Consider the following 230,686-nt stretch of genomic DNA (forward strand, 5'->3'; position numbering starts at 1 on the left):
CACAAAGCGCTTGTGCACGGTCTTGTACTTGCCATAGCGGTCGGGAAGGTCGCTCCAGCGCGCTCCGGAACGCAGCACCCACAGCACGCCGTTTACAAAGATACGGTTATCGGCTGCTGTGCGGCCCACATGCTCCTTGCGTCCAGGCAGAATATCCTTGATCCGCTCCCACTGCGCCTCGCTTAACTCGTACCGGCTCGCCATACTTACACTGCAGCAGCTCGACCAACGGACGCAAAGTGTATATGTCGATACAGCCTAGTCCCTAGTCCCCAGTCCCTATAATCAATAATCACAATCAGGAGTTCTCCCCATGAGCCAGTCCACAGCCACCCCTGCCTCTCGTCTTTATGTCAGCGAGCTAGCCCCCGGCACCGTCCAGTCAGAAATCCGCGCCATGAGCGTGGCCTGTGACGCCATCGGAGGCATCAATCTCGCGCAGGGCATCTGTGACACGCCTGTCTCATCCCCGGTAGAAGAAGCGGCCATCGCCGCCATCCGCAACGGCGAAAACATCTACACCCGCCTCGACGGTATTACCCGCCTCCGCAACGCCATCGCCGCCAAGCAGCAGCGCGACTACGGCCTCGACTATCAGCCCGAAGGCGAAATCCTCGTCTCCGCCGGAGCCACCGGAGGCCTCCACGCCGCCGCCATGGCCCTCTTCAACCCCGGAGACGAAGTCATCCTCTTCGAGCCCTTCTACGGCTACCACGTAGCCACGCTCAAGTCGATGCGCATCAAGCCCGTCTTCGTCCCGCTTGCAGAAGGCGACTTCGCCCTCGACACCGACGCGCTCAAAGCGGCCATCACGCCCAAAACCCGCGCCATCCTGCTCAACACCCCCGCCAACCCCAGCGGCAAGGTCTTCACTCTCGCGGAAACCGAAGCCGTCGCTGAAGTAGTCCTCGAACACGACCTCTTTCTCATCACCGACGAAATCTACGAGTACTTCCTCTACGACGGCGCGCGCCACATCGCCCCGGCCACGCTCCCCGGCATGAAGGATCGCACCATCATCCTCTCCGGCTTCTCCAAAACTTTCTCGGTCACCGGCTGGCGTCTCGGCTACGTCTGCGCCCCGGAAAAATGGCTCGCCCCCATGGCTTACTTCCACGACCTGACCTACGTTTGCGCTCCATCGCCGCTGCAACACGGCGTAGCCGAAGGCTTGGAAAAACTCCCGCCCAGCTTCTACACAGGCCTGGCCACCGACCACCAGTCCAAACGCGAGCGTATTCTCGCCGCCCTCTGCGCCGCTGGCCTCAAGCCCACCATCCCGGCAGGCGCGTACTACATCCTCGCCGACGCCACAAACCTGGAAGGCGAAACCGCCCCCCAAAAAGCTCGCGCCCTTCTGGCCGCCACCGGAGTAGCCTCCGTAGCCGGCAGCGCCTTCTTCCAAAAAGGCCGCGGCGAAACCCTGCTGCGTTTCTGCTTCGCCAAACAAGACGCCGACCTCAACGAAGCCTGCCGCCGCCTGACCAACCTGGCCTAAGCAAAACCCTTCCGTGTCCTATCCTTGCGATTTTTTCTATCGCAGGAGTGGGAGCCCCATCCGCTCGTTCCCCCACAAATCCCGGGTTCACCCCTCCAGTTCCCGAGCTACCCGCAGCACATCAACCTCCCGATAGGGAGCCCCAATCACCTGCACCCCCAGCGGCAACCTCCCGGCCTCCACAGAAGGAACCACAACCACCGGCAGCCCGAGAAACGAAACAGGCTGTGTATACATCCCCAGGTTAGGCCGCGCCGGAATCTGCTTCCCGTCAAACGCAATCATCTGTTGCCCCGCCGCAATCGCCGGGCAGGGCGTAGCCGGAGCCAGCAGCACATCAAACCGCCGCAAAACCTCCCGCACCCGCGCCTGAAACACCCGCCGAAACCGCTGCGCATGCACATACCACGAAGCCGGAATCAGCGCCCCGGCCATCAGCCGGTCCACCACTGCCGGGTCAAAGTCATCAGGCCGCGTCCGCAGCCGGTCAAGGTGCAGATTCCCACCCTCCACCGCCGTAATCAGAAACGCCGCCGCCCGCGCCAGCTCCACATCCGGCAGCTCCACAACCTCGGTTGCGCCCACCTTCCGCGCCACCGCATCCACAGCAGCAAAAGCTTCCGACTGCCCGCCTCGCCGAAAGTATCCGCCCAGCACGCCAATCCTCAGCCCACCGGCCCCGCGCCCCAGCTCCGGCAGCGTAGCCTCAACCGGCCGTTTGGAACACACCGGGTCCTTCGCATCCGGCCCATGCAGCAAGTCAAACGCCAGCGAAAGATCCCGCACCGACCGCGCAAACGGCCCCACATGGTCAAAGCTGGCCGCAAACAAAAACGCCCCCGCCCGCGAGATGCGCCCATACGTAGCCTTCAGCCCATACACCCCACAAAACGCCGCCGGCACCCGTATCGAGCCATTCGTATCCGACCCCAGCGCCAGCGGCACAAAACCCGCCGCCACCGCCGCCGCCGAACCACCGGAAGACCCGCCCGCCACCCGTGTCATATCCCGCGGATTCCGCGTCGTCCCGTAGTGCGCATTCTCCGTCACAAACCCGTAGGCAAACTCATCCATGTTGGTCGCGCCGACAAGGCAAGCCCCCGCCGCCCGCAGCCGCGCCACCACCGCGGCATCCCGCAGCGCCGCGGGATTATCCGCCAGGATCTTCGACCCCGCCAGCGTCGTCACACCCTGGATATCAAACAGGTTCTTCGCAGCAAACGGCACCCCCGCCAGCGGCCCCGCATCCTCCCCCGCTGCCACCTGGGCATCCACGGCATCCGCCGCCGCCATCGCTTCCGCCAGCATCACCTGCGTAAAGCAGTTCAGCTCGTCATCGCGCTTCGCCACCGCCGTCAGCGAAGCCTCCATCACCTCGCGCGCCCGCACCTTCCCGCCGCGAATGACCTCTGCAATTCCTGTAGCATCCAGCCCCAGAATCTCGTCCGCAGTCATGGCTCAAACACCTGTGCCGACTCAACTTCATCGGGAATCGCAACCGCCAGCAGAGGCGCGGCCATCTGTGCAATCCGCTCCAGGTTCACGCGCACGCCGGCCGCATTCGCCGCCGGAACCGGCAGCCCAGCCAACTCCGCCGCAGCCTCCATAAAACCCTCAGGAAATCCCGTTTCCGCCAACGCAATTCCTCCAATAGCATTCAATCTACACGCCACACACCAAATAAGAAGCAGTCCGCGCCATTTGACATACGGCGCATATCTCTTTAGCGTAGCTGGAAGAGACTCAACTTGACGCTTCCTCTCCAATCCGTGCCATGTTGTTGTTGTTGTCGGTGCACCTCCTGCGCCGCGGCTCGGTGTTGTTGACTCTCGCCTCGCCATTTCCCCTTCCAATCAGATTCCAGTAGTTAGCGGCCCTCGCCGTTAGCTCCTTTTGGCTTCCCAATCAAGCGCTGCATATTTCTACCCGCTTTTTAACGCGTAGAAACCGCACGCGGAGGATGAACTTGATACATCAGTCAAACAGACGTCAGTTCCTGCAGAGATTCAGCGCCCTGGCCATCGGCGCAACCGCCACTTCGACCATTCCATTCCCCGCCTGGGCCAAAAGCTCCGCATCCGCCATACAGTTAGGCGCACAAACCAACGCCTGGGCCATCGATCCCAAAAACTTTGACTCGTTCTTAGCCGTACTCAACCAGATCAAGCAGATCGGTTACACAGGCTTTGAGACAGGCTTCTTCAATCTCGCTCCGCAGTTCGACGCCCCCGCGGAAGCGCGCCGCAAGATAGCCGATATCGGGCTCGCATTCACCGGCATCCACATCGCCATCGCCTTCGACAAAACCGACCCCGCAACCAAGCTGCCGCCAGCCTCGCTCTATGAAAAGGTCGCACAAGGCGGCGCAGCCCTCGGCGCACAAAAGCTCATCTTCAGCGGAGCGCCCGCCGCAACCGAAGACGAGCTCAAGCGCAAGATTGAAGCGCTCAACACCGCAGGCAAATTCGCGCATAACCTCGGCCTCAACTTCGCCTATCACAATCACTGGTGGGAAGCGCAGTCGAAGCTCGGCGAGCTCGAAGCGCTCTATTCGCAAACCAACCCCGCGGAGGTCTCGTTCCTGCTCGACGCAGGATGGGCCTATCACGGCGGCGTCGATGTGCCGGAGTTCCTGCGCAGTCACGCCAAGCGCATCACCGCGCTCCATCTCCGCGACTTCAGCAATGACAAGCAGGTGCCGCTCGGTGAAGGAACCTTCCCGCTCAAGCAAGTGGCGGCAACCCTGCGCGAGCTGCATTGGAAGGGATGGGTACTCAATGAAGAAGAGCGTTCGACCGGCGAAAAGCTGGGTAACGCCGTCATCGAGCCCGCTTATCAAGCGCTGCATGGAGCCTTCTCCGCATGAACCGCCGCGAATTCCTTGCCGCATCCGCAACAACAGCCGTAGCGCTGAGCGCCAGGTCGTATGCACGCGTGCTCGGGGCCAATGACCGCGTAGGCCTCGGCGTCATCGGCCTGGGCCGCCGCGGCACCATCGTCAGCGGAGCCCTGCTTGCCGATGGCCGCGCGCAGCTCACCGCCGTAAGCGATGTCTACGATGCGCAGACCGAGCAGTTCCTCACTCGCTTCGCAAAAGGCGACCCCAGGCCCGCCTCGTTCGTTGCCTACAAGGACCTGCTAGCCCGCAAAGATGTAGACGCTGTCCTCATCGCAACGCCCGACCACCTGCATGTCACCGTTGCAAAGGACGCACTCGCCGCAGGCAAACATGTCTATCTCGAAAAGCCCACGCTTCATCACTGGGAAGAGCACACCGTCCTGACTGAAGCCGCACGTCGCAGCAAGACCGTTCTGCAGTGCGGCATGCAGCAGCGCAGCGGCGCACACTACTTCCGCGCCAAGGATGAAGTCATCGGCGCAGGAAAACTCGGCAAGGTAGTCTTCGCACGCGCCGTATGGCACAACTTCCCCTGGCAGCAGCGCCGCATTGAGCCCGCTCCCAAACCAGCAGGTCTCGATTGGCAGGAGTTCCTCGGCCCCGCTCCAAAAGTGCCCTATGAAACAGCGCGCTACACCTCATGGCGCTATTTCCCTGACTACGGCAACGGCCTGCTCGCCGACATTCTCACGCACTGGGTCGATGTAGCGCAGTGGGTGCTGAACGACGCGCATCCGCAATCCGCCTCCGCCTTCGGAGGCATCTACCAGTTGCACGACGGACGCCAGAACCCAGACACCGTCAGCGCAATCGTGCGATACAACGATTGGAACCTGAGCTTCGAGTCAAGCGTTCTCTCCATTCGCAATGACCGTCCAAGCGTCTTCTTTGAAGGTACAGAAGGCACGCTCGACCTCTTCCGCGAAGGCTACGTCTTCACGCCGAACAAGGGCACAGCAGAGAATGTCGCCGCAACCGAGCCGCTCGAAAAGTCGCACGCAGGCAACTTCTTTGACGCAATCCTGCGCGGCTCTCGCGTCAACGCGCCCATCGATGCAGGCATCGACGCATCGCGCCCCGTACAAATGGCGCTGCGCTCCTATTGGACACAGAAGACAGTTTCAAATTCAGATTTTTCCTGAAGCAGGTGAAAGATGCAGATTAACTGGTTTATCCCGACAACCGGCGACGGCCGCTATCTTGGCTCCAGCCATCAATCGCGCGTAACGGATTACGCGTACCTGCGCCAGATTGCCCAGGCCGTAGACAATCTCGGCTACTATGCCGTTCTCCTGCCCACCGGCAACTCATGCGAAGACTCATGGGTAATGGCCTCCGCGTTGATGCCAAGCACGCAGCGCCTCAAGTTCCTCGTCGCCGTGCGTCCTGGCATCATGTCGCCCACCGTAGCAGCACGTATGACGGCAACCTTCGACCGCCTCTCCGGCGGACGCCTGCTCATCAACGTCGTCACCGGCGGCGATCCGCATGAAGCTGCAGCCGACGGCGTCTTTCTCTCGCACGATGAGCGCTATGAAGTGACCGACGAGTTCCTTAACATCTGGCGCCGCATCCTTGCCGGAGAAACTTACTCCACCACTGGCAAGCACATCCATGTAGAGAACGCCCGCGTCTACTATCCGCCCACGCAGCAGCCGCATCCTCCTCTCTATCTCGGCGGCTCCTCCGACGCAGCACTGCAAATCACAGCCGACCATATCGACTACTACCTCACATGGGGCGAGCCGCCCGCGCAGGTAGCGGAGAAGGTTGCCCGCGTGCGCAAGCTCGCCGCAGAAAAAGGCCGCACCGTTCGCTTCGGGATCCGTCTCCACATCATCGTGCGCGAGACAAACGACGAAGCATGGCGCGACGCAAAAGACCTCATCAAGTACATCGACGCGGAAACCATCGAGCGCGCACAAAAAGGCCTTGCAAAGTTTGATTCGGAAGGCCAGCGCCGCATGGCTTCACTGGTACAAGGCAAAGACGGCGGTGCAAACCTCGAGATATCCCCGAACCTCTGGGCCGGTATCGGCTTGGTGCGCAGCGGCGCAGGCACTGCCTTGGTAGGCGATGCGGAAACCGTAGCGCAGCGCATGCTGGAATACGCGGACCTTGGCATTGAGAGCTTCATCCTCTCGGGCTATCCGCATCTTGAAGAAGCCTATCGCGTAGCGGAGCTGCTTTTCCCGCTGCTTCCCATCGACCACACTGACGGCAATGCCGCGCAGGGAAATGTCCGCAGGGCAGACAACTTCGTAGGCAATGAGTTCCGCCCCATCAAGTGAGTTAAACGAAACGTATGGCAATCCTCGCAGCAGAGAAGAGCGAAGTGAACACGACCATAACCGCAGATAGCGGGCATGGCCGTGCGCGCTGGATCGTGCTCTCTCTGCTGCTTGCCATCACCATCATCAACTTCATCGATAGGCAAACCGTCTCCGTACTCGCGCCGGTCCTGCGCCAGATGCTGCATCTCAGCAACGAGCAATACGGACGCATCGTAGCCGCCTTTCAGTTCGGCATGATGACCGGCGAATTCCCAATGGGCTGGCTGATGGACCGCTGGGGCGTGCGCTTCGGCCTGGCAGGCGCGGTGCTCTGGTGGTCTATCGCCACAGGTACGCAGTCCATCACGCGCTCCGGCGTGCAGCTTGGCATCACGCGCTTCTGGATGGGCACAGGCGAGTGCGGTAACTACTCCGGCGGCATGAAGTCCATCTTCCGGCTCTTCCATCCGCAGGAGCGCACGCTAGCCATCGGCATCTTCAACACCGGCAGCATGATTGGCGCAACGCTAGCACCGCCGCTGATCGTATGGCTTGCCCAGCGCCACGGATTCCGCACCGCATTCCTCATCCCAGCTTCTCTCGGCGCATTGTGGATTCCGCTCTGGCTCTGGCTCTACCGCGATCCGCACCAGCAACAGCACGCATCCGCGCAATCCGTTTCGCTCGGCGCGCTGCTCAGCCAGTCCTCCGCATGGGCTGTCATGCTCTGCCGCTTTTTCATCGGCCCGGTCATGCAGTTCTACTGGTATTGGATTCCCAGCTACCTGTACAGCGTGCGTCACCTGTCACTCACGCAGGTAGGCTTCCTCGGCTGGATTCCATTCCTGCTCGGCGATGCAGGAGGCGTAGCCGGAGGATGGGCCGCAGGCATACTCACCAAACGCGGACTCAGCGCCTACACCGTGCGCCGCATCACCATGTGGGGAAGCGCCGCGTTTTGCGTAGCAAGCTTCGCCGTTCCCTATCTGCACAACACAGCAGCAGCCTTTCTCGCCATTGGTATCGCAGTAATGGCCGACAACTTTCTCTCCGCCAACATGTTCGGCGCAGTAACAGACCTTTTCCCTGACCAATCCGTAGGCCGTGCCACAGGACTCACCGGCGTAGCAGGCGGCTTGAGCGGCTTGCTCTTCCCCTTGCTCACGGGATACCTGGTCGATCGTTTCTCTTACGCACCCGTCTTCGCAATGATTGCGTTAATGCCGTTAATCGGTGTCGCAATGTTGTTTTTAATCGGCAGGCAATACCGCATCCAGGCGCGGAGCGCAAATTGACATGCAAATACACGAATGGTATGTTTCACCCATGACTTCAACAACGCATCTGCCGCCCTTTGTTCAGCGTGCGGCCTCCGTGTCTGTTGAAGTTTTTTCTTCCCCTCACGCTCTTTGTGCGTGTTGTTGTTGTCGCTAGTTTTCTTCGAGTGACACCGGCACGAATTCCCCTGGCTGCCGTCGAGAGCGGAACTGAAAATCCAATCCAATCTTCCCTGATTAGCTTGCTGCGCTTGATTGCGCGCATGGATTTTGTTCCATCCCTCTCCAACGTTTGCGTGAGGTCATCTGCATTCTTCCTCTGCCGGTCTGTTCACTCGCAATACAAAAAATCCAACCCCCAAGTTCTGCACACAGAGTGAAAAACAGCTTTCAAGCTGAGGAGATTTATGATTCAGGCCAGGCGCAGCTTCTTTCTTCCCATCTTTCTTTTCCTGCTTTTTGCATCGCCAGGCGCAACGCTCTTCGCGCAGGCGATTGGCAGCATCCGTGGCACAGTTTCTGATAAAAGTGGCGCGCGCGTTGCGGATGTAACCGTAACAGCCACCAATGTAGAAACGCAGATCTCTCGCACATCGGTCACAAACACCGAAGGCATCTATGTCTTCCCCAATCTGCCCATCGGCAACTACACATTGGAATCGCATCGAGACGGCTTTGAAACCCAGAAGCACGCAGACATACACCTGCTGACCGGCCAGACACTCGACATCGCCATTCAGGTTGAAGTCGGCAACGTCACGCAGTCCGTCGAAGTATCCAGCGACACACCGCTCATTCAAACAGCATCCTCCAGCGTGCAGGCATCCGTAGACCAGCACCAGATGCAGGAGCTTCCTCTGAATGGCCGCAACGCTTTGCAGCTCACCGTGCTTACACCGGGAACCACGCTAACAGGCGTCGGTACAGAAAGCGGACAGCAGGACAACACCGGCCTAACCGTCAACGGACTGCGCCCCACACAAAACAACTTCCAGCTCGACGGAGCCATCTACACCAATCGCTTCTTTGATTCCGTGCCGATTCTTCCCAATCCAGACGCGCTGCAGGAGTTCACAATCCAGTCGTCCAACTACAGCGCGCAGTACGGCGGCGCAGGCGCTCTCGTCCAGCTATCCACGCGTTCAGGAACCAACAAGTTCCACGCCTCAGCCTACGAGTTCCTGCGCAACACCGTGCTCAACGCACGCAACTACTTCCAGCAAACCGCGCCGCCATTCAAGCTCAACCAATTCGGCGGAACCGCCGGTGGCCCCATCTTCAAAGACCGCACCTTCTTCTTCTTCGCCGCAGAAGACCTGCAGCAGCGCTCTTCACCAAATCCAATTTCAATCACCGTTCCCACCGCGGCAGAGCTGAAAGGTGATTTTTCCGCATTGCTCTCGCAGGGCATTGTCCTCTACAGCCCCTACACAGGCCAGCCCTACGCAAACAACCAGATCACCGATCCAATCAGCCCACTCTCCAGCAAGCTCGCACAAAAATACCTCGTGCCGCTGAATGCCAACCCCACCACCGGCGTCTTTAACGCAGTCTCCAACTCCAACATCGACAGCACGCAGTATCTCGCCAAGATCGATCACACAATCTCGCAAAGCAATCATCTGAGTGGCCGCTACTTCTACAACCAGGACAACTTCCAGCGTCCCTTCAATGCGCCGCTTGGCTTCTTCGCGCTCAATCTCTTCCGCAACCAGTCGCTGATCCTCACCGACACGCACGTCTTCAGCCCAACACTCACCGCCAGCTTCTCTGTCAGCGGCGGACGCTTCGCACGCACGCAGATTCCCGAAGCGCCCGGCCTGCAATCGCTGCAGGACCTCGGCCAGCAGGTTCCACTCGGCGCTCCCGGCGAATCCATCTTCCCCGGCATTCGCGCCAACATCTCTGGCTTCGTCAACATCTTCTCCGGCGGCGCGCTAACGCAGGACGTCACTTTGTTTGACTACAAAGCCTCGCTGGTAAAAGTCCTGCAAAAGCACACGCTGGATTTCGGAGCAGAGTTTGAACGCGACCGCATCGACATGGACGACTACTCCTACACACCAGGCGACAACACCTTCAGCGGCATACGCACCGCCGCGCCCACTGGCGCAACACTGCCTGCAGGAGCCAAGAAGAGCGGCTCCGCTCTCGCCGACTTCTATCTCGGCCTCGATTCGCAATTCCTCCAGGACAATGGCCGCAAGGCATACCTGCGCGAGCTGCGTCCCTCCGTTTACCTGCAGGATGATTGGCGCGTCACGCGCAACTTCACCGTCAACCTCGGCCTGCGTTGGGACCCATGGCTTCCTCCCACAGACCTGAACGACACGCTCGTTGGTTTCACCTCTGGCTTCCAGTCAAAGATCGCTCCCAACGCTCCCACAGGACTTGTCTTTCAGGGCGATTCAGGCTTGCAGTCCTCCGTCTTCAAGCACAACTGGAAGGACTTCGCGCCTCGCGTAGGATTTGCCTACAACGTCGATGGCGCAGGCAAAACCGTGGTGCGCGCCAGCTACGGCATCTTCTACGGCTTCCCGGAAGGCCTGCTCTACCAGCGCACAGACGCATTGCAGCCGGTTGACCTTTATCTGACATACCCAGCCCCATCTGCCCAGTGGGACAACGTCTACGCAGGGTATCCCGGCGGCAGCCCATTTCCGCGCGGCCATGTTTCGCCAAGCGATTTCGCCGATTACCAATTCCAACTGCCCGTCTCCGGCGGCGTGCTCGACCCCGGCTCCAAGGTCAACTATACCCAGACATGGAACGCCACAGTGGAGCAACAACTCCCCGGCCACGCGGCATTCTCGCTGGCATACGTAGGCAACCACAGCGAGCACATCATGGGCTCGCGTCAATTCAACCCCGCTGTCTACGGCCCCGGAGCCACAGTCGGCAATGAGAATTCGCGCCGCCTCTATCCTGGCCTCGGCTCCGTGGAACTGGCGCAATCTTATGAATACGCAATCTTCCACTCCCTGCAGGCAAACTTCGTTGTGCGCTCGCAGCACGGCCTCACAGTGCTCACCAACTTCGTGTGGGCAAAAATTATCGACAACTCTTCCACCGCAACAGAAGGCAACACCGGCCCGCCGAATCCATTCAACCTGCAGAGCGGACGCGGCCCAGCCGACTACGATCAGTCTCTGCGCTACAACCTTTCGGTCAACTACGTAACGCCGCATGTAGCCGTGCGCGGCATCCGCAGCGCGCTGGTCAACAACTGGCAGATTAACGGCATCGTCAGCCTGCAATCCGGCCTTCCGTTCACCGTCGTCAGCGGTACAGACCGTTCGCTTACCGGCATCGGCAATGACTATGCTGATATCGTCGGCGATCCTCGCCGCCCCGCAGGCGCAAACTTCATCAAGCAGTACTTCAACACCGCAGCCTACACTCCGGCCGCAATCGGAACCTTCGGCAACATCAGCCGCAACAGCTTGCGCGGTCCCGGTTATGCGGATGTCGATTCCTCCATCTTCAAGGACATCCTCAAGACCGAGCACCTGCGCGCGCAGTTCCGCGCCGAAGCATTCAACACGCTCAACCGCGTAAACTTCTCCAACCCTGTCGCCAATGTTTCCTCCGGAACATACGGACAAATCACCGGCGCAAGCTCGCCGCGCGTTTACCAGTTCGGCTTAAAGCTGCTCTACTAACGTGTGCTGATTACGGCTGCGGCATACATACTCATGTATGCCGCAGTTCATTGGATGAGAGGACCCCCTTGGCACACGACAAAATCAGCCTTTCCCCTGCTGCAAAATCCATCTCGCGCCGAAAATTCCTGCAGAACACTGCACTCGCTTCTCTGGCTCACATCCCCGTTCTGCATAGCATGGCAGAAAGCCACGCAGCCACATACGGTCCCGCACGCCGCGTCTTATCTCTGGATGAAAACTGGCTCTTCGGCGGAAAGCAAAACTCAGCAGCAGATAACGCCGACACAAGCTTTACGCACATCACGCTCCCTCACACGGTCACACAACTCTCCTGGCAAAAGTGGGACCCGCAAACATGGGAAGACGTGTGGACCTATCGCCGCCGCTTTGACCTTCCATCCGCGTTCCAGGGCCTCCGCCTCTTCCTGCACTTTGACCGCGTTATGTCTGGCGCAACCGTCGCCATCAACGGGCACACATTCCCCGAACATCTCGGCGGCTTCCTCCCTTTCGATTACGAAATCACAAGCCTCGTGCACGAGCGCGACAACCTCCTGACCGTAGCCGTAGACGCGCGCTGGCTCAACGCGCCTCCCAGCGGCTCACCCAAAGGCCCGGCCTCGGTGGACTACATGCTCCCCGGCGGCATCACAGGCTCCGTAAGCCTGTACGCCGTCCCCGCAGTCTTTATCGAGAACGTCTTCGCCAAGCCCGTTCGTGTTCTGGAAGCAGATCGTCACATCGAAATACGTTGCACGGTCGCAAGCAGCCAAACACACCCTTCCTCCATCCGCTTGGAAGCAAAGCTGCAGACCGGCGCGCATACCATCGCACAAACCGCGCATCAGGCATCTCTCGAAAATCCACAGCAGGAGTTCCGCTTCAACCTCGAACATCTCGGCAACGTAACACTCTGGGATACCGACAATCCCCTCCTCTACAACCTGTCCGTCACACTTTGGGTCGATGGCCACGCACTGCACAGCTCCACAACACGCATCGGTTTGCGCGAAGCATCTTTCACGCAGCAAGGCTTCTTCCTCAATGGCCGCCGCCTGCGCCTCTTCGGCCTCAACCGCCATGAGCTCTATCCCTACTTCGGCTTCGCCGCTCCACGCCGCGCCTTGCGCAGAGACGCCGAGATTCTACGCAAAGAATTCAACTGCAACATCGTGCGCTGTTCTCACTACCCGCAGTCGGAAGCATTCCTCGACGCATGCGACGAACTCGGCCTTCTCGTGTGGGAAGAGATTCCCGGCTGGCAATATCTCGGCGATGAAAACTGGCAGCAACTGGCCGTGCGCGACGTGGAGGCAATGGTGCGCCGCGACCGCAGCCATCCTTCCATCGTCATATGGGGTACGCGCATCAATGAATCCGCCAACGAGCAGCCGCTCTACCGTCGCACGCGTGAAGCAGCAGACGCCCTCGATGGCTCCCGCCCAACCTCCGGCTCCATGACCTCAGCTTCGCGCAAAAACTGGCAGCAGGAATGGCATCAGGATGTCTTCGCATTCGACGACTATCACGCAGATGCAACTGGCAACGTCGGAATCGACGAGCCCCTTCCGGGCGTCCCCTACATGCTCGCCGAAGCAGTCGGCCAGTTCAACTACGGCGAGAAAAAAGGCTTCAACCAGAAATACCGCCGCGCCGGCGACGTAGCCATGCAATCGCGGCAAGCCCTGCTGCACGCGCAGGCACACAACAAAGCCGCAAGCTTCCCGCGCTGTTCCGGCGTCATCGCGTGGTGCGCCTTCGACTACGCAAGCCTCATCAATTCCTATGACGGAGTCAAGTGCCCCGGCGTCGCCGACTCATTCCGCATTCCCAAACCGGGAGCCGCATTCTACCGTTCGCAGCTCTCCCCGCACATCAAGCCAGTCATAGAGCCCTCGTTCTACTGGGACTTCGGCCCCGCAACACCACAAGGCCCCGGCCAGCAGGCAGCCATCTTCTCCAACTGCGACAAGCTTGAGCTATGGATCGACAACAAGCTGCACGCCACGCTGCATCCTGACCGCGATACATTCCCCAATCTTGAATACCCACCCTTCTTCGCGGACCTCGAAACAAACAGCGCCAACGCACCTGAGCTTCACATTCACGGCTTTGTGGACAACAAGCTGGTACTGTCGCGTCTCTTCTCCTCAGACAGCACTGCCGACAAGCTATGGCTCGAAACGGAGACCACCACTCTGCGCGCAGATGGCGAAGACGCAGCGCGCCTGGCATTCGGAGTCGTCGATAAGTTCGGCAACCCACGTCTCCACGCCGGCGGCACAATAAGCTTCGCAATCCAAGGCCCAGGCACAATCGCTGGCGACAATCCATTCCATCTGGAAGACAGCGGCGGAGTAGGCGCAGTGTGGCTGCGCACCATCCCCGGCCGCGCCGGGCATATCCAGGTCGAAGTAACACATTCCGCCTTAGGTAAGCGCACAGCAGAAGTTCGCAGCGCCTAAGCCAGCCCGTACACCGCTCATACAAGCGCCCTTCATTAGGTTCCAGGCCGCCTCCCGGAATAAAATGAAATCCAGCACAGTTCAGGGCCTGTAGCTCAACGGTTAGAGCAGGGGACTCATAATCCCTTGGTTGGGGGTTCAAATCCCTCCGGGCCCACCAATGCTGCGCTCTCAGCACCACGCCATTACTGCAAATATTCCCGCTCAAGCACGTGCAAAATGTAAGCCCCCCCGCGCCATAGCCAACCATCGGCTTCGCACCTGTCGCATCACCAATCGCACCGGGAAACAGCTCACAGGGCTTCGTTTCCAGCACGCCGCGCAATCTCCACAAAGCTCCTCAACCCAAAGATCGCTGCAGTTGTAGAAAATGCAAAATGCTTCTTGTTCTTCTGCCGTTCTTCCCAAATAGAAGTATCCGCTGCAACAATCTCGCCATCTTTGTAAGGCTCAGCGTTCGTCAGCAACGGCTTCACCACAAAACCACTCGCCCTTTCATACAACTTGCCGCGATAAGTGAAAGCCGTCAGCAGCGCTGCATCATCATACTTCCGCACATATTCACCAAGCGCCCACAGCGCCTCGCCCCAATCATCAAACTCAATATTGTCAGCGCCCTCCTGCGTAAAGAAAGGCTCTTCTGATCCATCACCGAAACAACGCACAAACGAAATCTGATAATCCGCGCCAGCCGTCTACGCACGCATCTTCCCCGTCGGTTGCGCATTAAAGTAGGCAAGCAGCGCGCGCCTCCTCACGATGCCCCATCCGCGCCAGCGCAACCGTAGCCCACGCCATATCGCGCGCCCACGGCGTAAACCAAACACCATCCGGCAAACTCGCAACAATCAGCCCATTGCCGGTAACAAGATTGGTAGCATGCGCATGCAAAGCAGCGAGCAGGCAAGCGCAAAGCGCAATACCCGCCCGCCGCAATTTTCTACTTCTTCGCGTGCCACACATAAGTTGCAAACGAGCCGGCACTCAAAGATACCGCAACACTCTTGCCATGCCAGCTTATATGAAAATCCTTCGCCACATCGGCATTATTCAACACCAGCACCGCAATCGAGCCATCAGCATTCTGAAACGCAACAGATTCCAGTTCCGCTGCGTTCGATGCACTCGTGCCAATCCGCACCGCGCCCGGATGAACAAACTTACTCGCATGTCCCACGGCGTAGTAGTCCACCGTATAACTAACCTTGTGTGCAGCCAGGTCATCACCAGCGCTGCGATCCACAGTCACAAAACCGCGGCAAGTCGCGCAGCCTCCTGCATTCGGCCCATTCTTCTCATCGAGCGCAATGCCCCAAAGAACAACCGCCTTCGACCAGTAATTCGTAGAGCCAAGAATCAGCTTCGCCGTCACAGCCAGCAGGTTCCCCTTCTGCCACGTGCCGCCGGAGCACTCCGTCATCCACTGCCCCTTGTCAGGAAACTTGTCATGCACCGGCCCCTGCGCAGCAACATCGCCGCCATAGCAGTGAAACGCCGTCCCAGCCACATACTTCGCAGCCTCCGCATTGCCAAGCACCTCTTCCGGATACTCAGGATGATCCCAGTTATGGTCATAAGCAAGAATCTTCGTCTGCGGCGAAACCTTCTCCAACTCCGGCCCAACAAACTTCGCAATCAGCTCTTTCTGCTGGTCCGCAAGCATCAGCGTGCCCGGATAATCCTTCGTCTCGTACAGCGGCTCATTCTGCAGCGAAAGAAACTTCACCGGAATCCCTGCCTGCTCATAAGCCGTAACAGACTTCGCAAGATAATCCGCCAGCTCAGGCCCAGCATCCGGCCTCACCTGCCCGCCAATCATCGTGTCCTTCGTCTTCATCCATCCCGGCGGGCTCCACGGCGTCACCATCACGCTCATAGCTGGATTCAGTTTCAACGCCTCGCGCATCGCGGGCAAAATGTATTCGCGGTCATGCTCAATCGAAAAGTGCGTCAGCCCTTCATCGCGCGCGCCCTTCGGCATCTCGTCATAGCTATAGTGATTGCGCGAAAGATCAGAAGCTCCCAGCGGAATCCGCACAAAGCTCATGCCAATTCCATCTTTGGGATCAAACAGCTTGCGCATCACCTCATCGCGCTGCGCGGGCGTCAACTGCTTCTCCAGCAGCCATGCGGAAGAGTCCGTCATCGCCGCGCCAAAGCCATCGATGGTCTGAAAGCGCTGCGTCTCATCCACGGTAATCGCCGCGCCCTCCGCGGCATGTTTCGCAAAAGAACTCGCATGCTGCAGCGTAAGCGCCTGCTTCAAATCAGGAGTGGTTTCGTAGGAAGCAACTTTTTGCGCGCGGAGTGCGGTAACGCTCAACGCAAGAAGACCAGACAAAAGCAAGCAGCGAGAAGATATACGCATAGGAACATTCCAGACTTGAACTTCAAGAAGAAAGGCGCGGAGCAGGTCATGCTCCGCGCCACAGGTTATCAGTTAGAAGGAGATGCGTGCGCCAAGCTGAATGACGCGCGGACCGCCTGAGCCACTGGGAGAATAGACGTTGGTCGGTTGCCCAAAGCCCTTATCCACGGTAATGGATTCCGGCGTGTAAGTGCCGCTGTCGCTGTTATAGCTCGGCAACGTCAGGTTCGCGCCAAAGTCCTTCGACGAGAAGTTGGAATGGTTGAAGACGTTGTAAGTCTCGCAGCGCAGTTGAATCGAGCGCTCCGGCTTACCCGGCCATGGAATGTTCTTGAACAGCGACATATCCCACGTCTGCATGCCACCCGAACGAAGGCGGTCCGGCGTGCCACGATCAGGATGTCCAATCGCAGGCAGAATCGGATTGCCATGCGAGTCCACGCTCAGGTTAACCGGCGGAACCTTGCTGTACTGGCGTCCACCGTCAAACAGGTTGCCCTGCACCCAAAGCTGCGTCCAGTTCGGCGTACCTGTCATAAAGTTCGACACGCCGGAGAGCTGGTAGTTGTCCGTGAGGTAAGAGACCCAGCGCGCCGCGCCAAAGCGCTTTGCCACATTGGGCAGATCCCACACATAGTTCACAGCCGCCACATTACGGCGATCCCATGCCGCAACCTGGTAGTTGTAAAGCCGCGGGTTGAACGGATCAACGTTGCCGCTCGTGTCGTCCGACTGCGTAGTCATCGACTTCGACCACGTGTAAACCGCACCAAAGGTTAAGCCATGGCTAAAGCGACGCTGCAGAGAAGCCTGCAAGCTGTTGTAGTTCGCCGTACCGTCAAACTTGCTGTACGGAAGCTGGTCATAGCCAGAATAAGGAGCCAGGTAGTTGGAAGCATAAGCATACTGGCCGCTGAAGCTGTAGCCTGCGGCAGCATACTCAGGCGGAAGGTTCGGCTCCACATCCGGCACAACGCCACCGGCAAAATTCGCCGGATTCTGCGCAGCCTTTGTGAAGGTTGTTCCATACGGGAACGTGTTGATGTCGCGATTGGTAATAAGGTGGCGCGACATCGTACCGACATAAGCAATGTCATATGAAACGCCCCAGCCCACTTCGCGCTGCACGCCAAGCGAATAGCTGTAAACCGTAGGAATCTTACCGCTGCGCTCCACTCCGGTAATCGAAGATAGCGCGCCCGGTGCACCCTGCGGCGCATTCGCAATCTGGCTCAGGTTCAGGTACGTCGGCGAGCTGATTGACGGTGTAGTTTCCAGCAGAGGATTGTTGAAGACGGGGTTGAAGACCAGGTTGCCCTGCTCGCGGTCATGCGACATGCCGAAGCCGCCGCGTACCACGCCCTTGTGGTCGCCCTGTGGGTCCCACGCAAAGCCAACGCGCGGTTCCAGCATTACGCCACGGTCATCCCATCCGCCCTTCGGCAGCGTGCGGTTGGCAACATACGCCATGCCTTCCGTCAGGTTGCCGGTATCGGGAATCGGATTGCCGCTGCTCGGGTCCACACGGGTAGCATTCGACTGGTTGTAGAGCGCCGGATCAAACAGCGCAATCTGGTTGTGGTCGTCATACTGCGGCGGAATCCAAACAAATCGCACGCCGTAGTCCAGCGTAAAGCGTGGCGAAACCTGCCACGTATCCTGCAGATAGAATTCAAGCTGGTTGTAGCGGAAGTATCCCGTCGGGCGCGAGCTCGACTGATCGAACGACTGGAAGTCACCAAGCAGCGCGCTGGCAAACGGCGAGCCCTGGCTCGTATCACCGCAGTTGGCGGCAGAGGCGGAAGTAGCGCAGTTGTTAAACGTAAACTGCCCGTTCGCATTGCCCCACGCAATCTGGTCCTTGCGGTTGCGCTGGTAGAAGACGCCAAACTTCATCGTGTGGCTCGACTTCACCCACGTCAGGTTGTCGTTCACGTTAATGGTGGTGTTGGCCTGGTACCACGGCGTCGCGCCAAAGTAAGACCACGCATAGCTCTGTCCGTTGCCGCCATAGCTAAAGTCCGGAATCGACGTATCCGAAGTAACCGGGAAGAGCAGCGGCAGGTTGATGTTGTTCGCGCCAACAGAAAGGTTCCCGTTGTTGCCGGTCGTGTTCGAGCGATAAGCACTAGGTCCAACGCTCACTTCGTTCAGCAGGTTCGGGCGGATCGTGCTTGTCAGGTCAACCGCCAGGTTCCAGCCGTTCTGCGTATTCAAGCAGCCGCCAACAATCTGCACTTCGCCGTCGCAGGGCAGGCCAACCTGTCCAATCGGAGCAATCGTGGACTGGTAGTTGCCAATCCAGCGGGCAAAAATACGCTCGCCGGGAGTAATCTGATAATCCGCACGCGCAATATACTCATGCCGCGGATTCTCATACGAAAGCGAATCAATGCGGTTGTAAGTATCCTGCGTGACGCCGTAGCTGGATACGTTCGGCTCCACGTAGAGCTTGTACACCGACTGAATGCCTGCCACCTGGTCGCCCGTCGGAATCTTGTTGCCGGCATAAGCCGTGCCCGTGCCGGGTTGATAAATCGTCAACGGCTTGCCGGTGTTATCGATGCTCTGCGAAAAGTCGCCCGAGCGCTCCAAATCCGTGGGAATGTAATACGAGTTCGTTCCACCCGGAACAAGCTGCTGATACTGCTCTGTCGAGAAGAACCAGTAAATCTTATCCTTCTTAATCGGTCCGCCCAACGCAATGCCTTCCGTGTTGTAGCGGTAAAGCTGCTTGGCAATATCGTTGTGGTTGTTGTACCAGCCGGCAGCGTTCATGCCGTCGTTGCGGTGGAAGAAGTGCGCGTTTCCGTGCAATTGGTTCGTACCGCCTGCCGAAACCACCGAAATCTGGCCGCCTGAAGCCTTGCCATATTCCGCCTGGTAGTTCGAGGTCAGCACCTTCACTTCCGCAATCGCGTCCGGGTTAATCGTCACGTGCGTACCGCCGTTGTCGCCGGTATCCACGTTTGAGGTGCCGTCCAGCGTAAACTCATGCGAGTTCGCGCGCGTGCCGTTGATGTTGTAGGTGTTCAACCCGCCGGTGCCCGAGGAGCCAAACTGGCCCACGCCCGCCACACCCGGAATCAGTCGCATGTAATCGAGCACGTTGCGCCCGTTCACGGCCACTTCCGAAAGCTGCTTGCCGGTAATCAGGTCCGAGCGCTCGCCGGAGTCCGTCTGCACCTGCAACTGCCCGGTGTCAGCCGTAACCGTCACCGAGGTCGCCGCCGCGCTCACATCCAGCTTAAAGATGCCCGCGTTCAGGCTGTCAGCTGCACTCAGAATCACGCCAGCCTTGGTCAGCGTTCCAAAGTTCGTCGCCGCCACCTGTACCGAATAGGTGCCCGGCGGCAGGTTCGGCAGGGAGAACGTTCCATTGCCGCTGCTCGTAGTGGTGCGGGTAACTCCCTTGCTGGGCTCCGTCGCGGTAATCGTGGCGCCGGGAATCACTGCCCCGGTCTGGTCCGTCACCGATCCGAAGATTGTTCCTGAAGTCACCTGCGCCCGGCTGGCCGGAGCCAGTCCGAGAACTGCCGCCAGCGTCAGGACCACACCCACAGCCAGCCTGGCCCACCGGCTGAGCGGATGGTCAATAGCGCCAGAAGCTCGTGAGAGATTTCTGTACAACATACTTCCTCCTGTTGCGTGTTGCGTCATCAAAAGTGAGGTTTTCCCTCGTGTTAGGGGTTCATTTTTCTGCCTCAGTTTGTTTACCCCTGGGGCACACCAGTGCGCGAGCGCTTACGCAGTCCCGGCACTTTGCACAACCGATTGAAGCTAGGCCCGCCACATAACAATGGTCATGACGACTGGCTGAAGAATTGCTGATGATTTTCTGATGGAGTATAAAGCATTGAAATAAATAAACTTATTCCGGTATAAAGACGGTGATAAACTGGTAACAATGCCGGACATACTGCCCCAGAAGGGGCATTTTTTCATTGCCGAATGGACCGTCGAGCCTGAATTAAATGCAATTTCAAGAGACGGCGTGACCACTCACCTTGAGCCCAAGGTGATGAAGGTCCTCCTGCAACTGGCAATGGCTCCCGGCCAGCTCCTCAGCAAAGAACAGCTCATCGAAGCCGTCTGGCCCGACACCTTCGTCGGCGACGACGTGCTCACCCGTTGCATTTCCGTCCTGCGCCGCGAGATGCGTGACGACCCCCACGCCCCCCGCTACATCCAGACCATCCCCAAAGCCGGCTACCGCATGGTCGCCGAAGTCCGCTTCGCCGACCCGCCGGAGAGCACGCCACCCCCACCCGAGCCGCCAATCGTCTCCCCGGCTCCAGCCCTGCTCAACGGAACGGAAAACCACACCGCCGCCCCTGCGCTCACCACCGCTCCGGAACCAGTACAACCGCCGCGCCCCAGTCTCCTGCGCCGCAACTGGCCTCTCTTCGCCGCCGTCTTTGCACTCCTGCTCCTCGCCGCCGCCGGTTTTGTGGCTTGGCGAATTCACCTCCGCAACTCCCACTCCGCCTTCAACGTCATCTCCCTCACCTCCTACACCGGCCAGCAGGATCAGGGCGCTTTCTCCCCCGACGGCACCCGTGTAGCCTTTATATGGAGCAACCCCGACGACGCCACCGGCAGCCGCAATCTCTTTATTAAGCAGATAGGCAGCGAAACCCTCCTCCGCCTCACCAATGCCGAAGAGTCCGACTTCTCGCCCGCCTGGTCCCCCGATGGCACCAAAATCGCCTACCTTTCCTTCAGCGATAAAGGTCTCGGCATCTACGTCATCTCCAGCCTCGGCGGCACCGCCCAAAAGCTCTACACCCCGCACAATATGGTCCATTGGGAGCAGCGCGCCCTCGCCTGGTCGCCCGACGGCAAAAGCCTCCTCTTCCCCGACGGCATGCCCTCCGCCATCAACCTGCTCTCGCTCGACACCCTTCAGGCCCGCGCCGTAACCACCCCGCCCCATGTCTGGGACGGCGACGTCAGCCCCGTCTTCTCCCCCAATGGCCGGGAAATCGCCTTTGTCCGTGCCATTGAAGGAGCCGTCCGCGACGTCTATGTCATCCCGGCCAACGGCGGCGCCCCCCGCCAGCTCACCAACGACCGCCGCCTCGTGGATACCCTCACCTGGACCCGCGACTCCAGCGCCATCCTCTTTTCCTCAGACCGCGGTGGAAAATTCGCCCTCTGGAAAGTCCCCGCCCGCGGCGGTGAACCGCAACGCCTGCCCGTCGGCACAGAAGACGCCACCCAGCCCGCCGTCTCGCTCAACAACAACCTTTTGCTTTACACCGCAGGCTCCGCCAACTGGAGCATCCTCGGCATTCATCTCCATCCCAGCAGTGAATCCCAAGCCCGCAACGAGTCCCGCCCCCACGAACCCGGCAAAGCCGAGCCCGTAGTCTCCTCCACCGAGCAGGATTCCGCCCCCTCCTTCGCCCCCGACGGCTCCCGTTTCGCCTTCCAAAGCTGGCGCTCCGGCTCACAGGAGTTATGGATAGCCTCCCGCGACGGCCTGACCCTCCGCCAGCTCACCAACTACGGCCACGGCCTCACCGGAAGCCCGTCCTTCTCCCCTGACGGCCAGCAGGTAGCCTTCGATTCCCGCCCCGAAGGCCACTCGCACATCTTCGTCGTCTCCGCCAACGGAGGCACACCTCGCCAGCTCACCACCGGCAACTCCAACGATATCCTCCCGCGCTGGTCCGCCGACGGCCAATCCCTCTACTTCGCCTCCAACCGCACCGGCGACTGGCAAACCTGGAAAGTAGCCCTCGCCAGCGGCCAACTCCAGCAGGTCACCGCCAACGACGGCTACCTCGCCATGGAATCCCCCGACGGCAAGTGGATTTACTACACCAAAACCAGCGAGCCCGGCATCTGGCGCATGCCCACATCCGGCCCTCGCACGGAAACCCATATCCTCCCCCAGCCCCCCGACGGCTACTGGGGCTACTGGGCCGTAACCACCCGCGGCATCTACTTCCTCGACGGCACCCAACCTGCTGCCTGGCGCATCCAGCTCTGGGACCCCGCCACCCAGCGCATCTCCACCGTAGCCACGCTCAGCCGCCGCCCCCCGCCCTTCTCTGGCATCACCGTAGACAAATCCGGCAACGAGCTCTTAATCACCGACGAAGACAACGCCAGCAGCCACATCACCCTCGTCCAAAACTTCTTCTAGTCCCGCTCTCCCAACCAAAGCCTTCCCCGCTCCAAACTCATGCTTTCCTCGCACGCACCGATAAGCATTTCGTAAAGAAATACCGTTTTTCCTCGTATCTGCGTGTGGCGTTCGCTCGTAAGCCAACGTCTTCCACCAGAAATCAAGACCGGGGAGCGCGTGAGGGGCCATGTTAAAGCGTCTGGGAATGCAACAGTTAATCTCGCTAGGGTTCGGACTTTTGTTGGTGGTCACTGGGCTAATCGGAGCCCTCGCCGTAAGCACCAGCCTCAGCGTGCAGCAGAAAAACACGCAGGCAGCGCTCGAATCTCGCCGCACCCTGCTCGCCGAGCGCCTCATCATGCTGCAGCAGCGCCAGCAAGCCACCTCGCGCGCCTTCCTGCTCCAGCCCTCCCCTGACGCCCGCAAGCGCTTCGACGAATCCACCCGCGACTTTGAAGCCACCTACAACCAGCTTGTCCAAATCACCCCGGACGAGCAGGGCAGAAAGCTCCTCGAAGACTCCCGCTTCGCCTGCAACGCCGGCGACACGGTCATCACCAAAATGTTCGACCTCGAAGAAGCCGGCCACCACGACCAGGTGCTCAACGAGCTAACCAGCTCCGTCTCCATCAGCCGCCAAATCCGCGACTCCCTCGACAGCTTCCGCAAATACGCCCAGGGCCGCGCTGACGCGTTAAGCCTCGACCAGCAGCAATCCGCCCGCCGCGCCATCTGGCTCTCCTCCTCCGCGCTCACCCTCGGAATCCTGCTAGCCATCGCATGCTCCATCGCCATCATCCGCGTCGTCGGCGAGCGTGCCCTGCAGGCGCGTCAGGCCATCGACGCCGTCGCCGACCGCGACCTCTCCCGGGAGCCAATTGAAGTCCACGCCCACGACTCCCTCGGTGAAGCGCTCCTCTCCGTTAACCGCATGAAAGACGGCCTAGCCCACGTCGTCAGCGGCATGCGCCAAATCGCCGCCCAGATCGCCTCCGCTTCCGTCGAGCTAGCCAGCACCGCGCAAAACAGCGCCAACAACGCCCACGCCGAGCTGGCACAAGCCGAGCTATTCGCCGCCGCCGTCAATGAAATGGCCTCCGTCGTCGGCCAAATCGCAGAAAACGCCTCCTCCGTCTCCCAAGCCGCCAACGGCGCCGCCGACTTCGCCCGTCAAGGCGAAGAAGCCGTTTCCGCCAGCGTCTCTAAAATGGAGCAGATTGCCGCCGAGTCCTCCACTGTCGCCGAAAGCATTGAAGCCCTTGCCGCCAGCTCCGAGCGCATCGGTCAGGCCGCCAATCTCATCCGCGAAATCGCAGGCCAAACCAACCTCCTCGCCCTCAACGCCTCCATTGAGGCCGCCCGCGCCGGTGAGCACGGTAAAGGCTTCGCCGTCGTCGCCGCGGAAGTCCGCCGCCTCGCCGAGCGCACCGCCGCTGCCACCGAAGAAATCGACGGCATGATCTCCACCGTCACCCGCCAAACCGCCCTCACCCTCGAAAAAACCCGCACCGAGCAGGATTGCGTCAACGAAGGCGTCGCGCTCGCCTCCGCCACCCGCCAGTCCCTCGAACAGATTCGCGGCTCCATCAACAACGTCGAATCCATGACCGCGCAAATCGCCGCCGCCACCACCGAGCAGTCTTCCGCCACCCAGGAATTGCAGCAAACCCTCAACCGCATCATGGAGATGGTCGCCGCCTCCGACGTTGCAGCAGAAGACACCTCCGCCGCCTGCAAAGAGCTCAGCAAACTCTCTGAGCTCATGCACATGGACCTCTCCGAGTTCATCCTTGCCCCCACTTCGGAAGTCACCCTCAGACCACCCAGTTCCACTTTGAGCAAGCGCGCAGCCGCATAATCACTAGCGAACAGATATCGAAACATGTGCAAAAATCGCTTGAAATAGGCGTCTTTATTGGCGAAAATAACAATAGGAGTTTCCCCGAAGCGGGCCAGCCGCAATGGCTGGCCCGCAATGGTTCGCATGGAACCGCTGAGTACAGTCGAAGAAGAGCAAATCGATCAAAAGCAGTTCATGATTGGACTGCATCCCGGCCCTCCCCCTGACCATAAGTGGGAGGAGCATGGGGACTACTCCATCTACACGGCCGAGCAGCACCGCTCCATCTGGGAGCGCCACACCCACAACTGCACGCAAATCACCGTAGCCACTGGCCCCGCCCAGGTACGCGGCGAGTGGGAAGGCCCGTCAGGCCGCATCGAAAAGCGCGAAATGTACGGCGACACTTGTTGGATCGTGCCGCCCGGCGTGCAACACGTCATCCATTTCGACCACCGCGCCCCGCTCATTCACCTTTATCTCAAGGACGCCTTTTTCAACGCCATGGTGGAGCACAGCCCTGACAACGCGCAGCGGCTTCTCATCCCCTCACTTCTCGTCCGCGATTCCTTTCTTGTCGAAGTAGCCAAGTCCTTATACACCGAGATGCAAGCCGGCACATCCAGTGCGCTCTTCTGCCAATCCGTGGCAACCATGGTAGGCACGCACCTCATGCGCCGCTATAGCCAGAACAACATAAGCATGCAGATATATCGCGGTGGGTTAGGCCCCGCACGGGAAAAGAAGATCCGCTCCTACATCCTCGACAATCTCCACACCTCGCTCTCCCTGGATTCCATGGCCGGCGTAGTGGACATGAGCCCCAACTACTTCCTCTCGCTCTTCCGCCAGGCCACCGGAATGACGCCGCACAAATACGTCATCCACCTCCGCATGGAGCGCGCCCGCAAGTTGCTGGAGCAGCCCGACCTGACACTGATGCAGATCGCCCACCACTGCGGCTTCCAGGACCAGAGCCAGTTCACCACCACCTTCCGCCGCTTCGCCGGAGTAACCCCCGGCCAATACCGCCGCCAGCTCTAACAACAGCCCGTCCCCTATTTCGCTCTCCACAAAGATTGAGCGTTGTCATCCTGAGCGCAGCGGATTGGGTCCCCGCGAACGGTTTCATCGTTCGTGGGGGTAGACGGAGCGAAGGATCTGCGGTTGACTTTTGCTGCCCACACCCCCATCCCGACCCCGACCACCGGGAGGGCCACAAAAGCTTCGTGGCGCGCAAAGCGCGCAGCCGCTGCATGCAATGCAAATAAATCTCAAATCTGTGGATAACTCTTGCGCTCAATTAACCCCCAATATGCCATACTCAAAATCACCAACAAGAAAGCCCGGTTCTAAAGAACCGGGCTTTCTGCCTTTCCAGACCACAAAAAAGTTTTTTCGCGCCATTTTTTCTGCAAAGTAACCATTTTTCAGAAACCTGTTAACCAATCAAGAAACACCAAATCCTGCATCTAATCGATTGATTTAAGACATATTACACAAAAGCCAGCAACACCGGGCGTATCAGGCACAAAAGGCAGGCGAGGATTTATCCCCGGCAATAACCTCAACCTAAGCACCGGGGCTTTAGCCACTGAGGCATGCTTTTGAAACTTCCCGCATCTGGCAAGCAGGAGGGGCGGGCACCGCAACCGTGAACCCCTCCCCGAACCAAAAAAAAGGAAAGAATTTTTATTTTTTTGGAAAAGTAACCACTTTTCCAAAATCTATTAACTAATCAATAAACACCTAAATCTCAACATAAACAACTCATATCAATAGAGTTATAAGAAAAACCTCGCGAGCAGAGGAAAAACGGCTCCTACCCGGCATGCTCTTTCTCTTTCCCAACCACCTCGCCAAACGCAGTCAACAGGGAAAGCCCCACAGCCATTCCACGCCGAGCCTCTTTGCTGGTAGCCATCTTCGTAATCGCCAGCAGCGAAGGCGCGGAGTCATTCTCGGGATGCAGCGCCGCATGAATCTTATCCGCGTCGATAGCCTTGAAGGCATTCGCCAGCATCAGCATAATCTTCATCGACGAGAGCACCTCAGGCAGCGTCATCAACCCCACAAGGTGATTGATAACGGTGTCTTTGGCAGAGAGCAGCCCGGTCAAAATCCGCAGCACGTCCTTGTCGTGGAGTTGTTCCAGCAGGTCAAACGCCGCAAGCACAGCTTCTGCGTGCTCTGCCGGAGCCTCTTCCACGCGACGAATCAAATCCTGCCGATGGCTGGCCGGTGTGTAGTGTCGAAATTCAACGGGTGCTGCCATAGTCTGTTTCCTCGCTGCTTCTGTTGCTTACTTCTTGGTCTGAATCTGCACAAGCTGTTCCGCGCCTGGGAAGTGGTAGTCGGCCCTCTTCCACTTGCGCTCCACCTGCACGCCGTTCTGCGGCGTCGGCTTGCCGGAGTAGCGGAAGTTCAGCGGCTTGAGCGGGTTATCGCCACACTCGCCCAGCGCCTTAATCTTCACCGCCGTCTCCTTGTAAGCCGGCGTGTTGGTCACGGCGTCTGTATGCGAGCCGGTAAGCACGTTAATCGGCCCTTCCTGTGAGAAGTGCGGCAGGAAGAGTTGGTTGCCATGCACGCGTGAAGTCACAAGCACCTTAACGGTAAGCGAGCCATGACGGCTGGTAACGCGTACCCAGCGCCCTGTCTCAATCTTGCGCTCTTCCGCAAGCTCTGGCGACATCTCAATGTAGCGTTCCGGCGTCTCTTCCTTGATGCCCGGCACGCGCCACGTCATGTTGCCCTCGTGGAAGTGTTCAAGCTGGCGGCCATTGTTGAGCACAAGGTCAAACTCGGCATCCGGCTCTTCGGAAGGCTCGCGATGCTTCACCGGGAAGAAGCGCGCCTTCTTATCCGGGAAGTGGAAGCCGCCCTCAGGCCCGTCTTCGAGATAAAGCGTAGGCTGGTCCGTGCCATCCGGAGCCACCGGCCACTGCAGCGTGTTGTAGCCTTCCAGCCGCTCATACGTCACGCCCGCATACATCGGCGTAAGCGAAGCGCACTCGGCCATAATCTCCGACGGATGCGTGTAATTCCAGTTCGCGCCCATGCGGTTGGCCAATTCCTGCGTAATCTTCCAGTCGGCGCGGCTCTCGCCAATCTCGTCCAGCGCCTTGTAAAGCCGCTGAATACGCCGCTCCGTCGAAGTAAACGTGCCGTCCTTTTCAAGAGCAGGCGCACCCGGCAGAATCACATCCGCATAGCGGCAAGTCTCGCTGAAAAAGATGTCCTGCACCACAAAGAAGTCCAGCTTTTCAAAGCCGCCGCCAACATGGTTCGCATTCGAGTCCGCCGAAATCATGTCCTCGCCGGCAAGATACATAGCGCGCAGCTTGCCTTCGTAAACGGCGTCAATCATCTGGTGGTTATCCCAGCCCTTCTTCGGCGGCAGCGCCTTGCCCCACGCCTTCTCAAACTTGGCGCGAATCTCGGGATCTTCCACGTTCTGGTAGCCGGGGAAGTTGTTCGGCATTGCGCCCATGTCGCTCGCGCCCTGCACGTTGTTGTGTCCGCGCAGAGGATAAGCGCCGCAGTTGGGCTTCATGTAGTTGCCGGTAACCAGCAGCAGGTTCGAGATAGCCGTCGAATTGTCCGACGCCATCGTGTGCTGCGTAATGCCCATCGCCCAGCAGATAGCCATCGTCTCTGCATGCGCAATCTCTTCGGCAACAGCCTTCAGCGTCTCCAGCGGAATATTGCAGAACTCAGCCGCAAACTCCATCGTGTACTGCTCGATGCTCTGCTTGTACTCCTCGATGTTGTTGACCCACTTCTCAATGAAATCCAGCTTGGCGTAGCCGTTGTCGAACATGTACTTGCTCATTGCGCACAGCCATACCAGATCCGTTCCAGGCCGCGGACGGAAGTGAATGTTAGCGCGCCGCGCCATCTCGTGCTCACGCGGATCGGCAACAATCAGCTTATGTCCATGCAGCTTCTGCCCACGCTTGATGCGGGTAGCAAGCACCGGATGACTTTCCGCCGAGTTAGCTCCAACGATGATGACAAGCTTCGCGCCGCCAATATCAGTAATGGAACCCGAGTCGCCGCCATAGCCCACCGTGCGGAACAGACCAATCGTTGCAGGTGACTGGCAGTACCGCGAGCAGTTGTCCACGTTGTTGGTGCCAAGCACCTGCCGCGCAAACTTCTGCATCAGGTAGCCGTCTTCATTGGTTGTCTTGGAAGAGACAATCACCGACAGCGCATCCGGCCCATACTGGTTGCGAATCTGGGTGAACTTCTCCACGCAGAGCGAAAGCGCCTCTTCCCACGTCGCCTCACGGAAGCCCGCGCCTTCACGAATCAGCGGCGAAGTCAGGCGGTCTTTGCTGTTCACAAACTCCCAGCCAAACTTGCCCTTCACGCAGGTAGAGATAGCATTCGCATCCCCATGCTGTGGCACAATTTTCAGAATCTTGCGGCCTTTCGTCCACACGTCATAGCTGCAACCCACGCCGCAGTAGGTGCACACCGTCTTGGTGTGCTTGACGCCCTCCTCGCGCATCTTCGCTTCGGTGTTCGAGATCTGCATGATGGAGCCAAAGCCGACCTCCGGCTCAATCGCCTTCACCATGTCAATCATCTGGTCCAGCGCCTGCTTGGGCAGTGAGGTCATCGTGCCTGCTTCGCCCAGCATCGACTTCTCCATCAGCGCATTGCACGGGCAAACCGTAACGCAGTGCCCGCAGCTCACGCAGCTAGATCCGCCAATCTGCATCCCGCCATCCCACAGCACGCGTGGCTGGTCCAGCTCCCACCCAATCGTCAGCGTTTCATTCACCTGCACGTTCTGGCAGGCCTGCACGCACTGGCCGCAAAGAATGCACTGGTTGGGGTCGTAGCGATAGAAGGGGTTCGACATGTCCACTTCGTAGCCTTTCGGCGTGAAGGGATGATTCTGGTGGTCAACCTTGAGCGCGATGGCCGTATTGTGTACGCGGCAGTTCTCGTTATTGTTGTCGCAGACCGTGCAATAAAGCATGTGGTTGCCGAGAATTACGTCAAATGCCTCGGCACGCGCATGCTCGGCACGCGGAGAGTTGGTGCGGATGTCGGCACCCTTTGTAATCTTGGTCCCGCAGGACCGAACCAGCTTCCCATCCACTTCGACAATGCACGTATCGCAGGTCTGGATAGGGCCCATCAGGTCCGAGTGGTAGCAGATGTGCGGAATCTCCTGCGATCGCAACACAGCCTTGAGAACAAGTTCGCCCTCCTGGGCAAATACCTTGTTGCCGTCAACCGTTACGGTTACTGTTTCCGGCGCGCCCGGCTCTGTTGGCGCTACGACTGCTTTCTCTTCTGCCACGATACTCATGGATGTAGACCTCCGCGTTGAAGCACAACGCTGCAACGGTGTGGGAAAGACACCGTGCGAAGTTAAGTGTCTCGCCACTTAGATACCCTTGCATTGAAAAAAATTCTACATTTTTGCAAAAAATTCAGCTTGATTCATTTCATGCCCGTTCTTTGGGGGTTACGCCCTATCCCAACGATGCTGCAGGGGTGTACTTATTCAAATTGCACGATCATTTTTTAAATCTTCCGGTTCTTCCCCGGCCGGCAGTTCTGGCGATTTCATGCGCCGCTTTCTGCTGGACGATGTAACCGAGCATCATGACTGTCGTTTTTTGGAATAGGATTCGCGCTCTGCTCCACGCTGCCTCGGATAAGGCGGTGTGGTCGCTCTCTCCCCGTTTCAAGCCCGGTCACAATGCAAAGTGCAACAAACGCCAAGCCTTGCGCCGCAAGCACGCCCATGGCAACGTTGATTTCCAGGCATTGGCTGGAGGTATCGCATGAAACTTCGCATCAAAGGTAATTCGCTGCGTCTTCGAGTAGTGCGCTCCGAGTTGCTGCTCCTGCAGCAAGGCACCGCAGTGGTTGAAACCATTCACTTTGGCCCGAATCCGGACGAAAGCCTGACCTATGCTCTCGTTTCCGGCGCACAAGCCGATTCAGTAAACGTGCTCTACCGCGACCGCATCGTCACTATCTCCATCTCCGACGACCAGCTTCGCGGCTGGAGCCATGAAGACCAGGTTGGCATCTACGCAACAATTGGCCTCGGCACCGCTGGTGCGCTCGAAGTGGCCATTGAAAAAGACTTTGCCTGCCTGGATCGCAACGACGAAGAGAACACTGACACATTCGCCAATCCGTATGCCGGGCAAAGTTGCTAACTCAAGCAGGTCCGGATACGGAAGTGTCGGAGGTTCTCTGACAAAAGGAGTGAACTTTTAAGAGGCCTATGAAGAAGTATCAACCTTTTTGCAGTGCGCTGGCATTTGCCGTGTGCACTGTCGCCATACTGCCCGCCGCGCATACCAGCGCACAGGCGCAATCCCAGAGCTTACCGAATTTTTCGGTTGGCGCAGATTACATCGAATATCCACAAACCCGAGGCAAAGTGCAGGAGTTTCACATCGTCGCAATGCCTTCATGGCTGACATTGGACTTCCAACTCCGTGACCGCGTAGAGAGCCAGGCCGGTTATCAGTACAAATCTGATAACAACCGCGCCTATGATCTGACGCGTGTATGGGGCGGTGTAACGGTGCGTCCGACACACTGGCTGACCGGCTACATGCAGTTTATGGATACGCATGCCCTTGGTCTTCCCACCTCGCACCAGGCCGCCAACATGCGCGATGATTTTGATCTCCGTCAGGGTTATCTCGAATTCCACGAAGGCCCAGTGAAGGTATATGCAGGCCGCCGCGAGCTCCGCTTCGGCAACGAGCGAGTCGTCGGTATCAGCGACTTCACCAACAACAGCCGCACGTGGGATGGTTTCTACGGAACCTTTGATCTCCCCGGCAAGAAGAACTCCATCGATGTCTTCTCAACTTCCGTTGTCGGCGTCAATCCCGAGTCGCTGGACAAGCACGGCGCAGGCCTGACCTTCCATGGCATCTACGGTACGGTTCACTCGTTTCTGCCGAAGGACACTACGCTGCAGCCTTTCGTTCTTGTAAAGGCCGAGCCTCGCGTCAAGAGCAATCAGGGAATCTACGGCACAGAGACCGAGACAACCTTCGGCATCGAAGGCTCCGGCAAACTGCCGCTGCACTTCAACTATGACGTGCTGGCAGACCTGCAGCGCGGCAGCTACTCGAACGATTCAATTCACGCGGGCGCAAACATCGAAAAGGTCTACTACACCTTTGAGAAGCTTCCATGGAAGCCGCGCCTCGGCGGCGAGTACGACTACGCCACCGGCAACCCGCACACTAATCCGAATCACATCTCAACCTACGACCAGCAGTATCCCTCAAACCACAACGCCCTCGGCTTTGTCGATCTCTTCGGTTTCCAAAACATCAAGATGCAGCGCGTGAATCTTGATCTCGGACCGACAAAGAACCTCACGTTGCTGGTGCAGGGCGAAGCTCTGGGAGTAGCGTCGCGCTTTGACAATATCTACTCCAGTTCCGGCAGCTCCTCGGTAGCTGTCCCCACGGGTGGATTCAAAACCAACAGCATCGGTGACGGCATCGATCTCTCAGGCAAATACCTGTTCCACGATTACCTGGTCTTCAACGCCGCCTACTCGCACTTCTTCCCCGGCAGCCTCATGTCCGCCGCAGGCAAGGGCGTTCCGCTGAACTACACAATGTTCTCCGTAACGTACCGTTTCCGCGTGGACAGGTAACGACAAGCAAGTTTCACCGCTATTTCCAGCGGGCCGCAGTCAACGCTCTGGCCCGCACTTACTCAATCGCCTTCTGCAAGTCACCTTGAAAGGAAAGCAACAATGCCTGAAGAAAACCACAAACTTGTAAACCGCCGTAAATTCCTGGAAGGCACCAGCGCCGCATTGCTGGCAGCCGCGGGTGTTTCAGTTGCCGGAGCGCAGGAGAAGTTCCGCTCCAAGGACCACAGCTTGCCGAACGAGATTGATCCCGGCCCGCGCAACTCCGTGCTCGAAGATCAGAACCCCTCTTCGGCCTTTGGTCCGATGACCGATGCCGGCGGACAGACGCCCTTCAAGTACCCCTTCGCCTTTGGCCGCAAGCGCATTGAGCCGGGTGGCTGGACACGCGAAGTCTCCGTGCGTGATCTTCCGCAAGCTACCATGGCAGGCGTGCAGATGAAGCTCATCAAGGGCGGCGTGCGTGAATTGCATTGGCACGTAGGCGCCGAGTGGGCGTTCATGATCTCCGGCAAGGCCCGCATCACCGCCGTGGACCAGGGCGGTCGTGGCTTTGTTGAGGATGTAGGACCCGGCGATCTGTGGCTCTTCCCCGGCGGCGTGCCGCACTCCATCCAGGGCGTGGGGGACGAAGGCTGCTTCTTCCTGCTCGTATTCGACGACGGCAACTTCAACGAGTTCGAGACCTTCCTGCTGACCGACTGGATGCACCACACAGAGAAGTCCGTGCTGGCAAAGAACTTTGAAGTCTCGGAAGACGTCTTCAAGAACGTTCCTCCGCACGAACTCTTCATCTTCCCGCGTGAGCTTCCCCGCCCGCTGGCCGAAGAAAAGAAGCAGGTCGAGGCCGTCAACGGTCCGCTGCCTCACTCCTTTGCTTTCTTCACCAACTCCATCAAGCCGGCCAAGGTTACCAAGGGCGGCGAGGTAAAGATCATCGACCGGAAGAACTTCCCCGCGACCACGATTGCCGCGGCAATCGTGACGGTCAAGCCCGGCGGACTCCGCGAGCTTCACTGGCACCCCAACGCGGACGAGTGGCAGTACTATGTGAAGGGCACCGGCCGCATGACCATCTTCTCCGGCGGCGGTCACGCCCGTACCATGGACTTCCAGGAAGGTGACGTAGGCATTGTTGGCCGTTCGCAGCCGCATTATGTCGAAAACACCGGGACGGAAGATCTTGTCTTCCTCGAAGTCTTCCCCTCGCCTAACTACGAGGACATCTCGCTCGCCGAGTGGCTTGCCCACACGCCGACGCGCCTCGTCGATCAGCACATTGGTACAGGAGAGGACTTCCTCAAGAACATCCCTCTGACCGAAACTGTCATCTCACCTCGTTAGCTGTCTGACACAGGAGCCCGCGCACACCGGGCTCCTGTGTCCGTTTTTCTTCCCTCTGTTTCAACCTCATGATTTGGAGTATTGGCAATGAATGCACGCCGTTGGGGAATTGCGCTCGCAGGTGTAATCCTGCAGATTGTCCTTGGGTCGGCCTATGCGTGGAGCGTTTTTCGCGTTCCCCTGTCCAAACAGTTTCACTGGTCCATCGCACAAGTCACGATGACCTTTACCGTCTGCATCTTTGCCCTCGGCGTCGCAGCATTCTTTGGCGGTCTGTGGATGAAGAAGGTTGGCCCGCGCACAGTCGCCGTCACCGGCGCGCTTCTCTATGGCGTAGGCACGCTTCTTGCCGGTTTCTCGCATAGCCTCGGATGGCTCTACGGCAGCTACGGCATCATCGGCGGCATCGGTCTCGGCTTTGCGTACATCGTGCCTATCGCCGTGCTCGTTAAGTGGTTCCCTGACAAGCGCGGCCTCATGACCGGTATTGGCGTAGGTGGTTTCGGCGCGGGTGCTCTCGTTGTTGCTCCTACAGCAACGGCGCTCATCAAGTCCAGCGGCGTGCTCACCACCTTCCTCTACCTCGGCATTGCCTACACCATTGTCGGCGTCATCTCCGCATGGTTCATGCAGATGCCCCCTGCCAACTGGCTGCCGGAAGGCTGGACCCCGAAGCAAAATGCTGCCACCAGCAACGGCAAGGACTACACGCTCGGCCAGGCGCTCGGCACGTGGCAGTTTTATGTTCTCTGGCTCATTCTCTTCCTCAACACCTCGGCAGGCATCTCACTCATCGCGCAGGAATCTCCTGTGTTCCAGGAACTCGCCAAGGTCACCGCAGCCGTCGCCGCAGGCATGGTAGGGATCGTCGCCATTGGCAACGCTCTTGGCCGAATCTTCTGGGCTTCGGTTTCTGACGCAATCACGCGCCGCGGAACCTTTATCGTGATGTTCCTCCTGCAGGTTGGGCTCTTCTGGTTCCTGCCGTCCATTGGTTCCAGCTCGGTACTCACCGCTGTCGCGTTCATTATTCTCATGTGCTACGGTGGTGGCTTCGGCACCATGCCGGCCTTCGCGGCAGACTTCTACGGTTCCACCAACTACGGCTCGATTTACGGCCTGATGCTGACCGCATGGGGCTGCGCCAGCGCCTTTGGCCCGCTGCTCGTCGCCAATATGCGCCAGTCCAGCGGCAGCTACACCAGCGGCTTCCACGTACTTGCGGGGATTGTGCTTGTTTCCACGATTCTGCCCATCCTCGTGCGCAAGCCCGCAAAGCTTGCTTAATCTTCACAGAACCACGCACTGCAGTACTGCAATCTTTCCCTGGCGCCGAGGCACTTCACCTGCCCGGCGCCAGTTTCTTTTGTCCACGCAGCAACCCCGTTAAAATAGAGGCATGACGCAGCTCGACAGGATTATCGCCACAACGCGCACCACTGTAGCCGCAGCCAAAGAGCGCGTCTCTATCGCAGAACTCGAAAAGCTCGCAGCTCTGCATACGCCGCGCGGCTGGGCTTCTGCCTTGCGTCAAGCTGCGGCAACGCGCCCCGCCGTTATCGCTGAAATCAAGAAAGCCTCTCCATCTAAGGGCCTCATCCGCGCCGATTTTGATGTAGCGCAAATTGCACAGCAGTACCTTGCAGGAGGCGCAGCCGCGCTTTCCGTCCTCACCGACGAGCCCTACTTCCAGGGAAGCTTGCGCAATCTTGAAATTGCATCGGCAACCGTGCCGCTTCCGTGCCTGCGCAAAGACTTTACTATCGACGAGTACCAGATTGTTGAGGCGCGTGCGCATCATGGAGACGCAATTCTGCTGATTGTTGCTGCACTCAACGATGCCGAGTTGAAGCAGTTTGCGCAAACCGCACATAGTCTCTCGCTGGATGTGCTGGTAGAAGTACACACAGCAGAAGAACTTGACCGCGCTCTTAATGCACTCGGCGAAAACGGTGCCGACGCTATCGGAGTAAACAACCGCGACCTCAAAACCTTTGAAGTACGTCTGGAAAACTCGTTGGCTATTATCGAAAGCATCCCCGCGAATATCGTGCGTGTAGCGGAAAGCGGTATTAGCACGCCAGAAGACATTGGCCGCCTGCGCGTGGCGGGCTTTGACGCCTTTCTGATCGGCGAGAGCCTGATGCGTCAGCCCAATCCCAGCGTGGCGCTTGCAGGCTTGCTATCCGGCGCGGCGGTAGCGCGCTGAAGGCAGAGATTATGAGCATCTGGGTAAAAATTTGCGCCAATACCTCGCTAGAAGACGCGCAGCTCGCCGCCGACGCGGGAGCCAATGCCGTAGGTTTCGTCTTTGCGCCGAGCCCGCGCCAGGTAACGGTGGAACAAGTTGCGCAAATTACGCCGCATCTTCCAGCAGCGCTCGAAAAGATAGGCGTCTTCGTCGATTCGTCTGTGAGCGAAATTGCGGATGCTGTGCGTAGTGCAGGTTTGACCGGCGTGCAACTTCATGCAGGTGTGGATGAGGATGCCGCCGCGCAGCTTCGCGCCGAGTTTGGTCCCTCGCTGAAGATTCTCCGGGTAGTCCACTTTGGCCCCGATGCCGCCCGGCAAGCAGCCGTTTTCGCAGCTCGCCCGAATGTAGACGGAATTCTCGTGGACTCCCGCACGGCGACTGCCGTTGGAGGCACAGGAATTGCCTTCGACTGGACCGAAGCGCGCCAAACCATCTTCGGTGAAAACTGCTCGGCCAAGCTGATTGCTGCCGGCGGCCTCAATCCCGCCAATGTGGCTGAGGCAGTCATTACTTTGCAACCGTGGGGTGTCGATGTTGCCAGTGGCGTGGAAGCCGCACCGGGCCGTAAAGATCCCCTCAAAGTAAAAGCCTTCGTAGAAAACGCACGTGCTTCCGCCAAGAGCCTCGAATAACACCCTTCGCAACTGCGAGCGGTACACTAAATATTCATCTCTTTTGCGTTGGCATTCAGGAGGTCTCACGCATGGCATCGGTAATTCTCCCCACAACGCCGTCCGAGTCGCGCCCCGGCCGCTTCGGCATTTACGGCGGGCGTTATGTGCCGGAGACGCTGATGGCCGCCCTCGTTGAGTTGGAGCACGAGTACGAGGCCGCCAAAGCTGATGCTAAATTTCAGACCGAGTTGGATGAGCTGCTCCGCGACTTCGCCGGACGGCCCACGCCGCTCTATTTCGCCAAGCGCCTGACGGAAGAGCTAGGCGGCGCAAAGATTTACCTCAAGCGTGAAGACCTGCTCCACACCGGTGCACACAAAATTAACAACGCGCTTGGCCAGGGACTTCTCGCCAAACGCATCGGCAAAAAGCGCATCATTGCGGAAACCGGCGCGGGACAGCATGGCGTGGCAACGGCAGCAGCCTGCGCGCGGCTCGGACTCGAATGCGTCATCTATATGGGCGAAGTGGATATGGCCCGGCAGCACCTGAATGTGCTGCGCATGCGTCTCATGGGCGCGGAGGTTCGCAGTGTCACCTCCGGCTCCAAGACACTGAAAGATGCCGTTAGCGAAGCGATGCGCGATTGGGTCACCAACGTTCGCACCACGCACTACATTCTCGGCTCAGCTCTCGGTGCGCATCCCTTCCCGACCATCGTCCGCGACTTTCATCGCTGTATCAGCCGTGAGATGCGAGAGCAGATTCTTGAAAAAGAAGGCCGGCTGCCTAATGTAGTCGTCGCTTGTGTTGGCGGTGGTTCTAACGCTATCGGCGCTTTCTATGAGTTCCTTCCCGATCGTGATGTTCGTCTCATCGGCGTGGAAGCAGGCGGCCGCGGCAAAAAGCTCGGTGAGCATGCGGCACGCTTTGAAGGCGGCCTTCCCGGTGTGCTACAGGGAACTTTTTCCTACGTTCTGCAGGATGAAAACGGCCAGATTTCGCTCACGCACTCCGTTTCGGCAGGCCTCGACTACGCAGCCATTGGCCCTGAGCATGCCATGCTTCACGACACCGGACGCGCCGAGTACACCTCGCGTACGGATGAGGAAGCTCTCGCGGCAGTCGTCAAGCTCTCGCGTGTCGAAGGCATCTTGCCCGCGCTTGAATCCGCACATGCCGTAGCGGAAGCAATCGAGCTGGCGCCCACGCTGAATCCGCATGACATACTGGTAGTGAACCTTTCCGGACGCGGTGATAAGGATATGGGCATCATTGCCCAGGAATTGCATCTGGAGGGCGAGTAAGCAGAAGCCGATGCCGATTCAGTTCCTATCCAAGCCGGGCCTCGTCATTTATCTCACTGCTGGCGACCCCTCGCTCGAAGTCACGCGTGAGATTGCGATTGAAGCTATCGATGCGGGCGCAGATGTAATCGAGCTTGGCGTGCCGTTCAGCGACCCTCTAGCCGACGGCCCAGTCATTCAACGTGCCAGCGAACGAGCTGTTGCCAACGGCACCGCGTTGAAAGATGTTCTCGGAGTTGCGAAAGAGATTCGCACCGCCCGCCCACAGGCGGGTCTTGTCATTTTCTCGTATCTGAATCCCATCCTGCGTTATGGCATTGCGCGCTTTGCGGATGACGCTAAAGCTGCCGGAGCCGACGGCGTTCTCATCACGGACATCATTGTCGAAGAAGCGGATGAACTGCTGAAGGAATTGGACCGCGTATCGCTCGCCCCGATCTTCCTCGCCGCTCCGACAAGCCCAGACGAGCGCCTTGAAGCTATCGCCACGCACAGCAAGGGATTTATCTACGCCATCTCCCGCACCGGCATCACCGGCAAGCAGCAGAGCCTGACATCCGATGCGCAATCCCTGGTGGGCCGCATTCGTCGATGGAGCAAGCTGCCGGTGGCCGTTGGTTTTGGCATCTCCAATGCGCAGCATGTGGCGCAGGTTGGCGAGTTTGCAGATGCGGCGGTGATTGGCAGCGCGATCGTAGAGCTGGTGGAGCGGTCCGCATCCGCAGAAGCCCCCGGCGCCGTGGCCCGATTTATCAAGGGTCTGCGCCAGCCGGAAGCTGCGCTGACCCGTTAAAACGCCTAGCTCAACGCTGAAGTTTGGTTTTAACTCCGTTCCGCGCCACCGCGTGAAGTTCTTTCTGTGCGGCTGGCGCTCTTGAGGGATGAGTCAATGACGCTCGAAGAATTGCGGAAACGCATCGATGAACTGGATCAACAGCTTGTGTCTCTTCTGAACGAGCGCGCAAAAGCCGCCATTATGGTTGGTCATTTGAAAGCCGCTACCTCGCTGCCGGTCTATGAGCCCAAGCGCGAGAAGATTGTGCTCGACAATGTGCGCGCAAAGAACCAGGGGCCGCTTCCTGACATCGAACTGACGCATATCTACGAGCGCATCATCGATGTGATGCGCGCCCTGCAGCGGAACGAGTTGGCCTCGGAAAGAAATGCCCAGGCGGCGCAGTCCGCCGGGCCCGGCACTGGCGCACAGGCGCCCGAGACAGGGAAGAAGTAAATGATCGTAGCAATGCAGGAGCATGCAACTGAAGAGCAGATTGACGACGTAATCGAAGCAATGACCGAGGCCGGTGTGGGTGTTCACCGAACTACCGGCTCATCGCAAACCATCCTTGCCGGCGTGGGCCCTACGGCCAGCGTCGATCTTGCGCAGTTTGAAAACATGCCGGGTGTTGGGCACGTTCACCGCATCAGTTCGCCGTATAAGCTGGCAGGCCGCGGCTTCCGTCCCGAAGGCACCATTGTTGAATTTCGCAATGGCGTGAAGATTGGCGGAGATGAGGTCGTCATCATGGGCGGTCCTTGTTCCATTGAAAACAGGGAGCAGATTTTTGAAACTGCCCGGCGAGTAAAAGAGGGTGGCGGCAAGTTTCTGCGCGGAGGCGCATTCAAGCCACGCTCTTCGCCGTACGCCTTCCAAGGACTTGGCATTCCCGGTCTTGAACTGATGAAGGAGGCTGCGGATGCGTATGGACTGCTGGTTGTCAGTGAAGTGATGGAGATTTCGCAGATTGAACCGATGCTGCCGCTCGTCGATCTCTTCCAGGTTGGTGCGCGTAATATGCAGAACTTCAATTTGCTGCGCGAACTGGGGAAGGTTCGCAAGCCCGTGCTGCTGAAACGCGGCCATGCGGCCACGATTGAGGAGCTTTTGCTTGCCAGCGAGTACATTCTCACCGGCGGAAATTACGATGTGATTCTCTGTGAGCGCGGTATTCGTACTTTTGAAACGGCCACGCGCAACACGATGGACATTGCAGCGATTCCAGTGGTGAAGAAGCTTTCACACCTGCCTATCGTCGGCGATCCCTCGCACGGAACTGGCCGCCGCGACATGGTTGCCCCGCTTGCAAAAGCTGCCGTAGCCGCTGGAGCAGACGCCATTATTGTCGAGGTGCATCCGAATGCAGACAAGGCCGCGTCCGATGCAGCGCAGACACTCTTCCCCGAGCAGTTCGACAAGCTGGTGGATGACCTGCGCGTTATTGCCAAAGCCGTGGGCAGAACGCTCTAACTACTCCGAAGAAACGAGCCGCCAACGATGATCGAGCGCATAGCAATTCTGGGCACGGGCCTGCTGGGAGCATCCACAGGCTTGGCTCTGCGTGCCTCGGGCTTTACAGGCTCCATCGTTGGCTGGAATCGTACCGAAGAAGGCGCGCAAATCGCCTTTGATGCAGGAGCTATCGATTCCATCGCCGACCATCCATTTACGGCTGCTCGGGAAGCGCAAGTCACGCTCATTGCTGCGCCTATTTTTGCCACGCTTGATTTGATGGAAAAGCTTGCTGCTGTACTTACGCCGGACCAGCTTGTTACGGATGTTGGCAGTACAAAGGCGCAAATCACTACTATCGCGGCGGGACTTTATAACAAGCCCGGCAAGCCTGCGTTTCTCCCCGGTCACCCAATGGCTGGCAAAGAGCGCGGCGGAGCCGAATATGCTGACGCGAAGCTCTACCAGAACGCGGTCTGGATTTTTACTGACAATGCTGCAGCCGAACGTACTGAGCAAGCGGCTGCGCTTGTGGCGGACTGGCGCGAGCTGGTTGTCGCCATAGGTGCGCGCACGCTGGAACTCGACCCGGTTCGGCATGATGAGCTTGTCGCGTGGGTAAGCCATCTGCCGCAGTTTACGGCGACGGCGCTGAGTGCATTGCTTGAAGAAGAAGTTGGCGATGCGCCGGAGCTGAAAGACGTAGGTGGCCGCGCACTGCGCGAGATGACGCGGCTTGGCGCAAGCCCGTTTTCCATGTGGCGCGACATTGCGCATACCAACACGGAAGCTGTCGAACAAGCGCTGCTCAAGCTGGAGCAGCGTCTTGCTCACATCCGGGAAAATCTCCGCACGCCGGAACTACGCACAGAGTTCGAGCAAGCCAACAAATTCCGCAAGGAATAACGGGATTAGGCTGCGCCTGTCAGCTCTGCTTCCGTGGTGGGATTCAGCACCGGAAAGCCTTCCGCTTTTGCGGCCTCAAGCAGCCGTTCGGAAGCAGTCACAAACAGAATCTCCGTGCCATGAAACATATCTCGCGCCACCAGTGCAGCGGCCAGTTGCAGGGCATCCGGCCAGCGTAGTTCGGTGCGGTCCAGGAGCTGCCGCGCTGATTCCAAAACTGCGGGATTCAGCGGCTCTTGCACGGTGCGAGCTGCTTCCGTGCGCAGGCTTTCGAGTGCCGTAGCTGCATCTTCCTGCGTAATTGTTCCGGCGCGTTCGCTGCGGCGAATGGCCGCATAAACTTCCAGAGGTGTCGAGGCCGCAATGAGCTTGCGGTTGTCCTCCACCGACTCCATCAGGCGAATCAGGGCATCGGTGCCGGCTTCGCGCACAAAAAGCTTTGCAAAGGCCGTGGCTTCAAGAAAGTAGCAACTGCTCACAGGTTCCCCCGCTCTTCTTCGAGAACGGCTGTTAGTGCTTCCCCGTTTACCGCGACCGGATGGAAGCGCTGCGCCTCTTCCGGAATGCCTGCCTCTGCGCGGTTCAAGCGAATTGTTGTCGTCGGATAAGCCGGCGTCTTGGGATTGGCAATTTTGCTTGTCAGCACCACGCCACGTTGAATCGCCTCGGCCAATATGGTCTGCCGTGACTCGGGATTCTGGTTCCAGCGGAAGCTCTTGCGTGGTAAAAACGAATCGCGGAACCACTTCAACGCGATAAATGCATGTCCGCCACGCTCGGCTTCCGCCAAAGCTCCGCAAAGTTCTTTCACGCGGGTGTCCATATCGGCGGGAGCAATAATTTCTTCCGGTTCCTCGTCCTCATAATCACGCTCAACAGAGCGGCTGGAACGAACGGCGCGCGGCGCAGGAGCATCTTCGCCATCTACGCGCTCAAAATATATACGTAACTCATCTTCTTCCGGGGACCATGAATCGGCATTGGCATTGCGCCGCTTGCTTCGGCCACTCTCACTACAAAGCTCAACAATCGCCTGGTATCCCGGGGGTGCAAGAAACTGCAGTGCGCGTACAAGCCCTGGGTCCTGCGAGTATGACAATTCCGCCAGCGCTTCTTCAATAATTTCTTCTGCGTCCGGAATGCTCAGACTGCTTACATCTACGCTGTGTATAGCTTTGGTTGACTTCATCACTAATTCTCCGCATGCATCACCCATTAAACTGCTGACGGTGATACCTCCGGCTGGCTCGACTGCCCCTGGTTGGAATGCAGTTTGCCCCCCTTGTCGCAGGTACTAACGCGGTGCATGCTTTTTTTTCTACGCCTGTGCGGCGTGCCCCCTAACTTCAAGCAGACAGCAATACGGACCCCAGAATTCCCCTTACGGCAGCTGTCATGGACGCATGAAGTTGATAAAAACTTACTTAAGCAGATCTCGAAAGGATTAACTAAATTCCTTTTCTAACTACGCGGGTTAGTGTAACGGAATTTTGACTCACTAATCATATCAAAATTCAAGCACAAGCATTTTTTTCATAAGATGCAGGGATTGCACAGAAGGACTCCTTGAATCGCGCTCTTTGCTTCCACTCGTTGGCCTCAATCGTCCATCTTCGTACAATGGATGGTATGCGCAGATGCTTGCTGCTGCTTTTAGAAATTATTTTCGCCGCTAATCTTTTACATGCCGACAATGCCTTTGATTTGGCCGGCCCCAAAATAGATGTTCATGTGAAACGCGGCGAGGCGACGCTGCCGATCTCCCAGGCGCCTAACCTGCAGCCGGGAGACCGCCTCTGGATTCATCCGGATTTTCCGGAGGACCAGTCGAACCACTATGTCCTGGTGGTTGCGTTCTTGCGTGGGGCCACCAACCAGCCGCCGAATGAGTGGTTTACCCGCGTGGAAACGTGGAATAAGCAGGTGCGGAGCGAAGGCGTTTTTGTGAACGTGCCGGCGGACGCACAGCAGGCGCTTCTTTTCCTTGTTCCAGAGACCGGGGGAGATTTTTCCACCCTCCGCAAAGCCGTGAAGGACCGACCGGGCGCATTTGTTCGCGCGGCGCAGGACCTGCAGGCCGCGAGCTGGGACCGGATGCGCCTGGAAGCCTATCTTGCCGACGTGAAGGAAAACAACCAGATCGACCAGGCGCAGCTCAAGGAGCGGTCGCAGCTTTCGGCGCGTTCGCTGGGCATCAAGATTGACCAGCAGTGCTTTGACAAGCCGACTGACCAGCAGGCTCCGTGTCTGTCGCAGCACACGGACGACATTGTTCTCGACGACTCCGGCGCGCAGGGACTGGTAACGACGCTGGCCAACAGCTCGGCCGGTGACCTGATGAACCAGTTGAGCTATTCGCAGGCTGGCGGTGCGGGCATGTACAGCGCCTATATTGGCGCGATTGTGGACATGGCCCGCATTCTTTCTACGCTGCATACGGCGCATTTCCAGTACATTCCCGCGCTGGCGCTGCCGAACAAGGATGAGCTGAACCTGCGGCTGAATACGCCGCCGTCGTTCCGTGATCCGAAATCCGTGGTAGTGGTGGCGCTGCCTCCTATTCGCAACTCAAAGGCTCCGCTGCTGCGCCCGGTTACGCCAGAGGAGACGGTCTGCTCACAGAAGCCGGACCTGGTGCTGCCGGTTGAAGGCGCGCCGCTGGTCTTTGCCACGCAACTAGCGCATGACCTCAAGCTGCATATCGATGTGGGCGGGCAGAATGTCGAGATTCCGGTCAATGCGGACTCTGACAAGGGCGGACTGGTCTTCTCCGGACCGGCTCCGACGCTGCCGCCTGGGCCTCTGACAGCGACTCTGAAGGGCAAGTGGGGCTTTGACGACTGGGAAGGGCCGCACTTCCACCTGATTGCCTCTGCCGGTAAGTGGCAGTTGGTTCCGGGCGACCAATCGGCGCTGGTGGTGGGCCGCGAAGACACGCTGCACATTGAGGGCGAGGGGGCGCAGTGCGTCTCCGGCATTCGCTTGTTTGTGCCGAACGAAGACGCGAAGACGCTTACCTTCAAGGCTACGAAGGACGAGTTGGTTGAGGTAAAGCTGCCGCTGGCCGGCGCAAAGCCGGGTGAGATTTCGCTTGAGATCAAGCAGTATGGTGCGGATAAGCCAGAGGTGCTGAAGTTCAATGCCTACGCGGAGGCGGCGGCGATTGACCGCCTGACGGTGAGCGTGGGCGACCATACGGCTACGCTCAAGGGCAACCGGCTGGATGAAGTGGCCGGGGCGACGATGCCGGGTGTTGACTGGGCTCCTGCCGGACTGTCGCGCGTGGGCGAGTTTGACCAGCTCCTGATGAAGACGGACAATGCTACGGATAGCCTGACGGCGACGGGCTCCTATACGGCGCAGGTGAAGCTGCGCGACGGACGCTCGTTGAAGGTTCCGGTAACGGTGCAGCCGCGCCGCCCGCAGGTGAGCCTGCTGAACAAGGGCTCGCAGGAGGACGGGGCCGCGATGGTGCATTTTGCGAATACGGACGACCTGCCGCTTTCGGAGAAGCTGGTCTTCTTCCTCAAGTCCGAGGTGCCGCAGACCTTTCCGCGTAACCAGAGCGTGGAGGTGGCCGCGGAAGACGGCAGCTTCCACACGACACTGTCGATTGCGGACGGCTCGCTGATCCTGGAAGATGCGCGGACGGCGCTGGGAACGGTGGACCTGCTGGCGAAGTTTGGGCCGTCGGCCTTTGGTCCGCTGCACGTGCGCGTGGTTTCAGGAGAAGGAGTGCCGGGAGACTGGATGCCGCTGGGAACGCTGGTGCGCGTGCCGAGCTTCAGAGACCTGAAGTGCCCGCGCTCGCCGGCCAAGGTGTGCACGCTTTCAGGCGGCAACCTGTTCCTGGTTTCGTCCATTAGCGCTACGCAGGATATGGCGAACCCGGTCGAGATTCCCGGTGACTTTACGGCGGCGCAGGTGACGGTGCCGCATCCGGTGAATGGGGCGCTCTATATCAAGCTTCGCGATGATCCGGGGACCGTGCAGACGCTGGTGGTTCCGGTGACTGCGGTGACGGCGACGCAGGGTGTGCAAGCTGCGGGGGCGCTGGCTCCGGCTAGTGCCTCTGTGCCGGCGGGGGCGGCGGACTCTACTCCGCAGTAGGTTTGCCTGATTTGTGGGATGATTCCTGATAAGTTGTTTATTTTATTTGGTTTATTGGTAGATTTAGATATTTACTTTGTGGTTAATAGATTTTGGAAAAGTGGTTACTTTTCCAAAAAAATAAAAATTCTTTCCTTTTTTTGGTTCGGGGAGGGGTTCACGGTTGCGGTGCCCCCTCCTGCTTGCCAGATGCGCAGAGATTGCAAAGCATGCCTCAAGGGCTACAGCCCTGGTTCTTTCTTTTGGCCTTGATTGCCGGGGATAAATCCCCGGCCTGCCTTTTGTGCCTGATACGCCCGGTGTTGCTGATTTTCTCGTAATGCGTTTTAAATCAATTGATTATATGCGGAATTGGATATTTATTGATTGGTTAATGGGTTTCTGAAAAGTGGTTACTTTGCAGAAAAAATAGCGCGAAAAAACTTTTTTGTGGCCTGGAAAGACAGAAAGCCCGGTTCGTTAGAACCGGGCTTTCTTGTTGGTGATTTTGAGTATGGCATATTTGGGGTTAATTGAGCGCAAGAGTTATCCACAGATTTGGGATTTATTTGCATTGCATGCAGCCACTGCGCGCTTTGCGCGCCACGAGGCTTTTGTAGCCCTCCCGGTGGTCAGGGTCGAGATGGGGGTGTGGCGGTCAAAAAGGCAAACGCAGATCCTTCGCTCCGCCTACCCCACGCAGGATTAAACCGTGCGAGGAGCCCCAATGCGCTGCGCTCAGGATGACAACGTTTTTTGTGGGCGAACGATGACGCCACCTTGTTTTTGGGAGAGCTGAGATGGGGAGAATGAAAGATGGGAGAGCCTGGATGAAAATACGTCGATTCGCTGCGTAAAAACCCTTGTTCGCTGCAAACATCTGGCTTCCGGGAATCGTCTCTTTTATGAAGAAGAGAGCAAGGAAGACGGAGGGGACATGTGCCTGGCATCGCTTGCCGGTCTATCCGGCTCAGCCATTATTGACTGCGCTCTAACTTCCATCCAGTCTTTTCTCGCAGGGCTTGGGGTTGCGTCGCAGAGCCATGTGCTGGCGTTGTGGATTTTCTTTGCGGGGTGCGGGGTTGTTGAGCTTTGCATCAGCATTGTGATCTGCACTCCGATTGAGCGGCTATGGCCGCTGACGAGCTGGCCTGAGCGCAATCCGATTGCCGCGGATGTGACGTATGCATTTTTTGTGCGCATTGTTTTGTTTCCGCTGGTGGCGTTCTTCGAGTTCAGTTGGCTGCGCGGGCAACTTGATGGTTTGCTTGCTGCGCACTCTTTGATTCAGCCCTCCCTCACTAAGGTTGTTCCTTTGCTGGCTTCGTGGCCGGCAGTGGTCTTCTTTGCGAACTTTGCGATCCTGGATTGCGCGGACTACTGGAAGCACCGGCTTTCCCATCGCTATGGATGGTGGTACGGGGTTCACTCGGTGCATCATGCGGAAGACCAGATGACGTTCTGGTCGGATGAGCGCTCGCATGTGCTTGAGGACACGATTACCTATCTGTGGCTGATTGCTGTTGGGCTGGCGATTGGCGTGCCTGCGTTCCAATTTCCGTTTCTGATTTTGTGCATGCGGCTGGTAGGGAGCATGGCGCACTCGAATACGCGCATCCACTATGGGTGGCTGGGCGATCACATTTTTATTTCGCCGCGGTTTCATCGCACGCATCATGCGCTGAAGGCAGCGGGGCGGCGGAGCTGCAACTTTGGCACGGCGCTGTCGTGGTGGGACCAGATTTTTGGGACTGCGAAGTTTCAGGACAACACCATTGAAACGGGAGACGCAGGCGCGGAGCCTGCGATGGTTACCGGGTCGTGGGGAGAACAACAGGCAGCAGGCTTTCGGCGCATGGTTCGACTGGCACGGCGCGGCAAGAAGGCTCATGCGGCCAGGACTGCATCATGATTGGTTTAAGTGCGTTGTCTAAGTGGACCAGCCGCGTGGTTGAGTCGGGGGTTCTGGGAGAGGTTCCGCAGGAAGAGTGGAAGCTCAGGGCGTATGAGCAGTACAAGGCAAAACTGAGTGCTTCGGATTATCCGTGCTTCTTTGGGCAGACGGGCGAGATGCGCGGCGAGATGATGTACACGTTTGTTTCGCGGGGCGCAATGGCGGAGATGGCGGTGAGCATGCGGGAGTTTGTTCGCCTGCTGGCTACGCCGGAGTATGCGCGATGCAGCATGGTGGCGTTCTTTGAGCCGGATGAGGAGCTTGTGGACCATGCGGGATTTCTGGAGCGCTTTTGGGGGATATTGCAGTTTTTGCATGAGCACGATAGCCGCCCGGCGGTGGGGCGCATGCCGGATCATCCGCTGTGGGAGTTCTCGTTTGAAGGATGCGAGATGTTTGCCGTGGGGGCGTCTCCTACGTATACGCAGCGGCGGAGCAGGAATCTTGGGCCGGGGATTGTGATTATCTTTCAGCCGCGTGTGTTGTTTATCGACCCGGAGACGTTGGAGCCGATTGCGGCGGAGGTTCGGCGGAGGATTCACAAGCGGATGCTTGCTTATGACGATATGCCGGTGCATCCGGATATTGGGTTTTATGGGCAGCCGGCGAATCGCGAATGGAAGCAGTATGCGCTGCCTGATGATAATTCGCCGGAGAGTGGGCGCTGCCCTTTTCATACGCGCAGCGAATGATGCGCGTGTGCGCTACTCGGTGCGGAGTGCCTGCATGGGGTCGAGCTGCGAGGCTCGCCATGCGGGGATGAGGCAGGCGAGGATGGCGACGGACAGCAGTGTGATGGCTACGATTGCGAAGACGGTTACGTCGAGTGGCTGCGTGCCGTAGAGCAAGGAGCGTACGAAGCGCGCTGTTGCCACGCTTGTTGCGAGTCCTATGGCTAATCCGGCGAGGGCGGGCTTGAGGCCGTCGGTCAGCATGAGGCGCAGCACTTGCCGGCGCTGTGCTCCGAGAGCCATGCGGATGCCTAGCTCGGTTGTTCGCTGCGTCATGAGGTAGGAGAGCACGCCGTAGAGTCCGACCGAGGCGAGCACGAGCGAGAGGATGGCGAAGGCGAGTACGAGCGAGGCCATTAGCTGGAGGTCGCCGAGGGATTCGCCGACTACCTGCCGCATGGTTAGCACGTCAGAGACGGGCAGCTCGGAGTCGAGTGCGGCTATCTGTTTTTGTACCGGGACGGAGAAGAGCAATGGGTCGCCGGCGGTGCGTAGGACGAGCGTGCCGTGGAGGACGCTGCCTTCAAGCTGCTGAAAGTACATAGTGGGTTGCGGAGGCACGCCGGGCTGGTGCAGCGTGTCGGCTACTACGCCGACGATTTCGTATTCCGCGTCGCTCCATAGCGGGACTTTCAGGTGCTTGCCAACGGGATCTTCTCCGGGAAAGCGTTTCTGTGCAAAGGTGTGATTGATGATGACCTTGTTGCCGCGATGTTCGACGTCAGTGTCCTGGCGGGTGAAGAAGCGTCCGCTGAGGAGTGGGATTTCAAGTGCGCGGAAGTAGTTTGGATCGGCTCTGCGAACCAGCGCTCCGCGTAGTTCTTCGCCGGGTGTGCGTGGATGTTCGGGAATGGTGTAGATGTCCCATTCCACTTCGCCGGTACCGGGTACGGTTTCGCCGAGGCCTGTGGCTTGTACGCCGGGCAGGGCGGAGAGGCGGTCGAGCAGGTTTTCGTGGAAGGCAGTGACCTTGTCCGGCGTGTCGTATTTCTGTTTGGACAGACTGTAGGACATGGTCAGGACGTTGTCTGTTGCGCAGCGCAGGTCTGTGGAGCGGAGTTGCAGGAAGTTCTTCAAGAGCAGGCCGGAGGCTACGAGCAGAATTACGGTTGCCGCGATTTCAATGGTGAGTAATCCCTTGCGGAGCGCGGCGCGTGAGAGGCTTCCGCCGACTGTGCGCGCGGAGGCTTGCAGGGCTGCGAGTACAGGCTTGCCGGTGGAGGAGATGGCGGGCAGCAAGCCGGCTAGCAGTGCGGTTAGGAATACGAGGGCACAGGCAAAGCTGAGGACTACGGCATCGATGGGGAAGTCGTCTGCTTTGGGCAGGTCTTTCCATGTGGCGATCATCCACTGCGTTGCGGCGATGGAGAGCGCTACACCGATTGCGCCTCCGGCGAGGCAGATGAGTACGCTTTCCATCAACTGGCCGCGGATGAGTGTCCATCGCTGTGCGCCGAGAGCGCCGCGAATGGCGACTTCTTTTTGGCGCGCTGCGCCGCGGGCTACCAGCAGGTTGGCCACGTTCAGGCAGCCGATGAGCAGGATGCACGCGACGGCGCAGACGAGCAGCAATAGCGGCTGCTTGACGTCCTGCGCAAGGTCTTCATTGAGTGTGCGCGGGATGGCGGCTTCGCTTACAGCCTGGTCGAGGTGCTCGGTGTGCAGGCGCGATTGCACGGCGCTTACCTGTGCGACAGCATCGGCGAGGCTTACGTTGGGGCGCAGGCGCGCGATGACATGCGACTGGTGATAGGCGTGGTTGTGCAGGTATTCGGGCGGCGTTACGGATTGATAGGGCACCCATAGCTGCACGCGTTCTTCGGGATAGCGGAAGGAGCGCGGCAGGATGCCGATGACGGTGTAGGGTTTGGAGTCGAGGCGAATCTGCTGGCCGAGAATGGCGGGGTTGGCTCCGAAGCGGCGCACGAAGATGTTCCATGTGAGCACGACGAGGTTTGCGCCCCAGCGGTCTTCTGTTTCGGTGAAGACGCGGCCCAGCGCGGGTTGCACGCCGAGCAGCGGGAAGAAGTTGGACGTGGCTGCGCTGGCGGCTACTTTTTCCGGCATGTCGGCGTGTTCGCCACTGAGGTTGAACTGCCATGAGGTCCACGCGGCCATGTCGGAGAATCCGTGTGTTTCGGTGCGCCAGTCGAGGTAGTCGCCGGGTGAGACTGGGGCATATTCAATGGGAGACTGGGTAAGCCGGAAGCGTTCGTAGACCATTACGAGGTTAGCGGGATCGCGGAAGGGGAGCGGCTTGAGCAGTACGGAGCGGACGATGGTGAAGAGCGAGGTGGATGCGCCGATGCAGAGCGCCATGACGCCGATTGCGATGAGTGAGAAGCCGGGCGTGCGCAGGAGGGTGCGCGTGGCATAGCGGAGGTCGCGAACGAGCGTATCCACGAAGGCGATGGAGTTCTGCTGCCAGAGCTGTTCGCGGATGGCTTCGGGGTTGCCGAGCTTGATGTGCGCCTGGCGTTGCGCTTCTTCCTGTGGCATGCCGCGGGCCATGTTTTCGGCGGTTTCTTCGGCCAGATGGGTTTGTAATTCTTCGATTAACTCGGAGTCGGAGCGGCGGCGAAGGAGGAATTTATGCCAGTTCATTGTGCGCCTCCGGTGCCTGAAGGCTCTTCGCCCATTACGAGGCCGATGGCGCGGGTCATCTGGCGCCAGCGGCTGGTTTCGCGGACCAATTGCTTTCTGCCGGTTGCGGTGAGCTTGTAGAACTTTGCTTTGCGGTTGTTTTCGCTGACGCCCCAGTAGGAGGAGACCCACTTGCGGTCTTCGAGGCGGTGCAGGGCGGGATAGAGGGAGCCCTGCTCGACTTCGAGAACGTCTTCGGAGGTGTGCTCGATGACTTTGGCGATGGTGTGGCCGTGGGCGTCGCCGCCGATGAGCGTACGCAGAATCATCATGTCCAATGTGCCTTTGAGCATTTCGCTGTCGGGTTGGGTCTTTTGGGGCATTGGGTTCTCCACTAGAAGTTCTATGGGAGAGAATCATACACCACTCGAACATCTATGGGAAGGGGGGGCGGGGTACAGGGTACGGGGTGTAGGGTACAGGGTTTTAGATATAGGGCGAAAGACTATATAAAGCAAAAACTGTAAAGGGCGGAAGACTGTAAAGGGAACCGCAGATCCTTCACTCCGCCTACCCCACGAACGATACAACCGTTCGCGGGGCCCCCGAAGCGCTTCGTTCAGGATGACACTGCTTGATTTTGTGAGGGAGTTAGCGGTATGGGGTTGGGTAGTTGACTGGCTAGACAGTTATTTGTAGGATTAAGTTATGCCCAGGCCTAGGAGTGACGAGAAGCGGAGCGCGATTCTGGAAGCTGCGACACGTGTGATTGTGGCGCAGGGGCTGGGTGCGCCTACGGCGGGCATTGCGAAAGAGGCCGGTGTGGCCAATGGGTCGCTCTTTACCTACTTTGAGACCAAGGCGGAGCTTTTTAACCAGCTTTACCTTGAACTGAAGGGGGAGATGGCGGCTGCGGCTACGAAGGGGCTCCCGGAAGATGCGGAGCTGCGGGAACAACTCTTTCATATCTGGCAGAACTGGATGAACTGGGCTGCGCGCTTTCCGGAAAAGCAGCGGGTGCTGGCTCAGCTTGGCGTGTCTGACGAGCTTACGCAGGCTACGCGTGAGGAAGGCCACAAGATTATGGCCGTGATTGGCGGGTTGACGGAGCGGATTCGCACACGGGGGCTTATGCGCAATGTTTCACGGGCTTTTGTGGGGGCGCTGATGAACTCGGTTGCCGAGGCGACGATGGATGACATGGTGAAGAATCCGGGCAATGCGAAGAAGCATTGCAAGGCAGGATTTGAGGCGCTGTGGAGGATGCTGGCGTGATTTTTTATGCTTGGTTGATGACTGTCTGGACAGACATTTATCAAGAGCAGCAACATGCCTGAACACAATCAACGGCGATGACCGAGTGCATTGCCATAACCAGAAGTGAGAGGAGCAGGAAGATGACGGAAGCGAATGGGACAAGCAGGGCGGCGAAGATTGCCATTGTTACGGGAGGCAGCCGCGGGATTGGGCGCAATACGGTGGAGAGCCTTGCGCGGCGCGGCGTGAATACGATCTTTACCTATCACACGCATGGACCGGATGCGGAGGCTGTTGTTGCGGCGGTGAAAGCGGCTGGCGCGCGGGCGGTGGCGTTGCAACTGGATGCGGGGAATGTGGCTTCCTTTGATGCGTTTGCTGAAAGCGTAAAAGGCGCTCTGGCAGAGCTTGGCGCGGAGCGGTTTGATTTTCTGGTGAACAATGCGGGGAACAGCCATCGCAATATGCCGTTTGAGACGGCGACGGAGGAAGAGTTCGACAGCATTTGCAATGTGCACTTCAAAGGGGTTTTCTTTTTGACGCAGAAGCTGTTGCCGCTTATCAACGATGGCGGACGGATTATCAATATCTCGACGGCGAGGACGCGGCTGAGCTCGCGGGGAGGCGCTGTTTATGCGTCGATGAAGGGCGGGGTTGAGGTGTTTTCGCGGCATCTTGCACTGGAGCTTGGGCCGCGCCGGATTACGGTGAACGTGGTTGCTCCGGGCGCGGTAGCTACCGATTTCAGCGGCGGGATTGTGCGGGATAATCCGGCGGTGAACAAGATGGTTGCCGACCATACGGCGCTGGGCCGGGTGGGGCAGCCGGAAGACCTTGGTCCGGTGATTGCGGGGCTGCTCTCGGATGAGAACGGCTGGGTGAATGGGCAGCGGATCGAGGTTGCGGGCGGAGTGGTGTTGTAGTTATTGAATCCCATGCACGCCGGGGAGGGCTTGGGCTTGGCGTGCATGGGGTTTGTTACGCGATGCGGAGTGCTTCCATGGGCTCGACTCCGGCGGCGCGGCGGGCGGGGACTATGGAGGCTACGAGCGCAGCGGCTGCCAGCAGGAGGGTTGCGCCAGCGAGCATGACGGGGTCCCACGGGCTCACGTCGAAGAGCTGGTCCTTCATCAGCTTTCCGGCGAGGATGGCGAGGGGGATTCCAATGGCAAGGCCGATGCCGACCTGCCAGAGGGCTCCGCGCATGACCATGCGAATGACGTTCCAGCGGTCGGCGCCGAGGGCCATGCGGAGTCCGATTTCGTTGGTGCGCTGTTCTACGGCATAGGAGAGGACGCCATAGAGGCCGATGGCGGCGAGGGTGAGTCCGAGCGCGCCGAAGAGCGTGGTGAGCGTGGCAATCATATTTTCCTGATGGAAGTTGTTACTGATGACCTCGCTGTAGGGGGTGACGTCGTTGACGACGATGGTGGGGTCTACGGACGCGATGGCTTTGCGGACCTGTTGCTCCATATCCGCGTGGGTGCCGGGGGCCCAGATAACGATGTTGCTGAGGAAGTGGGAGTAGCTTTCGCCGAGGCGGAAGGTGGGGTCGTCATAGCTGGTGACGGTTTGTGTTTCCGAGGGCCAGAACATGGGGCGCACGGGGTCTTTGAAGTCATAGGACATGTAGCGGATGTCTTTGACGACGCCGACGATTTCATAGGTGGATGCGTAGCGGAGGCGGTCGATGCCGAAGTGCTGTCCGATGGGGTTCTGGTGGTTGGGGAAGAACTTTTTGACGAAGGCTTCGTTTACGACGGCGACGTTGATGGTGCTGGCGGTGTCGTCCTCATTGATGGAGCGGCCAAGGATGATTTTGGATCCGATGGTCTCAAAGAAGCCGGGCATGACGCGCGCCCAGCCTGCGCCAGTGTCTTCCTTGGGATTGGGCTCGGGGCGGCCCTGGATGCGGATGCCTTCGTTCCAGCTATCGCCGCTCATGGGGGCGTAGAGGACGGGGGCGACCATGCGGACGCCGGGAATTGCACGGATGTTGTCGTCGATGCGGCGGAAGATTTGCTCCATCTGCTCCGGCTTGAGGGTGCCGAGCGTGGGGTTCATGTTGACGAGATAGCGGCCCTCGGTCTCAAAGCCGAAGTTCTGATGCTCTAGGTTGGTGAGGCTCTTGGCGAGGAGGGCCGCGGCGGAGAGCAGGATGAGGGACATGGCGACTTGCGTGATGACGAGGGATTTCTGCGTCCACGAGCTGCCGCCGCCAACGGAGCGGTTGGCTCCGCGAAGGGCTTCGACGGGGTCGGCATGGGAGGTCATCCATGCGGGAACGGTGCCGAAGAGAATGCCGGTGAGAATGGAGACGCCGAGGGTGAAGAGAAGCACGGGCCATGAGGGCGTAGCGCTGACGGGGACGAAGTTGCGGCCGTTGCTGCCGATTTCAAATGCGAGGTAGAGGATAAGGCGCGTTCCGGCGTAGGCGACGGCGATGCCGAAGAGTCCGCCGATGACGGCGAGCAAGACGCTTTCGACGAGGGCCTTGCGGACGAGGCGGTAGCGCGAGGCCCCGAGTGCGACGCGAACGGAGACCTGCTGGCGCTCGCGGAGTCCGCGGGCGAGCATGAGATTGGCGAGGTTGCCGCAGGCGACGAGGAGGACACATCCGGCGGCGATGAGCAGGAGCCTGAGAGCGTCTTTGTAGCCGTCGCGCATGTCGGCTACGCCGGCGTCACCGGGTACGAGGCGGACGAACTGGCTCTGCCAGAGCTGCTTTTCGCCGGGCTCCATGTCGGCAACGTGGCTGGCGAGCCAGTTGTGGAAGATGACGCGGAGCTTGGTTTCAAGGGCCTGGGGGTTGGTTCCGGGACGGATGCGGCCAAGGAGGTCGAGGTAGTTGGAGTTGGCGCGGCGCAGGTGGGAGATGTCGTAGCCGAAGGCGTCCTCGGCGGTGAGGGGGAGCCAGAAGTCGGGCATACCCCAGCCGGAAAGCTTGGCTCCGTAGAAGCCGGGCGGGGTGACGCCGATGATGGTGAAGGGATGTCCGTTGATCTGGAAGGTTGAGCCGATGACGGAGGGGTCGGAGGCGTACTTGGTTTGCCAGGCGCGGAAGCTTATGACGGCGACGAGCGGTGCGCCGGATTTGTCATCGCTGTCCGAGGTGAGGCGGCCCGCCCAGGGCTGGATGCCGAGGGTGCGGAAGAAGTTTCCGGAGACATATTGGCCGTTGTAAGTGTCCACGGGGGCGTTGGAGCCTGCGCGGCGGACGCCGAGGGCCACATTGCCGGCCTGGAGGGCGGCGAGGTCAGCAAATTCGGGGGCGTGGTCGCGGAAGTTGTGGTAGGCCTCCCAGGAGAAGAGCGCGAAGTCGCCGTCTTCGCCCTGGTTATATCCGCCCCAGTTGCAGCAGCGGTTCTTATCGCCGATGCGGTAGAGCTCCTCGGGCTTGGTGACGGGGAGCGACTTGAGCAGGACCTGGTGGACCAGCGTGAAGATGGCTGTGGTGGCTCCAATGCCAAGGGCGAGGGTGATGACTACGGTAGCTGTGAATCCGGGGGCTTTCCGCAATTGCCGTATCGCGTCGCGCAGGTCTGCCAGCATGGCACTCTCCTTAACAAGTGGCTTTTTCTGGTCCCGAGGAATAGTTTCCGATGTACATAGGAACGAAAGCACGGCGGTTGCCGTTCCCGGGAAATGTATGGTCGCGGGAAATAAGGGGGTTAGGCGGAGAGGTAAGCGGCGGTTTTGTCCGAAATCAGGATTGGATGTGCGGAAATGGACAGGGATGAGCGTGATTGCTTGCGCTCATCCCTGTTGTGTGGGTGTTTGACTGGTGGTAAAAACGTTCCTCAGGGGCTGAAGCCCGTACCCTTCCATGCGATTCGACAGCGATGGCCTAGTCGGCGACGGCGGTGTCGGGTTCGTCGAGGCTGGGCTCGCTGTCGAAGGGGTTTTCTCCTTCTACGATGAGGCCGAGGGCCTGGCGCTCGAAGAGGCGGCGATAGGTGCCGCCTTCGCGTTGCACCAGTTCTTCGTGCGTTCCCTCTTCGACTACCTTGCCGCGGTCGAAGACGAGGATGCGATCGAGCATGCGCACTGTCGAGAGACGGTGCGCGATGACGATGGAGGTTCGGCCAGTCATCAGGCGCTCCATTGCTTCCTGAATCAGGGCTTCCGATTCGGAGTCGAGGCTGGAGGTGGCTTCGTCGAGCACGAGTACGGGCGTGTTGGCTAAGAATGCACGCGCCAATGCTACGCGCTGTCGCTCGCCGCCGGAGAGCTTGACGCCGCGTTCGCCTACCAGCGTGTGATAGCCCTTGGGCTGGCGCTGGATGAACTCGTGCGCGTTGGCAAGGCGAGCGGCGCGCTCGATTTCGGCTAGCGATGCGTTGGGTTTTCCGTAGGCGATGTTTTCGGCCAGCGTGCGGTGGAAGAGGATGGGCTCCTGCGGCACGAGCGCTAATTGTGCGCGCAGGGAGGCCTGCGTGACGTGCGCGGTGTCCTGCCCGTCGATGAGGATTTTTCCGCCGCTTACGTCGTAGAGGCGGTGCAGCAGCTTTACGAAAGTTGTCTTGCCGGAGCCGGAGTGGCCGACTAAACCGACGCGCTCGCCGGGGCGGATGCGCAGGGTGAAGTCGCGGAAGAGCGGTTCGGTTTGCGCGCCGTAGCGGAAGCTGATGTGGTCGTAGAGAATTTCTCCGCGATGAACGTGGATGGGCTTGGCGTCGGCACGGTCGGCGACGCCGAGAGGCTGCGACTGGAAATCGACCATCTCTTCCATTTCATTGGCGCAGCGCTGCAGGTTGCGGACATGCTGGCCGATGTCGCGCAGGTAGGCGTGCACGATGAAGTAGCTGGTGAGGACGAAGGCCATGTCTCCGGCGCTGGCGCGGCCATGCCACCAGAGCCACACGGCATAGGCGAGCACGAGCGTACGCAGGCCTTGCAGAAGAAGCATCTGGAAGCTGCCGTTGCGCGTGGCGTGTATCCATGTGCGGAAGGTGCGGCTGTTCCACTTGTCGAGTACCTTGGCGAGACGGAAGTCTTCGCGCTTTTCCGCGCCGAAGGATTTGACGACGGCGTTGCAGGTGATGGCGTCAGCCATGGCGGCACCGATGCGCGTGTCCTGTGCGTTGGAGAGGCGTGCGGCTGGCGCGACATAGTAGAGCGAGAGCGCGATGGAGATGGCGATGTAGACGACGGAGCTGGCCACGACGACGAGGCCCATGCCCGGCCAGCGCAGGCCGAGGATGAGAGCCGAGCCGATGAGCACGAGCAGCGCGGGCAGCATTTCGATGAGCAGGATATCGTTGATTAAATCGACGGCCCAGATGCCGCGAGTGATGCGGCGGACGATGGCTCCGGCGAAGTTGTTGGCGTGCCAGTCGGTGGAGAATCGCTGCACGCGCCAGAAGGCGTCGCTGGCGAAACGGGTCATGAGCCGCAGCGTGAGGCGGGTGATGGCGGCCAGGCCGATGTAGCGCAGCACGGCGAGCGTGATGCCGAGGAGCGCCATCATGGAGATGGCGACGATGGCGTCATGCAGGGCTGTGGAGTGGGCTGCTGTGTCGTGCGCGGCGGCATGCGTGATGCCGAGGAGCGCCATCATGGAGATGGCGACGATGGCGTCATGCAGGGCTGTGGAGTGGGCTGCTGTGTCGTGCGCGGCGGCATGCGTGGCTACGGCATCGACGAGCTTGCCGGAGTAGATGGGCATGAACAGGTCCGCGGCTGTGGCGGCGACCATGCAGAGCGCTACCCAGAAGATGAGCCACTTTTCGCGCAGCCAGTGGCGGAAGAGGAAGGCCAGCACGTCACGGATAACGTTTTTGCTTGAATGTTTACTCATAAAAAGACTCGCTAAAGGAGCACAGGCCAAGAGGCACAAAGGCCATGGCTGGTTCCGATGAATCAATAAGGTGGAGAGAGATGAGGCGTGCCGGAAGCCGCCCTCAGACTGCGCTGAAGACCTTCAAACCAATCTGGAAGAGGGTTCTAGCTGCGCGAGACGTCGGGAAGGAACGCGGCCGAGGTCTTGGGATCGCTGGGCATATTGGGTGTCTTCATGGTTCCTTCCTTTCGTCGAAATGTGTAGAGCACTAGCTTAGCAGAGTTTTGGATTTTTGCGCCTGGAAAATGGGCGGAATGGATTATGGCCGGGATACTGGTTTGCCCGGGCCGGCTCCGATGGAGGCGTTGAGCGCTTTCGTAACCTGCCCGGCAATATCATCCTGAACCATCAAGATGTCGCGGAATGGACGGTCATAGGTTTCGGTCCAGATGACGAATCCATTGTCGGCGCGAACCAGGCGCGCGGCCACTCTTACTGTCGAGCCGGATTTACGTACGCTGCCGTCGAGTATGTAGGCCACTCCCAGATTTTTTGCGATATCCCCGATAGATACCTGCTTGCCTTTGAAATAAAAGGCCGAGGTGGGTGGCGGCACGTGCAGGTCAGGAATCTTGCTGAGCTTGTCGATTAACTCTTCTGTCATACCGTCGGCAAACTCTTCTTCCTTCATACCCTCGGTGAGGTCGAGGAATGGAAGCACGGCAATGGATTTTTGCAGCGGAGTCGCAGCCGCGGGCGATGCCTGGTGCTTGTTGACTCCGTGCGCGAGAAAAAACCAGGTTGCAAGGCCAACGAGGAGAATGATGGCGACAAGGGCGATTTTCAGGGAAATGTTTGGATGAGTGAGCCAGCGGTTTTTCACGGCTGGAGGCTGCTCCGTTTGCTTGTCTGCGCAGGAACCAACGGCTGCTACAAGGCGGTATCCCAGCCTTGGGACGGTGGCAATATATGTGGGCTGCTTTGGATCGTCGCCGAGCAGGCGGCGGAGCGAAGCGATGGCCTGGTAGACCGAGTCCGGCGAAACGGCAACCTCGGGCCATACTTCGTGGAGCAGGCCGTCGATGCTGACTACTTCGCCGGGATGCGCGGCGAGGCATAGCAAAAGGCGCATGCTGCGCTCGTCCAAGCGGGAAGCTTCTTGTGCACGCCAGATCTGGCCTGACGCTGGATCGACACACCATTTGCCAATGCGGAGCTTTGCCGGATGTTCCATGCGGGAGCTTTCAGAGAGATTCAGAACGTTTCAGGCCTGATTCAGAACTTATTAGAGCTTACTGGCTATCGTAAACCTCGGCACATTGCAGCCGGCTGGATTGGCTGCGCCAATACAAAGCGAAGCGAGGATGGCAAATGGCGGAAGATACCCTGACGGGGCAGGCACGGAATAGGAATGTTTTTCAGGCGATTCTGGCGGGAGGGCTAATTGCGGGCGCGTTGGATATTACACAGGCTTGCGTGCTTTTTGGGTGGGATATTCCGCTCTCGATTGCCGGGGGATTGATAGGGCCGCAGGCTGTGCATGGAGGCGCGGCGACGTATGCGCTTGGGGTGTTGCTGCACTTCTTTATCGCGCTCAGCTTTTCGGCTTTTTACTATGTGGCCAGTCGAAGGCTTCTTTTCCTGGTGGAGCATCCGCTGGTGTGTGGGCTGGTTTATGGAGCCGCGGTGGAAGAGGTGATGAACCTGGTGGTTTTGCCGCTCTCCGCATTGCACGCGAGAGGGCCATACGAGTTGCATGACCTGATTGTTGGGTTGCTGGTTCACATGGTCGTTATCGGGCTGCCGATTTCTTTCAGCATCCGGCGGTTTGCCGGATTCAGGAGTGTGGCGGCTTAGGCATCGGAATGGGCGAAGTGTTTGGGAGAGCGTCCGACGGCTCGGGTGAAGGCGGTACTGAATGCGCTGGAGGACTGGAAGCCGATTGCCAGGGCGATTTCGCCGATGCTCTGCCTGCCGAGGCGCAGGGCATCTTTGGCTAATGCCATTCGCCAATGCTGCAGGTATTCGATTGGGCCTGTTCCGACGATTTTGCGGAAGTGGGCGGCGAAGGTGGAGCGCGAGACTCCGCAGAGACGCGCGAGGGTGGAGACGGTCCAGTTATGCGCCACGTTTGCGTGCATGGCAGAGAGAGCGCGTGACGTGATGGGGTCGGAGAGACCGGCGAGCAGGCCGGTTTGCTCGGGGTTTATCTGGAGCGCCTGGTTGCGAAGAATTTCTACCAGAATCAGTTCCATGAGGCGGATGATGACGAATTCGCCGCCGGGGCCAGGCTGCAGGGACTCTGCTTCGTTCATTTTCAGCAGGGCGCGCACACGCCATGAGGAGGCATCCCCGGCGGCGACGTGGACCAGCGAGGGAAGCAAGCCGGTCAGCAGGTTTTCATTGGCTGTGTCGAAGAGAAAACGGCCTCCGCGCAGGATGGCTGGGGATTCTGTGCCGTCGCCAAGCTGCAGCGCGAAGTTGTTTGTGGAGGAGACTACGGCTTCGCTGTCTTCGGGCACGATGGATGGGTCGGAGGTGAGCGTGAAGGGGGTTGAGGTGCGGACCAGTACGAAGTCGTCGGCGTGGAGGTGTACCGGAGCGAGGTTTGGACGGGTTAACTGGCACTCGCCTTGTTGCACCCAGCAGAACAGCAGGTCATTGCGCTGGTGAAAGGAGACTCCCCATCGGCCTGCGGCGTTTATCCCGGCCCATAGGGTGGCCTGGGGGCGGAGCAGATGGATGAGGTCGAGAAATGGGTCCATGTGGATTGGACGATAGATAAATGAATACGGATTACCTGTTATCGACTGTACGGAATCTTCGGCCTATCTTGAGAAAACGTGGAGGCGCGGAATGGGCGCTTTTGGACGGAATTTCAAGAGAAGCACGGCAGAAAAGGATGGTCTTTTTATGAACATAGATGCGCTGCAACAGACGTGGAAGTCGTATCAGGACGCCTGGGCGGATATTTCCGTGGCGGAGCGGGAACGGCTGCTTCGCGCAAGCGTGGCGGAGGAGGTTGTGTACACCAATCCGACGAGCGAGGGGCAGGGTTTTGGCAATCTTGTGGAGCATGTTGGGGAGTTTCAGAAGCAATTTCCGGGGGCATATTTCAAGAGCAACAAGCTGATTGCGCAGCATGGGCAGCTCTTGTCGGAGTGGACGATGTTCAACAAGGATGGGTCGGAGTTTCTTACGGCTCATAGCTATGCCCGGTTCAATGAGCAGGGGTTGTTGACGCATCTGGCGGGCTTTTGGAAGTTGTAAGGGATGCTTTGCAGGCAGGGGCGGGGCCGGCAGTTGGGATGCTGGCCCCGTTTTAGTTTTTAGTGGTGATCTTCGAGCAGGTGGGCTACGCGTTCGGTGGTGGCGTGGGCCCACGGGGTGGTGGAGGCGATGCCTAGCACCAGAACGGCTGCTCCGCTGGCGGTCATGGCCCACCAGATGGCGTGGGTGGCGGTGGGGAAATCGGTGCCGTGGGCGTGGCTGATGGCTACTACCGTGCCGGAGACGGCTACTCCGAGGGCTGCGCCGACCTGGCGGCTGGTGGAGGCGATGGCTGCGGCTACTCCGGCTTGCGAGAGCGGCATGCCTGCGACGGCGCTGTTGGTGATGGCGGGGTTGACCATTCCCAGTGCTATGCCGAAGAGGGCGTAGGCGGCGAGGAGCCAGGGGATGGAGGTCTGGTGGTCGAGGCCGGTGAGCATGAGGGTGCTCAGGAGGAACGCGATGCCTGCGGTGAGCAGGGAGGGGCGCGGGCCGTGGCTGGCTACGAGGCGGCCTGACCACGGGGCGCAGACAATCATGGCGATGGCCAGCGGCAAGGTGAAGAGGCCGGTGTGGAGGGCGGAAAATCCGCGTGCCTGCTGGAGATAGAGCGTGTTGAGGAAGAGAAATCCGGCGAAGCAGGAGAAGGCGCTGAGAGCAAGGAGCGTGGCGCTTGAAAAGGGAATGCTTTGGAAGAAACGCAGGTCGAGAAGCGGGTCCTGATGGCGTGCGAGGCGGCGTGGTTCGTAGAAGAGGAAGGCGAGGAAGGCCGCGGCGGCTGTTGCGAAGAGGCCGAGGATAAGGGGCGAGGTCCAGCCGGAGTGTGGGCCTTCGATGACGGCCCATGTGAAGGTGGCGAGGGTGAGGAGGACGAGTGCTTGTCCGATGGGGTCGAAGGCGCGTGCGCGGGCGGCTTTGGATTCCGGGATGAAGCGGGCGGCGAGCAGCGCGGCGGTGATGCCAATGGGGACGTTGATCCAGAAGATGGAGGGCCAGCCGATGGCTTGCGTGAGCGCTCCGCCGATGAGCGGGCCGACGCCGAGCGAGAGGCCTGCAACTGCTCCCCAGATGCCTACGGCGCGTGCGCGGGCTTTGCGATCGGGGAAGGCGTTGGCGATGATGGAGAGCGCGACGGGGTTGAGCATGGATGCGCCGAGGCCTTGCAGGGCGCGGAAGGCGATGAGCTGCTCGATGGTGGCGGCGCGGCTGCAGAGCAGCGAGCCGAGGGTGAAGACGGCGAGGCCAATCTGGAAGACGCGGCGGCGTCCGAAGCGGTCGGACATGGAGCCGGCGAGCATGAGGAAGCTGGCGACGACGAGGGTGTAGGCGTCGAGAATCCACTGGAGGCCGGCGAGGCCGGCGTGCAGGTCGTGCTGAATGGCGGGGAGCGCGACGTTGACGATGGTGACGTCCATGCCGACGATGAGCAGGCTCATGCAGCAGATGGCGAGGATGAAGTTGGGGTGCGTGGAATGCTTCGCGGGTGCGCTCGCGGGAGTTGCGGGGGAAGATTGGTTTTCTGTTTTTTGCAAAGTGTCTCCACCCGTAGAGATGCGGGTGGAGACGGAAGGATGGAAAAGCTGCGGAGGCTTATTCTTCGCGCAGCAGGATCATGGGATTCACGGCTAGCGCATGGCGCGCGGGAATCCACGCGGCCACCAGTCCAACAATCAGCATCGACAAACTCACGCCAATCAGCACGAGCGGGTCTTTTGGCGTGGCCTGGTAGACGATGGACGACAGCACGCCCGTAGCCAGGACGCCCAGGATGATTCCGGCAAGGGTGCCAACTGCCAGCAGGCGGAAGGCTCGTCCGAGGGCTGCGCCCAGCACTTCGCGGCGGTTGGCTCCGAGGGCGATGCGGATGCCCAATTCGCGCAGGCGCTTGGTGACGGCGTAGGAGGCCATTCCGAAGATGCCCGTGACGGCGAGCATGGCTCCGAGCAGGCCGAGCACGCCGAGAGCTACCGTGGCTACGCGTGCGGGGAAGAGCGCGGTATCCATTTCGGTGTTCCAGCTTGAGAGCGTCAGCGGCAGCGAGGGGTCGAGCTTGCGCAATGCCTCATGCAGCGGGCCGGCGATTTCCTGCGGGTCGTGCTGGGTGCGGACTACGAGCCAACTGTTTGTGGATGGCTGCTGCAGGAAGGAGTAGAACATGGCGGGTTCCTGATTTTCGGTCAGGCTTTCGTACTTGCCGTCTTCGACTACTCCGATGACGAGAACGCGGGTGCCACCCCAGACTTTGTAGTGGTTGCCGACGGCTTTTTCTACGGAGCCGAAGACTTTGCGGGCGAATTCGCGATTAATGACGGCGACAAGCGGGGCGTCTTTCTTGTCGTCGAGCGTGAAGTTGCGGCCAGAGATGAGGGACGTTCCGGCGGCGTGTAAGTAGCCGGGAGAGACGTTGAACTGCTGGGCATCGCCGATGGCGTTGGAGCCGCGGAAATCAGTTGTGCTGTCGGCGAAAACGGTTGATGCGTTGCCGCCGATGCTGAGCGGGAGGCGGTCAATGTAACCCGCTTCTGACACACCGGGAATGGCGGTGGCGGCATCGATCATGCGCTGCTGCATCTGCGCTCTCTGGTCGCCGTCGTAGCCGCTCATGTGCAGATCAGTGTGTGCCAGCATGACGCCTTGCGGGTTAAATCCGTAGCTGCTGCTGAGGGAGCGCGCGAGTCCGCGCACGGCCACGAGTGATGCAGTAATGAGCACGGCGCAGATGGCGATTTGCAGGCCGAGCAGGGCGTCGCGGAAGGTGAAGCGGCGGGCGCGGCCTGTGTTGATGGAGCCGGAGCGGATGATTTGCCACGGGTCGGCCCTGAGCACCTGCCGCACGGGAACGAGTCCGAAGAGGAAGCCGCTTACGAGGGCGAGGAGGAGGGCCAGCGCGTAGGTTTTTACGTCAGGATTGACGGGCACGTTGATGGGGATACCGGGGATGGGGCGCCAGGTGCTGAGGATGCGCAGAATCACGACGGCTCCGGCCATGCCGAGCGCTCCGCCTGCCAGCGAAATGAGAACTGCTTCGGTGAAGAGCTGGCGCAGGATAAGTTTGCGCCGCGAGCCAAGGGCCATGCGCACGGCGATTTCCTTGGCGCGGTCGGCGGCGCGTGCAGCAAAGAGGCTGCCGAGGTTGGCGCATGCGGCGAGAAGGATGAGGCTTGAGAGCAGCATCATTCCAGCCATGAAGGCGCGGGCGGGTTTGCCGAGGGCATCGCCGACGAGACCGGGGTGCGCCAGGGTGAATTTCAGATTGTCATCTTCCTTGGGATAGGCCTTGGCGAGCGAAGCGGCGATGGTGTTCAGGTCCGAAGTGGCGGCTTCGGGGGTGACTCCCGGCTTGAGGTGGCCGATGATCCATGTGAAGTGGTCGCCGCGTTCGTTGAGCGGGTCCCAGCCGGTGATTTGCGGCTGGTTCATGATGTCGGCCCAGAAGTCCGGCGCGAAGAAAAGCTCGGTGCCGCGGAAGTCGGGTTTGGCTACGCCGATGATGGTGTAGGGATGCTTGTTGACCTGTACGGTGCGGCCTACGGCTGCGGGGTCGCTGTTGAAGCGGCTGTGCCAGTAGGCGTAGCTGAGCACGATGTAGGGCACGCTGTTTTTGCCGTGCTCGTCGGAGGCGTGGAGGAAGCGGCCAAGGTAGGGCTGCTCGCCGAGCGCGTCGAAATAATTGCCGGTGACGAGGTAGGGCCACACGACGGAGGGGCTGCCGCTGCCGGTGTCGAGGCCGACTCCTCCGGTAATGTTGTCCGCGACGAGGGAATCGAAGCTGCGGTTGCGGTCGCGGAGGTCGAGGTAATCGACAAAGGATTGCGAGGGGGAGGGCTGCCCGTTGTAATCGCGCTGCAGCATGAAGAGGCTTTCGGCGTGGGGCACGTTCAGCGGATGCAGGACGAGTGCGTTGAGCACGCTGAAGACGATGGCGTTGGCGCCGATGGCGAAGGCCAGCGTGAGCACGGCGGTGATGGCGAATCCGGGTGATTTGCGCAACTGGCGCAGTGCAAGCCGTAAATCGGAGTTCATGCGATTCCCTCTACATGGCTGGATTCCAGGTTCTTTTATCCCTGCTTGCTTTGTTATCCAGATATACGCCTGTTGGAGTGCCGTGGTTCCAGAAAACTTGATTGTGCAGGAAAAATCGGCCGCATTTTCGGCCAGACAGGAATTTTTTGCGAAATTCGATTATATACCTTTACATGTATATTCCGTTTACGGTATATACATGACATGGAATCTGCATTTGAAATTCTTGCCGAACCCAATCGCCGCGCAATCCTGAGCCTCCTGGCTTCGTCCCAGCAGTCGGTTGGAGAGATTGAGCGGCAGCTTCGCATGCCGCAACCCACCGTATCCAAGCACCTGCGCGTGCTGCGCGAGGCCGGCTTTGTGGAATCCACGGTGGATGCGCAGCGCCGTCTCTACCGTCTCAAGCCGGAGCCGCTTCAGGAAGTGGATGTCTGGCTCGCGCCATTCCGCCGGTTCTGGTCCGCGCATGTGGATGCCCTGGAGCGCCACCTTGACCACATGGAGGAGCCTGCCGTGGCGAAGAAGAAGAAAAAAGGAAAGAAAGGGAGGGGAAAATGAGCAATCGCGAGCAGTATGTGCCGGGCCCGGCCAGCGGGGCGGAAGTGCAGAAGGATGGAGACGAGTGGACACTGGTTCTTGCCAGGGAACTGCGCCATTCGCCGGAAAAAGTCTGGCAGGCGTTGACCGATCCGGAGCATTTGCACGAATGGGCTCCCTTTGAAGCCGATGGAAGCCTCGGCACGGCTGGAGCGGCGGTGCAGCTTACCACGGTGGGAGCGCCCAACGCGCCGGTTTCCCAGACAACCGTAACGCGGGCGGATGCGCCCAGGGTACTTGAGTACAACTGGGGCGCGCAGCAGATTCGGTGGGAACTGGAGCCGCTTGGCAAGGGCACGCGGCTGACGCTGTTCCACAACATCCACCGCGGATTTATCTCCATGGGCGCTGCCGGATGGCACATCTGCCTGGATGTGCTGGATTTTCTGCTTGCCGGAGCTCCCATTGGCCGCATTGTTGGCGGGGACGCGATGCAGTTCGATTGGCCGCGGCTGAATGTGGAGTACGCAAAACAGTTCGGCGTGGAGCCGCCTAACTGGCCGCCGAACGCACCGAAGAGTTGAGGAGAAACAAGATGGAATCGACTTTGCAGAATCGTGCTCTTACTGCCGGGAGCGTCCCTAAAGCCACGACTATCCTCTATTGGGTTGTCACACTGCTCTTCTGCCTGGAGATGAGCTTTACCGCATGGTACGAGCTTGAGCGCCTGCCGGAAGCGGCGCAGGCTTTTACGCGTCTCGGCTTTTCTGCGGACTACTTCCGGGTGGAGCTTTCATGGGCCAAGGTCGCAGGGGTGGCGGCGCTGCTCATCCCCGTGGTTCCTGCGCGGCTCAAGGAGTGGGCCTACGCCGGTTTCGCAATCGACCTTGCCTCGGCGCTTATCGCCCACCTCTCGCTGGGGGAAGGCCGGGCAGCATGGGGTCCGTCGGCCATTACCAGCGTGCTTTGGGTGCTCTCCTACTTCTTCTGGCGTCGCCTTCCGGTTGCAGACTGCGCTGAACGCAGCTAAATTTAGGTGCGAAAGCTGGAGGGCTTATGAAAAAGCCTGCGGCGGCAGAATTGGCCTTCGTGGATGCTGCTTCTACTAAGACTGACGCGAAGATTCAGCAGGTCGGCGACTGGCGTGGAGAAGTGCAGGCCAAGATGCGCGCGATTATCCACAAGGCGGACGCGGAGATTGTGGAAGAGTGGAAATGGGCGAAGGCGACCTCGCCGGGCGTTCCGGTGTTTTCGCGTGGCGGCATTGTTTGTACGGGTGAGACGTATAAGAGCGCGGTGAAGCTGACGTTTGCCAAGGGGGCTTCGCTGCCGGACCCTGCGGGCTGTTCCATGCGGGGCTTGAGGGGAATGTGCGCCGAGCTATCGATATTCATGAAGGTGAAACGGTGAATGAGGCGGCGTTGAAGGAGCTGGTTCGCGCGGCGGTGGCGCTGAATCTTGCAGGGAAGAAAAAGAGATAGCGGAGGGAATGATGGAGCCGAAGGAAACGAAGCTGCCCGGTGAGGCGATTGCGCTTTACAACGAGTTTATTCATGGAGACATTAGCCGTCGGGCGTTTATGAGCGGCGTGCAGAAGCTGGCGATTGGCGGGCTTACGGCGGCGGCGATTGTGGAAGGGCTGATGCCGAAGTATGCGGAGGGGCAGCAGGTTTCTCGCACCGATGAGCGGATTAAGGCTTCGTACGAGACGGTGGATTCGCCGCAGGGGAATGGGAAGATTCGCGGATATTTTGTGCGGCCCACCAGCGCGGACACGCGAGAGGCTAAGCCGGCGAAGCTGCCGGGGATTGTGGTGATTCACGAGAATCGCGGGCTGAATCCGCATATTGAGGACATTGCGCGGCGGCTGGCGCTGGCCAACTTTATGGCCTTTGCGCCGGATGGGCTGACTTCGCTGGGCGGCTTTCCGGGCGATGACTACAAGGGCGGGCAGTTGTTCAACAAAATCGACAAGGGAAAGATGTTTGAGGATATGGCCGCGGCGGCGCTGTGGCTGAAGGCGCGGCAGGACGGCACGGGGAAGATCGGCGTGACGGGGTTCTGCTATGGCGGCTCCACCTCCAATGCGCTGGCGGTGCGGCTGGGTGCGGATTTGTCGGCGGCGGTGCCGTTTTATGGCGGGCCTCCGCCGGAGGGGGATATTCCGAAGATTAAGGCGGCGGTGCTGGTGCATCACGGCGAGCTGGATACGCGACTGGCGGCGACGTGGCCCGCGTATGACAAGGCGCTGACGGCGGCGGGGGTTCCGCATGAGGGGTATATCTACCCCGGAGCCGTGCATGGGTTTAACTGCGATGCGACTCCGGAGCGGTATAACAAGCCTGCGGCGGATTTGGCCTGGGGGCGCACGATTGACTGGTTTAACAAGTACGTGCGCGGGTAGGACGGAGCCGCGGCTTATTGCGTTCAGATTTGGAAGGGGATGCCGGTGAGGCGCTCGGCTTCGCGCCAGAGGCGTTCGGCGTCGGCTGCGTTCTGGGCGCGGGGCGGAATCTGCACGCGGGTGGGGTATCCCTTTAACTCAGCAGGGCCGTTGGGGCCGTAATACCCGCCGGACTCGGCTTCGGGAGCGGCGGCGTAGAGCGTGGGCAGCGCTCCCATGGGTGCGTCCTGCGAAAGAAACGGCTTGAGGATGGCAGACAGGATGTGGAAGACGGAAAAGCCCGTGCCGGGGCCGCTGGTCTGGAGATTGGTGATGGCGTAGCCGGGGTGCGCCGAGGTGACGAGGACCGGAGAGCCGATGCGGGTAAGGCGGCGGTGCAGTTCCAGCGCGAAGAGGGAGTCGGCCAGCTTGGATTGGCCGTAGGCCTGCCCCATGGGACTGTAGCGCTGCTCGCTCTGGAGATTGTCGAAGTCGATTTTGGCCATCTTGGTGATGGAGCTGGAGACGACGACGATGCGGCTGCCTGCCTGCGGACGGACATGGGGGTAGAGCAGCGCGAAGAGCGCGAAGGGTCCGAGGAAGTTGGTGGCAAACTGGCGCTCGAAGCCGTCCACGGTGAGCTCGCGCTGGGGGATGGCCATGACGCCGGCGTTGCTGATGAGCAGGTCGATGGACGGGCCGGGGTATACGCTGGAAAACCACGACGCGAACTGGCGGACGCTGGCCTGCGAGGCCAGGTCGAGCACGGCGGGAACGAGGTGGGCGCTGGGAATTTCGCGACGGATGCGGGCGATGGCGTCGTTGGCCTTGTCCATGGAGCGGGCGGGGAGGATGACTTCCGCGCCTTTGCGGGCCAGCTCGCGGGCGGTCTCGAAGCCGATGCCGGAGTTGGCTCCGGTGATGAGTACGCGGCGGTTGGCTTGGCTGGGGACGCGGTCGGCGGTCCATTTTTGCGTTGTCTGCGACATAGGGCGAGTATTCTTGGCTCAGTATCTGTTGGCAATAAGGCACCTTTCTGGCGTGTACTTACCTGGAGGTAACAATGAATCGAGTGGACTGGGAGGCCGCCAACGCAATCTGCGAGAGGCTTTCGCCGGATCAGGATGTGCTGGTGCGGGAGATTGTGACGCAAATCTCTGAAAAATGGACGCTTTGGGTCATGTCCGTGCTGGCTGAGGCCGGGGAGCCGATGCGGTTTTCGCGGGTGATGGAGCACGTGGAGGGCATCAGCCAGAAGTCGCTGACCAAGACGCTGCGGCAGTTGGAAAAGGGTGGGCTGGTGACGCGGATGGTCTTTCCGGAGGTTCCGCCGAGGGTGGAATACAGTATTACCGAGCTTGGCGAAGAGCTTTTGGTTCAGCTACATCCGGTGTGGCTGTGGACGGTGGCCAACGTGGAGCGGTTTGAGGCGGCACGGGCGGGATATGCCGGTAGCGGGCGGAAGAATCCGTGGACGGAGCCGCGGGTGGCTGTCTGAAGCTGTCTGAAAAAGATTGCCGGGTGGAGCGGATTTTTTTGCCAGCCGTGGGGCGGTTATGGTAACTAAATCATTAGTTAGATCGTCTATTTCTTCAGGACGGGGGCGCAAGCGGCTCCGCCCGGACTGGTAACTGGTTTTACGGAATGCCTCCTAAGCCCTCCAATACGCTGACGCCCGCAGAGCTGCGGTTGATGAAGATTCTCTGGACGCGCGGCGAGTCTGCGGTGGCGGACATTGCCGCTGCGGCCTCGGAAGACGGGCCGCTGGCTTATACCTCGGTGCTGACGACGGTGCGCATCCTGGAGCAGAAGGGCTATGTGACGCACCGGCAGCAGGGGCGGGCGTTTCTTTATAGCCCGTGCGTGGCCGAGCAGGAGGCTAGCCGGAGCGAGATTCGGCATGTGCTGGAGCGGTTCTTTGGCAACTCGCGGGAGCGGCTGGTGTTGTCTCTTTTAGGAGATGACGAGATGAGCCCCGAGGAGCTGCGGCGGCTAAAAGAGTGGATTGCGCAGGCGTCTGACGACGAGAACGTTGGCGGAGGGCGGGCGCGATGAACGAGCTTGCAGGCATGATGGATGTGCTGACCGGGAGTGCGGCTTCTGCGCTGGTCTCTGCTGTGTGGCAGGGTGCGTTGCTGGCGCTGATGGTTTGGGCCTGCCTGCGGTTTGTGCCGGGCCTCGGTGTTCCGGAACTGCCCGCGGCGGCGCGGTCGGTGGTCTGGCTCTGCGTTTTTGTGCTGCTGGTGGGGTTGCAGATTGCTCCGATGGCGCTGCATGGCGGGGCTTCGCCAATGTTTGCGGAAAAAGCTCAGCCGGTCTTTCATCTCGATCCCCGGTGGAGCGTGGTGCTGGCGGCGCTTTGGCTGGCGGCTTCGGCGGTTCGCGCAGCGCAGTTGGTGCAGGGAGTTCTACATCTGCGGCGGCTGACGGCTGGCTTGACGGAGGTTCCGCAGGATGCGGAGCTGGCGGCGGTTCTGGAAGAGGCTTCGGCGGGGCGCAGGGTGCGGCTTTGCACCAGCGATGCGATTGCGCGGCCCAGCGTGATTGGGTTCTTTCAGCCGCGGGTGCTGATTCCGGCCAGGCTGCTGGGTGAGCTTTCTGCGAACGAGATGCGGCAGGTGCTGACGCATGAGCTGGAGCATCTGCGGCGCGCCGACGACTGGACGAACCTGTTGCAGAAGGTGGCGCTGGTGGTTTTCCCACTGAATCCTGTGCTGGCCTGGGTGGAGCGGCGGCTGTGCGCGGAACGCGAGCTGGCTTGCGATGACCGCGTACTGGCTGCTGGTGGCGGGCGCAAGGCTTATGCGCTTTGCCTGACGCACCTGGCGGAGTTTGCGCTGCTGGAGCGGGGTTTCTCGCTGGTGCTGGGTGCGTGGGAGCGCCGTCCGGAGCTGGTTCGGCGCGTGCATCGGATTTTGAGCGCGCCTGCGCAGGCTATGAATCGCAGAGCGGCGCTGGGTGTGAGCGGCGGCGTGCTGGCGGCGGCGGTTTGCGGAGCTGTGGCGCTGGCGCATGGTCCGCAACTGGTGAGCTTTGGGCCCATGCCGACTATGGCTCAGAGTACGGAGCCGGTTTCTGGCATAGTTTCAGAACGGCGCGCTTTGCATGAGGGAACGGCTGTGCCTCGGCTTGTGGGTGCTTCAGTGGTGATGGAGCGGCATTCTGTGGTTAAGCCGGTTGCAGTGGTTTCCCACTCTCGCGCCGGAAGGAAGGCGCAAGAATGCGGCACGGTGACTGCGGTGGCCAGGGCAGCACGTAAAGTTGCCGCGCCTGAGGTGAAGCTGGCCGGGTTGCGGATTCCTCCTCCGCCGGGCAACGATGCGTTGCTGGTGATGACGGAGTGGAACGACCTGGGCGGTGCGCAGAAGATGATGCTGACGGAGTTTCACGAGCAGCAGCAGAAGAAGCCAGCCGCGGTTCCGGCGGTGTACCTGGTGGTTACGCCGAACGGCTGGCTGATTGTGCAGATTTAGTTGGATGAATTTCTGGGGCGCGGCTCGATTGCGCTCCTAAACCTGAAACGGAAGCTGAAATAAACCAAGAGAAACCTCAACTGGGAGTGGAACCATGCGCGTGACAACTAATGAATTAGTTTCAAAAGGAAAGATGTTTGCGGCACCTGCCGCTGTGGCGGGAGCCTTTGCTTTGGGAGCTGTGCTGTTTACCGGGCACGGCTCGGTTTTTGCTGCCTCCGGAGCCGGGGTTTTGAATACGGCTTCGCCGCTGGATGAGCAGTCGGTTTCAGCACTCACGGCGCTGGATAAAGCGATGGAAGAGCTGACCAGCCGCGTGGAGCCCGCCGTGGTGAACGTGTCCGTGACGGCGAAGCAGGAAGGCGGCGGAGACGATGCGCAACTGCAGCAGATTCCTCCGCAACTGAGGCAGTTTTTTGGCGGCATGGGGCAGCAGGGTCCGCAGATTGAGCACGGCATTGGCTCGGGCGTGATTCTTACGCCGGATGGCTACATTGTGACCAACGCGCACGTGGTGAATGGCGCGGTGCAGGTGAAGGTGACGCTGCATGACCGGCGTATTCTTGCGGCGAAGGTTGTTGGCGTGGATAAGCTGACTGACCTGGCCGTGATTAAGGTGGAGGCAACGAATCTGCCGACGATTGCGTGGGGCGACTCCTCGAAGCTGCGGACCGGGCAGACGGTACTGGCCTTTGGCAGCCCGTTTGGGTTGAGCGGCACGATTACGCGCGGCATTGTGAGCGCGGTGGACAGGCCGAATCCCTTTGCGGCGGAGGATGCGCGCAAGCCGGGCGGGTATATCCAGACGGATGCGGCGATTAACCCCGGCAACTCTGGCGGTGCGCTGGTGAATGCGCGCGGGGAGCTGGTGGGCATCAACACGGCGATTCTTTCCGAGAGCGGCAGCTTTGCCGGTGCGGGCTTTGCGATTCCTTCGCAGATGGTGCGCTCCACGGCGGAGCAGTTGATGAAGCACGGCAAGATTGAGCATGGCTACCTTGGCATCAGCCTGAATGACGTGACGCCGGAGAATGCTTCGTTCTTCAACGTGCCGGATGCGAAAGGCGCGCTCATTGCGCAGGTGGTACCGGATTCGCCGGCGAGCAAGAGCGGGCTGCACCAGGGCGACGTAGTGCGGCAGGCGAACGGGCAGACGGTGGATACGGGCAGCGCGCTGCAGTTGGCCGTGAGCCAGATGCAGCCGGGAACTCCGCTGAAGCTGGATGTGCTGCGCGAGGGCAAGCCGGTAACGGTGAACATGACCGTAGGCCAGTACAAGGCGAGGACGGACGAGGCAAGCAACAGCGGCGATGCGACGCAGCAGAAGGGCCGCATTGGGCTGGCGGTTGCCGACCTTGATGACGACACGCGGCAGCAGTTGCGCGTGCCGCAGAGCGTGAAGGGTGTGGTGGTGCAGGAGGTGCGTCCCGGTAGTCCCGCGGAGGATGCGGGGATTCAGCAGGGAGATGTGATTCTGGAAGTAAACCGCAAGCCTGCTACGTCCGCGAGTGAGGTTGTTGGGCAGATTCACGCAAGCCCGGCAGGTAAAGATATGCTGCTGCTCATCTGGTCGCGTGGTGGCGCGAGCTATCGCACGGTGCATCCGGATGCTTCGGGAAGTGGGGAGCAGTCGGGGCAGTAAGAGAACGAGGCCGTGGATGCTATGTCCACGGCCTCATTGATTTCAATGCTTATTGTTCTTCGAGAATCGCATGGAGCAGCGGGTGGCGCTTCTTCGCAAAAGGGTTGATGATTGTTACACCTTTCGCCACAAATCCGTCCTGCATATCTTCGGAGAGCAGGATGCGGCAGTCGGCTTCTGCGGCAGCACACAAAATTACAGCATCCCAAAGGCTGAACTGATCGAGCGTTAAGTCCACTGCGCTTAAAAGTGCAGTGGGCGAAGTTTCGGTTACTGCAAAGGCGTTGCGCCAACTCAGGGCTGCGGTACGTGCGGCTGACTGAGTTCGTCCGGCCTTGCGAGTGAGAACCTGAAACAGTTCTCCAAGCACCTGCACGGAAAGCACGATATTGTTTTGCGGAATCGCTTCAATAAGGCTGAGAGTTTCTCGTCTACGCAGTGAACCGTTGGCGCCTTCCGCGTAGACCAGAATGTTGGTATCGAGCGCAATTCTCACGCTTCGTCCTCGTAGAGTTCCTCTCGTGTCCAGCGGCCAATCTGCGTGGTGGGCTGTTTGCGGAGGCGCGTAAAGAGCGCGGCGCGTGCGCCCATTTCTGTTTTTCCTGGAGCCTCAATGGGGGACAGTCTTGCTACAGGCTGGCCATGGCTGGTAACCACATAGCTGCGTCCTTTGCGGACATTCTGCAAAAGTTGCGAGAACTTGCGGTTTGCATCGGCTGCGGAGACAGCTTTTTCCATATTCGTCTCCATGTAGTGATATTCACTACTATAGCGCAGATTCGTTGCTTCTCTGCGAAAATAGAGAAGAATGCTTTCTTTGCAAAATGCGGGTAAACGGTTTGGGGCGCGCGTGCTGTTTATGGACGCGAACTGGTTGATTCGTCCGAAGGAAAAGACGGCGCTGGTGGGCGCGAATGGCACGGGAAAGTCCACGCTGATGAAGGTGCTGGCGGGCGTGGAGCAGCTTGATTACGGCGAGATGCAGCGGACGCGCGGCATGAGCATTGGCTATCTGCCGCAGGAGGGTCTGCAACTCACGGGGCGCACGATTTTCGATGAGTGCCTGACGGTCTTTGACGAGATTCACGCGATGGAGCGCGAGATTGAGCAGCTTGGTGTGCGCATGTCAGAGATTGACCATGCGAGTGCCGAGTATGAGCAGACGGCGGAGCGGTTTTCGCTGCTGCAGGAGCGCTTCCAGGCACTGGACGGCTATGCGCTCGGTGCGCAGGTTGGCTCGGTGCTGATGGGGCTGGGCTTCAGCAAGGAAGACTGGTCGCGGCGCACGGAAGAGTTTTCCGGCGGCTGGCAGATGCGCATTGCGCTGGCGAAGCTGTTGCTGGCCAAGCCGAATCTGCTGCTGCTTGACGAGCCTACGAACCATCTTGATCTTGAAACGCGCAACTGGCTTGAGGAATATCTGAAGGCCTATCCGTTTGGGTACATCCTTATCTCGCACGACCGATATTTTCTTGATGTGACGATTGATCGCACAGTCGAGATATGGAATAAGAAGCTCGGTATTTACAACGGCAACTATACGAAGTATCTGTCGCAAAAGGACGAGCGGAAGGCGCAGCTTGAGGCTGCTTATAAAAATCAGCGCGACCAGATTGAGCATCTTGAGGCGTTCATTAATCGCTTCCGTGCGCAGGCTACGAAGGCGAAGCAGGTGCAGAGCCGCATCAAGGAGTTGGAGAAGATTGAGCGCATCGAGATTCCTGAAGAAGAGCCGGTGATTCACTTCACCTTTCCGCAGCCGCCGCCTTCGGGGCGCACGGTTGTGGAGGCGGAAGGCTTATCGAAGAGCTATGGCGAGAAGCACGTGCTCAAGGATGTTCGGTTCACGATTGAGCGCGGCGACCGCGTGGCGCTGGTGGGCGTGAATGGCGCGGGTAAATCGACGCTCATCAAGCTGCTGACGGGCGTGGAGCAGCCGACGAGCGGCGTGGTGAAGATGGGCCACAACGTTGTCAGCGAGTACTTTGCGCAGGACCAGTACAAGGTGCTGGACCCAGAGGCACGGATGCTGGATGACATTAGCCGTGCGGCGTTGAAGGTGCCTGAGAGTGAGTTGCGTTCGCTGCTGGGATGTTTTTTGTTTCGCGGCGACGATGTTTTCAAGAAGCTTGGCGTGCTTTCAGGCGGCGAGCGGAACCGCTTTGCGCTGGCGCGGATACTTGTTTCGCCGTCGAACTTTCTCTTGCTCGACGAGCCAACGAACCATCTCGATATGCGTGCGAAAGATGTGCTGCTGGAAGCGATTGCCAACTTCAGCGGTACAGTAGTTTTTGTTTCGCATGACCGGTACTTTCTCGACAAGCTTGCGACGCGCGTGCTGGAAGTAGTGGATGGGTCTGTTACCAGTTACGAAGGCAACTACGAAGATTACACACGGAGTAAAGAAGCACAGGCCACCGGCATTGCCGATACTGCAGCTTCGGCCTTGTATCAGGGCACGACTTCAGTCGTGCCGAAAACTCCGCAAGACAGCAACGGGGCTTTAGCCCCCGTAGACAGTAAGCCAGAACCAGAGCTTGCAAAGGAAAAGCCGAAGCGGCTGAATCCCATCAAGCAGAAGCAGATGGAAGAGCGCTGTGCGTTTCTTGAAGAAGAGATTCCGCGCATTGAGTCTTCGATTGCTACGACGGAAGAGCAGCTTGGCGTCTTTGTCTCTGCGCAGGAGACGCAGCGGCTCACTACACTTGCGGAAGACCTGCGCGGGCAGCTTGCATCGCTTACTTCCGAGTGGGAAGAGCTGATGCTGCAGCTGGAAGAGCAGTCGGCTTAGTAGTTGTGCCTGTCGGTGGCGAAGTAGGCGAGCGCGATGACTGGCAGCACGAGGCCGATGAGGGATGCAAGGTGCCAGCCTCCGTGGGCGTAAGCCCATGCGCCTAACGCGGAGCAGATGGCTCCGCCTGCGAAGAACGTTGCCATGAAGAGCCCGTTGAGGCGGCTGCGGTATTCCGCACCGAGCGAATAGATGGCGCGCTGGCCGATGACGAGGCTCGACGCCACTCCGAAGTCGAGCAGGATGGCTCCCAGTGTGAGCAAGGCAATGGACGCGAAGCTGCCGCTGTGCAGGATGCGTGTGAGCAGGAAGCCAGCAAAGACGGAGGACATCGCAAGGCCTGTTGCAATGCGGCTGTGGCCGCGGTCGGCGAGTGTTCCGGCAAGCGGTGCTGCGAATGCTCCTGCTACGCCTGCGAGTGCGAAGAGTGCGATGCCGCGCTGCGAGAGATGGAACTGCGAGCCTGCCAGTAACAGCGGCGAAGTGGTCCAGAAGAGCGAGAAGGCTCCAAAGAGCAAGGCTTGGTAAAAGGCGCGGCGGCGCAGGATGGGCTGCGTGCGATAAAGCCACTGCATGGAGTGCAGCAGCGCGCCGTAGTGCTTGCCCGCTGCGGGTTGCCACGGCGGCATTAACGTTGCAATGGCGAGCCCGATAAGCGCCATGAGCGCCGCGCCGATGTAGAAGATGGCGTGCCACCCCCACAGGTCTGTGACAAAACTGGCGACGGGGCGCGAGAGCATGATGCCGATGAGCAATCCGCTCATTACTTGGCCGACGACGCGGCCACGCATGTGTTCCGGCGCAAGATGCGAGGCGTAGGGCACGAGGATTTGCACGGCTGTAGAGCTGAGGCCGATGAAGAGCGACGCGGTGAGGAATGCCGCGGTATGCATAGCGATCCCCGCAACGAGCAGCGCGATGCAACTGATAGCCAGTGCGGAAAGAACGAGCCGCCGCGTTTCAATCAAGTCGCCGAGCGGCACAACAAAGAGCAGCCCGAGGCCGTAGCCGATTTGCGTAAGTGTGACGATGAGGCCGGCGGTGCTGATATCCATGCCGAGGGCCTGCGCAATGGGCCCGGCGATGGGCTGCGAGTAATAAATGTTGGCTACAATGATGCCGCAGGCCACGGCAAGCAGCATGAGCACGCCACGCGGTACGGTATGCGTGGAGTGGGCTTCGGCTGCGGGTTGGGTGGATGCGGTACTCATGAATGCGTTTTGCGCGAAAGCGCTGTCTTTATAATTGGATGAATCGTCGGTTAGTTAGATTCCCGAAGCTCATTTGTTATCCCACATTTCAAAAGCGAGATGCGCGGCATGCGCATTCCATACGTGGCGGATGCCTGGCTGCAGTTCGCCGCATGCGCAGTGCTCGTGCATAATCAAGATACGATGGCACTTTTGTGGAATCCTGAGAGCTGGTCGAAGCGGCTGGCTGAGTTGGAGGCGCGGTCTGGTGATCTGAAGGCCGCTCCGTTGCGCCGTGACGTTCGCTCGTTGGGGATTCTGCTGGGCGAAGTGCTGCGCGAGCAGGCCGGGGACGAGCTGTTTGAGGCCGTTGAGGCGCTGCGCAAGGGAACGATTCGCCGGCGTGCGGCGGAGGCGCGGCACAATCGCAAAGAGGCTACGCGGCAGGATGCCGAAGCGCTGAAGCTGGTGCACAAGCTGGACGTGGAGCAGGCGGTACTGCTGACGCGTGCCTTTGCGTTCTACTTTGAGCTCATCAATCTTGCGGAAACGAATCATCGCAAGCGCCGCAGGCTGGCCTTGCAGCTTACCGGTGAGACGGCTTTGCAGCGCGGCTCGCTGGCGGGCACCCTTGCCGCAATGAAGCGCGTGGGCATCCGTGCTGAGGAAGCGCTGGAGTGGCTGAACCGCGTGCTGATTGTGCCGGTGTTTACGGCGCATCCCACGGAGGCGGCGCGGCGCAGCGTGATGGTGAAGCGGCGGCGCATTGGCGAGTTTCTTGCTGCGCTGGATCGCATGCCGATGGCGCCACAGGACCTTGCGCGGCTGGAAGAATCGATTCGTGCGGAGATTACGAGCCTGTGGCAGACGGATGAAGTGCGCTCGCACAGACCCACGGTGTATGACGAAATTAAGATGGGGCTCGATTATTACGATGTCTCCATCTTTGCCACGCTGCCTGCGCTTTACCAGGAGATTTCCGAGGCGCTGCGTGCGGTTTATGGGTTGAGCATTGAGGCGCATGAGCTGCCGCAGGTGTTGCGTTTCGGCTCGTGGATTGGCGGTGACCGCGATGGCAATCCGTTTGTCACGCCGGAGGTGACGAGCGATTCCATTCGCATGGCGCGGGCACATCTGCTGGCGTATTACCGGCAGCAATTGGAGCGCGTGATTAACCTGTTGACGTCGAGCGCGCAGCAGGTTCCGGTGAGCAAGGAGCTTCGCAAGCGGCTGGATGAGTACATTGACCAGTTGCATGTTCCGGCGGAGCAGGTTTTTGGCGCGCAGTTTGAGTTTGAGATGTACCGCCGCTTTGCGCTGTGTGTAAAGGCGCGTGTGCGCAGGACGCTGGAGGCAACGGGCGGCGGCGCGGCTCCGCCGTGGAGAGATGTGGTGGCGCAGGGCCACGAGCTGTTGGCCCAGGCGCTGCCTGCGTATGGCTCGGCGCGTGAGCTGCTGGACGATCTTGAAACGCTGCGGAGTTCGCTTGCGGAGAATCGCGGGCTGCGCATTGCGCGCTCGCAGATTGACCCGCTGATCCTGGCTGTGCGTACGTTTGGGCTGCATCTGCATACGCTCGATATTCGGCAGCATGCAAAGATTCATGCGCAGGCGCTGAAGGAAGCGAGTGCCGATGCCATTGCGCCGGAGTTGCCGGGCGGCCTTTCGGAAGAGACGGCGAATGTGCTGGAAACGCTGCGCGTGGTGGCGGAGGCCAAGCAGAACGGCTCGCCGGAAGCGATTCGGCAGTATGTGATTAGCGGCGCCTCCAGTGTGGAAGACGTGCTGACAGTGGTGCGGCTGGCGCGACTGGGCGGCGTGCATGTAGCGGGTTCCAAGCATGACCCCGGCTTGATGCCGGTGCCGTTGTTTGAGTCGATTGAAGATTTGCGCAATGCTCCGGCCACATGCCGCGAGCTGTGGTCACGGGCGGATTATCGCAAGCTGCTTGCGTCCTGGGATAACTGGCAGGAAGTGATGCTGGGCTACTCCGACGGCAACAAGGATGGTGGCATGCTGACGAGCACGTGGGAGATTTTCCGCGCGCATCGCGATCTGCATGAAGTGGCGCGGGAATGCGGCGTGAAGCTGCGGCTCTTTCACGGGCGCGGCGGCACGGTAGGACGCGGCGGCGGGCCAACGCATCGCGCCATCTTTGCGCAGCCTAAGGATGCCTTTGAAGGGCAGCTTCGCATTACGGAGCAGGGCGAGGTTTTGAACTTCAAGTATGCGGACGAGGTGCTGGCGGAACGCAATCTTGAATTGATGATTGCGGCTTCGCTGGATGCGCTGGCGCGTCCGAATGCACGCGACCCGAAGGGGCACTTCAGCGGCATTATGAAGCCCACGTGGGAAGCAGCGCTCGATGAGTTGTCAGAGATTTCGTTCAAGTTTTATCGCGAGAACATTCTCGATAATCCCAGCGTGATTACTTACTTTGAGGAATCGACGCCGGTGGGTGAACTGGAGCAGGCGAAGATTGGCTCGCGGCCCTCGCGGCGCAAGGCTACGCGGAACATCTCGGACCTGCGCGCCATTCCGTGGGTCTTTGGATGGACGCAATCGCGCTTGCTGGTGCCGGCGTGGTTCGGCGTGGGCTATGCGATGGAGCAGTTCCTCAAGAAGCGCGGCGCGGTAACGCTGCTGCGCGAGATGGCGCGGGAGTTTCCTCTGTTCATCGACCTCATTCGCAACGTGGAGATGGCGCTGGGCAAGGCCGACCTCGCTACGGCGAAGCTGTATTCCACGCTGGTGGAAGATAAGAAGCTGCGCGAACAGGTGTACGGCATGCTGGAGGATGAGTTCCATCGCAGCGTGAAGGCGGTTCTTGCCATCACCGGGCAGAAGGAACTGCTGGAAGGCAACCAGGTGCTGGCTACTTCGATTCGCCTGCGCAATCCTTACGTGGACCCGATGCACTTGATTCAAGTGGATATGCTGCGGCGCAAGCGCAATGGGGAGAATACGCCGGAAGTGAACCGCGCAATTGCCGCGACGATTAGCGGCATTGCTGCGGGCCTTCGCAACACGGGTTGATTCTTTCCGCGCTATTTGGCCGGACTGTTTCATCAGGGACGCCTATGTCGTACCGCAAGCTGCAGTGGCTTTTTCCGGTTGCTGTTGCCGTGCACAATGCCGAGGAAGCGCTTACCATGCCGCGATGGGTGCATGAGCATTGCGGCATGCTGCCGTTTTGCCCGCAGGCAGGGCCGCTTCGGCTTGCGTTGCTGGTGTCTGCACTTGCCGCGTTTGCTGTGACCACTCTGAGCGCAAGAAACGGCAAGCAGAGCTTTGCGGCTTACCTGCTCTTTGGCGGCATGTTTACGATGCTGCTGAATGTCTTCGTGCCACATCTGCCGGCGACGCTGCATTATCGGCAATACACGCCGGGCGTGATTACTGCTGTGGCAATCAATCTTCCTCTGATGAGCTATTTGATGGTGCGGGGTGTTCGCGATGGGTGGGTGAGCGGACGCAAGGCCTTCGCTTATGCCGTACTGGTTCCGCTAGCCATCGGAGGGGCGATTTTTGCGTTCTTCCGGCTTGCTTCCTGATTAGCCTCCATGAGGCAAATGCGTCCATGCGCTTGCCACATGGAACCCTCGCGGTCTACCCTGTCTGCATGCGTCGATGTCGCTAACGCCGATCTGGTGCGAGTGCCGACGCTGACGTGTGCCCTGATTGCGCGCGTATTTTCCCGCCTGACCTGCTCCACCATTCCCTGAACACAAATTGGATTTTTTCGAGAATAGCCGGGAGATTTCCCGCCGAAATGAGGAGAACACAATGGCGCGCATTGCAGCGAATATTACTGAACTCATCGGAGGCACGCCGCTGGTCAAGCTGAACCGCTTGTCCGCGGGCCTGCCCGGAACCGTGGTGGCCAAGCTTGAGAGCCGCAATCCGCTGGCCAGTGTGAAAGACCGCATTGGCTTTGCCATGATTGACGCGGCGGAGAAGGCCGGCAAGATTACGCCGGGCGAGACTGTGCTGATTGAGCCCACCAGCGGCAACACGGGCATTGCGCTTGCGTTTGTGGCGGCGGTGAAGGGCTACAAGCTCATCCTCACCATGCCGGAGACGATGTCCGTTGAGCGGCGCGTGCTGCTGAAGGCTTTTGGCGCGGAGATTGTGCTGACGCCCGGACCGAACGGCATGAAGGGCGCTATCGCCAAGGCCAACGAGATTAAGGAAAAGACCCCCGGCGGCTTTATCCTGCAACAGTTCGACAACCCGGCCAACCCGGCGATTCACGTAGCGACGACGGGGCCCGAAATCTGGACCGACACGGACGGCAAGGTGGATATTCTCATCTCCGGCGTGGGCACGGGCGGCACCATTACCGGCATTGCCAGCTACATCAAGCCGCTGAAGCCGGAGTTCAAGGCCATTGCTGTGGAGCCGGTGGACAGCCCCGTGCTGAGCGGCGGCAAGCCGGGCCCGCACAAGATTCAGGGCATCGGAGCAGGCTTTGTGCCGTCGATTCTCGACACCAAGCTGATTGACGAAATCGTCCAGGTGACCAACGACGAGGCCATCGACATTGCCCGCCGCGCCCCGAAGGAAGAAGGTATCTTCATTGGCATCTCGTCCGGCGCGGCTCTGGCTGCGGCGCTCAAGGTGGCGGCTCGTCCGGAGAGCGAAGGCAAGCTGATTGTGGCGATTCTGCCCGACTTCGGCGAGCGCTACTTGTCGAGCGTGCTGTTTGACGCGCTGCGGCAAGAGGCTCTGGCGCTGCCTACGGAAACGGTTACGGTGTAAGAACAGGGGATAGGGTGTCGGGTATAGGGTATAGAAAAAGCTCTTCGCTATCAGCCGGATGTGCAAACATCGGGCTGTTGAGTGCAAAAGACGCTGGCTCTTCCACTCCCTGTACCCGATACCCGATACCCTGTACCCTGACTTATGTTCCAACGTATTCGCGAAGATATCCGCTCGGTCTTCGAGCGCGACCCGGCTGCTCGTTCGTGGCTTGAGGTTGTTACCTGCTACCCCGGCCTGTGGGCGGTGTGGCTGCATCTGCCCGCGCATGGGCTTTGGCATGCGGGGCTGCGGTTGCCTGCGCGCATTTTGTCGCAGATTGCGCGGTTCTATACCGGTATTGAGATTCATCCCGCCGCTACGATTGGACGGCGTTTGTTCATCGACCACGGTATGGGCGTGGTGATTGGCGAGACAGCCGTGGTGGGCGATGACGTGACGCTCTACCAGGGCGTAACGCTGGGCGGAACAGGCAAGGGACACGGCAAGCGGCATCCTACTATCTCGAACGGCGTGTTCATCGGCAACAACGCCAATGTGCTGGGCAATATCACCATCGGCGAAAACTCGCGGATTGGCGCAGGCTCGGTGGTGCTGGCGGATGTGCCGCCGAACTCCACTGCCGTGGGCGTGCCGGCGCATATTGTGTATAGCAACGGCGAGCGCGTGCTGATTCTTGACCCGCATGACATTAAAGACCCGCTCTCCGATGCGTTGATTGCGCTTTCTGACCGCGTGGATGAGCTGGAGGCAAGGCTGGGAGCGACGGCAGCACAAAAGCCGTTTGCCGCCGAAGAGGCTGACCGCTCGGCATACCGCAAGGAGCTTTCGCAGCTTGCGGAGTATGTGTCGATGGGTGAAGGCATCTAAATCTTAAATATAATTTCTATGGTATATTCCATCTATGTCATATGAGGTGGAAGTCTCGGACGAGTTTAAAGACTGGTACGAGCCGCTTTCACTGGAAGAACAGCTTAGTGTCAGGCAATCGGTAACAATGCTTGCAGATGCCGGGCCAGCTTTAAGCTTTCCGTATAGCAGCGGTATTGAGGGATCAAAATACGGACATATGCGCGAGCTGCGAGTTCAACATCAGGGACGGCCATATCGGATTCTCTATGCCTTTGATCCCAGGCGAGCCGCATTTTTATTGATTGGCGGCGACAAAACAGGGGACGATCGCTGGTACGAACGAATGATCCCAAAGGCAGACTCTATTTATGAGCGGCATCTGCAGGCATTAGAGCGAGAACATCGGGTTGAGGACAAGCGAAAGCATTCCCGGTAAACCGATCACGCGAAGAAGGATGGAGGGGCACATGGCGATCAAGTGGGACGATCTCAAGCACAAGGGTTCTCCGGAACAGCGTGCGAAGGCGGAGCAGGAAGCACGTGCTGAACTTGAGCGCATCGGCTTTTACAAACTGCGCCAGGCACGCCAGCAGACACAGGTAGCTGTGGCGAAAAAGCTTAAGATTGCGCAGGGTGCGGTTTCGCGGATGGAGAGGCAGTCGGATTTTCTGCTGAGCACGCTTCGTGAGTATGTGGGCGCGCTGGGAGGGCAGTTGGAGTTGCGGGCTATTTTTCCGGATGGTGATTTCGTGATTGAGACGCTGACCCAGGAAAAGCCGGTGAAGAAGAGCCCGGCCCGTGCCAAAACTGCGGGCCCTAAGGCTACTGCCGCTCGTTAGCAGCTAATATTTCTGGCCCCATCCGAACGAATTTTCAAAATGCACAATCTCCGGCTTGTGGCCGGGGAGCAGGTAGACGCTCATCACGTCAAAGCGGACTGCTGGAAGCGTTTCACGCGAAGACTGCCGCAGATAAGCCCGCGCCAGCCTTCGCAGCGTCATGCGTTTGTGTTCGTCTACGGCGGACTCGGCAGGTGTAAGGTCGCGGGCGGTGCGGGACTTCACCTCAAAGAAGCAAAGCGTCTCGCCCTGCCATGCGATGAGGTCCACATCGCCGCGCACGTGTCCGGCAGACCAGCGGCGCGCTACGACGGTGTATCCCTTGCGAAGCAGATGGAAGAAGGCGGCGTCTTCTCCGCGCATGCCTGCGGCTAAATGGGCAGGCGTTGCGTCGCGGCGGCGCGTCACAGCATCCAGCACAGCAACCGTGCGCTCAAGCAGCGCAACACGCATGGATGTGGGGAGCATTGTTTCTCATTGTGAGGGCGATTCGCGGCGGTTGCAAGCGTAAAAAAGAAAGCGGAACCGCCCGGAGGCAATCCCGCTTCGTTGGTAGTGCGAAGGCCCGATATGCCCGCACAAAATTGATGTTGTTTTACTCCGTCTCGTCAACGACGGCGGCGTCAGGCGCGTTGGCCTTGACCGACTCGATGCCGTGATCGCGGCTCTCTTCGGTCTTGTAGCCCTGGCTGGTGCCGATAATCTCGTGGTTGCCGGCCTTGAGGTTGAAGCGGAAGTGGCCGGCCTTGTCGGTCAGCTTGGTGTAATGCGCGTCAATCGTGGCATTTTTCTTCACGGACGCGATGCCGTTCTCTGCCGAGGGCTTGGCCTTGTACATTTCGCTGGAGAGGATAATCTCGCCATTGCCGGCCTTGAGATGGAAGTAATACTCGCCATCCTTGGCTTTCTTAATCTCAAACTTGCCTGCCATTCTTTACCTCGCCTGAAAAATCAAAAGATAGGGGGGAGCATCTGTTCTGTTTAGTTGCGCACAAATAGCCATAAGTTGTACGGCTGCCGACAAATCGCCGGTAACCGTACAAGTCCGTGTGCGGTACGGAAAAGAGGGGAGGCTAAACGAGCTTGCCGAGAACGGACGTCAGAAGCGAACCGGCATCAGGGGCCGGCGTTGCTCCGGGCTGGCCGTCTGCGGTTACATGTCCGGCTGCAATGGTGTGGTTCAGCAGCACGGGAAGCACGGTTCCGAGGCCGGACTTGATGGTGTCAGCAGACATGCCGGTGCGCGCGGCTACATTGTCGATGAGGCCAGTGCCGGCAAGCGCGGACTCAATCGTGTTGGGGTCAATTGCACTTGTGTTGCCGCTGGCGATATCCGAAATCAGGCTGCCGGCGCCGTTCTGCTGGAAGGACTGGATGAGGTTGCCAATGCCACCCGTGCCGCCGAGCTCCTGCAGCAAGCCGCCCGCAACGGCAGAGTGATCGACCGCGCCACCGCTGTTGCCGCCTGCAAGTCCGCTCACCAGATTTGTTACCGCGTCAAAAATGCTCATAATCTTACTCCCCTTTCAAAAAACCCATATTTTGGGCTGGAACACAATATAACGTCAGATGTAAAGCTGGTCGATGAAGGTTGTACAAATTTTTGCCGCACAAGCATTTCCCGGAACTTCGGGACAGCACGGAGAATTTTTTTTGCATCTGAATACTCAGTGCGGTACGATTTGGGACTCGGGCCGGGTATTCCTTAATTTCAAGAGCCTGATTCTCCCCATCAGGAAGGATGGAAGTACATGAAAGCGAAATTTCTGGTTGCAGCGGCAGCCGCGTTAATTCTGGCTCCGTTGGCGATTCACGCGCAGGCCCCCGCCGGCGCAACGGGCAAGTGTAAAGACGGTACATACACGACGACTCCCACGAAAAAGGGCGCCTGCCGTGGCCATAAAGGTGTAGATACATGGCTCGCGGCTGCCCCTGCTCCCGCCGCCGCTGCCCCTGCTGCTGCTCCGGCAGCCAAGCCCGCAGCTCCTGCTGCAACTCCCGCCCCGGCCCCGACGCCTGCTGCTACCCCGGTTGCCAAGCCCACCACCACCAAGGCAGCCAAGGCCCCCAAGACCGTTGCCCCTGGCGGCGGCCCCGGAGTGGTTTGGGTGAATACCGGCACCAAGGTTTACCACTGCTATGGCAGCGACCCTGCTTACGGCACCACCAAGGCCGGCAAGTATGAGAGCGAAGCCCAGGCCAAGGCCGACGGCGCTCGCGCCGCCCGCGGCAAGACCTGCTCGGCGAACTAAGCATTCCTTCGCAGCGCAAGACAAAAGGGCCGGAGCAATCGCTCCGGCCCTTTGATGTTGGGTTTCTCATTGCAGATTGAACGTACATAGGCGTTCCCGCCTCTCCTTTGTGAAGAGAGGCGGGACAACAAGCTATGCGCTGGCGGTCGCCAGTTCGCCGACGTGCTCTTTCTCCAGCTCTGTCAGCACCTCTTCCAGAATGTCGAGCGCCACGGTGGCCTCTTCTTCCGTGAGGACGAGCGGCGGGCATAGGCGAATCGTCGTTTCGCCGCAGCCCAGCACCATCAGGCCGCGCTCAAAGGCCAACTCTTCCACCTTGTTGCGAATCTCGGTGGCGGGAGCCTTGGTGGCCTTGTCCTTCACCAGCTCGATGCCAATCATCAGGCCGCGTCCGCGCACGTCGCCGACCAGAGGATGCGTCTTCTTCCAGCCTTCAAGGCGTTCCAGCATCTGCGCGCCAACCTTGGCTGCATTGGCAATGCCTTCGCGCTCCAGGATGTCGATGGTTGCCAGCGAGGCCGCAATCGAAATCGGGTTGCCGCCAAAGGTGGAAGCATGCGAGCCGGGAAGCCAGTCCATAATCTCGGCCTTGGAGATGCAGATGCCGAGCGGCATGCCGCTGGCAATACCCTTGGCGCTGGTGATGATGTCGGGCTCCACGCCGGTGTGCTCAATGGCCCACCACTTGCCGGTGCGGCCCGCGCCGGACTGCACTTCATCGGCTACGAGAAGGATGCCGTGCTTGTCGCAGATGCGGCGCAGCTCGCGCATGAAGTTTGTTGGTGCGACAACGTAGCCGCCTTCGCCCTGGATGGGCTCTACGAAAATAGCTGCTACTTCCTCGGGAGGCAGAGTGGTCTTGAAAAGCTTCTCTTCGATGTAGCGTGCGCAGTTGAGCGCCCACTCTTCCTGCTCGGCTTCGGTTCCGTTGCAGTTGCGATACACGTAGGGATACTGGATGTGCGTGACGCCGGGAATCAGCGGAGCGAAGCGGCGCTTCTGCTGCGGCTTGGAGCCAGTGAGCGACAACGCGCCCATGGTGCGTCCGTGGAATGCGCCGTAAAACGCAATCACGTGCTGCCGCTTGGTGTGGTAGCGGGCCAGCTTCAGTGCGCACTCAACAGCCTCCGCGCCGCTGTTGCCGTAGAAAACCTTATGCGGCCCCTTCATGGGGGCAATCTCGGAGAGCTTCGCGGCCAGGTCCGTCAAATGTTCGTCGTAAAAGTCCGTGCCGGAGATGTGAATCAGCTCCGTGGCCTGCTTTTGAATGGCGGCAACCACTTCAGGATGACAATGCCCGGTGGAAGTGACGGCAATGCCAGCAGCAAAGTCGAGAAACTCATTGCCGTCCACGTCTGTGATGCGAATGCCGCGGCCGCTCTTGGCCACCAGCGGATAGCTGCGCGTGTAGCTGGGCGAGATAAGCCGCGTGTCGGCTTCCACGGCGGCCTTGGCCCTGGGGCCCGGCAGAGCGGTAACAAGCTTCGGTCCAAACTGTGCGTGCAATTCCTGCTTCGACAAACTGAGCTTCGACATAATCTTCCATTCCTCTCGCGTTGGCGGGCGCAGGCGTGCGTGCAGAGGTGCCGCATCCGCGCTGGCCCATGGGGTCAACGGGGCCGGATTCGCAAAAAAGAAGAAGGCGTGGAAATACGCGAACCCGGAATATAGGCGAGGATCTTCGGCGGACCTTACAGCAAAATTTAATCGCCGCCGAAGAGGCTAGGTCGCGTGCGGGTAGGCAGCACACGGAGATAACGGCGAGGTCGCGCGTTGTCACTGGTCCGGCGTGCGGACTCAAAGCGAAACGCGGATTGTGCGCGTGTGTGCATGATTGCCTGTTGGCAGAAGAATAGCACAGAAGGGACAGGGGATAGGGGTGGGATGCAGTTCTGCGAACTTCGGGTGCCCCCCGGTCCGTAGCATTTGGGGACCGGGGGATACCAATACCGTTAGTTTTCCCGCTTTACGTTCTCACCAATCGTCGTTCACCCACAAAATTAGCGGGTGTCATCCTGAACGAAGCGCATTGGGCCCCACGAAGTGGGGTAGGCGGAGTAAAGGATCTGCGGTTGTCTTTTATAGTTTTGCTTTTTACAGGCTTTTCGTCTTTTGCAGCTTTAGCCGTGTATCTAAAACCCGGTACCCCAAACCCTACACCCTGTCTTTAAAACGGAAACAGTTGCTCCGACTCCTGCCTGACACGCAGAATCTTCGCCTTGGGACGCGGCATGGCAACACCCACCGCAGGCTCGTCGTTCGAGAGCATCGCAGCGATTTCGCGCAATTCTGCGCGGGCGCGGCCAATGGTCGCTTTTACTGCTTCATTGGTAGACGTGGCCGCTTGCGGCGCTGGCGTTACAGCCTGCACCTTGGGCGTGGAAGCAATTGCGGGCGCGGGAGCAACCGCGGCAGCGCGAACGGCCTGCTTCGGCGCAGTCTCCAGCACCTGCTTTGCCCCGGCAATCGTATAGCCCTCGGCATGAACGAGCCGCTTGATTTCAAGCGCCAGCTCTACCTCGCGGCGGCGATAAAGCCGCTGCCCGGTGCCGCTTTTATTGGGCTTCAGTTGCGGAAACTGTGTCTCCCAGAAGCGCAGAACATAGGTTTCTACACCGCAAATACGCGCCACATCCCCGATTTTGAAGTAAAGCCGGTCGGGAATAACGGGAGTTTCAGGAGCAGCGTGTTTTTTTAATGCTTGAGCCATCTATATGTGAGCGCAGGCGCATCCGGAACGCCATGCTTCCTTCGCAGTATAGGACAGGGTTTGCATCAGGATGGCAGCACATTTCCCGAAAGGGAACCAAACTGTCCACTCCCCACCGCGCATTGTTATCACGATCTTTCGCTCAACGGCAGCCTGGGTCCGTTCATCTTGGTCATAAGCCGCATAGTCCATTCCCTGCAGGAACTTTTCAATGGATTGAATGCTGGCCGGAATGTCCTCAAGATACTGCTGCGTGTCCTCAAAAGGCATCGACTGCCTCACGAATGACACGAGCGCGGACGCGCTCGCGCAGGGCCTCGGCGAGCGCCAGATCAACCTCGACGCCGAGAATGTCGGCAAGGCGGCGCTCCAAATGCACCATATTCAGGAGCGTCAGCCGCCGTGAACGGTCAAAATCCTCCACCAGGTCAACATCCGAATTCTCATTGGCCTCGCCCCGCGCCACCGAGCCAAACAGGCGCAGATGGACAATGCCAGCGTCCTGCAACCCCTGCTGGTGCTGCCGCAAAGTCTGCATGACCGATTCCCTGTCCATACGGGCATTTTGACTTAGTTGCGGCATGAAGTCCGCTGCCTGAAAGTCACTGTTTCTTCAGAATTGCCGCACTCTTCTCGCTCGCAACAATCGCCGCCTCAAACTTACGAAACTCCGCAGCCTTCGCCGGCGGAATCTCCACATCGCGCACAATGTACTCGCTTTCGTAGTGCAGCGTGCTTCCTTTTGCGGTGACGCTCGATTTGTAACTCGCAAAGCCTGTATCCACGCTGACCGGCTCCGGCGCATCATCCACGGTGTAACCCGCGGGCAGCGCTACATCAAAGCTGTCGCGCCATGTGCCCGGATGCCCGATCTCAATTGGATACTCCCGCTGCTTGCCCGACATCACATCCGCCACCACATGGGCATGCGAGCCAACAATGCGCGGCCTCAGCAGCAGCAGCGTTCCCGCCGAGTGCGCATAGTTCGCCGCCGAAACTTTCACTGTCAAATCAAGCGGCTTTTCCAAATCATTTACCGAGGCAAACTGGTAGTCCTTGAAGGCAAGCCCCGGCAAATCCGCGCCTAGCCGCCGCTCCATCTGCTCATGCAGCTCCTTCGCGTCGGTGTACTTGATGTCCATGCGTTCGCGCTGCGCGTCATCGCCAATGCGCTCTTCGCGAATCTCGCCGGAAAGCGAGCCATCCGCTGCCAGCGTGAACTCGCCCTTGCGCGTCATGCCGCCGGACTCCGGCGGAAGCACGGGCATGCGCAGCACCTGGCTGTTTTCGCCATCGGCAATGTTGCCATACGCCCCTTGCAACTCCGCGCGAATCAGCCCCACCGGCGTCCATTCGTCGGTGGGATCGAAGATCAATAGCGTCTTCCCCTGCGGCGTTTTTGTTGTCGCCGCCAGCCGAGGGTCTTTCTCATCCGCAGGCAGCTCAATCGCCGTAATCATGTGGTTGCCAATCAGCGATGGAGCCTTGGGGTCGATAATCCCGCGCCGGCTGTCCACATGCAGGTAGTAGGCGTGCACGCCAACAGCCTGCAGCATGGAGATCAGCAGCGTGGTCTTGTCCTTGCAGTCGCCATACTTGTTGCGATAAATATCGCCCGCCCAATGCGCCTGCCACCCACCTACGCCGGTCTCCACCACAAAGTAGCGAATGTTCTTCTGGATGTAGTCCGTAATGCGCTGCAACTTGGTGTAAAGGTCTGGCGCTCCCGCGGTCAGCTCCTGCGCCTTTGCCGTAATCTCCGGCGTAGGGTCGGGCCTGTGCTCTTCGAGGCCAGCCTGCCACAACCCAAGCGCGCGCCACTGCGCATCCGCGCCTTTTACGGCAGTCGCGCCCCAGCTTACGCTCATGCGTGCCGCTAGCGCACGCCACGGCGGAACCGAGCGCACATCTTCCAGGTCCAGCGCCGGCATGTCGTGAATCTCCCAGCGCAGATGATTCGCGGCAACCTCGGTTGGCTTCATCTCCTCATGTCCGCGCCATGAATCGGAGTAATGCCCACCCGCCGGCAGCGCCAGCTCCAGAGCCTCGAAAACCACCGGAATTGCGTACTGAATCGACCAGTCCTCTTCCGACATGTAGGGACGCAACTGCTGCTCGGTTTCGCAGGCCACCACCGCGCCGGGGTCCGCGCCCGGCGGGTTTACAACCCGCATCCGCTCGGTGAACTGCAGCACTGCTCCATCTGCCAGCCCACGGTCGGTAAAGTCCTCGTCCTTGGCCTGAAATTGCTTTCCATCCGCCGCCAGCGTCCATGCGTGAAATGCGTTCAGCTTCGAGTCCACGTCATAGGAAGCCGAGCAGTGCGCGTAATCGCGACCCTGCGGCTTCAGAATGCGCACAGCATAGCGCTCGCGCTCCACGGCGTGGTTCTGCTCATCCACCGTAATCACGTACTCGTCATACAAAAGCACAGCGGCAGAGTTCTTCGCAGAGTCCGGAGTAGCTGTCCTGGCAGCAGCCAAAGCCCAATCCGGCGCGGGCATATTTTTCTCTTTCGCCCATGAGGGCGTGCAAGCCAGCAATACCGCGCAGCCAATCGCCACGTGTGGAATCATGGCCTGATACTTTCGTCCCTCGTCCTTTGTCACTCGTCCCTCGCCTCAGTTGCCCTTAGCCGCTGTAGTCAGCACCACCTGCTGCTGGTCGCTCGCGGCTACTTTCTGGTAAAAGCCGCGCAGGTCCTGGTACTGATCGGCGGACAGGTACGTAAATCCCCGCGCAAGCTGCCGCGTCACGGAAATCTGCCCCGGAGCCTGCGTAATCTTTGTCCCAAGCACGGCTTTCTGTGCCATCGCAATATGGTTGTCCTGCGGCGCGCCTTCCACCTGCAGTCCAGCGGGCAGGTGATACGTAACCTGGTCCGTCACAAGGCTTGCGTAATGCATATCCACGGGTTCCTGCCGCGTAGGTTCGGAGACAAATGGCTGCTGAGCGCGCGACTCAAAGAAGAAGCCCGGCAGTATGGCGCGCTTACCCACAGAGGAGCCCAGCGTGCCGCTTATTTTCACAACCGCCATCAGGTTCTCGTTCTCGTCGTCGAGCGCAAGGAAGTGATCGACATGCGCTTCCACGCCCTCGGGCATAACCTGCCGCAGTGTGCGGTCATAGCGTTTTTTCAGTTCATCCGTGTCGTTTTCAAGCGCCACCTGCCGCCAATAAAGCGCCTCTTGCCCGCTCATCACAAAGCGCAGGCTGCCGGTAACTGAGCCGTTTGCCTCCAGCGTCACATCCCCCACGCGCGTCAGTGCGTTCATGGAGTAAGGCTGCAGCGGAGTGGTAAACGCGTTGCGCCCATCAGCAACCTGGCGAACGCCGCCGGCTCCCTGGTGGGTCCACTTCACCAACTGGAAGGGGCACATTTTTTCGCCGGGGTCCAGCACGTAGTCCTTGCCACCTGTTGTTAAGAGGACCACATCGTTGTCCAGTTGGTTGAAGTTGAGGTAGTTCGGCTGAAACAGGCTGCGGCCGCGGTTCACTATCTTTGCGTCATAGGCCGTGAGCCCCGCGGCGCGCAGCATGGCGAGATAGAGCAGCGCAATATCCTGCGAGGAGCCGCTTTTCTGCGCCCATGTATCCTCGGCTCGCTTCGCGGGCTTCAAGCCCATCGCCTTCAGCTCGGCCTTGCTTTTGGCCCGCGTAAAGTCCGTATTATCCAGCGCCTGCACGGCGAGATAAAGCTTCTTCGCCTTATCCATGTCGCTGTCCGTCGGCGCCACAATTTCGGATGCGGCGGACCTGATAGCGCCGGTCGGCTCGGCAAAATGGTCCACCTCTTTTGACCAGCGCTTGGCTTCAGTCATCCAGAAGTCCGCGCCACTTACGGCGGGAGAGTAATAGAAGAGCAGTTGATAAAGAAAGGCACTCATCGGCGGCATGTGGTCTTCGTCGGGAGTGGCGGGAATGTCATCGAGGTCGAGTGAGAAGCGCCCGGCTGCGTCGTTCTTTACCTCGGCGCCCTTGGGAAGCTGCGGCCAGTAGAGAAGCGTGTTGACTTCATGACCTTTGGCATCGACAAGATGCTGCGAAGTCTGCGCATTGGGGCCCTTCTGGAATGCCTTGAACGGCATGAACGAGTAGTGCGCCTTATGGATGAAATATGGCCGCTGAATCTCCCAGTAAGGTGACGAGTAGACGTTGTCGTCATAGCGGACCTCGTATTCATACTCAAGAATGCTGCCCACTTCCACGCTCGGCAGGTTAAAGACGCGCCGTCCCACCTGCACATCGCCCGTCTTGGTCTGCAGCAGGTCTGCCGGGGCGCCGTTCAGTGGAATCACCGTGCCATCGGCGTGAATTGTGCGCGCCTTGATGTCGCTGACTTTCTGCTCTCCGCGCAGGTACGGCACATTGACCGTGGCCAGCCCTTTGCCTTTTTCGGTGAGCACTTTAATCCGCGCCCGCACGCTGTGATAGTGCATCGGGTCGTCGGTCTTTTCTTCGTAGTAGAGATAAACAGCCGCTGCGCCCGGAGCCTTCGGGTCGCTGGTCATCGACAGCTCTTCTTTCGTTGGCTCCTGAAACTGCGCGCGCGCAGCCACAGGAAGAACAAGGCAGAAAAACAAGGCAGAAAGACCACAAGAGAGAACCGGGCGAAACCGCATACCAGCCGTTCCTTATGTTACCGAGCTGTAAAAAAGGGAACCCATGTAGAACAGGAAATCTGGAGGGATTCTAGCGTGAAGCGGATAAGAGGGGAAGAGAAAATTGCAAGGAAACAGGGCATAGGGGATAGGTCTGTGATGCAGTTCCATAAAGCCTGGGTGTCCCGTTTGTGTACAGTCTCGCCGTGCCCGGGCTTTTTATAGCCTTTGCTGTATATCGAACCCTACACCACAGCCTGCCCCCTGTCTTATTCCCCAATCATGGTGCTAACCAGCGCCAGCGGCAGGCCCACCACGTTGAAGTAGCACCCTTCAATCCGGGGAATCCACTTCGCCGCAAGCCCCTGAATCCCGTAGGCCCCAGCCTTATCCATGGGATGCCCCGAAGCAACATACCCGGCAATCTCTTCCGCGGAAACCACGCGAAACTTCACTCCCGTAACCTCCGCGGCTACTTCGGTTCGCTCGGCGGAAACCACAGCCACGCCGGTAATCACCGTATGCGTCCGCCCGGAGAGCGCAGCCAGCATCCGCTCTGCATCTGCCGCGTCCACCGGCTTACCCAGAATCTCGTTATCAAGCACGACCGTGGTATCCGCCCCTAAAACGACGGCCTCCGCGTCGCCAAGCTCCTTGAAAACCTTCTCCGCCTTCTCCCGCGCCAGCCGCGTCACATAGGCAGTCGGACTCTCGCCGGGCTGCACGTCCTCGTTGATATGTGCCGGACGCACCGTAAACGAAAAGCCAGCCTGCGTAAGCAGCTCGCGGCGGCGTGGGGAAGAAGAAGCGAGAACAAGATGGGACATAATTACAGGTTACAGGGGACAGGTTGCAGATAGTCTCGCCAGCATTTACGCCCCCGCCGCCAACTCCCCCTGCACCCGAATCAGGTTCTCCGGCAGCACGCGGATAACCCCGCGCCGCTGGCTGTCCAGCGTAGCAATCACAAAGAAGGAAATCGCCAGAAACAGCGGCACCACCAGCCGCAGCAGCGTGCCATGCCGCCTGTGCCCCATGTAGCCAAGCAGCACGCAGCAGAAGAAGGCCAGCACCGAGAGCAGCGTCCACACCGCATCCGGTATGCGGTCATTCGCCGCTGCGGCAGAGTACCCCGGCCTGCTCAGCACCTTATCCATCCCCGCAACCACCTGCCCGATAATCGGCGTCTGGTTGGCCCTCGCGTTGCGCTCCACAATCGGCCACATCTCGCTTTCCAGCTTGGTGCGTTCCGCGCGAATGCTGTCCAGACCGGTGTTGTCATAGGTTTCGTAGAAGGCAATGCGCAGCTTCACATACTGTTTCAGCAGCCCGCGAAGCTGCGCCGTATCCGCCGCGTCCGGCAGCAGTCCGGCAAGCATGTACTCGCTCGATATCGCACTGGCCTCCTCCTGCTCGCAGCTTTTGCGCAGGTCATAGCGCGTCACCGAGGCCGAAAAGCTGAAGCCCAACAGCAGCGCAAGAATGGAAATGGTAGCCCCGGTAATTTGCGACAGGTGGCTCTGGTCTTCGTCGCGCATAGGTTTCAGCCTGCCCAGCCACGAGCCCAGAAGCACAGCCAGCGCCAGCACCACCAGCGCCAGCGCAAAAAGAGGCAGAGGATAATCGGCGAGTGTAACCATTCGTTCTCCGTCTAACTCTAAAGATAGGCGTGCAATGCACGATTGAGCTTACCGCAACCGCATGCAGGAACCCGTGTTGATAAGGATGTGGCAGGAAAATCCGTAGAGTGGGTTTTGCTCCCCACCCCCGGCTTGTGCCACAATGAGCGCCGTATCCGTCTCCCCGGCGCATATAGGCTGGAATTTTCAAAACTTGCGGAGACGGCAGGAGAGAAGAGCGATGAAAGCTTCAATGCGTTTTCTGCTGGCAGCCGCTTTTGCGGCGATTCTTGCCATTCCCGCCGCGTGGGCACAAGCCGACGTACAGGCCGCCGCGCAAAAGGCACTCGGCGCGTCGCGTTTTAAGAACGTGCAGGTGAGCGTACAAAACGGTGTTGCCACCCTGACCGGCTCCGTGGACGTTTACGACGTCAAGCTGAATGCCGAGCAGAAGGTTCACCACGTGAAAGGCGTGGACGCCATCCGCAACCACATCCAGGTAGCCGGCGCCTCCGTCCCTGACGCACAGTTGCAGGACAAGCTGGTGCGCGCCATCCAGAGCGACCGCGTGGGATACGGCACAACGGCCTTCAACTCCATCTCGGTAGCGGTGCAGAACGGCGTAGTAACGCTGGGCGGCTACGCCTGGGGCCCCACGGACGCGGCTTCTGCCGTCTCCGTCGCCTCCAACACCAAGGGTGTAAAGGATGTAATCGACCAGATCACGGTCAACCCCACTTCGCCGAATGACGACCGCATCCGCATGGCAGCCTTCCGCGCCATCTATGGCTACCCCATGCTGAACAAGTACGCCATCGACCCGGCCAAGCCCATCCGCATCCAGGTCTCAGGCGGCCACATAACGCTCTACGGCCAGGTAGACTCGCAGGCCGACAAAAACGCCGCGGGCATCCGCGCCAACAGCGTCCCCGGCGCCTTCAGCGTAGACAACAAGCTGCAGGTAGCAGGCGGCACGCCGGAGAAGTAAAAAGAAGCAGGGACAAGGGAATATTCCCTTGTCCCTGCTTCATTCATACCGCAACGCCTCAATCGGATCGAGGCTAGCCGCCTTCCACGCCGGATAAATCCCAAACACCAGCCCAATAAACGCCGACACGCTAAACGCCACGCCCACCCATGTAGCCGAAAGCGCCGCATGCAAAAACGGCACGGCAAAGTGCAGAATCAGCGTAAACAGCGCCCCCATCACAATCCCAAACAGCCCGCCCACGGCGCACAGCGTCACCGCCTCCAGCGTGAACTGCAGCAGAATCGTCTTCTTCGTCGCGCCAATTGCTTTGCGCACGCCAATCTCGCGCGTTCGCTCCGTCACGCTCACCAGCATAATGTTCATCACGCCCACGCCGCCCACCATCAGGCCCACGCTGCTCACCGCAATCATGAACAAAAACAACCCCGCCGTCAGGGAGTTCCACAGCCTCCCCAGCGAGTCCGGCCCGAAGATCGCAAAATTATCATCCTGCTGCACCCGCAGCCCGCGCCGCACCCGCAGCAGTTCCCGCACCTCTTCCGTCACCAGGGCCTTATTCTTCGGGTCGTCATACTTCACCACAACCCAGAAGTCCTTCACCTCCGGGTGAATCTTGTGAAAGGTCTCAAGCGGAAACATCGCCACGTTGTCCCGCGGATTGCGCCCACTTCCAAAGGGCTGTGCACGTTTGTCCAGCACGCCGATAACAGTAAAAACATCCCCTGCAATGTCCACGTCCTGGCCGATAGGCGACTTGCCGGGAAAAAGGTCCGCAGCCGTGTCGTAGCCCAGCAAAACCACATTGGACGCGCGTTGTTCCTCCGCATCGGTCCATATGCGCCCATCAATCAGGTTCAGGTCGTTGACCTCCTTCACCTGCGAAGTTACGCCATTCAACACGGTGTTTGAAATCTTATGCGTCCCGGCCTTCACCGCTACCGGAGGCATCTGCCCCGACTGTTGCGCAAACTGCGAAGTCAGCTCCGGGTCTACGGCAGCCACGTGCGGCAGCGCCCGTAATGCAATCGCGTCCTCATAGGTGAGCTTCTTCCGGTTCAGCTCCTCCGTCGTTACCTGGTGCCCAAAGGGCTCGTACTGAAAGACCCACAGCGCATTCGTTCCCAGCGCCTGGATAAAGTCAGCCATGTTGGAATTCAAGCCGTTAATTGCCGACGAAATCAGAATTACCGTTGAAATTCCAATCATGATGCCCAGAATCGTCAGTCCTGAGCGCAGCTTGTTCGCGCGCAGCGTATCCAGCGCCAGCTTGATTGATTCCTGTACATCGACAATCCTCATAGCTCCGCCCTCAGTGCGGTAATCGGATCAAGCTGAGCTGCCTTATATGCCGGATAAATCCCAAAGAACAGTCCCACTGCTGTTGAAACAAACAGACCGGCAACCACCGACCACATCTCAACCGGCGAAGGGAATGCAATCGAAATTGCAATAATCTTCGCTACGACAATGCCGCCGATAATCCCAATCGCCCCACCCAGCAGGGAAAGCGTCCCCGACTCAATCAAAAACTGGCGCAGAATGTCATTCCGTTTCGCACCCAGGGCTTTCCGCACGCCAATCTCGCGCGTCCGCTCCGTCACGGCAACAAGCATGATGTTCATAATCACAATGCCGCCCACCACCAGGGAGATCGCGGCAATTGCAGCCACCACCGCGCCAAAGTTGTTCAACACATTCCCCAGCAGGTTCTGGAACGTGTCGCTCGACGCAAGCTCGAAGGTATCCTTGTCCGCAGGCCCCAGGTGCCGCCGCGCACGCATAATCGCGCGTAGCTGGTCCATCACGTTGTCCATTACCGCGCCGCCGCCGCCCGTGTCCGCGTCAATCGAAATCGAAGCGTGCGCCCCATACTGGTGCAGAAACGTCGTAATCGGCACAGACACCCAGTTGTCCATGCTCTGCCCGAACATCTTCCCCTGCGCCTCGCCCACGCCAATCACCGTGTAAGGCGTGCCGTCCACGCGAACCTCCTTGCCAATCGGATCGCCCGTGCCCAGCATGTTGTCCACAATATCGGCGCCCACAATCGCCACGTGCGCTCCGTGGTCATCCTCGGCCTGCGTAAACGCGCGTCCCACGGCAATATTCTGGTTCGAGATCACCGGCATCGTCCACGTCCATCCATTGATGGTTGTGTCCGTCGTGTTCTGCTTTCCATACACAACCTTGCCCACAGTGCTCCGCTCCGCGCCTACATCCGCGCATAGCGTGCACCCTGCCTGCACTGCCTGGTAATCCTCGTATGTAACGTCCCGCCGCTTCTGGTACTCCTGGTACTCTTCCAGCGTGAAGATGACACTCGGCATCTTGCTGATCGTCACTTTCGATGCGCCATAGTTATTCAGCTTGTTGGTCACAAACTGCTTTGCGCCGTTGGTCAGCGTCACCACGGTAATGACCGAAGCCACGCCGATAATCACGCCCAGCAGCGTCAGCAGCGAGCGCAGCTTATTCGCCCACAGCGATTGCAGAGCCAGTCGAAATGCCTCAATCCATTGCATGGTTGTCGCTCAAAGCCGCCCGCGTCCCGCAGGCAGCAATCTCCCCACCATCATCCGCAACCAGAGTTACGCACAGCAACAGCTCAGCGTTCCCCATTCCCCGGCTGTACACACAAGGATAGAGGAAAAACTACCTTCCTGAACTGCCGAATCCTTTATCCAGCCGCGCCGAATCCTCCAGCGTCTCCACCTCAACCACATCCCCTGTCAAAATCGGCACCGGAATCATCTGCGCAATCTTATCCCCGGCCTTCACCTCAAAGGGTTCCAGCCCAATATTCGTCATCAGGATAAGAATCTCCCCGCGATACCCCGCGTCAATCACGCCCGCCGTCGTAGCAATCCCCTTCGACGCCATCGACGACCGGTCCCTGACCAGCAGCCCTAGCGGCGCACCCGTCTCCGGATGCCGCGCCTCCACCGCAATCCCCGTCCGCACCTTCACGCCCACATGCGGAGCCAGCACCGCGCCCTCAAGCGCAAACACGTCATATCCCAAATCCTCGCCCGGATGCGCAACCACCGGCGCCCGCGCCCCTGTTTCCAGCAATTTCACTCGCAACATGTCCTAGATAATACTGGTTGCAACGCCCTTCCAGTCCCCCAGCCCCCATAGTCCCTAAGTCCCTGTTTTTTCTCCATCCATCGATGGAACCCACCCTCACTCCATAGGTCCAAGACGCGTCCCGCCCCCGGCGATACTCTTTACCCGTCTCCTGTATGGCCTTCCTAATCAGGGCCTGTACCTCTTAAGGGCGGCGCCATTCCAACATGGCAGCCGCCCATTTCTATTCCGGCCCTTTCCATTGCCGAAAACCTGCTTTTCCCGATACCCTCATCTGTTACCCTCATCCCCAAATGGCCCCACAGTTCATTCACATTACCCGGCGACCGCCACTCGCGGTCATTACCGTGAATCGACCGGAGGTGCTGAACGCCCTGAGCGTGGCGGTTCTGGCGGAGCTCGACGCCGCACTGACCGGGGTGCGCACGGACAACGAGGTGCGTGCTGTTCTCCTCACGGCCTCCGGCGAGCGCGCCTTTGGAGCCGGTGTCGATGTTTCCGAGCTCAACGCCTTTACCCCGCGCGAGGGCGCAGCCTTCTATCTCCGCGCACAGGAGACCTTCCGTCGCGTGGAAATGCTCGGCAAGCCGGTCATCGCCTGCATCCGCGGCTATGCCCTCGGTGGCACATGGGATCTGGCGCTTGCAGCCACCATTCGCCTGGCCTCTGACGATGTCCGCATCGGCCATCCCGAGGTGAAATTCGGCCTGATGGCCGGTTACGGAGGAACCCAGCGCCTGCCCAACATCATTGGCCGCAGCGCTGCGCTCAGGCTGCTGCTTTCCGGCGAGCCTATCACCGCACAAGAGGCCCTGCGCCTCGGCCTGGTGGATGAAGTTATTCCAGCCGCCAACCTGCTGGTCCGTGCTGAGCAGCTTGCCCTTACCATTGCCGCTAACGCCCCGCTCGCCATCCAGGCAACCATCCAGGCCGTGGACGAGCTCCTTGACTGGCGCAGCGATCAGGCTCTCCTACGCGAATCCGAGCGCTTCGGTCGACTCTGCGGCACAGAAGACAAAGCCGAAGGCACCAAAGCCTTTTTGGAAAAACGCAAGCCTGACTGGAAGGGAAGGTAAGACAGGGAACAGGCATCGGATGCAGTTCCACCAACATCGGGTGCCCCCTGCCCCTGGCATTTGGGGACCGGGGATATCGATACCGATAGCTCCCTTGTCTAAGCTCTCCCACAAATGAAAGCCGTATCCTTCGTCCTCACACAAAAGAAAGCAGTGTCATCCTGAACGAAGCGCATTGGGGTAGGCGGAGTGAAGGATCTGCGGTTGCCCTTTACAGCTTCCGCCCTTTATCTAACCCCCTGTACCCCGTACCCCACACCCTGTACCCTGCCGTGCAAAGCACGGCAACCGCGGCACTCACCGGCACCACCGCCAGATGCCAAACCATCACATGCGCCGCCTCAAAATTAGGGCACTGCATCTCCAGCTCTGCCAACCCCGCTAGCCCGGCCAGCGTCCCCGCTGCCGCGCCAGCAGAAACAGCATTCACCGCAAACCCTCTTCGCAGCAGAACCCAGCTCAGCAGCCCCACCGGAAGCGCATGCTCCAGCCCCGTAATCAAGCAGGCAATCCCGGCAGAAAAGAAATTCTCCACCTCGTAATCGCGGAACGACACCGCAAAAATCCCCAGCATCGCCACGATGACCGCACCCAGCAGCACGCTGGAAGAAACCCTCCGCAGCCGCCCCGGAATCATCGCATGCACAAGCTCATTCGCCGCCAGCACCACAAACCCGCAAAGCGCCGCAAAGATAATCCCGCGCTCCCACGCATTCATCCTCGCAATCCCCAGGAACCCCGCCCGCGCCGCGCCACCAATCGCAATCGCCGCCGTAATCAACACCAGCCCAGCCGCCAAAACCCATCCCGGAGGCAGCGGGCGAACAGGCCGCACCGACGACTGCACAGCCGCCGTGATGCGCGCCAGCACCTCCGGTCCCGGTCCTGGATCAGACCCGGAGCCAGCGCCGCCCGCACCCCTCAGCATGCCGTCAATCTCGTCGTCTCTCACGACTGTCCTCCCACACGCGCCCCCAGCGTAGCCCTCAGCTTTTTATAAGCCCGGTGCGCCTTCTGCTTCACTGAGCCCACCGTAGAAGAAGTAGCCCGCGCCACCTCTTCCAGCGACATCCCGGCCACCTTCAGCATCTGCACCACATCGCGCTCGCCGTCCGATAGCGGAGCCAGCATCGCCGCCAGCTCCTCGCCACGCCCGGTTTCTTCCGGAATCGCCGCGGCGTTCTTCGTCTCCGCTTCCAGCCGCTGCGCCCCCGCAGTTGTCCGCACACCCCTGCGATAGTGGTCCACCCGAATATGCCGCGCAATCGCATAAAGCCACGGCAGCACAGGCTCCCCCATGCGATACGTATGTCTCACCTTGTGGATGCGCAGCCAGGTCTCCTGCAGCAGGTCGTCTGCCTCGGCGCGGCTGCCCATCTGAGCCGCAAAAAATCGGTAGAGCTGCGGACTGGCATGCCCAATCAGCTCCGCGGCTGCAGCGGAATCACCCTGCTGGTAACGGGCCATCAGCATCGCGAGATTGAGTTCGTCGTCCGGGTGCATCAGTGGGATTGCCTTCCTGCAATCAGTTTCCGCACCGGCGCCATCGCTCAATCTATCCCTTGTCCCCGGCGCTTTCCGTGCCGGAAGCCCACTCTCACACCGACAGATTCGCTTCAGCCCGGCAAAAAGTTACGCAGCCTTCAGGAAATTTTCCAGCTTTTATTTCTCAACTTTTTTGTCGCTTCCCATCGTAACTTTCCACCCCTCCCCGGCGAAATCCCATGTACAAACTGCTTCGTTTTGCCAGCCGCATCTCCGGTTCGCAAAAGAGATAAACCCAACTCCAAAACCACAGGAGATTCCGATGTTTTCCAGCAAGCTTGAAAAGTTCTCGCTGGCCCCACGCGGCATTGCGCTCGCGGCCATGCTCGCCACCAGCTCGCTCGTCTTCGCGCACGAGCCGGGCTTTCCCTTTCCCGACCACTCCAACTCAGGCCGCACCACCTACGTCCTGACCAGCACCAACGACGCCACCCGCAATGAAGTCCTCGCCTTCAAGCTCGAATCCGGCAAAACCCCATCCCTCCCGCTCGCCTACACCCTGCCCACCGGCGGCAAAGGCGGAGCAGGCGGCAACGCCGGCATCCTCCAGTTCCAGGATGACCTCGGCGCAGTCGCCAACTTCGGTTCCAACTCCGTCAGCCAGATCGTCCGCCGCGGCAACGCCATCACCCTCGGCCAAACCATCCGCCTCGTCTCCGGCTGCAAATCGCCTGACTCCGTAGCCCTCTCCAGTGGCCACCTCTTTGTCGCCGGAGCCACCTGTGCCGAAAGCTACAACTGGCCCTACGGCACCCCCGAAGGCAGCGCCGTCAGCCTCCCCGACAACACTGCCGCACAAATCGTCGTCGGCCAAACCTGGGCCGCCGTCACCATGACCTCTGGCTCGCTCCTCCACCTGCCGCTTACCCGTCAGGGCGGAGTCCTCGACGGCAGCAGTACCTCCGTTGCCCTGCCCGAAGACGCCAACAACACGCCCCTCGGCGCAGCCTTCTGGGGAGACGTCCTCGGCTTCGACCCCGCGCACAGCCCCAAGAGCTTCGCCATCGTCAACTCCAGGGATGAAGTCTTCCCCGTCACCGGCCCCGCGCCGTCCTTCCCGACGAACGCTCCCTGCTGGCTCGTCAAAGGCCCGCGCAGCCTCTGGTACGCCGGCAACTCCCCCGGCCAGGCCATTTCCATCTTCTTCAGCGACGACAAAGGCGGAGCCTTCTATAAATCTGTCCCCCTGCCCGGCGTCCCCACGGACATCACCATCTCCCCCGACCAGAAATGGCTGGCAGTTATCTTCACCGCCGCAGATGGTGCGCACGTAGGCGTCTTTTCCATTGATGAATACGGCGACCTGACGCAGGTAGCCATCACCCGCGCCACAGGCGCAGCGGCCTTCAGCGGCGTAGCCATCAGCCAATAACCAAAAATCCAATCAGCAATCCCACAAACATCGGGTGCCCCGGTCCCTCGCATTTGGGGACTGGGGATACCATCAAAATTGAATGGGATATCTATAAGCTTTTTATGGTTTAGTCGTTTATCTATACCCCTATACCCCTATACCCCTACACCCTGTACCCTCTATTCTGCACTGAACTGTTAAGTCCGCCTCCTTTCACCAAACTGCAACCTCCCATCGTTCATACTGAAACTCCCATGCCATCTTTCCGCCTTTTCCCCGTGCTCCTCACGAGCCTCGTCGCAGCCTCGTCTCTCGCTCCAGCACAAACCACGGCCAAAACGGATGTAACCGCCACCCTCGTCAATGGCCGCACAATCCACCCCGCCGGAAGCTGGCTCCAGCTCGCGCCCTACCCCTTTGCGCTCGCCGTGCGCCCCGATGGCAACCAGGTCGCCATCCCCTCCATCGGCTTTCCCTTCGCGCTCAACGTAGTGGACGCCCCTGAAACCCCCACCCCCAGCGCGACGAAGACACCCAATGGCAACAACCGCCGCCCCGACATTGAAACCCACGCCGGCGTAGCCTACTCGCCCGACGGCAAGCTGCTCTATCTCGCCACCGGTGACTCTGGCAAAGTCTCCATCTACAAAACCGCCGACTGGTCGCACGCCGGCGAGCTCTCCCTCGACGGCGAGACCGCAGGCAAGCAGTACAAACACAGCTTCGCCGCCACACTGGTAGCCTCCGCTGACGGCAAAACCCTCTTCGTCCTCGACCAGGGCAACTGGCGCATCGTGGTTCTCAACGTAGCTCCCGTTCCCGGCCAGCGCCTCGGCCGCATCGCTTCCATTCCCTCAGGCCGCTACCCCTACTCGCTCACCCTCTCGCCCGACGGCAAACGCCTCTACGTCACCAACACCGGCCTCTTCGAGTACACCGCCGTCCAAAATCCCAACGGCGAGCCCCGCGACGAGGACCACGACCCCGGCCTCCGCTTCCCACCTTTCGGCTACCCCTCCAAAGCCGCCCGTGAAGGTGGAACCGTAGAAGGCAAGCGCGTTCAGGGTCTCGGAGATGAAAACTCCGTCGAAGGCAGCTCCCTCTGGACCTACGACATATCGAATCCCGCCGCTCCCGCCATCACCGCCAAACTTCGCCTCGGCGCAAAAATCAGCGAGCAGGCTGGCAACACCGTTGGCGGAGCGGCTCCCACCGGCGTAGCCGCGTCCAATGGGGCCGTCTACGTTGCCCTCGCCCACGACGACGCCGTAGCCAAGCTCACCCCCGACGGCAAAACCCTCCTTGCCCAAACCGAGCTGACGCCCTTCACCGGCCCTCAATATAAAGACAGCAAAGGCCGCCCCCTCCGTGGCGTCATGCCCAGCGGAATCGGCGTCAACCAGGGCCGTGTCTACGTCGCAGAATCAGGAATCAACGCCGTAGCCGTCCTCAACGAGCAAAACCTCTCCGTCATCGAGCACATCCCCGTAGGCTGGAACCCCTCCGCCGTAGCCTTCTCGCCTAACGGCAAATTCCTCTACGTCACCAACGCCAAGGGCAAGGGCGCAGGCCCCAACGGCGGCAAAAACTACGACAAATCGCTCCCCACCTACGTCGGCTCTCTCGACTACGGCAGCCTGAGCATCCTCAACCTCGGCAATCTCCCCTCAGCGGAAGCCCTGACCCAAACCGTAGTCAGCACCAACCAGGCCGCCATCGCTGAGCGCCCGCAACTCCCGCGCCTCAAGCACTGCTTCCTCATCATTCGCGAAAACCGCACCTACGACGAAGTCCTCGGAGACATTCCCGGAGCCAACGGCGACCCCACCATCGCCCGCTACGGCCTCGACGGCTGGACCGAGGAAAACAAATCCGTCCTCCACCTCAAAGTCACGCCCAACCTCCACGCCCTCGCCGCGCGCTACGCCATCAGCGATAACTTCTACGTCGATTCCGACGTCTCTGCTGACGGCCACCGCTGGGTCGTCGGAGCCAACCCCACGCCCTTCTTCAACACCGCATGGTCCTCCGGCTACGGTGGCCGCCGCAAAGGCGACCCCGACGAGCCCGGACGCCGCGCCATCTTCGGCGGAGCCGACGCCCCCATGCCGGAAGACGAGCCCCAGTTCGGCACCCTCTGGGAGCACATCGCCAACGCCTACAAATCCGGCCACGGCATCCTGAATTACGGAGAAAGCCTCGAAGTAGAAGGCAACGACGAGCGCCCCGGAACCGAGCCCACCGGGCAGCGCCTCTACCTCAACGCGCCCGTCCCCGTCCCCGTCTTCGAGTCCTCTGACCGCAACTTCCCCACCTTCAACCTCGGCATCCCCGACCAGCTCCGCTTCGAGGAATTCCAGCGCGACCTAAGCGCCCGCATCGCCAAAAACGAAGTCCCGGCCCTCATCGTCATCCGCCTGCCCAACGACCACATGGCAGGCCCGCGACCCGCCGACGGCTATCCATATAGAGCCTCTTACGTAGCCGACAACGACCTCGCCCTCGGCAAAATCGTCGAATACCTCTCCACCACCCCCATCTGGCGCGACTCCGCTCTCTTCGTCACAGAAGACGATGCCCAGGGCGGCGTCGATCACGTCGATGCTCACCGCTCCATCCTCGGCATTGCCAGCCCCTGGCTCAAGCCCGGCTCCGTTTCCCACTCCCACACCGACTTCGGCTCCATCACCCGCACCATCGACGAGCTACTCGGTCTCGCGCCCATGAACCTTGAAGACGCCCTCGCCGGCGATCTCCTCGGCATCTTCGACACCGCGCCGCACATGGAGCCCTTCCACGCCGTCCCCGTAGATCCTCGCGTCTTCATCCCGGAAAACGCCAAAGTCGCCAAGCCCAAAACCCGCAAGCAAGCCGCCGAGCTCCTCGACATGGACGACGCCGAAGAAATCAGCCGTCATATGAACAAGACCCGCAAAACCCTAACTCGCCCCACCGACAACGATTAACCATGCTCAGACTCCGCATATAAACAAACATTGCGGAGTGATATAAGGCCAACCTTATGCGATTGCTTTTTTGAACAGGAAATCCGCGTCCGCTGAACCGTTAAGTCCTTGTAACTCCCCGTTAGTTCACTATCTTGTAACCACAACTGGCTACTCTGAACCTGCTACACCTCACTGAATTCCTTCCTTATCCGGGGTTTCCCAGGCATGAGGAAAAGTGTTTCTCATTTCAGGTCTTATCGGGCTCTCCGAAACCTTCATTGGCAACATTTTTAGGAGGCAGTAATAATGTCAGCACCAAAAGCCGCTTCGCGCAGTCTCTGGATACGCCTTTCCGCGTGCCTGAGCCTGCTGCTTGCTCTCGCTATCTCGCCCGCGTGGTCCCAGGTCACCCAGGGCTCCATCTTCGGCACGGTCAAGGACGTCAAGGGAGCAGTCATCCCCGGCGCAACCGTTACCCTCACCAACACCGACCTGAACACCACCCGTACCGCCACCAGCAACGCCAGCGGTGACTACACCTTCAACGACGCCGTCGCCGGCCACTACGCGCTGACGGTCGAAGCCGCCGGTTTTGAGAAGTACAACATCACCGGTGCAACCCTCACTGTCCGCCAGGCCCTCCGCCTCGATGCCGCTCTGGCCATCGGCGCCGTGCAGCAGTCGGTCGAAGTCAGCGGCAACACCCTCCCGGCCATCGAAACCGACAGCCCCACCATCGGAGGCGGATTCAGCTCGCAGATGGCTCTCCAGTTGCCCATCAACTCCCGCGCCAGCTTCGGCGGCACCAGCCCGGCCAATATCGTCAACACCCTGCCCGGCATGGTCAACGGCTTCCTCAACGGCCCGCAGAGCGGCTTTACGGATACCACGGTAGACGGCATCACGCTCCAGTTCACCGACGGCACCAACGGCTTCCCCTCCAGTGAAGCCATCAACGAAATCCGCGCCGACAGCGTGCTCGCCAACGCCGAATACGGCGACCCGGGCCAGATCGTCGCCACCACCAAGGGCGGCACCAGCGTCTTCCACGGCTCGCTCTTCTGGTACTACCAGTCCTCGGACTTCAACGCGACCGTCTGGCAAAATCCCGCGGCTGCCAAGCCGAGCGAAATCGGCAACACCTTCGGCGGCAGCGTCGGCGGCCCGGTGGCCATCCCGCATTTCTACAATGGCCGCAAGAAAAGCTTCTTCTTCTTCGACTGGGAAGGCTGGCGTCACCCTGCAAAGTCCACCACCAATGCCACGTTGCCCACTGCGGCAATGAAGAGCGGTGATTTCACGGATTACCTCTCCGCAAACCTGCAAAATCCTGACGGAAGTCCGAGCAACTGGTCCATCATTGACCCCAAGACCGGCGCAAACTACGGCAAGAAGATTCCCACCAGCGCCATCAATCCCATCGCGGCAGCCACCCTCAAGCAGTTCTACCCCGATCCGAATGTACCGGGAACTCAGTCCATCTTCACCTACGGCCAGCCGTCCAACTACACCACCAGCGTGGACAACAGCGGCCACTCCAACCAGTACGATGTGCGCGGCGACCAGTACTTCGGCGCAAACCAGAAGTTCCTCATCTGGGGCCGTTACACCTGGAAGAACAACGGCAGCTCCTCTATGCCGAGTGGCGGCTGGCTCCTCCCCACTGAAACGGGTTTCAACATCAACCACAACCTCAAGGTGGATACCAACTGGTCCATTACGCCTAACATCATCAATGAAGGTGCCTACGCCTGGTCCAAAAACAGCAGCGGCAGTAGCAACTCTTTTGACGGCACCGCCTGGACCCAGCAGCAGGGCTGGCAGGGTCTGGTGAACCTCTGGCAGAACGCCATCCCCACCATGGACTTCGCCACCATTTCCGGCATCGGCACCCGCCTCAACAACCCCGGCGGCGGCCACACCAACATCTATACGGATACCCTCATCTGGAACAAGGGCCGCCACACCATGAAGTTCGGCTTCCAGTTCGAGGACTTTGAAGCCATCTCGGGCCTCGGCTTCTTCGGTACTGACCAGTACGGCAACTACACCTTCAACAACGGTCAGGACCACGGCCTCGTCAACCCCGTTGACTTTGCTGACTTCCTCCTCGGCGTGCCGACATACACCAACTACGACAACGTTCTCTATGACAACGACGGCATCACCAACCACTTCTACGCCTTCGCGCAGGATGAATGGCGCGTAAGCCCCCGCGTCACGCTCACCTATGGCGTCCGTTATGAGCTGCAACCGGGTTACCACGACAAGGGAGGCGACATCGGCAACTTCCGCGATGACATCCCGGTCACCGCCGGCATCGTTTATATGGATGGCTGGTCTAAGATTCTCAACCAGTCTTACCTCGCCAGCGCCAACGCCTGTAATCCGGACGGCGTGCACACCACCAACAGCGCCGTAGTCAACGGAGCAGCTTGCATGCAGGTGCTCAGCAACTCGCAGGCCGGCCTGCCCATCGGTCTCCGCCAGCATCCCAATCTGCGTTTCGAGCCCCGCTTCGGCGTTGCCTTCCGTCCCTTCAACAACGACAAGTGGGCCGTCCGCGCCGGTTTCGGTGTCTACAACGAAACCATGGGCAGCGGTTCCTTCTACTCCCTCACCGGCACCATTCAGGCCGGTACCGTGCAGTACAACAATGCCTACAACGGGCCCGGAACCCTCAAGTTCCAATGGCCCACCATCTACTCCGGTGCGGGCGCAGGCGGCTGCTTCACCTGCTACGGTCAGGACTACTTCGGTACCGCCAACAGCATCAAGTGGAAAGACCCCTACCTCGAGCAGTGGTCGCTCGGCGTCGAGCATGACTTCGGCCGCGGCTTCGGTGCTCGCGTCTCCTATATCGGCTCCGAGTCCCATCAGCTTGTATGGGCGCCGGATGACAACGCCGTGCCTTACTCCACCACCCGCTCGGCCTACAATGCCGACTTCAGCGAGCGTCTCTACCCCAACTGGGGCGTCATCAACACCCGTAAGGTCGGTGCGGATGCCAGCTACCACTCGCTGCAGGTTGCGGCAAGCCACCACCTCCAGAACGGCCTGGAATATAACTCCGAGTTCACCTACGGTCGTTCGCTGGCCGATAACCAGGGTGCCTGCGCCGGTCAGTGCGACGGCGGTCAGAACGGCGGCTCCCGCTCTACCACCATCTTTAACCCTCGCGTGGACTTCGGTAACTCGGGCGGCAACCCCCGCTTCTACTGGAACACCACCTTCCTTTATGACCTGCCCTTCGGTCGCGGCAAGCACTTCGGCGGCGGAATGGGCCGCGTCGAAGACCTCATCGTCGGCGGATGGCGCCTTACCGGCATCTTCACCATGCGCAGCGGTCAGTTCCAGACGCCTTATCTGCCCGGCAACACGGCAGATCCCTCGGGCACCGGCTCGGGCCTCTCCAGCTCGCTCGAAGGTTGGAATCCCACCGGACGCTCGCAGTATCCTGACGTTGTTGTTGGCACCAGCGCTGTTCCCCACGGCCGCACTCGCGACAAGTGGCTCGACGTTACCCACTTTGCCTGCCCTGGCGATCCCTCATGGGTTCCCGGAACCGGCTGCTACACCGGCGCTGGCTTTGGAAAGGATGGTGCCCCGCGCTACACCGGCCCCGGCGCAGAGCATCCGCTCCCCATCGGCCGCTTCGGCACCAGCTCGGTCGGCTCTGTTCCGGGCCCTGGCTTTGTCAACCTCAACGCCGGACTCAGCAAATTCTTCCGCATTCACGAGAGCGTAGGTTTCCGCTTTGAAGGAACCTTCACCAACGTCCTCAACCACGTAAACCTGAACAACCCGAACATGAACGTGGCCTCAGCAACCTTCGGCCAGATTACGAGTTCGGTCAACGCGACAGCCTCCAGCAGCCCTGCCCGTACCGGCCAGGTCTCCGCCCGCTTCGAGTTCTAAAAGTGCGGCGCTAAACCCAACAAAGCGGCGTGGACCCCAAAGTCCACGCCGCTTTTCCTTTCCAGTCCAGCAACAAGTTTCGGGTGCTCCCGGTCCCTCGCATTTGGGGACCGGGGATGCCCACTGCTCCCATCCCAATCTCGAATCCCAACCATCGGAAGGGCCACAAAAGCCTCGTGGCGCGCCAAGCGCGCATCCGCTGCATGCAATGCAAAATAAATCCCCAATCTGTGGATAACTCTTGCGCTCAATTAACCCCATCTATGCCATACTCAAAATCACCAGCAAGAACGGCCCGATTCCAAAGGAATCGGGCCGTCGCATTTTCACCGCAATTATGGCGCAGACGCCGAAAAGGTGGGCCGGGGATTTATCCCCGGGAACCAAGCCAACAAGGCAAAGGGGGCTTTAGCCCCTGAGGTATGCTTTGGACTTTTCCATATAGGGCACAGAAGGGTACCCCCTCTTAACACTGAACTGTGAACCCACAGCCACCCCAGAAAAAAGGAAAGAAATTTTATTTTTTTAAAAAAGTAACCACTTTCCCCAAACCTATTAACTAATATATAAACACCGTAGACCGCGCATAAGAATAAACATATCAACAATATGCAGGCATAAATCCTCTAACTCTCCAAATACTCCCAATAGGAGTCCACCAGCTCCGCCCCATGCTCATTGAGAATCCGCCGGGCGGCTCGCTCAATCTCCTCAATCAGCCCATGCAGATAATCCCGCGACCGGGAAATCGCGGCAATCCCAATCGTCGCCGACTGCCAGGTCGTATCCTCATCCATCTCCGCCACGGAAGCATTGAACCCCTGCCGAAGCTGGTCTTTGAGCGAGCGCACCACCTGCCGCCGGTCCTTCAGCGACCGCGCGTGTTCAATCCGAACTTCAAGTGTCAACTGGGCAACCGGCATAGAAAAGAGAGTCGCGAGCAGGGCAGCGCCTCAGGCAATGTCCACTGTCACCTGTTCTCTGTAACCTGTCAACTGGTTCGCTCCAACTGCCCCGCCGTAGGCTTAGGCGTAAACAGGCTGACCAAAATCATCAACACCACCGCCACAATCAGCGCCGGAAAAATCGCATCCCGCTCCGCAATTACCGCCGGAAACATCGCCTTCACCGCAGGCAAATCCCACGTCAGCGTCACAAAAGTCCCGCCCGCAATCGCCGCCACCGCGCCCCACGCCGTCACCCGCCGCGAGTAGAACGCCGCCAGCACCACCGGCGTCAGCGCCGCCGAGTAAATCGTGTACGCCCAAAGCATCTTCTGCAAAATGCTCTCCGCATACACGGCCTGGTAAAGCGCCCAGCACCCCAGCAACACCACCGCCAGCCGCGAAATAATCAGCACCTTCTTGTCGCTGGCCCCCGGCGAAATGTACCGCACAAACACATCATTAATAAGGTTCGTAGCCGGAGAGAACAGGTAATTGGAAGCCGTAGAAATCACCTTCGCAAACACCGCCCCCAGCAGCACCGCGCCCAGCACCGCAGGCAGCCCATGCCGTGCCGTATAAGGAATAATCTCCCGCGGATGCGCCGCCACCTCGCCCGTCGGATACAGCGCTCGCCCAAACACGGCAATCGCCACAATCAGCGTTTCCAGCACCAGCGTTCCCACAATCCACCCGGACACGGAAAGCCGCGCATCCTTCTCCGACTTCGCCGAAAAGAACTTCTGGTACATGACTTGATTTCCCAGCATCAGCAGCATTGTCGGCACCAGGTACTCAAGCCCCTTGATAACGCCAAACACCACCGGCTGCTCCGCGCCATCCGGCCCCACGCGAAAATTCCCCAGCCAGGTAAAGTAAGCCGGCGGCAGGGAACTGTGCAGCCCATCCCATCCACCCGCCTGGTGCAGCAGCCACGGAGCCGCAATCACGCAAATCCCCGTCACCAGCGACCCAATCGCCACATCCATATAGGCAACCGACGACATCCCCGCCAGCGCCGTCGAGACAATCACAAACGCCGCAATCAGAAACGTCCCCATCTGCGCAGAAACCGTATCCGGGAAAATCAGATGCAGCACATCCCCGCCGCCCTTGAACTGGTAGCTGGTAATCCCCACATACGCAAACAGAATCGCAATCGTCCCCAGCACCCGCGCCACCTGGTTGTAGCGAGCCTCCAGCAAATCCGGCAGCGTAAACTGCGCAAACTTCCGCGCCCGCGGCGCAATAAAGTAGATAAGCAACAGCCCCAGCCACCCGCCCGCCGGCTGCCAAAGCGCGGCAAAGCCATTCCGGTAAGCATTCTCCGCCCCGGCAAAGAGCGACCCCGCTCCAATCCACGAAGTCAGCAGCGTCAGCACCAGTACAACAGCAGGCAGGCTCCGCCCGGCCACCAGGTAATCGGCTTTGGTCTTCACCCGCGTGGCCTGGTAAACCGCCACCGCCAGCAGCACAATCACAATTACCGCCAGCACACCTACATACAGCGCAGACATCAGTTCGTGAGCTCCCAGGGAAAAGGTCCGCCAAAACTCCAGAAAATTCAGCGTTTAAGCAGCAGTGTATCGAACCAGTGTCCCATCCGGTACGCCGCGGCGTACATTGACCCATCTTTCAACCTTTAGTAAACTAAATCTGCGGGGTGGAGCAGCCCGGTAGCTCGTTGGGCTCATAACCCAAAGGTCGTAGGTTCAAATCCTACCCCCGCAACCAATCAGCCGATTGGCCAACCCCAGATAACCCCAAATAACAGCGGTCGCCAAAATCGCCGTGGGTTTTCTGGTGAGGTTGCAAGGTTTTCCCTTCAAGGCTATTCGCTCCTCAATGCCATCTTCACTACCTTGCTGTGGGCCTCCCGCTTGGCCGTCATCAAGGCATTTCCGTACACGTTCATCGTGGTAGAGACCTGTGCGTGCCGCATCAACTTCTGCTGCACACCGATAGGCGCTCCGGTGCTGTCCAGCCGGGAACGAAACGTGTGGCGGAAGGTGTGCTACCCTACCCCGTCGTACCTCCCGGCAGCCTCCCCGCACTTCGGACATGCCACGAGGCAGCATCCGGCAGGACGGATGTAGTCCTGCTGGACGGGAGCCGTGTGGTAGTGACGCCCGGTGACATGGCTGGTGAAGACCAGCTCCAACCCAATAGAGTGGGTTCCATCGGTCTTTCCATCTCGCAGGGCCTTCCGCGCCTCCACTTCGCACTCACGCTTCCAGTCCAGAAGGATCGCCGCGAAGTCGGGATCGAGCGGGAGCTCGTCCTCCGAGTATTCGGTTTTTACGGTCTTGACCCGACCGTGAACGACTGCCCGGACGACCTTCATGCTCAGGTTCTCGAAGTCGATGTCCTGCCATTCGAGCGCCAGAACCTCTTCGGCCCGAAGGCCGGTGCATTGCGCCACCACCACCATCGTCCGGTAGGGTTGCGGAATCAATGCGAGAATCTGGTAATACTGCTCGACCGTCAGCACAATCGGCTTCTTCTCCCCACCCTCTCCGTCGTCAGTTCGATCAGTTCATTGACCGGCACAACGGGGCCATTGCCCAACATTTTCTGCTCAGGGCCAAACGCAGAGGACACGTTGCCGTTCTCGACTTTGGCCTGCAGCGTCACGTCTATCACCTGTTTTATAAACCGTTCTACAGGCTGCTCGATAATCCCGACTCGCAGGACCGCCGCCGGAAAAGCGATGCCGAAATCAAGCTCCGGCTCATGGCGCTCGATTATGTCCTGTTGCATCTAGGTGAGGAATTTCTCGAAACCCGCGAAGCAAAGGCTCGATTCTTTACCGGGACTCTTCATGTTTCGCCTGCCTCTCTACCACAGGCTGGCCGATACTCCCAGGTTCCTTTTGCCGACCACATCCTGATAAGCCACGAGGCAATAAGCAAAGCTCCCCGCTTCGTCTACGTGGAAGAAGGCACTCGGTCGCTCATTCGTTTTGAAAAATTCCTTGCCAGCTACAAGCGGCTGTTCCAGGAACTGGAGCAGTTCGAACTCATCTATCTGTCAGACTCCGATCTGAATTTCGTGGGGGCCGGGCGTCAGTTCGAGAAGCTCTTCCCTCAGAGCCGGCTTGCCAACGCTCATGCCCTTTATCCAAAAGGGCATGAGCATCTGCTGGAGTGGCTGCGGGTGCGGGCACGCTATGACAGCGGACTTGGTGGGCTGGCGATGCAGGATTTTCTTCTGCTCCGGGAAGGAAACGCGCTGTACACTTCGCGGGAACATGAGAAGCTGTATCAGCAGTGGCGCGTGAAACGCTTCAGCGCCAGTGAAATCCCTGTGCTATTAGGAACGCAAAGCTCCGCCGTTTCCTTTCGCACGGAGCTACAGGCGCAGAGCTGTCCCATTTTCCAACACCGTCATCTGTCCCGAAAGCCTCCAGTCTTCCACTCTATCGAGCGGTCCCCTCATCGCTCTGCCTCCTGATAGGTCAACATCCTTACTGTCAACCTCTTGCGTGTAATCCGGGGTCAAGGCGAGGGTCAGACCAGCTAAATATACAAGCAGGGTCAGGGCGGGAACGACCACACACTCCGTGTTGCCGCTTCGCTCGGTCGTTCCCGCCCTGACAAAAACAGGCGACGGGCTCTTTGCTGGTCCTCGTGGGAATGCCCATGATGTTGAACTTCCTTCAAAACGAATTGCTGATGGCGCCCGGTCCAGCAGGCGTTGGTTATCGGGAGTTGAAAGAATCTTTTCCGCTTACCTGAGCCGGTCAAGTTCTAGGTGTGCTTGTTTCAGCAGCGGCTCATCCGGATCTGCGTACTTCCAAAGCTCAAGGAACTCCTGATAGGCAGCGCGACTCTCTGGTAACTTGTCTTGAAGTGCAAGGGCACGAGCTAGCCCCAGATGTGCGAGTGGATAGTAATGAGACAGCGGATCAACACTGCGGTGGTCGATGACTTTGCGGAATTCCTTTTCCGCAAAGACCGGCTGTTTTGCAGCAAGGCAGGCCATGCCGCGCATGTAGGGGATCTCAAGGGTGCTGAGCTCGTACGGCGCAGCCGACTGTAACGCAGCCACGGCTTCTTCCGGCTTGTGCCGCGCCAGAAGCACGGCGGCCCGGACCTGTGGGGCTCCTAAACCTGCCCAGAGAGTATCCTCAGGATACTTCGCAAGTTCCTGGCTGAGTAGTTTCTCCGCGCGGCCCGCGTCTCCCGTTTCAGCCATCGTCACCAGAGGGTCCATGACATCTTCGGGAAGCCCCTCAAAATTGAGCAGAGCGCGGGCCTCCCGGAGGTGGCCAGTATCGGCGAGAGTACGCGAAGACTTGAGCCGGTACATCACGTACAGATAGGTCTCGCTCTGCTGCTTAGGAACCGAAGAGATCGCCGCCATAACCTCCTGTCCCTCCCGGATGTGCCCCCCGGCAAATGCTAGAAATGCCTCCCGCAACCGGACCCGAATTGCGTTGTGAGCTTTTCCCCAGCCGATCTGCGTCTTCACGCCATCCGCATCGTTGCGGGCAGCATCGACCTCCATCAGCAGGGCGTGCAGGTCAGCTCCATCGAGGCCTCTGGTCACAGCCTGGTCACAAACGGACTTTGCGGCATCCAGTTGGCCCACCTGAAGTAGGGCACGGCCAAGAATGACATACCCCACAGCTACACCGGGGTCCATCTCCAGAGCCCGCTTTGCGAACGGAATGCCTGATTCGGCCTGGCCAAGGTCGTTATAGATAGTAGCCATGTTTCCCCACGGAGTGGGGTTTTGCGGGTAAACCTCCGTCCAGTTGCGATAGTTCCGCAGGGCTTCTTCCATGTTTCCGGTGACGTTTTCGTGATAGAGCGCGACGATGAGAAGCCGGTTCCGCTCGTCAGCCAGATCCCGCAGCTCGTAGGCCCTGGTGAGATTGGCTACCTTCTCCGCGTGATTGCCGCTGTTGCCATAAGCCACGGCGATATCCACATAGGCAATGGCGAACTTCGGGTCCAGCTCAATCGCGCGCTGAAGAAGAGGGATGGCGTCGGCATATCTTCCCTGCAGCATAAGACGCCTGGCACTGGAATAATTCCGCAATGCCTCCAGGGATCCGGTATTTTCATGAACGAGCGAAGTATTGAATCTTTGAATCGAGGATCGGGACTCGCCCAGTTTTTTTCTTATGCTGGCGGATGCGGTGTCGATGGCGTGGGAGATTTCGTCGGCGGTGGCGGCTTCGGCTTTGCTGGTTGCGAGGGAGTTTCCGGAGATGCAATCGGTGGCATCAAGGGTGAAGAGATACTTCTGACCCAGCTTGGCAATGACGCCCCTGAGCATGACCTGGGCGTTGTTGCGCAGGCAGACCTCCCGCGCTAAAGCGGGAGTCAGTGGAGTGCTTCTCGCTTGCCGCATCTGGGTTAGTGTTTCCTGAACATGGACCGTTGAAAGGAAGTTGAGGTAGGGAGACTGCTTGAGGTCTGCGGCAACGGCAGTGTTGAGTACATCGCCCAGACCAGGGTCTCCGGTTGTGTTTTCCATTTCGCCAAGAACGATGATGGGGTCGGAGGGAAGGCGGTGGTAGTGCCGCCACAGAAGAAACCCTGCGCCGCTCAATGCAACCAGAACTCCGGCGGACAGAGCGATCCTTAGGCCAACCCGCCTGTTAGGGACTTTGACGAGATTCTCTTCTTCGGTGACGACGCTCGTTCGAACCGTGTGTTCCTCGTAGAGAACACTGTTGGAGACTTCTTGCGGATGTTCCAGCGCACCAGCCTCCGGACTAATGGACCGGACAGGGCAAATGAACTGATATCCACGTCCGGGCAGGGTAAGGATATATCCGGCCTCGCCCGGCTTCTCACCCAGTGCCTTGCGCAGGACGGAGATGCTTTGGGCAAGGTTGTTCTCGTCGACAAAGGCATCCGGCCATACGTTTCGGAGTAATTCATCCTTACTTAACACTTTGCCGGGGTTGTGCACGAAATAGAGCAGTACGTCGAAGGCGCGCCGACTGAGGACAAGCGTCTCCTCTCCCCGCCGGACGGATCGGGATCCGGGGTCGACCTCAAAGTCGCCAAACTGGAATATCTCCAAAGTCTCCATGCGCTTGAATGTGCTAGGGTCGCCGAAACGGTTCGCGGCATTTCTCGCTTGGCCGCGGCAAACCTTACGGACAACGCGAGACCGTGAACGCTTTGATAGTTCGACTTTAGCAGTGGTCAGAAAGGGCGGGCAATATTCTTCCGCAGGACCCATCGCCTTCAGCCTGCCCGTCCGTGCACTGACCGCGCAGCTTGCCGGAAGATAAGTGAGAATTCAGCGCGGCTGCCTCACGCGATGATCGATGAACGTGCTCTGGAAGAAGCGGAGCTCGATTCCACCCGTCTCCGCTGATGATCTTGTTCGGCTCGTCCCTCGCGATCAACCTTAAAGATCGTCCATATTTCCAATGACTTGACAGGCTTCAGGCGGCCTGTCAGAACGCGTCAGAACTGGTCATTGGCATTTTCTCTCAAGCCAAAGCCACCATGATCACAAAGTTCTTTTTCGCGACGGGCTGTCGCTTTTGTTCTATCGACATTCCGGAGTGCTCCATGACGTGATGGTTGACTGGATCCTGTTTCAGCAAATCAACGAGGTCCAGTAGACCTGATCCCGGATCGAAACAAAGGAGAACGCCAGGTGAGGCCAGATCGAGATATGAAAACAAGACTCTGCTCTTCATTCGCTGTGTTGCTGTTTCTTTTGGCTGCTGCGACAACCTCTTCTGCCCAGTTCGGGCAATTTGGGCACGGCACTCCTCCAGGAGCGATCTCAGGACGTGCCCAAGACCCCGGACCGCAACCCAATCCCGCAACCACGGTCCCGAATCCGGTTCCAGGCCTGAGTACAAACGGGCTTGCGCTCTTCAATGAGAGCCTGCTGCGCGTGTCGGAACTGGAAGGAACCTGCGATACCTGCGCGCAACAGCCGCAGAATGTTCTGCCAATCGACCCCGATCCACAAAACCCATTTTCGCCTTCAGGGCTGGTCAAATCCGCAGGCATGGGGCCTGTCTTCAATGCTGATCAGTGCTTTGTCCCTAGGTAACTTGCACCTTTGATCTGAATGTGCTGACGCGCATTCGGGAGGTGGCGGTAGCCGTCATTGGCATTTTTACGTTGCTGCCTGCAGGCTCACAAGAAAGGCAGAGGTGGATCGATGATCCAGCTTTATCGGTGGCTCCAGGAGCACGCAAGTCTATTTCGCCACACCACTTGGGAAGATGGCGGCAATCGCACGATACGCCGAGAGGTCAAGGTGGAAAGGGAGGAACGGACAGTGCTGATTGGTTCCACATCTTCACAAGGTTTGGATGTTTGTCCTCTCTGCGGTCAGAAGCTGCCGGAAGGAACTCTCTGGAGGCCGCCGGGCGCCATGCCGTAGTGGCGATGTCCGGATGGATTCCGCAACCCGGTGAAAGAAGGCCGCATTGTGCCTTGATTTTTCATGATTCGAGTTTGGATGGAGGTTTCATGCTGCTGAAAGAATTCGTTAAGTGGTTGAACGGCCTAGGTTTCGAGCCAGGGGAAGGGCGTGATTCTTGCCGAAATAGCCGTTCGGTAAACATGGCCGTGAAGCCATTTACTGGCCGCTCGTGGTCCCTTTCCATTGCGGTTTTCACAGTGTTGACAGTGCTGCTGACCGCAGGCAGTGCTCACGCGCAGACCGTAATCAGCAATACAGGAAGCGTCCAGGGGATAGCCTTCGACAGCAAAGGCAATCTCTACTACTCCGACAACAAGCAAGGCGCCGTTTATAAGATGACGCCATCTCAGGGTGGCTATGCCGACCCGGTTTCCATTGTCACCGGACTGGGCGGTTACCCGAATCCAACCGGTCTGGCGATAGACACTGGCGGAAACCTGTACATCGCGAGTGGCCAGAACGTATTCAAGGAAACCCTCTCCGGCGGAACCTACACGCAGAGCACAATCGCCAACGGATTGACCGGCGCTCTTAGCGTGGCTATCGACAGTAGCGGCAATTTCTACGTAACAGACCAAACCAACGGCGGCCGCGTACTCAAGGGAACTCTCTCCGGCGAAAGCTACACGCTGGCTCCCATCGCCACCGGTCTCAGCTTTACTTTTGACTTCGGCGCGCTCTTCTCCAGCACCGGCCTCGCTGTGGACAGCGACGGAAATGTTTTTGTCGCTGACACCGGCAACGCCCGCATTCTCAAACTCGCGCCATCAGGCGGAAGCTACACGCAAACCGTCGCGGTCACCGGCAGCCTCTCGAACCCCGCAGGGATAGCCATAGACAGCCACGGCAACCTTTACATCGCGGACGGCTTCGGAGGCACGACAGGCCAGCGCGTCTACAAGGAAATCCCCGCTTCCGGCAGCTATACCGAAAAGGTCTTCGACAGGTTTTCGGGCAATGAGTATGTCGCTGGACTGGCTCTGAACCCTGGCGGCAATACGCTGGCCGTTCTCGTCTCCGGCACCGTTTCCAGCTTCGGCGGCTTCCGCTTGTTTATCTACCCCACATCAGCTCAGGATAAGGCCACGCTCGACCTCGGCTCCGTCGCGCTCGGCTCCAGCGGATCGAAAACCGCCACTCTCACCTTCGCCGCGGCCGGCAAGCTCGACCACGCCAGCATCACAACGCAGGGCTCCGCAGGCCTGGACTTCGCGGATGCAGGCGGCGGCTCCTGCTCCGCCGGCCACTCGTATGCCGCCGGCGACACCTGCACAGCCAACATCTCCTTCACGCCCAAATACGCCGGCATCCGCAACGGTGCAGTCACTCTGCTCGACAGCTCCGGCACGCAGCTCGCTTCCATCTATATTCGCGGCAAGGGAACCGGCCCGCAGCTAACTTTCGACGCCTTCCAGTACACTCCGATTGGCACCGCGCTTCCCTCTGCCAGCTCCTATACCGCCTCCGATCTCTATACCGGCATCGCGGTCGATGGCGCAGGCAACGTCTATGTCTCCGACTACCCCAACAAACGCGTGCTCAAGGAGATTCCCGGCGCATCCGGCTACACGGAAACCGTACTCGCAGACAACCTGAAAGGCCCGCGCGGCCTGGCCGTTGACGGTGCGGGCAACGTCTATGTTGCCGACAACGATGACTCCATGAACCAGCTCAACGTCGGCACACTCATCAAGTTCATTCCCGGCGCGTCGGGCAAGTACACGCCAACAACCATCTCCACCGAGTTGTCCTACCCCAAAAACGTAGCCGTCGATAGCAGCGGCAAAGTCTATGTCAGTTCGTCGGACTACTACGGCGAGGAAGCCAAGGAAGCAGGAATACGGAAGCTGACCATGCTGCCAGACGGCAGCTACACCGAAAGCCTGGCCGTACCCTCCTCCTCGGGAATCCAGCTAGCGGTGAATCCCACGAACGGAGACCTCTACATTTCCGGCTATATCGCCACGCTGACCTCGAACGGCGACTATACCCTGAGCCAGAAAGCCGGGTATTTGACCGAGGGCGCATCGACATTCGATAGCGCCGGAAACCTATACGTAACCAGGGACGAAAACGGCGTAGACTTCGTGATCAGGATACAGTTCGCTGCAGATGGCAGCGAAGCTTCCTACACCAACGTAGCCGACGCGGGATACATCGGCGGCGAATACGATTACAGGCAGATAGCCGTGGATGGCGGAGGCAACGTATACGTTACCTTTGGCGCGAACTCCGTCCAGGGGAACAACATCTTCCCGGCAGTCCTAAGCGCCATTGCAACGCCGCCAACAATCACCTTTGGAACCGTCCCGGTTGGGGTAGACACAGAAAACTATCACTATCTCACGGTGGCCAACATCGGCACCGATCCCTTCACCTTCTCCGTGCCAGCCAGCGGTGATAACCCCGCCCTCTCGCCCGCCGACTACTCCTACGAAACAACCACCTCCGACCAATGCCCAGAACTGACGTCCACCTCTGAACCAGCAACGCTGTCCCCAGACGATGCCTGCCACTTCCTCGATCTCACCTTCATTCCCTCGCACTCCGGAGAGATCGACGGGACGCTGACCTTCACCGGTGACGATCGCAACGTAGCCAACTCCATTGACATCGTTCACCTCACAGGCGCAGGCTCTGGCGGAACGACCAATACCCTCACGGTCACCGTCCCCTCCGTCTCCATCACAGCTGGCGCGTCCTCAACTGTTCTTACTGCTACTATCGGCTACAACGGCCCCGCACCCACTGGCGCGGTCACCTTCACTCTCAACGGCGGCGCATCGCAAACGGCCACCTGTGCGACCGCAACGAACGCTGAAACTTGCAGCGCAACCTTCTCCACCAGCTCGCTGGGCGCAGGCTCTTATCCCATCGCCGCCTCCATCGCGGCGGACTCCAACTACAGCGCTGCCAGCGGTGCTGGCCAGCTCACCGTAACGGCGGCTATCACTCAGCCACAAGCCATTCTCAGCCCAGCCAGCGGAAACTTCGGCAGCGTCAACATCGGCAGCACGAGCAACCGCATCGCCTTCACGCTGGCTAGCGGAGGCACCGCCGACCTGGCTATCACATCCATCGCCATCTCTGGCGCGAATGCATCGGAATTCCAAATTTCCTCGAACACCTGCGGCAAGACGCTGGCTCCGAGTCACAGTTGCGAGATCGACGCCACGTTTGCGCCCACTGCTGCCGGCAATGCTTCGGCCACGCTCTCGGTTGTGGACAATGCCGGTACGCAAACGGCCTCTCTAGCTGGCGCAGGCGTTACGCCTTCCGCTCCGCAGGCTGCGCTCTCTCCCGCAAGCGCCTCTTTCGGAAGCGTGAATGCCGGGAGCACCAGCGGTCCACAGACCTTCACCTTGAAGAATGCGGGCAACGCCGCATTACCGATCACCTCAATCGGCATCACCGGCGCAAACGCATCACAGTTCATCGTCGGTAACAATACATGCGGCTCGACGTTGAATGCAGGAGGCTCGTGCACTATCAGCGTCTCCTTCAAGCCCACTGCCGCCAGCGATTTTTCGGCCACACTCTCGGTAGTGGACAGCATCGGCACGCAAAGCGCGAATCTGAGCGGTTCCGGCGCGGCAAGCACGCCCGCCGACTTCGGCATTGCAGCCAGCCCGGCGCAGCAGTCTGTGCAACGTGGCTCATCGGTCAGCTATACCATCCAGCTTGTCTCTGCCGATGCTGGCAATCCATTCACCAATGCGGTAACGTTCTCGGCAAGCGGACTGCCTGCCGGCGCATCCGCCAGGTTCTCTCCCGGCAGCCTCGTGCCCGGAGCAACTAAGGCGGCCACCAGCACAATAACCGTCACCGTGCCGGCCCTGAGCGCGGAATTGAAAGGTGCGCCGCCGCAACGGCCCTTCGGCATGGCGACCGCGGCAGTTTCCCTGGCGGGCATTCTCCTGCTATGGCCGCTCCGCCGCGCACGCCGCTTCAGCCTCCTCCTTCTGCTCATTGCGAGTCTTGCCTGTGCCGCCGGGATCACAGCCTGCGGCAGCAAAACAACAGGATTCGCGCCGCCAGGCTCGACATCCACGATTACCGTGACAGGCACAAGCGGAAGCACAGCGCACTCAACCACCGTCACCCTGAAGGTCAACTAAGGAGACTGCCATGATTCCGAGCTTCCGGCTGAAAGCCCTGTTCGCTCTGTCCGCTGCTCTTGTGCTGTTCGGTGCGCTATCTCTTTCCGCGCAGCAGGAGCGATCTGTTTCCGTAGGCGTGAACTACACCTACGTACGCACCAATCTGCTTCCGGACTGCAACTGCTTCGGCTTGAACGGCGGCGGCGCGGAGGTTCAGTTCAACTTGAGCCGGCGCTTCGCTTTGCTGGGCGATATCACCGCAACGCATAGCGGAGACATCACCATCAACCACTACGACCTGACGCAGGTGACCTACGCAGGTGGACTGCGGTACTTCCTGCCCATTGCTTCAAGACACCTGCGCCCATTCGGCGATGTCCTGCTCGGCGGCGCACATGCCTCCGGCAGCCTCTCTCCCGATGCGACCGGCCATGGCGGAGCAAACGCCTTTGCGTTTCAGGCCGGCGGAGGACTCGGCATCCCTGTCGGGAACCGATGGACTCTCGTGCCTGTCCGTGCTTCGTACCTGCTCACAACGTTTTCCAACGGATATGACGATCACCAGAACGACCTGCGTCTTTCCGCGGGAATTCGCGTTCGACTGGGTAAACACTGAGTGCCTTATTCAGGAGGCAGCATGATGATCGATCTGAGGTTTTTGCGCGCATCTTTGCTGGCTGCTGCGGTATCGGCGATGGTGCAGATCCCGCCGGGCCGCCGAAGCCGGGAGCATGGCCATGAATATCTGCACGGGCGGCTGACCACGGTGCAGGGCAATGTCGTTTATGTCCGGATCGTTTTGGTGCAACGGTATGGAGTCTGGACGATCCACTCGCTGCACAAGCCGGCCCTCGGACTGGTCAGGCACGGCTACCCCTGGCATCAGCTCATATATCGCCTGGCGCACCGTAAGCCAGGACGGCCGATTTGTCGCTTTCATCAGCGAGGGGTATCTGAGCGGAGAATCCAATGGCACCGATATCTTCGTGCGCGACACCTGCATCGGGGCGCCTGCGGGCTGCACCCCCTCCACCAGTTGGGCGAGCAACGATCCGGATGGCATCAATCCCGCCACGGACAAGGAATACGTCTGGCCATCCATCAGCGCGGATGGCCACTATGTGGCGTTCACCAGCCCGTCAGTCGCCAATGGTGGACAGGTGTTCCTGACAAAGACCGGGTACTAGACCTGCCGCCAATACGGAGAGAGGAAAATATGCATTCGATACCACGCCAACACCTGTTGCTTGCCGCCATACTTGGCCTGGCTTCCAGCCTCCACGCTCAGATCGCAAAGCCCCCTGTTGCACCTGTCCGCACCGTGACCGATGAATATTTCGGCCAGAAAATCGACGACCCCTACCGCTATCTCGAAGACCAGAAAGATCCGCAGGTCGCAGTGTGGATGAAGGCGCAGGCAGATTACACCCGGGCCGTGCTTGATAGCATTCCCGGCCGTCAGAAGCTTGCCGCCGAGATCGAAAAGTACCTCAACGCCGAGGACTTTACCATCACCGATGTACAGATCGCAGGCAAATCTCTTTTCTACCGCAAGCGCCGGAAAGACGAGAACCTGGGAGCCCTCTACATACGCCCGCTGTCAGGGGGCGAAGAGCGGCTGCTGCTCGATCCCAACAAGCTGGGCACTGCCGATCAGCATGTCTCGCTCGATCAGTACACGCCTTCCTGGGACGGCAAATATGTCTTCGCAGGTCTCTCGGCGGGCGGCGCGGAGTATGCCGCGGAGACCGGTTATCTTATCGAGACGGCGACCGCGACGCGTCTGCCGGAAAAATTTGAACGCTCTTTCGGAGCCACAGGCGTCTTCTCGCAGGACAGCAAAACCCTCTACTACGTGCAGGAGCAGCAGCTTGCTCCAGATGTTCCCCCCACAGAGAAGTACATGAAGTTGCGCCAGTTTGCGCATACCATCGGCTCCGACGTGAGCAAGGACGTGCCCGTATTCGGCTATGATACTGTTCCCGAGATCCATATTCCGCCGGACGAAGCGGGCTATGTCGGGACCACGCCAGGGTCTCCCTATGTCCTTGGCTTGGTGCGGCGCTTCGTTGGCGCGCAACTGGAGGTCTATATCTCCAGGGCCGATGCCCTGGAGCGGAAATCCGGCTGGAAAAAGGTCGCTTCCTATAGCGATAACATCACTGACGCAGCTGTCCATAGCAACGACATTTATCTGGTGACGCTCAAGGACGCGCCCAACGGCAAGGTACTGCAACTCAACGCCTCCGATCCCGATCTCGCCAAAGCTGAGGTGGTTGTGCCGGAGTCAAAGGCCGTAATTACAGGAGATTATGTTGGACAGGATGCGCTCAGACCCGCCGCGGACGCGCTCTATATTCAGGAAGCGGAGGCAGGCATCGGCAAGGTCGTTCGCCTGCCCTACGGCGCCAGCGCCAAAGCAGAAGAGATACCTGCCGCGATCCAGGGCGGCAGCGTCGATTCGGTCGTTGCCGATCCAGGCCAGGCGGGAGCGCTCCTCGATGTGGCCGCCTGGACCAGTCCCGGCGATTATTTCCAATACGACCCGGAGAAGAAGAAAGCCTCGGCGATCGGACTCGTTCCTCCCAACCCGGTCGATCCCACGAATATTGTCGCCGAGGAACGGCAGGCAAAGGCGGCGGACGGCACGCTGGTTCCTCTCTCCATCATTTACAAAAAGGACACAAAACTCGACGGCAGCAGCCCCACGGCGCTTATCGGGTATGGAGCATATGGCGATGTGTGGAAACCGAGCTTCAACAGGAGAAGCATGGCCTGGATCGAGCGTGGAGGCATTGTCGCCGTAGCTCATGTCCGCGGCGGCGGCGAATATGGCGAAAGCTGGCACCTTGCCGGGCAGAAGCTGAACAAGCCCAACACATGGAAGGACTTCATCGCCTGCGCTGAATTTCTCATCCACAACAAATACACCTCGACGGCAAAGCTGGGCATCTGGAGCCAGAGTGCCGGGGGCATCCTCATCGGACGCGCAATCACCGAGAAGCCTGATCTGTTTGCGGCGGCTGTCGATGGTGTGCCGTGGTCAGATAGTCTTCGTTATGAAAACGAACCGAATGGCCCGCCCAACATTCCCGAGTTCGGTTCTGTGAAGACAGAAGAAGGTTTCAAAGGCCTGTTTGAGATGAGCAGCTACGCACATGTGAAGGATGGAACAAAATATCCAGCTGTTCTGGTCACCTCAGGTGCAAACGATCCTCGTGTCGCGCCGTGGCAGGGCGCTAAGATGTACGCTCGGCTGGCCGCAGCAAGTACGAGCGGTAAGCCAGTGCTGTTGCGCGTCAACTACGATGCCGGACACGGCCTCACCGACACGGTTCGCCAGCAGGTCTCCGACTGGGCCGACATCTTCAGTTTCTTTCTGTGGAACTTCGGTGATCCGGATTTTCAGTCGAAAGCATTGGCGTCAGCAACTACCTCCAATGATAAAAAATGAAGATCTGGAATCTGCCGTACTCAGGAAGAAAAACGGACAGTGGCGGATTGCCTTCTTTCACAGCACAGCGGTACCGGTACCCTCACCAGCCATTGTGCCAGGAGAACCAAAATAATGAAGGGATCGTTCGTCTCCATGGCGCGGTCACTCGTGTTTTCCTCCACACTACGGCATTCCCATTGCGCACGGAGGGCTTTGCGTATGGCATTGCGTCGAGTTGGAACCCCAATGCCGGTCCCAATCGTTCTGCCACCTGGGTCGCTCGAACAGCAGCCAACTTAGCGCCATTCGGCCAGGGCGCCTATGTGAATGTTATGGACCGGGAGGACGAGGCCAGTGTCCGTAAAGCTTATGCGGAAAACTATCAGAGGTTAGCAAAGGTCAAAGCTCGCTATGACCCCTCCAACGTTTTTGCCATTAACCAGAACATCAAGCCCGCGACATGAGGATCTGTCCTTGCGATCGATTCCCAGAACAAAGACTTGGAGAGAGACCATGGAAAACGTATTGCTGAACAAGCAAGGAGCCATCAGGCGTATTTCGCGCCCGAGCGCATCCACCAGGAAACGCGCTGACGACATCTTCTTCACCACCATGTCGGTCATCATGCTGGCGATTGTCTTCATGGGTTTCGCTTCCAGTTATTTCCTGAGGGGAGCAGCGTTCTCGCACTTGCCCAGCCTGCTCGTCCACCTGCATGGGGCCGTCTTCTCGTCCTGGATCATACTGTTCGTTGTCCAGTCCAGTTTAGTCTCGGCGGGAAATGTCCGGCTCCATCGCAAGCTCGGAATAGCGGGCGCTGTTATTGCCGGCCTGATGGTGGTTCTTGGCATTCTTACGTCATTTGGGACACTTAGACGTCTAGTGCAACTCCCGTCACAGTTAGGTACTCCCGCGAACTTTCTGATCGGCAATATTCTCGAGATGCTCTTCTTTGGTGCTTATGTCGCAATCGCCGTCTGGAAGCGGAACAACCGCATCGTGCACAAACGCTTGATGTTCATCGCGAACGTCGACCTGTTGGCTCCTGCTCTCTTTCGAATGGCAATTCCTGTGGTGGACCATCCCCGGATGACATTTCCTGTGATGGCCCACTCTCCATTCCTCATAGGTGCTATTCCGATTGCCATGATTGTCGCGCTCTTCATTTTCGATCTCGCTACACATAAGAGACCACTTGCTGTAACCGTGATCGGCGGCTTGCTCTTCTGGGCGCTTGATCCGGTCTCCGATCTCATCATCAACACTCAACTCTCGCAGCACATCGCGTACTGGGCCCAGCACCACCCTTGATCTCATATTGCGCGTCGAGCCATTGCGCACTGGCCGCGAGAGAAATGTTAGGAGAACAACAATGAAAATCAATCTACCAACCTGCACTTTGCTTATGTTCACTGCACTGGCTGGGTCAACATGCGTGATGAGCGCACAGGCCGGGTTAGTGTCTTGCAAACCGCTCAGCGAAAGAACCGGCGAAGCTGGTTGTTGGATCATTCTTTCTCGTCCCCTTGGAGAGCTTCCCAAAGAGCCTGTCTTCTGGTCGCTCGATCTTTATCCCAACCGCGCTGCAGCCGAGGCCGCCCAGGGACCGCGTGCTACAGTCGTCGAAGCCCTCGGCAAAGTCTGGCTCTTCACCGTCGATCAAAAATCCGATCCGCCTCCCGGCGGTAAGCGCATCGCCCAGATAGGACCTCTCCCCGTCAAGAGCGGAGAACAGTACACAGCGCAGTTCATGGAAGCTATCCTTTCTCCAGGCGCTGTTGCACGGACACATCGGCACCCTGGACCTGAAGCCTTTTATACCGAGTCTGGCGAATCCTGCCTCGAAACTCCGGAAGGCAAAACCATCGGCAAAAAGGGCGTCGATGTCATCGTTCCCGAAGGTCAGCCCATGAGCCTCACCGCCTCTGGGACAGAAACTCGCCGCTCCATCGTCCTCGTTCTTCACTCCTCTGGCCGCCCGCCAACAATTGTGGCTGATGATTGGAAACCGAAGGGCCTCTGCACGAACTAACGGCCATGCTGTTCCAACTTCTCCATCAAGGATTTGGAGGATTTATGTTGCGACGAATAGCTTCCACTTATCTCTGGATCGCACCCCTGATGATAGTTCTGCTGTGGTACGCATACCATCGGCTCGGACTCCGTGCAGGTATAGTATGCGCTGCGGCTCACCTGTTCCTGGTCGCATTGGGGATGTGGGCGAGTGGCATGTTCCATTGGGAGGAACTCACAACTTCCTACGGATTGTCGAGGTTCCTTCTCACCGGCGCTGGAGGTTTTGTCTGGGCCGTGGGGGGCTGCCGGTCCTCCGTCGCGCCACGATCTCACACAGGCTTTCTACAACAATGTTGGGCTTCTCACAGGCCTCTTCATCGTCTTCTTAGGCTTTGCAGCGCTCAAGGAGGTATTGCACACCGAGAAACGAGGCGCGCTCGCGGCGGTCGGACTCGCATCCTTCTCCTACGTCATCTGGATCATCGAGTGCCTTCTGATGTGGGTGCAGTTCATAACGCCCGCGACGTTGCTCCCAAAGGCCCAACAGCCAGAGTGGTATCTTGCTCTGTTATTTGTGTACCACTGGATCGATAGCCTGAGGCTCGGCTCTGTCTACCTTGCCAGCGCGGCGTTTGTGTTGGCGGGACTCCTGATAGGGCGAATCAACCGGTGGGGAGGATGGTTGCTGCTCATCTTCAGATAGGAGAACCAAAATAATGAAGGGAACGTTTGCCGTATTCGCTGTCGTATTCGCTGCCGTTGTGCTGCCTCTGTCTGCCTACCGGAGCGTACACGGCTCCGATGCGCCCGCGCTGTCTGCCGACGCAGCACACATGAAGGCCGTAATCGATGCCCACGGGGGAGCGAACAAAGCGCAACTGCTGGAAGGCTTGCGCGTGTTTTCGCAGGAAACCTTCGGCGGCAATGGCCGCACCTGCGAAACGTGCCATTCCCTGACCACGGGCACCTTCAGCCTGCAAGACGCGCGCAAGCGTTATGCGAAGAATCCGCATGATCCGTTGTTCCGCCCAATCGACAGCGATAACGGGGACGGCAAGTCTTATAACCGGCTGCTCAGCTATGCCACCGTATCCGTAACAATTCCGCTGCCGCCGAATGTGAAGCTTGCCGACGATCCGAAAGCGACCGCGGTGACGCTCTACCGCCGGAATCTGGTCACGAACGATGCACCGGCACTTGACTCCGTGCTCATGTGGGATGGACGCGCCGCGGACCTGCAATTCCAGGCGCAGGACGCCATCAAGACGCACATGCAGCCGGGACGCGCGGCCACACAGGCTGATCTCGACGCGGTCGCCGCCTTCCAGAAGGCAATGCTCTTTACGTCCGATCAGACACGCGCCTGGGCCAAAGGCGGCCCGGCGCCGGGACTGCCGCCCGGTCGCACCGCTGCGGAAAAGCGTGGGCGCTTGTTTTTCGTTGACCAGCCGGTAGACCTCAAAACCGGACACGGCGTCTGCGCGATGTGCCACAGCGGCCCGCGTCTCGACACCGCTAACCAGGAGATCGAGCGCTTCTTTCCGCCCGTCAAGCTGGATCCGAAGCTGCCCCCGGTCGGGCTTACGAAAGGCATCCGCTTCGGCTCCACCAATGTTTCTGAGGAAAACAAACCGGGCTACAAGGTGCATAAGTGGCTTGTCCAGGGATCGGGGGGCAAATGGATTCCCCTCGAAAGCCCGGACATCGGTATCGCGCTGACCTATACGAAGATTGCTTCGCTGCCGCCGGAGTTCGCAAAGTATCCCTCCATTTTCCCCACGGAGGTCTTCAAAATACCGTCGCTGCGCGGCGTCGCCCGCAAAGCGCCCTACTTTCACGACGGCTCGGCGAGAACGCTCGAAGAAGCTCTGGAGCACTACGACCGTTTCCTGCGCGGCGGTTTCGGCTTCGTCAAGCCGCAGGCGAAGATCCAGCTTTCCGAGCAGGATCGCGCAGACATCATCACGTACCTGAAGCTGCTGTAATCGAGATGAGGGGAAGACCTAAATCCTTTCGGGAATCACGCATATCAGGGAACGCATGGATACCCTCCTGAATGCCAATTTGACTCCCTTACTGTTAGCCTCGCGTTTTGGGCTCCATCAAGGCATTCCCGTACATATTCATCGTGGTTGAGATCTGGGCGTGCCCCATCAGCTTCTACTGGCGCCGAATCTCCCCGCCGAGCTAGAACTTCAGCGCCAGCCCCGGCAGCGTGAGGCCAAGCGCAACAATGCCTGGCGGAATTATGATGAAACTTCCTGCGATGTGGAGAAAAAGAAGGACACACTTCTGGACGGCATCAGCCAACGACTGAACCAGAAGACGGAACGGACCATGAGCATAGCGGCAGAGAACAATAAAAAGACAGTAGTGACGGAAGAACCTGAAAAGCTGGATCTTCGCTCCCTAGATATTCCTGAAGAAAAGCGTGCGAAATTGTGGGCGCTGTTTCCCGAGGTGCGCACGGAGGGAGGAAAGATTGACTTCGAGCGGCTGAAGCTTGCTCTGGGCGAAACGGTCGATACCGGCAAGGAACGCTACGGCATGAATTGGCCGGGCAAGGCCGATTGCTTCCGTACCATCCAGGCTCCGAGCATGGGCACATTGCGCCCTGTGCCCCAGGAGAGCGTCAATTTTGACACGACCGGGAACCTCATCATCGAGGGCGACAACCTGGAAGTACTGAAGCTCCTGCAAAAGTCTTATCTCGGTCAAATCAAGATGATTTATATCGACCCGCCGTATAACACGGGCAACGATTTCATCTATCCGGACAATTATTCGGAGTCTCTCGAAACCTATCTGGAATATACGGGTCAGGTTGATGCAGAAGGAAAGAAGTTCGGCACAAACACGGAGACGGATGGGCGCTTCCATTCAAAATGGCTGAACATGATGTACCCGCGTTTGTATCTGGCTCAGAATCTTCTTACTGACGACGGAATTATCTGTGTGAGTATTGACGATACCGAGTACATCAATCTTCGTTTAGCGCTGAATGAGGTATTTGGAGAAGACGGCTTAATCTCAACCATTGTTGTTCAATCAAACAAGCGCGGACAAACATATAAAGAGATTGCCAAGATGCACGAATACATCGTCATCTATTCTCGCGACCCGGAAGTTTCGCTTTTTGAGCTTGAGAAAGATGACGACGCCCTGCCGTTCAAGGATTCTCAAGGTCTTTTCGACCTTTGGGAGCTGAGAAATCGCAATCCAAAGTTTGGCCGCCATAATAGGCCAAATCTCTTTTTCCCAATTTATGTAGCTCCCGCAAGTAAAGATGAATCCGGCTATTCCAAAATTTCCCTGGCTCGAAGCGACGAGTATTCGGTCGAGGTATTTCCACGAAATAGCGACGGGGAGGATGCGTGCTGGCGCTGGGGAAAGGACAAGCTGAAAGGCGTTGACTTGACTAGCTCCTGCCCCGTTGCCGTGGCGAGACAAAAGCGCGATGGGGAATGGAATATATATGAAAAATCACGCAAGAGCACCACGAAAGCGAAGTCAATTTGGACGGAAACCGAGGTAATCAGCGAGCAAGGCACAATGGAGCTCGGGGAACTTGGTCTTGCCGGTTATTTCGACCATCCAAAGCCAGTGGACCTATTGAAGAAGTGCATCAGCATTGCCGCAGGGCCGAATGACATTGTCCTGGATTTCTTCGCGGGGAGTGGAACCACGGCCCAGGCTGTTCTTGAATTGAACGCTGAAACCGGCGCTGAGAGACGGTTCATCCTTACGCAATTACCTGAACCTACTGACCATGAAGAATTCACCACAATCGCTAGCATTACCAGGGAGCGTGTGCGCCGTGCCATCGAGAAAATTACAAACAAAGACGCGGACAAACTTCGTTTTGTGAGCGAGAGGAAAAGTAAAGACTTTGGCTTCCGCGCCTTGAAGCTCGCGCAATCAAACTTTATGGCATGGAAGGCAGGGGATGTAAAAGACTCCTCTTCGCTTGCAGCACAACTCGATCTTCATATTGACCATATCCGTCCTGCACGCACGGACGACGACATCCTCTATGAACTTTTGCTCAAGAGTGGTTTCCAGTTGACGACGCCGGTGGAGAAAAAGATCATGGCAGGCAAGACCGTCTATTCCGTCGCATCTGGCGCTTTGATAATTTGCCTTGACCGTGCGCTGACGCTGGAGCTTATCCGCGCAATCGCAGAGAGGAAGCCGGAGCGCGTCATCTGCCTTGACGAGGGCTTTGCCGGAAACGACCAGCTCAAGACCAACGCAGTGCAAATCTTCCGCACGAAGGGCATTGCCAGCTTCAAGACGGTATAAGCGATGACGATGAAGCTGCAATTTGATGCCAACCAGCAGTACCAACTTGATGCCGTGGCGGCGCTTACCGGCCTCTTCGATGGCCAGCCCCAGGGCGCGCCCGAGTATTCCGTCATCGAGATGGGAGGGATGGATGGCATCTTCGCAGGACAGCAGCAGAGCGAGCTTGGCCTTGGCAACCGGCTTCTGCTTGCGCCGGAAAAACTCCACTCCAATACCCGCGCGGTGCAGGCCCGCAATGACATTGAAGTGGCCAATCCGGCAGCGCCGCTAGAGTCGTGGGAGCTATTCGATACCGCCGCGAATGCGATCCGCGAGTGCCCGCATTTCTCCGTGGAGATGGAGACCGGCACCGGCAAGACCTACGTTTACCTGCGAACCATCTTCGAGCTTTCGCGCAAATACGGCTTTCAGAAGTTCATCATCGTTGTGCCAAGCGTCGCCATCCGCGAGGGCGTTCTCAAAAACATTGAGATTACCGCTGACCATTTTCGCGCGCTCTATAACAATATTCCCTTTGAGCACTTCGTCTATGACGCAAAGAAGGTGAACCGTCTCCGCCAGTTCGCGGTAAGCAATACGCTGCAAATCCTTATCATCAACATTGACGCTTTTCGCAAGAACTTTACCGGCACAGAAGCTAAGCAGAAGAGCAACGTCATCTATAAGGAGAGCGATAAACTCTCAGGCCGCCAACCTATCGAGTTTGTACAGGCGGCGCGGCCCATCGTCATCATTGACGAGCCGCAGAGCGTGGACTCGACCGAACGAGCGCAGGAGGCTATCAAGGCGCTGAACCCTCTCTGCACGCTGCGCTACTCCGCCACCCACAAAAATCCGTACAACCTTGTCTATCGCCTGGACCCTGTGCGCGCCTTCGAGCTTCGCTTGGTGAAGCAAATCATTGTGGCCAGCGCCGCCGCCGAGGGCGGGGCGAACGATGCCTTTGTCCGCGTGGAGCGTATCGACTATAAGAAGGGCATCAAGGCCAAGCTGAGGATTCACAAGCAGACAGCGGAAGGCCCGAAGGAAAAATCCGTGACCGTGAAGAACGGCGCGGACCTGTTTCAGCTTTCTGACGAGCGCGCCGCCTATGAAAACGGCTTTGTGATTGCCGAGATTAACGCCGAGCCGGGCAATGAGTTTGTGCGGTTCAATAATGGCCGTGTCTTGCGCCTGGGCGAGGAGTCCGGCGGGATGCGTGAGGATGTGTGGCGTGTACAAATCAAGACCACGGTCAAGAAGCATCTGGAAAAGGAACTTCAACTTCGCAGTCGCGGCGTGAAGGTGTTGAGCCTTTTCTTCATTGACCGTGTCTCCAACTATCGCGATTACGACGACGCCGGAAAAGCGGTGAAAGGCAAGTTTGCGGAAGTCTTTGAAGCCACGCTGGCAGAGCTTGCCCAGAACCCGCGCTATGCCGTGCTCGAATGGCTGAAACTGCCGGCCGGAGCGTTGCATAACGGCTACTTCGCACAAGACAAGAAAGGCGCGTTGAAAGATACACGCGGAGACACGCAGGCCGATGACGAAGTCTACAACCTCATCATGAAGGACAAGGAGCGCCTGCTTTCGATGGAGGAACCGCTGCGCTTCCTCTTCAGCCATTCGGCCTTGCGCGAGGGATGGGACAATCCCAACGTCTTTCAGATTTGCACTCTGAATGAAACGCGCAGCTCGATGAAGAAGCGGCAGGAAATCGGGCGCGGCCTGCGTCTGCCGGTGGACCAGAACGGCCAGCGCGTCTTTGACGAGTCCGTAAACAAGCTGCTTGTCATGGCGAACGAGAGCTACGAGGACTTTGCGCGCGCCCTTCAGGCGGAATACGAGGAGGAGTGCGGCGTTACCTTCGGCAAAGTGCCCATTACCGCTTTCGCGAAACTCTTGCGCGTGGTGGATGGCGAGGAAAAGCCGATTGGCCGGGATGTAGCTCAGATTATCTACCAGGCCCTTGTAGCGCAGAAGATGATGGACGCAGACGGGCGCATTCAGTCCGCCTTCGACCCAAAGAAACCGGACTTTAAATTGGAATTGCCGGAAGGGCAAGCGGACCTTGCTTCCGCCGTGGTTGATTTACTGACCTCGTATCAAATGGAACGCCACATCTGCAAAGACAAAGACGAAGGTCCAAACTGGCTCAAAAAAGAAGTGCAAATCAGCCCCGAATTTCAGGAGCTTTGGGAGCGCATCAAGCCCAGGACGACGTATTGTGTGGAGTTCGAGACGGATACACTGGTTGCCCGCGCTGTAGAGGGCATTAAGCGTATGGAGAAAATCCAGGCTCCGAAAATTCGCGTGAGCACGGGTCAGCTTGATGTGAAACGCGGAGGAATTGACGCAACGGCTGTGAGCGTGTCCGAGGATCGAGTTACGCCGGCTTCCTATCCTATCCCCGATGTACTGGCGTATTTGCAGAATGAAACGGAATTGACCCGTTCCACGCTGGTTCGCATCTTGAAAGAGTCGGGGAGGCTAGCCGAGTTCTTCATTGATCCGCAGAAATTCATGGACGCCGTTGCTGACATCGTCAAATACGAACTCCACCGCCTGCTTGTAGACGGCATCAAGTACGAGCGCATCGACGGCGGGCCAGGGGCGGAGTGGGAGATGATGCAGTTCAAGAACGAAGAACTTATCAACTACCTCACAGCCTTGCAGGTGCAGCACTCCGTTTATGAATATGTCGTCTACGATTCCGAAATTGAGCGGGAATTCGCCCGCAAGCTCGATCAGCGAGCCGACATCAAGCTCTTCTTGAAGTTGCCAGGATGGTTCGAAATTGATACGCCTGTGGGAAAGTACAATCCCGACTGGGCCATCCTAAAGCAGGACGACCATGCCATGTACCTTATCTGCGAAACAAAAGGCACAAAAGATTTTCTCAAGCTGCCAACACAGGAGGCAGATAAGGTGCGCTGCGGGAAACGTCACTTCGAAGCCATCGGCGTACCGTTTGCCGTTGCAGTCACTGCGGAGGATGTCTAGGCCTTTGCCTGCAAGTCCCGTGGTTCATGGCCCGGCACATGAATCCCACTCTAGAGAACTATTATGGCAATCCCCGTTTTGCCTCTACAGCCAACCTCACAATCAACGAAGTAAAGCCTCTAAGCGAGCATTTCATCTCTTTGTTGAATCGAACGAGAGCGGCAGCAATCAAGCAGGGTGTTTCGCCATCACCTTAATGAAGTAGAACGTCATGCGTGTCTGCCCGGTATTGCGGACGCCATGCAGCATATCGGATTCAGCAAAGACCATGTCGCCAGTCTTTACCTGTGTGGCGACGCCATTCACAGAAAACTCTCCCGTTCCTTCGCCAACAATCATGATCTCTTCTTCGACATGCCGGTGTGGTGGATGCGGCTGCGCTCCCGGTTCCAGCGTCACAAGACCGGAAGCCAGCGCGGCAAGTTGCTCTGTCGGCCCATTGAAATGGACATAAGCCTTCGCGCCAGGCGCTGCGCCCTCCGACTGAAGGTTTTCCACCTTCACTACACTGCTTGAAAGCATAGGCCCGCCGGTCTTCGTATCCACATGCGTAATTTGCTGTGCTGTTTGTGCCACTGCTCCAGGTGCCAGAGCTGCTCCCGCCAACGCGGTTACAGAAGCCAAAAGTTCCCGCCGGTTCATCCTTCACCCTCCGCGGCAAGTGTACAAGACAAGCAAGCCCTTGAATCCACATGTCAGGGAAGGGAATGCAGCTCCGGCTCGCATCATCGGTTCTTCCTTAACGATGGCCCAATCGTGACGCCACTACCCGAGTAGTTCGTACCCGAGTGATAGTTAGCGTTCAACAGCCACCACACGCGGCGTAACCGGCACAGCCTGCCCCACGGCCAGCGGAGCCAAAACAGAAGCAGAAAGCATCACCAAAGACAAATATCTCTTCCATAACGGATTCATAAAGGGAACTCTCGACCCTTTCCGCCGCCTTCGTTGGCAGCTTCACTTTCCTGAGCAGCAGCCGTCTGCGTGCTCATCCTCACCGGCAGGCTCTGTCCGCAGAACGGGCAAACCATCGGGCTCTGCGAAAATCCAGTGCCAACCATCAGCGTGCGTTCCTCTTTCTCCACGGTTATCTCCCGCCGCATCGTGCGGGTGCCGCCTTGTTCCCACGTCGTCTGGCGAAAGATGCTCGCGTGTTCATGGAGCCATCGAAAAATCTGGATCATCGATCCACACCTCTCTGTCTTCGCCAGCCGTCATGCTGTGCAGGCGCAAAAGTTCCCAACCACGGCTTTCAGCCGGTCCCGGATACGCATCAGCATGAGGAAGAAACAGCCCACTCACTTCGGCACAAGCGGGCTCGCCCTGAGCTTTGCGAAGTCAAAGCTCGCGCTTCGTGCCGGCTCAGCCTTTCGATACACGCCGACATTCGTCACGTTCTTGCCTGCTTCATCCCGCGAGATGGTTGTAACGGTCATCACCTTGCCATTGGCCGAAACCACTCGGCGGCTCGTCGCCACCACTTGAAATCCGCTGGTGTAAGTAGCCAGCACAACATTAGGCGCAACGCGCTTCAGCGAAACAGGCAACAGCAAGCCGTTGTTTCCCAGCACAGAGACAGGCCTTCCATCGTAAGCAGCCGTGTACTCTGCTTTGGATAGCCGCCCACTCGCCCATTCGGAATCGGAGCGGTAGTGAATCTTCTCTCCCTGTGCGCTCATCTCAATCGTCATCTGCTTCGGGCAACTATCATCGGCATACTTTGACCTCCGCACATCCAGAACCCACTTCCCCAGGAAAGGGTCCGAAGCGAAAAGAGCCGCGGGTGAAAGCAGAAGCGTAATCGCCGCAAAGCATCGCATCTTTCTAGTCATCGTTCTCTCCTAAAGCGACCGCAGAAAATCGAGGATCGCCTGCTTGTCGTTTTCACCCAGCGCGTTAAAGCGCATCACCACGCCGTTCGCTTCGGAAGGACCATAGCGAAACGAGTCTCTGTCCTTGTTGGGGTTGTCGCCGCCATCCGAACCCGGCGCAGAGAAGTGGTCCTGGATGGCAACCGCCAGGTCCTTCGTCCTGCCGTCGTGCAAAAGGTAGAGCCGTTGCCCCACGCCCCACAGCGGCGTCGTGCGAAACTCATCCGGCCCCGCATTGCCCTGCACAACGTTGTCCGCAAGCGTCGCGCCCATGTGGTGAACCAACAGGTCCGAGTAGAGATTCACCGTCTGCCCGCGCAGCGCCACCGTCATCGGCCCAATCTCTTCCGCAGCCGTCGCAGGATTCGCAACTCCCGGCGTACGGAACGAAGCCGTGTGGCAAAGCGCGCAACCCACTTCGCCGAACAACTGCCTGCCCCGGCTCGCACTCGCAGATAAGGGCCCCGGCTGCGGCGCATCCACAAAGCGCATGAACTCCGTGAACATCAACCACGCCGGCATAATCTTCAGCGGATTGTTGTACCGCTCATCATCCACGCGAGGAATATCGAAAGCCTCGTAAGACAAATTGCAGTCCGGGTCCTCGCTGCGCATAATGGGGAACAAGTCATTGCTGATCCCCATCTCCACGTTGTAAGCCTCACCGGCAAACATCGTGATGGACGCATTCTGCGCCTTCCACCCAAAGCGGCTGATCGTTCCGTTGTTGGCAACAAGGTTCGGATGGCCATGAATCCCCAGCCGCTGCTTCACCTCGCGGTCCGCATTCATATTTGCCACAATCGCCGAGTCCTGAATCGCCTCAATCAACCCCAACCCAAACAACTGCAGCGGAATCCGGTAAGCAAGATTGCGCCGCTCCAACTCGTGTTCAAAATCCGGCTGTTCCAGCTTGCATGCCGGAGCATCCGAGCGCCCCTGCAGCGTAAACAAGCTATGCACGCCACCATCGCGGCTGCCGTCGCGATTGAATTTGAACCGCACCTCCCGTATCGCCCCCTCTGGCTCCTCAAATCTCGGAACCGTGTTCGTACCGCCAAGCCGGTGCGCAATCGCCTCCGCTGGATTCTTCTTCGGTGAGCTACCACCCAGCGCAGGCTGGCTGTGGCAGGTAATGCACTGGTCCGCATTGAACACCGGCCCCATGCCTGCCGAGTTCACCAGCCGCGAAGGCGAAAAAGGATTCGTCGGGTCAGGGTCTGCCGGAGGAACATTCTGCGGCTGCTGCACGCACGTGTCGCACGTGCCCTCCAGCTCCGACACCCGCAGCAGGCTCTCGTTAAAGAGCGCAATCTCATTCGCGCTCAGGCCGGGAACAGGATTCGGAATCGCACTCGCCGGATTCGGTCTCGGCCCAGGGTCCTTGGCCCGCTGCCCCCATGGCTGTCCGGGCGGATTCCCCCATCCAAACTGCGCGGAAGCACGCTCCGCAGTCGTCATCAGGCCAACCAACACAACCAAGCCAAGGCAAGCGGCTCTAGGAAAATAAGCAACTAGCTTCACCGGGATAAGTTCTCCTTCGTTCGTCTCTGCCAACACGCTAGGAGCAGACCGGAGAGCGCGAATAGTACAAAAGCGACATCGCACTGCATGCTTTTGAACATTGCCCGCCTCTCATCCCGCTGGTACAGTCAAACCAGCAGGCGCTTCTCCTCCGTTGTTTGTCAGCATCATGGCCACAGCCTGCGGGAAACACCAGTGACCAGTTCTGACGAGTTCTGAACACTTTGCTGGGTTCTTTCAAGTCAATGGAGACATTGGAGATATTCCAATTTGGCGAGTTTCAGGTCGATCCCGGTTCGCGCACGCTGAAACGAGGAGAGGAGACACTTGCGCTCAGCCGCCGCGCCTTTGACGTGCTCATCTACCTCGTCCGCAACCCCGGCAAAGTGTTAAGCAAAGAAGAATTGCTCAAGAATGTCTGGCCGGACGCCTTCGTGGATGAAAACAGCCTCGCCCAGTGCATCTCCGTCCTGCGCAAAGCCCTCGGAGAAAAGCCCGGCGGCAACAGCTACATCGTCACCCTGCCCGGCCGCGGCTACCAGTTCGCCTGCTCCGTACAACTAGCTCCCGCCAACCCGCCGCCAGCCTTAGAAAACACTCTCCCCAGCGGCGCCCTCTATAAGGAGCAGACAGTCCGCACCAGCGTTGTCACGCAGGAAGAATTAGTCCAGCCCAAAAGAAGCGGCCTCGCCCCCCGCGCAGCCCTCGCCGCCGTCCTTCTGGCTGCCATCGGCCTCGGCAGCTTCTTCGCATGGAGGCACTGGCACCGCATCCCGCCCTCGCCCGTAGTCGTCTTAGCCGATCTCGAAAACGCCACCGGCGAGGCCGGCCTTGGACAGGTTCTCGACAGCGCCGTCACCGCCGACCTCAAGCAGTCGCCTTACCTCAACTTCCTCTCCCGCGTACATCTGCAGGAGACCCTCACCCAGATGCAGCAAAAGCCCGACGCCCCACTCACGCCCACCCTCGCGCGAGAAGTCTGCCTGCGCAATAACGCGCAGGTCATGCTCAAGGGAGTCATCGCCAGGCTCGGCCAGAAGTATCTCTTCACCCTCGACGCCACCGATTGCGTCTCCGGAAACTCCCTCGCAACCAGCAAAGCCGAAGCCGCCACCGCCGACGAAATCTCCCACGCCATCGACACCGCATCCGCCAGCATAAGAAAAAAACTAGGGGAGTCCCGCTCCTCGATTCAGCGCTTCAGCACCCCGCTCGTCCACGAAAACACCGGCTCGCTTGAGGCTCTGCGAAGCTACTCCAGCGCCCGCGCCCTCGCGCTCCAGGGAAAACACGCCGATGCCATCCCTCTCTTTCAACGCGCCATCGAGCTGGATCCAAAATTCGCTGTAGCTTACGCGGACCTCGCCTCAACCTACGGCAACAGCGGCAACCGCGTACAGGCAGTCGCCAATCTCACCAGGGCCTATGAGCTGCGCGACTACGCCGACGAGCGCAATCGGCTGTACATCACCGCCGTCTATCACGAAAACGTCACCGGAAACATGGAAGAAGCCCTGCGCAACTACCGCAACTGGATGGAAATCTATCCGGGCAACCAGTCGTCGCCGGGCAATATGGCAAACATCTACACGCAGCTAGGTCAGGATGAGGCCGCCATCCCTCTCGCCAGAAAAGCGCTCGAACTCAGCCCCGACGACGCAATCCCATACGTAGTTTTAGGCCGCGCCCTGCTGCATGCCGGGCAGCTCGACGCCGCCAAATCTATCTGCGACCAATCCGTCGTCAAACATCTCGACGGTGCCGACATGCACTCCCTGATGATGGAAGTAGCCGCAGCCCGCAACGACACCGAAGGTGTAAAGGCACAGCTCGATTGGGCAAGGAGCCACAGCGCAGCCACCCGCGCCAAGCTCAATGAAGCGCTTCTAGCCTTCGAGCAAGGCCGCATCCATCAGGGCCAGGAGACATTTGCCGCAATCGCCGATGCTTATAAACAGCAGGGAGCAACCCAGCAGTACGTGATTTACCTGCTAGCCTCCTCCCGAATCCTCGCCGAGACAGGCCACATCCCGGAAGCCCGCGCCCTGCTCAGCTCCTACGAAATCCCCGACGGCTCAATGGACCCGCTGGTAGCCTTGGCGGAAACAGGAGACACCGCCCGCGCCGAGCATTTGCTGAGCCAGAAACTTGCACAACATCCCCAGGACACCCTCTGGAACAGCTTCAAAGCCCCGCAGATTCGTGCCGCCGTGTTCTTAGCGCAGCACAAGCCGCAGGAAGCCGTAACAGCCCTGCAGCTCTCCACACCCTACGAGCTCCGCACCCTTGAAATCCCCTATATCCGCGGCACAGCCTATCTCGAAGCCAATCAGCCAGCCGCCGCCGAAAGGGAATTCCGCAAAGTCATCGACCATCGCGGCGTCGATTCGCTCTCGCATCTTTATCCGCTCGCCCACTTAGGCGCAGCCCGCTCTCTCGCTCGTCAGAACAAGCCCGCGGAAAGCCGTGTCTTCTACGAAAATTTTTTCGTGCTATGGAAAGACGCCGACGCCAACGAGCCACTACTGAAACAGGCACACGAAGAAGCCAGCAACATCATCCCCAGCACAAAATAGCCAGAAGTCTACATCCCCGGATGATTCACCTCATCCGCACGCGGCACAAGGTACTGATACACATGCACCGGAATGTTTGATTCCCAGTGATGCGTAGCCTTCGCATAAACAACCGCTCCCAGAAAAATCACAGCCAGCGCCGCCGCAACTCCAACCGGAGCAACCACCCGCTTCCGCCAGCGTTCCGCGCTTGATTCTCCACGCCTCGGCGGCAGCGCAAACTGTAAAGCATTCTCCGCCGGGCAAGCCGCAACGCAAGCCATGCAAGCGCTGCACTCCACCGAACGAATCTGCACCAGCTGGTCCACCGGAAGATGCGCCGGGCAATCCCGCGCACACTTTCCGCAATCGATGCACGCCTCTTTATCGCGTCGAATCTTTACCGGACTCAGCAGCGAAACCAGCCCCAGCAGCGCGCCATAAGGGCACAGATAGCGGCACCAGAAGTTCTCCACCAGTGCGGAAAGCAAAACCAGCACGCCCACGACCAGCGCCCCTGCCAAGCCAATCTCGCGAAAGAAATTCAGCATCCGCACATCGGCAACCACGCCATAAGGCGAGCCCATAAAATCTTCCAGCGCCTCTGCGGACATCATGCCAATCATCACCGCAAAAAATCCAAACAGAAGATATTTCAACCCTCGTAGCGGAATATCCACCCACTTCGGCAACTGCAGCGAGCGTCCAAAAACCCGCCGCCCAACGCGCCAAAGATTTTCCGAAAGCGTCCCCACCGGGCAAAGCCACGAGCAGAAAGCCTTCTTGAACAACAGGCTCATCGCAACAAACGCCAGAAACAAAAACATCGCCGCAGGATGAACCGCCGGAACGCTCCCGGTCACAAACAGATACTTCGCATTCATCAACCCGGCAATCGGCAGCCATCCCTCCACGCCCGCCGGCCTTTCGATAAAGAACCCCTTCGCCCCGCGCTCGAAATATCGCACCCAAAGATAGAACTGCAACCCCATCCACAGATTCAGCGCAACAAAAAGCCACTGCACAAGATGCCGAACGCGCTGCGAGCGGTCCGCACCCACTCGCCGCACAAGCTTCTTCTTCCCGGAGCCAACAGGATTCGTAGCCAGACTCGCCATCGTGCGCCTCTCTTCTGCTCGCAGCCTAGCCCGCACAAGAACAACCCGCAGCGACCTGCGTCACAGCATTTTCACCGGAAATTCGCAGCAAGTTCCCCCACCAACCCCACCCCGTCCCACCATGCAATCAACTTCCTGTCCCATTTCCACACATCTGTTGTTACCATTGCCTCCAATGGAACCTCTGCAGTCGATTGAGGATTGGGCCCGGCTTCAGGAGCTCTTTGACGGAGCCCTGCGGTTTGAAAACCCCGCCCAGCGCGAAGCCTGGCTCACAGAAGCCTGCCGCGACCAGCCCGACCTCCGGGCCAAAGTAGAATCCCTGCTCCTCGCCGTCACCACGCACACCCACATCGGCGCCGCCATCGGAGCCGCCGCCGCCAGCGTCGTTGCCGACCAGGAAGAGGCCGTGCTCCCCACCATCGGCAGCCGCCTCGGCCCCTATCAAATCACCGGCGTCGTAGGCCGCGGCGGCATGGGCGTCGTCTACAGCGCCATCCGCGCTGACGACGAGTACCGCAAGCAAGTCGCCATCAAGGCCATGCGCGGTCTGCTCACTCCCGAGCTGCGCCAGCGCTTCCTAACTGAGCGCCAAATCCTCGCCAACCTCGACCACCCTAACATCGCGCGCCTCCTCGACGGCGGCACCACGCCCGAAGGCATGCCCTACGTCGTCATGGAGTACGTCGATGGCCAGCGCGTCGATACCTGGTGCCAGTCCCACAACCTCAACCTCCGCGACCGCGTCCGCCTCGCCGTTGAAATCGCGCACGCCGTGGACTACGCCCACCGCCACCTCATCGTCCACCGCGACCTCAAGCCCGACAACATCCACGTCACCGAAGACGGCACCCCCAAGCTCCTCGACTTCGGCATCGCCAAGGCGCTCAACCCCGAGTGGGCCGCCACGCCCTCCGTCGTCCCCGGCCAGATGACCACCGATGTCACCCGCCTGCTCACCCCCGACTACGCCAGCCCCGAGCAGGTCCGCGGCGAACCCGTCACCACCGCCACCGACGTCTACCAGCTAGGCGTCCTCTTCTACCGCCTCCTCACCAACCGCCGCCCCTTTGAGGCCAGCACCACGCGCATCAGCGAATTGGAACGCCTAATCTGCGACGTTCCCCCACCCAAGCCCAACCTCAACCCCGATCTCGACCAGGTTCTCCTCCACGCGCTGGAAAAAGACCCCTCGCGCCGCTATCCCTCGGCCGGAGCGCTAGCCGACGACCTCGAGCGCTACCTCAACGGCTTTCCCGTCAAAGCCCACGCTGCCTCGTTCTGGTACCGCGCCCGCAAATTCGTCGAGCGCAACCGCATCGCCGTCACCGCCGCATCTCTCGTCGCGCTTCTCATCGTCGGTTTCTCCATCGGCATGTCCATCCTCTCCGTGCGCCTCGCCGAGCAGCGCAACGCCGCCGAACGGGAACTCAAGCGCAACGCCCAGGTCTCCCGCTTTCTTGAAACCGTCTTCACCTCCGCCGACCCCGACTACGTGCAATCCCGCGTCTTCACCGCCCGCGATCTGCTCGATCAAGGCGTAGCTCACATCAACGACCTCAAGAACGACCCGCAAGCCACGCACGAGCTTCTCGATACCTTCGGCAACACCTACGGCCACATCGGCGACTACAAGCAGTCCGAAGCCCTGCTCCTCCGCTCACTCGCCCTCTGCCGCCAGCTCTACGGTGCACGCTCCCTGCAGGTTGCCGAGTGCCTGGACGATGCCGCCGAACCCGCCTTCCGCGCCAGCGACTTCGCCCGCGCTATCAGCATGGCCCGCGAAGCCCTCGACATCTACATTGAGCGCAAAGGCCGCTTCAATGAAGACACAGCCGTAGCCATGGACAAGGTCATCACCGCCTACGAGTTCAGCGGCGACATTGCCAACGCCGTCATCGCTGCCCGCGAAGGCGTCGCCATCCGCGAAAAGGTAGACGGCCCCGACAGCCCCAAGCTCTTCCCGCCGCTCGTCACGCTGGGCCGCTCCCTCGCCGCGCAAGGCTCCTACGACGAAGCCGAAAAAATCTTCCAGCGCAGCCTCGCCTCCAACCTCAAAACCGACGCCAGCAAAAACAGCCGCATTGGCGAGCTGTACAACCAACTGGGCCTTGTCTACACCTCGGAGGGTCGTTACCCCGAAGCCGAAAAAATGCTGCAGAACGCCATCGACGCCCGCAGCCGCTTCTTCGGCCCCACGCACAACTTCACCATCATCTGCCGCTCCAACCTCGCCCGCCTCTATCAGCAGCAGGGCCGTTACAAAGAAGCCGGGGCAATGCTGCACGCAGCCTTTGACCAGTACGTCAAGAACGTCGGCATCGTGAGCCGCTACGCATCCGGCGGGCAAAGTTATCTAGGCAAGTTTTATGAAGAGCAGCACCAGTTCGCCACCGCCGAGACCTATCTGCGCCAGGCTCTCGAAACCCGCCGCAAGCTCTTCGGCCAGCAAAGCGTCGTCGCCGCCCATTCTCTCGTAGATTTAGTCCGCGTCCTCTCCGACGAAAACAAAACCGGCGAAGCCGCAGGCATGCTCGACGAAGCAAAAAGCATCTTCGCCACGCACCCCACCACGTCCCTGGAGCAAGCCTCGCTGCACATAGCCGCCGCACATCTGGACATGGCCCGGCACAACTGGCCGCAAGCGCAGCAGAGCGTACAAAAAGCCTTAGCCCTCTACCGCGACAACGCCCCACTAGGCAAACCCGACATCACCACGACAGAAAATCTACTCGCCAAAACCCAAAGCAAGAAATAGCCTTCGTTCTCTTACAAAATCAGACGGGTGCGGGTGCCCCAGGTCTCCTTCTTTTGGAGACCTGGGATAACACTACTGACAACTTGAGCTTTGTATCAGGGCACGACTTCAGTCGTGCCGAAAGAATCATTAAAGAGGAAAGGGCTTTAGCCCCCGCTACCGCAGCTTCCCATAAGACTGCAGTTCATTCCCCAGCCACGCCCGCGCAAACTGCAAATCCCGGTTCACCGTAGCCACCGAAATCGAAAGCACCGTAGCCGCCTCGGCAGTATTCATCCCGCCAAAGTAAACCATCTCCAGCAGCTTCGCCTTGCGCCCATCCTGCTGCGCCAGTCGGCTCAACGCGCGGTCCAGATCAAGAATCTCCGCCTCGCCATATCCATTCACGGAGTCCACCGCATTCAACTGCTCATGCAGCGTCACCATCTCCACACCGCCGCCACGCTTCACACGGTTCGCTGACCGTGCATGATCCACCAGGATGCGCCGCATCGTAATCGCAGCCACCGCAAGAAAATGCGCCCGGTCCTGCCACTCAACCTCTGCATCGCACAGCCGCAGATACGCCTCATGAACCAGCGCCGTTGTGCTCAGCGTCTGTCCCGGATGCTCCCGCCGCATATACTGCCCCGCCATCTTGTGCAGGTTCTCATACACCAGCGGCATCAGCAGGTCGAGCGCCCGCTCGTCGCCTCCGCGCCACGCATGCAGCAGCCGCGTAACAGATGTTGTGGAAGATTCCGTATCCATAGAACAGAAGGCCCCAGATTGGACGACCGGCGGCCCCACCCGTCATCCCCTCGTCATCATCATTCTCATTTTTCAGGTGCAACGGTCAATCTGCCGTCGGTAACGTGCCGCAAAAAAGCAGAGCCCCGGCCGGACTCCAGCCAGGGCTCTGCATCATTCTAGCGCGATATTGTTTAGCTCAGCTTCAACGACGGCGGAGCCAGCTCCGGCGCCGCGCCAAACGAAGTATTAGGCTCCGCTCCAAGCTCCAGCACTATCCGCCCGCCATTCGCAATATCCTCATGACGGAACCACGCGCGATCCTGCTTCTTGCCATTCAGCGTAAAGCTCTGCACATACGCATCACTCGCCGCGCCGCGCTTCACTTCCACCTCAAGCTTCTTCCCGCCGCCCAGCTCAACCGTAGCGCGTTCCACCACCGGCGAGCCAAGCACATACGTCCCGCTCACCGGATTCACCGGGTAAAACCCAAGCGACGAAAGCAGGAACCACGCCGACATCTGTCCCACGTCCTCATTGCCTTCAATGCCGACAGGTTTATCCCAGTACATGTTGTCCATAATCCAGCGCACCCGCGCCTGCGTTTTCCACGGCGCGCCGGCATACACAAACAGGTAAGCAATATGATGCGAAGGCTCATTGCCATGCGCATACTGCCCAATCATCCCGGCAATATCCGGCGGAGCATCCGGCGGCAGCGTCGAAGGCACCGTAAATAGCGAGTCCAGCTTCGTCAAAAACTGTTCCCGCCCGCCAAACAGCGCAATCGTTCCCGGAGCATCGTGCATCGTGCCAAACGTCGTCTGCCACGCATTCGACTCCGTGTAATCGCGCCACTTGTCGCTGTGCCCCATCTCAATCGGGTCAAACGGCGTAGCAAATGAGCCGTCCTCCAGCTTCGGCTCCATAAAGCCGCTCTTTGCGTTGAAGTAGTTGCGGTAATTGATCGAGCGCTTCCGCAGCGTCTCCGCATCATCCGCATGCCCCAGCTTGTCCGCTACGTGAGAAATCGCCCAGTCGTTATAGCAATACTCAAACGTCTTGGAAATCGATTCACCCTCGCGGTCCGAAGGAATGTAGCCCATCTTGCGGTAATACCCAAGCCCGCGCCAGTTATCGTCAAACGCGCGCTTCCGCATCACCTTGTAGGCGGCCTGCTCATCAATCCCCGTAAAGCCCTTCACAATCGCTTCCGAAATCACACTGGCCGAGTGATACCCGGTCATCGTGCCTGTCTCGGTGCCTTGCAGCGGCCACACCGGCATACCCGCCGGACTCTCTTCCGCCATCCGCACCAGCGTATTCACAAAGTCAGGAATCCGGTCATGCTGGAAAAGCGTATACGCCGGATGCGCCGCGCGGAACGTATCCCACAGCGAAAAGGTCGTGTAGTTATGCGTACCCGCAGCAAGCTGGTGAATCTGCTGATCCATCCCGCGGTACTGCCCATCCACGTCATCAAACAACTGCGGTCCCAGTGACATGTGATACATCGCCGTATAGAAAATCCGCTTCTGTTCCGGCTTCGCAAACTCCGCATGAATCCGCGACAACTGCTCGCGCCAAGCCTTCTGCGCGGCTATGCGAGTCTTAGCAAAATCCCAATCCGCCTGCTCAGCCTTCAGGTTCTTCGCCGCACCCTCCGCGCTCACGCCAGAGACGCCCGTCCGCACCAGGATCGCTTCATTCGCATGCGTCTTGAAGTGCAGCACAGCCTTCAGGTTCGTCCCCTCCAGCTTGTCCTTGCCCTCCACCAGCTTGTCATCGGAGTAGAACGTCACGCGCTCCGGCTGCTTGGAAACCTGCAGCGTGAAATAAAGCTTTCGTCCATTGCCCCACGCATGCGTCACATGCCCGCCCGCCAGCGTATCCGGCCTGATCTGCACCAGCTCCGCCGACTTCACGGAGGACTTTCCATTCGTCAGGTAGCTGTGGTTCAGGTCCACAATCAGCCACGCATCCTCGCTCGCCGGAAACGTGTACTTCTGCAGCCCTGTCCGCTCCGTAGCCGTCAGTTCCACCTTTACCTTCGGGTCCTGCAGCACAACCGAGTAGTACCCCGGCTCCGCAACTTCCTCATCATGAGAAAACCGCGAGCGGTATCCCTCTTCCGGATTCGTCCGCGACCCAGGCACCAGCTTCACTTCGCCCACACCGGCCATTACCAGGAAATCCAGCAAATCCCCGCATCCCGTACCGCTCAAATGCGTATGGCTGAACCCCATAATTGACGTATCCGACAAGTGGTATCCCGAACACCAGTCCCACTCGTCGTTAAACGTGTCCGGGCTCATCTGCACCGCGCCAAACGGCAGGCTAACGCCCGGATAGCAGTGCCCATGCCCTCCCGTTCCAATGCGTGGATCAACCCACTTCAGCGGGTCCGCCGCGTCTTTCCCGGTAGGTACAGAGAACACAGGCAACGGCAGAGCGGTGGCGGCGCAAAGTGCGCCCGTAGACTGCAAAAATCGGCGGCGTGAGATAGATTGCATGATGAGGCTTCACCTTCGAAGAAATTGTAAAGTACTGAAAGAGCCGTGGTAACGATACCACCTATTCTCAGGTGTCGTATCCACCGAGGTCAAAAATGCAAAATCCGCTTCGCAACCCATCTCGCCGCCAATTCTTAGCCACTGGTGCAGCAGCCACCGTAGCCACGCTTCTCCCTCGCACCTCTTTTGCGGCACCCGCTGACCCCACCACCACCGGCTCCCGCCCCGCACCCGCCGACCGCCGCTTCCGTTCCGAAGCCGTCGAGCAGTTCCTCACTGAAATCAGCGCCCGCATCCCCGACCCCGAATTAGCGCGCCTCTTCACCAATTGCTACCCCAACACCCTCGACACCACCGTCGAGCCCGGTACCTTTGAAGGCCACCCCGACACCGCCGTCATCACCGGCGACATCGCCGCCATGTGGCAGCGAGACTCCTCCGCGCAGGTCTGGCCCTATCTCCCGCTCTGCAAGCGCGACGACCGCCTCCGCAGCCTTATTGAGGGTGTAATCCGCCGCCAGGTCCGCCACATTCACATCGACCCTTACGCCAACGCCTTCATGGCCGACCTCAACGCCCCCGCCCTCGACTGGAGCCAGAAAGACCATACCGAGATGAAGCAGGGTGTAGGCGAGCGCAAATACGAGCTAGACTCCCTCTGCTACCCCATTCGCCTGGCCCACGGCTACTGGAAGCAAACCGGCAACACCGCGCCCTTTGACGCGCAGTGGAAAGAGGCCATGCGCATCGTCCTCCGCACCATGCGCGAGCAGCAGCGTAAAGACGGCCTTGGCCCCTACCACTTCCAGCGCACCGCCCTCACCACCACCGAAACCCTTAACGAAAAGGGCTACGGTAACCCGGTGAATCCCGTAGGCCTCATCGCCTCCGGCTTCCGTCCGTCCGACGACGCCTGCATCTTCCCATTCCTCATCCCGTCGAACCTCTTCGCCGTAACCAGCCTCCGTCAGCTAGCCGAAATGTCCAACGCCATCCTGCATGACGCCGCGTTAGCCAACGAAGCCCATGCCCTTGCCCAGGAAGTCGAATCGGCCCTCAAGCAATACGCAACGGCTCAAACCCCCGAAGGCCCCATCTGGGCCTATGAAGTCGATGGCTTCGGCGGACAGGTCCTCATGGATGACGCCAACGTCCCCAGCCTCCTCGCGCTGCCCTATATCGACAGCTCTCCCGACGCCGCTCTCTACGCCCGCACCCGCGCCTTCGTCTGGTCGAAGCGCAACCCATGGTTCTTCTCCGGTTCAGCAGGGGAGGGAATCGGTGGCCCGCACGAAGGCGCCGACATGATCTGGCCCATGTCGCAAATCATCTTCGCCTTCACCAGCACCAGCGACGAAGAAATCCGCCGCATGGTCCAGCTCCTGAAATCCGGCACCGCAGGCAGCGGCTTCGTCCACGAAAGCTACAACAAAAACGACGCCAAAAACTTCACCCGCACCTGGTTCGCCTGGGCCAACACCCTCTTCGGCGAACTCATTGCCAAACTAGCCACCACCAAGCCAGCTCTACTCCGCGCATAACGTATCACTTCGCCGAGGAGTGAATCTCCACCACAACCCCGCCGGGGAACCGCACCATTGCTGCATTGCGTTCCCCGGCAGCATACGGCCCCGCCAGCACCTCAACGCCCAGCCCCTTAGCCTTCTCCAGCGTCGCTTTCAAATCCGCAACCTCATACCCCGTAGTCTCCCGCCCATAAGGCCACGGCAAATGCCCATCCGTAACCAGCAGCACCATCTTCCCAAACCCTGACTCAATCCGAATCCGCCGGTACGTCTCCCCCGCCCGCCTAATCTCCACACCATCTGCACGGGCATCGTCAGAAACCACCCTCCCACGCGAAAACCTGAGAAAGCTCTTCTCAAACGCCCCCACAGCATCCGCCGAAAGATAAACCCTATTCTCCGGAACCATCTGCAAAGCCGGATAAGAAGGCGGCGTCGTATGCCAATAAAGCTGCATATTCACCCCACCCGGCCACTGGATAATCGCATCCCTCCCAATCGGATCAGGAAACGTATCGACAAGCACCACCGCCCCCGCCGCCCTCGCAGCCCGCACCGCCACATCAATATCCTTTACGAGATACCCCGTCCGCTCCGCGCCAAACGGAAACGGAATCGGCGTCTGAAACCCAAACAGCGAAACCACCCCCGCCGGAGTAGCAATCAGTTGCGAAGAAGTCTTGCTAGGCGTAGGCGTCACCGTAGTCACCACCTGTTTGGTACTCTTCCCGCCAAACACTCCCGTAAACGCCGCAACAAACCCATCCACATCCCCCGGCGCCACATAAACATGCGTAGAGTCATACTGCGGCCCCACAGCCACCACAGGCCCCGGCCCCTTCTGCGCCCCCACACTCACCGCCAGAACCACCACCCCAACCGCCACACTCAACCCGCGCATCCCATCCCTCCGTTCGCCTACTTTATATACACGCGCCGGCAACCCCCAGCGCCCCATTCCCGGTGCAAATACCTCGCATAAGATTCCCCCACTCTCCCATATCCCACTCCCCCAAACCAACTATCCTGAAAGAGAGCGCCAAAGATACAAACCGTCTCAACAAGCGCTCTCAAAACTATGAGAACCTTCCCCTTTTTCGTACTCTTTTCGTCGTTGGCCGCCGCACAGCAAACCCCATCTTCCTCCCCAGCCTCCCCCTTCCAGCAAACCGTAATTGTCACCGGCACCCCCGAGCCCGTAATGCTCGCCGACACCCCCCGCGCCGTAGTCGTTCTGGACACGGAACAGCACCCGCTAGCCTTTGAAACCCCCGAAGACTACCTCCGCACTGACCCCTCCACCTTCATCGAGCAGCGCGGCGCAGGCGGCGCACAATCCGACATCTCTATCCGCGGCGCATCCTTCGAGCAAACGCTGGTCTTAATCAACGGCCTCCGCATGAACGACTCCCAGGCCAGCCACCACAACCTCGACCTCCCCATCCCGCTCGAAGCCATGCGCAACATCGAAATCCTTCACGGCGCAGGCTCCACACTTTATGGCTCTGACGCCCTCGGCGGCGTCATCAACTTCCTGACAGCCACACCGGAAGCAACAAGCCTGACCCTCCGCGCCGGCATGGGCAGCTTCGGGGAAAATGAACAGGCAGCCACCGCCGCCTATGTACGCAAGCCATTCACCCAGCAGCTAACCGCCACGCGTAACTTCTCAACCGGCTTCATCCCTGACCGCGACTACCGCAACGAAACCGCCAGCTCCGAAACAAGATTTTCTACTCCCATCGGCACAACCGACATTCTTCTGGCCGGAAGCGACCGCGCTTTCGGAGCCGACCAGTTCTACGGCCCCTACAACTCATGGGAGCGCACCAAGGGCTGGTTCTCTTCTATCGACCAGCAATTCAATCCCAAAACCGAAGCCGCTTTCGGCTACCGCCGCCACGCCGACAACTTCATCCTCTTCCGTGACAACCCCAGCTACTACGCCAACAACCACAACGACGCAAGCTGGCAAGCCGTCCTCCGCCGCCACGACGAAATCACTAAGACAGCCACGCTAGCCTACGGCCTCGAATTCAACGGCGACAGCATCGACTCGAACAATCTAGGCATCCACGCCCGCAACCAGGGCGCAGGCTACTTGAATCTCGACCTCCGCACCCGCGTCTTAGGCCGACAGGCCACGCTAACCGCCGGAGCCCGCGAAGAAATCCTCTCCGGCGGCGAACGCAGCGTCTTCAGCCCCGACCTTGCCGGCAGCCTCTGGCTCACGCCGTCCGTGAAGGCCCGCGCCTCAGCCGGCTACGGTTTCCGCCTGCCCACCTATACCGACCTCTACTACACTGACCCCACGACAATCGGCAACGCCAACCTCAAGCCCGAATCCGCATGGTCGGCAGACGGCGGCCTTGACTGGTATGCCACTTCGCGCACTGCTGCATCGCTAACAGTCTTCTACTCCCGCCAGCACGACGCCATCGACTACGTCCGTCCCGTCGGCGCGCCACAATGGCAAGCCGCCAACCTAACTGGCCTCCGCTTCACCGGCGTAGAAGCTTCCTTGCTCTATCAACCCGCCAAAAACCAAACCCTCAAGCTAGCCTGGACCCTCGTCAACGGCGCACAAAAGGCCCTCCATGGCCTCGAATCGCAATACATCTTCAACTACCCCGTCAACAACGCCAGCTTCGAGTACACCGCCGACGTCAAGCGCGCCTTCCTCGTCCGCACCCGCCTGGCCATAACCCAGCGCTATCAAGCCGATCCCTACCCCGTCTGGGATACAGAACTGACCCGCGAGCGCGGCCGCATCCGTCCCTACCTCCGCATGGCCAACCTCAGCAATACCGGTTACCAGGAAATCCAGGACATCCCCATGCCCGGCCGCAGCTTTACCGGTGGCATCGAACTAACCCTGAGCCGATGATGAGTCATGCGATAATTTGCGCAACGTGTTGAACGGAGAATCCGTCAGAGGCTGCTGCCATGCACAACTCCATTTCAGGCTGGTTCAACCTGGTGATGCTACTGCTAGCTGGAATCAGCACAGTTAGCTATCGCTATGGGCGGTTTACTGTTCAATGGTTCAATAGTTTGCGTGGGCGCGATTGGGCAACTGCATCGGCTGTCATCGATATTGTCACGGTCGTCAAGCAAACGGAGCAGGACCGTTACGGAGCGCCCGTGATCGGCTACCTTGCCACGCTTACCTACTTCTATCGCAATCCCGAGTTACAGGTGGGCGAGTTCAGCCGCATGTTCCGTGAAGAAGCTGAAGGGCGGGCATGGGCAGATTCCTTCAAAGGCCGGGCTGTTATGGTTCACGTGGACCCGCGTGATCCCACGCATTCTGTCCTGCTCAAGGACGAACTCTAAATGGCCGCTTACAGCTTTTGCCCATTTTCTCTATCCCTTTGTCTCTAATCCCTGTTCCCTTGTCCCTGCTTTTCGTTATCCTCACAGCAAGGCACGAACCCACTCCCCTGGGGCAACGAAAATGAGCGAAATCCACGCCGTAGAAACCGTCTTTCTCCTCCTGCTGTTTTTCGTCATCGTCTTCGGCATCTTTGCGCGCAAAATCTCCACGCCCTACCCCATCGTGATGGTGCTTGGCGGCCTCGCGCTCAGTTTCATCCCCGGCATCCCGCAGGTTTCGCTCAACCCCGACCTGATTTTTCTCATCTTCCTCCCGCCACTGCTTTATTCCTCCGCATGGACTACTTCCATCCGCGAGTTCAAAGCCCACATCATCCAAATCTCGTTATTGGCTTTCGGACTCGTAGGCTTCACCGTCCTCGGCGTCTCGCTGCTGGCAAAATACTTCCTTCCCGGCTTTGATTGGCGACTCGGCATGGTCCTTGGAGCCGTTGTCGCGCCTACGGACGCCATTGCCGCCTCGGCTATCGCGCGCCGCATTGGCCTGCCCGAGCGCATCGTGGATATCCTCGAAGGCGAATCCCTCATCAACGATGCAACCGGCCTGCTCGCCCTAGAGTTCGCCACCGATATCGTCGTCCACGAGCACATTCCCACCGTTGCCGAAGGCATCTTCAAGCTCTTCTGGCTCACCGCCGGCGGCATTGTTGTTGGCCTCGTCATTGGCTGGGCCAATCTCTTCATCGAGCGCCGCGTCGAAGACTCTTCCATCGAAATTACGCTTTCCATCCTGTCGCCCTTCGTCGCCTATCTCGCCGCTGATGCCATCCACGCCTCAGGCGTTCTCGCCGTTGTCGCCTGCGGACTCTTCCTCACCGGCCGCAGCACGCAGTTCTTCTCCCCCGCCAGCCGCATGAAGGTCTGGTCCGTATGGGAATCGCTCACATTTATCCTCAACGGCGTGGTTTTTGTGCTCATAGGCCTGCAATTTCCCATCATCCGCGCCTCCATTGCGGAGTACGGTATCAACAAGCTGCTCCTCGACGGCGCGCTCTTCTCACTTTTGCTTATCCTGCTGCGGCTCATCTGGGTCTATCCCTCGGCGCACTTTGCCCACTACATCCACGACGGCATCTCCAAGCGCATCATCCCGCCGGTCAACAATAAGCAGGTCTTCGTTGTCGGCTGGACCGGCATGCGCGGCGTCGTCTCACTTGCCGCCGCCATGGCGCTGCCCGTTGTTTTGCAGGACGGCGTACCCTTTCCGCATCGCAACTCCATCATCCTTCTTACCTTCTGCGTCATCCTGGTTACGCTCGTCTTGCAAGGGCTTACCCTGCCCTCCATCATCAGCCGGCTGGGACTTGGCGGAGCCGAAGGCCCCAACTGCGAAGAAATCGAAGCCCGCCGCCTCGTCACCTCCTCCGCCGTCAACCACCTAGAAAAGGCTCGCGAAAACGATTCTGCCCGCGATGGCAAGCTTTACGATGACCTCTCCACGCGCTACCGTCATCGCCTCGCCAGCCTCTACGACACCAGCCACGAGGCTGCGCAACAGCACAACGACTACCTCGAACTCTCGCTTGAAGCCCTTCGCGTCGAGCGCCAGACCGCCATCCGCCTCCGCAACCAGGGCCGCATCAATGACGCCCTCCTCCGCAAGCTGGAGCACGAACTGGACCTCACTGAATCCCGCCTCCTGCACGCCACGCAAGAGCACGCCGAGTAGCCGCGCAAGAGAATCCAAAATAGTCACGCCAGAGAACACCGAGCCGTTAAGTTACACTGCGCATGATGCCGCCGCTCCAAACCATCCCCGCCACAAACGCCCCGTGCCCCATCCTCGCGACTTTTTTCCGTCGCAAGGGTGGAATAACCCTCCTCTTCGCCCTCCTGCTCCTAACCCCGCTTCTCCCCGCCCAAATCCCCGCAGCCACCCCTGCTGCAACCAGCACCCCCGCCCCCGCGCAACCCGAAGCCAGTGACGACCCACTAGGCCGCAGCACCCCCCACGGCACCGTCCTCGGCTTCGTCAAAGCCGCCAACAAAGGCGACTGGGACACCGCCTCCCAATACCTCGATACCAAGCAAAAAGCCGCCCTTGCCGACGAGCTGGCCCAGCAACTCAAAGCCGTCCTCGACCGCGACAACTCCATCAACCTCGCCACCATCAGCCACGACCCCAACGGCAGCCAAAGCCCCAGTGAAAAGTCCAATCAGGAGCTAATCGGATCCGCCGCCATCCGCGGCGGCAAGCTGCCTATCGTTCTGGAACGCGTCAAGCACGGCGACGACCCGCAAGTCTGGCTCTTCTCGCAAGACACCCTCCGCCAAATCCCCGACGCCTACGAAAACCTCTCCGAACCCTCGCCGCTCGTGCAAAGACTCCCCTCCTGGCTGCAGCGCCAGTTCCTCGCCACGCCACTCTGGCGCTGGTTCCTGCTGCTTGTAGCCATTCCGCTGGCCCTGCTTCTCGGCTCCTGGGTCAACCTGTTCGGCTTGCCCATCCTCAAGAAAATCGCACAACGCGTCGGCGGCGAGCCCGCCATTGAAAAAGTCCGCAGCATCCGCGCCCCCATCCGCCTGCTCTTCTTCGCTATCACGCTGCTCATCTTCGGAGCCACAGCGGAATCCCTCTTAGGCCGCGCCTTCTGGCACAACATCGGCCTGCTCTTTCTGGTCATAGCCATAACGTGGCTAGTCTCGCGTTCCGTAGGACTCATCAGCGAGCTCGCTGTAGCCCGCCTCCAGCGCGTGCAGTCCACGGACCGCATCGCCCTCGCCGGACTCATAGGCCGCCTCTCGCAAATCGCCGCCATCATCATCGGTGCCCTCGTCATCCTTCAGATTCGCGGCGTCAATCTCACTGCCGCCCTCACCGGCCTCGGCATCGGCGGTTTAGCGGTAGCCTTCGCCGCGCAAAAGACGATTGAAAATCTCTTCGGCGGCATCATGATTATTTCCGACCGCCCCATCCGCATCGGCGACCAGTGCAAAATCGGCACCGTCGAAGGCGTCGTCCTCGACATCGGCCTGCGCTCCACGCGCATCCGCACCTTCAGCCGCACCATCGTCACCATCCCCAACGGCCAGCTTGCCTCCATGAACGTGGAAAACTATACCTTCCGCGACAAGTTTTGGTTCCACCACATCGTCAACCTCAAGTACGACACCACCGCCGAACAGATGGAAAAGGTACTCACCGGCATCCGCAAGCTCATGGAAGAGGAACCGGCAGTAGAGACCACAACCTTCCGCGCCAACTTCACCGCCATCGGCAGCGTGTCCGACGACATAGAAATCTCCGCCTACATCTTCGCTGTCAACTACGGCGCATCGTTAGTAGTGCAGGAAAGCCTTCTATTAAAAATCCTGAGCATAGTAGAATCCGCCGGCGCCGAGTTCTCCCTCCCCACCCAAGTAACCAAAGTAGAAGGAACGTAAGAACAGGGAACAAGCGAGAGATGCAATTCCACAAAGCCCGTGCCCCATCCTTGCGACTTCTTTCTGTCGCAAGGGCGGGATACCAATACCGCTAGTTCTCCCGTCTGTCGTTCTCCCTGTCTCCGCTCTCCCAAAAAATTAGGGGATGTCATCCTGAGCGAAGCGCATTGGGGTAGGCGGAGCGAAGGATCTGAGGTTGCCTCTTATTAGTTTTTGCTCTTTATGGTTTTCCCGTTTTTACAGCTTTAGCCGTTTATCTATAACCCCTTGTCCCCGTCCCTTTTTTCCCTGTTTTTTCGCCTTCTATCTCCTCCAACTTCCCCTGTGGAAAACTTTTGTCAAGCCCCGCCCCTGTGGAAAACTTACTAAGTAATTGAAAATAAACGCGAAAAAACTTCCGGAAAGTTTGCGCTCAATTAAGTCGAAATCTGTACTCTTAAAACATAGCCACAAAACAGAGAGCAAACCAGTTGGGAAAGCCGATCTTTCCCACAAGGGGAAGCCGTGTCTTCTCCGCCATAAATTACATTCGGACGGCCTCCAGGGCACACGGGCGTTTTCAGCGCCGGTTCCAAATGGGCTGCATATAGTAAGGCGCGCAAAACTGGCGCATTTGGGACTGTTGTAAAAGCAAAGTGTTCAGTGGCGCAGTGCCATGGAGGCCTGTTCCGGCAGGCAGTAATTAAACCGGATTAAACATAAATCGAAACATTAAAGGGAGTCATAGATTATGAGCCGTAGCACCTTGTTTAGCGGAAGCCGTAAAGAGAAGTCGAAGCAGAAGAACACCGCCGACGCGGAGATCAGCCGCCTGGCGCTTGAAAAGATCAAGGAAGACCCAGCAGGACTCATCAACACGCTGTACACCATCTTCATCGAGGAAAAGAGGGTCACAGCCCTCGCCTACCTCATCAAGCTGGCAGACGGATACGTCCTGCCCGAACCGAAGGAAACAGGCCCGCGCCGGATGAGCCTGATTGAGAAGTGGATGAGCGAACCGCAGTGGACTCCGGAGATGGAAGAAGCAAGGAAGAAGAGGGAAGCAGAAGCCGCCGCCGCAAAGTTAGCCGAAAAAGAAGCAAAGCCAGACGAACCTGAAACAGAAGAAGCCGAGCCAAAAGAAATCGAACCAGAAACCGAACCCGCAGTAAACGCCGTAACAAGCGAAATAGGCATCACGCCCCAAACCGCAACCAGCACCACGCCGGGCGTAACATCCCCGGCTCCACAAACGAATCACGTTTCACAAAACAAGCCGGATACGCCAAAATTAGCGGGTTTTCCCGGTCCCTCGCATTTGGGGACCGGGGATAACACTCCCACCAACTTGAGCTTTGTATCAGGGCACGACTGGTAGGCCGGGGTTTTACCCCCGGCTTTTTTAGCGCACAAATCAACGGAACATCAAACAGTGCCAGACGAATCGTTTTTTGAAGGGTACGGGCTTTAGCCCATACATAAAAAGCAGCAAATGGATGGGGCTTTAGCCCTTGAGGTATGCGTCTTTAACCAAACACTTCGCAGGCAGCTCCTTGGAAGCCGGGGATTCTCTCCCCCGGCCTTTTTCTTGCCTGCAACAGGCACACGCGCTGTGGCGGCGCGTGTGCCTTTTTTCTTCGCAACACTTCGCCACGCAGTAGAGGCCAGCAAATCGAGGAAGGAACAAACCAACAATGCGTCTCGCAACCAGCAATCCCCCACGCGTGGCCAAATGGCTCGCCGTTTCGCTGATATCGCTCATGCTAGGCCTGCTCACGCCGCAGCCAGGCCATGCGCAGGCGGTCACCACCACCACCGTTCAGGGAACGGTCTATAACGCCTCCGGTGCGCCTGCCTCCGGTATCGTGCAGTTGAGCTGGCCGGCCTTTACCACCAACGCGGGCCAGGCCGTCGCCGCGGGACGCACAACCGTAACCATCGGCGCCGACGGATTCCTCAGCGTCAACCTCGCGCCCAACGCCGGAGCCGCGCCCGCCGGCCTCTACTACACCGCCGTCTATCACCTCAACGACGGCACCACCAGCACGGAATACTGGACCGTCCCCGCCGCGCCGCAGGCAACCATCGCGCAAATCCGCGCCCAGGTCCTCCCCGCCGCGCAGGCCGTGCAGGCAGCCAGCAAGTCGTACGTCGATAACGCCATCCAATCGCTGACCAAGGGCTCGCTCGCTTCCAACGGAGGCGCGCTCAGCGGCCCGCTTTACCTCAATGGAGATCCCACCGCGCCAACGCAAGCTGCCGACAAGCATTATGTAGACGCGCAGTTTGCACAAGCCCTCCCCCTCAGCGGTGGTACCGCAACTGGTCCACTTTCGGCCTCGCAACTCGGCGCGGTCTATCAAGTGGACCAGTTTCCCGGTTCCGACTTCGGCGCAAAGCTGCAAGCCTGCGTCAGCAACCTCAGCTCCGCATCCGGCGGTGTCTGCGACGCCCGCAACTTCGCCAGCACCCTCACCATCGCCAGCAACGTAACCATCGCCACGCCCAACGCGGCCATCTACCTCCCCTGCTCCACCATCACTACCGCAAAACAGGTCATCGTCCCCGCCGGAACCCGAAACGTAGCCATCCACGGCTGCGCCTATCAGGGTGGCTCCACCGCCAACGGCACGCAAGGCGGCACCGTCTGGGTATACACCGGCAGCAGCAACGCCTTCCAGATCGGCGACATGACAGGCGCTGTCAATACTCCCGGTTTCTGGATGCACGATTTGAACCTGAACACCGCCAATGCAGGCACATCCGCCACCGGCATCTACTTCAAGCGAGCACAGGAATTACGCCTCGACGGCGTCTACCTCAACGGCAACAACAGCACCGGCCAAACCGGCATCGTCCTCGACGGAACCGGCAACTACGCCGGCGGCACCTTCATCGATGTCTACATCAATGCCTTCGGCACCGGCTGGCAGCTCACCGGAGACATCGCAGGCAACTACGCCAACGCCAGCACCTTCATCAAGACCCACGTAGTCTGCCCAACAAGCGGTGGCAACCCCATCGCCGGAACAACCGGCATCAATCTCCTCGAAGGCGACGGCAACACCTTCTCCGGTGGCGACGTAGAAAGCTGCGCCACCATGTTCCACCTCGGCGCATCGGCCATCAACAACACCGTCCTCGGCCTCCGCAATGAAAACTCAACCATCCAGTTCCAGGCCGATGCCGGTTCTTCTTTCAACTCCGTCCTCACCGGCGGAACTCTCTACACCGGCAAGCTCATCGACAACGGCAGCCGCAACAGCTTCTCTGACGCCTTCCACCGCGCCAGCAATGGCATCAAGGGCGACTGGTACGCCAGCCAGCAGGACGCAACCGTAACCAACCACCAGCGCCTCGGCACTGGCACCGGCAACGAGCGCGGCATGCTCAACGAAATCCAGACCGACTACGGCAATCGCTGGCTCGAAGGCTTCTCCGATGCCATGGGAACCGGCTACCAGATCTGGCAACTTCAGGATTTGGTGAACAACGTCAACCGCTTCTCCATCGGCCAGTATCTTTCAGGCTCAGCCAACGTAGTCACCAACGTAGTCCTCAACAACGGCGGCTGCTACACCAGCACCACGCCGCCCACGGTAACCTTCTCCGGCGGCGGAGGCACAGGCGCATCGGGCACCGCAGTCATGACCACCACCGCCAACCCCAACTGCAACTCGGGCGCAGGCTACCAGGTTGGCTCCATCACCATGACCAGCGGCGGCAGCGGCTACACCAGCGCGCCAACAGTCACTTTCGCAGGCAGCAATCAAGTCACCGCCCCCAACCCCACAGCAGAAATTGTCACCAGCGGCGGCACCAACAACCAGACCGTCATTAACGCAGCCGGAGCAGGCGCAATCGTCCTCAACGGCTCCAACAACGCAGGCACCGGCGGCGTAGTTATCGGCTCCGGTGGCACAGCCAACACCACCGTCGCCACCATCAACGGCGCAGGCAACGCGCAATTCGTCGGCACTCTCCAGGTCGGCGGAGCATCGCAATCCGGCGGCACCATGAGCGTCAAAAACAACGCCGACGCCGAAGTGGACTACTACCTCCAGCCCGGCGCAACCTCCAGTCAGAAAGGTTCCTTCGTCTACAAGGACTTCAACGGCGCAAGCCAGTGGTACATGGTCAAGGACCAGAACAACAACTGGTCCCTCAACTCCGCCGTAGGCGGCCTCGACAGCTTCAAGGCCTACCAAAGCAACAACTCCGGCGACACCTACATCAACGCCAGCAACACCGGCGGCCACATCCGCCTCAACTATGAGTCCGGCTCCGGCACGGAAACCGACATCTACTCCAACGGCTCGCTCGACGCGTCCTTTCTTGGACCCACCTCCATCAAGTTCCCCGGCATCGCAGCAGACTCCAGCGGCAGCCACTACTGCCTGCAGGTAGACAGCAGCGGCTACGTCACCAACACCGGTGGCGCATGCGTCACCGCAGCCGTAGGCAGCACCGGCCAAATCGCTTCCTACTCTTCCAGCGGAGCCGTCACCGGCATTAGCACCGTACCCGTAGCCAGCGGCGGAACCGGCGCAACCACCACAGCCTCCGCCCTCGCAAACCTCGGCGCGCAGGCAGCCATGCCCGGGGTCGCCTCGGACGGCTCCAGCGGCCTTGCCGTCACTGGAAACATAGCGGCAGCAACGGCAGTGGCAAATCAGATTGCCAGCGAATACTATGCTTCCGGCTATCGCGCCTCCGGCTCGAATACCGCTCTGGACAATTTCTGGAGCGCAATCCTGGCCAATACGCCTGCTAATGGCGCACTTGGGCATGCCTCCGGCGTGCTTCCTCCCGGAGCGAGCACCGCGAATAATGGATTCTCGCTGACCCCGCCCGCGAGCAGCGGCGTTCCCACACTTGCGTTGATGCTGCGCGGAGCAGGCTCAGGATTCTACGGGCTGGACACGGCTATCACGGCAGGCAGTAGCGTCACCGCGCCACTGTTGAACTTTCCGCCGCTTAACGGAACCAGCACGGCCACCAGTCATTGGCTCGACCCCCATTTGAGCGGCTTTACGCTGAATCTCAATGGCCGTGCGCAGGAGTGCCTTGCGGGGAATGCATGGCTCGGCGGAACAATCAGCGATGTAAGTTGTATCAATTCGACAGTCGGAGCATCGCAGGTTGGTACAAGCACGTATAACGAAAGCTGGATTAAATTCGGAGATACATTCTCATCCATCGGTGGCACATGCCCGTCAGGCTACAACTGCGCGGGCGAAAACGTCTTTGCCGATAACGTGCTTGCCTGGAGCGGAAGCAATGCAGGACCGGCAGACCTTTCTCTGACTCTGAGCAGCGGCACGCTGACCGGGATCACGGTCAGTAGCTATGACAGCAGCAAGCATTATGTGAATGGCTCTCCAATCAACGTCATCTTCAAGTGCGCCGGCGGCAATGAGACCTGCTATACAGCATCTCCTGCGGCGTATGCAACCATGACTTCTGACGGGTCAGGGCTTTACACCGTCAGTTCCGTCACGGTGACTGGAGCTGGCACGGGGATTACCAGCGCACTTACAGCGGTACTACCCGATCTTCCGGCAGCAGCATACGGCATCACAACACTGGTCTCAGACTCCACCTTCAAGGATTTGCAAATCGGTTCAGTGGGGCAGACTGCGGGACTCAATACACGCGGCACAGTGGCCTCCCTGTTTCTGCATCCACACCCGTGGGGGCAACCTGTCGGTATCTCGGATTGGGGATATGGCGATCACTATCTTTATCCAGAAATTGACTCTGTGACGAAGAATGGCTTTTGGTTCCTCAACGGCGGAGGGTTAGGCGCAGTAGTGGACAGCCCGAACTTTATATATCCAGCAGATACAGGAAGCGGAATCTTTTCGAACGTCGCGGACTACAGGTTTTCGGCTACGGCGCCAAACATCACCATCATGAACCAGCTCTGCGATAACGGGAACAATCCAAACAGTGGATATGTGCAGTTTCTGAAAGCGGGAAGTATAGCGACAGACGTGGGATACGGCTGGTATGACCCTTCGATGTCCGGCATTGCTAACAGTACGTATGCCCTTCCGCCGCGCTTTACTGTCTTTAATGCGCATCCCTGCAAAGCCGATCCAACTCCGGCGAGCGGCGTATTTGTGGAATCACGCGGGTTGGACTCGACAGACCCCAACCGTGTCATGACATTCACAGCTGGCAATACGAATGCTTCTGCAATAGGTACGCCGTTTCTTATCGCCGAAATTCCGCCGTCCTCGCTAGGCGCCTTTGTTCATGGTTCGGCAACCTTTACGCTTACCGCCGGGCAGTACAACGGCAACATGGGCAGGCTGGTGACGACCATCAGCAACGGAGCGTCGCCAATCTTTTCGACCACTGCTTCAGGAGCCATCGACCTCAGTTCGACCCCATACGCATCTTTGCGGGCGTACCGGCAGTCAAATGGCACAATCGGCGTGTATCTCTACCTGGCGCCACAGTCCGTCGCCACCGTCAGGGCAGACGGCGTGCTGGATAGCAATACGCATGTAGAGCCTCATCCAGCACAGGTTGCTCCCTCTGGCACACTGTCCTATGACAGCTCCCAGCCTGCAACATATCCGGACGGAAACCAATATGCCCAGCGCTTCCTGTCGCGCTACAACGAGCCCGTGTATTTCGGCACTGCGGGAGGTTCCTCCAGCCAAAGTGTCTACTTCGAAAGCAATGGAACGCCTGTAGAGAGCATTGCCTCCACCGGCACAAACTATACGCATGCGCCCGTCGCCGACAACACCGTGCAGTTGGGCACAAGCAGCAACGCATATCAGCAAGTAGCGGCGCACGCCGTTTATGACGTTGCCCTCCCAGGCGCAGCCGCAATCTATACAGATGCCGGCGGCCAGCTTCATTCTGCGGGGGAGTCACAGGCAGCATCGAGCGCAACACCCGCTTTCTCTGCCACATCGACGGTGAATACCATCACGCTTTCCGCAAATGTCATCTCTTCGACGCTGGCGGCGGGCACAGCGGGTTTTCGCACCACGTTTGTCATCTGCCAGCCATCCACCGGCGGCCCGTACACATTCGTGTGGCCGCCCAACGTGCGCGGCGGCATGGCCATTGGAGCCACCGCATCGACATGCAGCGCGCAGGATTTTGTTTACAGCAGTGTTCTATCCGCGTGGGTTGCCGCCAGCCAGGGAGTCGCCAACGAGTAGCCGCAAGAAACATCACGGCTATCTTTGCCAACGCAAACAGGATGGGCAAAACGACATGACACAAAGCAGCATCGAGCTGGAATTCGATACAGCAAATCTGCCATGGCAGATCGCAATTCATGACAGGGACGGGATTGAGTATTTGGGCAAGACGCTTGATTCCCGTCCCGCAAGCCTGCTGGGAAGAACTGTTGCCATGTGGCTTGCCGGGCAGTGGCTGCGTGTGCGGACGCGCGATGGCAAGACTGCTCCGCTTTTCGCCAACACTGTGCAGCAGGAGTTCGAGCAGCGGCGCGGCGTGAAAAACATAGTCCTGAAAGCGCGCCAGATGGGGCTTACGACATGGACCGCAGGCAGGTTTTTTCTCAAGACCATAACGCAGCCCGGAACGATGACCGTGCAGGTCGCGCACACGCAGGATGCGGCCGAGGAAATCTTCCGCATGGTACACCGCTTTCTGGACTGGCTGCCGGAGGACCTGCGCGAAGGCCCACTGCGCACGGGACGTCAGAACGCAAGGCAGATCGACTTTCCGGAGTTGGACTCGCAGTATCGGGTAGTCTCGGCGGGTGACCGTAACGCTGGGCGCGGATGGACGATTCAGAACCTGCACTGCTCTGAGCTCGCCCGCTGGCCCGGAAATCCGGCGGAGATTCTTGCAGGCTTGCGCGCCGCGCTCGCACCCACTGCGGAAGTCATCCTCGAATCCACGCCTGAGGGCGTCGGCGGTTGTTTTTATGACGAATGGAAGAAAGCCGATGAGACAGGAACCGTGCGTCACTTCTTCCCATGGTGGATGGAGACGCGCTATCGAACAAAAGCAGTCGATGCACGTACGCTGACAGAGGAAGAAAGCCATCTGATCGCGCAGTACGGCCTCGACCTCGAGCAGATTGGTTATCGACGCCATCTGCGTGCTAACTTTCACGGCCTCGCAAAACAGGAATACGCAGAAGACGCGGAAAGCTGCTTCCTCGCTAGCGGGGAGTCTATCTTTGAGCGCACAGCAATTGATGCGCGTCTCGTCAATCTGCCGGAGCCTATGACGACGCGGCGCAACGGCACAATGCAGATTTGGCTTCCGCCTGTACACGGCAAGCGTTATCTCGTTGCAGTTGATCCAGCAGGTGGCGGCACTGAGGGCGATTATTCCGCAGCGCAGGTTATCGAGATGGAAAGCGGCCTGCAGTGTGCGGAGTTCGCCGCGCACATGGGTGGCGTGGAACTGGCACAGTACATCGTCGAACTGTCGCGCGAATATAACAACGCCGTATTGGTAATAGAGCGCAACAACCACGGCAGCGGCATCCTCGCGCTGGTGGAAACCGTATGCGGATATCGCAACCTCTACAAGCACGACAACCAACCGGGCTGGCTGACAAACTCCGTAACCCGCCCCGCAATGCTGGGCCGTTTGAACGCGGCGTTGGTCGAGCAGCCGCGCTGTTTCATGAGCCGCGAGCTGTTAGCCGAGTGCCGCAGCTTCGTCCGTCTTCCCGATGGAAGCAGCGGCGCGCAGTCCGGCACGCACGATGACCGGGTAATGGCAATGGCGATTGCGCTGGCAGCGCGAGCGCAGTTTTTAACTTCCAGCTTTTAGCCCCAATTTTGCCGCTCCGTCCGGCAACCGCACGCCGAGCTAAGAGCGAAAAGCTAACAGCGAAGAGCTATCTTTTGTAAACTGTCTTCAACCTCTCACGAACAGGAGCACTCTTGGCAGTACTGGCAGTGCAGCATATCCGGCGCATGCGCGGCGGGGCGCAGGGGCAGTTGATGCTCGGCGCTGACGGGAATATCTACGTCGTAAAGTTCCAGAACAATCCGCAGCACACGCGGGTGCTCGCCAATGAGTTAGTAGCCACGCGCCTCGCAGCGGCGATTGGGTTAACGACGCCGGAAGCGGAGTTGATCGAGGTATCCGACTGGCTGATACAAAACACGCCGGAGCTGGAGATGGACTACGGACGTACGCGCGAGCGCTGCAAGGCGGGGTTGCATTTCGGTTCGCGTTTTGCCGGCGGCATGATGCCGGGCCAGGTAGTCGATTATCTTCCGGAAGAGCAGTTGGCAGAAGTGAAAAACTTTGCGGAGTTTGCCGGAGTCCTTGCGCTCGACAAATGGACAGGCAACGCCAATGGCCGCCAGGCGGTCTTCGTGCGCAAGCAGCGCGAACGCCGCTACAAGGCGGTCTTTATTGATTTCGGTTATTGCTTTCACGCCGGCGACTGGAAGTTTGAAGATATTCCTCTGCGCGGCGTTTACTACCGCAACCTCGTCTATAAGGATGTGCGTGGATGGAATGCCTTCGAGCCGTGGCTTTCACGAATTGAAAGTCTCTCGGAAGACGTAGTGTGGGCAGCGGCCAACGAAGTTCCGCCGGAGTGGTACGGCGGCGATTTAAGCGAAATGGAGACGCTGGTAGAAAAGCTGCTCGCGCGTCGTGGCCGCGTGCGGCAGTTGATTGAAGCCTTCGGAAGTTCCGATAGAAGACCGTTTCCGAATTGGGGCTCTGTACCGCAAGAACCACCCACCGGAGACTGGCCACAAGGCCCCTGGGGCGCTAGCATTTTGGGCAGGGTAAACTAATGGCCGTCCTCTCTCATCGCCGCAACTGCCAGTTTCAACTGCTTCGCTATGTGCCGGACGCGGTGCGGAATGAGTATGTGCATATCGGCGTAATTTTGCGCGAGCCGGGAAACTCCGATTCGATAGAAGTACGTTTCACCCGTGACTGGCGCAGGGTTCGCTGCCTTGATCCGGAAGCAGATACCGCATTGCTCGAAGGAATGGAGAGCGAGCTGAAGCGCGTATTGAAAGACGATCCCGAGGGCAAGGTAAAAAAGATTCTCGAAGAATCGCTTTCGCTCAACGTGCAGATGACCGAGCCGAAAGCCTATCTCGCCGAGAGCCTGCCCGCAGGAATTGAAGAGCTAATGCGCCTGTATGTCGAGCCACCGCCGCGTGAACGCGTCTCCAAGTTGCGTGGTCGCAGCGCAATCGTGGCGCAGATGCGTGGCGAGTTCGAGCGCGCAGGTGTATGGGATCTGATGCGCAAGCAGATTCGCGCCGCGGAGTACACGCGCCCCGGCGATCCTCTGCGCATTGATGTCGGCTACCGGCCCAACGGCATCATCCGCATGTTCCACGCAGTGAGCCTTGAGCCCGGTGTGGAGATGGCGAAGGTTCTGGCATTTTCCGCATCCGCATTACGTGCCGGAGTGGAGCGTATCGAGAAAGCAGGCCTTGAGTTGACGGCGATTATTGAGCCGGCAGCCAAGATTGGCGCAACAGAAGATGAACCCGAACGGCTGGAGCTATACCGTTTTGGCGTCGAGACAATGGAAGAACATCAGATTCGCGTCTTGACGACGAGCGATCTGAATCGCGTAGCAGAGACAGCAAGGCGGGAGCTTCACGTCGGCTAAAAAGATATCCACAGAAAACTGAAAATAAATTCCAAAACTGTGGAAAACTTTTGCGTGCAATTATGTAGTTTTCTGATACGATTGTTTTTGTAAATGAGAAAAAGCGGGAACGTGTAGCAGTAATAAGCAGTACCGCTAGTTCCCATTCCGAGTTTTCAAAAAAGGCACAGCCAACCGGCTGTGCCTTTTTGCGTTTCAGCCTTTTTACGGAGCAGGGAGAAGAAGAGTATGCAGATTAAGATGGGGGAACAACTGCGGCAGCTTTGGATAAAGGCGCGCCGTCCTGAATCAAGTCCGGCGTTAACCGCAAGCGCCGCGAATGCCGATGCCGCACGCAAAACGCTGGCCCTGCCGTCCATTCTGAGCCCGGTGCAATTTCCAGGCCAGCACCTGCCCAAGCCCACGCCGGCAAACCTGCGCCGCTTCGCAGAAACTCCCGTTGTGCGCCGCGCCATCAACGTCATCAAGGACCGCATCGCCGCAATGGACTGGCAGGTGCGTGTCCGCCGCGGCGTGCAACTGGACAAGATTGCCTACACCGAACGCAAGATGCGCGCCCTTCGCCGCACGCTCGAAGAGCCAAACGCAACTGACAGCTTCCGCACACTCATCGAGCAGGTGATCGAAGATGCACTAACCGGCGGCTACGGCGCAATCGAGATGGAACCAACCGGCGAGCCAGAGCGCCCTGCAATGCTATGGGCCGTCGATGGCGCATCGATTCGTATCAACGCCCGCTGGGACGGCAACCCGGAGACGCCGCGTTACGCACAGGCAGGTCTTGGCCAGCTTGATGCAAGCGCCGTCGATCTCCGCGACGACCAGCTCATCTACATCCGCATGAACCCGCGCAGCTTCACACCTTTCGGGCTAGGCCCATTGGAAGTCGCCTTTGAAACCGTGAACCAGTTCCTCTCGGCGCATCGTTTCGCGGGCAAACTCGCAGCCAACTCCGTGGCGCAATACGCGCTGTGGCTGAACGAAGCAAGCCCAGCGCAACATGACAGGCTAATCCGCTGGTGGCAGGATGAAATCGAAGGTACAGGCCGCGTGCCACTGCTCTCCACAGCGCAGAAGCCAGAAGTCCTCCGCTTCGCGCAGGGCACCGATGCGGACCTTCGCCTCGCCTGGCAGGAGTTCCTCATCCGCATGGTCGCCAACGCCTTTGGCCTCTCGCCTCTGATGCTTGGCCTCGAAGCAGACGTGAATCAATCCACAGCATCGGAGATGGCCGATGAAGCCTATCGCGGAGCCATCGCGCCACTGGCAACGCTCTTGGCGCAACACATCACACGCGACCTCTTCGGCAAGTGCATCGGTTGGCGTGAATTTGAATTTGTCTTCAACGATCTAAGCGCGCGCGACGAACAGACAGAGTTACAGGTGCAGGTGGAACTCCTCAAGGCAGGGGTCCTCACCGTCGAAGAAGTTCGCGCCATGCGGGGGCTCGGGCCGCGTCCGCAGGCCAATGCGCGCTTGGAGGCGGCGGATTCCTCTCCTTCCGCCGCCTGAACCAGCGGATAAACAATGTTCCACAACAACAGCAACACAACACAGCAATGCAAGATCAATAAATCCCTTCCGAAAAACAACGGCAGGGTGCGGAGAACGCATGCGACTAGAAGCAATGGCGGTCAAAATTCCTCCCGTAGAAGGGCATCCCAATCGGCTGCCATTTGAAGGTGTACTCACAATTGTTAACTCACCAAGCGACAAGGCTCCTTCCGGCGCGCGCGGTCATCGCGTCATGCTCACGCGCACAGCAGCGGAGAAGGCGTTACCATCGCTCCTCGGCATGGCCGTGGATTACCGTCCCGGCTGGGACGGCCACGATGCGCGCCGCAAGATCGGCCTGATTACCGAGGCCACGCTTGCCGGCAACAAGATTATCGTGCGCGGTTATCTCTATGCGCGCGACTTCCCCGAAGCGGCGGAAGCCATCCAGGCGCATGCCCCGCATGCTCTCGGCATGAGTTATGAGCTTGCCGATGCACGCGTCGAAGACATGCGCGCCGAGATATGGAAGCTCACACGCGTCACCTTCACAGGCGCCGCAATTCTTCTGCGGGAAAAGGCTGCGTATCGCGCAACCAGCTTCCGCATGACAAAGGAGGCGACTCCGGCACGCAGCCGCAAAGTCGCATAGCTCTCCTTTGCATCACAGAATCCGGTTTACCGGAATAACAAAAGGCCTCGCATAAGCGGGGCTTTTTGTTTGCAAGAAGCCCTCCCCTGGGACTTTTTTCAAACTCATCAGAAAGGAAACAACATGGAAAGGGAATCGCTGAACATCGCAGAGCGGCTTGAAGCCGCGGCGACCCTGCTGGAGCGCACGTTTGGCTTGATCGAAGAGCGGCAAAGCACACTCTCCGGCGAGGTCGAACGAATCTCCGCAACGGTAGAACAGAGCCGCCGAGAAGAAGAGCTGACCACCAGGCTTGCAGCCGTTGAGCAGGAGCTTGCGGAGCTCAAAGCGGCAGCAGCACAAGCTGTTGCGCAACCAGCATCGCAGTCCATACTCAACCCGCTGCGCAAAACCATCCCCAGCGCAGCAATCGACATGCTGGCCAAGCACGGCGTAGGTGAAGGCCCTGTGGATGCACGTACGCTCGATGCCGCATTGGCAAGCCTCAGCCTCGAACAGCGCATCGCGGTCAAAAGCCAGCTATTGCGCGCCGGAGCCATCGCATAACAACAGCTTTTAGCTACTAGCTGTTAGCGAAAGCAATTCAGCCACAAGCAATGCTCAGAAGTCTCACAAGCAAAATCCTGTTTCCTCATGGCTTCTGAGTGTCCCAATAACGAACCAATAGCTAAACCCGCACCGCATCCCACGGAGGGATAGAAAAACCATGAACGCAAACTTTACTGACATCCATGCCGCAGCCGACTTCATCGGGCCTGGCGCTATTGAAGTTCCTCTCTACCAGACGGAAATTCTCGACATCTGCCGCCGCTCCAGCCCCTTCGGACAGCGCATCAAGCAGGTTCCGGCCACGGGGCACCCGTCGCGTTACTTTGAGCAGACGGCGCTTCCCAAGCCCGGCGCGGCTGGCTTCGTCGATCCGCGCAACATCGTGCCCGCCACGGTTACGCCGGCGCGCCAGGAGCGCAGCGTGCCGCTCAAGGCCATCGTCTCGCAGCTCAACTACAACCTCTTTGACATCGAGCTCGGCAAGCAGCAGCAGCAGTTTGCCTACCTGCAGGCCAAGGATCTCGTCGATACCATCTCCGGCGTCATGATCACGCATGACGTAGCTCTCTGGAATGGCAACGACACCAGCCTGAGCACGCCCACCACCTCGCAGTACATGGGCGTGGCCGCGCAAATCGCCGCTGGTGGCAACACCGTCACCGTCACCGCGTCAGAGAAAATCGTAGATACCATCAAGACAGCCGTTGCGCAGATGGTTGCCAACAACGGTTACGCAGTGCGCCCCACGGCCATCTACGCTAACCCGGTGCTGCTTGACCTCATCGATCAGGAGCTGAAGTCTGCCTACAACGTGGTGCTCAACACCACGGAAATCACCGGCGGCTTCCGCGTCAAATCCATCACCACGCAGGCCGGCGAGCTGCCGCTTATCCCCGACTGGAGCCTGGCCTACACCGGCACTCCCGGCTCGGGCTCCGCGGTGCTTCCGGCATACATCGTCACGGAAGACCTCATCGAGTACCACTGGCTCGGCGACCCCTCTCCGCGCGTCTTCCAGCTCGGCCTGCCCAACTCGCTCACACACCAGTACGTAGCCGTAAAGTTCGGCGCACCCGTCGTTAAGGGCGCCAACTATGCGCACTATCAGGTGCTTGTAGACCGCTAAAAAGCAGGGATCAGTGGACAGTAGTCAGTGATCAGTAAGCACTGACTACTGTCCGTTTTTTATCTGACCACTGATCACTGATAACTGACCACTGAAAGAGGTTTCCCATGGCCTATCTGCAGCCATCTGATTATCAAAATTATGGATTGCCCGACGGCACCTCGGCAGACTGGATTACAGTCGCCACGGCACTCATCAACACCCACTGCAGGCGGCCGGACCTGAACGTCATCGAGTACACCGAGCGCCTGCGCGTCACATCAGGCTCACAAACCGTGCTCCTCACCTATCTGCCTCTAGCACCGCTCGCGCCTGCAACATCACCGCTCGTCAGCATCCAAGGCCGCTACGCCAAACCGCGTCGCGGAGAAGTCTCCGACACACCCATGCTAGAGCTCGCAACCGCATTCTCACTCCCGGGCCAGTGGGTAGCAATCGACGCAACAACCGTAGACGTAGATTCCAGCGCCGGCGAGCTCACATTGCCATGGAACATCCTAGGCCTGCCCTACAACGAAGTGTCCGTTACATACACCGCGGGCCTCGCCGTCATCGGTGACGACATCAAATCCGCCTGCGCGCAAATCGTGCGCAACGCACAGGCGCAGCCAGCGCTCAACACCAGGGCCAGCAAAATTGACACCTTGCAGTTGCAATATTTTTCCAGTTCGCTCGTGGACGAAACCGTGCAGGCATGGCTTCGCCCTTACATCGCGAACAGGCTGGGGTAAATCATGAGCGACACATCCCCGCGCAACCCAACCGCCGCTCCGCAGATGCTCGCCGACGCGCTTCTGCGCAGCATAGGTGGAACCAGCGCACAACTCGTCGTCACCAACGCAAGCACAGACAGCAATCAATCCGAGCTTGGCCTGGTCAGCACCGCCTTCGCAAACATCGTCATAAGCCCCGTGGCCATGCGCAAGCTGCGCCCCACATGGCAGGAAGGCAATCAGCCCAAGTGGGAACTACTGGTCTCCGCAACAAGCATCCAGCAGCAGCTAAGCGCGCTCGACCTGACCTCGGCACAATCGCTCTTCTCCATGACGCTGTCAGTAATCGTCGCAGGCCAAAGCTATCTCATCGAGTCCATCGCCTCCAACGAAGCTTTTGGCCAGGTTTACCTCTATCGCCTTCTGCTGCGCGAACAGCGCCAGCAAGCGTTGTAACAGTGGCCAGTTGTCAGGGAACAGCGGTAAGTTTCAAAACCGCAGTTTGCAATGTGCAGCCGCCACAGACCACTGATAACTGATCACTGACAACTGGAGTTCTCATGCAAAACACAAAAGACTCTTTCTACATGGCACTGCGCACGCGCCTCTCCGCACTCAATCCGGATCGCACCATCCTGCTGCGCGGTGCCGCGCGTCCCGGCATTCTCGTAGAAGAAGCCGAAGCGCCCTTCAACCAATTACCAGATGATGTCTACATCCTCCGCTGGCAATCGCTGGGCATCGACGTAGACCTGCCACAAACCATGACCGCGCAGGAATGCGAAATCATCTACCAGACCTGCGGCAGCCAGGGCTTCGGCGGACTCGACCGCGGCCGCATGTTGTCAGCAATGGATGAAGAAATCACCTCCATGCTGCGTCCCTTCAGCACGCAGAAGTTCAACTACATGCTCACGCCGCCCACGCAGCTGCAAACGCAAATCTTCTGGGACGAGCCAGTAATAGGCCCCATCGTCACGCAGCGCGACCGCCTCACGCGCACTCTCAAAGTGCTGGTCTACAGCAATCAGGTACAGGGGGAATAATGTCATCCAACTTCTTCTCCGCAGCCGCTCCCATCACGCGCCGCGTCCGCGCCTACTTCGCGCCCGTCAACCGCACAGCGCAAACGCCTGTGCTCTTCAACCCATCACAACAAAGCGCCTTCTCCCCCGACAATCCGCCATCCCCATGGATTGACCTCGGCTGGATTCAAAGCTTCACGCGTAAATCCTCAAGCAAAATCGCATCCATCAACACAGGCATACCCTCCGCACCGCTCAAGCAAACGCGCGAAACCCTCGACGCCCAAGTCAGCTTTGAATTCCTAAGCTGGACCAAGCTCACCATGGCGCTCGCAACCGGCTCGCAGCACATGAACGTATTGGCATCCACATCAGCCGTCACAATACAAGCTGGCTCCACTCCCACCACCATCGCACTCGCCTCAGCGGACGCAGCCAAATTCACCGCAGGCCAGCTCGTCGCAGTCGATGCGGACTACACCGGCCAGACAGGCTTCGTAGGCTCGCCCATCTCCGGCGCATACGTGCGCACCGCACTCACAGACGTGGACTACATCCGCCGCATCACCTTCAACGTAGCTACCATCGCATCCACATCATCAAGCGGCATTGCACTTGCCAGTGCCTTACCCGGAGGCGCACCCGCAGCAGGCACAAAGCTTCAGGCCATCACTGGCTTCGTAGACCGCGAAGGCGGCAGCTTCTTTCAGGAATGGTCCGCACTCTTCCTCATGGAAGGCTCACAAGGCGAACGCATCTTCTTCCACTACCCACGCCTTCAGCCCATGTCCGGCGCAGAAGAATCATCACTCCCGCTGGCAAACAAAAGCAAGCTCGAACGCATAGCACTCCACGCACAATTCACGGCACTCCCCGTCACAGATCCACTCGACAGTGAACGCGTCCTCTGCTACCGCAGCTTCCTGCCAGCCCCCAACGCACTCATCTAACAAGCCGTAATACTACAAAAGCTCCGTGTCCCACCCTTGCGACTTCTTTCTGTCGCAAGGATGGGACAGCACAAATGCAAACTAGCAAATTGCAATTCCAAACAGGACACAGACAATGAAAATCCTCATTCAAGGCAACGACTACACCCAGGCGTTAGACTCCGCGCACCCGCTCACCATCCAGCGCACCCTGAATGAGCCCTCCGTCTGCCAGTTATGGTTAAGCATAGCCTTAAGTAATCTCGCCGTGCCCGTACGCAATCAATCCCTCACCATCACCGGCGACAACGGCGCCATCTACTTCACCGGCTACATCGCCACCACACCCATGCCGCAATACGCAGGCCTCGCTCTCGAAGGCCCGCAGTATCGCTACGCCATCCAAGCCATCAGCGATGAAACGCTGCTCGACCAACTCACGCTCCCGCCCAGCAAAGGCTCCAGCGGAGCCACAGCCGGCCAGCTCCTCACCGCACTCGTCGCACACACCGGCAGCACAGCGCTTGCAACCTCAGCCCTCACGCTAGCCACGTCCGTAAGCCACTTCGCCCCCGCTCCCAGCGCAAACTTCAGCCAGCGCGCCGCGCAAATCGCCGCGCAAACCCGAGCCTCCTATCGCGCCGCCTCCGGAGCACTCACCCTCACGCAACTCCCCGCCACCATTCACGCGTTAAACGAAACCGACGGCACTCTCACACTGTCGAACCTCACGCTATCCAGCACCACCAAGCGCGCATTAGCCAACGACGTAACCGTCTGCGGAGAAAACGAGCCCTGGGCCTACGTCACCGAGTACTTCCTCGGCGACGGTACTACCACATCCTTCAATCTCTCTGCCGACCCATTCACGCCGCCGTCATCGAAAGACAAAATCATCACCGAGCTTTTTAACCAGCCGCAAATCAACACCGCGCAATGGTCCATCGGCTCCGCCATCGCCTACTTCAGCACCGGAGCTGCAGGCCTCAACCTGCAAGGCGGCAACGGCATCGACGGCCAATCGCAAATCAGTTGGATCGATCCCGTAGAACTCGGCGGCACATTACTCATAGAAGCCGACGGCCTCACACTCGCCAACGCCAGCACCGGCATCGTCGCCGGCCTCTTCGGCAGCATTCCCTCCGCATCCGGCTGCATCGCCGGCTTCCAGGCCACCGCCGCCGACGGCACAGGCGCAGTCACAGTGCAGCCCATCGTCTTCGGAGCAGCCACCGGAACCACCTACACCATCAGCCCCGCCAACCAATACACACTGCGCCTGCGCCTCCACAGCCCAGAGAACGAGCGCACTAACGCCATCTACTATTCCTACGGCGACAACGGCCCCATCTCCACCGGAGGCAGCGGCAACCTCTCCCCCGCCAATCTGCTCCTCGAACTCGTAGAAACCATCAACGGCGTAGCCTCCATGCCCGTCATCCTCTACGACGGCTCCCTTGCCAACATCCCCGCCACAGCCAGCATCGTTGCCGCCAGCAGCATCAACCTCCACGGTACCCTGCGCTCCTTCAACGTTACGCAGCTAGGCTCCGGCTGGGTCGTCAGCACACCCAGCAGCGGCTCCTCCTTCACCCGCCGCATCGGTTCCGCTGAGCAGTCCGCCGAGTGCCACGTAGAAAGCACCGGCAAGCTGGCTTTTTACACCGGTTACATCCCCGCAGTTGGCGAACAAATCGCCGTCAGCTATCGCACGCAAGGCCGTGCTGTAGGCCGCGCCATCAACGCCGCCAGCCAGCAGGCGCTTGCCGCCGCAGGCCTGCCGCCCACCTCTGCATGGCAAGGTTCCGTCATCAACCCGCCCACACGCAGCTCCGCCGACTGCCGCGCCGCAGCCTCCGCCATCGTGCAAGCCGCGTCAGGCACCACCGCCCTCTGGGCCGGCACCTATAAAGGAACACAACTCGACTTCCCCATAGACGTATTCCCCGGTGATGCACTCCAACTCACCGCACCATCCGCCAGCCTCAATGCGCAAGTCATCGTCCGCACCGTCAAGCTCACCTACACCGCCAGCACTCCCGACAACGTAGCCTGCGAAATCGCCTTCGCCAACGACTGGGCCGACGACCTCGCCATCCAAACCAGCACTGCAGTCCCGGCCTCAACATGGCTCCCCGCACCCATCGCTCTCACGCCTCTGGACAACCTCAACAAGCTGACCGTCACCACCCTCAATGGCAGCACCGTAACGGTCAACACCGGCACCGCACCCCCCAGCGGCGGAGGCTTTGAAATCCGCAAGCGCGACTTCGCCTTCATGCCCGGCGAAGACCCCGACCTCATCCTGCGCGGCTCGCAGCAAAACCTGACCTTCCCGCGCCTCACCGCCAACGACCGTTTTTACATCCGCATGTACGACGGCAACACCCCGCCAAATTATTCCGAATTCTCAACCGCAATATTCATCAACCTGCCGTTGAGCTAGCAGGCCAGAAAGTAGGCCGGGATTCATCCCCGGCAACACAAGTCCAAAAAGAACGTGACTTCAGCCCCTGAGGTTTTGCTCTTCTCGTTCCCTGGATCCTTTGTTCCCTTTATCCGACCCCTTACCGGAGCTCAACCAATGCGCATGATGAACGAATTCGAAGCCCAGGTCCTAAGCGACCTCTCCGTCCTGAAATCCCAGGTCACTAGCCTCATGGGCGACGGCAATGGCGGCCGCATCGCCGAGTTGGAACGCCGCATGGACCGACACGAACAAAACTGGCAGCGCGCCAAAGGTTTCGTTGCCGCCCTAAGCGTCCTCTTCGCCGTCTTGGAAGTGGCAGTAGAAGCCTGGCACCGCCACTAAACCATTCCCTGTACCCCGCACCCTGCACCCCGTACCCTGTCCTACAATCAATCCATGAGCAATCAGCCCTTAGTAGGCATAGTGATGGGCAGCAAGAGCGACTACGACATCCTCTCCGCCGCCGTAGAAATCCTGCGTGAGCTGGAAATCCCGCACGAAGCCAAAGTTGTCAGCGCCCACCGGACGCCCGACCTTATGTTCCAGTACGCCGAAGCCGCCCGCACCCGCGGCCTCCGCGTCATCATCGCCGGAGCCGGCGGAGCCGCGCATCTTCCCGGCATGCTCGCCGCCAAAACATTGGTCCCGGTCCTCGGCGTCCCCGTCCCGGCAACCGTCCTCAACGGCCAGGACTCGCTGCTCTCCATCGTGCAAATGCCCAAAGGTGTCCCCGTCGGCACACTCGCCATCGGCAAGCCCGGCGCAGCCAACGCCGCCCTGCTCGCTGCGGAAATCCTGGCAACAACAGACGAAGCGCTCTTCCAAAGGCTGGAAAAGTACCGCGCCGCCCGCACGGAAGAAGTGCTCAAGCAGGAGCTTCCCGCTTGAGCAACAACCCCTCGAATCCCATCGCACCCGGCGGCACACTCGGCATCCTTGGCGGAGGCCAGCTAGGCCGCATGATGGCCATGGCCGCCCGCACCATGGGCTACAAAGTCCGCGTCATGGACCCCGAGCCCAACTGCCCCGCCAGCTTCGTCGTCGATGAAACCATCGTAGGCAAATGGGATGACGCCGCCGCCGCCGAACGCCTCGCCCAAAGCTCCGACGCCATCACCCTCGAAATCGAGCAAATCGGCGTAGACGCTCTTGCCCGCGTCGCAGCCATTGCCCCGCTCCGCCCCGGCGTCGAGCCCATCCGCATCATCCAGGACAAAACTCTGCAAAAGGTCTGGCTAGCCGACCACGGTTTCCCCGTAGGCCCCTTCCGCGTAGTCAAAACAGAAGCTGACCTGCAAGCCGCCGTTCCCGAACTAGCCAACCGGGTCTTCCTAAAAATCGGCCGAGGCGGCTACGACGGCCGCGGCCAGGCAAGAATCGGCCTCGACGCCCCAGCCACGGAAACCAGCATCGCCTCTGCATGGAACTCCCTCGGCGGCAACCCCTCCGTAGCCGAGCAAGCCCTCGACCTCGACTTCGAAATCAGCGTCATGGCCGCTCGCAACCCCTCCGGCGAAGTCAAAAGCTTCCCCGCCGCCCGCAACCATCATGAAAACCAGATCCTCGCCCACAGCGTCCTCCCCGCCGGCATCAGCCCCGAGCTGGAAGAGCGCGCCGAACGCCTCGCCCGCGAAATCGTAGCCGCCCTCGGCATCGAAGGCCTCCTCTGCGTAGAAATGTTCATCACGAAGCAAGGCGACCTCTTTATCAACGAGCTAGCCCCCCGCCCGCACAACAGCTACCACCAGTCCGAGCGCGGCTGCGTCACCAGCCAGTTCGAGCAAGCCGTCCGCGCCGCCCTCAACCTCCCACTAGGCGACACGTCGCTCATCAGCCCCTGCGCCATCGTCAACCTCTTAGGCGACGAGTGGGCCAACGGCGAGCCCAACTTCGAAGCTGCGCTTGGCATACCTGGTGTAAGGCTGCACCTATACGAGAAGCTCGTAGCCAAACCTGGCCGCAAAATGGGCCACCTATCCTCCGTAGGCGCCACCGCCGAAGAAGCCTTAGAACGAGTTCTCGAAGCCAAAGAACGGCTCTCAATGACGGATAAAGCATAGCCAAGCTGGAAGCCTTAAATGCTGCTTTGAATGCGGGAGAGGAAAGCGGCATCTACGAAGGCGATATTTTTGCTGAGACGAAGGCGTACATCAAGCAGCTTGCAATGAAGAAGAACAAGTCAGCCGTTGACAAGAAATGATTTGGATGGACGACCCGGTTTCACTCGGACAGCAGCCGGGCTTTCCGCAGGGAATTGGCGCACATAATCATTTGCATCGCTTTTAGACCAGAAAGGCGTTTTGAAATACCCATCGAATTCTTTATCGTCGATCGAGTAGAAGTAATGTACTTCCGCTATTGTGAGACCTGTGAGCCCGCGCTCGATAGCAGCGCTATCAATCGTTCCTGAAATCCCAGGCCATGAATAGCTGCGGACTCGTAGAAATAGGTTGATGAGTATGCGAATAAGGAATTCCAGCAACAGGTCCGCAACGAGCATCGTGCAAGCAGCTTAACAGATGATGAATTGCTGCGAGACTGCAAAAGCAAAGGCCCGCCATCGGCGGGCCTTTGAGCTAAAAGCTAGCAGCTAATAGCTGCCTTCCTACTCCTGCCGCCGCTTAGGCCGCTGATTCGCCTGCAGAATCTTCTTCCGCAGCCTGAGCGACTTCGGCGTAACTTCCACCAGCTCATCATCCGCAATGAACTCAATCGTCTGTTCCAGATTCAGCGCCCTCGGCGGAACCAGCCGAATCGCTTCATCAGAGCTGGAAGCACGCATGTTCGTAAGCTTCTTTTCGCGAACCACATTCACGTCGAGATCATTGTCACGCGAATTCTCGCCAACAATCATGCCCTCATAAACGTCCACGCCCGCGCCAACAAACAGAACGCCGCGCTCCTGCAGACCATTCAGCGAATAAGTCGTCGTCAACCCTGCACGATCCGAAATCAACGCACCCGTTGGCCGCTGCGGAATCTCACCCTGGTAAGGAATGTACCCATCAAACAGCGCGTTCATCACGATAGTGCCGCGCGTTTCCGTAAGCATTTCGCTGCGCAGACCGATGAGACCACGGCTAGGCACGCGGAACTCCAACCGCACGCGTCCCGACCCATGATTGTGCATCTTGGTCATCTCGCCCTTGCGCGGTCCAAGCTTCTCGATGACAACGCCGGTAAACTCTTCCGGCACGTCAATGGTGAGGTGTTCCACCGGCTCCATGCGCGTGCCATCCACAACCTTGGTCACAATCTCCGGACGTCCCACCTGCAGCTCATAGCCCTCGCGACGCATCATTTCAATCAGAATCGCAAGCTGCAACTCACCACGCCCCAGCACCTTGAAGGTATCCGGCGAATCCGTCTCTTCCACGCGAATCGAAACATTCGTCAGCAGCTCCGTCTGCAACCGCTCGCGCAGATTGCGGCTCGTCACAAACTGTCCTTCGCGTCCCGCAAACGGCGAATTGTTCACGCTGAACTGAATCGCAATCGTAGGCTCGTCAATCACAATCAGCGGCAGCGGCGCGGGATTATCAACACCCGTAATCGTTTCGCCAATCGTAATGCCCTCAACGCCCGCAACGGCAACAATGTCGCCAATCTCCGTTTCGGTAGTCTCAGTCCTCTTCAACCCCGCAAACGTAAACAGCTTCGTAATCTTGGTCTTCTGCAACGCCCCGTCACGCTTGGAAATATTCACTTCATCGCCCGCATGCAGCGTGCCCTGAAACACGCGGCAGATAGCAATGCGCCCAAAGTATTCCGAGTAGTCCAGATTCGTAACCAGCACCTGCAGCGCGCCATTCGCGTCGCCCGTCGCCGGCGGAATCGTCTTCACAATCGTGTCAAACAGAGGCTTCAAATCCTCGCTCGGCTTTTCAATATCGAGCGTAGCCGTGCCCTGCTTCGCCACCGCATACAGCACCGGAAACTCAAGCTGCGACTCATCCGCGTCGAGGTCGATAAACAGGTCATAAACCTCGTTCAGCACTTCCTGCGGACGCGCATCCGGGCGGTCAATCTTGTTGATGCAGACAATCGTAGGCAGCTTCGCCTCAAGAGCCTTGCCCAGCACATAGCGCGTCTGCGGCAGCGGACCTTCGGCAGCGTCCACCAGCAGCATCACGCCGTCTACCATCTTCAGTGCGCGTTCCACTTCGCCGCCAAAGTCGGCGTGGCCCGGCGTATCCACAATGTTGATCTTGCCGCCCTCATAGTGGATGGCGGTGTTCTTGGCCAGAATGGTAATGCCGCGCTCGCGTTCCAGTTCATTGGAATCCATCACGCGGTCCGCGACCTGCTCGTTGGCGCGGAAAGTGCCGGCCTGCTTTAAAAGGGCGTCCACGAGGGTGGTCTTGCCATGGTCCACGTGCGCGATGATGGCGATATTGCGTATCGTCTGGCTCACTGTATGAGAGAAGTCCTTTTCTGCGGATCAGGCTCCGAGGATGGCCGCACAAGAGGAGGAAGGCAGCCACAGAGGAGCGAAAAATCACGATTTTGCCGCACAATGCGGCAGTTTCTATTCTACCAGCTACCCAATTTTCCTGCCCGAAACCCCATTAAGAACTCACCAATATGTAGAAATACAGAAGCGTCATCCTGAACATTGCGTTGTCATCATGGGCGACCAACGGGAGTCGATGGGCCTGCAGTTGCCTTTCGCTACCTCCAACACAATCTTGAATCCCGACCACCGGGAGAGCTACAAAAGCGTCGTGGCGCGCAAAGCGCGCAGTGGCTGCATGCAATGTGCAATGCAAATAAATTCCAAATCTGTGGATAACTCTTGCGCTCAATTAACCCCATGTATGCCACAATCTACTTAATCGAAAAAAGAGAAGGGCAGCCCTGAAAAGCTGCCCTTCTCTACGTCCAATTTCTGTCAATACATAAACAGTGGAAATCTTTTCGCCAAACAGCCGGCAGCAGCGCCGAAAAAATTGCCACCACTCAAAACAAAGCAATTAGACCCAGCAGAAAAAAAGGAAAAAAATCTTTTTTGCCTTAAAAATCTTTGGTAACACTTGTACTTAATTAAGTAGTAAACACCAGCCAAACGCGCCGAAACCGGGAGAGAGGGTACCCCCCTCCCCCTCCTGATACTGGGACTGTGAATCTGTAACCGCGCCAACAACCCGCGAATCGCCGTCCACTACAATAAAGAAGTGCAGGATTTAGTCCAGATTCAACTTACGCGGCCAGTTCCCGCGCCCAAGCCCGAGTGGCTCAAGGTTCGTGCGCCGCTTGGTGAGAGCTACCACGACCTCAAGCGCCTTGCCCGCTCCCTCAACCTGCACACCGTCTGCGAATCCGCACAGTGCCCCAACATCGGCGAGTGCTGGAACTCAAAGACCGCCACCTTCATGATGCTCGGCAACCTCTGCACGCGTCGCTGCGGTTTCTGCGCCGTGCCCAAAGGCCGCCCCGAGCCTATCGACTTCGACGAGCCCCGCCGCGTAGCCGAGGCAGTCGCCGCGCTCGAACTCAAGTTTGCCGTCATCACCAGCGTCAACCGCGACGACAACCTCATCGGCGGCGCTCGCGCCTTCGCCATGGTCATTGAGGAAATCCGCAAGCAAGCGCCCGGTTGCGGCGTAGAAGTCCTCATCCCCGACTTCCAGGGCAACCGTGAAGCCATCCAGATTGTCGTCGATGCAAAGCCGGAAATCCTGAACCACAACACCGAGTCGGTCCCGCGCCTCTACCGCGCCGTTCGCAGCGGAGCCCGCTACGAGCGCACGCTGGAACTGCTCCGCTACGCCAAGGAACTCAATCCGGAAGGCCTGACCAAATCCGGAGTAATGGTAGGTCTCGGCGAAGAGACGCATGAGCTGTTAGAAGTCTTCCGCGACCTCGCCCGAGTAAACTGCGACATCCTCACCATCGGCCAGTACCTGCGCCCCTCGCGCAACCACCTGCCCATGACGCGCCTCTACACCCCGCGCGAGTTCGCCGAGATGAAGACCGAAGCATTGAAGATGGGCTTTCGCCACGTAGAAAGTGGCCCCCTCGTGCGCAGCAGCTACCACGCGCAGGAACAGGCATCCTCAACCGGCTTCCCGGTGCTTACGTAGCTCATCTCATTGCCGCGACAGTTGTAAAATACCTCTTGGCATCAAGCAACTTGCGAGGAAAGAACCATGGCAGTCTCAGCAATGGCCGGCATCCCGGCGCTTAAAGACCTCTCCGCGGACGTGAAGCGCCGCATGGAAGGAGCCGTCAGCGGCTTCCAGTCCAATCTCGGCTCCATCCGCACTGGCCGCGCCAGCGCGCACATGCTCGACCAGGTGAAGGTCGATTACTACGGCACGCCGACGCCGGTGAGCCAGCTCGGCCAGGTCTCCACGCCCGAGCCGCAACTCATCGTCATTCAACCCTGGGACCCCACCGTTCTCAAGGAGATTGAAAAGGCGATCCAGACCTCGGACCTCGGCTTGAATCCGCAGTCCGACGGCAAGGTCATCCGCCTGCCCATTCCTCCCATGACCGAGGAGCGCCGCCGCGACGTGGTGAAGCACCTCAACAAGATTCTCGAAGAGCAGCGCACCGCCATCCGCAACGTCCGCCGCGACGGCAACGACACCCTCAAGAAGCTCGCCAAGGACAAGAAGATCAGCGAAGACGAGGAAAAGCGCGCCCTTGAAGAAATCCAGAAGCTCACCGACGAGGAAATCAAGCGCATCGAAGAGATGGCCAAGAAAAAAGAAGTAGAAATCATGCAGGTCTGACCATTGCATGGAGCCGTAGCGGCCTGTACAGGCCGCCGCGCAGCTTTCGTGGTGCTCCCGTTAGTCGCAAGAGGCATTGGATGGAATCGAATCTCGACCAGACTCTAGCGTTGCTCTCCCGCACGCCTGCTACGCTGAACGCTCTTCTCCGCGACTTACCCGCAGCATGGACGCAAAACAACGAAGGCGGCGATACATGGACCGCCGCGCAGGTTATAGGTCATCTGATTCATTGTGAGCGCGTGGATTGGTTGGCCCGTGCGAAGCGCATTCTCGAATACGGCGAAACTAGGGCCTTCGACCCGCTAGACCGCACTGCACACCTCAAGCAGAACTCCGACACACCGCTATCTGATCTGCTCGATGAGTTCGCAGTTCTCCGCGCAGCCAGCCTTGATGAGCTAGCTGCCATGCACCCTGGTCCGACGGAGCTATCCAAGCTCGGCCTGCATCCCGCCCTCGGTCCGCTCACGCTCGCAGAGCTGCTTGGCGCATGGGCTGTCCATGATCTGACACACCTGCATCAGATTTCGCGCATCTTTGCCTACCAATATCGCGATGCTGTTGGCCCATTTGCAGGCTACCTGGGTGTGCTCAAGTGCAACGCTCACGGCAGCTAATCAGGCGAATCTCTTAAGCGGCTGCAGGTAGATTCCAGTGTTGCCAAACGCTGACAACCCGCAACGCAAAGCAGACAACGCCACCCGTAAATGCCGCTTGTGCATGCGTCAAGCCAAGCCTGCGGCATAGAACCATTACGGCCGCACCGGCTAAAGCAGCCGTCGCATACACATCCGCATGCAACACATTCGGCACCCGCGCCAGCAGCACATCGCGAATTGTGCCTCCGCCAACGCCCGTGATGCCACCCAGCAGAACCGCTACTAATGGCGGCATCTCGTGCAGCAACGCCTTTTCCGTTCCAGAAACGGCAAACAGCGCCAGCCCGGCTGCATCCAGCACCATGATGAGCTGTCCCGGAATCTCCTGCACAAACTGATGAAAGAAGAAAACGACTGTGGCGCCTGCAAACGCAATCGCCGGATACCGCCAATCGCGCAGTGCATTTGGCGGCGTGGCGCCCAGCAGAACATCACGAATGATGCCTCCGCCAAGCGCCGTGGCAAACGCCAGCACCATCAATCCCAGCAAATCCAGCTTGCCTGTAATTGCCGCCGATGCGCCTTCTATGGCAAAAAGCAGCGTACCTACCAGATCGACAATGTAGAGCATTCTGCCCGGCGTTATCTGCATGGCATTGTTGTTACTTCCGGGGTCTCTTATAAAACGGAATCGGCACCTGTTTCGCACGAACCAGGTTGGCACGAACTTGCACCAGCACATCGCTTCCGCTGGCAGCAACCTCTGCAGGCACCAGCGCGAGCGCGATGTTGCTCTTGAGGAACGGTGCGGGAGAACCAGACGTGACTACGCCAATCTCCTTACCATCCAAATCCAGCACCGGATACCCGTCACGCCCAATTCCCCGATCCACCATCTCCAGGGCAACAATCTTCCGCTTTGGTCCGGCCGCCTTCACTGCTTCCAGCGCCTCTTTGCCGATAAACGATTCCTTATCGAGTTTCAGCCAGCGGTCGAGGCCGGCTTCCAGCACATTGATCTCTTCGCTGATCTCATGCCCATAGAGGCTCATTCCCGCCTCAAGCCGTAGCGTATTCCGCGCACCAAGCCCGCATGGCCGAATCCCGAATTCCGCGCCTGCTTCCATCAGCGCATCCCACGCCTTCTCGGTCGTCGCCACATCGCTCGGAATATAAATCTCAAATCCGTCTTCTCCCGAGTATCCCGTGCGCGCAATCAGCACATTCGGAATCCCCGCAACCGTTCCCCACGTAAACCAGTAGTTCTTAATCGGAGCCAGGTCGGTCTTGGTCAGCTTCTGCAGCGTCTCAAGAGCACGCGGCCCTTGCACCGCAATCTGCGAGTAATGCGGCGAGTAATCGCTGATGTGGATTCCCGGAAACGTCCCCACCTGCTTGCGAATCCACGCGTAGTCCTTTTCCGTGGTTCCCGCGTTCACCACGAGCAGATAATCGTTTTCCCCAAGCCGATGCACGAGAATATCGTCAATGAAAGCGCCCTCAGGCGTAAGCAGCGCGGAATAGTGCGCCTGTCCGTCCTTCAGCTTGGAGGCGTCATTCATCGTGATGTGCTGGATAGCTGCGAGTGAACCTGGTCCGCGAAACTGAATTTCGCCCATGTGGCTCACGTCAAACAGACCTACGCCCGTCCGCACGGCTAAGTGCTCGGCGATGAGTCCGCCGCCATTAGCCGGATACTCCACCGGCATATCCCATCCGCCAAAATCCACCATGCGGGCTTTCAGTTCGCGATGCTTGGCATTCAGGGCAGTCTTTTTCAGTGCTGGAGCGGCAGCGGCAGGTGTAGTCATTGGTCAGAAAATCCTTTCTTCTCCACGATAGGGAGCCAAGCCTAGCAGGGTCAATCTCCGCACGCTCCAAATATCAGCGAGTAGGATGGAAGAGACATAAACCGGGAGCCTGAACGCAATGAACCTTTTTCGCGGCATTCTTCTCATCGCCGCCGGTATTTTCGTTATCTACCGCGGCTGGATCATCCACACCCACCAGGCAGCGTGGCCTTTTTACGGTCTCGGCGCTATCGCCATCGGTCTTGGCATCTGGCGTCTCTTTCGCAAACCGTCCAAGCCGCTTGTATAGCTTGGAGCGTCGATTCCGCTGGGCCTGAGGCAACTTCTCTCGAAATCCTGCGCTCTAAACCAGTATGCAGGCCGTTGCGCCGCATAAAGCTGTTTAGTCAAGGATAGAGACATGCCCTCCCCCACATGCCTCGCCACGCTGGCCACTAGCCTGCATGGCCACGAGTCAAGTTTCTTCATCTTTATGACTATTCTCGCAGTCGGCTTCCTGGTTCTCTTTGCCCGTGAGCCACGCTCGTATGCGCGAGTCCGTGCGCCGCAGGTTACTTCCGCCGCGCCCGCCAGAAAGAACTTGCGCTGAGATAAACAAACGCCGCCATCAGCACAACGGCAGCTACGAACTTTGCGTGGTCTGGTCCGATGACATAGCTTGCTCGCAGCCGCCAGGCCATCTGCCCAAAAACCAGCACAAAGAGCAGAAAAAAGACGCCGGCAACTTCCAGAAAGACAATTCCGCCAACGCGCCCAAATGGCCGCAAGAATCCGCCCATTCCGCGTGCTACGCTTCCCCCGGCTCGCTGCACATTTTGGACAGGTTGCGGGGCAGACGTAGAAGTAGCGGCCGGCCGCGGTGTGGGAACAGCAGTGGGCTGTGCCGGGCTGGCAAGTTTTTCCCCTGCCATGCGCCCCGCTACGCGAAGTCCCGTGCCTAAAACCCGTCCTACCGTCTGCGGCTTCATCTCAACTTCAATCGTATCAGCCATTGCACGCACGGCGCCCCTTGCCTGATGAGGAGCAAGCCATGCTTTCAGCGCGGTTGAAGCAGCACGCAATGCAAGATTTTGCTGCCCAGTTTTCCAGAACTATATGTTGCTTCCAGTTGCTCTCCCGGCCCGGTCGAATTAAGGTAGAGAAATCCTACGCCGCTAGCCGGGCATCTTTAAATTCCGGCCGCCGCCCCCCGGAGGTACCCTTTGACTTCTCGTCTGCGTGAACTGATTCAACAACTGGGGGAGGCAATCCACGAATCGGTGATTGAAAGCGAACAGATCGCCGGCGTGGTGCAGGACATCCGAAAACAAGGCTTCGACGTGCTGCTGATGCTGGAGGCTACGATTGGCCTCAACGAAGTCACCGCAGGCGACGACGAAGACACCATTGAAGGCGAGGACAGCTCCGCCTTCACTAAGAATGACCGCGACTGGCTCCGCCGCCTCCGTATCAGCGTGGAAGGCGAAGATGAGGAAGATACCATCACGGGCGAGTAAACCTTTGCGCAAATCAAAAGGGCGCGGCTTTGGCCGCGCCCTTTTTCGTACCTGAATTACAGCTAGTTCTTCAGTGCTACGCGGATATGCAGTTCCTTCAACTGCGCATCTGTTACCGAGGTAGGAGCTTCGGCCATCAGGTCCAGCGCCTTCGCTGTTTTCGGGAAGGCGATGACCTCACGTAGGCTTGGCGCTCCAGCCAGAAGCATCACGATACGGTCGAGTCCTAGAGCAATGCCGCCGTGCGGGGGCGTGCCGTATTCAAGAGCGTCCGTAAAGAAGCCGAAGCGGGCCTTGGCCTCTTCTTCGCCGATGCCGAGCGACTGGAAGATGACCTGCTGCACATCCTTGCGGTGGATACGGATGGAGCCTGAGCCAAGTTCGAGGCCGTTCATTGCGAGGTCGTAGCAGTTGGCGCGGACGCTGGCGGGGTCTTTCACCAGGTTGTCCATGTCCTGCTCGTGCGGTGCCGTGAACGGATGGTGTGCGGGAACCCATTTGGCAGATGCCACTTCGTACTCGAACATCGGGAAATCGACAATCCAGATGGGATGGAAAGCTTTGGAGCCGTCAATGAGCTTGCCACTCTTGGGGTCCGCAGTAGCAACCACTTGTTCCGTCACTTCAAAGGCTTTGTGGCGGTCGGCGTACTTCTTTGCGAGTTCTGAACGGAAGTTGCCAGCGGCAGCGTAGACGTTGATTTCGCGCTCAGAGAGGCGGCCCTCAAACTTCGTGTCGCTGGCCTTGATGTGATGTGCGGGGTCGCCGGCGACGATGATGACGAAGTCGGCTTCAGACGCGCTTGCAAGCTCGCGCACCTTTGCCGCTGACTCCGGGAAGCCCTTTGCGAGACGTTTGAAGTCGTCGATGAACTTTGCGCCCTTCTTAATGTCGAAGAGCGGGTGGTTGTCTTCGCGCTCCTTGCGGCTTAGCTCGCCAACGTTGGGGATGCGGAAGGCGACGACGGGCAGCGCCGGGTCGATGTTGAGCGTGGCAAGCTGCTCATCCGTGAATGCTGGGCGTACATCAATAAGTCCGGGCAAGCGCTGGTCAGGCTTGTCGGAGCCAAACTGCTTCATCGACTCGTCGTAGGTAATCTTCGGGAACGGCGTGGGCAGATCGACGCCTGCCGCTGCGAAGGCTGCCTTGAGGAACTGCTCGACGACGGCGAAGACGTGCTCCTGGCGCGGAAAGCTCATTTCGAGATCGACCTGTGTGAACTCAAGCTGGCGATCGGCGCGGAGGTCCTCATCGCGGAAGCAGCGGGCGATCTGGAAGTAGCGGTCGAAGCCGGAGATCATCAAAATCTGCTTGAAGATCTGTGGCGACTGCGGCAGCGCATAAAACTGTCCCGGATTGACGCGGCTGGGAACGAGAAAATCGCGCGCACCTTCCGGCGTGGACTTGTTCAGAATAGGTGTTTCGATTTCAAGAAAGCCCTGCCTGCTCAGGCTCTCGCGGATGGCGAGCGTAATCTCATGGCGCAGCCAGAAGTTGCGCTGCATCTCTGCACGGCGCAGGTCAATGTAGCGATACTTGAGGCGTGTTTCCTCGTTCGCAATCGCCTCTTCTGACGGAGAAAACGGGGCGAGGCGCGTGTCGTTCAGCACGCGTAACTCGGTGGCCTCGATTTCAATCTCGCCGGTTTCCATCTTGGGGTTGATGGCGTCTTTATCGCGCAGGCGCACTTTGCCAACGGCCGCAACTACGTATTCAGGTCGGACAGCTTCGCCTTTTTTGTGGCCTTCCGGCGTGAGGTCGTGGTCAAGCACTACCTGAACGATGCCCGAGCGATCGCGCAGGTCGAGAAAGATGAGGTTGCCGTGGTCGCGGCGGCGGTTTACCCAGCCCATTACGACCACTTGTTTGCCAGCATCAGCAGCGCGCAGTTCCCCGCAGCGATGCGTCCGTTCGAGATTGCCTAAAAAGTCGAGAGACATAACTGTATTCATTGTAGTGGAACAGCAGAGCAGCGCAGGACTCACCATTCGACAGCGGCGAGATCGCTGAATCGATGAGCTGAAAGCTCCCACTCAATTGATGGCAGAGTCACTGGCGGAATAGGGGATGATTTCCGGTGCAAGGATCAGCAGGATGCTGAACGTCCAGAGATAATGTCCAATCATCGGTGTAGATTTGCCGTTGCTCTGCGGCGAACCGGGAAACTCCAAAAAGCACCATGCACATGTAAGGCCAGCCAGAATCGCAACAGCTAAGACTCTACGCGTGATGACGACGGAACTGGTCTTGTCAGCTCGATTAAGGAAGACGAAGAGATACACCAGAACCATTGGGACGACAAGCCCAGCTCCAAACAATTCCAAGTATCGGAACCATTGGGAAAATGACGTTAAGGAACTGCCCTGTCCATGGGTGATTCCGATTTTATCCAACAGCATTCTCAGTGGCACTTCAAGAGAGGCCAGCGCGCATTGCCATCCCAGCAGGGGCTTCGTTCCCAACCCGCCATCCTTTTCTCCCACTGCCGGCAAAAAGAAAGAGATGCCAAAAAGAAGGATGCCAAACCCGCGAATGATCCTGAAAATCATGTGGCCACTATATGTCTGAATGGTCTGGGGGACAAGATTTCAAGATTGATTTGGCTTCCGCAGATAATCCACGAGTTCCGCACGCGGAACCTTCGTCTGTGTGCCGGTGGCGAAGTCCTTGACCGTCAGGATACCGGATGCGAGTTCGTCTTCGCCCATAATGATGATGAGACGGGCTGCTTTATCGGCTGCTTCAAAGCTCTTTTTGAGGCGGAAGCTGCCGTCACCCAGCTCAACGCTGAGACCGTCGCGGCGCAGTTCACGAGCCAAGGCCAGCGCGGCAGCGTTTACGGTTTCGCCGAGCGGGGCGATGTAGGCGTCGATCTTTTCGACCGCTGCTGTTTCCTGAGCCTGAAGCGTGAGCACCAGCCGGTCTTCGCCTATTGCGAAGCCGATGCCGGGAGCCTTGGGTCCGCCGATGGCTTCGCTCAGGCCGTCGTAACGGCCACCGCCGAGGAGAGCATTCTGCGCACCCAGCCCGCCATGCGTGAACTCGAAGGTGGTGCGGGTGTAGTAGTCGAGGCCGCGCACGAGGCGGTGATTGCGAACGTAGGACACGCCTGCGGCGTCGAGCGCTGCGGTGACTGCGGCGAAGTGCTGTTTGGATCCTTCATCAAGCGAGTCAGCGATTTTGGGAAGCGCTTCGATGTATGGCTGGTCTTCCGGGACTTTGCAGTCGAGGACGCGCAGCGGGTTGGTTACGGCGCGGCGCTGACAATCTACGCACATCTTTGGCGCTACGTCAGCGAGGGCAGCTTTCAACACTTCGTTATAGCGGGCGCGGTCCGCGGAAGAGCCTACGGAGTTGATATTGAGCGTCCAGCCGGTGATGCCTAGCTCGTCGAGCAAGGTGGCCAGCATTTCGAGGACTTCGGCGTCGCGGAGCGGGCTTTCACTGCCTGCGGATGCGGGGCCGATGACTTCGGCGCCGATCTGCGAGAACTGGCGGTAGCGGCCTTTTTGCGGGCGCTCGCGGCGGAACTGCGGGCCAATGTAGTAGAGCTTTTGAAGCTGGCCGGTTTCTCCGAGCTTGTGTTCGATGTAAGCGCGAACTACGCCTGCGGTGTTTTCGGGGCGCAGGGTGAGGGATTGCGACTTTTCGCTGGCGGCGCGGGCGCGATCCTCCCACGTGTACATCTCTTTCGAGACGATGTCCGTCTCCTCGCCTACGCCGCGGGCGAAGAGGGCCGTGTCCTCGAAGACCGGCGTGCGGATTTCGCCGAAGTTATAGCGGGCAAAGACGGCGCGGGCCGTTGCTTCAATGCGGTTCCAAAGCGCGGTCTCAGGGGGAAGTAAATCCCGCGTTCCGCGCACTGCTTTCAATGTGCTCATACCTTCTTTAGTCTAAATGCCTTTCTGCCGTAGCTATATCAAGCGCGGGCAAGCTTTAAGAGAATGCGAATCCTGCATCCCCTTTGCTCCCATAACCATCCAAGCAGCCATGGAATACCGTCTTCTTGGAGGCTCTGGCCTCAAAGTTTCTGCTCTGAGTTTTGGCGCGGCCACGTTTGGCGGCACCAACGAGTTCTTCAGCCAGTGGGGCAACACGGATGTTGCCGGGGCTACGAAGATCGTGGATATTTGCCTGGAAGCTGGGATCAACCTCTTTGATACGGCGAATGGGTATTCGGAGGGTGCTTCGGAGTCCATTCTTGGCAAGGCTCTCGAAGGGCGGCGCGATAAGGTTCTTATTTCTACCAAGGCCTTCTTCCCGACCGGCGGCGGGCCGAATGACGGTGGCTCTTCGCGCTACCATTTGCGGCGGGCGTTGGAAGATTCGCTGCGGCGGCTTGGTACCGACTACATCGACATTTATCACCTGCATGGGTTTGACGCGCTGACTCCGATTGAAGAGGCACAGCAGACGCTGAACGACTTTGTGCGCGAGGGCAAGGTTCGGTATACGGCGGCATCGAACTTCTCGGGATGGGCGCTGATGAAGTCGCTGGCTACGGCGGACCGTTATGGATGGACGCGGTTCTCGGCGCACCAGGTTTACTACTCGCTGGTGGGACGCGACTACGAGTGGGAACTGATGCCGCTTGGGACCGAGGAAAAGGTTGGCGCGCTGGTTTGGAGCCCGCTTGGATGGGGACGCTTGACGGGCAAGATTCGCCGCGATGCTCCGCTGCCGGAGGTGAGCCGCATGCACAAGGGCAAGACGGGCGGGCCGGTGATTGAGGACGAGTATCTGTACAAGGTTGTGGATGCGCTGGATGCCGTGGCCGCGGAGACGGGCAAGACGGTTCCGCAGGTGGCGCTGAACTGGCTGCTGCAGCGGCCTACGATCAGCTCGGTGATTGTGGGTGCTCGTACCGAGGAGCAATTGAAGCAGAACCTCGGGGCTGTGGGGTGGAATCTGACGGCGGAGCAGGTGGCGAAGCTGGATGAGGCGAGTGCGATTCAGCCGGCTTATCCCTACTGGCACCAGAGGAACTGGACGGAGCGGAATCCGCTGCCAGCGTAATTTTCGTACGTGTGAGATGCGCACAGTGTCCCCGTTTTCGGAGCCATTTGTTTTGTTTGGGTTGCGGTGGATTGCACAGTCCCTGTGCAGAATCTTTATTTGTGAATTGTGGAACTGTGGGGAAGGCAGGTTACAGGTTTCATGTGTCAGGTTACAGAGGGTTGTGCCTGCCTTTGAGTGCATTGGGATCTCCTTTCTTTCGTATTGGCTAGTTAGTGGATAAAAACAGAACGGCCCGATTCCTTGGGAATCGGGCCGTTTTTCTGCTTTATTTCTGCTTATTTTTAGTTTGGCATAAAGCACCATAATTGAGCGCAAACTGTTTGAGGGTTTTTGCTTAATGGAATCAATGAGTTAAAAAATATTTTCGCTCGCAGAGCTTGACAAGAGATTTCCACAGAGAGCAAGGGGCAAGGGGTTTTAGATACTCGGCAAAAACATAAAAGATGGAAAGGCCGTAAAGGGCAAAAAGAGATACAAGGCAACCGCAGATCCTTCACTCCGCCTACGCCACGAACGATAATGCCGTTCGCGGGGCCCCAATGCGCTTCGTTCAGGATGACAACGTTATTTTTGTGGGTGCACGAAAAACGGAAGGGCTGGCGGTATGGGTATCCCCGGTCCCCAAATGAAGGGACATGGGGTACCCGATCTTTCTACACGAAGAAAAGCTTGTCCTTCTATATACTTGGAAAATCATGCATTGCAGGCAACTTGTCCCCTGGCACACGGGAAGAGTTGGAAATAGTGTGCGCACTATAAGATAAAGATAGCTTCATGACTTGTGGCGGTATTTCGCAAAAACTTGCGCTCACAACCCAAGGAATATTTTTATGAATAGCGATTCTACTTCCGATATTGTCCCTGCTGTGCTCCTCGCCTCGGCCTCTTCTTCCCGTAGCAAGGGAAGAGTCAAAGAGCTGGACGGTATCCGGGCATTTGCAATTCTGGTAGTTTTAGGGTGCCATTACCAGGGATTTGCACCCCTCTTCGGTGGGCTTCCTGAGTTCGGCTGGATTGGAGTGGATATTTTTTTCGTGCTCTCCGGTTATCTGATTACGACGATCCTGCTGAGCCTGCGCAATCGTCCGCATCCCTACAAAACCTTCTATTCCCGGCGTGCAATCCGCATACTTCCGCCTTACGGCATCTGTAGCATCCTGGTAATTCTTTTCGCCGTAATTGCCGGCCAATACATCGTTCTCTCTCCTTCTTACCTGCTGAAACAGGTTTTCTTCCTGCAGGCGTTTTATCACGAGCGATTTCTTTTGAGCTGGCTCCTGCATCCGCTCCATCAACTCGCTAACATGCCGAGCCTTCTGGCCATGGCGCAACATCTGCCTCCGGCCACGCCCGGGCTAGTTCCCACGGCGATCAGACAGAGCGGTGTTTATTGGTCTCTGTCTATTGAAGAATACTTCTACCTTGTATGGGCGCCTGTTGTGCTGATGCTGCCACGCAAGGGCATCACCCTGATCGGAATCGGGGTATGCGCCATTGAAATCCTCCTGCGCTGGTCCGTTGGCTCCATGGGGGCCTATTTCAGCATGATGTTTCGCTTCGATGCCCTGCTGTACGGCGCCTTTCTCGCTCTCTTTCTTGAGCAGGAGCGGTTCAAGCCTGCCAACATGCTGCGGATATTACAAGGGATCCTGGTGGCAAGCTGCCTCGGGCTTTGTGCCATATTGATAACCATTGCGCCAATCCTTGGAAAAGAAATCCGGCAATCTCCGTTATTCCTCTCCATGGGGCTGCCTCTGCTTTCTCTTGCAACCGCGGCCATTCTCGGCATGTTGGTTTTACGGCAAAACTCGAATTGGTGGTTTGCTCGATTCTGGCGTCTTGGATTCGTTCAGCTCATCGGCACTGTAAGCTACACCATGTATTTATGCCACTTGCTTGTGGCTACTGGCATACACCAGGTTCTGAGCGTGTTCCATTTCAACCCCTCTCCTGTGTCTCTGTTCTTTGAGGCATTACTGGATGTAGCTGTCACCACCTTTATGGCACTGCTTTCCTGGCACTATATTGAAAAACCACTGCTGCGCTGGAAAGACCGGCGATTCCCTGGTCCGGCTGTCGAGGAACCGGCGCTTAACTAAGTCAACAAAAACAGGTCGCAAGGAACACATGGCTCGCGAGGCTTGCCTCAAAAGCCGATAGCTAACTTCCTTGCGACCAAATTTCTCTCAAAATCCTCTAAAATAGACAGGATGGCTACCAGGAAACGGGATACGGTACGGGGTAAGGCGATTCGGGCGGCGCGGAAGGCGCGCGAGTACGCGATGGTTGCGCGGGCGCTGGCTTCGACGGACCACCCGGTTCTCGCGCAGATTGTTCCGGCGCGGTTTTGTAATCTTTCGTGCACCTATTGCAATGAGTTCGACAAGGTTTCTCCGCCGGTGTATACGGACGAGATGTTGCGGCGCATCGACCATCTGGGACGGCTGGGTACGGCGATGGTGGGGATTTCCGGCGGCGAGCCGCTGACGCATCCTGACCTGGACCTGATTATTGCGCGGATTCGCAAGCATGGCGCGATTGCCGGGATGATTACCAACGGCTATCTGCTGAATGTGGAACGCATTGAGCGGCTGAACCGGGCCGGGCTGGACCATATGCAGATTTCTATCGACAACATCAATCCGGATGACGTGTCGAAGAAGTCGCTGAAGGTGCTGGATAAGAAGCTGCAGATGCTGGCGGACCATGCGGAGTTTCATGTGAATATCAACTCCGTGGTGGGCGGCGGGTTCAAGGATCCGCAGGATGCGCTGACGATTTCCAAGCGCGCGCTGGAGCTGGGGTTTGAATCGACTATCGGGATTATTCATGACGGCGATGGGCAGTTGAAGCCGCTGAATCCTGCGGAGTCCGAGGTCTACTTTGCGATGCAGAACCGCAAGAAGACCAACTACGCGCAGTTTGACAAGTTTCAGGAAGCGATTGCGAAGGGCGAGACGAACGACTGGCGTTGCAGGGCGGGGTCGCGATATCTCTACGTTTGCGAGGACGGGCTGGTGCATTACTGCTCGCAGCAACGCGGATTTCCGGGCGTGCCACTGGCGAACTACACTCGCGAGGATGTGAAGCGGGAGTTTTTGACGGCGAAAAGCTGCTCGCCGAATTGCACGATTGGGTGCGTGCACCGCATTAGCCATATTGACCACTGGCGGGCTCCGCAGACGAGCGAGATTTCACCGGGGCATGGCGGGTTGGTGCAGATTTCTTAGGGGCAGGGTTTAGGGATTAGAGTTTTAGGGATTAGAAAGACGACCGGCGCATCTCTTGCGAGATGCGCCGGTTTGATTTGGTGCTGATTAGACCGGCTTACTTCTTGCGGACCGCGGCCTTTGCCGGCGCTGCGCCTTTGGTGTCTTCGATGGCCTGGTCGATGAGTTGATAGAGCTTGGAACGGTCTACAACTTCGACGAAGGGTGCGCCCTTGGAGTTAGCGGTGACTACCCAGATTGTGGGCGTGTGCTCGATGCCGACGCGCTGGCCGAGGGCGTAGTCTGCCTTGACGGCCGCGGCGTATTTGCCCTGCGGGTCGATGGCGAAGGGGTAGGCGATGCCGTGCTCCTTGGCGAACTGCTGGGTAAAGGCGGTCATTTTGCCGGGGTCTTCGCCGAAGCTGGGCTGGTTGGCGAAGATGGCGTCGCGATAGGCGTCGCCGACCTTTTTGCCGGCCTTGTCATCGAACCAGCGGGCGTTGACGGCTGCCTGGAAGCTCCAGGGGTGGAAGGGCAGCGGGAAGTCGTGGCGAATCCAGGGGATGTCGTACTTGGCGGCGGCGTCTTTGAGCACGGGGTTGGCGCGGGCGCAGTCGGGGCACTCCATGTCTTCAAACTCGACGATGGCTACGCGGGCTCCGGCGGGGGGCTTGAGGGCCGAGGCGTCATGGACCTGCGTTGTTTGTGGAGCGGCAAACTGTGCGTGCGCGGAAGGGGCGGCTGCAAGAGCGGCGGCGAAGGCAAAAGCGCCTACCAGGCGCATCATCATGTGCTGAGAAGAGGCAGTGCTACGAACCATGTGATTGGACGGCTCCCTTTCATGATTGTAGCGAATGAGAAGCAGGGGACAGGGTGTGGGGTATCGGGTATAGGAAACGCATTTACCGCTGGGAGGGGTCGTTTTCACGGTCGCGTTTGCGCTCGGCCATCCAGCGGCGCCATTTGTAGTCGGCGAAGATGCTGGCGGTGAGAACAAGAACTGCAACGATGGCGAGTGCAATCTTCATGCAATCGAAGGGTAGCATTTACCCCCGATGCGTTACCCTCATAGCAGTACCCGTTCCGGACCCTCATTGTGCGCATTGTCCTCTCGAATATAGGCACGCTTGGCGATATCCATCCCCTTATCGCTGTCGCTCTTGAGTTGAAGCGGCGCGGCCACACGCCGGTAATGGCGCTGCCTGATGTTTACAGGCCGAAGGTGGAACCGCTGGGGCTGGAGTTTCGTGCGATACGGCCGGATATTGACCCTAGCGACACGCGGCTGATCGCGATGATTTATGACGTGAACAAGGGGACGGAGACGGGGCTGCGGGAGTTTCTGTTTCCGTCGCTTCGGGATACGTATGCCGACCTGCTGGATGCGGCGACGAAGCCGGAGCGCGCGGACCTGCTGTTGCTGGGCGAGCTGAATTATGCGGGGCCGCTGGTGGCGGAAGTGACGGGGATTCCGTGGGCGAGCTATGTGCTGGCTCCGCTGTCGTTTTTCTCGGCGTTTGACCCGCCGGTGCTGCCGATGTATCCGCGGCTGGCGCGGGCGGACAAGACGGTTCCGGGGATGGGGCGGGCGATTAAGCGGCTGGCGCGGCTGGTGAGCCGGAAGTGGCCGCAGCCTATCTATGATTTGCGGCGCGAGCTGGGACTGGAGCGCGGGGCGAATCCGCTGTTTGACGCGAAGCACTCGCCGGAGCTGGTGCTGGCGCTGTTTTCCAAGCTGCTGGGGCAGGGGCAGAAGGACTGGCCGGTGAATGTGCTGACTACGGGCTTCTGCTTTTACGACGCGGAGAACGGGAATGCTGCGCTGCCGCCTCATTTGGCCAAGTTTCTGGCTGAGGGGCCGAAGCCGATTGTGTTTACGCTTGGTTCGGCGGCGGTGCTGGCGGCGGGCAAGTTTTATGAGCACTCGGCGCGGGCTGCGATGAAGCTGGGGCAGCGGGCGGTGCTGCTGATTGGTAGCGATCCTCGGAATAAGCCGCGGCATCCGCTGCCGGATTCGATTTGCGTGGCGGAGTATGCGCCTTACTCGGCGGTTTTTCCGCATGCTTCACTGATTGTGCACCAGGGCGGGGTAGGGACGACGGCGCAGTGCCTGAAGGCGGGCGTGCCGCAACTCATCATGCCGTACTCGCATGACCAGCCGGATAATGCGCGGCGGATGCGGCGGCTGAAGGTGGCGCGGGTGATTCAGCGGAAGGACTATACGCCGATCCGCGTGGCGCGGAAGATTCGCGTGCTGCTGGAGAAGCCGGTGTATGCGCGGAGGGCGGCGAGTATTCCGCCACGGCTGGCGCATGAGAATGGGGTTAAGGCGGCTTGTGATGCGTTGGAGGGGCTGGCGCGGCGCGCGGGAACTTTGTGAGCGGGAGGGGCTGCGTCCCCGGTTGGCGGGGTGCTATGATTTGCTTTCCCCGACAAACCTGGTTTCGATGGAGTGAGTTGCCTTGAGCGCACTGAAGTCCTTTGCCGTGTTCGGCGAGCCTATTGAGATTCTTGTTTCCAGCGAAGCAACGGGTGGCCGGTCGACCACGCTGATTCAGACCTCGCCGCCGGGAGGTGGGCCGCCTCCCCATGTGCATGCGAATGAGGATGAGACTTTTTACGTGCTCGAAGGGGAGTACGAGTACCTGGCGGATGGGAAGTGGCTTCCCTTTCCGAAGGGGCAGGCGGTTCACTCGCAGCGCGGGTCGGTGCATACGTTTCGGAACGCTGGCGAGAAGGACGGCAGGGTGCTGGTGTTTGTTACGCCGGGTGGGTTTGAGAAGTATCTTGAGGCGGTTTCTGTGTTCTCCGTGCCGGGGGAGATGGCGGAGGTGCTTGCTGTTTCTGAGCGGTATGGGATTTCGTTTGTGCGGTGATTGCTGTGCCGGTTGTTCCAATTTAGAGGTCGTTATGCAAAAGCTGTTCTTGGGTGTTTTTGTTGCTTTGTGTGCTCATCTTGCCCATTCTCAATCTGAACCGGCCCACCCACACCCTGAGCCAATCGTCGTAGTCGATAATATTGCGATTGTCCATGAGCATAAGGGATGGCGTGTGATTGAAGTATTGCCGCCGTCCTACTCCTCCAATCTGTTTGTCCATTTCAACCTGCTCAAGGGCGACCTGATTGTGCGCATTGACGGTAAGAACGCCGCTGAGACCGGGCCGATGCAAATGGCAAGCCTTTTCAACCAAGGAGACCGTCGCAGAATCGATCTATTTATAGAGCGCGGGGTCCTCCGCATGGGAATTGCGCTCCGTGATATTCGGCCACAGGATACCGACCCGGTTGGCGCCACCCCTTTCAAGATGGTGGCAACCGGTTTTAGCGCACCTGATGCAGAGTTTAAGGATATAAATGGTCAGCCTGTGACCCTCGAACAATTCAAAGGCAAGTGGCTGCTCATTAACTTTATGGCCACTTGGTGCGAGCCGTGCATAGGAACGCTGCCAAACGTGTTACGCACCACCGATCATAATCAACTGAGCCTGCTGACGGTTGCGCTCAATGACAAGGTGGAAGCGGTGCGACATATGCAGCAGAATTACAAGATCGATTCGCCTATAGCAACGATGTATAGCGTGTCGAATTTTCCGATAGAAGTTGGCATTACGATGCCGGTTGAATTTGGCGTTAAGACCAGTCGTTCGACTGAACAAATTCCCGCACTCGTACTCATTCGCCCTGGCGGTGAAATAGCACTGATAAGTATAGGAGGGTTAGATGCGGACCATATCGAAAAAACAATTCAGTGTGTGATGACTTGCAAGGCTGATGAAATTTTGAGCTTGAAGAAATAGTGCGTCATTCTGTGGCGGATGTGTCGCGAGTTATCTTGCGACGGATATTTGTTGTTGTGACGAGACGCCACAGGTCTAGGCAGTGCTCGGCGAATCGATTCGGTGCCAACCAGCAGTAAAAGTATCCCTCAGGTGCTGAAGCCCAGTGCTTTTGGTTGGTCTTTATTTGGCACGACTGAAGTCGTGCCCCTTCAAAGCAGTGTTGCTACGGTGTGAAGGGGCTTTGATTGCCGGGGATAAATCCCCGGCCTACCTGTTGCCCTGATATTTCTTGCGGATGCTGGCGGTATGAGTGCCTGTCATTACGGGTGGCAACTGGGGTCTGTGCTGCCGGGGCCGCAGAGTGGGGAGTATGAGCGGACGGCTCTTTGCAACTGCTTGTACTTCAAGGCTTCCATTTGCTGCTGCTGATTGGCGTTTCTTGCGGATGTGCCGTTTTGATGCTGCCGGTAAGAGGTGAGGGCGACGAAGGACATTACCTCTGCGAGAAGAACCTGCTGCTCTACAGGGTCTTTGGGGGCTGTGATTTTTGCGTGGTAATCCTGCACGAAGGCTGCCAGTTGCTGGGAGTTCTTGTTTGCGAAATATCCGGCGAGGTAGGGCAGGTCACGCTCGATGTTTGCCAGTCCGAGGCGAAAGCCCTGGTCGATTCCTGCGTAATCCCGCGGGAGTGCGATGCGCATCTGGCGTACAAAATCGGGGCCGGGAGGCTGCACGTGGAAGAGCGATGCGCCGTAGACATTGGCCTGCTGGAGTGCGTGCAGGTTCTGCTCCGTCAGTATGGGAGCGGCGGGGGCTGTGGCGGTTGCTCCATTGGCCTGCTGAGCGTGCGCTACACATGAGCCGAGGGCCGGGCTCATGGATATGAGCAGGATTGCAGGCCACATCCGGCTGGCTGGAAGGCGATGAATACAGCGCATTTTCAGGGATTGCATGCTGTTCCTCCGCGAACGGGTGCCAGTATAGTGCGGCTGTATTACAACGGGAAGAATCGCTTTCGGGCAGGTTTTCTGCGGGGTGATTGGTGCGGCTAACCTCTGTCGTTTCCGCTTGCTGGGACGGTTTAGCCGTCTGCCATGAACGCAGTGGCGTGTTGCAAATCACTTTCAAAACATATTGACAGGGCGCGAAATTGGGTGAAAGATTCCGGCGGGCTCCCGGGTGCGCTTTGTGCGCTTCCGTGTTTTTTTGCCCACGGGTGGGCCCCTTGACGAGCAGGGCGCACAGCTCCCGAAGCCGCCAGGCGGGCCAGAAGGCTCGAATTGGGCCAAGGGAGGACACTATGAATAAGCTCTTCCGGGTATGTGCATTGGCGGTGCTGGTCTTTGGTGCGGCGGTGCTTTGGATTGCGGGTTGCAGGATGAAGCCGAAGCTGACCAGCGAGCAGGCTTTGGCATTGATTCAGGCGCAGTTGGACCAGCAGGCGCCTGTCAGCGCGGTCATTATGGTGAACGATACAGGGATGCAGGAGGGCGTGACGGCGAAGTACTGGGACCGCTCGAAGGCGTATCCGAACAAGTATTGGGCTGACTTTAAGCTGACGGCTGCTGGCAAGAAGGTGGTTCTGCTGGATGGCGGTGGAGATACGATTCCGTGGCATCCGGAGAGCCCGGCGGATGCGAGCTACCAGATTACGCTGAGCCCGGTGGTGGCGAATCATCTGAAGGCGGAGAATGCGGCGGACCCGCAGAGCGGCGTGGGAGGGACAGAGACCGTTTTGTTTGACGAGGTGACGAGCCTGAAGGGCGTGCCGGAGCCCGTGCAGCAGATGGCGCGGGAAACGCATACCAAGGTGGCGGCGCAGCATACGGCTACGTTTGCGCTGAGCAATGGGGCTTGGACGCTGCAGTCGATCGATTAGGACTGGTGGTATTGCTATTCCCGGTCTCAAAATCGGGACCGGTGGCACCCGGCAAGAACGGGGCATGCACACTACTTGGCGGGGTAGGACTTGGCGGCGGAGGTGCGCGTGTTTGTCACGGTGAAGCTGCCGTCGCGGGCGGCTTCTACCTTGAAGTATGCGCCGTCTGTGGGTGCGCCTTTGGGGTTGGCGATGAGCGCGTCGGGGCTGTTGTGCGCGGCGTCGGAGTCCTCGGCGGTGTGCAGCATGTAGAGGTCTTCAATGCCGGGGCTGTCGTGGATTGTTTGCCACGCGAGCGGCTTGCCGGCCTTGTGGGCGCCGTTGGGCATGATGGCTACGCGCGGGGTGATGGCCTGTACAAAGGCTGCGGTGTTGGACCAATCCATTCCGTGATGGGTGACGAGGAAGAGGTCTACCGTGCCGATGAGGTTTATGGGGCAGACGAGCGGGACTTCCTTGGCCTTGGTGAGGTCGCCCATGTCAAGAAAACGGAATTTGCCGTAGCGGATGAGGACTCCGATGGAGCGCGCATTTTCCGTTGCGTCGGTTTCCCACTTGGGCTCACCGGCGCAGGCGGAGTTGACTTCCGGCTTGACGCCGGGGACGGAGGCGATGTGTTCGCCGTCTGCGGTGAGGATGAGTGCATCGATGCCGGGGATGGTGAGGGTGTCGCCGGGTTTTACGGTGCGGCGGGCGTGGCCCTTGATGGCTTCGAGATAGGCCGCGTAATCGTGGCGGGTGATGTCGGAGTCTTCGCGGTTTTCGCCGTGGTCGATGAATTCGCCAACTTCGACTTGTTTGACCAGATTTGGCACGCCGCCTACATGGTCGGTGTGGAAATGGGTGATGAGGACGTGGCCGATTTTGGTGATGTGGGCGTCCTGCATGGCGTCCTGGATGCGCTTGGGGTCACGGGCGTCGTTGCCGGGCCAGCCGGTGTCTATCAGGAGGCTTCCGCCTTCGGGTGTGACAAGCAGGGTGGCCTGGCCGCCTTCAACATCAAGGGAGTAGATGAGGAGCTTGCCGGGGTGTTGGGACTGGGCGGCGATGGGGAGGAGCGCGGCTAGAAAGAGAGCTGCTGCAAGGCGAAGTTTCATGGCGGGGTAAGTTTAGCGCATCGGTGGTCGGGGTGTGGTGATGCGCAGGTTTTTAACCGACGCTGAGGTAGAGGAACCTTGCGAGGAAGAGGACGGCGAGGATGTAGAGAAGCCAGTCCTGGCGGCGGATGTTGCCGGTGACGATGTGCAGCACTGCCCAGGCGATGATGCCGAAGCCGAGGCCGTTGGCGATGGAGTAGGTCAGCGGGATGAAGATGAGCGTCAGGAATGCCGGGATGGCTACCAGCGGGTCGAGCCAGTTGATTTCCGTGATGGTGGCCAGCATGAGCGAGCCTACGAGGATGAGCGCCGGTGCGGTGGCCGCCTGCGGGACGATGCCGATGTAGGGAGAGAAGCCGATGGCTCCGAGAAACAGAATGCCGGTGACGATGGCGGTGATGCCGGTGCGGCCACCAGCGGCGACTCCGGCAGTGGATTCCACATAGCTGGTGACGGTGGACGTGCCGGTGAAGGAGCCGAAGACGGTTGCCGTGGCGTCGGCGAAGAGGATGCGGTTGAGGCGGGGGATGGAGTGGTCGGCGGCGATGAGGCCGGCGCGCTTGGTGACGGCTACGAGGGTGCCGAGGTTATCGAAGAGATCGACAAAGAAGAAGACGAAGATGATTTCCAGCAGGCCCTTGCCGAGTGCGGCTTTGATGTCGAGTTTGAAGGCGGTTTGGGTGAGGGCGGCGATGTTGAAGGGCGTGCGGGTCCAGTGGGTGTAGCCGAGGAACCACGAGAGCGCGGTGACGACGAGGACACCGATGAGAATGGAGCCGCGGATGTGCTTGATTTCGAGGGCCACCATGACGATGAGGCCGAGGAGGGTGAGCCACGCGGTGGGGTTTTTAATGTCGCCGAGGCCGACGAGGGTGTTGGGGTCTTTGACGACGAGGCCCGCGTGCTGCAGGCCGATGAAGGCGATAAAGAGGCCGATTCCGCTGGCGACGGCGGCGTAAAGCTCGTGGGGAATGGCCTTGAGAATCATCTGGCGGATGCCTGCGCCGGTGAGGGCGAGGAAGATGACGCCGGAGAGGAAGACTGCGCCGAGGGCCGTTTGCCATGGGATGTGCATTTTGAGGCAGACGGTGTAGGTGAAGTAGGCGTTAAGTCCCATGCCGGGGGCCAGCGCGATGGGATAGCGGGCGATGATGCCCATGAGGATGGACCCGAAGGCTGCGGAGAGGCAGGTTGCCGCAGTTACGGCGGGGAGCGGAAGGCCTGCGTCGGCGAGGATGGCCGGGTTGACGAGCACGATGTAGGCCATCGTGAGGAACGTTGTGACGCCCGCGAGGATTTCGGTGCGCCAGTTGGTTCCGAGATGCTGGAATTCAAAGTAGCCTTCGAGGCGTTTGAGCATAAGCAGTGCTTTTAGAAGAGCACATTGCGCGGATTTATCGAATAGTTTTCCCGTAAAGGGTCTTTTGCGGAACAAGACAAGAGCGGCTAATTTTGTTTGGCGCGGGCGGTTACCGACGCACGACGGCGAACGCCGGAGTGGCAGCCGTGAGAACGTCCAGACAGGCCCAACCTGTGATGAACCGATAGTGGGTTACAGGCGCGTTCACTTCCTTCCAGGCACAGGACTGAAGGCGGGCGAAAGCAGCGCCTTCGAGCCTATATGCGAAATGCTCGGACACCAATCCTTCTTTCGGCGTATCGTCTACCTCTGTGCTAAGCGGCATCTCATCTAAAACCCTGATGATGCATTGCCTGTCGAACGAAACTCGTAGCAGGTGAGCCTCGTCGTCAGGCAAGACGAAATCAGCTGCGATACCGTTCGTGGACCAGTGTAAGGAGGCGAGGTCGCTTAGGCTTGCCTGCAGAGGCACACCAGCATCGATCGGACTATATCTAGGCATGAGCCAAATATTAACCTGTCCGCAGTGCCGGAGCATCTCGCAAAGGGTAGGTTTTGAGCCGCAGCTTTAGTGTGCGCGGCGCGCTTTGGCGGCCAGGTGGCGGCGGTCCAGAGCATCCCGGAGCAGCGTTTTTATCACTGCCTGGCGGCTGACGTTCAGCATGGCGGCTTCCTGATCCAGTTCCCGCAGCATGGGAGCGGTGAAATCAACATTCACGCGCCGGACAACAGTAAAGCTGTTTGTGAAGTGTGCGGAAATATCTTCTCCGCGATCTGCCATTTCTGCAATTTGCTCCGCATCAAGAGGCTTAGACGTTTTCGGCATATAGGCTCCTTTCCTCTTTTGTAGCGGGCCATAGAGTAACCAGGTGGCAGGCCATCTCATGCTCAACGCAGGCGAGATTGCGCCCAACCTTAGAGCAGCTTGGCGGCGTCTTTCGAGAAGTACGTCACGATGAAGTCTGCGCCGGCGCGCTTCATGCCTAGCAGAGATTCCAGCGTAGCGCGGTCGCGGTCCAGCCAGCCTTTGGCAAAGGCGGCCTGCAGCATGGAATATTCGCCGCTGACCTGGTAGGCGCCGATGGGAACATCGACGCGCTCGCGGGCAGCGCGGACTACGTCGAGGTAGGGCATGGCGGGCTTCATCAGAATCATATCCGCGCCTTCGGCCAGGTCGAGGTCGATTTCGCGGAGGGCTTCGCGGATGTTTGCGCCGTCCATCTGGTAGGTCTTGCGGTCGCCGAACTGCGGGGCGGAGTCGGCGGCTTCGCGGAAGGGGCCGTAGAAAGCGGACGCGAATTTTGAGGCGTAGCTGAGGATGGGCGTATCCGCGAGATTGGCTGCGTCGAGAGCCTTGCGGATGGCGGAGACGCGGCCATCCATCATGTCGCTGGGGGCCACGATGTCGGCTCCGGCCTCGGCCTGGCTGACGGCGGTTTTGGCCAGCAGGTCGAGCGTGGGATCGTTGTCCACGGTGTATTCGCCTTCAGTCTGCTTGAGGATGCCGCAATGGCCGTGGTCGGTGTACTCGCAGAGGCAGACGTCGCCGATGAGGACCAACTTTTTGCTGGCGCTGGACTGCTTGAGGGCGCGGAGGGCTCGCTGGACAATGCCGTCTTCGGCGTAGGCTCCGGTGCCGTGATCGTCTTTGGACTCGGGCAGGCCGAAGAGCAGCAGGCCGCCGAGGCCGAGGCCGGCAGCTTCTTCGGCTTCCTTGACGGCTTCGTCGATGGAGAGGTTGAAGACTCCAGGCATGGAGGAGACTTCGTGGCGCACGCCTTCGCCGGGGCAGATGAAGAGCGGATAGATGAAGTCGCCGGGATCGAGAGTGGTCTCGCGGACAAGGGCGCGGAGGCTTTCCGTGCGGCGTAAACGCCTCATGCGGTTGGCTGGGAAGCTCATGTATTGATTATAGGGACGATTCTAAGGACGAGTGACGAAGGACGAATTTAGGGCTGCAGGGAAGGCGGTCAGCCTTTTCGTCCTTCGTCACTCGTCCTTACGCTTGCTGCAACTGCTCATAAAGCGTGGTGTTGCGGTAGCCGAGAACCATTACCAGCGTCCAGATGGCGATGGCGGTGCCGAGAGGGAAGTGGATCAGGTTGATGATGGCGGCTATGATGGCGACGACTCGACCCCACGAGGCGCGGTAGTAGAGGCCCCATCCGGCAGCAACGGCGAGACCGGCGCGGAGGAAGGTGAAAACCCATGCAAAGTGCAGAAAGGCGAAGGGCGCCCATGCGCCGAATGGTCCGTGTCCAAAGGGATTGTGCAATCCGCCAAAGTGGTTGGCAAAGAAGGCGCGGGCGATGGTGAGGGCGAGGAGGTTCAAAAGGAAGGTAAGCGAGGCAAAGACGAACCAGACGATGCTGAGAGCGCGAATCTGGCCGGCGTAGCTTTGCAACTGGACCTGGTAGCCGGGGATGGGCGGGACGGGAACTGCGGACTGGCGGCCACATTGTGGGCAGAATGTTTGTCCTTGCGCTAAGGGTTGTCCGCAACTGCTGCAATACATGGCGAACCTCCTGCAAACAGGAATGAGTTACGCAAATGTAAGCCTGCCGGTTCCCCATCTTTGACATGGAAGGCTGGGATAGGCCTTGACGTTTTACGCGGGGAGGGGTTTCATAGGGAGACAGTCCCCGGTACGATACCGCAAGACGAGGCTAGTTTATGACGCCAGTACTCGCTGCATCTACGTCCGACACTGGGTTGGTGGTAACGGAGCTTCAGGAGAACCCCGGGTTTGCCGCGCGGCCAGTTCGACCCCGGAACCTGAACGCCATTCCAGAGGGCATGCGGCGCATTGCGCATGCGTTTGTCGAGAAGCCGGATTCCATGTTGCAGGTGCTGGTGGAGGCTGCAGTGGAGTTCTGCGGAGCGGACTCGTCGGCGCTGAGCCTGGAGCGGGAAAAGCCTACGGCAGAGGCGTATTACCGCTGGGTGGCGGTTGCCGGGAAATATTCCTCGATGTACAACGCGACGTTTCCGCACTATCCGAGCGGCTGCTCGATTTGCCTGGAGCGGGGAAGGCCACAGCATGTCCGGGCATCCAAGCGGTACTTTGATTTGCTGGGAATTGACTCGGCTCCGCCGGTGACGGATGGGCTGATGTTTCCATGGCAAACAGAAGAGGCGCGGGGCACGATTTATGTCCTGGCGCATGAGCGGAAGGTGGCTTTCGACGCGGGGGACCTGCAGATTATGGAGGTCCTGGCGGACTTTGCGGCGATTGGCGTGCGGCAGCTACGGCAGCAGAAGAAGCTGATGCAGCAGACCAGCATGCTGGCCGAGGCGGCGATGGCGAACAAGCTGGCGCACAGCATTAACAATCCGCTGCAGAGCCTGACGAATACCTTTTATCTTGCGGCGGAAGGTCATTATGGCGAGTCCGCGAAGACGGTAGGCAACGATGCGCTGCGGGATTTGACGCGGCTTAGCTCGCTGGTGAAAGAGCTGCTGAGTTTGTCGAGTCATCGCGGAAGTGTGCCGCGTGCACAAGCCTGAATTTCATCCACAAAAAATACTGAGAGCTAGTTCTTCCTCGCCAGCGTGGGGCGCTGTTTGCGTTCCCAGTGCTCTTCATGGCGGTCGTCGCGGTAAACGAGGCCGGTGACGCGGTTTTGTGTGTCGCGCTCCACGATGAGGCGCGTCCAGACGCCGCCCTGCGGATAGAAGAACGTGTTGGCGGACTCGGGTTCGAGGGCGGAGATGTCGCCGTGGGAGTCCTTCTGGAAGAGCTGGTCGCCCTGGCGGTAGAGAGTGGCGGCAAGGTGGCCGTTGGCGTCGTGGTATTCACCAAGGATGGAGTCAACGACCGCGGGCGGTAGCTTGATAGGAGCGGGATGCGGCTGCAGGACTTGCCGCTCGGTAAAGACGGGGTCGGGAGTGCTGAGGCGGTTGGTCAGCAGCCAGTGGGGCAACTCGGGCTCGTTGTAGGCGCGGGTCCAGGAGTCGTGCTTGTAACCCTGGTAGACCCACAGGCGGACGTTGCCGTTGTTGGCCTTGAGCGCGGAGTACATCAGTTCGGATTCCTTTTCAGGAACAGTGGTGTCATCCGAACCATGGAAGAGCCAGATGGGCGTGCGGCCAAGCGGGCGTACGTATTCAGCAGGCAGCGTAGCGGACTCCTGCCAGCGCTCCGGCGCATAAGACCAGAAGATGCCGCCGGACATGATGGCGATAGCGGCCCAGCGCTTGGGGTACATCTTTGCCAGCTCCCATGCGCCGTAGCCGCCCATGGAAAGACCTGTCAGATAAGTGCGGTCGGGGTCGGCGTGGAACTCCACCTGCTCCTGGTCGAGCGTGGCAATGGCCATGGCCAGCATCTCGGGGTCGGTCCAGAAGTTGGGAAAGGTGCACTGTGGTATGACGATGATGAACGGCCAGCGCTCGGGATGATCGCGAACCTGCACCGGAAGGCCGTTCTGCGTCTGCCACATGCCTTCCGCGCCGCGCTCGCCGCGTCCGTGCAGAAAGAGGATGATGGGCCAGGGCTTGCGGTCGTCGCGGCGGAACTCTTCGGGAAGGTAAACCTGAAATTTGTAGGTGGTTCCGCGGAACTCGATGCGGCGGTTGAGAAAGCCGGTCTCCTGCGCAGGGGGCTCGAAGCGCATATGCACCGCCGGGTTGGGCGCGGCTGCGTGTGCGGCTGCGGGAAAAAGTCCCGTGGTCAGCAGCAGGCAGGCTGTGTGGAGTTTAGGGCAGAGGCGCATCAATGGCTCTAATGATAAAAGAGCCTGTCAAATGACGGGATAAAGAACAGATGAGAAAGGGGCTGCGGCCCGGGTTTTGCTGTCCGCCGTTTGCGGGTGGCTGTTTACAATCAAACCAATTCTTTTTGAGTTTGAAAAACTGGTTCGGAGGCTGCTTTGATTCGTGCTCGCGTGTGTACTGGGTTTGTTGGCTTTGCGTTGCTGATGGGTGGCGCGCTGGTTATGCCGTTGGCAGCGCAGGAGATTGCGCCTTCGCCAGCCGTGGCGGGCGAGTACAAGAATACGGCGGACCCGGAAGACCTCCGCTCCTTTTATGTGCAGGACGGCAAGCTGGTAGTGGAGTCGGAGCGCGGCGTGCCTACGAGCCTGAAGGCGTTTTCTGCGACGGAGTTCTTGCCGGAGCATAGCAAGAATCGTCTTCGCTTTGAGCCGGGCGCAAACGGCGAGACGCTGACGGTTATCGGTGAGGACGGCAAGGCCGAGTCGTCCTACCAGCGCGTTGGCGAGCCGGTGAAGCATGTTTTCCATGACTACGTACGGTCGGAAGTGATGATTCCGGTGCGCGACGGCGTAAAGCTGCACGTCGTGATTCTGAAGCCGAGTGATATTACAACGCCGCTGCCGTTCCTGATTCAGCGGACTCCCTATGGCTGCGAATACACCAGCCGGGCCTCGTTTTTTGGTGGGCGTCCGGAGCTGGCGCGTGAGGGCTACATCTACGTTTGCGGGGATATTCGCGGACGCTACAAGAGCGAAGGCGAGTTTGTGATGAGCCGCCCGATGCAGACAGACCACAAAGACCCGAAGAGCGTGGATGAGAGCACCGACACCTACGACACCGTCGATTGGCTGGTGAAGAATGTGGCCGGAAACAATGGCCGCGCCGGTTTCCTGGGCACCAGCTATCCGGGCTTCCTGTCGATGGCCGCTGGCATTGATCCGCATCCGGCGGTGAAGGCGATTTCGCCGCAGGCCCCCATGATTGACGTGTGGATGGGCGATGACTTCTTCCACAACGGCGCTTTCCGGCAGTCGTACGGCTACGACTACTCGCTGATGATGGAGTCGAGCAAGGAAAACACCGAGGTCAGCTACGGCAAGGACGCAAGCGGTAAGCCTCGCGATGGCTATGAGTATTTTCTGGAGCGCGGAAGCTTTGAGCAGGATGTGAAGCAGTCGGGCTCCAAGCTGCTGCCCACGTGGAAGCTGTTCCTTGAGCATCCCGCATATGACTCGTACTGGTCTTCGCGTGGCGTGGAGCACTGGCTGACAAAAGTCACCGTGCCGACGCTTTCCGTGGGCGGCTACTACGACCAGGAAGATATGTGGGGGCCGCAGGAGGAGTATTCCTCTCTGGAGCCGCATGATGAGAAGAGCGAGAACTTCCTGGTGCTGGGTCCGTGGCGGCACGGTTCATGGGCAAGCGATGCTCGGCATCTCGGCAATGTGGAGTACGGCGCACCCATCGGCAAGGAGTTCCGGCGCGATATCGAGGCCAAGTTCTTCGCACACTATCTGAAGGATGCTTCAGGTTTTGACTTGGAAGACACGGCGAGCTTCCAGACCGGCAGCAATGTGTGGAAGCGCTACAAGCACTTTCCTCCGGAGGGCTCGCAGCCCACGGCGCTGCACCTGCTGGGCGACGGCAAGCTGAGCTGGAGCGATGTGAAAGCCGCCACCAAGCTGAGCTATGTGAGCGACCCGAAGAACCCGGTTCCGTACCGCCACCGTCCGATTCAGCCGACCTATGGCGAGGGTTCCGAGTGGTACAACTGGATGACCGAAGACCAGCGCTTTGTGAGCGACCGCAAGGATGTGGCGGTCTGGAAGATGCCGCTCAAGAAAGACGCAGTGGTTACCGGCGAGGTCCTTGTGGACATTTTTGCCGCCACGACCGGCACCGACAATGACATGGTGGTGAAGCTGATTGACCAGTATCCCGACAACGACCCGGACTCGAAGATGCACGGCTACCAGTTGATGACGAACATGGAAATCTTCCGTGGCCGCTACCTGGATGGCTTCGACAAGCCGCGTGCCATCAAGGCCGACGCGGTGCGCGAGTACAAGTTCAGCCTGCATGACGTGGACCATGTCTTCAAGGCCGGGCATACCTTGATTGTGGAAGTGCAGAGCTCGTGGTTCCCGCTCTATGACCGCAATCCGCAGACCTTTGCGCCGAACATCATGACCGCCAAGCCGACGGACTATAAGCCGGCCACAATTACCGTCTATTCCGACACGGAGCACGACTCCAATCTGCAGATTCCGCTGATGAACCAGTGCGACCAGGTAGAGTGTTTTTGAGGCGAAGTAGTTCCTGTTACATACACGAGCGTTGCCGATAGGGTTGGTATGGCAAAGACGAGGCTGACTCTTAGGCTGGATGAAGAATTGATTCGGCGCGGTCGCATCTACGCAGCGACTCGCGGGATGACGTTGAATGACTACATTCGCGAGTGGTTGCGTAAAGTAGCAGAAGGGGAAATCAAGCTTGGGGGCGAAGATGAGCAGCGAACTGCAGATTGAGGCAAGGTACACCTCAGGGCCTAAAGGCTCCACTTGTTGAGCTGAATTGGTGCCGGGGATAAATCCCCGGCCTACCTTATTTAGCGGGATTTTAGCTTTCGCGGTAAAATAAGAAACGGAATGGTTCTTCACCAGCCCATCTCGGCGCTCCTCTAGCGGCTCCCGCCGCCGATACTGCTTTTGCGCTCTTTTTTACTTTTCCCAAAAATCAATCCAGAAAAGCTGCGATACGCAGTATGGAGTGTTTGCCATGCAGGACAGGCTGGAACAGATGGAGCAGCGTTATAGCGAGCTGCAGGCGCAGTTTGCGCTGCCTGAAGTTTTGAACGACCACGAGAAATATCAGAAGACCGCGAAGGCAATTCGCGAGCTTGAAGAGACGGTCGAGAAGTATCGCGAGCTGAAGCAGGCGCGCACCGGGCTTGCCGATGCGAAGGTGATGCTCGAAGAGACCGACCCGGATATCAAGGCGATGGCCGAGGAAGAGATTGCCGCGCTGGAGCCGAAGGTCGCCGCGCTGGAAGATGAGATCAAGATTCTGCTGTTGCCCAAGGACCCGAATGACGAGAAGAACGTGGTTCTCGAAATTCGCGCGGGCACGGGCGGCGATGAGGCTTCTCTGTTTGCCGCCGAGGTCTTTCGCATGTACACGCGCTTTGCCGAGCAGCACCGCTGGAAGGTGGAAGTGATGGACCTCTCCGAGTCTGCCGTGGGCGGGTACAAGGAAGTCATCGCGATCATTGAAGGCGACCGCGTCTACTCGCACTTGAAGTACGAGAGCGGCGTGCATCGCGTGCAGCGCGTTCCGGCAACGGAAACGCAGGGCCGCGTGCATACTTCGGCGATTACAGTTGCCGTGCTTCCGGAAGCGGAAGATGTGGACATCAAGATTGAAGCGAAGGATATCCGCATCGATACCTTCTGCTCTTCAGGCCCCGGTGGGCAGTCGGTGAATACTACGTATTCGGCGGTTCGCATTACGCACCTGCCGACGAATACCGTGGTGAGCTGCCAGGACGAAAAATCGCAGATCAAGAACCGCGAAAAAGCCATGCGTGTTCTTCGCGCCCGACTGTATGAAGTGGAGCAGGATCGGCAGAATGCGGAGCTGGCGGCGGCGCGTAAGTCGCAGGTTGGCAGCGGTGACCGCAGCGAGAAGATTCGCACTTACAACTTCCCGCAGAACCGCCTCACCGACCATCGCATTGGCCTGACGCTGCACCAGCTTGACCTGATTATGGAAGGCCGTCTGCAGTCGATTGTGGATGCGCTGGTGGCACATTACCAGGCAGAGCAGTTGAAGGCCGAAACTTCGCAGGCAGCGTGACGGTGACGGTTGCAAGCGCAATTGCAGAGGCCGCGGCGCGGCTTGCGGCTGGGCCTCATGCGGAGCGGGCACGGCTGGATGCGGATGTACTGTTGCTGCATGTGCTTGGCGTAAACCGCGCATGGCTGATGACGCATGGCTCCGATGCGCTGAGTGACGAGAATGCGGCGCGTTATGCTGCGCTTGTTGCGAGACGCGTCGCTGGCGAGCCTATCCAATACATCACTGGCGAAACGGAGTTCTTTGGACTGCCGTTTCGCGTCACTCCTGACGTGCTGATTCCGCGTCCGGAGACGGAGCATCTTGTCGAAGAAGCGATTCGGCTGGCTGCGGAGTGGAAGCAGCCACGCATCGTGGACATTGGCTCAGGCTCAGGAGCCATTCCTGTGGCGCTTGCGTCAAAGCTGCCGTCTGCGCAGATTACCTCCATCGACATATCAGAAAAGGCGCTGGCTATTGCCCGTGAGAACGCTTCGCGCAATGGCATATCGGACCGCATTCGATTTTTGCAGGGTGATTTGCTGGCTCCTGTTGGGCGCGAGCGCTTTGAGATTGTGGTCTCCAATCCGCCGTATGTTCCGCTGGCCGATAAAGATTCGCTCAGCGTGGAGGTCCGTGAGTTTGAGCCTTCGCTGGCCTTGTTTGCCGGTGCTGACGGTCTCGATATTTACAAACGGCTGATTCCTGCCGCGCATGAACGGCTTATGTCCGGCGGCGCGCTGGTAATGGAGATTGGCTACGGGCAAAGTGACGCCATCCGCTCCCTGCTTGCCGAGAGTGATTTCGGGCGAGTCTGGTTTGTGAAGGATTTGCAGGGGATTCCGCGAGTGGCTTGTGCCACTGCCGGGACCGACGACTGCGGATGCGGAGATACCGTAAGGGCAGGGAGTAGGGAATAGGGAGTAGAAAACAAATACAAAAGGCCCGCATCTCGTAACGAGATGCGGGCCTTTTGTATTTGCTTGAGTTTTATCTTGCACCCGGTGGAACGTGGTCCATCAGATATCGCGCAATCAAGCTGTAAACATGCAGCGACGTGCCTTTCCCTTCATAAATCCCATGCGTCCGGTTGGGATAATCCATGAAGTCGAAGGGCTTGCCCAGCTCAATGAGCTTGTTGAGCAGCAGTTCCGTGCCCTGGTAGTGAACGTTATCATCACCAGAGCCGTGAACGATGAGCAAGTGGCCTTTAAGCCCGTTGGCAAAGGTAATGGGCGAGCCGTCATGGTAGCCCTTCTTGTTTTCCTGCGGCAGGCCCATGTAGCGCTCCTGGTAGATGGAGTCGTAATGGGTTTCATCAGCCACGGGAGCCACAGCAATGCCCGTTGAATAGACATTGGGATAGCGGAACATGACATTCAGCGTTTGCGAGCCGCCGCCCGACCAGCCCCATATAGCCATGCGCGAAGTGTCAATATAGCTGCGCTGCGAGGCAAGCCACTGGATAGCCGCCGCCTGCTGTGCCGAAGCCGCTAAGCCGATGGCTCCGTAAACGGACTTGCGCCACTCGCGGCCCTTCGGCGCAGGCGTGCCCTGGTTATCAAACGTCAGGATGATGTAGCCCTGCTCCGCGAGGAACTGATGGAAGAGCGCGCCGTTGCCGCCCCATGAGTCGCGAGCGGTGGCACCGGCGGGTTCGCCGTAGACCTGCGTAAACACGGGATATTTCTTCGTGGGGTCGAAGTTGGGCGGCAGAATCATCCTGCCGTCGAGAACGACACCGTTGCCAACCGGAACCTTCAGGAACTCAGGCTTGGTGAGAATCGGCTTAACTTTCGCGGCGAGTGCGGCGTTGTCTTCCAGCACGCGAAGCGACTTGTGCTCTGGCAGCGAGATAATCTCAAAGCGGTTAGGCTGCAGATAGCTGTTGTAAACATGCAGCGCAAACTTGCCGTTTTCCGTGATGCGGTAGTTGTGCCAGCCGGACTCGTCCGCAGGCGTAACGCGCTCCGGCGTGCCCGAGCCGTCAAGATGAGCGCGATAAAGATACTGCCGCACCGGATCATTGGGCGAAGCAAGGAAGTAGAGCCAGCCGTGGTCGTCATCAATGGAGACAACTTCCACAACATCGCCCTCAAAGTGTGTAATGAGCGTGGCCTCGCCGGTTTTGCGATTCACACGGTACGCATGCCGCCATCCGTCGCGCTCGCTTACCCAAAGCAGGTCCGGCTCGCCGGTGCTGCCTGAGTGAATCCAGTCCAGCGGAACAATATCCACCCACGCCTTGTCGGTGTCTTCAAAAAAGAGCTTCGCATCGCCGGTGGCGGCGTTGGCAAGCATCAGCTTGGAGTCCTGCTGCAGCCGGTCGAGATATTCGACAAGCACTTCCTGCCCGTTGCCGGCCCACTCCATGCGGGCAATGTAATGCTGGCGCGGATCGCCTTCCAGCTTCACCCACGTAGTCGGTCCGCCAGTGACAGAAACAACGCCCGCCCGCACAGCAGCGTTCGTGGTGCCGGGTTGCGGGTACTTGTACTTGAATGTTTCAGGGTACTCCGCGCGAGTGTCATTGATAAGCGTGTACTCGCCAACGCCCGATTGGTCGAACTGCCAGTAGGCGATGGACTTGGAGTCAGGCGCCCAGCGGAAGCAGTTGCGCAGGTCGAGCTCTTCCTCATTCACCCAGTCGGATGTGCCGTTAATAATGTCCGCCGAGCCGTCCGTGGTGAGCTGCGTAATCTTTTCCGTCGCCAGGTCTTCCACGTAGAGGTTGTTCTGCTGCACCCATGCGGCCTTCGTGCTGTCGGGCGAGATGGTGGCAAACATCAGCGAGGACTCTGGCGCATTCCCGCCGAGTTTGAAGAGGCGGTGCGCGCCTGAGTCGAGAATCCAGTAATCGCCGCGGGTATTTTCACGCCACACGCGCTTGGAGTTGGTAAAGATGAGCAGCTTCTTCTTGTCCGGCGACCACGAATAGGAGTCAACGCGAAGCGGCTCTTTTGCATCAGACGGAATAAGCGCTGCGGCTGGGACAAGAACGGAGCGCTTGCCGGTTGCCGTGTCATAGGCGGCAATGTCCTCGCTCTTTTTGTCAGCGGTGGGCTCAAGAACGGTGTAAATCTCACCGCCATTCTGGAAGTCGAACTGCACGCTTTTGGAGGCGAAGGCTCCCTTGTTGAAGAGCTGGTCGAGCTGCTGATGCAGGTCGGGCGTCTGAGCGGATGCCTGGGCCGGGGCATGCATCGGCAAAAAAGTGGATGCCAGCGCAAAAACTGCCAGCACGCGGTAAGACCGAGAGAAAAACACGGCAAATGCCTCCAAAAAAGTGGGAAACGGGCTTGATTGCGCGGGGATGCGCGGGTCCGTGCCTCTGATTATAGGCTTCGTCACATCAAGGGACTTCTTAAGAGCTGTGCGGCCCCGAGCTATGGGAAATGGAAGATGCACTTTCAGGAGAATTCTGAAAATGAAATAAACGTGCATTTAAGTGCCCTAGTAAATGCACAATATGGACACTTTTTTGAAAAATATGCTCATTTTCTATGGACAACCCTATCGATGTTCACGTAATTTTCTTCATTGATGAAGCTGTAATGCGATTTACCAGTACAAACAACATTCGAGAATCTGAACCAGTGAGGCTAGCGATGAAACAGATTTGTAGAAAGAGGCTTGTTGAGGCTGCGGTAGGAGTGGTTGCAATGCTCTTGCTTTGCCTGCCTTCGGCATGGTCGCAGAGTGTGACGGGCGCGATTACGGGCACCGTGACCGACCCGAGCGGCGCAGTGGTGGCCGGAGCGCACGTAACGGCGCACAACGTAGCAACCGGAGTGGACACGCCCACAACGGCGAACGGAACCGGCGCTTACCACATCGACTACCTGCCGATTGGCCGCTACACGGTTAATGTGGATGCTCCCGGCTTCAACTCTCAGGCGATTCCGGAGTTCTCGCTGGAAACGCTGCAGACCGTTACGTTCAATGTGAAGCTGGCGGTGCAAGGCTCGAATACGTCGGTTGAGGTCTCCGCCTTTGCGCCGATTCTGCACACCGACGACTACACGCTGAGCGGCACATTTACAGAAAACACGATCAAGAATTTTCCACTGAACGGCCTCGATTTCAGCGCGCTGACACTATACACGCCGGGCGCGGCCAGCACTTATGGCAACACGGGCACTAACGTGATTGAGCGCAGCACGTACAACAGTGATTCCGTGAACATGAACGGCAACCGAGCACAGGCGAACAACTACACGCTTGAAGGTATCGATATGAACGAGACCTTCAACAACCTGATCTCGTATACACCCTCGCCGCAGGCGCTGGCAGAGGTGCGCGTACTGACGGCGAACACGCCTGCTGAGTTCGGCAACGTGAACGGTGCGGGCGTGGTGAGCGTGCTGAAGAGCGGTACAAATCACTTTCATGGCTCGGCATTTGGCTACGTGCAGGACTACCGTCTGAATGCCAACTCATGGCAGAACGGAAACCACGCGGTGGTTAATCCGACCAATCCTTTCTCGCAGGACCAGTTTGGCGGCACGCTGGGCGGCCCGATCTTTCACAACAAGCTGTTTTTCTTCGTGGATTACCTTGGCAACCGCTGGCACACGGGCGGCGATGCTTATGAAAGCGTACTCACGGACCGCATGCGCGACGGCGACTTTTCGGAGTTGCTGACGAATGGCAATAACATCCAGCTTTATGATCCGTTAAACGGCAACAAGCCTTATGCAGACAACAAGGGTGTGCAGATTCTGAACCCGGTGGCGAAATTCCTGCTCTCGAATCCGGACTTGTATCCGAAGGCGAATATTGCGCCAACCGATAATATTGCCAACCAGAACTACGTTGGACCGCAGCGGAATTACAAGGCGAACAACCAGGGCGACATCAAGCTTGAGTACGACATGAACTCGCGCGATAAGCTGACGGGCTTCTACTCGATGTCAACCGCATATGACGGCAGCACGCCGGTGCTGGCAATCAGCTTCACTGGACCGAATCTTTATCCGACGAAGCTGACGGGTGCGAACTGGGTGCACACGTTCTCTCCCTCTCTGGTGAACTCAGCGCGCATTGGCTTTACTCGTACAGTATGGGCGCAGAACTTCTCGGTGGATTCGACGGGGCAGTTTGGCGATACGGGCAACCAGAAAGTGGGCATTACGTTCCCGAACCAGGACCTGCCGGGCTACTCTGGCCAGAGCATTAGCGGCGGCTTGTTTGCGGGCGGCAACCCGGTGTACGGCGGCGGGTTGGTTGACAACACCTACAGCTACATCGACGCGTTGAGCTGGCAGAAGGGCCGTCATTATCTGACCTTCGGCATCTCCGCATTGCGTTATCAGAACAACTATCCCACGGCGAACAACAACGGCTACCTTGGCCAGCTCAAGTACAAGGGGCAATTCACTGCTGATCTGACGGGCGCAAATACCAACTCCGGTTACGGCGGCGCGGACTTCCTGCTGGACCGTGTTTCCGAAGCGGCAGTTACGTTTGCCAGCGTGAACGTAGGACAGCGCCAGTGGCGCACGGGCTTCTATGTCAACGACGACTTTAAGCTGACGCCAAACCTCACGCTGAATTATGGTTTCCGCTATGAGCTGGACCAGCCCTGGGCGGAAGAGAACAACAAGACGGGCAACATCGACGAAGCAACTGGACAGGTTATCTACGCGCATGCGGTTCCAGCGGGCGCTCCGGCCGGCTCGGGCCTCTGCAAAAACAGCGGCTGCTACAACTGGAGCCTCCACCAGTTCATGCCTCGCTTTGGCTTTGCATGGCAGGTGAACAACCGCTTTGTGGTTCGCGGCGGATACTCGGCTACGAGCTTCTTTGAAGGAAACTCGGCAAACCAGCGCCTGACTTCAATTACGCCGTTCATTCAGGCGATGGATGTAAATGTGAACCAGCCTACGGTTGGGAACATCACCACGCCGCTGACGACCGCGAATGCGTTCAGCCAGTCGGCACAGGCGGGCGGCACGTACAACGTATATCCGCAGAATATGCAGCCGGCGTTCATTCACAACTACAACCTGACGCTGGAGTATGCACTGACCTCTCTGCTTTCACTGCAGGCTGGATACGTCGGTGAGAGTGGCCAGCACATTGAAGACTATGGCAACATCAACCAGTACAAAATTCCGGGCGACCCGACTTCGGCTCCGTTCTACAACAACCAATACATCGGTTGCCAGACGGCGGCTGCGACGGCAATCTGCAACAATCCGTTGCTGGTGACCGAGTCGCGCGCCATGATGAACTACAACGCGCTGCAAGTGATTCTGCGTCAGCGCCAGTCGAACAGCGGACTTGAGTACACCATCAATTACACGTATGGCAAGGCGATGACGAACAGCCTTGGCAACTACTCGCTGAACGTGAACGGCTACTCGGGTGCGTTCCAGAACTACTATGACAGCGCGGCGGATGACGGTCCGGCGGGCTATGACATCAAGCACAACTTCAGCGGCACGGCAGTGTACTCGCTTCCGCTGGGACGCGGAAAGAAGTACTTCGGCAACATGAACCGCGTGCTCGATGAGGCGCTGGGCGGTTGGCGGCTATCAGCAGTAGGCATGCTGTATACCGGCTTCCCACAGACGCTGACCACAAACGTGAGCAGCAACACGAACAGTTATGGCACGGAGCGCGCGAACCAGTATCGTCCGCTGCATATCCGGCACCGTACGCTGAACAACTGGTTTGGCGATGATCCTTCGGCTCAGCCTTGCCAGGTTGCGGGTGTGGACAACGGAATATGCGCGTTCGGCGCGCCAGCGCAAAACAGCTTTGGCACGTCGAGCAACGGTTCGGTGCGCGGGCCGGGATTCCACGATGTGGATATGTCGATGATGAAGGACTTCCATATCTGGCGCGAGCACACTGTCGGCTTCCAGTTTGATGCGTTCAACGCATTCAACATTGTGAGCTATGGCAACCCGGACACGGGCATTAACAACTCCACGTTCGGCTATATTGCGCAGGAGAACCAGATTCGTTCGACGGAACGGCATCTGCAGTTCTCGCTGCACTACAACTTCTAACTGGAACCACGAATTGCGCAGTGCCATTCAGTGCTGCGATTGGAACCCGGATTTTGTTGCTGGCTGTGCAATGCAGCGGCAAAATCCGGGATTCTCATGAGCATCAAAAGCAGGGATCAGAAATTTGCAGGCAGTTATGGAATTGGAAATCTGTGTCGAGTCAGTGGAGCACGCAATTGCAGCGGAAAAAGGCGGAGCCAACCGGCTTGAGCTTTGCAGCGCGCTAAGTGAAGGCGGGCTTACGCCCAGCCTGGGGATGATTCGCGCAGTGGTACAGGCGGTTGGGGTTGGTATATACGTAATCATCCGGCCACGCAGCGGAGATTTTCTATACTCCGATGCAGAGTTTGCGCTGATGCGCGAAGATATCAGGCTTGCTCATGAAGCAGGGGCCCGCGGAGTAGTGCTGGGTCTGCTGACAGCGGGCGGCGCAGTCGATGTGCAGCGTACGCGTGAGCTGGTAAAGGCCGCCAACGGAATCGATGTGACCTTTCACCGTGCCATTGATATGGCCCGCGACCAGGAAGAAGCGCTTGAAGCAGCGATAGAAGCGGGCGCGACCCGCGTGCTCACTTCCGGCGGCGCAAAGACAGCCCTACTTGGCGCGGAAAAGATCGCCGCAATGGTGCGCCGCGCCAATGGCCGCATCGGTGTAATGGTGGGCGGCAATGTAAGGCCGGACAACGCACCGCAGATTGCAGCAGTCACCGGCGCAAGCCAGTTCCATGCAGCGCTGCGCGCCGCTGTGCCTAGCCCCATGGTCTATCGCAACGCGGCGTTGCATCTTGGCGACGACATAACCGCGGAGTATACGCGGAATATAGTGCTCGAGAGCGACGTAGCGCGCCTGCGTCATGCTGTGGATATGGCGGCTGCAGCGCACGTGCCTGCGGTGTAGGGTTAGGGCATTACAATCAACGGGACCGCTAACGGAACTCCAATAGCGGCACGAATGGCACGACGATGTCCTCAAAAACAGACCAACGCGCGAACGAGATTTTGCGGCTGCTTCTGCGGCAGCCGAAGACTTCCATTGAAGAGCTGACCAGGCTCTTCGATACTTCTGCGGCAAGCATTCGCCGAGACCTGGTGCGGCTGGAAGAGCGCGGTCTTGTGCATCGCACGCATGGCGGAGCAATGCTCGCAGGCAAAAATGTCTACGAGCCGTTCCGTTTTGATGCTTCCTTCCGTGAGCGTGAGGACCGCTTTGCGCAGGAGAAGCTCCGCATTGCGCAAGTAGCGGCGGGACTTGTGGAAGAGAACGAGACCATCGGCTTTACCGCCGGCACCACGACGACCGAAGTAGCGCGCAGCCTGCGGCATCGCACCGGCTTGCACATCATTACCAATGCCGTGAACATCGGCATGGAGCTGGCCTCCAGTAGCGGCCTCGACACCACGCTGACCGGCGGAAGCATGCGTTGGCTCGGCGCATTCTCGCTAAGCGGACCAACGGCCATCGAGTCGTTGAATGTAGTGATAATGGACCGTGTCTTTATCGGCGCCACGGGGATTGACGTTGAGCGCGGCGCAACGACAATCGAGCCGGATGAAGCCGCGGTCTTCCGCGCCATGGCACGAAGAGCGAAGCAAGTGATTGTCGTAGCCGATTCAAGCAAAGTGGGCATGACCAGCCCCGCAGTAATCTGCCCACCGGAAGACATCGATATTTTGATTACCGATGACGGTGTAAGCGACGAGGCAGTGCGAGCTTTCACACAAAGCGGAATCAAAGTGATGAGTGTTTAGCTCCTGCAGCGAGTCAATCTCCAGCCTGCCTTTTAATGCTGTGCCGTGAGTGACATGGCTTTGGCGCGCTCGGCTGTGGCCTCATCTCTGCGCCCCTGGCGATCATAAGCAAGAGCAAGCTGCGTATGCGGGTCAGCAAAGCTGGGGTCGGCTGCAATGGATTCCTGATAACGCGCAATCGCCTCGGCAATCTGCCCGCGCAGCAGGGATTGATTGCCTGCGTTAAGCGCAAAGCTCGCGCGCTGCCGATTGACTGCAGCTTGCGAAAGCGTGGCACCCTCTTTGCGATAGTTCGCAGCCTGCGTTCGCAGGTTCTGCATCTGCGTGCGAAGCTGCTCTGCTTTTGCATTATCGCCAGAAGATGCAGCCTCGTCTGCCTGTGTGGAAAGGTTTGCGGCTTGCTCGGCGAGAACTCCAGCAAGCACAATGCGCGGACCGGGTTGGTTAGGAAGCAACGGTATAGCTTTTTCGAGAGCAGTGCGAGCCTCATCAAGGTGGTTACTCTGCTTGAGCGTGCTGCCAAGAATCGACCACGCGTTGCCGTTGTTCGGCTGCAGCGCCACAACTTTGCGAAGCTCCGCGACGGCCTCATCCATCTTGCCCATCTGCATGTAGAGAATGCCGAGCGTGTAGGGAGGATCTTCAAGCGAGGGATCAAGCTGCTCTGCGCGCACCAGTTCGGCTGCGGCATCATCCAGACGGTCTTTGAACTTGTAAGCAAGCCCGAGGTCGTAATAAAGCTGCGGGTCGTTGGCATCAAGCGCAAGTGCTGCTTTGAAGTCATTGATAGCGTCATCAAAAGCGTTGAGCTGGATATGCGCAACGCCCATGTTCTTCAGGATGGATGGACTCTTCGGCGACTCAACCTGCGCACGTTGCAGGTAAGGCAGCGCGTCCTTGGCTTTGCCGGTGAGCGTCATGGCAAGCGCAAGATTTGCAAGGATATCGGAGTTGTGTGGCTCGGCCTCAAGCGCTTTTTGAAACCACGGAATCGCTTCTTCCTGCCTGCCTAATCGCTGCAGAGACATAGCGAGATCACCCGCAGCACCGGGCTGCGTTGGGTTAAGCTTCAGCGCCTGTTGCAGAGCGGCTGCGGCCTGCTCATCCTGTCCTGCCGCGGCAAGAGTGCGTGCATATTCGGTGAGTGCTTCCGCATTGGGTGGCTCGTGATGCGCAAGCGGTTCAAGCGTTACGAGGGACGCAGGCACATCGCCGTGTCGGCGTTGCAAAATGCCTAAGTGGATGCGCGCTGGTACGTATGTGCCGTCTTCCGCAATGGCGCGTTCAAAGGATACTTGAGCTTGCTCCCAATGCTGAAGCTGCGCATGAAGAGAGCCAATAGCGTCATCAAGATCAGCGCGAGGCCCGGCATTTTGTTCTTCTGTTTGAAATTGCTGCAGCGCTTCATCACGCTTTCCTGTTGCAGCAAGAGCGCGTGCGTAGTTGTCGTAAACAGTGGCGTCCAGCGGTTGCGAAGAGAAATGAATGGCTGCTTCAAAGTGCGGAATAGCCTGCGCATTCTGGCCGGATTGCGCAAGTGCAATTGCCAACGCGGACTCAATATCGGGGTTGTTGGGCTTGAGTGCTGCAGCCGCTTCAAATTCAGAAACAGCTTCCGCAGGTTTGTTGAGTTCAATGAGTACAGTGCCAAGCGCCTGGTGGCCTTCCGCAATGTTGGGCGCCAGTTGAATCACTTTCACGAAGTCAGCGCGCGCCTCTTCCAACTGACCGGCCTGCCGTGCGGCAAGCCCGGCGCGAAAGGCAGCACCCGCGTCTTGTATTGCTTGCTGCGCAGCAGGCGGCGCGGCCTGCCCCAGGGTAAACGCACCGCCAAGCGCAAGCACCGCGCCGGTAACAGCCGTGCGAAGCGCGCAGTGTTCAGTTGGAAGGCTTGTTCGCTTCATCCAGATGAAGAATGTCCATCACTTTTTCAAATTCGCGGTTGGAGTTATCCACCTGCCCGAGGCTTTTATATGCCTGGCCAAGCAGGTTATGGGTGATGGAATTGCCAGGGTCCATTTTCTCTGCACGCAACAGGTACTGGATTGCCTGCGCGGGTTGGTTGAGCTTGATGAGCGTTTGCCCAAGCATGATGTAAGGGCCAGTGGATGCGGGCTCCAGGAGCACGGCGCGGTCAAGCGCCTGCAACGCTTCGGGATAGCGGCTGGTGCGCATGTAGGCATCGCCAAGGCGGTCGTAGACTTCGCCGCTGAGTGGGTTAACGGCAAGCTCTGCGTTGAACTCGCGGATGGCGTCAGGCACGTTGCCGAGCGACAACGAAATTTCTCCCAGAAGCTGATGCGCACGCGGAAGTGAGGGATTGATTGCAAGCGCCTTCTTTGTCTGTGCAATGGCGGCTTCGCGATTGTCGTGCCGCAGAAAGAGGCGTCCGGCCAGCAGATACGCTGCGGCGGAATCGCCGGGAAAGCCGTACTGCGCGGCAAAGGAGTGGCGCGCTTCATCAAGGCGATTCAATTCGAGATAACAGAGCCCTAGCGCATACTCGGGGTCTACATTGGCGTTGGTTACGGTCGTATGTGCTTTTTCAAGATAAGGCAGAGCCTCTGCAGGGTGGCCCATGCGGAAGAGCGAAATACCGGCCATCTCCATGGATTCGTGGTCGTCGGGGTCTTGCATGGCGGCCCGCTTGAAGCTCTCAGCAGCCTGCGGAAGCTGCTCTTTCTGGTAATAAATCATGCCGCGAAGATGCTCAACGCCTGTGGGAACGGGCGTTTGCGCAGCCAGTTGATTGAGTATGTTGAGCGCCTGGTCGAGGCGGCCTTTGGCGGCGAGTTGCTGTGCATCCTCAAAGGTCGAGCGATTGGCAGTGGTGCTATCAAGCGAGATTCCGGAGTTCTGAGCGAGCGCAGGGAATGCTGCAACGCAAAGAAAGACTGCAATGGTGGGCAGGCGGCGCATTATCGAGAAGTGTAGTCCGTGTATGGAGGGTTTTGCTACTGCTTGAGCGCACAAAGGGGGAGCATATGCTCCCCCTTTGTGGTTCGGGTTATGTTGAGCGCTTCTTAAAATTCGACGCGCAGGGAGAATTCAAGCTGGCGCGGGCCGCAGTTTCCGTTAGGAACGCAGCCTTGCGCTTCGCTGTTGATGGGGCCGGTGCCGAAGATATCGTTATTGTTCGGGTTGCCAGCGTTGATGTGGTTAAAGACGTTGAAGGCGTCCATGCGGAACTTGACCGCTACCTGCTCCCAGATAGCGAAGGACTTGGAGATGGCCGCATCGTCGCTATAGAACGAAGGGCCTTTATAGGTGTTGGCTCCCGCGTTGCCGATTACGCCCAAACCGGGGTAAGAGAACAACTGCGGTTGTGACTCCCAGAAGGTATTTGTCTTGGTGCCGCCAGTGTTATAGGTGGCGCTCGACAAATGTGTCTTCATGCGGCCGTAGGTGTTGGGGCGGCAGGGTGCCGCAGTGCCGCCGACGTTGTGGTTGCAGTCTTGATCTCCGCCAAAGTTGCCGTAGTTGATGGTGAACGGCAGGCCGCCAGCCCAGTTCAGAACAGAGCTTAGCTGCCAGCCGCCTATCAGCAGATCCATGGCGTGGTTAACGTTCGAGGCATACGTTCTGCCTCTGCCGAAGGGAATGTCATAGGTGCCGAAGAGCACAAACTGCTGCGCCCTGACGTTGGGGTCGCGCTGGTGAACAATGTGCTTATCCCATGTGGAATAACCGCCGGACTGATCCCACGCGTTGGCCCATTCATAGTTGGCGTTAAAGGCGAGGCCCTTCCACATCTGCTGCGCCAGCGAAACCTGCAAGGCGTCGAACTCTGTATTCAGGTCATCGCTGTAGTAGCTGATGCCCTGCGTCCATCCGCACATGCCGGGAACAATGTTGGGCTCGTTGATCGGTGTTTTATAGTTCGGATCTGTACAGGCCGGGAGTGTGCCACCGTAGTAACGTTGGAGGAAGTTCGCATTGGAGACACCGCCAGAATAACCTGGAGGCAAAACGGATGAGCCTCCGAGGCCATTTGGATCCCAGTGTAGAGTTTGCCCGGTAACGCTCTGCGCTCCGGGCAGCACAAGTCCTGCTTCATTCGGATTGGTGTTGTTGTTGTCACCGTCGCCAAGGTTGTGAGTGCCCTTATTACCCACGTATGCGATGGTAAGCGAAGTTGTAGGCGTGAAGGCCTGCTGCACGCTCAGGTTCCACGCATCAATGGTGGGGAAACGTAGCGGGTTGGGACGCGCTTTCGGACTTGTGTCGGTAGCCTGTGCCGGTAGGAGTCCACTGGATGGCACGACGGGGAAGGGATAAGCGGGCGGTCCTTGTTGTGTCGGATTGCCAGGGCAGGTCGCAGACCCTGGGCCAAGATTAAATTCGCAATCTACGCTACCGCCGGGCTCGTTGAGCTGCTGGTTGGCGAGCACTGGAAGATTCTGCGTAACGACGTGACCGAAGATGGAGCCGAAGACGCCAGTGTCAAAGCTGCGTCCGTAACCGGCGCGCACTACGGTCTTGGGGCTGAACTGGTAAGTCAGGCCAATGCGCGGATCGAACATCTTCTTGTAGCTCAGGCCCCATCCCATGTTGGAGGAAACATTGCCGATGCTGGCAACGTGCAAATAGCCATCGTTGATGTTCATGAGCGCGCCATGTCCCGGACCGTTGACAGTCTCAGGGAAGTAAAGCTCATAGCGCAATCCAAGGTTGAGAGTGAGTGCATGGGTTGCGCGCCATGTGTCCTGCGCGTAGAAGAACGTGCGCTTCTGGAACTCCTTGGCGTTGGTTTCGTCGTAGGCCTGATTGCCAACGTAGCGGCCAAAGCTCGGAACAAGTCCCATCGCCAGCGTGGCCCAGCCAAGGCCGTTCGAGCCTCCATTCGATGTTGGTCCAGTCTGGAAGTTCATCTGGCCCGCGCGGTCCGTGTCCGAAGGAACGCGAAGGTTGCGCCCGTAGCGAAGATCAGCGCCGACTTTCAGGCTATGGTTGCCCATAATCTTGGTCCAGTTGTTGACGATCTGGAACTGGTCTTCCTTTTCCGTGAGTGGGCAGTTGCAGCGGTTAATGCCAAGGCCGCCACCGATGAGCGAAGTAGCTCCGCTGAATGGCGCATTGATTTCAAATCCCGGCGCGCCGGAGGTAAAGTTATCGCCAAGGTTGATGCCCGGAATGCCAAGCTGATTCGCAAAATCAACGCCCTGGTCAAATTTGGTGTCGATGATGTTGTAGCGATAGTAGCCAAGACGGAAGTCCGTCAGCAGCTTGGGATTGATCGCGATATCCATGCCCGCAGCCACGCTGTCATTGGCTCCCGTGGAGTTGCCGCCATAAGGCGGAGCGCCCAGGCCAAAGCCGGGACCGCCCGCGTCACCGAACATAACCTTGCCGGAGAGCGTATCCGTAAAGCGCGTGAAGCGCTCGAAGATATGCGCGCTCTGGTTGAGCGTAAAGTCAACGCGCTCTGTCCACTGGTCGCTGTTAAAGAGGCCAGTGCCGCTGGCCGCGTAGTTGTTTTCAATCGAGGCAAGCCCCGTGGTGGCTTGGTTCGGTTTGTAAGGCTGCATGATCTTCAGCAGTGCCTGCGCCTGCGGAGAAACGAGTGCCATGGGGACTACGTTTTTCTGGAAGGCTGCATCATAAGAGGCGTTGCCGGTGTTGTTATAGATAAGCTGCGTGGTTCCTTTCAGCTTGCCTACTGTTGGATCACTGTAGACCGCCTCATAGTCACTGAAGTCGCAGCCTGGGATTCCCATGGGGCCGACGGTTTGGCCAAGGCAGGTGCTGACCATCTGCGCCGTGGGAACGGTATCGGTGTTCGAGACGCCAACCTTCTGCCGCTGGCCTTCATAGTTGAAGAAGAAGAAGGCGCGGTCTTTCCAGATAGGTCCGCCAATGGTGCCGCCAAAGCGGTTCTTCAGTCCCGGAGGCACAGAGGCCGGCACGCCATTTGCATCGGTAATGTAGTTCGGCGCCTGGCTGTACGGATCGCGTGCAATGTTGCTGTTACCGGTGCGGAAGTCGTAAGCGTCTCCGTGGAACTGGTTCGTGCCGGAGCGCGTCTGCGCAGTCATAACAGCCGAGACGGCCTTGCCAAGCTCAGCGTCAAAGTTCTGCGTAGTGATCTTGGTTTCCGTAACCGCGTCCGTAGACGGATTGACCACGATAATTCCCAGGATCGGGTCCTGGTTATCGGTGCCGTCCAACTCAAACGCCGTGCCGCCAAAGGCCTGTCCATCCACCTGGATCTGTTGCGACCCCTGCGGGTTTTCATCGGCAGCGTGAGACCAGCCAAGCTTTTGCGCGCCGGGCAGCAGAAGCTGCAGGTTGGTAAAGTTCTGGTCGCCGATAGGAAGGCTTGAAACCTGCTGCCGGTCCAGGGTCAGCGCCACATCGGCGCGGTCTGTCTTGAGCGTTGGTTCCTGGTCTGCGTTCACTTGTACGGTTTCCGTGCCGCCGCCTACTTCCAGCGCGGCGTCAATGCGCGGGGAAGCGTCGGCGAGGACCTGGATAGCTTTTGTCTCGGAGTTCTTGAATCCCTTGGCGGATACTTTTACGTCGTAGGTGTCTGGGATAAGGTGAGGAACGCTGTAGTCTCCGGTTGCATTCGACGTGACGGTGAAGACGGTGCCTTTGGACTCGTCTGTCACTACAATGGTTGCGCCTGGAATGGCGCCTCCGCTCTTATCCGTCACTGTGCCGAAAATTGAACCGTAGACCGACTGTGCCCACGCATGCGCGCTGAGCACGCTCATTGCACAGGCCACAATGGCCAGCGCAATGGCTTTCCGCTGCATATTTTTCATACGGTCTCCTGGGTATGCCTCATATTCTTTTGTTTTTCTGTACTTGTTTTTGTTACCGGCCGAGGCATGGCCGATTGTGGTTTTTTTGTCCACCTCCTGAAGTCGAGCAAACAAACGACCTGGGATTAAAACGCTCCGGGTGGAGCGCAAATACGCACAAATTAGCGAAGACGAGAGAGCTATCTCCCTGAAATGCTGGAACGTTACTCAAAACAAACAAGTCGTGTCAACACCGAATTTGGTAGTCCATATGGGAAATGAGGGTAAATTCAACTCGTTGTCAGCAAAGCGCACAAACGATTGAGTCGCGATTCCAGCAGTGCAGCGAGCATAAAACGATTTATTTCTCCTGCCTATTGCTTTGGAGCAAAATTCCTACCAAAACAGAAACTCTTTCAGAATGGGGCAATCTTTATAAATATTTTAGAAATAGTATCCGCGTGGTGAATAAGCAGGAGGGGGCTACCGCGCCGCGCAAGGCTGCTTGCCTGTTTCGATAGCGTCGAGCATGGCGTGGGCGCGCTGGTTGTCCGGCGCAAACGCAAGAATGCGCTGAAGTACCTGCTCTGTGCCGGAACGATTGGCTGCCTGGCATTCCACCACGGCAAGGTTCAGTCCCGCGTTAATCTGCGTAGGATCACGCATGAAGACTGCCTGCCAATGCTGGATAGCTTCGCCGGAATGATGCTGTCCGGCTTCCATGAGCGCCAGGTTTCCCTCCGCTAAAGAGTCATTGGGATTGATAGCGAGAGCTTTGCGATAGTCATCCCTTGCAACAGTCAGGTTGCCGCTGACCTGCTCAAGAAATCCCAGTTGCGAAAAGACCTCATAATCATGCGCAGCCTCCGGCAGGCTTGCCACCTTGTGCAGCAGGGTGAGCGCACGCGTTCCGGCGTCGCGGTCGCCACGTGAGGCAAGCTGCGCATAGGCAAGACCGAGGTCGCGATCGCTTGCAGCATTGCCGCCGACAGAAACCAGCTCTCCGGTGCTGACTACGGGAAGCGCCTTCGTGCTGGCGCGGCGCACAATCCAGTGGTCGGTTACTTGCTCGTGCGCAATGTCGTTCGAGGGCGGGCGGCTCATGTGGCAGGCCGTGCAGTCAGGGTTCTCCGCATGATGGCCAGCGGCAAAGCCCACCTGATTGTGGCACTGCAAACACTTGGCACGATAGAAAGCAACACGCTGCCCAGGCGTAGGAGTGCTGTGCGGATCGTGGCAAGTGGTGCAGGTCATCTTGTCCCCGGAAACCTGCTTACAGCGGCTGCGCAAAAGAGCTTCCCACTGGCTGGTGGCGCGTCCGCCTGAGCCGGCCTCGCTTTTATGTACAAAGAAAGCGGTGTAGTCAAAGATGTTGTCGCCGGGGCGAAACTCTTCTGGCCGCTTGCCAGGCCGCGTAACTGCCACCTGTCCCTCCAGATGGCAGGACAGGCAAACCGAATCGCGCTGCACCGGGCTGAGCGTGTTGATGTTGAGGAGCGAATTCCTGCCATTCGAAGCAATGTGCGTAGACGCATCCCCATGACAGGCCGCGCAGGTAATGCCGCCATGCGCAAACGGCGCAGCCGCGTAGTGATTCCGCGCATCGGGCAGGGAAGACGCGGCGTTCGATGCATGGCAGGTAAGGCAACCGGGGTCAACCGGCAGCGTCAGCGGCATCTCATGCGTGCTCTGGTAGTTGGGAGCCATATCCCAGAGTTGCTTCTTCGCATACCAGTTGATAGGGATCTCAAACCAGTACCCCTGCTGCTGAAAGAGATAAGTGCGCCCGCGATGCCCCGAGCCGAGAAAGTAGACAAGCTGTTGCCTCCCGTTCAGTGCCGCATTGGCAGCAGATACAGCCGCGCGCTCGTAGCTCAGCCACACGTTGTTGTTCTCTTCGTAGATGCGATAGTGCACACCGGAAATCTCGTGGCGAAAGTCAGCAGGCAGAAATCCCTTGCGCGCCAGCCCGCTGGCATTGGCCATGGGCGTAGTGCGGTAACGCTCATAAATTTCGCGGTGGCATGCAACGCATGCGGCATTGGGATCGCCGCTCTCCTGCGATGCGGCGAGGAGACAGCCAAGGACGAGAAAGAGAAGAGAGGAACAACAGAATTTCCACGCGGAGAAGTGGACAAGGCGCTGCACGGCATAAGCATACAGCGCCGCAAAGCGACGTGATGCCCTGGTTCTCCCCCCAAGAATAATTGGTGTCATCCTGAGCGAAGCGCATTGGGGTAGGCGGAGCGAAGGATCTGCGGTTGCCTTTTCCAGTCCGGCCACAACTCGGGTGCCCCCCGATCCCTCGCACTTGGGGACCGGGGATACCCATACTGCCAGTCCCTCCGCATCAAGCCCTCCCTCCGCCTGTGGAAGAATCCTGTCAAGCCCCACGAACGAAAATATTTTCTAACTCACTGATTCCATTAAGCAAAATTCTGAGCCAAGTTTGCGCTCAATTATGGTCATTTATGCCAAACTAAAAATAAGTAAACAAACGGCCCGATTCCAAAGGAATCGGGCCGTTCTGTTTGAAGGACCAGAAAAGGGTACCCCCTCCCCCCTCTTAACACTGGGACTGTAAAGAAAGGAGCAAACAATGCAGCAAAGGACACGTTCAACCACCCGCACCCCTGTACCCTGCCCTCTGCCTCTCGCACAGTTCCACAGTTCCGGAATAAAGAAACTGCACAGTCCCTGTGCAATCCCACACAACTCACACAAAACAAACAGCTTGCAAAACCGCCCCCACCGTGCGCATGCACACAGCATCGCAAAGATGCACAGACTGCCGCAGCAAATCCTCAAGCCTTTGGCACAAGCCCATTCAACGCAGCAGCCTTAAGAACCTTCCCGCCTTCCTCAATAACGTAGAGCTTATTAGCGTCGAGGTCCTTGAGCGTATCCGTAGCGCCGGACGGCCATCGTATCTCCACAATGTCCACTTTCTTAGCCTCGCCAAGCCCAAAGTGAATGCGCAAATCGCTCGCGGAGTAATAACCGTCAGACGAGCGCACCTCCTCAATCTGAGTAAGCGGCGTTCCAGCCTTCGCATTGAGCAAAGGCGTACCCGTCTGCGCCACAACCCTGATGCGCGCCCCGATTCCCGCACGGTTGCTCTTAGTGCCAACAAGCCGAATCTTGATCCAGTTGTGCTTAAGCGTGGAGTCGCAGCGCAGCAGTTGCGGAACCGAGTTGATGCAGTTCACGATAGCGTCAAGGTCACCGTCATTGTCGTAATCGCCAACAGCAAAACCCCGCGCCGAAGCATTGGCCGTAATACCCGCACCGCCCTGCAGACTCACATCCTCAAACTGCCCGTTGCGCAGGTTGCGGTAAAGATATTTCCGCTCAGCATAAGCTGCGTCCACCTGCGTGCCATCCATTTCTGGATAGACATGCCCATTGGCAACAAGAATGTCGAGCCACCCATCGTTATCCATATCGAGAAAGCTGACACCCCACCCCAGCAACCGCGTATTAACTCCAAGGCCAGCCTGATAAGTCCGGTCGTCAAACATACCGCCGCCAAGATTCATATAAAGCGAATCAGTGTCACCGGCAAAGTTGGTTTTAACAATGTCAGGAAGCCCGTCGCGGTTGTAGTCGCCAACAGAAACGCCCATACCTGCCTGCGGCTTGCCATCGGGCGAAAAAGCAACACCTGCTTCGACAGACTGATCCTTGAACGTACCGTCCTTCTGGCTGAGGTAAAGCGTCGCCGCCGTGGAATCGTTAGCAACATAGATATCCGGCCAGCCGTCCCCGTCGAGGTCTGCAGCAACACAGCCAAGCGCATAAGTACCAAGCGCGGTAAAGATGCCAGCTTTCTGGCTGATGTCCTCAAAAGTTCCATTGCCCTTGTTGCGGTAGAGAATATTCTTTCCACCCTGCAGCCCGGGCGGCCCGCAAGCCACAACAATGCCCTTGTAAGTGCAATGCGCATCTTCAGGCGTAGGCGTAGTTTTGAGGTCCAGGTCTATGTAGTTACCAACAAAGAGGTCGAGATGGCCGTCCTTGTCGAAGTCCACAAAGGTACAGCCGGAGTTCCAGCGAAGCCGGTCTTGCAGCAGGCCCGCTTCCTTCGTCACATCCGTAAATGTGCCGTTGCCGTTATTGCGAAAGAGCGAGTTCTGACCGTAGTAAGTAACAAAGAGATCGTTCCATCCATCGTTGTTGTAGTCGCCAACGCAGCAGGCCTGTCCCCAGCCGGAACGCGCAAGGCCCGACTTCAGCGTCACATCCGTAAAAGTGCCGTCGCGATTGTTTTTGAAGAGATGACAGACAGGCTCCTGCCCTTTAGGAAAGCCTTCGAGCCGCCAGCCGTTGACGAGGAAGATATCCACCCAGTCGTCCTGGTCATAGTCGAAGAAGGCCGCACCGCATCCCGTGGTTTCCAGCAAATACTTGTTGTGGTGCGCTCCACCGAAGATGGTTTCAACATTAAGACCAGCTTGTTTCGCTACATCCGTAAATTGCACGCCGAGCGGAGTTCCAGTTACGG

Annotated in this window: 181 protein-coding genes and 2 tRNA genes (1 of these 183 cut by a window edge); 109 read left to right on the plus strand and 74 right to left on the minus strand. The window is 58.8% G+C overall.

All coding sequences use genetic code 11. The features are described from left to right. A partial coding sequence (locus tag AC5S3R_RS00005; protein WP_494264547.1) for a transposase occupies window positions 1-204 on the minus strand: 204 nt, incomplete at its 3' end. Window positions 205-313: 109 nt separating this feature from the next. On the opposite strand from AC5S3R_RS00005, the gene AC5S3R_RS00010 reads away from it, so the two are divergent. Next, window positions 314-1,498, plus strand: a complete 1,185-nt coding sequence (locus tag AC5S3R_RS00010; RefSeq protein WP_494264548.1) for a pyridoxal phosphate-dependent aminotransferase — start codon at window positions 314-316, stop codon at window positions 1,496-1,498. 87 nt (window positions 1,499-1,585) lie between these two features. Here the strand turns inward: AC5S3R_RS00010 and AC5S3R_RS00015 are convergent, their stop codons facing one another. Beyond that, a complete protein-coding gene (locus tag AC5S3R_RS00015; protein WP_494264549.1) occupies window positions 1,586-2,953 on the minus strand; it encodes an AtzE family amidohydrolase in 1,368 nt (455 codons plus the stop codon). Then, window positions 2,950-3,135, minus strand: a complete 186-nt coding sequence (locus AC5S3R_RS00020; protein WP_494264550.1) for a DUF4089 domain-containing protein — start codon at window positions 3,133-3,135, stop codon at window positions 2,950-2,952. The genes AC5S3R_RS00015 and AC5S3R_RS00020 overlap by 4 nt, the downstream gene beginning before the upstream one ends. A gap of 323 nt (window positions 3,136-3,458) precedes the next feature. Here AC5S3R_RS00020 and AC5S3R_RS00025 point away from each other — a divergent pair, with 323 nt between their 5' ends. The 7 genes from AC5S3R_RS00025 to AC5S3R_RS00055 all read left to right on the plus strand — a co-directional run bounded on the left by AC5S3R_RS00025 (window position 3,459) and on the right by AC5S3R_RS00055 (window position 14,237). Further along, window positions 3,459-4,364 (plus strand): sugar phosphate isomerase/epimerase family protein, encoded by a 906-nt coding sequence (locus tag AC5S3R_RS00025; RefSeq protein ID WP_494264551.1) that lies wholly within the window; start codon window positions 3,459-3,461, stop codon window positions 4,362-4,364. Then, complete coding sequence (locus AC5S3R_RS00030) at window positions 4,361-5,539, plus strand: Gfo/Idh/MocA family protein (RefSeq protein ID WP_494264552.1); 1,179 nt, start codon at window positions 4,361-4,363, stop codon at window positions 5,537-5,539. The genes AC5S3R_RS00025 and AC5S3R_RS00030 overlap by 4 nt, the downstream gene beginning before the upstream one ends. A 12-nt stretch (window positions 5,540-5,551) precedes the next feature. Further along, the gene (gene ssuD, locus AC5S3R_RS00035; RefSeq protein WP_494264553.1) at window positions 5,552-6,688 is read left to right on the plus strand and encodes an FMNH2-dependent alkanesulfonate monooxygenase; all 1,137 of its coding nucleotides are present in this window, start codon (window positions 5,552-5,554) and stop codon (window positions 6,686-6,688) included. Between the two features lie 14 nt (window positions 6,689-6,702). Next, a complete protein-coding gene (locus AC5S3R_RS00040; RefSeq protein ID WP_494264554.1) occupies window positions 6,703-7,965 on the plus strand; it encodes an MFS transporter in 1,263 nt (420 codons plus the stop codon). Between the two features lie 389 nt (window positions 7,966-8,354). Beyond that, window positions 8,355-11,609 (plus strand): TonB-dependent receptor, encoded by a 3,255-nt coding sequence (locus AC5S3R_RS00045; RefSeq protein ID WP_494264555.1) that lies wholly within the window; start codon window positions 8,355-8,357, stop codon window positions 11,607-11,609. A 68-nt stretch (window positions 11,610-11,677) separates the two neighbouring features. After that, window positions 11,678-14,077 carry a glycoside hydrolase family 2 protein gene (locus AC5S3R_RS00050; RefSeq protein ID WP_494264556.1) on the plus strand — a complete coding sequence of 800 codons (2,400 nt, stop codon included), beginning with the start codon at window positions 11,678-11,680 and terminating at the stop codon, window positions 14,075-14,077. Window positions 14,078-14,161: 84 nt separating this feature from the next. Next, window positions 14,162-14,237, plus strand: a tRNA-Ile gene (locus AC5S3R_RS00055). Window positions 14,238-14,370: 133 nt separating this feature from the next. On the opposite strand, the gene AC5S3R_RS00060 is transcribed toward AC5S3R_RS00055, so the two are convergent. The 4 genes from AC5S3R_RS00060 to AC5S3R_RS00075 all read right to left on the minus strand — a co-directional run bounded on the left by AC5S3R_RS00060 (window position 14,371) and on the right by AC5S3R_RS00075 (window position 20,078). After that, a complete protein-coding gene (locus AC5S3R_RS00060) occupies window positions 14,371-14,742 on the minus strand; it encodes a hypothetical protein (RefSeq protein ID WP_494264557.1) in 372 nt (123 codons plus the stop codon). Between the two features lie 61 nt (window positions 14,743-14,803). Beyond that, a complete protein-coding gene (locus tag AC5S3R_RS00065) occupies window positions 14,804-15,013 on the minus strand; it encodes a hypothetical protein (RefSeq protein ID WP_494264558.1) in 210 nt (69 codons plus the stop codon). A gap of 4 nt (window positions 15,014-15,017) precedes the next feature. Next, window positions 15,018-16,445 (minus strand): glycoside hydrolase family 30 protein, encoded by a 1,428-nt coding sequence (locus AC5S3R_RS00070; protein ID WP_494264559.1) that lies wholly within the window; start codon window positions 16,443-16,445, stop codon window positions 15,018-15,020. 72 nt (window positions 16,446-16,517) lie between these two features. Next, a complete protein-coding gene (locus AC5S3R_RS00075) occupies window positions 16,518-20,078 on the minus strand; it encodes an outer membrane beta-barrel protein (protein ID WP_494264560.1) in 3,561 nt (1,186 codons plus the stop codon). A gap of 361 nt (window positions 20,079-20,439) precedes the next feature. Here AC5S3R_RS00075 and AC5S3R_RS00080 point away from each other — a divergent pair, with 361 nt between their 5' ends. The 3 genes from AC5S3R_RS00080 to AC5S3R_RS00090 all read left to right on the plus strand — a co-directional run bounded on the left by AC5S3R_RS00080 (window position 20,440) and on the right by AC5S3R_RS00090 (window position 25,465). After that, a complete protein-coding gene (locus tag AC5S3R_RS00080; protein WP_494264561.1) occupies window positions 20,440-22,599 on the plus strand; it encodes a DPP IV N-terminal domain-containing protein in 2,160 nt (719 codons plus the stop codon). A gap of 169 nt (window positions 22,600-22,768) precedes the next feature. Continuing rightward, window positions 22,769-24,439, plus strand: a complete 1,671-nt coding sequence (locus AC5S3R_RS00085) for a methyl-accepting chemotaxis protein (protein ID WP_494264562.1) — start codon at window positions 22,769-22,771, stop codon at window positions 24,437-24,439. Between the two features lie 117 nt (window positions 24,440-24,556). After that, window positions 24,557-25,465 (plus strand): helix-turn-helix domain-containing protein, encoded by a 909-nt coding sequence (locus AC5S3R_RS00090; RefSeq protein ID WP_494264563.1) that lies wholly within the window; start codon window positions 24,557-24,559, stop codon window positions 25,463-25,465. Between the two features lie 778 nt (window positions 25,466-26,243). Here the strand turns inward: AC5S3R_RS00090 and AC5S3R_RS00095 are convergent. Together AC5S3R_RS00095 and fdhF are read right to left on the minus strand one after the other, a co-directional pair. Continuing rightward, entirely contained in the window at window positions 26,244-26,696 is a 453-nt protein-coding gene (locus tag AC5S3R_RS00095; protein WP_494264564.1) for a helical membrane plugin domain-containing protein, read from the minus strand. A gap of 27 nt (window positions 26,697-26,723) precedes the next feature. Further along, complete coding sequence (gene fdhF / locus AC5S3R_RS00100) at window positions 26,724-29,753, minus strand: formate dehydrogenase subunit alpha (protein ID WP_494264565.1); 3,030 nt, start codon at window positions 29,751-29,753, stop codon at window positions 26,724-26,726. Between the two features lie 481 nt (window positions 29,754-30,234). Between fdhF and AC5S3R_RS00105 the strand changes: the two genes are divergently transcribed. The 11 genes from AC5S3R_RS00105 (at window position 30,235) to AC5S3R_RS00155 (ending at window position 40,745) form a co-directional block, all read left to right on the plus strand. Beyond that, window positions 30,235-30,618: a DUF7009 family protein gene (locus AC5S3R_RS00105; RefSeq protein WP_494264566.1), complete on the plus strand. Its 384-nt coding sequence runs from the start codon at window positions 30,235-30,237 to the stop codon at window positions 30,616-30,618. A gap of 68 nt (window positions 30,619-30,686) precedes the next feature. Further along, window positions 30,687-32,090 (plus strand): alginate export family protein, encoded by a 1,404-nt coding sequence (locus AC5S3R_RS00110; protein ID WP_494264567.1) that lies wholly within the window; start codon window positions 30,687-30,689, stop codon window positions 32,088-32,090. Window positions 32,091-32,192: 102 nt separating this feature from the next. Next, the gene (locus AC5S3R_RS00115; RefSeq protein WP_494264568.1) at window positions 32,193-33,434 is read left to right on the plus strand and encodes a cupin domain-containing protein; all 1,242 of its coding nucleotides are present in this window, start codon (window positions 32,193-32,195) and stop codon (window positions 33,432-33,434) included. Between the two features lie 87 nt (window positions 33,435-33,521). Next, a complete protein-coding gene (locus AC5S3R_RS00120) occupies window positions 33,522-34,721 on the plus strand; it encodes an L-lactate MFS transporter (RefSeq protein WP_494264569.1) in 1,200 nt (399 codons plus the stop codon). 112 nt (window positions 34,722-34,833) lie between these two features. Next, window positions 34,834-35,643, plus strand: a complete 810-nt coding sequence (gene trpC / locus AC5S3R_RS00125; RefSeq protein WP_494264570.1) for an indole-3-glycerol phosphate synthase TrpC — start codon at window positions 34,834-34,836, stop codon at window positions 35,641-35,643. A gap of 11 nt (window positions 35,644-35,654) precedes the next feature. Next, window positions 35,655-36,320, plus strand: coding sequence for a phosphoribosylanthranilate isomerase (locus AC5S3R_RS00130; protein ID WP_494264571.1), 666 nt, complete (start codon window positions 35,655-35,657; stop codon window positions 36,318-36,320). A gap of 71 nt (window positions 36,321-36,391) precedes the next feature. Then, window positions 36,392-37,609 (plus strand): tryptophan synthase subunit beta, encoded by a 1,218-nt coding sequence (gene trpB, locus AC5S3R_RS00135; RefSeq protein ID WP_494264572.1) that lies wholly within the window; start codon window positions 36,392-36,394, stop codon window positions 37,607-37,609. 10 nt (window positions 37,610-37,619) lie between these two features. Continuing rightward, window positions 37,620-38,402 (plus strand): tryptophan synthase subunit alpha, encoded by a 783-nt coding sequence (gene trpA / locus AC5S3R_RS00140; protein WP_494264573.1) that lies wholly within the window; start codon window positions 37,620-37,622, stop codon window positions 38,400-38,402. A gap of 96 nt (window positions 38,403-38,498) precedes the next feature. Continuing rightward, window positions 38,499-38,840, plus strand: coding sequence for a chorismate mutase (locus AC5S3R_RS00145; protein ID WP_494264574.1), 342 nt, complete (start codon window positions 38,499-38,501; stop codon window positions 38,838-38,840). Then, window positions 38,841-39,857, plus strand: a complete 1,017-nt coding sequence (gene aroF / locus AC5S3R_RS00150) for a 3-deoxy-7-phosphoheptulonate synthase (protein WP_494264575.1) — start codon at window positions 38,841-38,843, stop codon at window positions 39,855-39,857. It begins immediately after the preceding gene. A 27-nt stretch (window positions 39,858-39,884) separates the two neighbouring features. Further along, complete coding sequence (locus AC5S3R_RS00155) at window positions 39,885-40,745, plus strand: prephenate dehydrogenase (RefSeq protein ID WP_494264576.1); 861 nt, start codon at window positions 39,885-39,887, stop codon at window positions 40,743-40,745. A 5-nt stretch (window positions 40,746-40,750) separates the two neighbouring features. Here the strand turns inward: AC5S3R_RS00155 and AC5S3R_RS00160 are convergent, their stop codons facing one another. Continuing rightward, on the minus strand, window positions 40,751-41,224 hold the full coding sequence (locus AC5S3R_RS00160; RefSeq protein ID WP_494264577.1) for a type II toxin-antitoxin system VapC family toxin: 474 nt from the start codon (window positions 41,222-41,224) through the stop codon (window positions 40,751-40,753). Next, window positions 41,221-41,934, minus strand: a complete 714-nt coding sequence (locus AC5S3R_RS00165) for a hypothetical protein (RefSeq protein ID WP_494264578.1) — start codon at window positions 41,932-41,934, stop codon at window positions 41,221-41,223. The genes AC5S3R_RS00160 and AC5S3R_RS00165 overlap by 4 nt, the downstream gene beginning before the upstream one ends. 542 nt (window positions 41,935-42,476) lie before the next feature. Here AC5S3R_RS00165 and AC5S3R_RS00170 point away from each other — a divergent pair. The 3 genes from AC5S3R_RS00170 (at window position 42,477) to AC5S3R_RS00180 (ending at window position 47,480) form a co-directional block, all read left to right on the plus strand. After that, window positions 42,477-44,855: a hypothetical protein gene (locus AC5S3R_RS00170; protein WP_494264579.1), complete on the plus strand. Its 2,379-nt coding sequence runs from the start codon at window positions 42,477-42,479 to the stop codon at window positions 44,853-44,855. A gap of 916 nt (window positions 44,856-45,771) precedes the next feature. Beyond that, window positions 45,772-46,746, plus strand: coding sequence for a sterol desaturase family protein (locus tag AC5S3R_RS00175; RefSeq protein ID WP_494264580.1), 975 nt, complete (start codon window positions 45,772-45,774; stop codon window positions 46,744-46,746). Further along, window positions 46,743-47,480 (plus strand): YqcI/YcgG family protein, encoded by a 738-nt coding sequence (locus AC5S3R_RS00180; protein ID WP_494264581.1) that lies wholly within the window; start codon window positions 46,743-46,745, stop codon window positions 47,478-47,480. Before AC5S3R_RS00175 ends, AC5S3R_RS00180 begins: the two co-directional genes overlap by 4 nt. Window positions 47,481-47,492: 12 nt before the next feature. Here AC5S3R_RS00180 and AC5S3R_RS00185 read toward each other — a convergent pair whose 3' ends face one another. Together AC5S3R_RS00185 and AC5S3R_RS00190 are read right to left on the minus strand one after the other, a co-directional pair. Continuing rightward, complete coding sequence (locus tag AC5S3R_RS00185) at window positions 47,493-50,123, minus strand: ABC transporter permease (RefSeq protein WP_494264582.1); 2,631 nt, start codon at window positions 50,121-50,123, stop codon at window positions 47,493-47,495. Continuing rightward, window positions 50,120-50,485, minus strand: coding sequence for a PadR family transcriptional regulator (locus AC5S3R_RS00190; protein ID WP_494264583.1), 366 nt, complete (start codon window positions 50,483-50,485; stop codon window positions 50,120-50,122). Before AC5S3R_RS00190 ends, AC5S3R_RS00185 begins: the two co-directional genes overlap by 4 nt. 325 nt (window positions 50,486-50,810) lie before the next feature. Between AC5S3R_RS00190 and AC5S3R_RS00195 the strand changes: the two genes are divergently transcribed. Continuing rightward, complete coding sequence (locus AC5S3R_RS00195) at window positions 50,811-51,377, plus strand: TetR/AcrR family transcriptional regulator (protein ID WP_494264584.1); 567 nt, start codon at window positions 50,811-50,813, stop codon at window positions 51,375-51,377. Window positions 51,378-51,499: 122 nt separating this feature from the next. After that, window positions 51,500-52,282 (plus strand): SDR family NAD(P)-dependent oxidoreductase, encoded by a 783-nt coding sequence (locus AC5S3R_RS00200; RefSeq protein ID WP_494264585.1) that lies wholly within the window; start codon window positions 51,500-51,502, stop codon window positions 52,280-52,282. Window positions 52,283-52,337: 55 nt separating this feature from the next. Here AC5S3R_RS00200 and AC5S3R_RS00205 read toward each other — a convergent pair whose 3' ends face one another. The 3 genes from AC5S3R_RS00205 to AC5S3R_RS00215 all read right to left on the minus strand — a co-directional run bounded on the left by AC5S3R_RS00205 (window position 52,338) and on the right by AC5S3R_RS00215 (window position 58,273). Further along, entirely contained in the window at window positions 52,338-54,911 is a 2,574-nt protein-coding gene (locus AC5S3R_RS00205) for an ABC transporter permease (RefSeq protein ID WP_494264586.1), read from the minus strand. Between the two features lie 295 nt (window positions 54,912-55,206). Continuing rightward, on the minus strand, window positions 55,207-57,159 hold the full coding sequence (locus tag AC5S3R_RS00210; RefSeq protein WP_494264587.1) for an ABC transporter ATP-binding protein: 1,953 nt from the start codon (window positions 57,157-57,159) through the stop codon (window positions 55,207-55,209). A 301-nt stretch (window positions 57,160-57,460) separates the two neighbouring features. Then, on the minus strand, window positions 57,461-58,273 hold the full coding sequence (locus tag AC5S3R_RS00215; protein ID WP_494264588.1) for a winged helix-turn-helix domain-containing protein: 813 nt from the start codon (window positions 58,271-58,273) through the stop codon (window positions 57,461-57,463). A 239-nt stretch (window positions 58,274-58,512) separates the two neighbouring features. On the opposite strand from AC5S3R_RS00215, the gene AC5S3R_RS00220 reads away from it, so the two are divergent. Then, a complete protein-coding gene (locus AC5S3R_RS00220) occupies window positions 58,513-58,998 on the plus strand; it encodes a hypothetical protein (protein WP_494264589.1) in 486 nt (161 codons plus the stop codon). Here the strand turns inward: AC5S3R_RS00220 and AC5S3R_RS00225 are convergent. Continuing rightward, complete coding sequence (locus AC5S3R_RS00225; protein WP_494264590.1) at window positions 58,995-59,906, minus strand: AraC family transcriptional regulator; 912 nt, start codon at window positions 59,904-59,906, stop codon at window positions 58,995-58,997. The genes AC5S3R_RS00220 and AC5S3R_RS00225 overlap by 4 nt on opposite strands. Window positions 59,907-60,054: 148 nt before the next feature. Here AC5S3R_RS00225 and AC5S3R_RS00230 point away from each other — a divergent pair, with 148 nt between their 5' ends. Then, window positions 60,055-60,411, plus strand: a complete 357-nt coding sequence (locus AC5S3R_RS00230) for a nuclear transport factor 2 family protein (RefSeq protein WP_494264591.1) — start codon at window positions 60,055-60,057, stop codon at window positions 60,409-60,411. A 59-nt stretch (window positions 60,412-60,470) separates the two neighbouring features. On the opposite strand, the gene AC5S3R_RS00235 is transcribed toward AC5S3R_RS00230, so the two are convergent. Together AC5S3R_RS00235 and AC5S3R_RS00240 are read right to left on the minus strand one after the other, a co-directional pair. Next, window positions 60,471-61,943: an MFS transporter gene (locus AC5S3R_RS00235; RefSeq protein ID WP_494264592.1), complete on the minus strand. Its 1,473-nt coding sequence runs from the start codon at window positions 61,941-61,943 to the stop codon at window positions 60,471-60,473. Window positions 61,944-62,001: 58 nt separating this feature from the next. After that, entirely contained in the window at window positions 62,002-64,434 is a 2,433-nt protein-coding gene (locus tag AC5S3R_RS00240) for an ABC transporter permease (protein WP_494264593.1), read from the minus strand. A 204-nt stretch (window positions 64,435-64,638) separates the two neighbouring features. Between AC5S3R_RS00240 and AC5S3R_RS00245 the strand changes: the two genes are divergently transcribed. From AC5S3R_RS00245 to AC5S3R_RS00265, 5 genes are all read left to right on the plus strand, one after another. Then, complete coding sequence (locus AC5S3R_RS00245) at window positions 64,639-64,995, plus strand: ArsR/SmtB family transcription factor (RefSeq protein ID WP_494264594.1); 357 nt, start codon at window positions 64,639-64,641, stop codon at window positions 64,993-64,995. Beyond that, entirely contained in the window at window positions 64,992-65,558 is a 567-nt protein-coding gene (locus tag AC5S3R_RS00250; protein ID WP_494264595.1) for an SRPBCC family protein, read from the plus strand. The genes AC5S3R_RS00245 and AC5S3R_RS00250 overlap by 4 nt, the downstream gene beginning before the upstream one ends. A gap of 11 nt (window positions 65,559-65,569) precedes the next feature. Then, window positions 65,570-66,004: a DoxX family protein gene (locus AC5S3R_RS00255; RefSeq protein ID WP_494264596.1), complete on the plus strand. Its 435-nt coding sequence runs from the start codon at window positions 65,570-65,572 to the stop codon at window positions 66,002-66,004. A gap of 26 nt (window positions 66,005-66,030) precedes the next feature. Further along, entirely contained in the window at window positions 66,031-66,384 is a 354-nt protein-coding gene (locus AC5S3R_RS00260; RefSeq protein WP_494264597.1) for a DUF1801 domain-containing protein, read from the plus strand. Window positions 66,385-66,463: 79 nt separating this feature from the next. Next, window positions 66,464-67,378 (plus strand): dienelactone hydrolase family protein, encoded by a 915-nt coding sequence (locus AC5S3R_RS00265; RefSeq protein WP_494264598.1) that lies wholly within the window; start codon window positions 66,464-66,466, stop codon window positions 67,376-67,378. Between the two features lie 23 nt (window positions 67,379-67,401). On the opposite strand, the gene AC5S3R_RS00270 is transcribed toward AC5S3R_RS00265, so the two are convergent. Continuing rightward, on the minus strand, window positions 67,402-68,346 hold the full coding sequence (locus AC5S3R_RS00270) for an oxidoreductase (RefSeq protein WP_494264599.1): 945 nt from the start codon (window positions 68,344-68,346) through the stop codon (window positions 67,402-67,404). Between the two features lie 74 nt (window positions 68,347-68,420). On the opposite strand from AC5S3R_RS00270, the gene AC5S3R_RS00275 reads away from it, so the two are divergent. From AC5S3R_RS00275 to AC5S3R_RS00290, 4 genes are all read left to right on the plus strand, one after another. After that, the gene (locus tag AC5S3R_RS00275) at window positions 68,421-68,855 is read left to right on the plus strand and encodes a winged helix-turn-helix transcriptional regulator (RefSeq protein ID WP_494264600.1); all 435 of its coding nucleotides are present in this window, start codon (window positions 68,421-68,423) and stop codon (window positions 68,853-68,855) included. A 146-nt stretch (window positions 68,856-69,001) separates the two neighbouring features. Next, window positions 69,002-69,412 (plus strand): BlaI/MecI/CopY family transcriptional regulator, encoded by a 411-nt coding sequence (locus tag AC5S3R_RS00280; RefSeq protein ID WP_494264601.1) that lies wholly within the window; start codon window positions 69,002-69,004, stop codon window positions 69,410-69,412. Beyond that, entirely contained in the window at window positions 69,409-70,830 is a 1,422-nt protein-coding gene (locus AC5S3R_RS00285) for a M56 family metallopeptidase (protein ID WP_494264602.1), read from the plus strand. The genes AC5S3R_RS00280 and AC5S3R_RS00285 overlap by 4 nt, the downstream gene beginning before the upstream one ends. Window positions 70,831-70,963: 133 nt before the next feature. After that, the gene (locus AC5S3R_RS00290) at window positions 70,964-72,472 is read left to right on the plus strand and encodes a Do family serine endopeptidase (protein ID WP_494264603.1); all 1,509 of its coding nucleotides are present in this window, start codon (window positions 70,964-70,966) and stop codon (window positions 72,470-72,472) included. Between the two features lie 49 nt (window positions 72,473-72,521). Here the strand turns inward: AC5S3R_RS00290 and AC5S3R_RS00295 are convergent, their stop codons facing one another. Both AC5S3R_RS00295 and AC5S3R_RS00300 read right to left on the minus strand, forming a co-directional pair. Next, window positions 72,522-72,968: a PIN domain-containing protein gene (locus AC5S3R_RS00295; RefSeq protein ID WP_494264604.1), complete on the minus strand. Its 447-nt coding sequence runs from the start codon at window positions 72,966-72,968 to the stop codon at window positions 72,522-72,524. Continuing rightward, window positions 72,965-73,210: a type II toxin-antitoxin system Phd/YefM family antitoxin gene (locus AC5S3R_RS00300; protein ID WP_494264605.1), complete on the minus strand. Its 246-nt coding sequence runs from the start codon at window positions 73,208-73,210 to the stop codon at window positions 72,965-72,967. Before AC5S3R_RS00300 ends, AC5S3R_RS00295 begins: the two co-directional genes overlap by 4 nt. Before the next feature lie 70 nt (window positions 73,211-73,280). On the opposite strand from AC5S3R_RS00300, the gene abc-f reads away from it, so the two are divergent. Beyond that, a complete protein-coding gene (gene abc-f, locus AC5S3R_RS00305) occupies window positions 73,281-75,263 on the plus strand; it encodes a ribosomal protection-like ABC-F family protein (protein ID WP_494264606.1) in 1,983 nt (660 codons plus the stop codon). On the opposite strand, the gene AC5S3R_RS00310 is transcribed toward abc-f, so the two are convergent. Continuing rightward, a complete protein-coding gene (locus tag AC5S3R_RS00310; RefSeq protein ID WP_494264607.1) occupies window positions 75,260-76,474 on the minus strand; it encodes an MFS transporter in 1,215 nt (404 codons plus the stop codon). The genes abc-f and AC5S3R_RS00310 overlap by 4 nt on opposite strands. A 108-nt stretch (window positions 76,475-76,582) precedes the next feature. On the opposite strand from AC5S3R_RS00310, the gene AC5S3R_RS00315 reads away from it, so the two are divergent. The 6 genes from AC5S3R_RS00315 (at window position 76,583) to AC5S3R_RS00340 (ending at window position 82,905) form a co-directional block, all read left to right on the plus strand. Continuing rightward, window positions 76,583-79,489 carry a phosphoenolpyruvate carboxylase gene (locus AC5S3R_RS00315; RefSeq protein WP_494264608.1) on the plus strand — a complete coding sequence of 969 codons (2,907 nt, stop codon included), beginning with the start codon at window positions 76,583-76,585 and terminating at the stop codon, window positions 79,487-79,489. A 44-nt stretch (window positions 79,490-79,533) separates the two neighbouring features. Further along, window positions 79,534-80,007: an HXXEE domain-containing protein gene (locus AC5S3R_RS00320; RefSeq protein WP_494264609.1), complete on the plus strand. Its 474-nt coding sequence runs from the start codon at window positions 79,534-79,536 to the stop codon at window positions 80,005-80,007. Window positions 80,008-80,239: 232 nt separating this feature from the next. Beyond that, complete coding sequence (gene cysK / locus AC5S3R_RS00325; protein ID WP_494264610.1) at window positions 80,240-81,214, plus strand: cysteine synthase A; 975 nt, start codon at window positions 80,240-80,242, stop codon at window positions 81,212-81,214. A 144-nt stretch (window positions 81,215-81,358) separates the two neighbouring features. Further along, window positions 81,359-82,084: a serine O-acetyltransferase gene (cysE, locus tag AC5S3R_RS00330; RefSeq protein WP_494264611.1), complete on the plus strand. Its 726-nt coding sequence runs from the start codon at window positions 81,359-81,361 to the stop codon at window positions 82,082-82,084. A gap of 34 nt (window positions 82,085-82,118) precedes the next feature. Next, window positions 82,119-82,502 carry a type II toxin-antitoxin system RelE/ParE family toxin gene (locus tag AC5S3R_RS00335; protein ID WP_494264612.1) on the plus strand — a complete coding sequence of 128 codons (384 nt, stop codon included), beginning with the start codon at window positions 82,119-82,121 and terminating at the stop codon, window positions 82,500-82,502. A 31-nt stretch (window positions 82,503-82,533) separates the two neighbouring features. Continuing rightward, window positions 82,534-82,905 (plus strand): XRE family transcriptional regulator, encoded by a 372-nt coding sequence (locus AC5S3R_RS00340; protein WP_494264613.1) that lies wholly within the window; start codon window positions 82,534-82,536, stop codon window positions 82,903-82,905. A gap of 3 nt (window positions 82,906-82,908) precedes the next feature. Here the strand turns inward: AC5S3R_RS00340 and AC5S3R_RS00345 are convergent, their stop codons facing one another. The 3 genes from AC5S3R_RS00345 to AC5S3R_RS00355 form a co-directional block, all read right to left on the minus strand. After that, window positions 82,909-83,373, minus strand: coding sequence for a YraN family protein (locus tag AC5S3R_RS00345; protein WP_494264614.1), 465 nt, complete (start codon window positions 83,371-83,373; stop codon window positions 82,909-82,911). A 127-nt stretch (window positions 83,374-83,500) separates the two neighbouring features. Continuing rightward, a complete protein-coding gene (locus tag AC5S3R_RS00350; RefSeq protein ID WP_494264615.1) occupies window positions 83,501-83,836 on the minus strand; it encodes a YegP family protein in 336 nt (111 codons plus the stop codon). A 142-nt stretch (window positions 83,837-83,978) separates the two neighbouring features. Further along, complete coding sequence (locus AC5S3R_RS00355; protein WP_494264616.1) at window positions 83,979-84,416, minus strand: YidB family protein; 438 nt, start codon at window positions 84,414-84,416, stop codon at window positions 83,979-83,981. 240 nt (window positions 84,417-84,656) lie between these two features. Here AC5S3R_RS00355 and AC5S3R_RS00360 point away from each other — a divergent pair, with 240 nt between their 5' ends. Further along, the gene (locus AC5S3R_RS00360; protein ID WP_494264617.1) at window positions 84,657-85,157 is read left to right on the plus strand and encodes a DUF3761 domain-containing protein; all 501 of its coding nucleotides are present in this window, start codon (window positions 84,657-84,659) and stop codon (window positions 85,155-85,157) included. Window positions 85,158-85,289: 132 nt separating this feature from the next. Here the strand turns inward: AC5S3R_RS00360 and AC5S3R_RS00365 are convergent, their stop codons facing one another. The 8 genes from AC5S3R_RS00365 to AC5S3R_RS00400 all read right to left on the minus strand — a co-directional run bounded on the left by AC5S3R_RS00365 (window position 85,290) and on the right by AC5S3R_RS00400 (window position 94,108). Beyond that, window positions 85,290-86,693: an acetyl ornithine aminotransferase family protein gene (locus tag AC5S3R_RS00365; protein WP_494264618.1), complete on the minus strand. Its 1,404-nt coding sequence runs from the start codon at window positions 86,691-86,693 to the stop codon at window positions 85,290-85,292. Between the two features lie 631 nt (window positions 86,694-87,324). Beyond that, window positions 87,325-87,867, minus strand: a complete 543-nt coding sequence (locus AC5S3R_RS00370; RefSeq protein ID WP_494264619.1) for a MerR family transcriptional regulator — start codon at window positions 87,865-87,867, stop codon at window positions 87,325-87,327. Next, the gene (locus AC5S3R_RS00375; protein WP_494264620.1) at window positions 87,868-88,137 is read right to left on the minus strand and encodes a HepT-like ribonuclease domain-containing protein; all 270 of its coding nucleotides are present in this window, start codon (window positions 88,135-88,137) and stop codon (window positions 87,868-87,870) included. Next, on the minus strand, window positions 88,127-88,450 hold the full coding sequence (locus AC5S3R_RS00380) for a nucleotidyltransferase family protein (protein WP_494264621.1): 324 nt from the start codon (window positions 88,448-88,450) through the stop codon (window positions 88,127-88,129). The genes AC5S3R_RS00375 and AC5S3R_RS00380 overlap by 11 nt, the downstream gene beginning before the upstream one ends. 19 nt (window positions 88,451-88,469) lie before the next feature. Beyond that, the gene (locus AC5S3R_RS00385; RefSeq protein ID WP_494264622.1) at window positions 88,470-90,476 is read right to left on the minus strand and encodes a DUF3858 domain-containing protein; all 2,007 of its coding nucleotides are present in this window, start codon (window positions 90,474-90,476) and stop codon (window positions 88,470-88,472) included. 12 nt (window positions 90,477-90,488) lie between these two features. Continuing rightward, window positions 90,489-92,378: a DUF3857 domain-containing transglutaminase family protein gene (locus AC5S3R_RS00390; RefSeq protein WP_494264623.1), complete on the minus strand. Its 1,890-nt coding sequence runs from the start codon at window positions 92,376-92,378 to the stop codon at window positions 90,489-90,491. A 359-nt stretch (window positions 92,379-92,737) separates the two neighbouring features. Beyond that, window positions 92,738-93,295: a Maf family protein gene (locus AC5S3R_RS00395; protein WP_494264624.1), complete on the minus strand. Its 558-nt coding sequence runs from the start codon at window positions 93,293-93,295 to the stop codon at window positions 92,738-92,740. Window positions 93,296-93,340: 45 nt separating this feature from the next. Beyond that, window positions 93,341-94,108, minus strand: coding sequence for a bestrophin-like domain (locus AC5S3R_RS00400; protein WP_494264625.1), 768 nt, complete (start codon window positions 94,106-94,108; stop codon window positions 93,341-93,343). Between the two features lie 220 nt (window positions 94,109-94,328). On the opposite strand from AC5S3R_RS00400, the gene AC5S3R_RS00405 reads away from it, so the two are divergent. Beyond that, window positions 94,329-95,075, plus strand: a complete 747-nt coding sequence (locus AC5S3R_RS00405; protein ID WP_494264626.1) for a BON domain-containing protein — start codon at window positions 94,329-94,331, stop codon at window positions 95,073-95,075. Between the two features lie 39 nt (window positions 95,076-95,114). Here AC5S3R_RS00405 and AC5S3R_RS00410 read toward each other — a convergent pair whose 3' ends face one another. The 3 genes from AC5S3R_RS00410 to AC5S3R_RS00420 form a co-directional block, all read right to left on the minus strand. Then, window positions 95,115-96,377: an ABC transporter permease gene (locus AC5S3R_RS00410; protein ID WP_494264627.1), complete on the minus strand. Its 1,263-nt coding sequence runs from the start codon at window positions 96,375-96,377 to the stop codon at window positions 95,115-95,117. Next, window positions 96,374-97,600, minus strand: coding sequence for an ABC transporter permease (locus tag AC5S3R_RS00415; protein ID WP_494264628.1), 1,227 nt, complete (start codon window positions 97,598-97,600; stop codon window positions 96,374-96,376). The genes AC5S3R_RS00410 and AC5S3R_RS00415 overlap by 4 nt, the downstream gene beginning before the upstream one ends. A 130-nt stretch (window positions 97,601-97,730) precedes the next feature. Further along, window positions 97,731-98,165: a dUTP diphosphatase gene (locus AC5S3R_RS00420; RefSeq protein WP_494264629.1), complete on the minus strand. Its 435-nt coding sequence runs from the start codon at window positions 98,163-98,165 to the stop codon at window positions 97,731-97,733. 293 nt (window positions 98,166-98,458) lie between these two features. On the opposite strand from AC5S3R_RS00420, the gene AC5S3R_RS00425 reads away from it, so the two are divergent. Beyond that, window positions 98,459-99,241 (plus strand): enoyl-CoA hydratase/isomerase family protein, encoded by a 783-nt coding sequence (locus tag AC5S3R_RS00425; RefSeq protein ID WP_494264953.1) that lies wholly within the window; start codon window positions 98,459-98,461, stop codon window positions 99,239-99,241. Window positions 99,242-99,452: 211 nt separating this feature from the next. Here the strand turns inward: AC5S3R_RS00425 and AC5S3R_RS00430 are convergent, their stop codons facing one another. Together AC5S3R_RS00430 and AC5S3R_RS00435 are read right to left on the minus strand one after the other, a co-directional pair. Beyond that, on the minus strand, window positions 99,453-100,193 hold the full coding sequence (locus AC5S3R_RS00430) for an NrsF family protein (protein ID WP_494264630.1): 741 nt from the start codon (window positions 100,191-100,193) through the stop codon (window positions 99,453-99,455). Further along, a complete protein-coding gene (locus AC5S3R_RS00435) occupies window positions 100,190-100,744 on the minus strand; it encodes an RNA polymerase sigma factor (protein WP_494264631.1) in 555 nt (184 codons plus the stop codon). Before AC5S3R_RS00435 ends, AC5S3R_RS00430 begins: the two co-directional genes overlap by 4 nt. A 304-nt stretch (window positions 100,745-101,048) precedes the next feature. On the opposite strand from AC5S3R_RS00435, the gene AC5S3R_RS00440 reads away from it, so the two are divergent. The 3 genes from AC5S3R_RS00440 (at window position 101,049) to AC5S3R_RS00450 (ending at window position 109,006) form a co-directional block, all read left to right on the plus strand. Further along, window positions 101,049-102,158: a hypothetical protein gene (locus AC5S3R_RS00440; RefSeq protein ID WP_494264632.1), complete on the plus strand. Its 1,110-nt coding sequence runs from the start codon at window positions 101,049-101,051 to the stop codon at window positions 102,156-102,158. A gap of 236 nt (window positions 102,159-102,394) precedes the next feature. Then, a complete protein-coding gene (locus AC5S3R_RS00445) occupies window positions 102,395-105,106 on the plus strand; it encodes a beta-propeller fold lactonase family protein (protein ID WP_494264633.1) in 2,712 nt (903 codons plus the stop codon). Between the two features lie 288 nt (window positions 105,107-105,394). Then, a complete protein-coding gene (locus AC5S3R_RS00450) occupies window positions 105,395-109,006 on the plus strand; it encodes a carboxypeptidase-like regulatory domain-containing protein (RefSeq protein ID WP_494264634.1) in 3,612 nt (1,203 codons plus the stop codon). A 626-nt stretch (window positions 109,007-109,632) separates the two neighbouring features. On the opposite strand, the gene AC5S3R_RS00455 is transcribed toward AC5S3R_RS00450, so the two are convergent. Continuing rightward, window positions 109,633-109,914, minus strand: coding sequence for a DUF503 domain-containing protein (locus AC5S3R_RS00455; protein WP_494264635.1), 282 nt, complete (start codon window positions 109,912-109,914; stop codon window positions 109,633-109,635). An 83-nt stretch (window positions 109,915-109,997) separates the two neighbouring features. Further along, complete coding sequence (locus tag AC5S3R_RS00460) at window positions 109,998-111,467, minus strand: sodium:solute symporter family protein (protein ID WP_494264636.1); 1,470 nt, start codon at window positions 111,465-111,467, stop codon at window positions 109,998-110,000. A 140-nt stretch (window positions 111,468-111,607) separates the two neighbouring features. Here AC5S3R_RS00460 and AC5S3R_RS00465 point away from each other — a divergent pair. Beyond that, window positions 111,608-111,684, plus strand: a tRNA-Met gene (locus AC5S3R_RS00465). A 280-nt stretch (window positions 111,685-111,964) separates the two neighbouring features. On the opposite strand, the gene AC5S3R_RS00470 is transcribed toward AC5S3R_RS00465, so the two are convergent. Next, window positions 111,965-112,441, minus strand: a complete 477-nt coding sequence (locus tag AC5S3R_RS00470; RefSeq protein ID WP_494264637.1) for a tyrosine-type recombinase/integrase — start codon at window positions 112,439-112,441, stop codon at window positions 111,965-111,967. On the opposite strand from AC5S3R_RS00470, the gene AC5S3R_RS00475 reads away from it, so the two are divergent. Beyond that, window positions 112,405-113,403 carry a hypothetical protein gene (locus AC5S3R_RS00475; protein ID WP_494264638.1) on the plus strand — a complete coding sequence of 333 codons (999 nt, stop codon included), beginning with the start codon at window positions 112,405-112,407 and terminating at the stop codon, window positions 113,401-113,403. The two genes, AC5S3R_RS00470 and AC5S3R_RS00475, sit on opposite strands and share 37 nt — an antisense overlap. A 276-nt stretch (window positions 113,404-113,679) precedes the next feature. On the opposite strand, the gene AC5S3R_RS00480 is transcribed toward AC5S3R_RS00475, so the two are convergent. Next, window positions 113,680-116,001 (minus strand): winged helix-turn-helix domain-containing protein, encoded by a 2,322-nt coding sequence (locus tag AC5S3R_RS00480; RefSeq protein WP_494264639.1) that lies wholly within the window; start codon window positions 115,999-116,001, stop codon window positions 113,680-113,682. A 1,505-nt stretch (window positions 116,002-117,506) separates the two neighbouring features. On the opposite strand from AC5S3R_RS00480, the gene AC5S3R_RS00485 reads away from it, so the two are divergent. From AC5S3R_RS00485 to AC5S3R_RS00535, 11 genes are all read left to right on the plus strand, one after another. Beyond that, on the plus strand, window positions 117,507-121,484 hold the full coding sequence (locus AC5S3R_RS00485; protein WP_494264640.1) for a choice-of-anchor D domain-containing protein: 3,978 nt from the start codon (window positions 117,507-117,509) through the stop codon (window positions 121,482-121,484). Window positions 121,485-121,494: 10 nt separating this feature from the next. Continuing rightward, window positions 121,495-122,082: an outer membrane beta-barrel protein gene (locus AC5S3R_RS00490; RefSeq protein ID WP_494264641.1), complete on the plus strand. Its 588-nt coding sequence runs from the start codon at window positions 121,495-121,497 to the stop codon at window positions 122,080-122,082. Between the two features lie 196 nt (window positions 122,083-122,278). Next, window positions 122,279-122,653 carry a hypothetical protein gene (locus AC5S3R_RS00495; protein WP_494264642.1) on the plus strand — a complete coding sequence of 125 codons (375 nt, stop codon included), beginning with the start codon at window positions 122,279-122,281 and terminating at the stop codon, window positions 122,651-122,653. Window positions 122,654-122,682: 29 nt separating this feature from the next. Further along, window positions 122,683-124,920 carry a prolyl oligopeptidase family serine peptidase gene (locus AC5S3R_RS00500; RefSeq protein WP_494264643.1) on the plus strand — a complete coding sequence of 746 codons (2,238 nt, stop codon included), beginning with the start codon at window positions 122,683-122,685 and terminating at the stop codon, window positions 124,918-124,920. Beyond that, a complete protein-coding gene (locus AC5S3R_RS00505; protein ID WP_494264644.1) occupies window positions 124,917-125,366 on the plus strand; it encodes a BBE domain-containing protein in 450 nt (149 codons plus the stop codon). Before AC5S3R_RS00500 ends, AC5S3R_RS00505 begins: the two co-directional genes overlap by 4 nt. Window positions 125,367-125,415: 49 nt before the next feature. Beyond that, window positions 125,416-126,213 carry a hypothetical protein gene (locus AC5S3R_RS00510; protein WP_494264645.1) on the plus strand — a complete coding sequence of 266 codons (798 nt, stop codon included), beginning with the start codon at window positions 125,416-125,418 and terminating at the stop codon, window positions 126,211-126,213. Window positions 126,214-126,274: 61 nt separating this feature from the next. Next, window positions 126,275-126,934 carry a cupin domain-containing protein gene (locus tag AC5S3R_RS00515; RefSeq protein WP_494264646.1) on the plus strand — a complete coding sequence of 220 codons (660 nt, stop codon included), beginning with the start codon at window positions 126,275-126,277 and terminating at the stop codon, window positions 126,932-126,934. A gap of 192 nt (window positions 126,935-127,126) precedes the next feature. Beyond that, the gene (locus AC5S3R_RS00520; protein ID WP_494264647.1) at window positions 127,127-127,621 is read left to right on the plus strand and encodes a hypothetical protein; all 495 of its coding nucleotides are present in this window, start codon (window positions 127,127-127,129) and stop codon (window positions 127,619-127,621) included. Window positions 127,622-127,634: 13 nt separating this feature from the next. Beyond that, window positions 127,635-128,903, plus strand: a complete 1,269-nt coding sequence (locus tag AC5S3R_RS00525) for a hypothetical protein (protein ID WP_494264648.1) — start codon at window positions 127,635-127,637, stop codon at window positions 128,901-128,903. A 160-nt stretch (window positions 128,904-129,063) separates the two neighbouring features. Then, window positions 129,064-131,220 (plus strand): site-specific DNA-methyltransferase, encoded by a 2,157-nt coding sequence (locus AC5S3R_RS00530; RefSeq protein WP_494264649.1) that lies wholly within the window; start codon window positions 129,064-129,066, stop codon window positions 131,218-131,220. Window positions 131,221-131,229: 9 nt separating this feature from the next. Beyond that, a complete protein-coding gene (locus tag AC5S3R_RS00535) occupies window positions 131,230-134,205 on the plus strand; it encodes a restriction endonuclease (RefSeq protein ID WP_494264650.1) in 2,976 nt (991 codons plus the stop codon). Window positions 134,206-134,373: 168 nt separating this feature from the next. On the opposite strand, the gene AC5S3R_RS00540 is transcribed toward AC5S3R_RS00535, so the two are convergent. From AC5S3R_RS00540 to AC5S3R_RS00555, 4 genes are all read right to left on the minus strand, one after another. After that, window positions 134,374-134,781: a cupin domain-containing protein gene (locus AC5S3R_RS00540; protein ID WP_494264651.1), complete on the minus strand. Its 408-nt coding sequence runs from the start codon at window positions 134,779-134,781 to the stop codon at window positions 134,374-134,376. Window positions 134,782-135,116: 335 nt separating this feature from the next. Then, entirely contained in the window at window positions 135,117-135,389 is a 273-nt protein-coding gene (locus tag AC5S3R_RS00545) for a hypothetical protein (protein WP_494264652.1), read from the minus strand. Between the two features lie 114 nt (window positions 135,390-135,503). Beyond that, window positions 135,504-136,037: a hypothetical protein gene (locus AC5S3R_RS00550; RefSeq protein WP_494264653.1), complete on the minus strand. Its 534-nt coding sequence runs from the start codon at window positions 136,035-136,037 to the stop codon at window positions 135,504-135,506. A 9-nt stretch (window positions 136,038-136,046) separates the two neighbouring features. Then, complete coding sequence (locus AC5S3R_RS00555; protein ID WP_494264954.1) at window positions 136,047-137,552, minus strand: di-heme oxidoredictase family protein; 1,506 nt, start codon at window positions 137,550-137,552, stop codon at window positions 136,047-136,049. Between the two features lie 302 nt (window positions 137,553-137,854). Between AC5S3R_RS00555 and AC5S3R_RS00560 the strand changes: the two genes are divergently transcribed. Next, the gene (locus tag AC5S3R_RS00560) at window positions 137,855-140,176 is read left to right on the plus strand and encodes a tetratricopeptide repeat protein (RefSeq protein WP_494264654.1); all 2,322 of its coding nucleotides are present in this window, start codon (window positions 137,855-137,857) and stop codon (window positions 140,174-140,176) included. Window positions 140,177-140,184: 8 nt separating this feature from the next. Here the strand turns inward: AC5S3R_RS00560 and AC5S3R_RS00565 are convergent, their stop codons facing one another. Further along, window positions 140,185-141,273 carry a 4Fe-4S binding protein gene (locus AC5S3R_RS00565; RefSeq protein ID WP_494264655.1) on the minus strand — a complete coding sequence of 363 codons (1,089 nt, stop codon included), beginning with the start codon at window positions 141,271-141,273 and terminating at the stop codon, window positions 140,185-140,187. Window positions 141,274-141,448: 175 nt separating this feature from the next. Here AC5S3R_RS00565 and AC5S3R_RS00570 point away from each other — a divergent pair, with 175 nt between their 5' ends. Next, window positions 141,449-144,031 (plus strand): tetratricopeptide repeat protein, encoded by a 2,583-nt coding sequence (locus tag AC5S3R_RS00570; RefSeq protein WP_494264656.1) that lies wholly within the window; start codon window positions 141,449-141,451, stop codon window positions 144,029-144,031. A 156-nt stretch (window positions 144,032-144,187) separates the two neighbouring features. Here AC5S3R_RS00570 and AC5S3R_RS00575 read toward each other — a convergent pair whose 3' ends face one another. Together AC5S3R_RS00575 and AC5S3R_RS00580 are read right to left on the minus strand one after the other, a co-directional pair. Next, window positions 144,188-144,781, minus strand: coding sequence for a sigma-70 family RNA polymerase sigma factor (locus AC5S3R_RS00575; RefSeq protein ID WP_494264657.1), 594 nt, complete (start codon window positions 144,779-144,781; stop codon window positions 144,188-144,190). Between the two features lie 173 nt (window positions 144,782-144,954). Next, window positions 144,955-147,273, minus strand: a complete 2,319-nt coding sequence (locus AC5S3R_RS00580) for a GH92 family glycosyl hydrolase (protein ID WP_494264658.1) — start codon at window positions 147,271-147,273, stop codon at window positions 144,955-144,957. Between the two features lie 95 nt (window positions 147,274-147,368). Between AC5S3R_RS00580 and AC5S3R_RS00585 the strand changes: the two genes are divergently transcribed. Then, window positions 147,369-148,814: a glycoside hydrolase family 125 protein gene (locus tag AC5S3R_RS00585; RefSeq protein ID WP_494264659.1), complete on the plus strand. Its 1,446-nt coding sequence runs from the start codon at window positions 147,369-147,371 to the stop codon at window positions 148,812-148,814. A 4-nt stretch (window positions 148,815-148,818) separates the two neighbouring features. Here AC5S3R_RS00585 and AC5S3R_RS00590 read toward each other — a convergent pair whose 3' ends face one another. Beyond that, complete coding sequence (locus tag AC5S3R_RS00590; protein WP_494264660.1) at window positions 148,819-149,700, minus strand: VOC family protein; 882 nt, start codon at window positions 149,698-149,700, stop codon at window positions 148,819-148,821. Between the two features lie 177 nt (window positions 149,701-149,877). Here AC5S3R_RS00590 and AC5S3R_RS00595 point away from each other — a divergent pair, with 177 nt between their 5' ends. From AC5S3R_RS00595 to purK, 21 genes are all read left to right on the plus strand, one after another. Beyond that, complete coding sequence (locus AC5S3R_RS00595; RefSeq protein WP_494264661.1) at window positions 149,878-151,686, plus strand: TonB-dependent receptor plug domain-containing protein; 1,809 nt, start codon at window positions 149,878-149,880, stop codon at window positions 151,684-151,686. 59 nt (window positions 151,687-151,745) lie between these two features. Next, window positions 151,746-152,135, plus strand: a complete 390-nt coding sequence (locus AC5S3R_RS00600; RefSeq protein WP_494264662.1) for a DUF3592 domain-containing protein — start codon at window positions 151,746-151,748, stop codon at window positions 152,133-152,135. Window positions 152,136-152,256: 121 nt separating this feature from the next. Beyond that, a complete protein-coding gene (locus tag AC5S3R_RS00605; protein ID WP_494264663.1) occupies window positions 152,257-153,864 on the plus strand; it encodes a Na+/H+ antiporter in 1,608 nt (535 codons plus the stop codon). A gap of 62 nt (window positions 153,865-153,926) precedes the next feature. Further along, complete coding sequence (locus AC5S3R_RS00610) at window positions 153,927-155,579, plus strand: mechanosensitive ion channel family protein (RefSeq protein ID WP_494264664.1); 1,653 nt, start codon at window positions 153,927-153,929, stop codon at window positions 155,577-155,579. Window positions 155,580-156,309: 730 nt separating this feature from the next. Beyond that, window positions 156,310-156,936, plus strand: coding sequence for a hypothetical protein (locus AC5S3R_RS00615; protein ID WP_494264665.1), 627 nt, complete (start codon window positions 156,310-156,312; stop codon window positions 156,934-156,936). A gap of 316 nt (window positions 156,937-157,252) precedes the next feature. Then, window positions 157,253-162,745, plus strand: a complete 5,493-nt coding sequence (locus AC5S3R_RS00620) for a beta strand repeat-containing protein (protein ID WP_494264666.1) — start codon at window positions 157,253-157,255, stop codon at window positions 162,743-162,745. A 55-nt stretch (window positions 162,746-162,800) separates the two neighbouring features. After that, window positions 162,801-164,345, plus strand: coding sequence for a terminase large subunit (locus tag AC5S3R_RS00625; RefSeq protein WP_494264667.1), 1,545 nt, complete (start codon window positions 162,801-162,803; stop codon window positions 164,343-164,345). Window positions 164,346-164,458: 113 nt separating this feature from the next. Then, window positions 164,459-165,331 carry a HipA family kinase gene (locus AC5S3R_RS00630; protein ID WP_494264668.1) on the plus strand — a complete coding sequence of 291 codons (873 nt, stop codon included), beginning with the start codon at window positions 164,459-164,461 and terminating at the stop codon, window positions 165,329-165,331. After that, window positions 165,331-166,170, plus strand: a complete 840-nt coding sequence (locus AC5S3R_RS00635) for a DUF3037 domain-containing protein (protein ID WP_494264669.1) — start codon at window positions 165,331-165,333, stop codon at window positions 166,168-166,170. Before AC5S3R_RS00630 ends, AC5S3R_RS00635 begins: the two co-directional genes overlap by 1 nt. Window positions 166,171-166,398: 228 nt before the next feature. Then, on the plus strand, window positions 166,399-167,682 hold the full coding sequence (locus AC5S3R_RS00640; protein ID WP_494264670.1) for a phage portal protein: 1,284 nt from the start codon (window positions 166,399-166,401) through the stop codon (window positions 167,680-167,682). A 100-nt stretch (window positions 167,683-167,782) separates the two neighbouring features. Next, the gene (locus tag AC5S3R_RS00645) at window positions 167,783-168,316 is read left to right on the plus strand and encodes a hypothetical protein (RefSeq protein ID WP_494264671.1); all 534 of its coding nucleotides are present in this window, start codon (window positions 167,783-167,785) and stop codon (window positions 168,314-168,316) included. Window positions 168,317-168,439: 123 nt separating this feature from the next. After that, window positions 168,440-168,862 (plus strand): hypothetical protein, encoded by a 423-nt coding sequence (locus tag AC5S3R_RS00650; protein WP_494264672.1) that lies wholly within the window; start codon window positions 168,440-168,442, stop codon window positions 168,860-168,862. 160 nt (window positions 168,863-169,022) lie between these two features. Continuing rightward, window positions 169,023-169,991, plus strand: a complete 969-nt coding sequence (locus tag AC5S3R_RS00655) for a hypothetical protein (RefSeq protein WP_494264673.1) — start codon at window positions 169,023-169,025, stop codon at window positions 169,989-169,991. 107 nt (window positions 169,992-170,098) lie between these two features. After that, window positions 170,099-170,722, plus strand: coding sequence for a hypothetical protein (locus tag AC5S3R_RS00660; protein ID WP_494264674.1), 624 nt, complete (start codon window positions 170,099-170,101; stop codon window positions 170,720-170,722). Between the two features lie 3 nt (window positions 170,723-170,725). Continuing rightward, complete coding sequence (locus AC5S3R_RS00665; protein WP_494264675.1) at window positions 170,726-171,160, plus strand: hypothetical protein; 435 nt, start codon at window positions 170,726-170,728, stop codon at window positions 171,158-171,160. A gap of 104 nt (window positions 171,161-171,264) precedes the next feature. Continuing rightward, window positions 171,265-171,750, plus strand: coding sequence for a hypothetical protein (locus AC5S3R_RS00670; RefSeq protein ID WP_494264676.1), 486 nt, complete (start codon window positions 171,265-171,267; stop codon window positions 171,748-171,750). Next, window positions 171,750-172,679 (plus strand): hypothetical protein, encoded by a 930-nt coding sequence (locus AC5S3R_RS00675; protein ID WP_494264677.1) that lies wholly within the window; start codon window positions 171,750-171,752, stop codon window positions 172,677-172,679. The genes AC5S3R_RS00670 and AC5S3R_RS00675 overlap by 1 nt, the downstream gene beginning before the upstream one ends. 115 nt (window positions 172,680-172,794) lie before the next feature. Then, the gene (locus AC5S3R_RS00680; RefSeq protein WP_494264678.1) at window positions 172,795-175,104 is read left to right on the plus strand and encodes a hypothetical protein; all 2,310 of its coding nucleotides are present in this window, start codon (window positions 172,795-172,797) and stop codon (window positions 175,102-175,104) included. 144 nt (window positions 175,105-175,248) lie between these two features. After that, complete coding sequence (locus tag AC5S3R_RS00685; RefSeq protein ID WP_494264679.1) at window positions 175,249-175,470, plus strand: hypothetical protein; 222 nt, start codon at window positions 175,249-175,251, stop codon at window positions 175,468-175,470. Between the two features lie 54 nt (window positions 175,471-175,524). Continuing rightward, a complete protein-coding gene (gene purE, locus AC5S3R_RS00690) occupies window positions 175,525-176,016 on the plus strand; it encodes a 5-(carboxyamino)imidazole ribonucleotide mutase (RefSeq protein ID WP_494264680.1) in 492 nt (163 codons plus the stop codon). Next, window positions 176,013-177,188 (plus strand): 5-(carboxyamino)imidazole ribonucleotide synthase, encoded by a 1,176-nt coding sequence (gene purK / locus AC5S3R_RS00695; RefSeq protein WP_494264681.1) that lies wholly within the window; start codon window positions 176,013-176,015, stop codon window positions 177,186-177,188. Before purE ends, purK begins: the two co-directional genes overlap by 4 nt. Window positions 177,189-177,307: 119 nt before the next feature. Here the strand turns inward: purK and AC5S3R_RS00700 are convergent, their stop codons facing one another. Both AC5S3R_RS00700 and typA read right to left on the minus strand, forming a co-directional pair. Next, complete coding sequence (locus AC5S3R_RS00700; RefSeq protein ID WP_494264682.1) at window positions 177,308-177,628, minus strand: DUF3592 domain-containing protein; 321 nt, start codon at window positions 177,626-177,628, stop codon at window positions 177,308-177,310. Between the two features lie 105 nt (window positions 177,629-177,733). Then, window positions 177,734-179,542 carry a translational GTPase TypA gene (typA, locus tag AC5S3R_RS00705; RefSeq protein ID WP_494264683.1) on the minus strand — a complete coding sequence of 603 codons (1,809 nt, stop codon included), beginning with the start codon at window positions 179,540-179,542 and terminating at the stop codon, window positions 177,734-177,736. A 40-nt stretch (window positions 179,543-179,582) separates the two neighbouring features. Here typA and AC5S3R_RS00710 point away from each other — a divergent pair, with 40 nt between their 5' ends. From AC5S3R_RS00710 to AC5S3R_RS00725, 4 genes are all read left to right on the plus strand, one after another. Further along, complete coding sequence (locus tag AC5S3R_RS00710) at window positions 179,583-179,963, plus strand: hypothetical protein (protein ID WP_494264684.1); 381 nt, start codon at window positions 179,583-179,585, stop codon at window positions 179,961-179,963. Window positions 179,964-180,302: 339 nt separating this feature from the next. Next, entirely contained in the window at window positions 180,303-181,211 is a 909-nt protein-coding gene (gene lipA / locus AC5S3R_RS00715) for a lipoyl synthase (RefSeq protein WP_494264685.1), read from the plus strand. A gap of 66 nt (window positions 181,212-181,277) precedes the next feature. Continuing rightward, complete coding sequence (gene frr, locus AC5S3R_RS00720; protein ID WP_494264686.1) at window positions 181,278-181,865, plus strand: ribosome recycling factor; 588 nt, start codon at window positions 181,278-181,280, stop codon at window positions 181,863-181,865. Window positions 181,866-181,945: 80 nt separating this feature from the next. Continuing rightward, on the plus strand, window positions 181,946-182,485 hold the full coding sequence (locus AC5S3R_RS00725) for a DinB family protein (protein ID WP_494264687.1): 540 nt from the start codon (window positions 181,946-181,948) through the stop codon (window positions 182,483-182,485). Between the two features lie 13 nt (window positions 182,486-182,498). On the opposite strand, the gene AC5S3R_RS00730 is transcribed toward AC5S3R_RS00725, so the two are convergent. Together AC5S3R_RS00730 and gcvT are read right to left on the minus strand one after the other, a co-directional pair. Then, on the minus strand, window positions 182,499-183,119 hold the full coding sequence (locus AC5S3R_RS00730; protein ID WP_494264688.1) for a trimeric intracellular cation channel family protein: 621 nt from the start codon (window positions 183,117-183,119) through the stop codon (window positions 182,499-182,501). A gap of 10 nt (window positions 183,120-183,129) precedes the next feature. Beyond that, a complete protein-coding gene (gene gcvT / locus AC5S3R_RS00735; protein WP_494264689.1) occupies window positions 183,130-184,278 on the minus strand; it encodes a glycine cleavage system aminomethyltransferase GcvT in 1,149 nt (382 codons plus the stop codon). 118 nt (window positions 184,279-184,396) lie between these two features. On the opposite strand from gcvT, the gene AC5S3R_RS00740 reads away from it, so the two are divergent. Then, on the plus strand, window positions 184,397-184,567 hold the full coding sequence (locus AC5S3R_RS00740; protein WP_494264690.1) for a hypothetical protein: 171 nt from the start codon (window positions 184,397-184,399) through the stop codon (window positions 184,565-184,567). A 262-nt stretch (window positions 184,568-184,829) separates the two neighbouring features. On the opposite strand, the gene AC5S3R_RS00745 is transcribed toward AC5S3R_RS00740, so the two are convergent. Further along, on the minus strand, window positions 184,830-185,270 hold the full coding sequence (locus tag AC5S3R_RS00745) for a hypothetical protein (protein ID WP_494264691.1): 441 nt from the start codon (window positions 185,268-185,270) through the stop codon (window positions 184,830-184,832). Between the two features lie 210 nt (window positions 185,271-185,480). Between AC5S3R_RS00745 and AC5S3R_RS00750 the strand changes: the two genes are divergently transcribed. Continuing rightward, window positions 185,481-185,774 (plus strand): hypothetical protein, encoded by a 294-nt coding sequence (locus AC5S3R_RS00750; RefSeq protein WP_494264692.1) that lies wholly within the window; start codon window positions 185,481-185,483, stop codon window positions 185,772-185,774. A 62-nt stretch (window positions 185,775-185,836) separates the two neighbouring features. Here the strand turns inward: AC5S3R_RS00750 and aspS are convergent, their stop codons facing one another. The 3 genes from aspS to hisS all read right to left on the minus strand — a co-directional run bounded on the left by aspS (window position 185,837) and on the right by hisS (window position 189,655). Beyond that, the gene (gene aspS, locus AC5S3R_RS00755; RefSeq protein WP_494264693.1) at window positions 185,837-187,714 is read right to left on the minus strand and encodes an aspartate--tRNA ligase; all 1,878 of its coding nucleotides are present in this window, start codon (window positions 187,712-187,714) and stop codon (window positions 185,837-185,839) included. 93 nt (window positions 187,715-187,807) lie between these two features. Then, the gene (locus AC5S3R_RS00760; protein WP_494264694.1) at window positions 187,808-188,323 is read right to left on the minus strand and encodes a hypothetical protein; all 516 of its coding nucleotides are present in this window, start codon (window positions 188,321-188,323) and stop codon (window positions 187,808-187,810) included. 39 nt (window positions 188,324-188,362) lie between these two features. Next, the gene (gene hisS / locus AC5S3R_RS00765) at window positions 188,363-189,655 is read right to left on the minus strand and encodes a histidine--tRNA ligase (RefSeq protein WP_494264695.1); all 1,293 of its coding nucleotides are present in this window, start codon (window positions 189,653-189,655) and stop codon (window positions 188,363-188,365) included. Window positions 189,656-189,764: 109 nt separating this feature from the next. On the opposite strand from hisS, the gene AC5S3R_RS00770 reads away from it, so the two are divergent. The 3 genes from AC5S3R_RS00770 to AC5S3R_RS00780 all read left to right on the plus strand — a co-directional run bounded on the left by AC5S3R_RS00770 (window position 189,765) and on the right by AC5S3R_RS00780 (window position 194,023). Then, window positions 189,765-190,790, plus strand: a complete 1,026-nt coding sequence (locus AC5S3R_RS00770; protein ID WP_494264696.1) for an aldo/keto reductase — start codon at window positions 189,765-189,767, stop codon at window positions 190,788-190,790. Between the two features lie 833 nt (window positions 190,791-191,623). Further along, window positions 191,624-192,892, plus strand: coding sequence for an acyltransferase family protein (locus AC5S3R_RS00775; RefSeq protein ID WP_494264697.1), 1,269 nt, complete (start codon window positions 191,624-191,626; stop codon window positions 192,890-192,892). A 111-nt stretch (window positions 192,893-193,003) separates the two neighbouring features. Continuing rightward, window positions 193,004-194,023, plus strand: coding sequence for a radical SAM protein (locus AC5S3R_RS00780; RefSeq protein ID WP_494264698.1), 1,020 nt, complete (start codon window positions 193,004-193,006; stop codon window positions 194,021-194,023). A 97-nt stretch (window positions 194,024-194,120) separates the two neighbouring features. Here AC5S3R_RS00780 and AC5S3R_RS00785 read toward each other — a convergent pair whose 3' ends face one another. Next, on the minus strand, window positions 194,121-194,822 hold the full coding sequence (locus AC5S3R_RS00785; RefSeq protein WP_494264699.1) for a DsbA family protein: 702 nt from the start codon (window positions 194,820-194,822) through the stop codon (window positions 194,121-194,123). A gap of 82 nt (window positions 194,823-194,904) precedes the next feature. After that, on the minus strand, window positions 194,905-195,030 hold the full coding sequence (locus AC5S3R_RS00790) for a hypothetical protein (protein WP_494264700.1): 126 nt from the start codon (window positions 195,028-195,030) through the stop codon (window positions 194,905-194,907). A gap of 68 nt (window positions 195,031-195,098) precedes the next feature. On the opposite strand from AC5S3R_RS00790, the gene AC5S3R_RS00795 reads away from it, so the two are divergent. From AC5S3R_RS00795 to AC5S3R_RS00805, 3 genes are all read left to right on the plus strand, one after another. Next, on the plus strand, window positions 195,099-196,382 hold the full coding sequence (locus tag AC5S3R_RS00795) for a glycosyltransferase (RefSeq protein ID WP_494264701.1): 1,284 nt from the start codon (window positions 195,099-195,101) through the stop codon (window positions 196,380-196,382). 82 nt (window positions 196,383-196,464) lie between these two features. Continuing rightward, window positions 196,465-196,878, plus strand: coding sequence for a cupin domain-containing protein (locus AC5S3R_RS00800; protein ID WP_494264702.1), 414 nt, complete (start codon window positions 196,465-196,467; stop codon window positions 196,876-196,878). Between the two features lie 34 nt (window positions 196,879-196,912). Then, on the plus strand, window positions 196,913-197,800 hold the full coding sequence (locus AC5S3R_RS00805) for a TlpA family protein disulfide reductase (protein WP_494264703.1): 888 nt from the start codon (window positions 196,913-196,915) through the stop codon (window positions 197,798-197,800). A gap of 302 nt (window positions 197,801-198,102) precedes the next feature. Here the strand turns inward: AC5S3R_RS00805 and AC5S3R_RS00810 are convergent, their stop codons facing one another. Then, on the minus strand, window positions 198,103-198,735 hold the full coding sequence (locus AC5S3R_RS00810) for a hypothetical protein (RefSeq protein WP_494264704.1): 633 nt from the start codon (window positions 198,733-198,735) through the stop codon (window positions 198,103-198,105). A 347-nt stretch (window positions 198,736-199,082) separates the two neighbouring features. Here AC5S3R_RS00810 and AC5S3R_RS00815 point away from each other — a divergent pair, with 347 nt between their 5' ends. Next, complete coding sequence (locus tag AC5S3R_RS00815) at window positions 199,083-199,661, plus strand: hypothetical protein (protein WP_494264705.1); 579 nt, start codon at window positions 199,083-199,085, stop codon at window positions 199,659-199,661. A gap of 71 nt (window positions 199,662-199,732) precedes the next feature. Here AC5S3R_RS00815 and AC5S3R_RS00820 read toward each other — a convergent pair whose 3' ends face one another. The 5 genes from AC5S3R_RS00820 to AC5S3R_RS00840 form a co-directional block, all read right to left on the minus strand. Then, the gene (locus tag AC5S3R_RS00820) at window positions 199,733-200,758 is read right to left on the minus strand and encodes a ComEC/Rec2 family competence protein (protein WP_494264706.1); all 1,026 of its coding nucleotides are present in this window, start codon (window positions 200,756-200,758) and stop codon (window positions 199,733-199,735) included. Window positions 200,759-200,810: 52 nt separating this feature from the next. Continuing rightward, window positions 200,811-202,118: an NCS2 family permease gene (locus AC5S3R_RS00825; protein ID WP_494264707.1), complete on the minus strand. Its 1,308-nt coding sequence runs from the start codon at window positions 202,116-202,118 to the stop codon at window positions 200,811-200,813. 568 nt (window positions 202,119-202,686) lie between these two features. Further along, a complete protein-coding gene (locus tag AC5S3R_RS00830; protein WP_494264708.1) occupies window positions 202,687-202,944 on the minus strand; it encodes a hypothetical protein in 258 nt (85 codons plus the stop codon). Between the two features lie 89 nt (window positions 202,945-203,033). Continuing rightward, entirely contained in the window at window positions 203,034-204,020 is a 987-nt protein-coding gene (hemB, locus tag AC5S3R_RS00835) for a porphobilinogen synthase (protein ID WP_494264709.1), read from the minus strand. 97 nt (window positions 204,021-204,117) lie between these two features. Then, the gene (locus AC5S3R_RS00840; protein WP_494264710.1) at window positions 204,118-204,633 is read right to left on the minus strand and encodes a zinc ribbon domain-containing protein; all 516 of its coding nucleotides are present in this window, start codon (window positions 204,631-204,633) and stop codon (window positions 204,118-204,120) included. A gap of 158 nt (window positions 204,634-204,791) precedes the next feature. On the opposite strand from AC5S3R_RS00840, the gene AC5S3R_RS00845 reads away from it, so the two are divergent. Continuing rightward, a complete protein-coding gene (locus AC5S3R_RS00845) occupies window positions 204,792-205,625 on the plus strand; it encodes a GAF domain-containing protein (RefSeq protein WP_494264711.1) in 834 nt (277 codons plus the stop codon). Window positions 205,626-205,651: 26 nt separating this feature from the next. Here the strand turns inward: AC5S3R_RS00845 and AC5S3R_RS00850 are convergent, their stop codons facing one another. Continuing rightward, window positions 205,652-206,833: a carboxylesterase family protein gene (locus tag AC5S3R_RS00850; protein WP_494264712.1), complete on the minus strand. Its 1,182-nt coding sequence runs from the start codon at window positions 206,831-206,833 to the stop codon at window positions 205,652-205,654. Window positions 206,834-206,989: 156 nt separating this feature from the next. Here AC5S3R_RS00850 and AC5S3R_RS00855 point away from each other — a divergent pair, with 156 nt between their 5' ends. The 4 genes from AC5S3R_RS00855 to prmC all read left to right on the plus strand — a co-directional run bounded on the left by AC5S3R_RS00855 (window position 206,990) and on the right by prmC (window position 211,588). After that, window positions 206,990-209,140 carry a CocE/NonD family hydrolase gene (locus AC5S3R_RS00855; protein WP_494264713.1) on the plus strand — a complete coding sequence of 717 codons (2,151 nt, stop codon included), beginning with the start codon at window positions 206,990-206,992 and terminating at the stop codon, window positions 209,138-209,140. Window positions 209,141-209,188: 48 nt separating this feature from the next. Further along, window positions 209,189-209,362 (plus strand): DUF6364 family protein, encoded by a 174-nt coding sequence (locus tag AC5S3R_RS00860; protein ID WP_494264714.1) that lies wholly within the window; start codon window positions 209,189-209,191, stop codon window positions 209,360-209,362. 250 nt (window positions 209,363-209,612) lie between these two features. Then, a complete protein-coding gene (gene prfA, locus AC5S3R_RS00865) occupies window positions 209,613-210,689 on the plus strand; it encodes a peptide chain release factor 1 (RefSeq protein WP_494264715.1) in 1,077 nt (358 codons plus the stop codon). Between the two features lie 2 nt (window positions 210,690-210,691). Continuing rightward, on the plus strand, window positions 210,692-211,588 hold the full coding sequence (gene prmC / locus AC5S3R_RS00870) for a peptide chain release factor N(5)-glutamine methyltransferase (RefSeq protein WP_494264716.1): 897 nt from the start codon (window positions 210,692-210,694) through the stop codon (window positions 211,586-211,588). 70 nt (window positions 211,589-211,658) lie between these two features. Here prmC and AC5S3R_RS00875 read toward each other — a convergent pair whose 3' ends face one another. Continuing rightward, window positions 211,659-213,935, minus strand: coding sequence for a S9 family peptidase (locus AC5S3R_RS00875; RefSeq protein ID WP_494264717.1), 2,277 nt, complete (start codon window positions 213,933-213,935; stop codon window positions 211,659-211,661). 395 nt (window positions 213,936-214,330) lie between these two features. On the opposite strand from AC5S3R_RS00875, the gene AC5S3R_RS00880 reads away from it, so the two are divergent. From AC5S3R_RS00880 to AC5S3R_RS00890, 3 genes are all read left to right on the plus strand, one after another. After that, window positions 214,331-217,687 carry a TonB-dependent receptor gene (locus AC5S3R_RS00880; protein WP_494264718.1) on the plus strand — a complete coding sequence of 1,119 codons (3,357 nt, stop codon included), beginning with the start codon at window positions 214,331-214,333 and terminating at the stop codon, window positions 217,685-217,687. A 136-nt stretch (window positions 217,688-217,823) separates the two neighbouring features. Continuing rightward, window positions 217,824-218,585 carry a copper homeostasis protein CutC gene (locus AC5S3R_RS00885; RefSeq protein WP_494264719.1) on the plus strand — a complete coding sequence of 254 codons (762 nt, stop codon included), beginning with the start codon at window positions 217,824-217,826 and terminating at the stop codon, window positions 218,583-218,585. A 65-nt stretch (window positions 218,586-218,650) separates the two neighbouring features. After that, entirely contained in the window at window positions 218,651-219,436 is a 786-nt protein-coding gene (locus tag AC5S3R_RS00890; protein WP_494264720.1) for a DeoR/GlpR family DNA-binding transcription regulator, read from the plus strand. A 32-nt stretch (window positions 219,437-219,468) separates the two neighbouring features. Here the strand turns inward: AC5S3R_RS00890 and AC5S3R_RS00895 are convergent, their stop codons facing one another. From AC5S3R_RS00895 to AC5S3R_RS00915, 5 genes are all read right to left on the minus strand, one after another. Continuing rightward, the gene (locus tag AC5S3R_RS00895) at window positions 219,469-221,340 is read right to left on the minus strand and encodes a tetratricopeptide repeat protein (RefSeq protein ID WP_494264721.1); all 1,872 of its coding nucleotides are present in this window, start codon (window positions 221,338-221,340) and stop codon (window positions 219,469-219,471) included. Next, complete coding sequence (locus AC5S3R_RS00900; RefSeq protein ID WP_494264722.1) at window positions 221,315-222,355, minus strand: tetratricopeptide repeat protein; 1,041 nt, start codon at window positions 222,353-222,355, stop codon at window positions 221,315-221,317. The genes AC5S3R_RS00895 and AC5S3R_RS00900 overlap by 26 nt, the downstream gene beginning before the upstream one ends. Before the next feature lie 104 nt (window positions 222,356-222,459). Then, window positions 222,460-226,203 carry an outer membrane beta-barrel protein gene (locus AC5S3R_RS00905; protein WP_494264723.1) on the minus strand — a complete coding sequence of 1,248 codons (3,744 nt, stop codon included), beginning with the start codon at window positions 226,201-226,203 and terminating at the stop codon, window positions 222,460-222,462. 462 nt (window positions 226,204-226,665) lie between these two features. Next, entirely contained in the window at window positions 226,666-228,330 is a 1,665-nt protein-coding gene (locus AC5S3R_RS00910; RefSeq protein ID WP_494264724.1) for a tetratricopeptide repeat protein, read from the minus strand. A 656-nt stretch (window positions 228,331-228,986) separates the two neighbouring features. Beyond that, window positions 228,987-230,686, minus strand: partial view of a CRTAC1 family protein gene (locus AC5S3R_RS00915; protein WP_494264955.1) — the 3' portion only. 55 nt of this gene lie beyond the right edge of the window; 1,700 of the gene's 1,755 nt are visible here — the last part of the coding sequence; the start codon falls outside the window, past its right edge; its stop codon occupies window positions 228,987-228,989.

Source organism: Occallatibacter sp. FHG110214_02, assembly GCF_059115385.1.

What these genes read in the sequence shown, in the direction of transcription:
- AC5S3R_RS00730 (WP_494264688.1), bottom strand. Translation starts at nt 183,119, where the DNA reads ATGCAGATAACGCCGGGCAGAATGCTCTACATTGTCGATCTGGTAGGT.
- AC5S3R_RS00600 (WP_494264662.1), top strand. Translation starts at nt 151,746, where the DNA reads ATGCACAACTCCATTTCAGGCTGGTTCAACCTGGTGATGCTACTGCTA.
- AC5S3R_RS00510 (WP_494264645.1), top strand. Translation starts at nt 125,416, where the DNA reads ATGGAAAACGTATTGCTGAACAAGCAAGGAGCCATCAGGCGTATTTCG.
- AC5S3R_RS00605 (WP_494264663.1), top strand. Translation starts at nt 152,257, where the DNA reads ATGAGCGAAATCCACGCCGTAGAAACCGTCTTTCTCCTCCTGCTGTTT.
- AC5S3R_RS00585 (WP_494264659.1), top strand. Translation starts at nt 147,369, where the DNA reads ATGCAAAATCCGCTTCGCAACCCATCTCGCCGCCAATTCTTAGCCACT.
- AC5S3R_RS00435 (WP_494264631.1), bottom strand. Translation starts at nt 100,744, where the DNA reads ATGCACCCGGACGACGAACTCAATCTCGCGATGCTGATGGCCCGTTAC.
- AC5S3R_RS00190 (WP_494264583.1), bottom strand. Translation starts at nt 50,485, where the DNA reads ATGCCCCAAAAGACCCAACCCGACAGCGAAATGCTCAAAGGCACATTG.
- AC5S3R_RS00670 (WP_494264676.1), top strand. Translation starts at nt 171,265, where the DNA reads ATGCAAAACACAAAAGACTCTTTCTACATGGCACTGCGCACGCGCCTC.
- AC5S3R_RS00340 (WP_494264613.1), top strand. Translation starts at nt 82,534, where the DNA reads ATGGCGATCAAGTGGGACGATCTCAAGCACAAGGGTTCTCCGGAACAG.
- AC5S3R_RS00155 (WP_494264576.1), top strand. Translation starts at nt 39,885, where the DNA reads ATGATCGAGCGCATAGCAATTCTGGGCACGGGCCTGCTGGGAGCATCC.
- purE (WP_494264680.1), top strand. Translation starts at nt 175,525, where the DNA reads ATGAGCAATCAGCCCTTAGTAGGCATAGTGATGGGCAGCAAGAGCGAC.
- AC5S3R_RS00110 (WP_494264567.1), top strand. Translation starts at nt 30,687, where the DNA reads ATGAAGAAGTATCAACCTTTTTGCAGTGCGCTGGCATTTGCCGTGTGC.
- AC5S3R_RS00230 (WP_494264591.1), top strand. Translation starts at nt 60,055, where the DNA reads ATGAACATAGATGCGCTGCAACAGACGTGGAAGTCGTATCAGGACGCC.
- AC5S3R_RS00395 (WP_494264624.1), bottom strand. Translation starts at nt 93,295, where the DNA reads ATGTCCCATCTTGTTCTCGCTTCTTCTTCCCCACGCCGCCGCGAGCTG.
- AC5S3R_RS00130 (WP_494264571.1), top strand. Translation starts at nt 35,655, where the DNA reads ATGAGCATCTGGGTAAAAATTTGCGCCAATACCTCGCTAGAAGACGCG.
- AC5S3R_RS00320 (WP_494264609.1), top strand. Translation starts at nt 79,534, where the DNA reads ATGTCGTACCGCAAGCTGCAGTGGCTTTTTCCGGTTGCTGTTGCCGTG.
- hemB (WP_494264709.1), bottom strand. Translation starts at nt 204,020, where the DNA reads ATGAGCTTCCCAGCCAACCGCATGAGGCGTTTACGCCGCACGGAAAGC.
- AC5S3R_RS00210 (WP_494264587.1), bottom strand. Translation starts at nt 57,159, where the DNA reads ATGAGTAAACATTCAAGCAAAAACGTTATCCGTGACGTGCTGGCCTTC.
- AC5S3R_RS00645 (WP_494264671.1), top strand. Translation starts at nt 167,783, where the DNA reads ATGCGACTAGAAGCAATGGCGGTCAAAATTCCTCCCGTAGAAGGGCAT.
- AC5S3R_RS00120 (WP_494264569.1), top strand. Translation starts at nt 33,522, where the DNA reads ATGAATGCACGCCGTTGGGGAATTGCGCTCGCAGGTGTAATCCTGCAG.
- AC5S3R_RS00595 (WP_494264661.1), top strand. Translation starts at nt 149,878, where the DNA reads ATGAGAACCTTCCCCTTTTTCGTACTCTTTTCGTCGTTGGCCGCCGCA.
- AC5S3R_RS00180 (WP_494264581.1), top strand. Translation starts at nt 46,743, where the DNA reads ATGATTGGTTTAAGTGCGTTGTCTAAGTGGACCAGCCGCGTGGTTGAG.
- AC5S3R_RS00820 (WP_494264706.1), bottom strand. Translation starts at nt 200,758, where the DNA reads ATGAAACTTCGCCTTGCAGCAGCTCTCTTTCTAGCCGCGCTCCTCCCC.
- AC5S3R_RS00895 (WP_494264721.1), bottom strand. Translation starts at nt 221,340, where the DNA reads ATGAAGCGAACAAGCCTTCCAACTGAACACTGCGCGCTTCGCACGGCT.
- AC5S3R_RS00030 (WP_494264552.1), top strand. Translation starts at nt 4,361, where the DNA reads ATGAACCGCCGCGAATTCCTTGCCGCATCCGCAACAACAGCCGTAGCG.
- AC5S3R_RS00785 (WP_494264699.1), bottom strand. Translation starts at nt 194,822, where the DNA reads ATGGTTCGTAGCACTGCCTCTTCTCAGCACATGATGATGCGCCTGGTA.
- AC5S3R_RS00840 (WP_494264710.1), bottom strand. Translation starts at nt 204,633, where the DNA reads ATGTATTGCAGCAGTTGCGGACAACCCTTAGCGCAAGGACAAACATTC.
- AC5S3R_RS00390 (WP_494264623.1), bottom strand. Translation starts at nt 92,378, where the DNA reads ATGACCAGCGACCCGAAGGCTCCGGGCGCAGCGGCTGTTTATCTCTAC.
- gcvT (WP_494264689.1), bottom strand. Translation starts at nt 184,278, where the DNA reads ATGACTACACCTGCCGCTGCCGCTCCAGCACTGAAAAAGACTGCCCTG.
- AC5S3R_RS00270 (WP_494264599.1), bottom strand. Translation starts at nt 68,346, where the DNA reads ATGTCGCAGACAACGCAAAAATGGACCGCCGACCGCGTCCCCAGCCAA.
- AC5S3R_RS00700 (WP_494264682.1), bottom strand. Translation starts at nt 177,628, where the DNA reads ATGCTCGTTGCGGACCTGTTGCTGGAATTCCTTATTCGCATACTCATC.
- AC5S3R_RS00625 (WP_494264667.1), top strand. Translation starts at nt 162,801, where the DNA reads ATGACACAAAGCAGCATCGAGCTGGAATTCGATACAGCAAATCTGCCA.
- AC5S3R_RS00350 (WP_494264615.1), bottom strand. Translation starts at nt 83,836, where the DNA reads ATGGCAGGCAAGTTTGAGATTAAGAAAGCCAAGGATGGCGAGTATTAC.
- AC5S3R_RS00405 (WP_494264626.1), top strand. Translation starts at nt 94,329, where the DNA reads ATGAAAGCTTCAATGCGTTTTCTGCTGGCAGCCGCTTTTGCGGCGATT.
- AC5S3R_RS00760 (WP_494264694.1), bottom strand. Translation starts at nt 188,323, where the DNA reads ATGATTTTCAGGATCATTCGCGGGTTTGGCATCCTTCTTTTTGGCATC.
- AC5S3R_RS00890 (WP_494264720.1), top strand. Translation starts at nt 218,651, where the DNA reads ATGTCCTCAAAAACAGACCAACGCGCGAACGAGATTTTGCGGCTGCTT.
- AC5S3R_RS00250 (WP_494264595.1), top strand. Translation starts at nt 64,992, where the DNA reads ATGAGCAATCGCGAGCAGTATGTGCCGGGCCCGGCCAGCGGGGCGGAA.
- AC5S3R_RS00710 (WP_494264684.1), top strand. Translation starts at nt 179,583, where the DNA reads ATGGCCGCACAAGAGGAGGAAGGCAGCCACAGAGGAGCGAAAAATCAC.
- AC5S3R_RS00860 (WP_494264714.1), top strand. Translation starts at nt 209,189, where the DNA reads ATGGCAAAGACGAGGCTGACTCTTAGGCTGGATGAAGAATTGATTCGG.
- AC5S3R_RS00740 (WP_494264690.1), top strand. Translation starts at nt 184,397, where the DNA reads ATGAACCTTTTTCGCGGCATTCTTCTCATCGCCGCCGGTATTTTCGTT.
- AC5S3R_RS00565 (WP_494264655.1), bottom strand. Translation starts at nt 141,273, where the DNA reads ATGGCGAGTCTGGCTACGAATCCTGTTGGCTCCGGGAAGAAGAAGCTT.
- AC5S3R_RS00900 (WP_494264722.1), bottom strand. Translation starts at nt 222,355, where the DNA reads ATGCGCCGCCTGCCCACCATTGCAGTCTTTCTTTGCGTTGCAGCATTC.
- aspS (WP_494264693.1), bottom strand. Translation starts at nt 187,714, where the DNA reads ATGTCTCTCGACTTTTTAGGCAATCTCGAACGGACGCATCGCTGCGGG.
- AC5S3R_RS00660 (WP_494264674.1), top strand. Translation starts at nt 170,099, where the DNA reads ATGGCCTATCTGCAGCCATCTGATTATCAAAATTATGGATTGCCCGAC.
- AC5S3R_RS00570 (WP_494264656.1), top strand. Translation starts at nt 141,449, where the DNA reads ATGGAACCTCTGCAGTCGATTGAGGATTGGGCCCGGCTTCAGGAGCTC.
- AC5S3R_RS00280 (WP_494264601.1), top strand. Translation starts at nt 69,002, where the DNA reads ATGCCTCCTAAGCCCTCCAATACGCTGACGCCCGCAGAGCTGCGGTTG.
- AC5S3R_RS00880 (WP_494264718.1), top strand. Translation starts at nt 214,331, where the DNA reads ATGCTCTTGCTTTGCCTGCCTTCGGCATGGTCGCAGAGTGTGACGGGC.
- AC5S3R_RS00260 (WP_494264597.1), top strand. Translation starts at nt 66,031, where the DNA reads ATGAAAAAGCCTGCGGCGGCAGAATTGGCCTTCGTGGATGCTGCTTCT.
- AC5S3R_RS00200 (WP_494264585.1), top strand. Translation starts at nt 51,500, where the DNA reads ATGACGGAAGCGAATGGGACAAGCAGGGCGGCGAAGATTGCCATTGTT.
- AC5S3R_RS00770 (WP_494264696.1), top strand. Translation starts at nt 189,765, where the DNA reads ATGGAATACCGTCTTCTTGGAGGCTCTGGCCTCAAAGTTTCTGCTCTG.
- AC5S3R_RS00075 (WP_494264560.1), bottom strand. Translation starts at nt 20,078, where the DNA reads ATGTTGTACAGAAATCTCTCACGAGCTTCTGGCGCTATTGACCATCCG.
- AC5S3R_RS00460 (WP_494264636.1), bottom strand. Translation starts at nt 111,467, where the DNA reads ATGTCTGCGCTGTATGTAGGTGTGCTGGCGGTAATTGTGATTGTGCTG.
- trpA (WP_494264573.1), top strand. Translation starts at nt 37,620, where the DNA reads ATGCCGATTCAGTTCCTATCCAAGCCGGGCCTCGTCATTTATCTCACT.
- AC5S3R_RS00580 (WP_494264658.1), bottom strand. Translation starts at nt 147,273, where the DNA reads ATGCAATCTATCTCACGCCGCCGATTTTTGCAGTCTACGGGCGCACTT.
- AC5S3R_RS00635 (WP_494264669.1), top strand. Translation starts at nt 165,331, where the DNA reads ATGGCCGTCCTCTCTCATCGCCGCAACTGCCAGTTTCAACTGCTTCGC.
- AC5S3R_RS00085 (WP_494264562.1), top strand. Translation starts at nt 22,769, where the DNA reads ATGTTAAAGCGTCTGGGAATGCAACAGTTAATCTCGCTAGGGTTCGGA.
- AC5S3R_RS00495 (WP_494264642.1), top strand. Translation starts at nt 122,279, where the DNA reads ATGGAGTCTGGACGATCCACTCGCTGCACAAGCCGGCCCTCGGACTGG.
- AC5S3R_RS00400 (WP_494264625.1), bottom strand. Translation starts at nt 94,108, where the DNA reads ATGGTTACACTCGCCGATTATCCTCTGCCTCTTTTTGCGCTGGCGCTG.
- AC5S3R_RS00365 (WP_494264618.1), bottom strand. Translation starts at nt 86,693, where the DNA reads ATGTCGAAGCTCAGTTTGTCGAAGCAGGAATTGCACGCACAGTTTGGA.
- AC5S3R_RS00790 (WP_494264700.1), bottom strand. Translation starts at nt 195,030, where the DNA reads ATGAAGATTGCACTCGCCATCGTTGCAGTTCTTGTTCTCACCGCCAGC.
- AC5S3R_RS00420 (WP_494264629.1), bottom strand. Translation starts at nt 98,165, where the DNA reads ATGTTGCGAGTGAAATTGCTGGAAACAGGGGCGCGGGCGCCGGTGGTT.
- prfA (WP_494264715.1), top strand. Translation starts at nt 209,613, where the DNA reads ATGCAGGACAGGCTGGAACAGATGGAGCAGCGTTATAGCGAGCTGCAG.
- AC5S3R_RS00745 (WP_494264691.1), bottom strand. Translation starts at nt 185,270, where the DNA reads ATGGCTGATACGATTGAAGTTGAGATGAAGCCGCAGACGGTAGGACGG.
- AC5S3R_RS00215 (WP_494264588.1), bottom strand. Translation starts at nt 58,273, where the DNA reads ATGCGCCTTTTGCTATGCCTCGCCGCGCATCCCGGCGAAGTAGTCAGC.
- hisS (WP_494264695.1), bottom strand. Translation starts at nt 189,655, where the DNA reads ATGAGCACATTGAAAGCAGTGCGCGGAACGCGGGATTTACTTCCCCCT.
- AC5S3R_RS00780 (WP_494264698.1), top strand. Translation starts at nt 193,004, where the DNA reads ATGGCTACCAGGAAACGGGATACGGTACGGGGTAAGGCGATTCGGGCG.
- AC5S3R_RS00450 (WP_494264634.1), top strand. Translation starts at nt 105,395, where the DNA reads ATGTCAGCACCAAAAGCCGCTTCGCGCAGTCTCTGGATACGCCTTTCC.
- aroF (WP_494264575.1), top strand. Translation starts at nt 38,841, where the DNA reads ATGATCGTAGCAATGCAGGAGCATGCAACTGAAGAGCAGATTGACGAC.
- AC5S3R_RS00185 (WP_494264582.1), bottom strand. Translation starts at nt 50,123, where the DNA reads ATGAACTGGCATAAATTCCTCCTTCGCCGCCGCTCCGACTCCGAGTTA.
- AC5S3R_RS00375 (WP_494264620.1), bottom strand. Translation starts at nt 88,137, where the DNA reads ATGCCTTTTGAGGACACGCAGCAGTATCTTGAGGACATTCCGGCCAGC.
- AC5S3R_RS00300 (WP_494264605.1), bottom strand. Translation starts at nt 73,210, where the DNA reads ATGGAAAAAGCTGTCTCCGCAGCCGATGCAAACCGCAAGTTCTCGCAA.
- AC5S3R_RS00265 (WP_494264598.1), top strand. Translation starts at nt 66,464, where the DNA reads ATGATGGAGCCGAAGGAAACGAAGCTGCCCGGTGAGGCGATTGCGCTT.
- AC5S3R_RS00445 (WP_494264633.1), top strand. Translation starts at nt 102,395, where the DNA reads ATGCCATCTTTCCGCCTTTTCCCCGTGCTCCTCACGAGCCTCGTCGCA.
- AC5S3R_RS00335 (WP_494264612.1), top strand. Translation starts at nt 82,119, where the DNA reads ATGTCATATGAGGTGGAAGTCTCGGACGAGTTTAAAGACTGGTACGAG.
- AC5S3R_RS00105 (WP_494264566.1), top strand. Translation starts at nt 30,235, where the DNA reads ATGAAACTTCGCATCAAAGGTAATTCGCTGCGTCTTCGAGTAGTGCGC.
- AC5S3R_RS00145 (WP_494264574.1), top strand. Translation starts at nt 38,499, where the DNA reads ATGACGCTCGAAGAATTGCGGAAACGCATCGATGAACTGGATCAACAG.
- AC5S3R_RS00825 (WP_494264707.1), bottom strand. Translation starts at nt 202,118, where the DNA reads ATGCTCAAACGCCTCGAAGGCTACTTTGAATTCCAGCATCTCGGAACC.
- trpC (WP_494264570.1), top strand. Translation starts at nt 34,834, where the DNA reads ATGACGCAGCTCGACAGGATTATCGCCACAACGCGCACCACTGTAGCC.
- AC5S3R_RS00285 (WP_494264602.1), top strand. Translation starts at nt 69,409, where the DNA reads ATGAACGAGCTTGCAGGCATGATGGATGTGCTGACCGGGAGTGCGGCT.
- frr (WP_494264686.1), top strand. Translation starts at nt 181,278, where the DNA reads ATGGCAGTCTCAGCAATGGCCGGCATCCCGGCGCTTAAAGACCTCTCC.
- AC5S3R_RS00545 (WP_494264652.1), bottom strand. Translation starts at nt 135,389, where the DNA reads ATGATCCAGATTTTTCGATGGCTCCATGAACACGCGAGCATCTTTCGC.
- AC5S3R_RS00045 (WP_494264555.1), top strand. Translation starts at nt 8,355, where the DNA reads ATGATTCAGGCCAGGCGCAGCTTCTTTCTTCCCATCTTTCTTTTCCTG.
- AC5S3R_RS00165 (WP_494264578.1), bottom strand. Translation starts at nt 41,934, where the DNA reads ATGAAGTCAACCAAAGCTATACACAGCGTAGATGTAAGCAGTCTGAGC.
- AC5S3R_RS00345 (WP_494264614.1), bottom strand. Translation starts at nt 83,373, where the DNA reads ATGCTCCCCACATCCATGCGTGTTGCGCTGCTTGAGCGCACGGTTGCT.
- AC5S3R_RS00615 (WP_494264665.1), top strand. Translation starts at nt 156,310, where the DNA reads ATGAGCCGTAGCACCTTGTTTAGCGGAAGCCGTAAAGAGAAGTCGAAG.
- AC5S3R_RS00505 (WP_494264644.1), top strand. Translation starts at nt 124,917, where the DNA reads ATGAAGATCTGGAATCTGCCGTACTCAGGAAGAAAAACGGACAGTGGC.
- AC5S3R_RS00610 (WP_494264664.1), top strand. Translation starts at nt 153,927, where the DNA reads ATGATGCCGCCGCTCCAAACCATCCCCGCCACAAACGCCCCGTGCCCC.
- cysK (WP_494264610.1), top strand. Translation starts at nt 80,240, where the DNA reads ATGGCGCGCATTGCAGCGAATATTACTGAACTCATCGGAGGCACGCCG.
- AC5S3R_RS00290 (WP_494264603.1), top strand. Translation starts at nt 70,964, where the DNA reads ATGTTTGCGGCACCTGCCGCTGTGGCGGGAGCCTTTGCTTTGGGAGCT.
- AC5S3R_RS00905 (WP_494264723.1), bottom strand. Translation starts at nt 226,203, where the DNA reads ATGAAAAATATGCAGCGGAAAGCCATTGCGCTGGCCATTGTGGCCTGT.
- AC5S3R_RS00680 (WP_494264678.1), top strand. Translation starts at nt 172,795, where the DNA reads ATGAAAATCCTCATTCAAGGCAACGACTACACCCAGGCGTTAGACTCC.
- trpB (WP_494264572.1), top strand. Translation starts at nt 36,392, where the DNA reads ATGGCATCGGTAATTCTCCCCACAACGCCGTCCGAGTCGCGCCCCGGC.
- AC5S3R_RS00500 (WP_494264643.1), top strand. Translation starts at nt 122,683, where the DNA reads ATGCATTCGATACCACGCCAACACCTGTTGCTTGCCGCCATACTTGGC.
- AC5S3R_RS00175 (WP_494264580.1), top strand. Translation starts at nt 45,772, where the DNA reads ATGTGCCTGGCATCGCTTGCCGGTCTATCCGGCTCAGCCATTATTGAC.
- AC5S3R_RS00015 (WP_494264549.1), bottom strand. Translation starts at nt 2,953, where the DNA reads ATGACTGCGGACGAGATTCTGGGGCTGGATGCTACAGGAATTGCAGAG.
- cysE (WP_494264611.1), top strand. Translation starts at nt 81,359, where the DNA reads ATGTTCCAACGTATTCGCGAAGATATCCGCTCGGTCTTCGAGCGCGAC.
- AC5S3R_RS00850 (WP_494264712.1), bottom strand. Translation starts at nt 206,833, where the DNA reads ATGCGCCTCTGCCCTAAACTCCACACAGCCTGCCTGCTGCTGACCACG.
- AC5S3R_RS00590 (WP_494264660.1), bottom strand. Translation starts at nt 149,700, where the DNA reads ATGCGCGGGTTGAGTGTGGCGGTTGGGGTGGTGGTTCTGGCGGTGAGT.
- AC5S3R_RS00845 (WP_494264711.1), top strand. Translation starts at nt 204,792, where the DNA reads ATGACGCCAGTACTCGCTGCATCTACGTCCGACACTGGGTTGGTGGTA.
- AC5S3R_RS00640 (WP_494264670.1), top strand. Translation starts at nt 166,399, where the DNA reads ATGCAGATTAAGATGGGGGAACAACTGCGGCAGCTTTGGATAAAGGCG.
- AC5S3R_RS00620 (WP_494264666.1), top strand. Translation starts at nt 157,253, where the DNA reads ATGCGTCTCGCAACCAGCAATCCCCCACGCGTGGCCAAATGGCTCGCC.
- AC5S3R_RS00115 (WP_494264568.1), top strand. Translation starts at nt 32,193, where the DNA reads ATGCCTGAAGAAAACCACAAACTTGTAAACCGCCGTAAATTCCTGGAA.
- AC5S3R_RS00775 (WP_494264697.1), top strand. Translation starts at nt 191,624, where the DNA reads ATGAATAGCGATTCTACTTCCGATATTGTCCCTGCTGTGCTCCTCGCC.
- AC5S3R_RS00310 (WP_494264607.1), bottom strand. Translation starts at nt 76,474, where the DNA reads ATGAGTACCGCATCCACCCAACCCGCAGCCGAAGCCCACTCCACGCAT.
- AC5S3R_RS00255 (WP_494264596.1), top strand. Translation starts at nt 65,570, where the DNA reads ATGGAATCGACTTTGCAGAATCGTGCTCTTACTGCCGGGAGCGTCCCT.
- fdhF (WP_494264565.1), bottom strand. Translation starts at nt 29,753, where the DNA reads ATGAGTATCGTGGCAGAAGAGAAAGCAGTCGTAGCGCCAACAGAGCCG.
- AC5S3R_RS00535 (WP_494264650.1), top strand. Translation starts at nt 131,230, where the DNA reads ATGAAGCTGCAATTTGATGCCAACCAGCAGTACCAACTTGATGCCGTG.
- AC5S3R_RS00355 (WP_494264616.1), bottom strand. Translation starts at nt 84,416, where the DNA reads ATGAGCATTTTTGACGCGGTAACAAATCTGGTGAGCGGACTTGCAGGC.
- AC5S3R_RS00885 (WP_494264719.1), top strand. Translation starts at nt 217,824, where the DNA reads ATGGAATTGGAAATCTGTGTCGAGTCAGTGGAGCACGCAATTGCAGCG.
- AC5S3R_RS00515 (WP_494264646.1), top strand. Translation starts at nt 126,275, where the DNA reads ATGAAAATCAATCTACCAACCTGCACTTTGCTTATGTTCACTGCACTG.
- AC5S3R_RS00475 (WP_494264638.1), top strand. Translation starts at nt 112,405, where the DNA reads ATGCGAGAATCTGGTAATACTGCTCGACCGTCAGCACAATCGGCTTCT.
- AC5S3R_RS00225 (WP_494264590.1), bottom strand. Translation starts at nt 59,906, where the DNA reads ATGGACCCATTTCTCGACCTCATCCATCTGCTCCGCCCCCAGGCCACC.
- AC5S3R_RS00485 (WP_494264640.1), top strand. Translation starts at nt 117,507, where the DNA reads ATGGCCGTGAAGCCATTTACTGGCCGCTCGTGGTCCCTTTCCATTGCG.
- AC5S3R_RS00725 (WP_494264687.1), top strand. Translation starts at nt 181,946, where the DNA reads ATGGAATCGAATCTCGACCAGACTCTAGCGTTGCTCTCCCGCACGCCT.
- AC5S3R_RS00095 (WP_494264564.1), bottom strand. Translation starts at nt 26,696, where the DNA reads ATGGCAGCACCCGTTGAATTTCGACACTACACACCGGCCAGCCATCGG.
- AC5S3R_RS00810 (WP_494264704.1), bottom strand. Translation starts at nt 198,735, where the DNA reads ATGCAATCCCTGAAAATGCGCTGTATTCATCGCCTTCCAGCCAGCCGG.
- AC5S3R_RS00070 (WP_494264559.1), bottom strand. Translation starts at nt 16,445, where the DNA reads ATGCGTATATCTTCTCGCTGCTTGCTTTTGTCTGGTCTTCTTGCGTTG.
- AC5S3R_RS00195 (WP_494264584.1), top strand. Translation starts at nt 50,811, where the DNA reads ATGCCCAGGCCTAGGAGTGACGAGAAGCGGAGCGCGATTCTGGAAGCT.
- AC5S3R_RS00685 (WP_494264679.1), top strand. Translation starts at nt 175,249, where the DNA reads ATGATGAACGAATTCGAAGCCCAGGTCCTAAGCGACCTCTCCGTCCTG.
- AC5S3R_RS00205 (WP_494264586.1), bottom strand. Translation starts at nt 54,911, where the DNA reads ATGCTGGCAGACCTGCGCGACGCGATACGGCAATTGCGGAAAGCCCCC.
- AC5S3R_RS00550 (WP_494264653.1), bottom strand. Translation starts at nt 136,037, where the DNA reads ATGACTAGAAAGATGCGATGCTTTGCGGCGATTACGCTTCTGCTTTCA.
- AC5S3R_RS00655 (WP_494264673.1), top strand. Translation starts at nt 169,023, where the DNA reads ATGAACGCAAACTTTACTGACATCCATGCCGCAGCCGACTTCATCGGG.
- AC5S3R_RS00675 (WP_494264677.1), top strand. Translation starts at nt 171,750, where the DNA reads ATGTCATCCAACTTCTTCTCCGCAGCCGCTCCCATCACGCGCCGCGTC.
- AC5S3R_RS00575 (WP_494264657.1), bottom strand. Translation starts at nt 144,781, where the DNA reads ATGGATACGGAATCTTCCACAACATCTGTTACGCGGCTGCTGCATGCG.
- AC5S3R_RS00425 (WP_494264953.1), top strand. Translation starts at nt 98,459, where the DNA reads ATGGCCCCACAGTTCATTCACATTACCCGGCGACCGCCACTCGCGGTC.
- AC5S3R_RS00480 (WP_494264639.1), bottom strand. Translation starts at nt 116,001, where the DNA reads ATGGAGACTTTGGAGATATTCCAGTTTGGCGACTTTGAGGTCGACCCC.
- AC5S3R_RS00805 (WP_494264703.1), top strand. Translation starts at nt 196,913, where the DNA reads ATGCAAAAGCTGTTCTTGGGTGTTTTTGTTGCTTTGTGTGCTCATCTT.
- AC5S3R_RS00370 (WP_494264619.1), bottom strand. Translation starts at nt 87,867, where the DNA reads ATGGCTCAAGCATTAAAAAAACACGCTGCTCCTGAAACTCCCGTTATT.
- AC5S3R_RS00275 (WP_494264600.1), top strand. Translation starts at nt 68,421, where the DNA reads ATGAATCGAGTGGACTGGGAGGCCGCCAACGCAATCTGCGAGAGGCTT.
- AC5S3R_RS00815 (WP_494264705.1), top strand. Translation starts at nt 199,083, where the DNA reads ATGAATAAGCTCTTCCGGGTATGTGCATTGGCGGTGCTGGTCTTTGGT.
- AC5S3R_RS00415 (WP_494264628.1), bottom strand. Translation starts at nt 97,600, where the DNA reads ATGCAATGGATTGAGGCATTTCGACTGGCTCTGCAATCGCTGTGGGCG.
- AC5S3R_RS00010 (WP_494264548.1), top strand. Translation starts at nt 314, where the DNA reads ATGAGCCAGTCCACAGCCACCCCTGCCTCTCGTCTTTATGTCAGCGAG.
- ssuD (WP_494264553.1), top strand. Translation starts at nt 5,552, where the DNA reads ATGCAGATTAACTGGTTTATCCCGACAACCGGCGACGGCCGCTATCTT.
- AC5S3R_RS00090 (WP_494264563.1), top strand. Translation starts at nt 24,557, where the DNA reads ATGGTTCGCATGGAACCGCTGAGTACAGTCGAAGAAGAGCAAATCGAT.
- AC5S3R_RS00665 (WP_494264675.1), top strand. Translation starts at nt 170,726, where the DNA reads ATGAGCGACACATCCCCGCGCAACCCAACCGCCGCTCCGCAGATGCTC.
- AC5S3R_RS00040 (WP_494264554.1), top strand. Translation starts at nt 6,703, where the DNA reads ATGGCAATCCTCGCAGCAGAGAAGAGCGAAGTGAACACGACCATAACC.
- AC5S3R_RS00245 (WP_494264594.1), top strand. Translation starts at nt 64,639, where the DNA reads ATGGAATCTGCATTTGAAATTCTTGCCGAACCCAATCGCCGCGCAATC.
- AC5S3R_RS00830 (WP_494264708.1), bottom strand. Translation starts at nt 202,944, where the DNA reads ATGCCGAAAACGTCTAAGCCTCTTGATGCGGAGCAAATTGCAGAAATG.
- AC5S3R_RS00440 (WP_494264632.1), top strand. Translation starts at nt 101,049, where the DNA reads ATGTTTTCCAGCAAGCTTGAAAAGTTCTCGCTGGCCCCACGCGGCATT.
- AC5S3R_RS00240 (WP_494264593.1), bottom strand. Translation starts at nt 64,434, where the DNA reads ATGAACTCCGATTTACGGCTTGCACTGCGCCAGTTGCGCAAATCACCC.
- AC5S3R_RS00650 (WP_494264672.1), top strand. Translation starts at nt 168,440, where the DNA reads ATGGAAAGGGAATCGCTGAACATCGCAGAGCGGCTTGAAGCCGCGGCG.
- AC5S3R_RS00360 (WP_494264617.1), top strand. Translation starts at nt 84,657, where the DNA reads ATGAAAGCGAAATTTCTGGTTGCAGCGGCAGCCGCGTTAATTCTGGCT.
- abc-f (WP_494264606.1), top strand. Translation starts at nt 73,281, where the DNA reads ATGCTTTCTTTGCAAAATGCGGGTAAACGGTTTGGGGCGCGCGTGCTG.
- AC5S3R_RS00220 (WP_494264589.1), top strand. Translation starts at nt 58,513, where the DNA reads ATGGCGGAAGATACCCTGACGGGGCAGGCACGGAATAGGAATGTTTTT.
- AC5S3R_RS00410 (WP_494264627.1), bottom strand. Translation starts at nt 96,377, where the DNA reads ATGAGGATTGTCGATGTACAGGAATCAATCAAGCTGGCGCTGGATACG.
- AC5S3R_RS00490 (WP_494264641.1), top strand. Translation starts at nt 121,495, where the DNA reads ATGATTCCGAGCTTCCGGCTGAAAGCCCTGTTCGCTCTGTCCGCTGCT.
- AC5S3R_RS00315 (WP_494264608.1), top strand. Translation starts at nt 76,583, where the DNA reads ATGCGCATTCCATACGTGGCGGATGCCTGGCTGCAGTTCGCCGCATGC.
- AC5S3R_RS00525 (WP_494264648.1), top strand. Translation starts at nt 127,635, where the DNA reads ATGAAGGGAACGTTTGCCGTATTCGCTGTCGTATTCGCTGCCGTTGTG.
- AC5S3R_RS00380 (WP_494264621.1), bottom strand. Translation starts at nt 88,450, where the DNA reads ATGCCGCAACTAAGTCAAAATGCCCGTATGGACAGGGAATCGGTCATG.
- AC5S3R_RS00025 (WP_494264551.1), top strand. Translation starts at nt 3,459, where the DNA reads ATGAACTTGATACATCAGTCAAACAGACGTCAGTTCCTGCAGAGATTC.